This is a genomic window from Actinomadura violacea (assembly GCF_017573465.1).
Lineage (GTDB): Bacteria > Actinomycetota > Actinomycetes > Streptosporangiales > Streptosporangiaceae > Spirillospora > Spirillospora violacea.
Genome location: NZ_JAGEPF010000019.1, coordinates 1 through 225620, shown reverse-complemented (window position 1 = coordinate 225620; position 225620 = coordinate 1). Strand labels below are relative to the sequence as shown.

General features: G+C 74.1%; 213 protein-coding genes, 1 pseudogene and 4 riboswitches (1 of these 218 running past the window's edge). Of the genes and pseudogenes, 65 read left to right on the top strand and 149 right to left on the bottom strand.

Annotated features, from left to right (window positions below):
• The 5 genes from J4709_RS30835 to J4709_RS30815 all read right to left on the bottom strand — a co-directional run.
• On the bottom strand, nucleotides 1–316 hold the 5' end (the start) of the coding sequence (locus J4709_RS30835) for a DNA polymerase IV (RefSeq protein ID WP_208245781.1). 950 nt of this gene lie to the left of the window's left edge; only the first 316 of its 1266 coding nucleotides appear in the window; the start codon lies at nucleotides 314–316; the stop codon falls past the left edge of the window.
• 103 nt (nucleotides 317–419) lie between these two features.
• Nucleotides 420–1205 (bottom strand): methyltransferase domain-containing protein, encoded by a 786-nt coding sequence (locus J4709_RS30830; RefSeq protein WP_208245780.1) that lies wholly within the window; start codon nucleotides 1203–1205, stop codon nucleotides 420–422.
• Nucleotides 1206–1238: 33 nt separating this feature from the next.
• Nucleotides 1239–1655: a transcription antitermination factor NusB gene (gene nusB / locus J4709_RS30825; protein ID WP_208245778.1), complete on the bottom strand. Its 417-nt coding sequence runs from the start codon at nucleotides 1653–1655 to the stop codon at nucleotides 1239–1241.
• A 1-nt stretch (nucleotide 1656) separates the two neighbouring features.
• Entirely contained in the window at nucleotides 1657–2214 is a 558-nt protein-coding gene (gene efp / locus J4709_RS30820) for an elongation factor P (RefSeq protein ID WP_173100044.1), read from the bottom strand.
• Between the two features lie 42 nt (nucleotides 2215–2256).
• The gene (locus J4709_RS30815) at nucleotides 2257–3348 is read right to left on the bottom strand and encodes a M24 family metallopeptidase (RefSeq protein ID WP_232384231.1); all 1092 of its coding nucleotides are present in this window, start codon (nucleotides 3346–3348) and stop codon (nucleotides 2257–2259) included.
• 171 nt (nucleotides 3349–3519) lie between these two features.
• Here J4709_RS30815 and J4709_RS30810 point away from each other — a divergent pair, with 171 nt between their 5' ends.
• Nucleotides 3520–5037, top strand: coding sequence for a flavin monoamine oxidase family protein (locus J4709_RS30810; RefSeq protein WP_208245776.1), 1518 nt, complete (start codon nucleotides 3520–3522; stop codon nucleotides 5035–5037).
• A gap of 80 nt (nucleotides 5038–5117) precedes the next feature.
• Here the strand turns inward: J4709_RS30810 and J4709_RS30805 are convergent, their stop codons facing one another.
• From J4709_RS30805 to J4709_RS30795, 3 genes are all read right to left on the bottom strand, one after another.
• Entirely contained in the window at nucleotides 5118–6167 is a 1050-nt protein-coding gene (locus J4709_RS30805; protein ID WP_208245774.1) for an LLM class F420-dependent oxidoreductase, read from the bottom strand.
• Between the two features lie 107 nt (nucleotides 6168–6274).
• Entirely contained in the window at nucleotides 6275–6940 is a 666-nt protein-coding gene (locus J4709_RS30800; RefSeq protein ID WP_208245772.1) for an enoyl-CoA hydratase-related protein, read from the bottom strand.
• A 34-nt stretch (nucleotides 6941–6974) separates the two neighbouring features.
• A complete protein-coding gene (locus J4709_RS30795) occupies nucleotides 6975–7430 on the bottom strand; it encodes a PaaI family thioesterase (protein ID WP_208245770.1) in 456 nt (151 codons plus the stop codon).
• Nucleotides 7431–7536: 106 nt separating this feature from the next.
• Between J4709_RS30795 and J4709_RS30790 the strand changes: the two genes are divergently transcribed.
• On the top strand, nucleotides 7537–8112 hold the full coding sequence (locus J4709_RS30790; protein WP_208245768.1) for a TetR/AcrR family transcriptional regulator: 576 nt from the start codon (nucleotides 7537–7539) through the stop codon (nucleotides 8110–8112).
• An 81-nt stretch (nucleotides 8113–8193) separates the two neighbouring features.
• On the opposite strand, the gene aroQ is transcribed toward J4709_RS30790, so the two are convergent.
• From aroQ to J4709_RS30740, 10 genes are all read right to left on the bottom strand, one after another.
• Complete coding sequence (gene aroQ / locus J4709_RS30785) at nucleotides 8194–8637, bottom strand: type II 3-dehydroquinate dehydratase (RefSeq protein WP_208245766.1); 444 nt, start codon at nucleotides 8635–8637, stop codon at nucleotides 8194–8196.
• Nucleotides 8634–9707: a 3-dehydroquinate synthase gene (aroB, locus tag J4709_RS30780; protein ID WP_208245764.1), complete on the bottom strand. Its 1074-nt coding sequence runs from the start codon at nucleotides 9705–9707 to the stop codon at nucleotides 8634–8636. Before aroB ends, aroQ begins: the two co-directional genes overlap by 4 nt.
• Nucleotides 9704–10213, bottom strand: coding sequence for a shikimate kinase (locus tag J4709_RS30775; protein ID WP_208245762.1), 510 nt, complete (start codon nucleotides 10211–10213; stop codon nucleotides 9704–9706). Before J4709_RS30775 ends, aroB begins: the two co-directional genes overlap by 4 nt.
• Before the next feature lie 16 nt (nucleotides 10214–10229).
• Nucleotides 10230–11408 carry a chorismate synthase gene (gene aroC / locus J4709_RS30770; protein ID WP_208245760.1) on the bottom strand — a complete coding sequence of 393 codons (1179 nt, stop codon included), beginning with the start codon at nucleotides 11406–11408 and terminating at the stop codon, nucleotides 10230–10232.
• A gap of 93 nt (nucleotides 11409–11501) precedes the next feature.
• Nucleotides 11502–12131 (bottom strand): nitroreductase family protein, encoded by a 630-nt coding sequence (locus tag J4709_RS30765; protein ID WP_208245751.1) that lies wholly within the window; start codon nucleotides 12129–12131, stop codon nucleotides 11502–11504.
• 15 nt (nucleotides 12132–12146) lie between these two features.
• Nucleotides 12147–12896 (bottom strand): SDR family NAD(P)-dependent oxidoreductase, encoded by a 750-nt coding sequence (locus tag J4709_RS30760; RefSeq protein WP_208245749.1) that lies wholly within the window; start codon nucleotides 12894–12896, stop codon nucleotides 12147–12149.
• The gene (locus tag J4709_RS30755) at nucleotides 12896–13858 is read right to left on the bottom strand and encodes a sulfotransferase (protein ID WP_208245747.1); all 963 of its coding nucleotides are present in this window, start codon (nucleotides 13856–13858) and stop codon (nucleotides 12896–12898) included. Before J4709_RS30755 ends, J4709_RS30760 begins: the two co-directional genes overlap by 1 nt.
• Nucleotides 13858–15111 (bottom strand): DegT/DnrJ/EryC1/StrS family aminotransferase, encoded by a 1254-nt coding sequence (locus J4709_RS30750; RefSeq protein WP_208245746.1) that lies wholly within the window; start codon nucleotides 15109–15111, stop codon nucleotides 13858–13860. The genes J4709_RS30755 and J4709_RS30750 overlap by 1 nt, the downstream gene beginning before the upstream one ends.
• Complete coding sequence (locus J4709_RS30745) at nucleotides 15108–17924, bottom strand: type 2 lanthipeptide synthetase LanM family protein (protein ID WP_208245744.1); 2817 nt, start codon at nucleotides 17922–17924, stop codon at nucleotides 15108–15110. The genes J4709_RS30750 and J4709_RS30745 overlap by 4 nt, the downstream gene beginning before the upstream one ends.
• Nucleotides 17921–18172 carry a hypothetical protein gene (locus tag J4709_RS30740; RefSeq protein WP_208245742.1) on the bottom strand — a complete coding sequence of 84 codons (252 nt, stop codon included), beginning with the start codon at nucleotides 18170–18172 and terminating at the stop codon, nucleotides 17921–17923. Before J4709_RS30740 ends, J4709_RS30745 begins: the two co-directional genes overlap by 4 nt.
• A gap of 204 nt (nucleotides 18173–18376) precedes the next feature.
• On the opposite strand from J4709_RS30740, the gene J4709_RS30735 reads away from it, so the two are divergent.
• Nucleotides 18377–19252: a family 3 encapsulin nanocompartment shell protein gene (locus tag J4709_RS30735; RefSeq protein ID WP_208245740.1), complete on the top strand. Its 876-nt coding sequence runs from the start codon at nucleotides 18377–18379 to the stop codon at nucleotides 19250–19252.
• A 371-nt stretch (nucleotides 19253–19623) separates the two neighbouring features.
• On the opposite strand, the gene J4709_RS30730 is transcribed toward J4709_RS30735, so the two are convergent.
• Nucleotides 19624–21039 carry an MFS transporter gene (locus J4709_RS30730; protein WP_208245738.1) on the bottom strand — a complete coding sequence of 472 codons (1416 nt, stop codon included), beginning with the start codon at nucleotides 21037–21039 and terminating at the stop codon, nucleotides 19624–19626.
• Nucleotides 21036–22661, bottom strand: a complete 1626-nt coding sequence (locus J4709_RS30725) for an AMP-binding protein (protein WP_208245735.1) — start codon at nucleotides 22659–22661, stop codon at nucleotides 21036–21038. Before J4709_RS30725 ends, J4709_RS30730 begins: the two co-directional genes overlap by 4 nt.
• Before the next feature lie 124 nt (nucleotides 22662–22785).
• Between J4709_RS30725 and J4709_RS30720 the strand changes: the two genes are divergently transcribed.
• The gene (locus J4709_RS30720; RefSeq protein WP_208245733.1) at nucleotides 22786–23844 is read left to right on the top strand and encodes a DUF2332 domain-containing protein; all 1059 of its coding nucleotides are present in this window, start codon (nucleotides 22786–22788) and stop codon (nucleotides 23842–23844) included.
• Here the strand turns inward: J4709_RS30720 and J4709_RS30715 are convergent.
• The 11 genes from J4709_RS30715 to J4709_RS30665 all read right to left on the bottom strand — a co-directional run bounded on the left by J4709_RS30715 (nucleotide 23841) and on the right by J4709_RS30665 (nucleotide 36471).
• Complete coding sequence (locus tag J4709_RS30715; RefSeq protein WP_232384284.1) at nucleotides 23841–26897, bottom strand: glycine--tRNA ligase; 3057 nt, start codon at nucleotides 26895–26897, stop codon at nucleotides 23841–23843. The genes J4709_RS30720 and J4709_RS30715 overlap by 4 nt on opposite strands.
• 51 nt (nucleotides 26898–26948) lie before the next feature.
• A complete protein-coding gene (locus J4709_RS30710) occupies nucleotides 26949–27704 on the bottom strand; it encodes a phytanoyl-CoA dioxygenase family protein (protein ID WP_208245729.1) in 756 nt (251 codons plus the stop codon).
• 52 nt (nucleotides 27705–27756) lie between these two features.
• Nucleotides 27757–28455 (bottom strand): SseB family protein, encoded by a 699-nt coding sequence (locus J4709_RS30705; RefSeq protein WP_208245727.1) that lies wholly within the window; start codon nucleotides 28453–28455, stop codon nucleotides 27757–27759.
• A 66-nt stretch (nucleotides 28456–28521) separates the two neighbouring features.
• On the bottom strand, nucleotides 28522–29631 hold the full coding sequence (gene bar, locus J4709_RS30700) for a barbiturase (RefSeq protein WP_208245726.1): 1110 nt from the start codon (nucleotides 29629–29631) through the stop codon (nucleotides 28522–28524).
• A gap of 44 nt (nucleotides 29632–29675) precedes the next feature.
• Nucleotides 29676–30635: a carbamate kinase gene (locus J4709_RS30695; RefSeq protein ID WP_307801668.1), complete on the bottom strand. Its 960-nt coding sequence runs from the start codon at nucleotides 30633–30635 to the stop codon at nucleotides 29676–29678.
• Between the two features lie 141 nt (nucleotides 30636–30776).
• Nucleotides 30777–31940 carry a pyridoxal phosphate-dependent aminotransferase gene (locus J4709_RS30690; RefSeq protein WP_208245722.1) on the bottom strand — a complete coding sequence of 388 codons (1164 nt, stop codon included), beginning with the start codon at nucleotides 31938–31940 and terminating at the stop codon, nucleotides 30777–30779.
• Between the two features lie 22 nt (nucleotides 31941–31962).
• Nucleotides 31963–32568, bottom strand: coding sequence for a response regulator transcription factor (locus tag J4709_RS30685; protein ID WP_208245720.1), 606 nt, complete (start codon nucleotides 32566–32568; stop codon nucleotides 31963–31965).
• The gene (locus J4709_RS30680) at nucleotides 32565–33872 is read right to left on the bottom strand and encodes a sensor histidine kinase (protein ID WP_208245718.1); all 1308 of its coding nucleotides are present in this window, start codon (nucleotides 33870–33872) and stop codon (nucleotides 32565–32567) included. Before J4709_RS30680 ends, J4709_RS30685 begins: the two co-directional genes overlap by 4 nt.
• Nucleotides 33873–33915: 43 nt before the next feature.
• The gene (locus J4709_RS30675) at nucleotides 33916–34728 is read right to left on the bottom strand and encodes an ABC transporter permease (protein WP_208245716.1); all 813 of its coding nucleotides are present in this window, start codon (nucleotides 34726–34728) and stop codon (nucleotides 33916–33918) included.
• Entirely contained in the window at nucleotides 34725–35711 is a 987-nt protein-coding gene (locus tag J4709_RS30670) for an ABC transporter ATP-binding protein (protein ID WP_208245714.1), read from the bottom strand. The genes J4709_RS30675 and J4709_RS30670 overlap by 4 nt, the downstream gene beginning before the upstream one ends.
• A 121-nt stretch (nucleotides 35712–35832) precedes the next feature.
• Nucleotides 35833–36471: an NAD(P)-dependent oxidoreductase gene (locus J4709_RS30665; protein ID WP_208245712.1), complete on the bottom strand. Its 639-nt coding sequence runs from the start codon at nucleotides 36469–36471 to the stop codon at nucleotides 35833–35835.
• 85 nt (nucleotides 36472–36556) lie between these two features.
• Here J4709_RS30665 and J4709_RS30660 point away from each other — a divergent pair, with 85 nt between their 5' ends.
• Nucleotides 36557–37132, top strand: a complete 576-nt coding sequence (locus J4709_RS30660) for a TetR/AcrR family transcriptional regulator (protein WP_208245711.1) — start codon at nucleotides 36557–36559, stop codon at nucleotides 37130–37132.
• Nucleotides 37133–37142: 10 nt separating this feature from the next.
• Here J4709_RS30660 and codA read toward each other — a convergent pair whose 3' ends face one another.
• The 4 genes from codA to J4709_RS30640 all read right to left on the bottom strand — a co-directional run bounded on the left by codA (nucleotide 37143) and on the right by J4709_RS30640 (nucleotide 42493).
• Entirely contained in the window at nucleotides 37143–38429 is a 1287-nt protein-coding gene (gene codA, locus J4709_RS30655; protein ID WP_232384230.1) for a cytosine deaminase, read from the bottom strand.
• Entirely contained in the window at nucleotides 38426–39841 is a 1416-nt protein-coding gene (locus tag J4709_RS30650; protein ID WP_208245707.1) for a purine-cytosine permease family protein, read from the bottom strand. Before J4709_RS30650 ends, codA begins: the two co-directional genes overlap by 4 nt.
• A 64-nt stretch (nucleotides 39842–39905) precedes the next feature.
• Nucleotides 39906–41318, bottom strand: coding sequence for an acyl-CoA synthetase (locus J4709_RS30645; protein WP_208245705.1), 1413 nt, complete (start codon nucleotides 41316–41318; stop codon nucleotides 39906–39908).
• Entirely contained in the window at nucleotides 41315–42493 is a 1179-nt protein-coding gene (locus tag J4709_RS30640; protein WP_208245703.1) for a CaiB/BaiF CoA transferase family protein, read from the bottom strand. Before J4709_RS30640 ends, J4709_RS30645 begins: the two co-directional genes overlap by 4 nt.
• Nucleotides 42494–42529: 36 nt before the next feature.
• Here J4709_RS30640 and J4709_RS30635 point away from each other — a divergent pair, with 36 nt between their 5' ends.
• Nucleotides 42530–43117 (top strand): uridine kinase family protein, encoded by a 588-nt coding sequence (locus J4709_RS30635; RefSeq protein ID WP_372442166.1) that lies wholly within the window; start codon nucleotides 42530–42532, stop codon nucleotides 43115–43117.
• 31 nt (nucleotides 43118–43148) lie between these two features.
• On the opposite strand, the gene J4709_RS30630 is transcribed toward J4709_RS30635, so the two are convergent.
• Nucleotides 43149–44321, bottom strand: a complete 1173-nt coding sequence (locus J4709_RS30630; protein WP_208245701.1) for an epoxide hydrolase family protein — start codon at nucleotides 44319–44321, stop codon at nucleotides 43149–43151.
• 103 nt (nucleotides 44322–44424) lie between these two features.
• Here J4709_RS30630 and J4709_RS30625 point away from each other — a divergent pair, with 103 nt between their 5' ends.
• The gene (locus J4709_RS30625; protein ID WP_208245699.1) at nucleotides 44425–44985 is read left to right on the top strand and encodes a CGNR zinc finger domain-containing protein; all 561 of its coding nucleotides are present in this window, start codon (nucleotides 44425–44427) and stop codon (nucleotides 44983–44985) included.
• Here the strand turns inward: J4709_RS30625 and J4709_RS30620 are convergent.
• Nucleotides 44960–45361, bottom strand: a complete 402-nt coding sequence (locus tag J4709_RS30620; protein WP_208245697.1) for an ATP-binding protein — start codon at nucleotides 45359–45361, stop codon at nucleotides 44960–44962. The genes J4709_RS30625 and J4709_RS30620 overlap by 26 nt on opposite strands.
• A 156-nt stretch (nucleotides 45362–45517) precedes the next feature.
• On the opposite strand from J4709_RS30620, the gene J4709_RS30615 reads away from it, so the two are divergent.
• Nucleotides 45518–46360 (top strand): helix-turn-helix domain-containing protein, encoded by an 843-nt coding sequence (locus J4709_RS30615; protein ID WP_208245695.1) that lies wholly within the window; start codon nucleotides 45518–45520, stop codon nucleotides 46358–46360.
• The gene (locus J4709_RS30610; RefSeq protein ID WP_208245693.1) at nucleotides 46320–46502 is read left to right on the top strand and encodes a DUF397 domain-containing protein; all 183 of its coding nucleotides are present in this window, start codon (nucleotides 46320–46322) and stop codon (nucleotides 46500–46502) included. Before J4709_RS30615 ends, J4709_RS30610 begins: the two co-directional genes overlap by 41 nt.
• A 43-nt stretch (nucleotides 46503–46545) precedes the next feature.
• Here the strand turns inward: J4709_RS30610 and J4709_RS30605 are convergent, their stop codons facing one another.
• The 3 genes from J4709_RS30605 to J4709_RS30595 form a co-directional block, all read right to left on the bottom strand.
• The gene (locus J4709_RS30605; protein WP_208245691.1) at nucleotides 46546–47409 is read right to left on the bottom strand and encodes an oxygenase MpaB family protein; all 864 of its coding nucleotides are present in this window, start codon (nucleotides 47407–47409) and stop codon (nucleotides 46546–46548) included.
• Between the two features lie 169 nt (nucleotides 47410–47578).
• On the bottom strand, nucleotides 47579–49390 hold the full coding sequence (locus J4709_RS30600; RefSeq protein ID WP_208245689.1) for a hydantoinase B/oxoprolinase family protein: 1812 nt from the start codon (nucleotides 49388–49390) through the stop codon (nucleotides 47579–47581).
• Complete coding sequence (locus tag J4709_RS30595; protein WP_208245687.1) at nucleotides 49387–51441, bottom strand: hydantoinase/oxoprolinase family protein; 2055 nt, start codon at nucleotides 51439–51441, stop codon at nucleotides 49387–49389. The genes J4709_RS30600 and J4709_RS30595 overlap by 4 nt, the downstream gene beginning before the upstream one ends.
• 198 nt (nucleotides 51442–51639) lie before the next feature.
• Here J4709_RS30595 and J4709_RS30590 point away from each other — a divergent pair, with 198 nt between their 5' ends.
• The 3 genes from J4709_RS30590 to J4709_RS30580 all read left to right on the top strand — a co-directional run bounded on the left by J4709_RS30590 (nucleotide 51640) and on the right by J4709_RS30580 (nucleotide 53951).
• Nucleotides 51640–52014, top strand: coding sequence for an FKBP-type peptidyl-prolyl cis-trans isomerase (locus J4709_RS30590; RefSeq protein WP_208245685.1), 375 nt, complete (start codon nucleotides 51640–51642; stop codon nucleotides 52012–52014).
• 117 nt (nucleotides 52015–52131) lie between these two features.
• The gene (locus tag J4709_RS30585; RefSeq protein ID WP_208245683.1) at nucleotides 52132–53115 is read left to right on the top strand and encodes an ABC transporter ATP-binding protein; all 984 of its coding nucleotides are present in this window, start codon (nucleotides 52132–52134) and stop codon (nucleotides 53113–53115) included.
• On the top strand, nucleotides 53112–53951 hold the full coding sequence (locus J4709_RS30580; protein WP_208245676.1) for an ABC transporter permease: 840 nt from the start codon (nucleotides 53112–53114) through the stop codon (nucleotides 53949–53951). The genes J4709_RS30585 and J4709_RS30580 overlap by 4 nt, the downstream gene beginning before the upstream one ends.
• Before the next feature lie 71 nt (nucleotides 53952–54022).
• Here J4709_RS30580 and J4709_RS30575 read toward each other — a convergent pair whose 3' ends face one another.
• On the bottom strand, nucleotides 54023–54679 hold the full coding sequence (locus J4709_RS30575; protein WP_208245674.1) for an SRPBCC family protein: 657 nt from the start codon (nucleotides 54677–54679) through the stop codon (nucleotides 54023–54025).
• A gap of 209 nt (nucleotides 54680–54888) precedes the next feature.
• Between J4709_RS30575 and J4709_RS30570 the strand changes: the two genes are divergently transcribed.
• Entirely contained in the window at nucleotides 54889–55734 is an 846-nt protein-coding gene (locus J4709_RS30570) for a polysaccharide deacetylase family protein (protein WP_208245672.1), read from the top strand.
• Here the strand turns inward: J4709_RS30570 and cutA are convergent.
• From cutA to J4709_RS30545, 5 genes are all read right to left on the bottom strand, one after another.
• A complete protein-coding gene (gene cutA, locus J4709_RS30565) occupies nucleotides 55680–58163 on the bottom strand; it encodes an aerobic carbon-monoxide dehydrogenase large subunit (protein WP_208245670.1) in 2484 nt (827 codons plus the stop codon). The genes J4709_RS30570 and cutA overlap by 55 nt on opposite strands.
• A complete protein-coding gene (locus tag J4709_RS30560) occupies nucleotides 58163–58657 on the bottom strand; it encodes a (2Fe-2S)-binding protein (protein ID WP_208245669.1) in 495 nt (164 codons plus the stop codon). The genes cutA and J4709_RS30560 overlap by 1 nt, the downstream gene beginning before the upstream one ends.
• Nucleotides 58657–59520 carry an FAD binding domain-containing protein gene (locus J4709_RS55835; RefSeq protein WP_208245667.1) on the bottom strand — a complete coding sequence of 288 codons (864 nt, stop codon included), beginning with the start codon at nucleotides 59518–59520 and terminating at the stop codon, nucleotides 58657–58659. Before J4709_RS55835 ends, J4709_RS30560 begins: the two co-directional genes overlap by 1 nt.
• Complete coding sequence (locus tag J4709_RS30550) at nucleotides 59517–60968, bottom strand: uracil-xanthine permease family protein (protein WP_208245665.1); 1452 nt, start codon at nucleotides 60966–60968, stop codon at nucleotides 59517–59519. Before J4709_RS30550 ends, J4709_RS55835 begins: the two co-directional genes overlap by 4 nt.
• 158 nt (nucleotides 60969–61126) lie before the next feature.
• Nucleotides 61127–63025, bottom strand: coding sequence for a PucR family transcriptional regulator (locus tag J4709_RS30545; protein WP_208245663.1), 1899 nt, complete (start codon nucleotides 63023–63025; stop codon nucleotides 61127–61129).
• A 212-nt stretch (nucleotides 63026–63237) separates the two neighbouring features.
• On the opposite strand from J4709_RS30545, the gene J4709_RS55830 reads away from it, so the two are divergent.
• The 4 genes from J4709_RS55830 to J4709_RS30525 are packed head-to-tail and all read left to right on the top strand — an operon-like array spanning nucleotide 63238 to nucleotide 67947.
• Nucleotides 63238–64164, top strand: coding sequence for an oxamate carbamoyltransferase subunit AllH family protein (locus tag J4709_RS55830; protein WP_208245661.1), 927 nt, complete (start codon nucleotides 63238–63240; stop codon nucleotides 64162–64164).
• The gene (locus J4709_RS30535; protein WP_208245659.1) at nucleotides 64161–65603 is read left to right on the top strand and encodes an AllF/FdrA family protein; all 1443 of its coding nucleotides are present in this window, start codon (nucleotides 64161–64163) and stop codon (nucleotides 65601–65603) included. Before J4709_RS55830 ends, J4709_RS30535 begins: the two co-directional genes overlap by 4 nt.
• On the top strand, nucleotides 65600–67012 hold the full coding sequence (locus J4709_RS30530) for a YlbE family protein (protein WP_208245658.1): 1413 nt from the start codon (nucleotides 65600–65602) through the stop codon (nucleotides 67010–67012). The genes J4709_RS30535 and J4709_RS30530 overlap by 4 nt, the downstream gene beginning before the upstream one ends.
• Nucleotides 67013–67041: 29 nt before the next feature.
• On the top strand, nucleotides 67042–67947 hold the full coding sequence (locus J4709_RS30525) for an aldose 1-epimerase family protein (protein ID WP_208245656.1): 906 nt from the start codon (nucleotides 67042–67044) through the stop codon (nucleotides 67945–67947).
• A 315-nt stretch (nucleotides 67948–68262) separates the two neighbouring features.
• Here the strand turns inward: J4709_RS30525 and J4709_RS30520 are convergent, their stop codons facing one another.
• Nucleotides 68263–69870 carry an MDR family MFS transporter gene (locus tag J4709_RS30520; protein ID WP_208245654.1) on the bottom strand — a complete coding sequence of 536 codons (1608 nt, stop codon included), beginning with the start codon at nucleotides 69868–69870 and terminating at the stop codon, nucleotides 68263–68265.
• A 152-nt stretch (nucleotides 69871–70022) separates the two neighbouring features.
• On the opposite strand from J4709_RS30520, the gene J4709_RS30515 reads away from it, so the two are divergent.
• Nucleotides 70023–71234, top strand: coding sequence for a DUF6986 family protein (locus tag J4709_RS30515; RefSeq protein ID WP_208245652.1), 1212 nt, complete (start codon nucleotides 70023–70025; stop codon nucleotides 71232–71234).
• A gap of 13 nt (nucleotides 71235–71247) precedes the next feature.
• On the opposite strand, the gene J4709_RS30510 is transcribed toward J4709_RS30515, so the two are convergent.
• The gene (locus tag J4709_RS30510) at nucleotides 71248–72126 is read right to left on the bottom strand and encodes a nitroreductase/quinone reductase family protein (protein ID WP_208245650.1); all 879 of its coding nucleotides are present in this window, start codon (nucleotides 72124–72126) and stop codon (nucleotides 71248–71250) included.
• Between the two features lie 89 nt (nucleotides 72127–72215).
• Here J4709_RS30510 and J4709_RS30505 point away from each other — a divergent pair, with 89 nt between their 5' ends.
• A complete protein-coding gene (locus J4709_RS30505; protein ID WP_208245645.1) occupies nucleotides 72216–72686 on the top strand; it encodes a MarR family winged helix-turn-helix transcriptional regulator in 471 nt (156 codons plus the stop codon).
• Nucleotides 72687–72705: 19 nt separating this feature from the next.
• Here the strand turns inward: J4709_RS30505 and J4709_RS30500 are convergent, their stop codons facing one another.
• From J4709_RS30500 to J4709_RS30485, 4 genes are read right to left on the bottom strand one after another with little or no spacing between them, the layout of a single operon-like run.
• Nucleotides 72706–73374 (bottom strand): nucleotidyltransferase family protein, encoded by a 669-nt coding sequence (locus J4709_RS30500; RefSeq protein WP_208245644.1) that lies wholly within the window; start codon nucleotides 73372–73374, stop codon nucleotides 72706–72708.
• Between the two features lie 21 nt (nucleotides 73375–73395).
• On the bottom strand, nucleotides 73396–74517 hold the full coding sequence (locus tag J4709_RS30495; protein ID WP_208245643.1) for an XdhC family protein: 1122 nt from the start codon (nucleotides 74515–74517) through the stop codon (nucleotides 73396–73398).
• Complete coding sequence (locus J4709_RS30490; protein WP_307801661.1) at nucleotides 74498–75625, bottom strand: vWA domain-containing protein; 1128 nt, start codon at nucleotides 75623–75625, stop codon at nucleotides 74498–74500. Before J4709_RS30490 ends, J4709_RS30495 begins: the two co-directional genes overlap by 20 nt.
• 7 nt (nucleotides 75626–75632) lie before the next feature.
• Complete coding sequence (locus tag J4709_RS30485) at nucleotides 75633–76535, bottom strand: AAA family ATPase (RefSeq protein WP_208245641.1); 903 nt, start codon at nucleotides 76533–76535, stop codon at nucleotides 75633–75635.
• 127 nt (nucleotides 76536–76662) lie between these two features.
• Between J4709_RS30485 and J4709_RS30480 the strand changes: the two genes are divergently transcribed.
• From J4709_RS30480 to J4709_RS30465, 4 genes are all read left to right on the top strand, one after another.
• Nucleotides 76663–77985, top strand: a complete 1323-nt coding sequence (locus J4709_RS30480) for a sulfite oxidase (protein WP_208245639.1) — start codon at nucleotides 76663–76665, stop codon at nucleotides 77983–77985.
• Nucleotides 77986–77999: 14 nt separating this feature from the next.
• A complete protein-coding gene (locus tag J4709_RS30475; protein WP_208245637.1) occupies nucleotides 78000–79400 on the top strand; it encodes a selenium-binding protein SBP56-related protein in 1401 nt (466 codons plus the stop codon).
• A gap of 2 nt (nucleotides 79401–79402) precedes the next feature.
• Nucleotides 79403–80041: a hypothetical protein gene (locus tag J4709_RS30470; protein WP_208245635.1), complete on the top strand. Its 639-nt coding sequence runs from the start codon at nucleotides 79403–79405 to the stop codon at nucleotides 80039–80041.
• A 66-nt stretch (nucleotides 80042–80107) separates the two neighbouring features.
• Nucleotides 80108–81028, top strand: a complete 921-nt coding sequence (locus J4709_RS30465; protein WP_208245633.1) for a D-alanyl-D-alanine carboxypeptidase family protein — start codon at nucleotides 80108–80110, stop codon at nucleotides 81026–81028.
• 15 nt (nucleotides 81029–81043) lie between these two features.
• Here J4709_RS30465 and J4709_RS30460 read toward each other — a convergent pair whose 3' ends face one another.
• The 15 genes from J4709_RS30460 to J4709_RS30390 form a co-directional block, all read right to left on the bottom strand.
• The gene (locus tag J4709_RS30460) at nucleotides 81044–81628 is read right to left on the bottom strand and encodes a Uma2 family endonuclease (RefSeq protein WP_208245631.1); all 585 of its coding nucleotides are present in this window, start codon (nucleotides 81626–81628) and stop codon (nucleotides 81044–81046) included.
• Nucleotides 81629–81730: 102 nt separating this feature from the next.
• Nucleotides 81731–82177: a PH domain-containing protein gene (locus J4709_RS30455; RefSeq protein WP_232384229.1), complete on the bottom strand. Its 447-nt coding sequence runs from the start codon at nucleotides 82175–82177 to the stop codon at nucleotides 81731–81733.
• Complete coding sequence (gene hisG, locus J4709_RS30450) at nucleotides 82170–83045, bottom strand: ATP phosphoribosyltransferase (protein ID WP_208245622.1); 876 nt, start codon at nucleotides 83043–83045, stop codon at nucleotides 82170–82172. The genes J4709_RS30455 and hisG overlap by 8 nt, the downstream gene beginning before the upstream one ends.
• 95 nt (nucleotides 83046–83140) lie before the next feature.
• Nucleotides 83141–83647, bottom strand: a complete 507-nt coding sequence (gene ribH / locus J4709_RS30445; protein WP_208245620.1) for a 6,7-dimethyl-8-ribityllumazine synthase — start codon at nucleotides 83645–83647, stop codon at nucleotides 83141–83143.
• The gene (locus J4709_RS30440; RefSeq protein ID WP_232384228.1) at nucleotides 83647–84882 is read right to left on the bottom strand and encodes a bifunctional 3,4-dihydroxy-2-butanone-4-phosphate synthase/GTP cyclohydrolase II; all 1236 of its coding nucleotides are present in this window, start codon (nucleotides 84880–84882) and stop codon (nucleotides 83647–83649) included. The genes ribH and J4709_RS30440 overlap by 1 nt, the downstream gene beginning before the upstream one ends.
• Entirely contained in the window at nucleotides 84879–85520 is a 642-nt protein-coding gene (pnuC, locus tag J4709_RS30435; RefSeq protein WP_208245617.1) for a nicotinamide riboside transporter PnuC, read from the bottom strand. Before pnuC ends, J4709_RS30440 begins: the two co-directional genes overlap by 4 nt.
• The gene (locus J4709_RS30430; RefSeq protein ID WP_208245615.1) at nucleotides 85517–86149 is read right to left on the bottom strand and encodes a riboflavin synthase; all 633 of its coding nucleotides are present in this window, start codon (nucleotides 86147–86149) and stop codon (nucleotides 85517–85519) included. Before J4709_RS30430 ends, pnuC begins: the two co-directional genes overlap by 4 nt.
• 94 nt (nucleotides 86150–86243) lie before the next feature.
• A riboswitch (FMN riboswitch) is annotated at nucleotides 86244–86374 on the bottom strand.
• Nucleotides 86375–86655: 281 nt separating this feature from the next.
• Nucleotides 86656–87294, bottom strand: coding sequence for an HAD-IA family hydrolase (locus J4709_RS30425; RefSeq protein ID WP_208245613.1), 639 nt, complete (start codon nucleotides 87292–87294; stop codon nucleotides 86656–86658).
• Nucleotides 87295–87309: 15 nt separating this feature from the next.
• Nucleotides 87310–87987, bottom strand: coding sequence for a ribulose-phosphate 3-epimerase (rpe, locus tag J4709_RS30420; protein WP_208245612.1), 678 nt, complete (start codon nucleotides 87985–87987; stop codon nucleotides 87310–87312).
• Between the two features lie 12 nt (nucleotides 87988–87999).
• The gene (locus J4709_RS30415) at nucleotides 88000–88959 is read right to left on the bottom strand and encodes a phosphatase PAP2 family protein (protein WP_208245610.1); all 960 of its coding nucleotides are present in this window, start codon (nucleotides 88957–88959) and stop codon (nucleotides 88000–88002) included.
• Nucleotides 88960–88966: 7 nt separating this feature from the next.
• Nucleotides 88967–90388, bottom strand: coding sequence for an RsmB/NOP family class I SAM-dependent RNA methyltransferase (locus J4709_RS30410; protein ID WP_208245608.1), 1422 nt, complete (start codon nucleotides 90386–90388; stop codon nucleotides 88967–88969).
• Nucleotides 90388–91314: a methionyl-tRNA formyltransferase gene (fmt, locus tag J4709_RS30405; RefSeq protein ID WP_208245606.1), complete on the bottom strand. Its 927-nt coding sequence runs from the start codon at nucleotides 91312–91314 to the stop codon at nucleotides 90388–90390. The genes J4709_RS30410 and fmt overlap by 1 nt, the downstream gene beginning before the upstream one ends.
• On the bottom strand, nucleotides 91315–91860 hold the full coding sequence (gene def, locus J4709_RS30400; protein WP_208245604.1) for a peptide deformylase: 546 nt from the start codon (nucleotides 91858–91860) through the stop codon (nucleotides 91315–91317).
• 108 nt (nucleotides 91861–91968) lie between these two features.
• Nucleotides 91969–93795: an NACHT domain-containing protein gene (locus J4709_RS30395; protein ID WP_208245601.1), complete on the bottom strand. Its 1827-nt coding sequence runs from the start codon at nucleotides 93793–93795 to the stop codon at nucleotides 91969–91971.
• A gap of 71 nt (nucleotides 93796–93866) precedes the next feature.
• Nucleotides 93867–95960: a primosomal protein N' gene (locus J4709_RS30390; RefSeq protein WP_208245599.1), complete on the bottom strand. Its 2094-nt coding sequence runs from the start codon at nucleotides 95958–95960 to the stop codon at nucleotides 93867–93869.
• Between the two features lie 279 nt (nucleotides 95961–96239).
• On the opposite strand from J4709_RS30390, the gene J4709_RS30385 reads away from it, so the two are divergent.
• A complete protein-coding gene (locus J4709_RS30385) occupies nucleotides 96240–97781 on the top strand; it encodes a DUF8823 domain-containing protein (RefSeq protein ID WP_208245589.1) in 1542 nt (513 codons plus the stop codon).
• Between the two features lie 17 nt (nucleotides 97782–97798).
• Here J4709_RS30385 and J4709_RS30380 read toward each other — a convergent pair whose 3' ends face one another.
• Both J4709_RS30380 and J4709_RS53755 read right to left on the bottom strand, forming a co-directional pair.
• On the bottom strand, nucleotides 97799–98221 hold the full coding sequence (locus tag J4709_RS30380) for an MmyB family transcriptional regulator (protein ID WP_307801674.1): 423 nt from the start codon (nucleotides 98219–98221) through the stop codon (nucleotides 97799–97801).
• 18 nt (nucleotides 98222–98239) lie between these two features.
• Nucleotides 98240–98314, bottom strand: a pseudogene (locus J4709_RS53755) (hypothetical protein); the annotation flags it as partial.
• Between the two features lie 114 nt (nucleotides 98315–98428).
• On the opposite strand from J4709_RS53755, the gene J4709_RS30375 reads away from it, so the two are divergent.
• Nucleotides 98429–98710 (top strand): SDR family NAD(P)-dependent oxidoreductase, encoded by a 282-nt coding sequence (locus J4709_RS30375; protein WP_232384227.1) that lies wholly within the window; start codon nucleotides 98429–98431, stop codon nucleotides 98708–98710.
• A 136-nt stretch (nucleotides 98711–98846) separates the two neighbouring features.
• Here J4709_RS30375 and metK read toward each other — a convergent pair whose 3' ends face one another.
• The 13 genes from metK to pyrR all read right to left on the bottom strand — a co-directional run bounded on the left by metK (nucleotide 98847) and on the right by pyrR (nucleotide 113801).
• Nucleotides 98847–100040, bottom strand: a complete 1194-nt coding sequence (gene metK / locus J4709_RS30370; RefSeq protein ID WP_208245587.1) for a methionine adenosyltransferase — start codon at nucleotides 100038–100040, stop codon at nucleotides 98847–98849.
• A 167-nt stretch (nucleotides 100041–100207) separates the two neighbouring features.
• Nucleotides 100208–101428: a bifunctional phosphopantothenoylcysteine decarboxylase/phosphopantothenate--cysteine ligase CoaBC gene (gene coaBC, locus J4709_RS30365; protein WP_208245585.1), complete on the bottom strand. Its 1221-nt coding sequence runs from the start codon at nucleotides 101426–101428 to the stop codon at nucleotides 100208–100210.
• Nucleotides 101429–101493: 65 nt separating this feature from the next.
• A complete protein-coding gene (gene rpoZ, locus J4709_RS30360) occupies nucleotides 101494–101748 on the bottom strand; it encodes a DNA-directed RNA polymerase subunit omega (protein WP_026405772.1) in 255 nt (84 codons plus the stop codon).
• A 65-nt stretch (nucleotides 101749–101813) separates the two neighbouring features.
• A complete protein-coding gene (gmk, locus tag J4709_RS30355; RefSeq protein WP_208245583.1) occupies nucleotides 101814–102362 on the bottom strand; it encodes a guanylate kinase in 549 nt (182 codons plus the stop codon).
• Nucleotides 102363–102498: 136 nt separating this feature from the next.
• Nucleotides 102499–102825 carry an integration host factor, actinobacterial type gene (mihF, locus tag J4709_RS30350; RefSeq protein WP_021597647.1) on the bottom strand — a complete coding sequence of 109 codons (327 nt, stop codon included), beginning with the start codon at nucleotides 102823–102825 and terminating at the stop codon, nucleotides 102499–102501.
• Nucleotides 102826–103892: 1067 nt separating this feature from the next.
• Nucleotides 103893–104621, bottom strand: a complete 729-nt coding sequence (gene pyrF / locus J4709_RS30345) for an orotidine-5'-phosphate decarboxylase (protein ID WP_208245581.1) — start codon at nucleotides 104619–104621, stop codon at nucleotides 103893–103895.
• Complete coding sequence (locus J4709_RS30340; RefSeq protein ID WP_208245579.1) at nucleotides 104618–105610, bottom strand: dihydroorotate dehydrogenase; 993 nt, start codon at nucleotides 105608–105610, stop codon at nucleotides 104618–104620. Before J4709_RS30340 ends, pyrF begins: the two co-directional genes overlap by 4 nt.
• Nucleotides 105607–106494, bottom strand: coding sequence for an iron-sulfur cluster-binding protein (locus J4709_RS30335; protein WP_208245571.1), 888 nt, complete (start codon nucleotides 106492–106494; stop codon nucleotides 105607–105609). Before J4709_RS30335 ends, J4709_RS30340 begins: the two co-directional genes overlap by 4 nt.
• 78 nt (nucleotides 106495–106572) lie before the next feature.
• Entirely contained in the window at nucleotides 106573–109917 is a 3345-nt protein-coding gene (gene carB / locus J4709_RS30330) for a carbamoyl-phosphate synthase large subunit (protein WP_208245569.1), read from the bottom strand.
• Nucleotides 109917–111035 carry a glutamine-hydrolyzing carbamoyl-phosphate synthase small subunit gene (gene carA, locus J4709_RS30325; RefSeq protein WP_208245560.1) on the bottom strand — a complete coding sequence of 373 codons (1119 nt, stop codon included), beginning with the start codon at nucleotides 111033–111035 and terminating at the stop codon, nucleotides 109917–109919. The genes carB and carA overlap by 1 nt, the downstream gene beginning before the upstream one ends.
• On the bottom strand, nucleotides 111032–112318 hold the full coding sequence (locus J4709_RS30320; RefSeq protein WP_208245550.1) for a dihydroorotase: 1287 nt from the start codon (nucleotides 112316–112318) through the stop codon (nucleotides 111032–111034). Before J4709_RS30320 ends, carA begins: the two co-directional genes overlap by 4 nt.
• Entirely contained in the window at nucleotides 112315–113256 is a 942-nt protein-coding gene (locus tag J4709_RS30315; protein WP_208245548.1) for an aspartate carbamoyltransferase catalytic subunit, read from the bottom strand. The genes J4709_RS30320 and J4709_RS30315 overlap by 4 nt, the downstream gene beginning before the upstream one ends.
• On the bottom strand, nucleotides 113253–113801 hold the full coding sequence (pyrR, locus tag J4709_RS30310) for a bifunctional pyr operon transcriptional regulator/uracil phosphoribosyltransferase PyrR (protein ID WP_232384259.1): 549 nt from the start codon (nucleotides 113799–113801) through the stop codon (nucleotides 113253–113255). Before pyrR ends, J4709_RS30315 begins: the two co-directional genes overlap by 4 nt.
• Before the next feature lie 473 nt (nucleotides 113802–114274).
• Here pyrR and bldD point away from each other — a divergent pair, with 473 nt between their 5' ends.
• Entirely contained in the window at nucleotides 114275–114769 is a 495-nt protein-coding gene (gene bldD, locus J4709_RS30305; RefSeq protein ID WP_030145002.1) for a transcriptional regulator BldD, read from the top strand.
• Nucleotides 114770–114859: 90 nt separating this feature from the next.
• Here bldD and J4709_RS30300 read toward each other — a convergent pair whose 3' ends face one another.
• From J4709_RS30300 to J4709_RS30285, 4 genes are all read right to left on the bottom strand, one after another.
• A complete protein-coding gene (locus J4709_RS30300; RefSeq protein ID WP_307801656.1) occupies nucleotides 114860–116272 on the bottom strand; it encodes an MFS transporter in 1413 nt (470 codons plus the stop codon).
• A gap of 63 nt (nucleotides 116273–116335) precedes the next feature.
• Complete coding sequence (locus J4709_RS30295; protein WP_208245547.1) at nucleotides 116336–117586, bottom strand: cytochrome P450; 1251 nt, start codon at nucleotides 117584–117586, stop codon at nucleotides 116336–116338.
• A gap of 137 nt (nucleotides 117587–117723) precedes the next feature.
• Nucleotides 117724–118920, bottom strand: coding sequence for a CoA transferase (locus J4709_RS30290; RefSeq protein WP_208245546.1), 1197 nt, complete (start codon nucleotides 118918–118920; stop codon nucleotides 117724–117726).
• Between the two features lie 229 nt (nucleotides 118921–119149).
• On the bottom strand, nucleotides 119150–119632 hold the full coding sequence (locus J4709_RS30285) for an SAV_6107 family HEPN domain-containing protein (protein ID WP_208245545.1): 483 nt from the start codon (nucleotides 119630–119632) through the stop codon (nucleotides 119150–119152).
• 281 nt (nucleotides 119633–119913) lie between these two features.
• Here J4709_RS30285 and J4709_RS30280 point away from each other — a divergent pair, with 281 nt between their 5' ends.
• The 5 genes from J4709_RS30280 to J4709_RS30260 all read left to right on the top strand — a co-directional run bounded on the left by J4709_RS30280 (nucleotide 119914) and on the right by J4709_RS30260 (nucleotide 122742).
• On the top strand, nucleotides 119914–120378 hold the full coding sequence (locus J4709_RS30280; RefSeq protein ID WP_208245544.1) for a YbaK/EbsC family protein: 465 nt from the start codon (nucleotides 119914–119916) through the stop codon (nucleotides 120376–120378).
• A gap of 11 nt (nucleotides 120379–120389) precedes the next feature.
• Nucleotides 120390–120740, top strand: a complete 351-nt coding sequence (locus J4709_RS30275; RefSeq protein ID WP_208245543.1) for an arsenate reductase family protein — start codon at nucleotides 120390–120392, stop codon at nucleotides 120738–120740.
• Nucleotides 120741–120812: 72 nt separating this feature from the next.
• A complete protein-coding gene (locus J4709_RS30270) occupies nucleotides 120813–121784 on the top strand; it encodes a hypothetical protein (protein WP_208245542.1) in 972 nt (323 codons plus the stop codon).
• 12 nt (nucleotides 121785–121796) lie between these two features.
• Entirely contained in the window at nucleotides 121797–122129 is a 333-nt protein-coding gene (locus J4709_RS30265; RefSeq protein ID WP_208245540.1) for a hypothetical protein, read from the top strand.
• 10 nt (nucleotides 122130–122139) lie between these two features.
• Nucleotides 122140–122742 carry a GNAT family N-acetyltransferase gene (locus J4709_RS30260; RefSeq protein ID WP_208245538.1) on the top strand — a complete coding sequence of 201 codons (603 nt, stop codon included), beginning with the start codon at nucleotides 122140–122142 and terminating at the stop codon, nucleotides 122740–122742.
• Here the strand turns inward: J4709_RS30260 and metF are convergent.
• Nucleotides 122679–123614: a methylenetetrahydrofolate reductase [NAD(P)H] gene (gene metF, locus J4709_RS30255; protein ID WP_208245536.1), complete on the bottom strand. Its 936-nt coding sequence runs from the start codon at nucleotides 123612–123614 to the stop codon at nucleotides 122679–122681. The two genes, J4709_RS30260 and metF, sit on opposite strands and share 64 nt — an antisense overlap.
• Before the next feature lie 194 nt (nucleotides 123615–123808).
• Here metF and J4709_RS30250 point away from each other — a divergent pair, with 194 nt between their 5' ends.
• The 4 genes from J4709_RS30250 to J4709_RS30235 all read left to right on the top strand — a co-directional run bounded on the left by J4709_RS30250 (nucleotide 123809) and on the right by J4709_RS30235 (nucleotide 128993).
• Complete coding sequence (locus J4709_RS30250; protein WP_208245534.1) at nucleotides 123809–124918, top strand: polyprenyl synthetase family protein; 1110 nt, start codon at nucleotides 123809–123811, stop codon at nucleotides 124916–124918.
• Between the two features lie 126 nt (nucleotides 124919–125044).
• Entirely contained in the window at nucleotides 125045–125587 is a 543-nt protein-coding gene (locus tag J4709_RS30245) for a carboxymuconolactone decarboxylase family protein (RefSeq protein WP_208245532.1), read from the top strand.
• On the top strand, nucleotides 125587–127791 hold the full coding sequence (locus J4709_RS30240) for a beta-glucosidase family protein (RefSeq protein WP_208245530.1): 2205 nt from the start codon (nucleotides 125587–125589) through the stop codon (nucleotides 127789–127791). Before J4709_RS30245 ends, J4709_RS30240 begins: the two co-directional genes overlap by 1 nt.
• Before the next feature lie 86 nt (nucleotides 127792–127877).
• Nucleotides 127878–128993, top strand: a complete 1116-nt coding sequence (locus J4709_RS30235; protein WP_232384226.1) for a serine/threonine-protein kinase — start codon at nucleotides 127878–127880, stop codon at nucleotides 128991–128993.
• 6 nt (nucleotides 128994–128999) lie between these two features.
• Here the strand turns inward: J4709_RS30235 and J4709_RS30230 are convergent, their stop codons facing one another.
• The 4 genes from J4709_RS30230 to J4709_RS30215 form a co-directional block, all read right to left on the bottom strand.
• Nucleotides 129000–129161 (bottom strand): hypothetical protein, encoded by a 162-nt coding sequence (locus tag J4709_RS30230; protein WP_208245521.1) that lies wholly within the window; start codon nucleotides 129159–129161, stop codon nucleotides 129000–129002.
• A gap of 57 nt (nucleotides 129162–129218) precedes the next feature.
• The gene (thiE, locus tag J4709_RS30225) at nucleotides 129219–129890 is read right to left on the bottom strand and encodes a thiamine phosphate synthase (RefSeq protein WP_208245518.1); all 672 of its coding nucleotides are present in this window, start codon (nucleotides 129888–129890) and stop codon (nucleotides 129219–129221) included.
• A gap of 96 nt (nucleotides 129891–129986) precedes the next feature.
• Nucleotides 129987–130370 carry an Rv2175c family DNA-binding protein gene (locus J4709_RS30220; protein ID WP_208245516.1) on the bottom strand — a complete coding sequence of 128 codons (384 nt, stop codon included), beginning with the start codon at nucleotides 130368–130370 and terminating at the stop codon, nucleotides 129987–129989.
• 69 nt (nucleotides 130371–130439) lie between these two features.
• A complete protein-coding gene (locus J4709_RS30215) occupies nucleotides 130440–131663 on the bottom strand; it encodes an NAD(P)/FAD-dependent oxidoreductase (protein WP_208245514.1) in 1224 nt (407 codons plus the stop codon).
• Nucleotides 131664–131771: 108 nt separating this feature from the next.
• Nucleotides 131772–131885: riboswitch (TPP riboswitch) on the top strand.
• Between J4709_RS30215 and thiO the strand changes: the two genes are divergently transcribed.
• The 6 genes from thiO (at nucleotide 131876) to J4709_RS30185 (ending at nucleotide 138019) form a co-directional block, all read left to right on the top strand.
• Complete coding sequence (gene thiO, locus J4709_RS30210) at nucleotides 131876–133000, top strand: glycine oxidase ThiO (protein WP_208245513.1); 1125 nt, start codon at nucleotides 131876–131878, stop codon at nucleotides 132998–133000. (Overlaps the previous riboswitch by 10 nt.)
• Nucleotides 133000–133200: a sulfur carrier protein ThiS gene (thiS, locus tag J4709_RS30205; protein ID WP_173099938.1), complete on the top strand. Its 201-nt coding sequence runs from the start codon at nucleotides 133000–133002 to the stop codon at nucleotides 133198–133200. Before thiO ends, thiS begins: the two co-directional genes overlap by 1 nt.
• Before the next feature lie 3 nt (nucleotides 133201–133203).
• Entirely contained in the window at nucleotides 133204–133998 is a 795-nt protein-coding gene (locus J4709_RS30200) for a thiazole synthase (protein ID WP_208245511.1), read from the top strand.
• A 160-nt stretch (nucleotides 133999–134158) separates the two neighbouring features.
• Nucleotides 134159–135145, top strand: a complete 987-nt coding sequence (locus J4709_RS30195) for a DMT family transporter (RefSeq protein WP_208245509.1) — start codon at nucleotides 134159–134161, stop codon at nucleotides 135143–135145.
• Between the two features lie 36 nt (nucleotides 135146–135181).
• Nucleotides 135182–137116: a Stk1 family PASTA domain-containing Ser/Thr kinase gene (gene pknB / locus J4709_RS30190; protein ID WP_208245506.1), complete on the top strand. Its 1935-nt coding sequence runs from the start codon at nucleotides 135182–135184 to the stop codon at nucleotides 137114–137116.
• Between the two features lie 42 nt (nucleotides 137117–137158).
• Entirely contained in the window at nucleotides 137159–138019 is an 861-nt protein-coding gene (locus J4709_RS30185) for a deoxyribonuclease IV (protein ID WP_208245504.1), read from the top strand.
• A gap of 718 nt (nucleotides 138020–138737) precedes the next feature.
• On the opposite strand, the gene J4709_RS30180 is transcribed toward J4709_RS30185, so the two are convergent.
• The 5 genes from J4709_RS30180 to J4709_RS30160 all read right to left on the bottom strand — a co-directional run bounded on the left by J4709_RS30180 (nucleotide 138738) and on the right by J4709_RS30160 (nucleotide 143926).
• The gene (locus J4709_RS30180) at nucleotides 138738–140456 is read right to left on the bottom strand and encodes a sodium/solute symporter (protein WP_208245503.1); all 1719 of its coding nucleotides are present in this window, start codon (nucleotides 140454–140456) and stop codon (nucleotides 138738–138740) included.
• Nucleotides 140453–140959 carry a hypothetical protein gene (locus tag J4709_RS30175; protein WP_208245501.1) on the bottom strand — a complete coding sequence of 169 codons (507 nt, stop codon included), beginning with the start codon at nucleotides 140957–140959 and terminating at the stop codon, nucleotides 140453–140455. Before J4709_RS30175 ends, J4709_RS30180 begins: the two co-directional genes overlap by 4 nt.
• Nucleotides 140952–141743: a LytR/AlgR family response regulator transcription factor gene (locus tag J4709_RS30170; protein WP_208245499.1), complete on the bottom strand. Its 792-nt coding sequence runs from the start codon at nucleotides 141741–141743 to the stop codon at nucleotides 140952–140954. The genes J4709_RS30175 and J4709_RS30170 overlap by 8 nt, the downstream gene beginning before the upstream one ends.
• Nucleotides 141744–141830: 87 nt before the next feature.
• A complete protein-coding gene (locus tag J4709_RS30165; RefSeq protein ID WP_208245497.1) occupies nucleotides 141831–143192 on the bottom strand; it encodes a sensor histidine kinase in 1362 nt (453 codons plus the stop codon).
• A 110-nt stretch (nucleotides 143193–143302) separates the two neighbouring features.
• Nucleotides 143303–143926: a sulfite oxidase-like oxidoreductase gene (locus J4709_RS30160; protein WP_208245495.1), complete on the bottom strand. Its 624-nt coding sequence runs from the start codon at nucleotides 143924–143926 to the stop codon at nucleotides 143303–143305.
• Nucleotides 143927–144210: 284 nt separating this feature from the next.
• On the opposite strand from J4709_RS30160, the gene aroF reads away from it, so the two are divergent.
• The 3 genes from aroF to J4709_RS30145 all read left to right on the top strand — a co-directional run bounded on the left by aroF (nucleotide 144211) and on the right by J4709_RS30145 (nucleotide 147436).
• Nucleotides 144211–145251, top strand: a complete 1041-nt coding sequence (gene aroF, locus J4709_RS30155; RefSeq protein WP_208245493.1) for a 3-deoxy-7-phosphoheptulonate synthase — start codon at nucleotides 144211–144213, stop codon at nucleotides 145249–145251.
• A 239-nt stretch (nucleotides 145252–145490) separates the two neighbouring features.
• Nucleotides 145491–146474, top strand: a complete 984-nt coding sequence (locus tag J4709_RS30150; RefSeq protein ID WP_307801653.1) for an EamA family transporter — start codon at nucleotides 145491–145493, stop codon at nucleotides 146472–146474.
• 41 nt (nucleotides 146475–146515) lie between these two features.
• On the top strand, nucleotides 146516–147436 hold the full coding sequence (locus tag J4709_RS30145; protein WP_208245491.1) for a DUF5954 family protein: 921 nt from the start codon (nucleotides 146516–146518) through the stop codon (nucleotides 147434–147436).
• 247 nt (nucleotides 147437–147683) lie between these two features.
• Here J4709_RS30145 and thiI read toward each other — a convergent pair whose 3' ends face one another.
• The 8 genes from thiI to J4709_RS30105 form a co-directional block, all read right to left on the bottom strand.
• Nucleotides 147684–148916 (bottom strand): tRNA uracil 4-sulfurtransferase ThiI, encoded by a 1233-nt coding sequence (thiI, locus tag J4709_RS30140; protein WP_208245489.1) that lies wholly within the window; start codon nucleotides 148914–148916, stop codon nucleotides 147684–147686.
• Nucleotides 148917–149020: 104 nt separating this feature from the next.
• Entirely contained in the window at nucleotides 149021–150046 is a 1026-nt protein-coding gene (locus J4709_RS30135; protein WP_208245487.1) for a 6-phosphofructokinase, read from the bottom strand.
• Between the two features lie 105 nt (nucleotides 150047–150151).
• A complete protein-coding gene (locus J4709_RS30130; protein ID WP_208245485.1) occupies nucleotides 150152–150712 on the bottom strand; it encodes an SCO6045 C-terminal-like domain-containing protein in 561 nt (186 codons plus the stop codon).
• Nucleotides 150709–151518 carry an MbnB/TglH/ChrH family RiPP precursor modification enzyme gene (locus tag J4709_RS30125; protein WP_208245482.1) on the bottom strand — a complete coding sequence of 270 codons (810 nt, stop codon included), beginning with the start codon at nucleotides 151516–151518 and terminating at the stop codon, nucleotides 150709–150711. Before J4709_RS30125 ends, J4709_RS30130 begins: the two co-directional genes overlap by 4 nt.
• A gap of 1 nt (nucleotide 151519) precedes the next feature.
• A complete protein-coding gene (locus J4709_RS30120; protein ID WP_208245474.1) occupies nucleotides 151520–152578 on the bottom strand; it encodes a TIGR04222 domain-containing membrane protein in 1059 nt (352 codons plus the stop codon).
• A 42-nt stretch (nucleotides 152579–152620) separates the two neighbouring features.
• Nucleotides 152621–153259 (bottom strand): response regulator, encoded by a 639-nt coding sequence (locus J4709_RS30115; protein WP_208245829.1) that lies wholly within the window; start codon nucleotides 153257–153259, stop codon nucleotides 152621–152623.
• A gap of 26 nt (nucleotides 153260–153285) precedes the next feature.
• The gene (gene macS / locus J4709_RS30110) at nucleotides 153286–154500 is read right to left on the bottom strand and encodes a MacS family sensor histidine kinase (protein ID WP_208245472.1); all 1215 of its coding nucleotides are present in this window, start codon (nucleotides 154498–154500) and stop codon (nucleotides 153286–153288) included.
• A gap of 4 nt (nucleotides 154501–154504) precedes the next feature.
• The gene (locus J4709_RS30105; protein ID WP_208245470.1) at nucleotides 154505–155239 is read right to left on the bottom strand and encodes a lysophospholipid acyltransferase family protein; all 735 of its coding nucleotides are present in this window, start codon (nucleotides 155237–155239) and stop codon (nucleotides 154505–154507) included.
• A 368-nt stretch (nucleotides 155240–155607) separates the two neighbouring features.
• Here J4709_RS30105 and J4709_RS30100 point away from each other — a divergent pair, with 368 nt between their 5' ends.
• Nucleotides 155608–156564 carry a hypothetical protein gene (locus tag J4709_RS30100; protein ID WP_208245466.1) on the top strand — a complete coding sequence of 319 codons (957 nt, stop codon included), beginning with the start codon at nucleotides 155608–155610 and terminating at the stop codon, nucleotides 156562–156564.
• On the opposite strand, the gene J4709_RS30095 is transcribed toward J4709_RS30100, so the two are convergent.
• The 6 genes from J4709_RS30095 to J4709_RS30070 all read right to left on the bottom strand — a co-directional run bounded on the left by J4709_RS30095 (nucleotide 156561) and on the right by J4709_RS30070 (nucleotide 160915).
• Nucleotides 156561–157271, bottom strand: coding sequence for an endonuclease/exonuclease/phosphatase family protein (locus J4709_RS30095; protein WP_208245464.1), 711 nt, complete (start codon nucleotides 157269–157271; stop codon nucleotides 156561–156563). The two genes, J4709_RS30100 and J4709_RS30095, sit on opposite strands and share 4 nt — an antisense overlap.
• Before the next feature lie 9 nt (nucleotides 157272–157280).
• On the bottom strand, nucleotides 157281–158249 hold the full coding sequence (locus J4709_RS30090; protein ID WP_208245456.1) for an ROK family glucokinase: 969 nt from the start codon (nucleotides 158247–158249) through the stop codon (nucleotides 157281–157283).
• Nucleotides 158250–158299: 50 nt separating this feature from the next.
• Nucleotides 158300–158830 (bottom strand): hypothetical protein, encoded by a 531-nt coding sequence (locus tag J4709_RS30085; RefSeq protein WP_208245446.1) that lies wholly within the window; start codon nucleotides 158828–158830, stop codon nucleotides 158300–158302.
• Between the two features lie 54 nt (nucleotides 158831–158884).
• Nucleotides 158885–159319 carry an SRPBCC family protein gene (locus tag J4709_RS30080; protein WP_208245444.1) on the bottom strand — a complete coding sequence of 145 codons (435 nt, stop codon included), beginning with the start codon at nucleotides 159317–159319 and terminating at the stop codon, nucleotides 158885–158887.
• Nucleotides 159320–159398: 79 nt separating this feature from the next.
• Nucleotides 159399–160166: a metallophosphoesterase family protein gene (locus J4709_RS30075; protein WP_208245442.1), complete on the bottom strand. Its 768-nt coding sequence runs from the start codon at nucleotides 160164–160166 to the stop codon at nucleotides 159399–159401.
• A 53-nt stretch (nucleotides 160167–160219) separates the two neighbouring features.
• Nucleotides 160220–160915, bottom strand: a complete 696-nt coding sequence (locus J4709_RS30070) for a copper homeostasis protein CutC (RefSeq protein WP_208245440.1) — start codon at nucleotides 160913–160915, stop codon at nucleotides 160220–160222.
• 229 nt (nucleotides 160916–161144) lie between these two features.
• On the opposite strand from J4709_RS30070, the gene J4709_RS30065 reads away from it, so the two are divergent.
• Nucleotides 161145–162935 carry an AMP-dependent synthetase/ligase gene (locus J4709_RS30065; RefSeq protein WP_208245438.1) on the top strand — a complete coding sequence of 597 codons (1791 nt, stop codon included), beginning with the start codon at nucleotides 161145–161147 and terminating at the stop codon, nucleotides 162933–162935.
• Between the two features lie 37 nt (nucleotides 162936–162972).
• Here the strand turns inward: J4709_RS30065 and J4709_RS30060 are convergent, their stop codons facing one another.
• From J4709_RS30060 to ctaE, 13 genes are all read right to left on the bottom strand, one after another.
• Nucleotides 162973–163635 carry an NAD(P)H-binding protein gene (locus tag J4709_RS30060; protein ID WP_208245436.1) on the bottom strand — a complete coding sequence of 221 codons (663 nt, stop codon included), beginning with the start codon at nucleotides 163633–163635 and terminating at the stop codon, nucleotides 162973–162975.
• Nucleotides 163636–163680: 45 nt separating this feature from the next.
• Nucleotides 163681–164994 carry a DUF1996 domain-containing protein gene (locus tag J4709_RS30055; RefSeq protein ID WP_208245435.1) on the bottom strand — a complete coding sequence of 438 codons (1314 nt, stop codon included), beginning with the start codon at nucleotides 164992–164994 and terminating at the stop codon, nucleotides 163681–163683.
• A gap of 35 nt (nucleotides 164995–165029) precedes the next feature.
• Nucleotides 165030–165665 carry a DUF4142 domain-containing protein gene (locus J4709_RS30050; RefSeq protein ID WP_307801652.1) on the bottom strand — a complete coding sequence of 212 codons (636 nt, stop codon included), beginning with the start codon at nucleotides 165663–165665 and terminating at the stop codon, nucleotides 165030–165032.
• 146 nt (nucleotides 165666–165811) lie between these two features.
• A complete protein-coding gene (locus J4709_RS30045) occupies nucleotides 165812–167326 on the bottom strand; it encodes an NADH-quinone oxidoreductase subunit NuoF family protein (RefSeq protein ID WP_208245434.1) in 1515 nt (504 codons plus the stop codon).
• Nucleotides 167323–168363, bottom strand: coding sequence for a hypothetical protein (locus J4709_RS30040; protein WP_208245433.1), 1041 nt, complete (start codon nucleotides 168361–168363; stop codon nucleotides 167323–167325). Before J4709_RS30040 ends, J4709_RS30045 begins: the two co-directional genes overlap by 4 nt.
• The gene (locus J4709_RS30035) at nucleotides 168344–169975 is read right to left on the bottom strand and encodes a hypothetical protein (protein WP_208245431.1); all 1632 of its coding nucleotides are present in this window, start codon (nucleotides 169973–169975) and stop codon (nucleotides 168344–168346) included. The genes J4709_RS30040 and J4709_RS30035 overlap by 20 nt, the downstream gene beginning before the upstream one ends.
• A gap of 315 nt (nucleotides 169976–170290) precedes the next feature.
• Nucleotides 170291–171829, bottom strand: coding sequence for a penicillin-binding transpeptidase domain-containing protein (locus J4709_RS30030; protein ID WP_208245429.1), 1539 nt, complete (start codon nucleotides 171827–171829; stop codon nucleotides 170291–170293).
• A 262-nt stretch (nucleotides 171830–172091) separates the two neighbouring features.
• Nucleotides 172092–172901, bottom strand: a complete 810-nt coding sequence (locus tag J4709_RS30025) for a hypothetical protein (protein ID WP_208245426.1) — start codon at nucleotides 172899–172901, stop codon at nucleotides 172092–172094.
• 106 nt (nucleotides 172902–173007) lie between these two features.
• Complete coding sequence (locus tag J4709_RS30020) at nucleotides 173008–174135, bottom strand: glycosyltransferase family 4 protein (RefSeq protein WP_208245424.1); 1128 nt, start codon at nucleotides 174133–174135, stop codon at nucleotides 173008–173010.
• Between the two features lie 139 nt (nucleotides 174136–174274).
• A complete protein-coding gene (gene qcrB, locus J4709_RS30015) occupies nucleotides 174275–175915 on the bottom strand; it encodes a cytochrome bc1 complex cytochrome b subunit (protein ID WP_208245422.1) in 1641 nt (546 codons plus the stop codon).
• Nucleotides 175912–177027: a cytochrome bc1 complex Rieske iron-sulfur subunit gene (gene qcrA / locus J4709_RS30010; RefSeq protein ID WP_208245420.1), complete on the bottom strand. Its 1116-nt coding sequence runs from the start codon at nucleotides 177025–177027 to the stop codon at nucleotides 175912–175914. The genes qcrB and qcrA overlap by 4 nt, the downstream gene beginning before the upstream one ends.
• Entirely contained in the window at nucleotides 177024–177935 is a 912-nt protein-coding gene (qcrC, locus tag J4709_RS30005; RefSeq protein ID WP_208245418.1) for a cytochrome bc1 complex diheme cytochrome c subunit, read from the bottom strand. Before qcrC ends, qcrA begins: the two co-directional genes overlap by 4 nt.
• Before the next feature lie 42 nt (nucleotides 177936–177977).
• The gene (gene ctaE / locus J4709_RS30000) at nucleotides 177978–178634 is read right to left on the bottom strand and encodes an aa3-type cytochrome oxidase subunit III (RefSeq protein ID WP_269757457.1); all 657 of its coding nucleotides are present in this window, start codon (nucleotides 178632–178634) and stop codon (nucleotides 177978–177980) included.
• Between the two features lie 192 nt (nucleotides 178635–178826).
• On the opposite strand from ctaE, the gene J4709_RS29995 reads away from it, so the two are divergent.
• Entirely contained in the window at nucleotides 178827–179249 is a 423-nt protein-coding gene (locus J4709_RS29995; protein WP_208245416.1) for a response regulator transcription factor, read from the top strand.
• 108 nt (nucleotides 179250–179357) lie between these two features.
• A complete protein-coding gene (gene trpD / locus J4709_RS29990; RefSeq protein WP_208245414.1) occupies nucleotides 179358–180404 on the top strand; it encodes an anthranilate phosphoribosyltransferase in 1047 nt (348 codons plus the stop codon).
• Between the two features lie 149 nt (nucleotides 180405–180553).
• On the opposite strand, the gene J4709_RS29985 is transcribed toward trpD, so the two are convergent.
• The 4 genes from J4709_RS29985 to J4709_RS29970 are packed head-to-tail and all read right to left on the bottom strand — an operon-like array spanning nucleotide 180554 to nucleotide 184590.
• Entirely contained in the window at nucleotides 180554–181387 is an 834-nt protein-coding gene (locus J4709_RS29985; protein ID WP_208245412.1) for an ABC transporter permease, read from the bottom strand.
• The gene (locus J4709_RS29980) at nucleotides 181387–182310 is read right to left on the bottom strand and encodes an ABC transporter permease (RefSeq protein ID WP_208245410.1); all 924 of its coding nucleotides are present in this window, start codon (nucleotides 182308–182310) and stop codon (nucleotides 181387–181389) included. The genes J4709_RS29985 and J4709_RS29980 overlap by 1 nt, the downstream gene beginning before the upstream one ends.
• Nucleotides 182307–183515 carry an ABC transporter substrate-binding protein gene (locus J4709_RS29975; protein ID WP_208245407.1) on the bottom strand — a complete coding sequence of 403 codons (1209 nt, stop codon included), beginning with the start codon at nucleotides 183513–183515 and terminating at the stop codon, nucleotides 182307–182309. The genes J4709_RS29980 and J4709_RS29975 overlap by 4 nt, the downstream gene beginning before the upstream one ends.
• Nucleotides 183516–183528: 13 nt before the next feature.
• Complete coding sequence (locus tag J4709_RS29970) at nucleotides 183529–184590, bottom strand: ABC transporter ATP-binding protein (RefSeq protein WP_232384224.1); 1062 nt, start codon at nucleotides 184588–184590, stop codon at nucleotides 183529–183531.
• A gap of 80 nt (nucleotides 184591–184670) precedes the next feature.
• On the opposite strand from J4709_RS29970, the gene J4709_RS29965 reads away from it, so the two are divergent.
• Both J4709_RS29965 and J4709_RS29960 read left to right on the top strand, forming a co-directional pair.
• Nucleotides 184671–185396, top strand: a complete 726-nt coding sequence (locus J4709_RS29965) for a FadR/GntR family transcriptional regulator (RefSeq protein WP_208245403.1) — start codon at nucleotides 184671–184673, stop codon at nucleotides 185394–185396.
• 16 nt (nucleotides 185397–185412) lie between these two features.
• Nucleotides 185413–186105, top strand: a complete 693-nt coding sequence (locus J4709_RS29960) for a cache domain-containing protein (protein ID WP_208245402.1) — start codon at nucleotides 185413–185415, stop codon at nucleotides 186103–186105.
• A gap of 189 nt (nucleotides 186106–186294) precedes the next feature.
• On the opposite strand, the gene J4709_RS29955 is transcribed toward J4709_RS29960, so the two are convergent.
• From J4709_RS29955 to J4709_RS29945, 3 genes are all read right to left on the bottom strand, one after another.
• A complete protein-coding gene (locus J4709_RS29955) occupies nucleotides 186295–186582 on the bottom strand; it encodes an Lrp/AsnC family transcriptional regulator (RefSeq protein WP_151593712.1) in 288 nt (95 codons plus the stop codon).
• A 38-nt stretch (nucleotides 186583–186620) separates the two neighbouring features.
• Complete coding sequence (locus J4709_RS29950) at nucleotides 186621–187370, bottom strand: rhomboid family intramembrane serine protease (RefSeq protein ID WP_208245400.1); 750 nt, start codon at nucleotides 187368–187370, stop codon at nucleotides 186621–186623.
• 61 nt (nucleotides 187371–187431) lie between these two features.
• Nucleotides 187432–189222: a DEDD exonuclease domain-containing protein gene (locus tag J4709_RS29945; protein WP_208245397.1), complete on the bottom strand. Its 1791-nt coding sequence runs from the start codon at nucleotides 189220–189222 to the stop codon at nucleotides 187432–187434.
• Between the two features lie 332 nt (nucleotides 189223–189554).
• On the opposite strand from J4709_RS29945, the gene J4709_RS29940 reads away from it, so the two are divergent.
• From J4709_RS29940 to J4709_RS29920, 5 genes are all read left to right on the top strand, one after another.
• Nucleotides 189555–190817: an NYN domain-containing protein gene (locus tag J4709_RS29940; protein ID WP_307801651.1), complete on the top strand. Its 1263-nt coding sequence runs from the start codon at nucleotides 189555–189557 to the stop codon at nucleotides 190815–190817.
• A gap of 194 nt (nucleotides 190818–191011) precedes the next feature.
• Nucleotides 191012–192058, top strand: a complete 1047-nt coding sequence (locus J4709_RS29935; protein ID WP_307801650.1) for a C40 family peptidase — start codon at nucleotides 191012–191014, stop codon at nucleotides 192056–192058.
• Between the two features lie 501 nt (nucleotides 192059–192559).
• Nucleotides 192560–192758: riboswitch (cyclic di-AMP (ydaO/yuaA leader) on the top strand.
• 234 nt (nucleotides 192759–192992) lie between these two features.
• A riboswitch (cyclic di-AMP (ydaO/yuaA leader) is annotated at nucleotides 192993–193131 on the top strand.
• A gap of 11 nt (nucleotides 193132–193142) precedes the next feature.
• Nucleotides 193143–194144: a CHAP domain-containing protein gene (locus J4709_RS55825; RefSeq protein WP_307801649.1), complete on the top strand. Its 1002-nt coding sequence runs from the start codon at nucleotides 193143–193145 to the stop codon at nucleotides 194142–194144.
• A gap of 63 nt (nucleotides 194145–194207) precedes the next feature.
• Nucleotides 194208–195557: a basic secretory family protein gene (locus J4709_RS29925; protein ID WP_232384223.1), complete on the top strand. Its 1350-nt coding sequence runs from the start codon at nucleotides 194208–194210 to the stop codon at nucleotides 195555–195557.
• Nucleotides 195554–196960, top strand: coding sequence for a M48 family metallopeptidase (locus tag J4709_RS29920; protein ID WP_232384222.1), 1407 nt, complete (start codon nucleotides 195554–195556; stop codon nucleotides 196958–196960). The genes J4709_RS29925 and J4709_RS29920 overlap by 4 nt, the downstream gene beginning before the upstream one ends.
• A gap of 479 nt (nucleotides 196961–197439) precedes the next feature.
• On the opposite strand, the gene J4709_RS29915 is transcribed toward J4709_RS29920, so the two are convergent.
• The 4 genes from J4709_RS29915 to ctaC all read right to left on the bottom strand — a co-directional run bounded on the left by J4709_RS29915 (nucleotide 197440) and on the right by ctaC (nucleotide 201728).
• Complete coding sequence (locus J4709_RS29915; RefSeq protein ID WP_307801648.1) at nucleotides 197440–198666, bottom strand: L,D-transpeptidase; 1227 nt, start codon at nucleotides 198664–198666, stop codon at nucleotides 197440–197442.
• Between the two features lie 189 nt (nucleotides 198667–198855).
• Entirely contained in the window at nucleotides 198856–199266 is a 411-nt protein-coding gene (locus tag J4709_RS29910; protein ID WP_173099892.1) for a cytochrome c oxidase subunit 4, read from the bottom strand.
• A gap of 3 nt (nucleotides 199267–199269) precedes the next feature.
• The gene (gene ctaD / locus J4709_RS29905) at nucleotides 199270–200934 is read right to left on the bottom strand and encodes an aa3-type cytochrome oxidase subunit I (RefSeq protein WP_208245395.1); all 1665 of its coding nucleotides are present in this window, start codon (nucleotides 200932–200934) and stop codon (nucleotides 199270–199272) included.
• Nucleotides 200931–201728: an aa3-type cytochrome oxidase subunit II gene (ctaC, locus tag J4709_RS29900; protein WP_208245393.1), complete on the bottom strand. Its 798-nt coding sequence runs from the start codon at nucleotides 201726–201728 to the stop codon at nucleotides 200931–200933. The genes ctaD and ctaC overlap by 4 nt, the downstream gene beginning before the upstream one ends.
• Before the next feature lie 164 nt (nucleotides 201729–201892).
• On the opposite strand from ctaC, the gene J4709_RS29895 reads away from it, so the two are divergent.
• Together J4709_RS29895 and J4709_RS29890 are read left to right on the top strand one after the other, a co-directional pair.
• Nucleotides 201893–203053 (top strand): cysteine desulfurase family protein, encoded by a 1161-nt coding sequence (locus tag J4709_RS29895; protein WP_208245392.1) that lies wholly within the window; start codon nucleotides 201893–201895, stop codon nucleotides 203051–203053.
• Between the two features lie 64 nt (nucleotides 203054–203117).
• Nucleotides 203118–203426 carry a sulfurtransferase TusA family protein gene (locus tag J4709_RS29890; protein ID WP_208245390.1) on the top strand — a complete coding sequence of 103 codons (309 nt, stop codon included), beginning with the start codon at nucleotides 203118–203120 and terminating at the stop codon, nucleotides 203424–203426.
• A 51-nt stretch (nucleotides 203427–203477) separates the two neighbouring features.
• Here J4709_RS29890 and J4709_RS29885 read toward each other — a convergent pair whose 3' ends face one another.
• Both J4709_RS29885 and J4709_RS29880 read right to left on the bottom strand, forming a co-directional pair.
• On the bottom strand, nucleotides 203478–204464 hold the full coding sequence (locus tag J4709_RS29885) for a carbohydrate kinase family protein (protein WP_208245388.1): 987 nt from the start codon (nucleotides 204462–204464) through the stop codon (nucleotides 203478–203480).
• A gap of 210 nt (nucleotides 204465–204674) precedes the next feature.
• Nucleotides 204675–205037: a HesB/IscA family protein gene (locus J4709_RS29880; protein WP_176196255.1), complete on the bottom strand. Its 363-nt coding sequence runs from the start codon at nucleotides 205035–205037 to the stop codon at nucleotides 204675–204677.
• 235 nt (nucleotides 205038–205272) lie between these two features.
• Between J4709_RS29880 and nadA the strand changes: the two genes are divergently transcribed.
• Nucleotides 205273–206427, top strand: a complete 1155-nt coding sequence (nadA, locus tag J4709_RS29875; protein ID WP_208245386.1) for a quinolinate synthase NadA — start codon at nucleotides 205273–205275, stop codon at nucleotides 206425–206427.
• Between the two features lie 155 nt (nucleotides 206428–206582).
• Here the strand turns inward: nadA and J4709_RS29870 are convergent, their stop codons facing one another.
• From J4709_RS29870 to J4709_RS29850, 5 genes are all read right to left on the bottom strand, one after another.
• Nucleotides 206583–207362: a maleylpyruvate isomerase family mycothiol-dependent enzyme gene (locus J4709_RS29870; RefSeq protein ID WP_208245384.1), complete on the bottom strand. Its 780-nt coding sequence runs from the start codon at nucleotides 207360–207362 to the stop codon at nucleotides 206583–206585.
• A 107-nt stretch (nucleotides 207363–207469) separates the two neighbouring features.
• Nucleotides 207470–208039, bottom strand: coding sequence for a PspA-associated protein PspAB (pspAB, locus tag J4709_RS29865; protein WP_208245382.1), 570 nt, complete (start codon nucleotides 208037–208039; stop codon nucleotides 207470–207472).
• Nucleotides 208040–208042: 3 nt separating this feature from the next.
• The gene (htpX, locus tag J4709_RS29860; RefSeq protein ID WP_208245380.1) at nucleotides 208043–208960 is read right to left on the bottom strand and encodes a zinc metalloprotease HtpX; all 918 of its coding nucleotides are present in this window, start codon (nucleotides 208958–208960) and stop codon (nucleotides 208043–208045) included.
• Nucleotides 208961–209104: 144 nt separating this feature from the next.
• Nucleotides 209105–209383: a PspA-associated protein PspAA gene (gene pspAA / locus J4709_RS29855; protein WP_173099882.1), complete on the bottom strand. Its 279-nt coding sequence runs from the start codon at nucleotides 209381–209383 to the stop codon at nucleotides 209105–209107.
• Nucleotides 209380–210189, bottom strand: coding sequence for a PspA/IM30 family protein (locus J4709_RS29850; protein ID WP_208245377.1), 810 nt, complete (start codon nucleotides 210187–210189; stop codon nucleotides 209380–209382). Before J4709_RS29850 ends, pspAA begins: the two co-directional genes overlap by 4 nt.
• 132 nt (nucleotides 210190–210321) lie before the next feature.
• On the opposite strand from J4709_RS29850, the gene J4709_RS29845 reads away from it, so the two are divergent.
• Entirely contained in the window at nucleotides 210322–210903 is a 582-nt protein-coding gene (locus tag J4709_RS29845; RefSeq protein WP_208245374.1) for a DUF3043 domain-containing protein, read from the top strand.
• Nucleotides 210904–211014: 111 nt separating this feature from the next.
• Nucleotides 211015–212016 (top strand): aldo/keto reductase family protein, encoded by a 1002-nt coding sequence (locus tag J4709_RS29840; protein ID WP_208245372.1) that lies wholly within the window; start codon nucleotides 211015–211017, stop codon nucleotides 212014–212016.
• 67 nt (nucleotides 212017–212083) lie between these two features.
• Here the strand turns inward: J4709_RS29840 and J4709_RS29835 are convergent, their stop codons facing one another.
• Both J4709_RS29835 and J4709_RS55820 read right to left on the bottom strand, forming a co-directional pair.
• Nucleotides 212084–212281, bottom strand: coding sequence for a hypothetical protein (locus J4709_RS29835; protein WP_208245364.1), 198 nt, complete (start codon nucleotides 212279–212281; stop codon nucleotides 212084–212086).
• 43 nt (nucleotides 212282–212324) lie between these two features.
• Nucleotides 212325–213218: a DsbA family protein gene (locus J4709_RS55820; RefSeq protein WP_208245362.1), complete on the bottom strand. Its 894-nt coding sequence runs from the start codon at nucleotides 213216–213218 to the stop codon at nucleotides 212325–212327.
• Nucleotides 213219–213299: 81 nt separating this feature from the next.
• On the opposite strand from J4709_RS55820, the gene J4709_RS29825 reads away from it, so the two are divergent.
• Both J4709_RS29825 and J4709_RS29820 read left to right on the top strand, forming a co-directional pair.
• Nucleotides 213300–214244 (top strand): bifunctional adenosylcobinamide kinase/adenosylcobinamide-phosphate guanylyltransferase, encoded by a 945-nt coding sequence (locus tag J4709_RS29825; protein ID WP_208245360.1) that lies wholly within the window; start codon nucleotides 213300–213302, stop codon nucleotides 214242–214244.
• Nucleotides 214241–215011 (top strand): adenosylcobinamide-GDP ribazoletransferase, encoded by a 771-nt coding sequence (locus J4709_RS29820; RefSeq protein ID WP_307801646.1) that lies wholly within the window; start codon nucleotides 214241–214243, stop codon nucleotides 215009–215011. Before J4709_RS29825 ends, J4709_RS29820 begins: the two co-directional genes overlap by 4 nt.
• Here J4709_RS29820 and J4709_RS29815 read toward each other — a convergent pair.
• Genes J4709_RS29815 through J4709_RS55815 form a run of 6 tightly spaced genes read right to left on the bottom strand, consistent with a single transcriptional unit; the run spans nucleotide 215001 to nucleotide 221660 of the window.
• Nucleotides 215001–217682 (bottom strand): fumarate reductase/succinate dehydrogenase flavoprotein subunit, encoded by a 2682-nt coding sequence (locus tag J4709_RS29815; RefSeq protein ID WP_208245359.1) that lies wholly within the window; start codon nucleotides 217680–217682, stop codon nucleotides 215001–215003. The genes J4709_RS29820 and J4709_RS29815 overlap by 11 nt on opposite strands.
• Complete coding sequence (locus tag J4709_RS29810) at nucleotides 217682–218398, bottom strand: ABC transporter ATP-binding protein (RefSeq protein WP_208245357.1); 717 nt, start codon at nucleotides 218396–218398, stop codon at nucleotides 217682–217684. The genes J4709_RS29815 and J4709_RS29810 overlap by 1 nt, the downstream gene beginning before the upstream one ends.
• Nucleotides 218395–219171 (bottom strand): ABC transporter permease, encoded by a 777-nt coding sequence (locus tag J4709_RS29805; protein ID WP_208245346.1) that lies wholly within the window; start codon nucleotides 219169–219171, stop codon nucleotides 218395–218397. The genes J4709_RS29810 and J4709_RS29805 overlap by 4 nt, the downstream gene beginning before the upstream one ends.
• On the bottom strand, nucleotides 219168–220607 hold the full coding sequence (locus J4709_RS29800; RefSeq protein ID WP_232384219.1) for an ABC transporter substrate-binding protein: 1440 nt from the start codon (nucleotides 220605–220607) through the stop codon (nucleotides 219168–219170). Before J4709_RS29800 ends, J4709_RS29805 begins: the two co-directional genes overlap by 4 nt.
• A gap of 11 nt (nucleotides 220608–220618) precedes the next feature.
• Complete coding sequence (locus J4709_RS29795; RefSeq protein WP_151593689.1) at nucleotides 220619–220846, bottom strand: 4Fe-4S dicluster domain-containing protein; 228 nt, start codon at nucleotides 220844–220846, stop codon at nucleotides 220619–220621.
• A 46-nt stretch (nucleotides 220847–220892) separates the two neighbouring features.
• The gene (locus tag J4709_RS55815; RefSeq protein ID WP_208245344.1) at nucleotides 220893–221660 is read right to left on the bottom strand and encodes a GntR family transcriptional regulator; all 768 of its coding nucleotides are present in this window, start codon (nucleotides 221658–221660) and stop codon (nucleotides 220893–220895) included.
• A gap of 256 nt (nucleotides 221661–221916) precedes the next feature.
• On the opposite strand from J4709_RS55815, the gene J4709_RS29785 reads away from it, so the two are divergent.
• From J4709_RS29785 to J4709_RS29775, 3 genes are all read left to right on the top strand, one after another.
• Nucleotides 221917–223449, top strand: coding sequence for a leucyl aminopeptidase (locus J4709_RS29785; protein WP_208245343.1), 1533 nt, complete (start codon nucleotides 221917–221919; stop codon nucleotides 223447–223449).
• 139 nt (nucleotides 223450–223588) lie between these two features.
• The gene (lpdA, locus tag J4709_RS29780; protein WP_208245340.1) at nucleotides 223589–224983 is read left to right on the top strand and encodes a dihydrolipoyl dehydrogenase; all 1395 of its coding nucleotides are present in this window, start codon (nucleotides 223589–223591) and stop codon (nucleotides 224981–224983) included.
• Nucleotides 224984–225024: 41 nt separating this feature from the next.
• Nucleotides 225025–225620, top strand: a 596-nt coding sequence (locus tag J4709_RS29775; RefSeq protein ID WP_208245338.1) for a biotin/lipoyl-containing protein, incomplete at its 3' end; no start/stop codon positions are given.

Below are 225620 nucleotides of genomic sequence, written 5' to 3'. Positions count from 1 at the left end.
CCGCCGCCGACACCCGGCCGTACTTGCCGTGGCTGACCGGCAGCACCACCGCCTGCGGGCACAGCCGCCGCGCCCGCGACATCGGCATCGCCGAGTGCACGCCGAACCTCCGGGCCTCGTAGGACGCGGCGGACACCACCCCGCGCGGCCCCGCGCCGCCCACCACCACCGGGCGGCCGCGCAGCTCCGGCCGCTCCAGCAGCTCGACGCTGACGAAGAACGCGTCCATGTCGACGTGCAGGATCGCACAGCCGGTGTCGTCGGCGGGCGGGCCCGGCTGCGGCCCGGGCCGGTGCAGCTGCTGCTTGCGGCTCACGCGGCCCCCTCGCCTAGCGGCTCGGAGGCTGCCTCGCCCAGCGGCTCGGCCATGCGTGAGCTCCGCTGCTGTGTTCGCTGGTTCGCTCCGCTCACTGGGCGCCTTATTCGGCCGGCTTGTCGGCCACCAGATGCAGCTGCGTCGCCAGGTCCCGCAGCACCGGGTGCACCGCCGCGACGGACTCCAGCTCGATCAGCGCCTCCGCGGAGCCGGCGTCGCCGTCCAGCAGACCGCTCGGCACCAGGTCCGCGAAGATCCGCACCCCGTGCAGCTCGGCGACCCGCAGGCCCGCGCCGGCCACGAGCGCCGACAGCGACTCCCGGGTGAACCGGCGGGGCATCCGGTCGCCCTCGCCCCACCGCCCGGACGCGTCCGTCAGCACCCGCCGCGCGTCGTCGAAATGGCCGGACACGGCGCGGTGCAGCGCGGCGGCGACCTGCCCGGCCACCAGCACGCTCACCGACCCGCCCGGGCGGACGGCGGCGGTCAGCGCGGCCATCGCCGCGGCCGGGTCGTCGACGTACTCCAGCACGCTGTGGCACAGCACCAGGTCGGCGGCGTCCGCGCCCAGCAGGTCGGGCAGGTCGACCGCGTCGCCCTGCACGGCCCGGACCCGCACCCCCGACTCGGCGGCGCGGCGCTCCAGCGCGGCCAGCGCGTCGGGGTTGGCGTCCACGACCGTGACCCGGTGGCCGAGCTCGGCGAGCGGCACCGCGAACCCGCCGGTGCCGCCGCCCACGTCCACGACGTCGCTCCGGCCGGCCTCGGGGGCGATGCGGTCCAGGACCGTGCGCAGCGCCTCCCACAGGACCGCGCTGCGCACGCGGCTGCTGCCGCGCACCCGCTTCTGCTGCCGGCCGGCCACGGCCGCTCCGCTAACGTCGTTCATCCCCGCCCACCCTAGCCGTCTCCGCCCTTCCGGCTACAGCGACAGGGACGGTTTGAGCTGCTGCAGCCGCGCCAGCAGCCCGTTGACGAACCGGGGCGACTCGTCGGTGGACAGCTCGGTCGCGAGCGCGACCGCCTCGCTGACCGCCACGCCGTCCGGGACGTCCTCCACCCACAGCAGCTCGTAGGCGCCCATCCGCAGGATGTTGCGGTCGACGACCGGCATCCGCTCCAGCGTCCAGCCGGTCGCGTAGGTGGCGATCAGCTCGTCGATCCGCTCCCGGTGCTCCTGGACGCCCTCGATCAGCCGCACCGCGTGCGGGTACTCCGACAGCTCGTCCTGGTTGGGGCGGCCGCGCGCCGCCAGCACCGCCGTCGGCTGCTCCTCGCGCAGCTCCGCCGCGAAGAGGATGTCGAGGGCGAGCTTCCTGGCCTTCGTCCGTGCGGCCATCTCAGCCGCGGCCGAGGTACTCGCCGGAGCGGGTGTCGACCTTGACCTTCTCGCCGGTGGTGATGAACAGCGGCACCTGGATCTGCGCGCCGGTCTCCAGCGTGGCGGGCTTGCTGCCGCCGGTGGAGCGGTCGCCCTGCAGGCCCGGCTCGGTCTCGGTGATCTCCAGCACGACGGCGGCGGGCAGCTCGACGTAGAGCGGGTTCTCGTTGTTGAACGCGATCACGGCGTTCTGCTCGGGCAGCAGGTAGTTCGCGGCGTCGCCGACGGTGGCCGCGGGAATGTGCGGCTGGTCGTAGGTCTCGGTGTCCATGAAGACGAAGTCCTCGCCCTCGCGGTAGAGGTACTGCATCTCGCGCTTGTCCACGCTCGCCACGTCGACCTTGGTGCCGGCGTTGAAGGTCTTGTCGACGACCTTGCCCGACAGCACGTTCTTCAGCTTGGTGCGGACGAACGCGCCGCCCTTGCCGGGCTTGACGTGCTGGAACTCGGTGACGGTCCACAGCTGGCCGTCGAGGTTCAGCGTCATGCCGTTCTTGAGGTCGTTCGTCGTCGCCACTGCGTTGTTCTCCCGGTAGCGGGCCCGCTCGCCGACCGCAGGTCAGAGGACGAGCAGGTCCTTCGTCGTTGTGGTGAGGAGCTCCGGGCCGCCCGGACGAACGACCAGGGTGTCCTCGATGCGGACCCCGCCCCGGCCCGCCAGGTACACCCCCGGCTCCGCGGTGATCGGAACTCGATCCATCAGCTTACCGGTCTTGTCGTACCCCATGAGCGGTGCCTCGTGGATCTCCAGGCCGACGCCGTGCCCGAGGCCGTGCGTGAACTCCTCGCGGTGGCCCGCGCCGTCGATGAGGTCGCGGGCGGCGGCGTCGACGTCCTTGGTCTCGGCGCCGGGGCGGGCGGCGGCGATCGCGGCGAGCTGGGCGCGCAGCACCAGGCCGTAGAGGTCGCGCTGCCAGCCGGCGGGCTCGCCGACGGCGACGGTGCGGGTCATGTCGGCGTGGTAGCCGCCGTAGCGGGCGCCGAAGTCGAGCGTGACCAGGTCGCCGCGCTGCAGCTCGCGGCCGCCGGGATGGTGGTGCGGGACGGCGCCGTTCGGCCCGGACGCGACGATCGACTCGAACGCGACGCCCTCGGCGCCGAGGTCGACCATGGCCCGTTCGAGGGCGATCGCGACGGCCCGCTCGGTGACGCCGGCGCGGATCCGCGGCAGCACGGCCTCGAACGCGCGGTCGGTGATCGAGCACGCCTCCCGCAGCAGGCCGATCTCCGCCTCGTCCTTCACCCGGCGCAGCTCCTCGACGGGGTGGCCGAGCGGGCGCAGCGGGATGTCGGCGGCCTCGCCGAGCGCGGCGTGCCGTTCGACGGTGAGGCCGTGCGGCTCGAAGCCGAGGGCGCGGTGGCCGGCGGCGGCCGCGCGGGTGGTGAGGGCCTCGGCGGTGCGGCGCTCGACCAGGGTCTCCAGGTCGGGGCAGACCTCGGCGGCCATGCCCGCGTACCGGCCGTCAGTGGCGAGCACGGCGGGGCCGTCGGCGGGGACGAGCAGCGCGGCGTTGGAGCTGTCGAGGCCGGTGAGGTAGCGGACGTTGACGAGCCTGGTCACCAGGATCGCGTCCGCGCCGCTCCCGGCGACGAGCCCGGCCAGCCGGCGGCGGCGCGCGCCGTGCGTCTCCTGCATCTGCGTCTCCCCCATGGTCAGGACTCTAGAGCACCCTCCGGCGGCGCGCCGGGGGGCGTCTCGACGCGGTCACAGAACATGAGAAACCCTCGACTTCCCGGCCGCGGGTGGCCTAGCGTGCCTCCGCGAGTGATCGTTTCATCCCGCCCCGTCCCCCCGCACCGGACGTCCCTGGAGGGATTCCCCTTGACCCGAGTCAGCCGCCGAAGATTGCTCGGAACGGGCGCGCTCACCGCCGCCGGAGCCGTGGTCTCCGCCGCCGCGGCGCCCGCCGCCGCCGCGAGGACCGCCGCCCGGCCCGCCACCGCCCCGGCCGCCCCCGCGGCCCAGAACGCCACCGCCGACGTGGTGATCGTCGGCGCCGGGCTGTCCGGCCTCGCCGCCGCCCGCGACCTGGTCGCCGCCGGCCGCTCCGTGCTCGTCCTGGAGGCCCGCGAGCGGCCCGGCGGCCGGGTGTACGGCATGCCGCTCGGCGACGGCACCACCAGCGAGGGCGGCGCCGAGTTCATCGGCCCGACGCAGGACCGGATCGCCGCGCTCGCCAAGGACATGGGCGTCGCGACCTACCTCACCTACAACTCCGGCAAGAACGTCTACTACCGCAACGGCAAGCGGTCCGAGTACGCCACCGACGGCGTCCTGGGAGCGGTCCCACCCGACTGGGGCGTGGTCGACCTCGAAGTGGCGCTGCTCAAGCTCGGGTCGATGGCCAAGGACGTCCCTGTCGGGCAGCCGTGGAAGGCCGCCAAGGCCGAGGAGTGGGACGCGCAGACCTTCTACACCTGGTCGCGGTCCAACTCGCTGAGCAGCGGCGCCCGGTTCCTGATGGACGAGTTCATCAGCTCGACGATGTCGGTGCGCTCGCAGGACGTGTCGCTGCTGTACGTGCTGAACTACATCGCGTCGGCGGGCAACGAGAGCAACGCCGGCTCCGTCGACCGGCTCATCGACACCAAGGGCGGCGGGCAGGAGTCCCGGTTCGTCGGCGGGTCGCAGGAGGTGCCCGTCCGGCTGGCCGCCAAGCTCGGCGACATCGTCCGCTACAACACCGCGGTCCGGTCGATCACGACCGACGGCGGCGGCGCCACCGTCGTCGCCGACGGGCTCACGGTGGCGGCCAAGCGGGTCGTCGTCGCGATGTCCCCGGCCATCGCCGGGAAGATCGACTTCTCGCCGGCGCTGCCCGCGAGCCGCGCGCAGCTGATGCAGCGCTACCCGATGGGCTCGATCTGCAAGTTCGTCGCCGTCTACGACACGCCGTTCTGGCGGGCGGACGGGCTGACCGGCCAGGCCGTCTCCGACAGCGGCGCGATCGACGCGACGTTCGACAACAGCCCGCCGGACGCCTCGCGCGGCATCATGATGGGCTTCATGAACCAGGCCAACATCCGGAAACTGGACGGGGCCTCGGCGGACGAGGTGCGGGCCGCGGGCCTGGCGTCGTTCGCGACCTTCTACGGCGACAAGGCCAAGAGCCCGGTGCGGACGGCGTTCCAGCGCTGGGACAACGAGATCTGGAGCGGCGGCGGCCCGGTCGGGATCGCCCCGCCCGGTGTCCTCACCGGCTTCGGCGAGGCGCTGCGCGCGCCCTGCGGGCCGATCCACTGGGCGGGCACCGAGACGTCCGACTACTGGACCGGCTACATGGACGGCGCCGTCCGCTCCGGCGAGCGCGTCGCCAAGGAGGTCCACGCCTCCCTCTGACGCCCGAACGACGTTCACTTGCGGCGTGTCGGCCTTAAAACGGCCTCCTTGAGGCCGACACGCCGCAAGTCGACGAGGGGCTAGAGGTCGGCGGCCATCTGCTTGACCTTCTCGATGAGGGCGATGCGGCCCTTGTGGTCGCCGGCGATCGGCGACACGTTCAGCGTGGTGATGCCGGACTCCTTCATCGCCGCGAGGCGCTCGCGGACGTGGCCCTCGGAGCCGATCAGCGACATCTTCTCCAGCAGCTCCTGCGGGACCTTCGCGGCGGCCTCGTCCTTCTTGCCGTCGAGGTAGAGGTCCTGGATCTCCTCGGCCTCCTTCTCGAAGCCGTACCGGCGGGCGAGGTCGTTGTAGAAGTTCTTTCCCTTGGCGCCCATGCCGCCGATGTAGAGCGCGGCCATCGGGCGGCCGAACTCCAGGAAGCCCTGCACGTCGTCGCCGATGGCGAGCGCCGCCTGGCCGACGACGTCCAGCTCGCCGAGGGACGGGTCGCGCTTGGCCTTGCCGGCGGCGAGCGAGGCGCCCCACACGTCGGCGGCCTTCTCCGGCATGTAGAAGATCGGCTCCCAGCCGTCGGCGATCTCGGCGGTGAGCTCGACGTTCTTCGGGCCGATCGCGGCGACCATGACCGGGATCGCGGCGCGCACCGGGTGGTTGATCAGCTTGAGCGCCTTGCCGAGGCCGGTGCCCTTCTCGGCGGGCAGCGGCAGCGTGTAGTGCTTGCCGTCGTGCTGGACGCGCTCGCGCCGCCACACCTTGCGGCAGATGTCGATGATCTCGCGGGTGCGGCCGAGGGGCGCGGTGTAGGGGACGCCGTGGAAGCCCTCGATGACCTGCGGGCCGGACGCGCCGATGCCGAGGGTGAACCGGCCGTCGGAGACGTAGTCCAGGCCGGCGGCGGTCTGCGCGATCGCGGTGGGGGTCCGGGAGTAGATGTTCAGGATGCCGGAGCCGATCTCCAGCCGCTCGGTCTTGGCCGCGATGTACCCCATCTGGCTGACCGCGTCGAAGCTGTAGGCCTCCGGCACGTAGACGATGTCGAGGCCGGCCTTCTCGAAGTCGGCCAGCTCCTCGACGGTGTCCTTGAAGCCGCTGCCCGCGTAGTTGAGCCCCATCCCGATGCGCATCCGGCGTCCCTTCCCGTAAAACCGAATCAGATTCCAGTGAACGTAACCTACTCCGCGCCGCCCGCCGGGGCGAGGGCCCGCCGCCTCGACCGGCGGGCCGCGCCGCGCTAGCCGAGCGCCGGGCCGCGCAGCGCCTCCAGCGCGGGCCGGAACAGGTCGGCGCGGATCCCGCCCACCACCCGGCCGTCCTTGCCGGCCAGCGACCCGGCGAGCTCCAGCGCCGCCGGCAGCACGCCCGCCTCGTCGGCGGTGCGCTGCACGATCCCGGCCGCCATCGCCTGGTCGGCGTTGTACCGGCGGCCGGTGACCATCGCCTCGTGCGCGGTGCGCTTGGGCAGCCGCGCGTCGATGAGCGCGTTCATGCCCGGCGTGAACGTCATGCCGAGGTCGACCTCGGGCAGGCAGAAGTAGCCCCGGTCGGTGCGCATGACGGCGAAGTCGTGGGCGAGCGCGAGCATGCCGCCGCCCGCGAACGCGTGCCCGTTGAGCGCGGCGACCGTCGGCATCGGCAGCTCCAGCAGCCGCGCGTAGAGGGCGTGGATGCGGCCGAGGTACGGCTCGAACTCGTCGCGGTGGGCGCCGAGCCAGTCCAGGTCGAGGCCGTTGGAGTAGAACTTGCCCGTCCCGGTGGTGATCAGGGCGCCCGGCCCCTCGTTCTTCTCGACGGTGTCGAGCGCGCCCTCGACCGCGCTGAGGAAGTCGGGACTGAACCGGTTCTCGCCGTCGTCGAAGCGCAGGACGTAGACGTCGCCGTCGCGCCGCAGATCGATCACGCTGGTCTCCTTCGTGTCGGTGCCCGAACCGACCCTACTGGCCGGTAGCCGGCGGGAAGATCATGCAGGTCGTCGTGCCGTGCGCGACGAGCTTGCCGTCCGCGTTCACGATCCGCCCCTCGGCGGTCGCGACCTTCCGCCCGACATGGACGGTCGTTCCCTCGCAGGTCAGCCTGCCACCCTCCAGCGGCACCGCGCGGACGAAGTTGACCTTCAGCTCCAGCGTCGTGTAGCCGGCGCCCTCCGGCAGCGAGGTGTGCACCGCGCAGCCCATCGCCGAGTCCAGCAGCGCGGACAGCACGCCGCCGTGCACGGTGCCCAGCGGGTTGCTGAAGTCGGTGCGCGGCGCGAGCGAGAAGACGACGCGTCCCGGCTCCAGCGCCTCCGCCGCCATGCCGAGCAGCGCGCCGATGCCGTAGCCCTCCTCGGCCCCCTTGTTGATCAGCGCCTTCAGCTGTTCGAGGCCCGCCGTGGTCGCCGTGCCCGCCATCGCTCCCCCTCATGCCACTAGGTATGACGTCCGTCATAAGCACGGTGGGCTATGACGACCGTCATGGTCAATGCGAGAAGCTTATGATGAATGTCATAATCGATGCATGGGCACCGACAGCCGGGAACGCATGGTGCGCAGCGCCGCCTATCTCTTCCGCGAGCGCGGCTACAGCGGCACCGGGTTCCGCGACGTCATCGCGCACAGCGGCGCGCCGCGCGGGTCGATCTACCACCACTTCCCCGACGGCAAGGCGCAGCTCGCCGAGGAGGCCGTCCGCTACGCCGGCGAGTTCCTCAACGCGGGCATCCTCGCCGCCACCGAGGGCGGCGACGCCGCGTCCGCCGTGGACGCCTTCGTCGGCTGGTGGCGGCAGGTGCTGATCAAGAGCGAGTTCCGGGCCGGCTGCCCGATCGTCGCCGTCACCGTGGAGAGCCACGACGACGCCCCGCAGCTGGCCTCCGCCGCCGCGGCCGCGTTCGACCGCTGGCAGGACACGCTCGCCACCGGGCTCGGCAACGCCGGCGTCCCCGACGACCGGGCCGCCCGCCTCGCCCGCCTCATCGTCGCCGCCGTCGAGGGCGCGACGATCCTCTGCCGCGCCCACCGCGACGTCGCGCCCCTCGACGACGTCGTCGCCGAGCTCAAGGAGATGACGAGGAACGCCGTCCAGGACGATTGAGCGGAGCCCTGCGCTCCGCCGGCGCTCCGCTCCGGGCACCGCGTAGAAAGCACCGCCGCCGTGTGGGGCGCTGGGGCGGGGTCAGTGGGATTCGGCGAGGAGTTCGGCGACCGCCTGGAGGGCGAGGACGTAGGACATCATGCCGAAGCCGGCGATGGTTCCGGTGGCGACGCCCGCGACGACGGAGGTGTGCCGGAACTCCTCGCGGGTCGCCGGGTTGCTGATGTGCACCTCGACGAGCGGCGCGGTGCGCTGGGCGAGGGCGTCGCGCAGCCCGTAGGAGTAGTGGGTGAACGCGGCCGGATTGAGGACGACCGGGAGCCGCTCGTCGGCGGCCTCGTGCACCCAGCGGATCAGCTCCGCCTCGTCGTCGGTCTGCCGGACCTCGACGGTCAGGCCGAGGCGGCCGCCGGTGTCGCGGCACAGCGCGGCGAGGTCGTCGAGCGTCGCCGCGCCGTACACCTCGGGCTCGCGGCTGCCGAGCCGCCCGAGGTTCGGCCCGTTCAGCACCAGCACGCGGCTCATCGGGAGACCTCCTCATAAGCGGCTGCGAGCAGGTCCTCGTCCGGGCCTTCGAGGCGGCCGGGCTCGGCGATGCCGTCGAGGACGACGAACCGGAGCGTCGCGCCGCGCGACTTCTTGTCGATGGTCATGGTCGCGCGCAGGCCGGGCCAGTCGGCGGCGTAGGAGACGGGGAGGCCGACGGAGGCGAGGACGTCGCGGTGCCGCCGGACGACGTCGGCGGGCAGCCGGCCGGCGAGGCGGGCGAGCTCGGCGGCGTAGACCATGCCGATCGCGACGGCGTGGCCGTGCCTGAACCTGTAGTCCTCGGCCTTCTCGATGGCGTGCGCGAGGGTGTGCCCGTAGTTGAGGATCTCCCGAAGGCCGCTCTCCTTGAGGTCGGCGGAGACGACGTCCGCCTTGACCTGGATCGCGCGTTCGACCAGCTCGCGGGTGTGCGGCCCGGCCGGGGACGCGGCGCCCTCCGGGTCGTCCTCGACGAGGTCGAGGATCTTCGGGTCGGCGATGAACCCGGCCTTGATGATCTCGGCGAGGCCGCTGATGTAGTCCTCGCGCGGCATCGTGACGAGGGTGGCGAGGTCGCACAGCACGCCCGCGGGCGGGTGGAACGCGCCGACGAGGTTCTTGCCCTCGGGGACGTTGATGCCGGTCTTGCCGCCGACCGCCGCGTCCACCATGCCGAGCAGCGTGGTCGGGACGAGCACGGACCGCACCCCGCGCAGCCACGACGCCGCGGCGAAACCGGCGAGGTCGGTGGTGGCGCCGCCGCCGACGCCGACGACGGCGTCGGTGCGGGTCATCCCGGCCCGGGCGAACGCCGACCAGAGCCCGGCGAGGACGCCGACCTCCTTGGCGGCCTCGCCGTCCGGGACGGGCAGCGCGAGCACCGCGTACCCGGCGTCCTCCAGGGCGCCGCACACCGGGCGGGCGATCTCGGGGAGGCCCTCGGCGTGCACCACCGCGACCGTGCGGGCGCGGTCGCCGACCATCGCGGGCAGCTCGGCGAGGACGCCGGTGCCGATGACGACGTCGTAGGGGTCGGCGCCGCCGACGTGGACCCGCGCCGAGGTCATGCCGCCTCCAGCGCCTTGACGATCTCCTCGGCGACGTCGGCGGGCTCGCGCCCGTCGGTGTCGACGTGCAGGGTGCCGAGCCGCTCGTAGATCGGGAGCCGCTCCTCCAGCAGCTTGCGCATCTGGCTGCGCGGGTTCAGCACCAGCAGCGGCCGCGCCGCCGCGAGCCCGACCCGCTTGATCGCCTCGGAGAGCCCGACGCGCAGGTAGACGACGGTGTGCCCGGCGAGCAGCTCCTGCGTCTCGGCGGCGAGGACGGCGCCGCCGCCGAGCGCGACGACGCCCTCGTGCTCGGCGAGGGCCGCGGCGACGGCGGCGCGCTCCAGCTCGCGGAAGCGCTCCTCGCCGTCGTCGATGAAGATCTCGCCGATCGGCTTGCCGGCGGCGGCCTCGGTGTCGGCGTCGGTGTCGCGCAGCGGCACGCCGAGCCGTTCGGCGAGGGCGGTGCCGACGGTGGTCTTGCCCGATCCGGGCGGCCCGATCAGGACGGCCTTCGGTCGCGTCATAGTGCGCCGGTCCACTTCACTTGATGGTGAGCGAGGACAGGTATCCCCGCAGGTTGCGGGCGGTCTCCTCGGCGGAGTCGCCGCCGAACTTCTCCAGCGCCGCGTCCGCGAGCACGAGCGCGACCATCGCCTCGGCGACGACGCCGGCGGCGGGCACCGCGGTGACATCGCTGCGCTGGTTGATGGCCTTGGCGGGCTCGCCGGTCCGCACGTCGATGGTGTCGAGCCGGCGCGGGACGGTGGAGATCGGCTTCATCGCGGCGCGGACCCGCAGCACCTCGCCGGTGGTCATGCCGCCCTCGACGCCGCCGGCCCGGTTGGTGCGGCGGCGGATCCCGTCGGGGGTGTTGTCGATCTCGTCGTGCGCGCGGGAGCCGGGGCGGCGCGCGGTGGTGAACCCGTCGCCGAGCTCGACGCCCTTGATCGCCTGGATGCCCATGAGGATGCCGGCGAGCCGCGAGTCGAGGCGCCGGTCCCAGTGGACGTGGCTGCCGAGGCCGGGCGGGAGCCCGTAGGCGAGGACCTCGACGACGCCGCCGAGGGTGTCGCCGGCCTTCTTCATCTCGTCGATGTGCGCGACCATCGCCGCGGACGTGGCGTCGTCGAAGCAGCGCACCGGGCTCTCGTCGACGGCGGCGAGGTCGTCCGGGCCGGGCAGGACGCCGTCGGGCGCCTCGACCTCGCCGAGCGCGATCACGTGGCTCAGCACGTCCACGCCGAGCGCCTGCTTGAGGAACGCCTTGGCGACGGTGCCGAGCGCGACGCGCGCCGCGGTCTCCCGCGCGCTGGCCCGCTCCAGGACGGGCCGCGCGTCGTCGAAGCCGTACTTCTGGATGCCGACGAGGTCGGCGTGGCCGGGGCGCGGCTGCGACAGCGGCGCGTTCCGGGCCTGGGCGGCGAGCACGTCGGGGTCCACGGGGTCGGCCGACATGACCGTCTCCCACTTGGGCCACTCGGTGTTGCCGACCTGGATCGCGACGGGCCCGCCGAGGGTCGTCCCGTGCCGGACCCCGCCGAGGATCGTCACCTGGTCCTGCTCGAACTTCATCCGGGCGCCCCGCCCGTGGCCGAGCCGCCGGCGGCGCAGGTCCTCGGCGATGTCCCCCGAGGTCACGCGCACGCCGGCCGGCAGCCCCTCCACGATCGCGGTCAGGGCCTGGCCATGGGACTCCCCCGCGGTCAACCAGCGCAGCATGCCGACGATCCTATTGACTCCGCGCCCCCGCCCGTGACCGCGTCCACCATCTGAGAGCGCGTCCGCGATCCGGGACGGCGGCCGCCGCCGTGATCAGGGCGTTTCCGCGGGGCGCGCGCCGTCCTTCCACGACCCGTGGCGGACGAGGTCCCCGAACGGCCTGCGCATCGAGCGGAGCCTGGCCGTGTCGGCGGGGCGGACGGCGTCGGCGCGGGCGTACCCGATGGTGATGACGCCGACGATCGCGATCTCCGGCGGGACGTCCAGGAGGGCGGCCAGCTCGTCCTTGGCCGGGACGGTGGCGAAGCCGCTGGCGAGGCCCTCGTTGATCGCGGCGAGCTGGATCAGCATCAGCAGGGCGCCGGAGTCCACCCACCAGTAGGGGGCGGGCCACTCCATCTCCCTGCCGTCGATCAGCTTGTCGGGCTTGGTGTAGCGGGCGTGGTAGTCGTCTTCGCAGATGCCGAGCACCATCAGGACGGGCGCGACCGACAGCCACGGCGGCTCGCCGTCGCGCGTGTAGACCGGCTCCTGGGCCAGTTCCGCGATCCGCGCGCGGGTCGCGGGATCGGTGACGACGATGAGGCGGTGGCCCTGGCTGAAGCCGCCGCTGGGCGCCTTGCGCACCATGGCGGCGATCCGCTGGACCGCTTCGGCGGGGACGGGGTCGCGGCGGTAGCGGCGCACCATCCGGCGGGCGGCGAGCACGTCGTCGAAGTCCATCGGGCTCCTTCGGGATCAGATCCCCCGGCCGAGGCCGCCGTCGACGACGAGCGTGGTGCCGGTGACGAAGCCGGCCTGCTCGCCGGCGAGGAACGCGGCGACCGCGCCGAAGTCGGACGGGCGGCCGAGGCGGCCGAGGGGGATGGACGCGGCGACCTCGTCGAGGTCGGCCATCGACGCGACGGCGGGCGTCCGGTGGTAGCCGGGGGCGAGGACGTTCACGGTGATCCCGGCGGGTCCGAGCTCGCGGACCAGCGTCCGGGCGAATCCGGCGAGCGCGGGCCGGACGGTGCTGGACAGCCCGTAGCGTGGCGTCGGCTGCCGCATCGTCTCCGAGGCGATCATCAGGACGCGGCCCCAGCCGGCGTCCCGCATGTGCGGCAGCGCCGCCTGGACGAGCGCGACATGGCCGAGCACGCACAGCTCGACCGCCGCGCGGAAGTCGTCCAGACTCCGGCCGAGGACGGGGCCGCCGGGCGGGCCGCCCGCGTTGGTGACCAGGACGTGCGGGCCGCCGAGGCCGGCGGCGGTGCGGTCGACCCAGGCGGCGGCCGCGTCGTGGTCGAGGACGTCGAGCCGGGTGGGGACGGTGCGTCCCGGCCCGGCCTTGTCGATCTCGGCGGCGGCGCGGTCGAGGCGGGCGGGGTCGCGCCCGCAGATCGCGACGTCGGCGCCGGCGGCGGCCAGCTCGCGGGCGGTGGCGAGGCCGAGGCCGCTGGTCGCGGCGGCGACCATGGCGACGCGTCCGGTGAGCCCGAGGTCCATCAGGCCGCTCCCTCCCCGTGCGAGGTCCGCGCGTCCCGCGTCCGGCCCGCTGGACGCGGTGGCGCCGGGACGAGCGGGTAGCCGTAGCGGGCCAGCAGCGGCAGCGCGAGCGCGGTGGCGAGCAGGCGGGCCGGCGCGGGCTGCGTGCGGGTCCACGCGTCGTCCTCGCGGATGCGGACGGCGCCGCGGCGCAGCCGGTCCGGGTTGCCGGTGACGGTGTGGTTGACGCCGAGGTCCGCGCGGCCGTCCGCGCCGACGGGCGGGTCGCCGTCCAGCCCGGCGTGCGCCATGACGCGGGCGAGGGACCCGCGCGGGTCGGCGGTGAAGTCCTCGTATCGCAGCCGAAGGCAGCGGCGCGGGAACGCGTGCGCGATCCGTTCGGAGGCGAGGTTGAAGCCGGTCCAGTACGCGGTGCTGCGGGCGGCGCCCATCGCGGGGATGTACTCCTTGGCGCGCCGCCACGACTCGGCGGTGGCGCGCGGGTCCCGGACGACGTGCAGGACGCGGGCGTCCACGCCCTGCGCGCCGCACAGCGCCGCGGCCTCGGCCGGGAACTTGCCGGTGTCGACGATCAGCCGCGCCCCCGACTCCTCGGCGATCGCCGCGTACAGCGCGGCGAGGGCGGAGGCGGCGGGATGGCCGGCGCGGGCTCCGCACGCCTCGGCGAGGCGGCGGCCGGTGTGCCGGGTGCGCAGCGCGGCCTGCTGGAGCCGGACGGCCCGCTCGGCGTGCCGCTCGGGATCGTCGCCGGCGACGCGGGCGACGACGCCCTTCCACAGCGGGCAGGACGCGACGTCGAGGCCGCAGCCGCACAGCGTGTTGGTGCCGCGGCCGAGGATCCCGTTCGTCCACAGGTAGCGGAGCTCGCCGACGTGGACGACGCCGCCGCACTCCCCCAGCAGGTTGCCGAGCAGCGTCGTCCCGCTGCGGCACCAGCCGGTGACGTAGAGGACGCGGACCATCAGCGGCGTCCTGCCCCGGCCACCTTCCGCACGGCCGTCACCAGGTGGTCGCGGTCGCGTTCGGTGAGGTTGGCCGACAGCGGGACGTCGACGGACTCGTCGAGGCGCGCGGCGGTGACGGGGAACTCGGCGCGGGCGCGCGCGGGGTCGGGGAACAGGAACCGCCAGTTCCAGAAGGCGCGCACGTTGGTGTCGCCGGGGTCGCCAAGCGCGCGGGCGTCGATGCCCTCGGCGCGCAGCGCGGCGGCCGTCCAGGCGGTGGCCTCGGCGCCGGCGCCGGGCAGCCGGAACACCAGGGCCTCGCCGAGGTAGGCGTGGTCGGCGACGGGGCGGCGCAGCGCGATGCCGGGGACGTCCGCGAGCCGTCCGGCGACGTCGTCGTAGTTGCGGTGGTGCGCGGCGAGCCGCTCGGGCAGCCGCCGCAGCAGCGCGGACGCCAGCGCGGAGCGGATCTCGTCCATCCGCAGCCCGAAGATGGGGTAGGCGAGGTCGTCGACGGGCGGCGGCGCGCCGTCGAAGTGCCGGGCCATCCGCCCCTCGTAGGCGCCGGAGTAGACGACCGCGCGGGCGTGCACGGCGGGGTCGCGGGCGAGCAGGAACCCGCCCTCGCCGGTGTTCAGCGACTTGTCGGACTGGGTGCTGAACGCACCGGCGTCGCCGAAGGTGCCGAGCGGGCGGCCGCCCAGCCGGGCGCCGAGCGCGGGCACCGCGTCCTCGACGACCGGGATGCCGTGCTCGCGGGCGACGGCGCAGATCGCGTCCATGTCGGAGGCGAACCCGCGCATGTGCACCACCACGACCGCGCGGACCTCGGGGGTGAGGCGGCGGCGCAGGTCCGCGACGTCCAGGTGCAGGTCGTCGTCGCACTCGACGAGCAGCGGGCGGTGCCCGGCGAGCAGGATCGCGCTCGGCGTCGCGGCGAACGTGAACGCGGGGCAGGCGACCAGGGAGCCGGGCGGCAGGTCCAGCGCGAGCAGCGCGAGGGTGATCGCGGCGGTGCCGCTCGCGCAGGCCAGCGCGTGCGGGGCGGCGAAGAACGCGCACAGCTCCCGCTCCAGCCGGCCGGTCCGCGTCTCGGTGTGGGGCCGGTGGTCGTAGCGGAAGTAGAGGCGGGCCCGGACGGCGTCGAGCGCGGCCTCCAGGTCCTCCTCCTCGATGAAGACGTCGCCCTTGTCGTAGGTGGGCCAGGGGTCGGTGCGCACGGGTTCGGCGCCGTCGATCGCGAGCGGTCCCGGTTGAACGTCCACGGTCATGGCGTCTCCTCTGGGGGGAACAGGAGGCTGGAGGGGGCGGGCGGCGCCAGCGCGAGCACGGACGGCACCTCGGCGGGCCGGGCGCGGCGCAGCAGCGCGTATCCGAGGCCGGACGTCCCGGCGAGCAGGCCGGGGGCGGGCTCGGGCAGGGCGGTGCGCAGGGCGGCGTGGGGCAGGGGTTCGCCGAGGGCGGCGAGCGCCTCGTGGACGGCGGACGTGCCGTGGCAGAGCGAGTCGTCCGGGGCCGCGGCGTTCCGGAGGACGGCCGCCGCGGCTGCGCGGGACCGCTCCAGCCGGGCGGCGGCCGACGGGTACCGGGCGGCCAGTTCCAGGCGGGCGAGCACGACGCCCGCCGCGCCCTGGCACCAGCCGGGGTCGGCGCCCGGTGCGCACTCCCCGGCGGCGAGGGACAGCGCGCGGGACGCCAAGCGGGGATCGGGGGACAGCCCGTCCAGCCGGGCGAGGGCGACCGCCGCGCCGGACGCGCCGTACCCGAACCCCGGCTCGGTCAGGTCGCGGGCGAGGAGCCGCTCGCCGGCGGCCCGCGCGATGCCCGCGACCTGCTCGCCGGGCAGGACGGCGTGCAGGGCGAGCGCGCTGAGCAGCGCGCCCGCCTCCCCGTCCAGGACGTCGGCGGACGGCGGGCCGGGCGGGGCCGGGAGCAGCGCGTCGCGGGCCGCCTCGGCGAGGTCGCGGCGGCCGTGGACGGCGGCGGCGTGCGCGAGGTGGTAGACGGGGCCGAGCGGCGGGACCGTTCCCGGGACGCCGGATGCGGCGGCGAGCCGCGCGGCGACCTCGTCGGCGACGCGTTCGGCGAGCCCGGCGACCCACGATTCGCCGGTCACGGCGGACAGGTGGCTGAGGAACAGCCCGATGCCGGGCAGGCCGCCGTACAGGCCGAGGCCGGCGGGCGCGACGCGGCGCGTCCGCGCGTCCACGACCTCGATGCCGAGCCAGCCGATCCGGTCGCCGGAGCGGACCGCCGCCGCGTCCAGCCGCCGTGCGATGCCGAGCGCGTCGCGCAACGGGTCAGCGGACGGGCGCGGCGCGCGCACGGGGCCCGGGGCAGGGGCGGGCGGCAGGGCGGCCAGGCTCGCGTCGATGATCCCGGTCTGCACGGCGAGGTCGTCCTCGCCGAGGGCGGCGAGCCGCGCGGCGGTCTCCTCCAGCGGCGCGGCGGGCAGCACGTCAGGGAGGCGCGTCCCGTCCTCCAGCCACACGTCCCGGTGGCCGGGGCGGACCTCGAAGACGGGCACCTCCCCGCGCCACAGCGCCGCCTTCTCCGCGGCGACGAGCGCGCCGCGGTGCGGGACGCCCGGCCAGCCGGCGTCGAGGCGGGCGAGGCCGCGCTCCCGGTGGGCGGCGTCGCGGACCGCGTCCGGCAGCCGGCTCTCCAGCAGCAGCCGGACGTACAGGAACGTCGACAGCTGGATCAGCCGGACGGGGACGTCGGCGCACCCGTGCAGCGGCCCGCCGGGCGCGAGGAGCCCGGTCCCGGCGGCGGCGAGGCGGCGGTAGGCGGCGGTGTACCCGGCGACGAGCGCGTCGCGGTGCGGGCGCGGGTCGACGGTGCCGCCGCCGGGGAGCCGGAGCCGTCCGGCCGGCGGCGGGACGGTGCGGTAGCCGAGGCGGAACCGCATCCGGTCGGTGCCGGGGTCGTCGACCAGCGGCGTCGGGATGAGGGAGCGCCGGTCGGGGACGGTCCCGAGCGGGCTGATGTCGATGCCGAAGGGCCGCTCGGTGAACACGTCCGGCATGACGAGCGGGCCGGGCAGCAGCCCGGTGCGCAGCACGGACGCCTCCAGCCGCTCGGCCGCCGGGTCGCCGAGCCGGGCGCGGCGGGCGCCCGGCTGCGTCCCGGACGTGTGGAACAGCGCTTCGAGGTCGATGACGACGGGGTCCGCGCCCGCCGCGATCACGTTGTCGGCGTGCAGGTCGTAGCCGTGCACGGCGTGGGTGAGCGCGAGCAGCGCGCCCATCCGCCAGAAGAACGCGGGGAGGTCGCCGGGCGCGCAGGGCGCGGGCTCGATGTACTCGCTCCAGCCGCGGTCGCCGCGGTCGAGGAGGCGCGGGCGGCGCAGCGGGTGCGGGACGCCGGCGTCGTTGAACCAGCCGAGGAGCCGGTCGAAGCACAGGTCGACGGCGAGGGAGCGGGGCTTGTGGACGAGGACGGCGCGCTCGAACCGGACGATCGCGACGGTGCGGCCGCCGCGGTGCGTCTCCGCCTGCCCGAACTCGACGCCGGTCGGCGCGCCGAGGCCCTCCGCTCCGCCGAACCCGGCGGTGAGGGCGGGCAGGTCGGCGGCCAGCTCGCGGGCGAACGCCAGCCGCGCCGCCACCCAGTCGTCGAGGATCTCGACGACCTGCCGCGCGAGCACGGGGTAGGCCGCCCAGATCGGCAGGGCCCGCGCGGGGTCGGCGAGGCGGCGCACGAAGGCCGCGTACCGGTCCCGCGGCGTGCCGCCGTCGAGGCCGCGGGCGGACGCCGCCGCCAGCTCCTCGGTGAGGGCGGGCTGGACGGCCATGGTGAGCCAGCCGAGCGGGGGCGCGGCGGCGAGCAGGCCGGGCAGGCCGTCCGGGACGTCCGGCCCGAGGTCGGACAGCAGGCATTCGCGCAGCGTGCGGCGCGCGTCGTCGATGAGCGGGCGGGCCGCCTCCAGCAGCCCGAGGTCCTCGGTGGACGGGGCGCGGGGCGGGGTCTCCCAGGCGGTGCGGAACCGGCGGTGCCACTCGGGTTCGGCGCCGCACGGCTCGCCGGGGCGGGCGGCGCGCCGCCACGGGACGCCGGCGAGCGCGGGGGCCGCGGTGCTCATCGGCCGTCGCCCGGCGCCCCGGCCGGCGGTCTCTCCCGCAGCGGCGGGCCGTCCGCGACCTCGGCGCTCTGAGCCTCCGCGGCCTCGGCGGTCTCGGCGGCGGCGAGGGCGGCGGCGAGGGCGGCGGCGCGCAGCGGGCAGCCGGGGGCGGGCCGGGCGGCCGGCCTGGTGCCGGTCCCGGCGCGTTCGTCGATGATCGGGTCGGCGAATGCGGCGGCCCGCCCGCCCTCTTTTTCCGGGTGCCGCATGTATTCACCGCCTCGAGCCGGAGAAGTCCAATCCGCAAAGCCGTTCTATCACGGTGAATTTCGTCCGACAAGAACACCCCGGGCCCTTTTCATTTCGCCGGACATTGCTTACTCTCGGGCTGGCACGGCGCAAGATCGCACCGTGCGGCATCGGCGCCGCGCGGCCCGCCCGCCCGAGAACCGGGACGGTGCGGGGCGCGCGTGATGGGAGCTCCCGTGCTGGACTACCTCATCGACGACCCCGCCCTGCGCGAGCGCGGGCCGGGCGAGGAGCTGGCGGTCGCGGTGGCCCGGGCGGCCGGCGGCGACGCCGCGGTCCGCGTCCGCAGGCCGCTGACCGCGCTGTTCCCGCTGGCCTCGACGCGGCCCCGGCCGACCGTCCGGGAGCAGACCAAGGGCGGCACCGTCACCGGCGGGCCGCTGCGGTACGTGCGCGAGCTGCCCGGCGAGGGCGGCGGCGCGAGCGGGACCGCCTACCGGGCGACGCCCGAGGCGGTGTTCCGCGCGTCGGCCGCCAAGGCCGAGCTGACGGAGATCTCGGTGGCCGTGGCGGTGCCCGCCGAGCTGCGCCGCGATCCCGCGCTGCTGGCGCGGTTCGTCGAGCACCGCGTGATCGTCCGGCTGTGCACGGTGGAGAACGAGGTGCTGCTGCACGGCAGCGGCGACGGCGCGATCACCGGGCTGCTGAACCTGGAGGGCCTGCGCCGGCTGCCCGCGCCGGACGTCCTGGACGCCCCGGCCGGCACCGCGCTGGACGCGCTGATGGCGGCGTGCGCCGAGGTGGAGGAGACCGGCGGGTCCTGCGACGGGCTGGTCATGCACCCGGCGCTGTACTGGCGGCTCGTCGGGGCGGGCGCGCTGCCCGCGCTGGACTCGGCGGGCCTGCGGATCACCCGGACCCGCATGATCGCGCGGGACCGGGTGCTGCTCGGCGACTTCCGCGCGGGCGTGACGCTGCTGGACGGCGAGGAGTCGGTGCTGGCGCTGCGCGGCGACGGCGACGCGGCGACGATCACCGCGTCGATGCCGCTCGGGCTGGCGGTGCACCTCCCCCAGCACTTCGTCCTGCTGAGCCTTTGACCGGTGCGCCGGGCGCCCCCGGACGGGCGCCCGGCGCACCGCCTCCGATGGCGGGGCCCCGCGCACGCCGGGCCCCGGTGCTCCCGAAGGGAAGGTGACCGGCATGCGCACGACTCCGTGGTGATCGCTCCCGTCCCGCCCGTCCCGGCCGAAGGGGAGGTGACCGCGATGCGCACGCCCCCGTGGTGACGAGCGCCCGCACGCGAGGTCCCGAGTGAGCGCGGGGAGGTGACACGCATGCGCACGAAGCCGTGGTGACAATTCATTTCCAAAAATGGCATGACGGTATCGCGGCAATGGCCCGCCCGCCGGGCGGACTAATGGCCGCCGCGGCTCCCGGTGAATTCCGGGCCGACCGTCCAGGCCATTGATCAGGGTCGCGCCCCGCCTTCGGCGGAAACGGCGCGGCGGCGCCCGCGGCCGCTTTCGGGGTCGCGGGCGCCGCGCTGCCCGGCGGCGCCCGCGAGGGCCGCGGCGAGCATTCCGGCGGCGAGGCCCGCCCACGCCGCGTCGAACCCGCGCGCCGACGGCTCGTGCAGCACGGCGGCGAGGCCGCCGATGCCGGCGGCGGCGCCCGCCGACCGCGCCAGCATGATCAGCGCGCTGCCGCTGCCGTACCGGGCGGGCGGGACGGCGCGCATCGCGATCGTCTCCACCGCGACGGCCGTGGCCGCCATGCCGGCAGTGCCGACGACGAGCGCGGGTAGCACGACGATGGCGTAGTCGCGTCCCGCTCCGGCGGCGCCGGCGGCGAGCGGCCAGCACCAGCCGGCGGCGCCGGTGATGCCGCCCGCGACGGTGACGGCCCGCGCGCCCGCCCGCCGCACCAGCGGCCCGGCGCACCAGGACACGGCGGCGGAGGTCAGCGGCCCCGGGGTGAGCGCGAGCGCGGCGGTCAGCGCGGAGTAGCCCCACCGCTCGGTGAGGAACAGCGCGACGCACAGCGCGACCGCGAACTGGGTGACGCTCATCAGCGCCATCGCCGCGTTGCCCGCCGCCGTCGACGCGGCGCGCAGCAGCGCGAAGTCCGCGGCGGGGCGCGGGTGGCGCAGCGACCTGCGCACGCCGAGCCAGGTCAGCGCGGTGCCGCCGGCCGCGGCGCCGAGGACCCCGGGGTGCATCCAGCCCCACACCGGTCCCTGGACGAGGCCGAGGATCAGCGCGGCGACGCCGCCCGCGAGCAGCGCCACCCCGGCGAGGTCGGGCAGGCCGCGTCCGGTCCGCGTCCCGGCCGGGATCCCGGCGGCGCCGCAGGCCAGCGCGAGCGCGCCGAGCGGCAGGTTGATCAGGAAGATCCACCGCCAGCCGCCGAGCGCCATCAGCGCGGAGCCGAGCGCGGGCCCGCTCGCGCCGGCGATCCCCGACACCGCGCCGAGCAGCCCGAACGCGTGCCCGGCGCGGCCGGGGAACTCGCTGAGCCCGACGGAGATCGCGAGCGCGACGACCGCGCCGCCGCCCGCGGCCTGCAGCAGCCGGGCGAGCACCAGCCCGAGCGGGCCGGGCGCGAGCGCGCAGGCGGCCGAGCCGGCGGTGAACACCGCGAGCCCGGCGAGGAAGATCCGCTTGGGCCCGAGCCGGTCGGCCATGCCGCCGGCGGGCAGCAGCACGGCGGCGAACACGACGGTGTAGCCGGTGATCGTCCAGGACAGCCCGGTGAGGGTGCTGCCGGGGTAGGCGCGCAGCAGCCGCGGGATCGCGACGCTGACGACGTTGTAGTCGATCACCGCCATCACGTTGGCGAGGATCACCGACGTCAGCGCCAGCGCCCGGCGGCGCGCGGGCCTCACGGCGCGGCGGCGGCGCTCGCCCGGCGGGCGAGATCCTCCTCGATGGCGCGCTTGCGGACCTTCCCGGTCGGCGTCTTCGGCAGCTCGGCGACGACCTCCAGCCGGTCCGGCTCGTAGCCGGGGGTCATCCCCGCCTCCCGGACGAGCCGGTGCAGGTCCGCCAAGGCGGGCGGGTCGCCCGCCGGGACGACGACGGCGACGACGGTCTCGCCGAGCAGCGGCTCGGGCTCGCCGACCACCGCGATCTCGGCGACGTTCGGGTGGGCGCGCAGCACCTCCTCGACGGCGACGGCGGGCACGTGCAGCCCGCCCTTGTTGATCAGGTCCTTGGTCCGGCCGATGATCTTGATGCCGCCGCGGCCGTCCGGCCGGGCGAGGTCGCCGGTGACGAACCAGCCGTCGTGCAGCGACGCGGCGAAGACGTCGTCGGCGCCCTCGTAGCCGAGGCACAGGTTCGCGCCGCGCACCTCCAGCCGGCCCGGGCCGTCGACCGGCGCGCCGTCCTCGCCGACCAGCCGGACCTCCATCCAGTCGACCGGCCGCCCGTCGCTGCGCGCCGCCCAGTCCGGCGGGTCGCCGTCGCGGCCGATGGTGACGCCGCCGTTCTCGGTCATCCCCCACAGCGGGCGGACGGGGAACCCGAACGTCTCGCGGAACCGGGCGGGCAGGCCGGGCGGGATCGGGGTGGAGCCGGTGACCATGTGCCGCAGCGCGAGCGGGCGCGGGTTCTCCCGCTGCTCGGCGACCAACTCGTCCAGGATCAGCGGGGTGAAGTACGCGGTGGTGATGCCGTACTCGGCGGCGAGGTCGAGGAAGTCGCCGGGCTTGAACGCGTCCGCCCACACCGCCGCCGCGCCCGCGACGAGCGGCGCGAGCATCCCGTACAGCCAGCCGCCCTGACCGCCGACGATGCACGGCGTGGACAGCACGTCGTCGGGTCCGAGGCCGAGCGGCACGGTGAACGAGCGCGCCATCGCGTACAGGGTGTTGAACGAGTGCCGGACGCCCTTGGGGCGGCCGGTCGTCCCCGAGGTGTACATGATCTGGAAGACGTCGTCGCCGCCGGGGCGGTGCGCGGGCGGCGCGGCGTCGCAGGCCAGCAGCCCGTCCTCGAACCCGACGGCGCCCTCGGGGACCTTCTCCCCGACGACGATCTGGTGCCGCAGCGCGGGCAGCCGGTCGCGCATCCCGGCGATGGTCGCGGCGATGTCGAGGCCGCGCACCTCGTCCAGCGACACCACCGCGGACGCGCCGGACTCGCGCAGGATCCACTCGGTGTCGGCGGGGCCGGAGGCGATGTAGTACGGGACGACCGCCGCGCCCGCGCGGCCGCAGCCGAGCGCGAGGACGGTCGCCTGCCACTGGTTGACCAGCTGCATCGCGACCCGGTCGCCGGGCCGCACGCCGAGCGCCGCGAGGCCGGCGGCGCAGCGCTCCACGCGCTCGGCGAGCCGCGCCCAGCTCAGCACGGTGTCGGGGCCGCCGGCGGTCTCCCAGAAGTGGCCGACCACCGCCGGCCGGTCCGGCGCGGCGGCGGCCCGCGCGGCGAGGTCGTCCAGGAACGTCCCGTCCCGCCACCAGCCGCGCGCGCGGTAGTCCTGTCCATCGTGGAGGTTCGTCACCTTTGACCCCTTCCATCCCAGGTATCTTGATCATGACCGCGGGACGCGGGGCGGGACAACGGTGACTGTTGACGAAGACGGGGCCGCCGGACGGGCGGACCGTCGGCGGCCGGGAGGTGGCGGGGTGCGCGAGGTGACCGAGGTGCGCGGAGTGGGCGAGGTGCGTGGGGTGCGCGAGGAACTGCTCGACCAGGCGCGGGTGTGCGCCGCGCAGGGATCGCCGATGTACGCCGAGCTGCTGGCGCGGGCGGCGGACGACGCGGACGCCGGCGGGCCCGTCGCGGACGTGCTCGCGGACCGCGCGTCCAGCGCGCTGGCGCTGCGGATGCTCGGCACCGTCCACCGGATCGTGCTGGAGGGCCGCGCGCCCGCGCTCGCCGCGCACTACCCGACGGCCGGCGGCACCGCCGACCCGCTCGCCGCGTGGCCGGCGTTCCGCGACGTCCTGGCCCGGCACACCGCCGAGGTCCGCGCCGGGCTCGCCGACGCGCCGCAGACCAACGAGGTCGGCCGGGCCGCGCCGCTGGTCGGCGGGCTGCTGGCGGTCGCCGCCGCGACCGGGCTGCCGGTGCGGCTGCTGGAGATCGGCGCGAGCGCCGGGCTGAACCTGCGCGCCGACCACTACCGGCTGCTGTCGGAGACCGGCGGGTACGGGCCGGACTCGCCGGTCGTCCTGCCGGACGCGTGGCGCGGCACGCCCCCGAAGGCCGTCCCGCTGCGGATCGCCGAGCGGCTCGGCTGCGACCTCGTCCCGCTCGACGCGGCCGCGCCCGAGGGGCGGCGGCGGCTGCTGTCGTACGTGTGGCCCGACCAGAGCGCCCGCGTCGCGCGGCTGCGGGCGGCGCTGGAGGTGGCGGCGCGGGTCCCGGCGACGGTGGTGCGCGCCGGCGCCGGGGACTTCCTGGACGGCCTGGCGCCCGAGCCCGGCGCCGTCACCGTCGTCTGGCACTCGGTCATGATGCAGTACCTGCCGGACGAGGAGGCCGCGCGCGTCCGCCGGCACGTCGAGGCGGCCGGCGCGGCGGCGTCCTCCGGCGCGCCGGTCGCGCACCTGGCGTTCGAGCCGCCCGAGGCCGCGCACATCACCGGCACGCCGCTGCTGACCCTGCGCCTGTGGCCGGGCGGCGAGCGGCGCGTCCTCGGCGAGGCCCCGCCCCACGGCCTCCCCTTCACCTGGTACTAGCCGGCCTCCCGCCAGTCGAGGAGGGGCCCGGCGAGGTCGCGGATCGCGGCGAGGAGGCCGAGCCGGTTCGCGCGCAGCGCGGGGTCCTCGTCCATGACCATGACGTCGCCGAAGTAGGCGTCGATCGGGCCGGGCATCCCGGCGGCGGCCCGCACGAACTCCGGCAGCGCGGGACGCGGCGGGAGCGCGTCGCGGAGCCGGGTGAACGCCTCGGCGAGGCGGCCTTCGGCGGGCTCGGCGAACAGGCCGGGGTCGTACCCGGCCTCCGTCCCCTCGGGCACGATCCTCAGCACCCGCTGCAGCGCCGTGGTGAGCCGGGCGAACTCGTCCGTGCGGAGCAGTTCGGCCAGGTCGGACGCGGCGCGGGCGGCGCGGGCCGGGTCGCCGGCGAGCGGCCGGACGGCCCGGACCGCCGGGATCGGCAGCCCCTCGTCCAGCAGGCTCTGCTCCAGCCGCCGCGCGGTGAACCGCTCCGCCTCGGCGAGCGCGTCCGGCGGCACCTCGACGGGCTGGTGCCGGGCCGCGATCGCGAGCCCGTCGCCGACCGTGAGCGGGGCACCGGTCGTGAGCGCGGCCGGCGACGGGACGGCGCGCAGGATCGCGAGCAGCCCGAGCGCGGCGCGGCGCAGCCCGAACGGGTCGGACCCGCCGGCCGGCGCGGCGCCCACCGCGAACAGCCCGGCGAGCAGGTCGAGCCGGTCCGCGGCGGCGAGCACGGCGCCCGCGGCCGACGCGGGCACCGCGTCCCCGGCCGAGCGCGGCAGCTCCATCTCGTAGAGGGCCTGCGCGACGGCGGCGTCCTCCCCGGCGCGCCGGGCGTACTCGCGCGCCATCGTCCCGGCGAGGCCGGGCAGCTCGATGACCATGGCCGAGGCCAGGTCGAACTTGGCGAGCGCGGCGGCGCGGTCGAGGACCGCGCGCTCGGCCCCGCCGAGGCCGCCGCGGTCGGCCCCGCCCAGGCCGCCGCGGTCGGCCCCGCCCAGGCCGCCGCGGTCGGCCCCGCCGAGGCCGCCGCGGTCGGCGATGTCCCCGGCGATCGCGGCGATGCGCGCCGACCGGTCCGCCATGGAGCCGAGCCGTTCGGTGAACGTGAGCCGGTCCAGCCCGCGCTTGATGTCGTCGGGGGCCCGGCGGAGATCCTGCTCGAAGAAGAACGCGGCGTCCTCGTAGCGCGCGCGGAGGACGGCCTCGTTCCCGGCGCGGACCGCGTCGCGGTCGCATTCGCCGTTGGCGACGGTGACGAAGTGCGGCAGGAGCCCGCCGGACCGCCCGCGCACCGGCAGGTACCGCTGGTGCTTGCGCATGACGGTGGTGAGGATCGCCTCGGGCAGGTCGAGGTACTTCGCGTCGAACGACCCGAGGATCGCGACGGGCTCCTCGACCAGGTCGACGATCTCCTCGACGAGGTCCTCCTCCGCGGCGAGGTCGACGGTCCCGCCGTGGCCGGCGGCGAGCGCCAGCGCGTCCTCGACGATGCGGGTGCGCCGCCGCGCCGGGTCGGGCTCGATGCCGTGCTCCCGCAGGACGCCGATCAGCGACAGCGCGTCCGGCACCGGGACGCGGGAGGGGTCGGCGGCGCGATGGACGTCGGTCGCGGGGCCCTGGTTCAGCTCGTCCACCACGATCTCCCGGTGGCCCAGCAGGGCGAGCACACGCCGGACGGGCCGCGCGAACGACAGGCCGGGGAGGTTCCAGCGCATGTTCTTGCCGGCGCGCAGCCCGGAGACGATCTCGGGGACCAGCCTGTAGAGGACCTGCGCGGCGGGCTTTCCGGCGACCGTCCGGACGTGCGCCACGTACTGCTTGCCGCCGATGGTGGTCTCCCGCACGTCGGCGACGTCGATGCCCTGCCCGCGCGCGAACCCGAGCAGCGCCCGCGTCGGCTCCCCGGACGCGTCGTAGGCGGCGGCGAGCCTCGGCCCCTTCACGACCTCCTCGGTGTCCGGGGACTTCGGCTCCACGTCCCGGACGACGACGATGAGGCGGCGGGGAGTCGAGAACGTGTCGATGGTGGAGGCGTCGGTGAGCAGGCCCGCCGCCTCCAGTCCGGCGCGGAGCCGCTCCGCGACGGCCTTCGCCGCGGGGCGCACCTCGGCCGGCGGCAGCTCCTCCACGCCGATCTCCAGCGCGAACGCGGCCGGTGCGGCGATCTTGGGGAGGAGCGCCTTCTCCAGGGTGAACGCGGGGACGGTGGCGTCGCCGAGGGGATGGCCGAGTTCGGCGCGGCGCTCGACCCACAGGGCGGCGACCTCGTGCGCGAGGCCCCGCATCCGCGCGAACGCGCGGGCCCGCTCGGCGGTGCCGATCGCGCCGCGCGCGTCCAGCACGTTGAACGCGTGCGAGCACTTCAGCACGCAGGAGTGGGCGGGGACGGGCAGCCGGGCGTCCAGCATCCGGCGCGCCTCGGACGCGTACGTCTCGAACAGCTCGCGGTTCGCCGCGATGTCGGCGTCGTCGAGGTAGTAGCGGCTCATCTCGTATTCGGCCTGCCCGAACGCCTCCCCATAGGAGATTCCTGGGGTGTAGGCGATGTCCTTGAAGTGGGACACGCCCTGCAGCGCCATCATGATGCGCTCGACGCCGTAGGTGATCTCGACCGAGACGGGGTCGAGCGCGATCCCGCCGGACTGCTGGAAGTAGGTGAACTGGGTGATCTCCAGCCCGTCCAGCCACACCTCCCAGCCGAGCCCCCACGCGCCGAGCGCCGGCGACGCCCAGTCGTCCTCGACGAACCGGACGTCGTGGGCGCGCAGGTCGACGCCGAGCGCGGCGAGGCTGCCGAGGTACAGCTCCTGCGCGTTCCCCGGCTCCGGCTTGAGGATCACCTGGAACTGGGTGTGGGTCTGCAGCCGGTTCGGGTTGTCGCCGTAGCGGGAGTCGTCCGGGCGGACGCTCGGCTCGACGTAGGCGACGCGCCATGGCTCGGGCCCGAGGACGCGCAGGGCGGTGTTCGGGTTGAGCGTGCCCGCCCCGACCTCGGTGTTCATCGGCTGCCCGACGAGGCAGCCGTGCCCCGCCCAGTACTCGGTGAGCCGGATCAGGCCGTCCTGCATGGTGAGCACGGTGGTTCTCCCAACGGGGTCGAGCGGCTAAGCGTAGATGCGTTAGCGCCCGAGACCTCGCTGGATCGCCGTCCGCACCGGGGACGTCCCGGGGAGCGGCCCCGACGGCGACAGCGGCGGCTGCGCCATGAACTTGACCTCGGTGCCGTGGTGCGGCTGCGCGGCGTGGACGAGGAACGGGTGGCACAGGTACACGTCGCCGGCCCGGCCGGTCGCGAGCGCGACGGGGCGGTGCTCGGACGCGGGGACGGCCTTGCCTGCGATGTCCATGAACGAGAGGCCGCCGTCGCCCGCCGGCTCCAGGATCGGCGGGACGTCCAGGTGGGAGCCGGTGCGGATGAGGGTGGGCGCGTCGTCCTCGCCCACGTCGGAGAACAGGAACAGCATCAGCAGCGCCCGGCCCTTCGAGGCCAGGTTGACCCGGTAGCCCATGAAGTCGTTCGGGTCGTCGCCGGGGAAGCTCGCGTCGATGTGCCAGCCGTCGTCGCCGGGCGCCTCGCCGCTCGGGAACCGGATCGGGAACGTTCCGAGGCCGCCGGGCTCCTGCCACGCGTCCTTGCCCACGACCGCGTCGTAGGCGGCGTGCAGGCGCGGGGTGTTCGCGGCCGCCCGGAACGGCGGCGTGCCGTACCCGCCGAGCCGGATCACCGGCTTCGTCCAGGTGGAGCGGTCATCGGGGTCGCAGCCGGTGTCGCGCCAGAGGACCGCGCGGCACTCGGCCGCCAGCTCCCGGGGGAACGCCTCCGGGACCCGGACGAACCCGTCCGCCATGAAGGCGTCGACGTCGATCTCGTGCATCGGGCCAGGATGCCGACGGCGCCCCGCCGGGCGCCAATGGTTTTCCGGGCCGTCAGCCGCGCCGGACGATGCTCAGCTCGACGCCGCCGACGATCCGTCCGCGCAGCACCTCGGCGAGCCGGTCCGAGACCCGCTGCACCGTCACCCGCTCGTCGTGGCCCGGCACGATCGCGAACCGGACGGCCAGCTCGGCGGACGTGCCCTCGGTCAGCCGCACGCCGGTGACGGCCTGGTCGGAGCCGAACGCCGCCTCGACCGCGGCGAGCACGTCGGGGTCCTCGTGCGGCGGCGGGACGGGCCGCCCCTCGGCGAGCAGGTGCAGCCGCAGCCCCTCCACCGCGAACGGCACGGGGCCCGCCACGTCCACGACCAGCGCGTCCGCGCCCTCGTCGAGGGCGGCGCGGCACGCCTCGCCGGCGCGGACCGCGACGGGGCGGGCGTCGGCGCGCCACGCCTTCAGGGTGTCCATGCAGGTGAAGCCGAGCACGCCGCGGCGGCCGTCGTCGCCGATCAGCGTCGGCAGCGCCATGTCGCTCGACTTCTCCCGGCGCAGCCCGCCGGGCTCCACCTCTTCCTCCTCGGTGAGCACGGCGACGATCGGCACGAGCAGCCGCGTGCTCTGCAGCCGCCGCAGCACCGCGTGCTGGCCGACGCGCCCGGCCGCGTACCCGGCGAGGGCCTCGCACAGCCGGGGGTCGGCGCCGCCGTCGTCCCCGGGGAACCGGGATTCGGGAATGGTCAGTCCGGACACGGCAGGAAGGCTATAGCCTCCGGCGACCGCCGTGGGTGCCGAACCGGATACTCTTCGTGCCCGCGCTCAGTCCCCGAGGTCGGCGATGGCCGCGACGGTGCCGCCGCCGGACGGGCCCTGGTGGACCGCCGCGACCGACACGAACACCGCCGGGTCGCCGGTGACGGACGCGGCGACGCCGCCGACGCACGCCTTGATCTGCCGGTGCCAGTGCACGTCGGAGTCGTCCAGCATGATGTTGCGGCGGCCCCGCACCGACCCGGACGGGTCAGCCTCGCACTTGATGAACACGTTGACGAGCCGGTCCCCGAGGTCGGACGTGCGGGGCCGTTCCGGCAGGTCGAGCCCGGTCGAGGCGATCGCGTCCCAGATGCCGTCGGCGTCGAGTGCGTCGTTCATCACACCGTGCCCGGCCCGGTACCGGCCGCCGACGCCGCGCACGTTCCCGACGACGACGATCTGCGCCCGGTCCAGCTCCACGCCGGACGAGCACGACGCGACCGACGAGAACAGCGACAGGTCCTTGTGGATCTGCTCCGCCGACGGCGTCTCGATCTCGCCGAGCGCGACGGCGATGCCGAGCGCGGTCGTCGAGTTGGAGATGTCCATCGACTTCAGGGTGTCCTCGGTGACGACGCCGTGCCCGCGCCGCTTGGCGTCGTTGATGGTGTCGAGGGTGAGCAGCGGCGTCTTGGTCTGCACGTAGTGGACGTCGGCGGGGTCGTCGATCCCGGCGGTCTTCATCGCGTCGCGGACCCCGGCGGCGACCGTCTCCACCATCGCGGGCCTGCCGATGTCCTCGGGCAGGATCACCTCGCTCATCGCGACGCCGACCGACAGGCGCGGCTCGTCGGTGCGCGGCGCCTTCGCCGGGTCGACGGTCGCGAACACGGTCGCGTGCGGGCTCAGCACCCCGTCGGTGCCGCCCGACCACACCAGCGGGACGCGCGCCACCTCGTCCGCCGGCCGGGTGCCCCTGGCGGTCAGCACCTCCCGGAACGCGCGGTCGGCGAGCAGCCGCGTGTAGTCGTTCACGCCGCCGTTGCCCTCGGTCTTGCCGACGACCGCGAGGACCCGGTCGGCCTCCAGCACGCCGTCGTCGATCAGCCGGGCCAGCCCGGACGCGTCGGTCACGCTCTCGATGGGGATCTTGCGGACTTCGATGGGATCGGGCACGTCGTCGCTCCTCGGCTGCTCTGCTGATCGTTCTGTACCCCGGGTCACGCCTCCACGACCGTCCCGGCCTCGCCCTGCGCCGCCGCGCCGAGCCGGGGCAGCGACGCGATCGCGGCGCGCCGCCCGCCCGCCGCGACGAACCGCCGCACCGCCTCCACCTTCGGGCCCATGCTGCCCGCCGCGAAGTGCCCGGCGGCGGCGAGCCGGGCCAGCTCGGCGGCCGTGGTGCGGCGCAGCGGCCGCGCCGCCGGGGTGCCGAACCCGGCCACCGCGTGCTCCACGTCCGTGGCGATCACCAGCGTGGACGCGCCGAGCCGGCGCGCCAGCAGCTGCGCCGCCAGGTCCTTGTCGACGACGGCCTCGACGCCGCGCAGCGCCCCGCCGGCGCGGACCACCGGCGCTCCCCCGCCGCCCGCCGCGACCACCACGTGCCCGGCGTCCAGCAGCACCATCGCCGCGCCCGCGTCCAGCACGTCGAGCGGCTCCGGGGACGCGACGACGCGCCGCCAGCCCCGGTCGCCGAACGGCCGCCACGCCTGCCCGAGCGCGATGAACCGGCGCGCCTCGTCCGCCGGGAAGTACCGGCCGACCGGCTTGGCCGGGTCGGCGAACCCGGGGTCGGCGGCGTCCACCAGCGTCCGCGTCACCACCGTGGACACCGGGCGCGGCGCGCCGCGCGCGGCGAGCGCCCGCTCCAGCGCGTTCATGATCATCACGCCGACGGTGGCCTGGGTCTGCGCGCCGCACCAGTCCAGCGGCACCGGCGGCACCACCCCCGCGGCCAGCTGGTTCTTGATCAGCAGGTTGCCGACCTGCGGGCCGTTGCCGTGCGTCAGCGCGACCCGCGCGCCCGCCGCCACCAGCTCGGCGACGTGCCGCATCGCGGTCTCGATCGCCGCCGCCTGCGCGTCCGGCGTCGCGCTGCCGTCCGGCGCGGTCATGGCGTTGCCGCCCAGCGCGATCAGAATCCGCTCGCCGTCGAGCGAGTCCCCGTTCCGGCCCACGGCCCGAACGCTAGCCGCGCGGCGGGCGCCGCTCATGGGCGAAACCAGCCCAAGGAACGCCGCCTGTTCGGCAAACTCCGCCCGTTCGGCAATCTCCGCCCGTCCGGCAATCTCCGCCGTCCGGCCGCTCGCCGGGGGAATTCAGGCGAGGCGTCCGAGGCGCTCGACGGCCTCGTCGATGACCTCGTCCTTCTTGCAGAACGCGAACCTGACGAAGTGCGCGCCCGCCTCCGCGTGGTCGTAGAACACCTGCGTGGGGATCGCGACGACGCCCGCCTTGGCCGGCAGCGCGCGGGCCAGCTCCAGCCCGTCGGAGAAGCCCAGCGGCCGGATGTCGGCCTGCACGAAGTAGGTGCCCTGCGGCCGGTACGCGGTGAAGCCGGCCGCCTCCAGCCCGGCGACGAGCCGGTCCCGCTTGGACTGCAGCGAGGCGCGCAGCTCCTCGACCCACGCCGTCTCGTTCGCCAGCGCGTACGCGGCGGCCCGCTGGTAGGGGGCGCTGACCGCGTAGGTGAGGAACTGCTTGACGGTCTGGACGGCCCGCACGTACCGGGCGGGCGCGGTGATCCAGCCGGTCTTCCAGCCGGTGGCGGAGAACGTCTTGCCCGCCGACGACACCGACACCGTCCGCTCCCGCATCCCGTCGAGGGTGGCGAGCGGGATGTGCTCCGTGCCGTCGAAGGTCAGGTACTCGTACACCTCGTCGGTGATCGCGACCAGGTCGCGGTCGCGGCAGACGGCGGCGATGGCCTCCAGCTCGCCGCGGGTGAACACCGTCCCGGCGGGGTTGTGCGGCGAGTTCACCAGGATCGCCTTCGTGCGCGGCCCGACGGCGGCGCGCAGCTCGTCGGGGTCGAAGGTGAAGCGGCCCTCCACCGGACGCAGCGTGACGGGCCTGCGCACCGCCCCGGCCAGCGCGATCACGGCGGCGTACGAGTCGTAGTACGGCTCGAACACGATGACCTCGTCGCCCGGCCCGGTGAGCGCGAGCACGGACGCGGCGATGCCCTCCGTCGCGCCGACGGTCGCGTACACCTCCGACATCGGGTCGTACGACAGCCCGTACCGCTCCAGCCGCTGCTCCGCCACGGCCTCCCGCAGCTCGGGCACCCCGGGCCCGGGCGGGTACTGGTTCCCGCCCGACCGGATCGCCTCGACCGCTACGTCCAGCATGGCCTTCGGGCCGTCCTCGTCCGGGAAGCCCTGACCGAGGTTGATCGACCCGGTGGCCGTGGCCAGCGCGGACATCTCCGCGAAGATCGTCTCGCCGAACTCCCGCATCCGCGGCACCAGAGGCTCAGTCACGGCACCAGCCTAAGGGGCGGCGTCAGATCCAGCCCATCTCCTGGGCGGCGCGGACGGCGGCGAAGCGGGACGGCTCGCCGAGCTTGGTCATCGCCGTGGAGAGGTAGTTGCGGACGGTGCCCTCCGACAGGTGCAGCAGCGTCGCGATCCGGGCGGTCTCGGTGCCGGCGCCGGTGAGCCGGAGGATCTCGCGCTCGCGCCCGGTCAGCGGGTTGTCGCCGGCGGCCATCGCGGTCGCGGCGAGCTCGGCGTCCAGGTAGCGGCCGCCGTCGTGGACCTTGCGGATCGCGGCGGCCAGTTCCTGCGTCGGCGCGTCCTTGGCGACGAAGCCGCGCACTCCGGCGGCCATCGCGCGGCGCAGGTAGCCGGGGCGGCCGAAGCTCGTGAGGATGCACACCGAGCAGCGGGCGCCCGCGGCGGCGAGGCCCTCGGCGACGGTGAGGCCGTCCGCGCCGGGCATGTCGATGTCGAGGACGGCGACGTCGGGGGCGTGCGCGGCGACGGCGGCGGCGACCTCGTCGCCCCGGCCGACCTCGGCGACGACCTCCAGGTCGGGCTCCAGCCCGAGGAGCGCGGCGACGGCGCCGCGGATGAGGTGCTCGTCGTCGGCGAGCAGGATCCGGATCACCGGCCGCTCCTCCCGGCGGCCGCCGCGGGCTCGGCGGGCTCGGCGGGCTCGGCGGGCTCGGGGCGCGGCTCCGCGGCCGTCGCGGCGGACGGGCCGTCCGGCTCGGGGCGCGGCAGCGGGACGACGGCGCGCAGCAGGAAGCCGTCGCGGCCGTGCCGGTCCGCGGTGATCTCGCCGCCGAGCACGACGGCGCGCTCGGCGAGGCCGGTCAGCCCCGACCCGGCGGCGGCGCCTGGGCCGGCGTCGCCGCGGACGCCGTCGTTGCGCATCTCCAGCACCACGGAGCCACCGTACGCGGTGAGCGCGACGGCGCAGTGCCGGGCCTCGCTGTGCTTGATCACGTTGGTGGCGCCCTCCCGGATCACCCAGGCGAGCACGGAGCGGACCTCGGGCGGCAGGCCGTCCGGCACCGCTCCGGCGTCGCAGCGCACCCCGGCCGCCTCCAGCACGGCGCGGACCCCGGCCAGCTCGGCGTCCAGCTCGACGGCGCGGTAGCCGTGCACGGCGGCGCGCACCTCGCGCAGCGCGTCGCGGGCGGCGCGCTGCACGTCGGCCATCTCCGCGCCGGCGCGGGCGGGGTCGGCGTCCGCGAGCCGCATGGCGAGCTCGCTCTTCACCGCGATCAGGGAGAGGCTGTGGCCGAGCAGGTCGTGCAGGTCGCGGGAGAAGCGCAGCCGCTCCTCGGTGACGGCGAGCCGGGCGAGCGCGTCCCGCGCGGCGTGCGTCTCCTGGTGCAGGTCCCACATGCGGCGCTGGTAGCGGTTCACGAACGCGATGAGTCCGCACATGCCGGTGTAGACCGCGACCATGATCGGCACGAGCGCGTACCAGGGCAGGTCGCCGTCGGGGTAGAGGTGCTTCGTGCCGGCGCTGCCGATGATCCCCGCGGCGGCCCCGGTGCCGAGGCACAGCTCGGCGATCCGGCGGCGGCTCATCGGCGACAGGACCACCGCCGACACCCAGAAGACGGGGACGACGCTGAACAGCGGCTGCGCGAACAGCATCAGGCTGAGCGCGGCGGTCACCGCGCCGCTCGCGACGAGTTCCCGCCGGGACGCGCCGCCCTCCAGCCCCGCCCGGACGAGCCGCATGTAGAACCAGCTCATCAGGCCGAGGCCGACGACGGCCAGCACGGCGACGGGGACGCCGATATGGCCGTCGTCGTAGGCGGCGGCCGTCCCGGCCAGGCCGGGGGCGATGAACCCGAGGGCCGCGCACAGGAACGACCGGTACGTCACGCGGCGGTACCGTTCGAGCCTGCGGGTGTCCTGGGCCTCCAGGTCCGCCGTGGTCGCGACCGTCATGTCCCGTCCTCCTTCTCCTCGACTGTAACGGCGGGACGTCCGGTCAGGCGCGCCTCGGCTCCCAGCGGAACCAGCGGCCCGCCATCGCGCGGCCGAGGCCGAGCCAGACCGCGAGGACGGCGAAGGAGGGCAGGCAGGCCGTCCACCCGCCGGCGAACCCGACGGACGCGTGGGCGGCGTGGTCGTGGAAGTCGCGGCCGAAGTAGGCGGTGCGGGTGATCTCGACGACGGGGCTGAGCGGCAGCCAGCGGCACGCCTCCTCCAGCGCGGCGGGCAGGCCGTCCAGCGGGAACATGACGCCGGCGCCCGCCATGCAGGCGAACATGATCGGCAGGACGGTGAGCTGGGCCAGCTCGGCGTTCGGGGTGAGGCCGGAGACGGCGAAGGCGAGCAGCGCGAACACGGCGGCGCCGCCCGCGAGCCCCACGAGCAGCAGGAGCGGATCGGCGGGGAACCGGCCGCCGAGCGCGGCGGCGAGCACCACCAGCAGGGCCAGCACCTGGACGGCGTACATCGCGACGGCGGCGAGGACGCCGCCGCCGATGATGTCGGCGTCGGCGAGCGCGGTGCCGCGCAGCCGCTTGAGCGTCAGGTCCTCGCGGCGGGCGGTGAAGACGTTCACCAGGTTCATGAACACCGCGAACAGCAGGAAGAAGCCGAGGTGGCCGGTGCCCTGGAGCAGCGCGGCGTCCATGCCGCCGGCCTTCTGCCCGTGCGCGGGGAACAGCAGCGCGGCGAACAGCACGGGCAGCCCGGCGGCGGTGAACAGCGCGGTCCGGTTGCGCCACAGCAGCATGAGGTCGAGGCGCGCGACGCGCAGGGCGGCGCCGCCGGCCAGGGGGCGGGTCATCGTCATCGGGACGCTCCTTCCAGCGCGGCGGCCGCCCCGGTCTCGGTCCGGGTGCCTTCGGTCTCCCGCGCGCCTGCGGACGTGCGGAGGAAGACGTCCTCAAGGGACGCGCTGCGCGCCTGCAGCCCGCGCAGCTCGACGCGGTGCTCGTCGGCCCAGCGCAGCAGGTCGTACAGGCCGCTCTGGAGGCCGGCCTCGGTGACGGTGTAGGACGCGACGGCGCGGCCGGCGTCGACGGCGATGTCGGCGCCGGCGCCGCGCAGCGCGGGCAGCTCGGCGACGCGGAACCGCTCGGGCACCTGGAAGCTGATCCGGTCGCCGTGCCCGGCGACGACCTCGGCGACCGTCCCGGCGGTCTCGATCCGGCCCCGGTGCATGATCGCGAGGCGGTCGGCGAGGTGCTCGGCCTCCTCCAGGTAGTGGGTGGTGAGCAGCACGGTGGTGCCGGCGGCGACGAGGTCCCGGACGATCCGCCAGGTGGCGCGGCGGGCCTCGGGGTCCATGCCGGTGGTCGGCTCGTCCAGGAACAGCACGCGGGGGCGGCCGAGCAGGGCGAGCGCGAGGTCCAGCCGCCGCTTCTGCCCGCCGGACAGCTGCCGGACCCGCACGTCCGCCTGCTCGGCGAGGCCGACGAGGTCCAGCGCCTCGCCGCGGGGCCGCGGGTCCGGGGTGAAGCCGCGGAAGCGGTCGACGGTCTCGGCGACGGTCAGGTCGGGGAAGAACCCGCCGTCCTGGAGCATGACGCCGATCTCGGGACGGACGGCGCGGCGCTCCCGGTACGGGTCGCGTCCGAGGACGCGGACGGTGCCGTGCCGGGCGGGCCGGTGCCCTTCGAGGGTTTCCAGGGTGGTGGTCTTGCCCGCCCCGTTGGTGCCGAGGAGCGCGAACAGCTCGCCGGGCGCGACCTCGAAGGAGATCCCGGCGACGGCCTCGAAGTCCCCGTACCGCTGGCGCAGCCCGTCGACGCTGATGGGTCGGATGTCGTCCATGCCCCCAGCGTCGCGGGGTGCGGCGGGGCGCCGGTAGACGTGCGTGTCACCGGTTCGGGCGGCGGGTGTCAGCCGTTCCGCGTGACAGCTGTCATGCCGTCCCCCTCGTCGTGCGAGCGGGTCAGCCGGCGATGGAGACCACGTGCCCGATGGACGGCAGGTCGCCGGCGAGGTCGAGCATGGCGGCGGCGACGTCGTCGCGGGTCATGGTGAAACCGCCGGTGACGCTGCGGTCGACGGCCTTGCGGTAGTGGCCCTTGCCCTCCTTGTTCGTGAGCCTCGGCGGCCGGACGATCGTCCAGTCGAGCCCGGAGTCGCGGACCTGCGCCTCGGCGACGCGCATGTCGGCGATGCCGTGCCGCAGGAACCGGCCGAGGATCACCGGCTTGACGACGTACCGGGTGAACGGGTCGTCGCCCGGCATGCCCTCGATGGCGCCCATGCTGACCATGAGGAACCGTCCGGCGCCGGTCGCGCGCATCGCGGCGATGATGCTGCGGGAGCTGTCGCCGCAGACGGTGGTGGGGCCGAAGTCGCGCGGGCCCATGGCGCTGACGACGGCGTCGGCGCCCTTCACCGCCTGCTCGATCGCGTCCGGGTCCATGACGTCGGCGCGGACGACGTCGGCGCGGTCGCGCAGGTCGGCGGGCATCCTGCCGGGGTCGCGGACGACGGCGGTGACCTGGTGCCCGGCGTCCAGCGCCCGGCGGACCAGCCGCGTCCCGATGCCGCCGGTCGCACCGAAGACCGTGATTCTCATCCCGATCCCTCCTCATATGGGTGAGTGAATGTTTACTAACCCCTAGGATGAGTAAGCATTCACTCACTGTCAAGGGGGCGGGCCGATGACCGCGCGCGAGCGGATCCTGGACGCGGCGGCGGACGTCATGCGCGAGCGCGGCGTCGCGGGCGCCACCACCAAGGAGATCGCCAAGGCCGCCGGGTACTCCGAGGCGCTGCTGTACAAGCACTTCCGCGACAAGGCGCAGCTGATGCTCGCCGTGCTCAAGGAGCGGATGCCCGCGTTCACCGCGAACGCCGTCGCGGGCGAGGCGACCGTGGAGGCCAACCTGGTCGCCGTCGCGCACGGCGCCCTCGCCTTCTACCGGCGGGCGTTCCCGATGATGGCCTCGATGGTCGCCCAGCCGGCGCTGATGGCGGCGAGCCGCGAGGCGTTGCGCAAGTACGACGCGGGCCCCCAGGAGCCGGTGCGGGCGCTCGCCCGCTACCTGGACGCCGAGCGCGACCTGGGCCGCGTCGCGGCGGGCGCCGACACCGGGGCCGCCGCCGCGCTGCTGATGGGCGGCTGCTTCCAGCAGGGCTTCCTGCACTACTTCGCCGCGGCGCCGGACGCGCCCGACCTGCCGGAGTCGGCCGCCGCCGGACTCGTCCGGCCGCTGCTCCCGGCCCTGCTCCCCTAGCCCTGCTCCCTTAGCGGTCGCGGGTGCGCACGAAGTCGACGTCCTCGGCCTCGCGGCCCGGCCACGTCAGCCGGGTCACCGCGGGCGGGGTCTCGGCGACGATCCGGCCGCGCGCGACGACATGGGACGGCCGGGTCTGCCGCCGGACGGCGTCGTACGGCGACGACGCGGGCAGCACCACCAGGTTCGCCGGGCGGCCCGGCTCGATCCCGTACCCGTCGCCGAGCCCGAGCACCCGCGCCCCCCGCGACGTCACCATCGCGAACGCCTCGTCGATCTCGGCGGCGCCGGTGAGCTGCGCGGCGGCGATCCCGACCAGCGCGACCTGCAGCGACGACGCCGTCCCGAGCGGGAACCAGGGGTCCATGACGTCGTCGTGGCCGAACGCGACGTTCACCCCGGCGGCGAGCATCTCCTTGACCTGGGTGAGGCCGCGGCGCTTGGGGTAGGCGTCGAACCGGCCCTGCAGGCACAGGTTGGCGAGCGGGTTGCACACCAGGTTGATGCCCGAGCGGGCGAGGATCCGCTGGAGCTTGTAGGAGTAGGCGCCGTTGTAGGAGCCCATCGCGGTGGTGTGGGACGCGGTGGCGCGGTCGCGGAGCCCGCCGCGCCGGGCGAGGGTGGCGAGCACCTCCACGAACCGGGACTGCTCGTCGTCGATCTCGTCGCAGTGCGCGTCCAGCAGCAGCCCGTACCGCTGCGCGATGTCGAAGGCGATCTCCAGGGAGCGGACGCCGTCCTCGCGGGTGTCCTCGAAGTGCGGGATCGCGCCGACCGCGTCGACGCCGCGCCTCGCGGCCTCCTCCAGCAGTTCCGGTCCGTTCTCGTAGGAGCAGACGCCCTCCTGCGGGAACGCGACGAGCTGGAGCCCGATGACGTCCTTCACCCGCTCGCGGACCTCGATCATCGCGTCGAGCGCGACGAGCCCGGGGTCGGTGACGTCCACGTGGCTGCGGACGTGGAGCACGCCGTTCGCCGCGTACCAGCGCAGCACCTCGCTCGCGCGGGCGATGACGTCGTCGCGGGTGAGGGTGGTCTTGCGCTCGCTCCACACCGCGATCCCCTCCCACAGGGACCCGGACGCGTTCCAGCGCGGCTCCCCCGCGGTGAGGGTGGTGTCGAGGTGGACGTGCGGCTCGACGAACGGCGGGCTCACCAGGCCGCCGGCGGCGTCCGCCAGGACCTCGCCCCCGGCGAGCTCACCGGCCGGTGCGACGCGTCCGAACCGGTCGCCGTCGATCTCGATGTCGTGCAGGCCGTCCCGTCCGGTCAGGCGGGCGTTGGTCAGGAGCTTCATGCGGGCTCCCCTACCCATGACCGGCCGCGCCGGGCCGACAGGACGAAGTACAGGACACCCGCCACGAGCGCCCCTGCCAGCCAGGACAGGTCGATGCCGCCCAGCGCGCGCGCCGCCGGCCCTTGCAGCGCCTTCGGGACGCCGTACTGGAACGCCCATGTCGCCGCGGCCCCCAGCACGAACGAGGCGAGGGCGTCCCAGCGGAAGTCGCCGAGGCGAGACCGTCCGGGCGGGTCGTAGAGGGCGTCGATGTCGACGTTCTGGCGGCGGACGACGTAGAAGTGGACGGCCATCACCGCCGCCCACGGCACCACCCACGTGACGAGGCCGCCGAGCCAGGCGTCCAGGGTGTTCGCGAAGTCCTGCTGGAAGATCAGCAGGATCGTGAACGCGGCGGCGAACAGGCCGACGCCGTAGGAGATCGCCTTGCGGGACACGTGCCAGTCGACGGTCTGCGCGCACAGCGAGCAGCTGTAGACGTTCAGGATGTTCGTGGCGATCGGCCCGTGCACCACCAGCAGCAGCACCGGGATCGCGAGCGCGCCGAACGCGTCCACGATCAGCTTGCCGGGGTCGGTGGTCGCGCTCACGGTCGCCAGCGACGCGCCGAGCACGCCGAGCCACACGACCGGCACGAACTGGCCGAGGACGCTCGCCGCGTACAGCCGGCGGCGCGGCACCGCGCGCGGCACGAACCGCGAGTAGTCGGAGGCGTAGGCGAACCAGGTGATGCCCCAGCCGACCCCGATCGCCGTCATCACGGTCGTCATGGCGGAGAGGCGGTCCTTGCCGGTGAGGCCCTGGCCCGGGTGGTCCCAGTGCACGCCGGTCTTCGTCCACGCGACGACGGTCATCACCGCGAGCACCGCCAGCGTGACGGGCACCGTCCATTTCTCGAACGCGGCGATCGCGTGGAAGCCGGACGCGGCGATCCACACCTGCAGCCCCATGATCACCAGCACCACGACGATCTTCATCGCGTTGCCACCGTGCACCCCGACCTGGCCGAGCAGCGCCATCACCAGGTCCAGCACGATCCAGGTGTTGACCGCGCACCAGCCCGCCGACATCACGCCCTGCAGCGCCCCCGGCAGGTACGCGCCGCGCCGCCCGAACGCCGACCGGGCCAGCACCATCTGGGTGACGCCGGTCCGCTGCCCCATCAGCACGAACAGCCCGAACACCGCCATCCCGACGAGGTTCCCGGCGACGAGCACGCCGACCGTGTCGGCGAGGCTCAGCCCGAGCTTGATGCCGAGCGCGCCGAGCACCCAGTTGATCGGCGCGATGTTCGCGCCCGACCAGATCCAGAACTGGTTCCCGGCGGTCGACTCGCGGGCGTGCGGCGGGACGGGATCGAGCGAGTGCGCGGCCGCGGACGCGCCGGATCCCGGGGACGGTGAGCTGGACACAGGCCACGACCTTACTGGCCGGCCCGAAATGCCCCGTCCGCCGCCCTCCGTGTTCCCTCCCAGGTCAGGGCGCGAGCTCGGGCAGGCGGGTCTTGACGACCTTGCCCATCGCGTTGCGGGGCAGCGAGCCGACCAGGTGGACGACGCGGGGCCGCTTGTGCACCGACAGCCGGTCCGCGACGAAGTCGATCAGCTGCCGCCCGGTCACGCCGTCCGCGACGACGTAGGCGGTGACCTGCTCGCCGAGGTCGTCGTGCGGGGTGCCGGCGACGGCGGCCTCCCGCACCGCCGGGTGCGCGAGCAGCGCGTTCTCGACCTCGCCGGCGCCGATCCGGTAGCCGCCGCTCTTGATCAGGTCGGTGGACGCGCGGCCGACGATGCGGTGCCAGCCGTCCGGGCCGATCGTCGCGATGTCGCCCGTGCGGAACCAGCCGTCCGGGGTGAACGACTTCGCGGTCGCCTCCGGGCGGTTCAGGTAGCCCTTGAACGGGTGCTCGGCGCGGACGTGCAGCTGGCCGGGCGTCTCCCCGTCGTGCGGGACGGGGTCGCCGTTCTCGGCGGCGAGGCGCGTCCCGATGCCGGGCAGCGGCAGGCCGACGTAACCGGGGCGGCGTTCGCCGTCCGCGCGCGCGCTGAGCGTGATCAGGGTTTCGGTCATGCCGTAGCGCTCGACGGGGCGGTGGCCGGTGAGCGCCTCCAGCCGCTCGAAGGCGGGCACCGGGAGGGGCGCGCTGCCGGACACCAGCAGCCGCGCACCCCGCATCGCCTCCGCCGACGCCGGGTCGGCCGCCATCCGCGACCACACCGTCGGGACGCCGAAGAACAGGCTGCCGCCGTCCTCGCCCGCCGCCGCCGCGTACGCCTCCGGCCGGGGACGTCCGGTGTGGACGAGCGGGGACCCGACCCGCAGCGGCCCGAGCACGCCGAGGACCAGGCCGTGCACGTGGAACAGCGGCAGCCCGTGCACCAGCACGTCGTCCGGCGTCCACGCCCACGCCTCCGCCAGCGAGTCGAGGGCCGCCCCGATCGCCGCGCGGGAGACCATCACGCCCTTGGGCGCGCCGGTCGTCCCGCTCGTGTACAGGATCAGCGCGGTCGCGTCGGGCACGGGCTCGGCCGCCGTCTCCGCGCCGGACGCGGAGGCCGGGAGGTCGTCGACCGGGACGCGCGGCGGTCCGCCGTCTCCCACGTCGGCGCCGCGGGCCGCGAGCAGCAGCGCCGCGCCGGAGTCGTCGAGGATGTGCGCGCGCTCGTCCGGGCCGGAGTCCGGCGGCAGCGGCACCACCGGCACCCCCGCCATGAGCCCGCCGACGACCGCGACCACCGTCTCCGCGCTCGCCGTCGCGTGCACCGCGACGGCGCCCGCGCCGGCGATCTCCGCCGCGACCGCGGACGCGCGGGCGAGCAGCTCCTCGCGCGGCAGCTCCCGGCCCGCGACCCGCACCGGCCCGCCCGTCTCGCCGAGCAGATCCCTCACTGGCTCCTCCCCTGCTCCTCGTCCTTCGCGTCCATCTCGTCCAGCCAGGCGAGCACCGCGCCGGTGTGCTCGCCGAGCAGCGGCGGCGCGGTGTGCGCCCGCGGCTCGGCGCCGTCGAACCGCAGCGGCGGGCCCGGCAGCTCGATCCTCCCGAGCGTCGGATGGTCGACCTCGATCACCAGGCCCTGCGAGCGGGTCTGCTCCCAGGTGTACACCTCGTCGATCGACCGGATCGACCCCGCCGGCACGCCCGCCGCGTTCAGCCGGTCCAGCCACGCCTCCCGGGCGTCCCCCGCCAGGACGCGCTCGATGTCGGCGGTCAGCTCCGCCCGGTTCGCCGACCTGTCCGGGATCGTCGCGTACCGCGGGTCCCCGGCGTCCAGCCCGACCAGCGGCGCGAACCTGCGCCACAGGTTCTGGTTCGCGACGCCGATCTGGATCTGGCCGTCCTTGCAGCGGAACGTCCCGTACGGCGCGATCGTCGGATGGTCGTTCCCGACCGACTCCGGCACCTCCCCGGCGACCGTCCAGCGCGTCCCCTGGTACATGTGCGCGCCGACCACCGAGGCCAGCAGCGACGTCCGCACGACCGAGCCGCGGCCCGTCCGCGTCCGCTCGTAGAGCGCCGCCAGCACCCCGGACGTCGCGTTGCCCGCCGCGAGGATGTCGGCGATCGACAGCCCCACCTTGCTCGGCGTCCCCGGCGGGCCCGTCACGCTCATGATCCCGGCCTCGCCCTGCATGATCGCGTCGTAGCCGGGGCGGCCGCCCTCCGGCCCGTCGTGCCCGAACCCCGTGATCGACAGGACGATCAGCCGCGGGTTCAGCTCGTGCAGCCGCTCCACCGGGAAGCCGAGCCGGTCCAGCACCCCGGTGCGGAAGTTCTCGGCCAGCACGTCGGCGTGCCGCACCAGCCGCTCCAGCGTCTCCCGCCCCTCGTCCGACTTCAGGTCGAGGGTGATCGACTCCTTGTTCCGGTTGATCGACAGGTAGTAGGTGCTGACCCCGTCCTCGCCCGCGAACGGCGGCCCCCAGCCGCGCGTCTCGTCGCCCGTGCCGGGCTGCTCCACCTTGATCACGCGGGCGCCGAGGTCGGCGAGCGCCATCGTGGCCTGCGGTCCGGCGACCACGCGGCTGAGGTCGACGATCAGTACGCCGTCCAGCGGTCCGGGCAAGGGGCGTCCTCCTTCGGGGGGCGGGCACCTGGAAGTATGCCGTCCGTGCCGCTGCCGCCGCCCCGGACCCACCCCGCGCTCGCCGCGCGGCTGCTCGCGCTGCCGCCGTCCTGCGGGCCCGCGCGGCTGGTCGCGATCGACGGGCCCAGCGGCGCCGGGAAGTCGACCTTCGCCGACCACCTCGCGGCCGTCCTCGTCGGCGCGCCGGTGATCCGGTCGGACGACTTCCGCGTGCCGTGGGACGCCGACCCGCTCACCTGGTGGGCGCCGCTCCGCCGCGCCGTCCTCGATCCCCTGTGCGCCGGACGGCCCGCCGTGCTGCGCCGCTACGACTGGCACAACGACCGGTACGGCCCGCCGGAGGAGATCGCGCCTCCGCCCGTCCTCATCGTCGAAGGCGTCGGCTCGTCGTGGGCGGAGTCGCCCGCCGCCTGCCGGATCTGGATCGACGCCCCCTACGAGCTGCGCCGCGCCCGCGCCCTCGACCGCGACGGCCTCGAATACGCCGGCGCCTGGGACCGCTGGTCCGCCCGCGAGTCCGCCTTCTTCGCCGAGGACGGCACCCGGGACCGCGCCGACCTCCTCATCGACGGCACCGCCCCCGCCCTGCGCGGCGGCTCGTAGGCCAGGAGGGCGACCGGCCGCCGAGCCGCGTTCACCGATGAGCGGCCGGCAGCGCCGCGAGCCCTTCTCGCAGGTCTTCGACGAAGTACTCGGGCACCTCCAGCGAAGGGAAATGTCCCCCGCGTTCGGGCGTCGCCCATCGGACGATCTGCCGGTACCGCTCCCGCGCCCAGGGGCGCGGGCACTTCTCGACGTCACGGGGATACATGGTGAGCGCCGACGGGACGTCGACCCGGAGTTCGGGATCGAGCGAGTTGTGGCTTTCGTAGTAGATGCGGGCCGCCGACGCGCCGGTCCGCGTCAGCCAGTAGAGGGTGACGTCGTCGAGGATCCTGTCCCGGGAGATCGTCTCGAACGGGCCGTCCTCGGTGTCCGACCATTCGGCGAACTTGTCGAGGATCCAGGCGAGCAGCCCGACCGGTGAGTCGACGAGCGAGTAGCCGATGGTCTGCGGCCGGGTCGCCTGCTGCTTCGCGTACGCCGCGCGGTGGCGCCAGAAATGGCGGGTCTCCTCGGTCCATTCGCGCTCGACCGCCGTCAGCCCGTCCACGGTCAGCCCGGGCGGCGCCTCCGCGAACGTGGTGTGGATGCCGAGGACGTGCGCCGGGAACCGGCCGCCGAGAACGGTGGTGATATTGCCGCCCCAGTCGCCGCCGTGGGCCAGGAATCTGCTGTAGCCAAGCCTTCCCATCAGCTCCACCCAGGCGGCCGCGATCTTTTCGGTTCCCCACCCGGTGGTGTCCGGCTTGTCGCTGTATCCGAAGCCGGGCAGCGACGGGACCACGACGTGGAACGCCGGCGCGTCCGCGTCTTTCGGATCTGCCAGTTCGTCCACCACATCGATGAACCGGACAATGCTGTCCGGCCAGCCGTGCGTCAGGATCAGCGGAGTGGCGTCCGCGCGCGCGGATCGGCGGTGCAGGAAATGGATTCCCAGACCATCAATGGTCGTGCGGAACTGCCCGATCCCGTTGAGGCGCTCTTCGAACGGCCGCCAGTCGTATTCGGTGCGCCAGTAGTTCACGACATCGACGAGGTCGGCGAGAGGAACGCCCTGCTCCCACCGACCAGGGCCGGGCGCCGCGCCATGGACGGTCTCGGCCTCCGGCAGCCGCGCCGCGGCGAGCCGCGCGCGCAGGTCGTCGAGGTCGGCGTCGCTCGCGCGGGCTTCGAATGCCCGTACGTCGCCGGTCGGATGAGACATGGGACCTCCTGGCCGTCTCGGAACCGGCCGCAGGGCAACGCGAACCGGCTAAGCCGGTTCTAACATGCCGCCGCGCCGACGTGCAACCGGCTAAGGTGGTTCCATGCGCGCCGGCTTCCCCGACTTCCGCCTCGGCAACGTGCTCGCGACCAGCTTCACCGGGACTCTGACGGAGCGTCAGGGCGACTCCGTGGAGCGGATCCCCACGCCGCAGCGGCTCATCGACTGGCTGGCGGTGAACGGCCTCGCCGTGGACTCCTGCACCGCCGCCCAACTCGACCTCGCCCGGGAACTGAGGGAGTCGATCCACCTCGCCGCGACGGCGGCCGCGATCCAGGACGCCCTCCCCGCATCCGCCGTCCAAGTCATCAACGACCGCAGCGCCGGGGGCCGGGCCGCCGCGATCCTGACGCCCGAGGGCAAGCGGGAATGGCGGCTCGGTTCGGCGTCCCGCGTGGAAGACGCGCTCAGCGTGATAGCCGCCGACGCGATCAGCATCATCGCCGGCGAACGGGACGGGAAACTGGCCCTGTGCGCATCACCGACCTGCCAGGCCGCCTTCTTCGACACCAGCCAGAGCCGCACCCGCAAATGGTGCGACATGAACACCTGCGGTAATCGCCAGAAGAAGGCGCGCTTCAACGCCAAGCAGCGCGAAACCTAGCCCACACCACCTTTCCGCCCTCGTTGAGCGGCCGGACGCCCCACTCCTCGACGAGTTCCGCCATCAGCCGCAGGCCCCGTCCGGACGTCGCGGCGAGATCCTCGGGCCCGGCCACCGGACGGCCCTCCCCCGCGTCCCACACCTCGACCACCGGCCGCCCGCCGCGCGCGTCCAGGAACAGCCGGACGACGATCGGCCCCTCCCCGTGCTTCCAGGCGTTCGTGACCAGCTCGCACACCACGAGCCGCCCGACATGGTCGTCGGCGATGCCCCACTCGCGGAACCATTCGGCGAGGAACGTCCGCGCCGAGCGCGGCGTCCGGTCGCTCGGTTCGAGCACGAGCGTGGGGACCTCGGGGACGAGTGCAGCGGACATCGTGACCACCTCCGGATGGGTTCTCTGGAACGCCTTCACAGCGTGGACTCATGCGGCTACGTTCAGTACGCAGATGGTCACGCTTCGATACGACTCTGAAGCCACCCCCCGGCTTCTTCGAAGTCCTTGAAGTCCGACATTCACGGAGGACCCGCGATGGTCGACCCCTACAGCCCCCAAGCCATCTGGGGCCGCGAGCTGCGGCACTACCGGACCAAGGCCGGGCTCAAGCAGTCCGAGCTCGCCGAACGCATCAACTTCTCGGAATCCCTCATCTCCGGGGCGGAGACCGGCCAGGTTCCCGCCTCCGTCCCGTTCGCCAAGGCATGCGACCGCGAATTCGAGACCGGCGGCGTCCTGCTGCGGGCACTCGACTTCAAGAAGGCCCGCCGCTTCCCGGCCGGGTTCGCCGAGTACCTGGAGGTCGAGAAGAAGACCGCCATGATCCGCTGGTACGAGGGGCTCTGCGTCCCCGGCGTTCTCCAGACGCCCGACTACGCCCGCGCGCTCCTGCGCGCCGGCCGCCCCGGAGACACCGACGAGGAGATCGAGGCGCTCGTCACCGCCCGCATGGACCGCAAGGCGTTCCTCGGCGAACCGAACGCGCCGACGCTCTGGGCCGTGATCGACGAACCGGTTCTGCGGCGTCCGGTAGGAAACGCCGAGGTCATGCGGGACCAGCTCGCCTACCTGCTGAAGGCCACCGAGCACCCCAAGGTCTGTGTTCAGGTCCTCCCATTCGATACGGGAGCCCACGCCGGACTGACGTGCTCCTTCATTCTGCTGACTCTCCCCGACGGCGGATCGGTGGCCTACGCTGAGGATCTGACCGGTGGCCGCTTCATCGAGCGTCCAGAGGATCTGGGCCATTGGGCCGCCTGCTATGAGTCGATCAAGTCATCGGCGTTGCCGGTGAAGCAGTCGGCGGAATTGATTCGCGACGTCATGGGAGACGGTCATGAGTGCGAGCAAGGTGGTTTGGCGGAAGGCATCACATAGCTCCGGCAATGGCGGTGCCTGCGTCGAGGTCGCTCACTTTCCCGGTGCGATCGGAGTTCGGGACTCCAAGGACCCCGAGGGGCCGAGGCTCGTCCTCAGCCGGGGTGCTTTCGCGGCGCTGGTGGCGGATCTGAAGCGCTGAGGCAAGCCCGTCGCCCGGGCTTCGCTCGGGCGACGGGCCGGTTTCAGGGTTTGAGGAGGTCCACCACGGCGGGGTTCCCGTGCAGTCCGATGAGGTCGATCGGCGGAACGGCTTCCTGCATCGAGGCGACGTGCTTCCTGAGCGCCTGCAGAAGTTTGACGCCTTCGACGCTGCGGCCGTAACCGGGACTGGCGACGATGAGGTCCCACAGTCGCCGGGCCTCGTCGAACGTGTCGGGGAGGCCGTCGTCCTCGATGCCCATCGCGGAGCCGATGATCTTCCAGACTCCCATCCAGGTGAGGAGGGCGTCGCCCTCCGGGACCTGCTCGCCGACCCCCTGCATTCCGACCAGCGGCGTGTACGAGAAGGTCAGCAGCGTGTAGGCGAGGCTGACCTGGTTGATGTAGGGGTGCTCCTGCTCCGCGGGGTGGTCTCCGGCGATCGTGGTGTGCCGGTCGCCAAGGGCCGCATAGACGACCAGGAGGCCGAGGCCGTCGGGGCCTGCCGCGAATCCCTTGCGCACCCTGTCCATGACGTCGTCGGTCGTGCTGAGGCGCTCTTCGACGAACTCGGCCTCGGCGAGCCGGCGCGTTCTGACCAGCAGTTTCGCGCCGTCGATGTAGGCGTAGGTCTCCGGGAGGGAACGGACCAGCAGGAGGAGCTGGTACGTCCTGCCGTCCAGCTTCGCGTCGACCGCTCCGAATCCGCTGATGAGGGCGAGGTACCGCTTCGCCTTCTCGTTGGTGAGCGATCCCTTCTTGACGAGGGCGTCGAGAAGGGTCCTGTTGTCCGGCTCGTCGCCGCCGGCCTCGTCGATGACCGGCTTGAGGGCGCCGTACAGAGTCCCTTGCGTGATCTGCGGCTTCCTGCGGGCCTCCGCCAACTGCTCCTGGGTCGTCCACACCATCGGGCACCTCCCGTGCCTGGATTACCCGCAGATTAAGCGGCTCCCGATCCTCGGTTACCGGGCGGCGACTGACCGTATCCGGACGCCGTGAAGAGTCCGCAGCCAGCGGGTGCGCTTGCCGTATGCGGCCACGCACGGGAGGTGACGCGGCCCTGGCCTCGGGTGAGGTTCAGGTGTCGACGTCGGCGGACGCCGCGCCGCCGGACAGGGTCGGGTAGCCGGGGCCGCGGTCGAAGAACGGGGCGGGGCCGCGGTCGGCGCGCAGGCGTGCGCGGAGCGCGTCGGTCGCCGCGGCGTCGACGGCGCCGTCGGCGAGGACGACGCCGTAGTCGTCGCGGGCGCCGTTCGGGGAGACCTTGCCGTCGCGGACGTCGGCGGCGACGCGGGCCGGGTCGCGGTCCAGGGGGTCGCCCCAGCCGCCGCCTCCGGTGGTGCGGATGCGGACGACCTGGCCGGCGCGGACGGGGTGGTCGTCGACGAGGCCGTCCATGGGGACGCCGTCGATGTCGACGCGGAAGGGGCGGCCGGCGCGGCCTCCGTTGACGCCCCAGCAGGACAGGATCGAGCGGTCGGCGATCGACATGTAGTGGGCGTCGCGGAGCATGCGGATGTGCTTGTCGTAGCCGAGGCCGCCGCGGAACTCGCCGGGGCCGCCGGAGTCGGTGGCGAGGCCGAGGCGTTCGACGACGAACGGCCAGCGCGCCTCGGCGAACTCGGCGGGGATGTTGCGGGAGTCGGGGACGATGTGGATGGTGTCCTCGCCGTCGGCGTAGGGGCGGCCGCCGGAGCCGCCGCCGAGGACCTCGCGCATCAGGTAGGGGCCGCGGTCGTCGTCGCCGTAGACGCCGGTGTAGCGGATCGTCTCCTGGTCGGCGGGCATGCGCCCGCCGGTGGCCTTGGCGAGGACGCCCGCGAGGACGCCGAGGAGCCGCAGGATGACGAACGTGCGGGCGTTGGTCGGGGCCGGGAAGACGGGCGTGAGCAGCGTGCCCTTCTCCGGGAACCGCATCTCGATGAGGGGGACGACGCCTTCGTTGACGTCGAGCTCGGCGGCGCGCTCGGGGGTGTCGGCGAGGTTGCGCAGGACGGGCGCCAGCCATTTCTTGAGGAACACGCCATCGGCGTAGTCGCCCGCATGGTTGATCGGGCCCTTGGCCTGCGGGGACGTGCCGGTGAAGTCGATGACGAGCGGGACGTCCGCGGACTTGTCGACGGTCAGGGTGATGCGCTGGGCGTGCAGGCGGGGCGGGTCGACGCCGTCGTGCTCGGCGTAGTCCTCCCAGACGTAGGTCCCGTCGGGGATCTTCGCGACGAGCTCACGGCGGAACGTCTCGGTGGTGCGGGAGATGACGGCGTCGAAGCACTCCTCGACGTCGGCGCGGCCGTAGCGGGCGAACAGGTCGGCGAGGCGGCGGGCGCCCATGAGGCAGGCGGAGCATTCGGCGTCGAGGTCGCCGGCGAGGGAGTCGGGCATCCGCGAGTTGCGGGTCATGATGGCGAGCGCCGCCCGGTTCGGCACGCCCCGGTCCCAGAGTTTGATGGGCGGCACCATCAGGCCCTCTTCGTAGGCGCTGCGGGCGTGGCTCGGCATGGAGCCGGGGACGGCGCCGCCGATGTCGTCGTGGTGCCCGAACGCCTGCACGAACGCGACGACGTCGCCGTCGTGGAACACCGGGACGGTCACGCAGAGGTCGGGGAGGTGGCCGATGCCGCCCTCGGACAGGTAGACGTCGTTGTGGAAGAACACGTCCCCCGGCCGCATCTCCTCGATCGGGAAGTCGCGGGCGACGGGCTGGACGAGCGCGGAGTACGAGCGTCCGGTGAGCTTGCGGAGGCGGCGGTCGTGGATGCCGGCGCGGAAGTCGTGGGCGTCGCGGATCATCGGCGAGCGGGCGGTGCGGGCGATGGCCGTCTCCACCTCGCGCTCGACGGACGCGAGGGTGCCTTCGACGATCTCCAGCAGGATCGGGTCGACGCTCATCGCGCGGTCACCACCAGGTTGCCGTGGGGGTCGAGGCTGGCGGTGAAGCCGGGGTGCAGCGGGAGCGTGGAGCCGAACTCCTCGATCACCGCGGGCCCGTCGACGGCGTCGCCGGGGGCGAGCTTCTCGCGCCGGTACACCGGTGTGTCCGCCCAGTCGCCGAAGTGCACCGGGCGGGAGCCGGTGCGGGCGCGCGAGGGGTCGCCGTCGCCCGGCGGGCGTTCCGGCAGCGGCGGCCGGTCGATCGGCCCGATGCCGGAGACGCGCAGGTTGACCCATTCGACGGGGTGGCGCGGGTCGTCGCGGTGGCAGTAGCCGTACCGGTCCTCGTGCGCGTCGTGGAACCGTCGGACGACCTCCGCGCGGAACGCCTCGTCCGGGACGCCGGCCGGCGCGGTGACACGGACTTCGAACGCCTGCCCGTAGTACCGCAGGTCGGCGGAGCGGGCGAAGCGGCGGCGTTCTTCCGGGAAGCCCTCGCGGGCGAGCGCCGCCCCGGCCTCGTCCTCCAGTTCGGCGAACGCCCCGGCGAGGGCGGCGACGTCCAGCTCCGCGTCGCGGACGACCCGGGTCCGCACGTGGTCGTTCTTCACGTCCACGGTGAGCAGCCCGAACGCCGACAGGTTGCCGGGGTTCTCCGGGATCACCGCGGCGGGCAGGCCGAGGACGTCGAGCAGCCGGCACGCGAGCAGCGGCCCGGACCCGCCGAACGCGACGAGCGGGTAGTCGCGGACGTCCAGCCCCCGCTGCACGGTGATCTGCCGGATCGCGTTGGCCTGGTTCCACGCGGAGATCTCCAGGATCCCGGAGGCGGCGCGCTCGACGGTCAGCCCCAGGTCGGCGGCGAGCGCCTCAAGGCCGGCGCGCGCCGCGGGCACGTCGAGGGGCACCTCGCCGCCGAGCAGGTGCGGCGGGATGCGGCCGAGGACGGCGTGCGCGTCCGTCACCGTCACCTCGGTGCCGCCGCGGCCGTAGCAGAGCGGGCCCGGGTCGGCGCCGGCGCTGCGCGGCCCGACCTTCAGCGCGCCGTCCGGCGACCGCCGCGCGACGGACCCGCCGCCCGCGCCGACCGTCACGATGTCGATCATCGGGATCTTGACGGGATGCCGGCCGATCGCGCCCTCGGTGGTGACGGTCGGCTCGCCGTCCAGCACGACCGCGACGTCGGTGGAGGTGCCGCCGCCGTCCAGCGTCACCACCGAACCGCGGCCGCTGCGGGACGCGACGAACGCCGCGCCGAGCGCGCCCGCCGCCGGGCCGGACAGCACCGTCGTGATCGGCTGCCGGGCGACCTCGTCCGCCGACAGCACGCCGCCGTTGCTCTTCATCACCAGCAGCCGGGCCGGGGCGCGCCCGGCGATCCGCGCGAGGTAGCCGTTCATCGCCGGTTTCACGGCGGCGTCCACCAGCGTCGTCACGGACCGCTCGTACTCGCGGTACTCGCGCAGCACCTCGCACGACAGGGACACGACCGCGTCCGGGTGCTCGCGGCGCAGCACCTCGCGCATCGCCAGCTCGTGCGCCGGGTTCGCGTACGAGTGCAGGAAGCAGACGCCGATCGCGCGGATCCCCGCGTCGCGGAACCAGCGCGCCGCCGCGACCGCCGACTCCTCGTCGAAGGGCCGCAGCTCCGCGCCGGTGTGGTCGAGCCGCCCGCCGGCCGTCCGCACCCGGTGCGCCGGGACGATCCGGGGCGGCTTCACCCAGAAGTAGCTGTTGCCGTAGCCGTCCGGGACGCTCTGCCGGGCGATCTCCAGCATCGACTCGAAGCCCTCGGTGGTGACGAACCCGAGGCCGTCGATCCGGTCCTCCAGCAGCCGGTTCGTCGCGACGGTCGTGCCGTGCGACAGCGCCGCCACCTCGTCCGGCGACGCGCCGAGCAGGCCGAGCACCTTCGCGACGCCCGCCGCGAACCCCTCGGCGGGGTCGGCGGGCGTGGACGGGGTCTTGGTCGTGACGGGCTCGCCGGCCCCGTCCCCGCCGACGTCCAGCGCGACGACGTCGGTGAACGTCCCGCCCGTGTCGATGCCGATGCGCAGCCGCCGTGCCATGCCCAACGGTCTACCGGACGGCCCGCGCCCGCGGAACCGTCGCAATGTGCCAACGGGACGGCCGCCCTTTGGGCATTGCGCGCCGCGCCCTGCCCAAAGGGCGCGGCGCGCCCGGCGGATGCGCTCGGGCCCCGAGCACGGCGCTAGGCTGGGCAGCCGTCCGAAACACGGAACCGACGACACCGCTGGAGCCCGTCCATGGCGCTTGAACGCCCCGAGATCGACTTCCCCGAGGGACAGCCGCCCGCCAACCTCGACATCACCGACATCACCAAGGGCGACGGCCCCGAGGCGACCAAGGGCTCGACCGTGTCGATGCACTACGTCGGCGTCTCCTGGTCCACCGGCGAGGAGTTCGACGCGTCCTGGAACCGGGGCGGCACGCTCGACTTCGAGCTCGGCAGCGGCCGGGTCATCAAGGGCTGGGACATGGGCATCGCCGGGATGAAGGTCGGCGGCCGGCGCAAGCTGGTCATCCCGCCGCACCTGGCCTACGGCGACCGCAGCCCGAGCCCGGCCATCAAGCCCGGCGAGACGCTGATCTTCGTCGTGGACCTCGTCGCGGTGAGCTAGGACCCCGTCCCGCGCGGCGGCGGGCACGGCCCAACGGCGGGCAATCGGGCGGTGAAAATCCGGCCGGTTGCCCGCCGCCGCCGTTTCCGCGGGCGGTCCGTCCGGTATCAGACGTTCATGATCGAGGCGCGCGGGCTGACGAAGCGGTACGGCGACACCACCGCCGTCGACCGCGCCACCTTCGGCGTCGCGCCGGGCCGGGTGACCGGCTTCCTCGGCCCGAACGGCGCCGGCAAGACCACCACCATGCGGATGATCCTCGGCCTGGACCGCCCGACCGCCGGCGAGGTCACCGTGCACGGCCGCCGCTACCGCACGCTCGGCGCGCCGCTGCGCGAGGTCGGCGCGCTCCTGGACGCCCGCAACGTGCACGGCGGCCGCACCGCCTACAACCACCTGCTGTGCCTGGCCAAGAGCAACGCGATCCCGCGCCGGCGGGTGGACGAGGTGCTGGACCTCGTCGGGCTGGGGAGCGTCGCGAAGAAGCGGTCCAAGGGCTTCTCGCTCGGCATGGGGCAGCGGCTCGGCATCGCCGCCGCGCTGCTCGGCGACCCCGCCGTGCTGATGTTCGACGAGCCGGTGAACGGGCTCGACCCCGAGGGCATCCTGTGGATCCGCACGCTGATGCGGCGGCTCGCGCGGGAGGGCCGCACCGTGTTCGTCTCCAGCCACCTGATGTCGGAGATGGCGCTGACCGCCGAGCACCTCGTCGTCATCGGGCGGGGCCGCATCCTCGCCGACACCGGGATGGCCGAGTTCATCGGCGCGAACGCGACCAGCCACGTCCTCGTCCGGTCGCCGCAGCTCACCGAGCTGGCGCGGCTGCTGGCCGGGCCGGGGCGGCGGCTGGAGCCGGAGCCGGACGGGGCGCTGCGGGTGTACGGGGCGCCGGCGGCGCGGATCGGCGACGTCGCCGCCGAGCACGGGCTGCGGCTGCACGAGCTGGCGACCGTCCAGCCGTCCCTGGAGGAGGCGTTCATGCGGCTGACCGGCGAGACCGTCGAGTACCACGCCGGCGTCCCGGGCGCCCCCGACCCCGGCGGCGCTGTCCCGCCGGGGTCGGTGCCGCCGGGCGCGGCGGCTCCCGGGGCGGGCGGGTGACCGCCCCGGCGGCGGCGCCGGGAGCGGGGCCGGGGGCCGCGCCGCGCCGGGACGTCAGGCGCGTCCGGTTCGGGCACGTGCTGTCCTCGGAGTGGACGAAGATCGCCACGGTCCGGTCGACGTTCTGGACGCTGCTGGCCGGCGCGGTCGTGGTCATCGGGTTCTCCGCGCTGTGGGCGCTGGCGTTCACCGCGTCCTACGACCAGATGAGCGCCCGCGACCGGGCGACGTTCACCCCGATGCTGCCGACGCAGGTCGCCTACTACTTCGGCCTGGTCGTCTTCGGCGCGCTGGGCGTGCTGGTCATCACCGCCGAGCACGGCACCGGGATGATCAAGACGGCGCTGACCGCGGTGCCGCGGCGGGCCGCCTACCTGGCCGCCAAGACGGTGGTGCTGGGCGCGGTCGTGCTGGTGGTCGGGATCGTGGTGACGTTCGCGTCGTTCTACGCGGCGCAGGGCATCCTCGCCTCCAAGCACCTCGACGGGTCGATCGGCGACCCGGGGGTGCTGCGCGCGGTGATCGGCGGCGGCATCTACCTGGCGCTCGTCGCGATCCTCGCGCTCGGCATCGGGACGCTGCTGCGGCACACCGCGGGCTCCATCGTGCTGCTGTTCGTGGTGCTGTTCGTGCTCGGCATCGCGGGCGGGTTCCTGCCGAGCTCGTGGGGCGACACCGTGAACAAGTTCCTGCCGTCCAACGCGGGCGGCGCGATCCTCGACCCGGTGCACAAGTCCGGCTCGCTCGCCCCGTGGACGGGCCTCGGCGTGTTCGCGATCTACACCGCCGTCGTGTTCGCCGCCGCGCTGATCCTCTTCGAGCGCCGCGACGCCTGACCCGCCCGAACCCCGTTCACTTGCGGCGTGTCGGCCTTAAGAGCGCCGATATAAGGCCGACACGCCGCAAGTCAACGTCGGCGGCGGGCGAGGAGGTGGCCCAGCGCGACGCCGGCGAGGGCGACGGCGCCGCCGGCGAGGAACGCGGCGACCATCGGCGCTCCGGCCGCCCTGCCGGATAGAGCCGGTTCAGTGGCGGCGCGGCCCGGGAAGACCCGGCCGGTCGCCGGCTCTGCGGTGGAGGAGGACGCGGCCTGCGGGGCGGGCGACGGCGGCTCCGGCTCGGCGGGCGGCGCGGTCAGGTCGCGCTCGACAGCGGCGAAGAACTCGCCGGCCGTCCGCTTGGCGACGCCGCCGAGCATCCGCTGCCCGACACCGCCGATCATCCCGCCGACGACCGCGTCCGCGTCGTAGTCGACGCGGGTGGAGCCGCCGCCGTCCGTCAGCCGGACGCGGACCGTCGCGTCCACCGTCCCGGGCGCGCCCTGCCCCTGCGCGCGCAGCGTGAACGAGCGCGGCGGGTCCGGGTCTGCGAGCTCGACGCGTCCCACGTAGGTGCCCTGGACGGACGCGACGCCCGCCGTGACGGTCATGCGGTAGGCGTCGGGGCCGGTCTCCTCAAGGGAGCGGCATCCGGGGATCGTCCGGGCGAGCACGGCCGGGTCCTGGAGCGCGGCCCAGACGCGGGCGAGCGGCGCGGCGACGCTGGCACTGCCGGTGACCTGCATGTTCCGACTTTAGGGAATGCGAGCGCGGCTTCGAACGGCAACATGTGCCGAGTACACGCCGAGGATTGGGCAGATCCCCGGCGACGGCGCAGGGAAATGGTCAGATATGTCCGGCTGATACCGACGCGCGCGAACTCCGGGGCGTGCGGGCGCGTCAACCGAAGCGGAACGACGAGAACGACCCCCCAACCGAATGGAGTACGCGGCCGATGCGAGGGAAGACGCCCGTGATCGCGATGGTGACCGCCGGAGTCGTCGGCGCGGCCGCGGGCGGCTGGCCGGTGGTCCGGGCCGAGGCGGGCGGCGGCTCCGGGCCGTCCATGCGCACGCAGCTGTCCTCGGTGCTGGCCGACCAGCAGTGGCCGGCGCCGAAGCCCGGCAGCTGGACGCCGGCGAAGCCGTCCACCGACGGGCTGCCCGCGGTGGTCGACCACATCGACACCACCGAGCGCGTCGTGTTCCTCACGGCCGACGACGGCTACACCTACGACTCGGAGTTCGTGGACATCGTCCGCAAGGAGAAGGTCCCGATCATGACCTTCCTGACGACGACGTACCTGCGGGGGCAGGGCCAGTACTTCCTCGCGATGCGCAACGCGGGGTCGCCGATCGAGAACCACACGGTCACGCACCCGAACATGCCGACGCTCTCCCCCGAGGCGCAGAAGCGGCAGATCTGCGACTCCTCCGACGCGATCCAGCGCGAGTACGGCCGCCGCCCGCAGATCTTCCGGCCGCCGTTCGGCGCCTACAACCACGCGACGCGCGAGGTCTCCAAGGAGTGCGGCATCCGGTCGATCATCACCTGGACGGCGGAGTTCTACAACGGCACGACCGGGCCGGGCGTCGGCTTCAACGGGTTCGCGCGCGCCGACGGCGGCAAGGGGTTCAAACCGGGCGACATCATCCTCATGCACTACCGCAAGGGCCTGGCCGGGCAGCTGCGGATGATGCTGGGGTGGATCAAGCAGGCCGGGTTCCGGCCCGCCGCGCTGCAGAACTATCTGCCGCGCTCGCTCGGCGGCAACGCGCCGGACAAGCCCACCGCGAACTGACCGCCCGTCTCCGTTCCACCGTCGCGCGGCGCCTCCCGGACGCGCAGGCCCGGCTCGCCGGACGCCCGTTCGCGCAGCTCGTACAGGGCGTCCGGGGACAGCGGCATCGCCTCGACGCGCAGCCCCTCGGCGTCCTCGACCGCGGCGGCGATGACGGCCGACACCGGGATGACGCCGGCCTCCCCCGCGCCCTTGATGCCGAGCGGGTTCAGCGGTGACGGCGTCTCCAGGTGGTCGGTCTCGATGCGCGGGATCTCCGTCGCGTACGGCATGAGGAAGTCCATGAACGAGGCGTTGACGAGCTGGCCCGACTCGTCGTAGACCATCCGCTCGTAGAGCGCGCCGCCGACGCCCTGCGCGACGCCGCCGTGGATCTGCCCCTCCACGACCATCGGATTGACGAGCCTCCCGCAGTCGTGGACGACCGCGTACCGCAGGATCGCGATCTCGGCGGTGTCCGGGTCGGTCTCCACGATCGCGGCGTGCGCGCCGGCCGCGAACGTCGACCGGACGGGCGAGTAGTAGCCGCGCCCCTCCAGGCCCGGCTCGTCCCCTTCCGCGACGGGCGGCTCGGTGGGCGGACGGTCCACCGCGAACTGCGTCGCCGCGGCCGTCTCGTCGTCGAAGGCGTACCGCAGCGGGTTCGACAGCACCGCGACCGTCCGCAGCGGGACCGACGCCGACAGGTCGCCGCGGACGTGCACGGCCCCGTCGGTGATCTCCAGGTCGCGCGGGTCGGCCTCCAATGCCTCGCCCGCGATCCGCAGCGCCTTCTCGCGGACCTTCCGGCACGCCAGCGCGATCGCGTTGCCGCTCATCACCGCGGCGCGCGAAGCGAACGTGCCGACCGCGTACCCGAACCGCCGCGTGTCGCCCGTCGTGACGTGCACGTCCCGGATCGGGACGCCGAGCTCGGCGGCGGCGATCTGCGCGAACACGGTCTCGTGGCCCTGCCCCTGCGAGGTCAGCCCGGTCGACACGTGCACCCGCCCGGCGGTGTCGATCTCGACGTGCCCGCCCTCGTAGGGGCCGACGCCCGTCCCCTCGACGTACACGCCGAGGCCGATGCCGATGCGGCGGCCGCGGCGCGCGGCGGCCTCCCGCTCCGCCTCGAACCCGTCCCACCCGATCAGCTCGCGCGCCTTGCGCAGCAGCTCGGGGTAGTCGCCGGAGTCGTAGATCAGCGGGCGGCCGTCCTGGAACGTCAGGCCCTGGTCGTAGGGGAACTCGTCGGGCCGGATGAAGTTCGCGGCGCGCACGTCGGCGCGGTCGAGGCCGAGGTGGCGGGCGATGCGGTCCATCGTCCGCTCCATGCAGAACACGCCCTGCGGGCGGCCCGCGCCCCGGTACGGCGTGACGATGAGGGTGTTGGTGTAGAGGCTGACGACCTCCGCCCGGTACGCGCCGATCTTGTAGGGGCCGAGCAGCTGCGTGGACGTGACGATCGGGATGATGATCCCGTACGGGGTGTAGGCGCCGTGGTCGTGCAGGATCCGCACGTCCAGGCCGAGGACGCGGCCCGCGTCGTCGAACCCGACCCGGACGTCCTGGAGCTGGCCGCGCTCGTGGGCGGCGGCGACGAAGTGCTCGCGGCGGTCCTCGGTCCACTTGATCTCGCGGTCGAGGAGCCGCGCCGCCCACGGGACGAGCACCTCCTCCGGCCACGGATGCACGATCTTCACGCCGAACCCGCCGCCGACGTCCGGCGCGACGACCTCGACCTTCCCGTTCGGCAGGCCGAGCCGTGCGGCAATCGCGGCGCGCACGCTCGTCGACGCCTGCGTGGAGGAGTAGACGCGCAGCGACCCGTCGTCGGCGTCCCAGCGCGCGTACACGCCGCGCCCTTCCAGCGGCGTGGACGCCGAGCGCTCGATCGACAGCCGGAACTCCAGCTTGTGCGGCGCCGCGTCGATCGCCGCCGCCGCGTCGCCGGTCTCCTGGTGCAGGACGGCGCCGACGTTGCCGGGCACGTCGTCGTGGACGAGGTGCTCGGCGCGTTCGGCGTTCTCGATGCCGACGACGGCGGGCAGCGGCTCGTACTCGACGCGGATCCGCTCGGCGGCGTCCTCGGCGAGGTACCGGTCGCGGGCCACCACCATCACGACGGGTTCGCCGACGTGCCGGACCACGTCGCGGGCGAGGGGGTACCCGGTGCGGCCGTGCGTCAGCGCCGGGTGCGGGATGAGCAGCGGCAGCGGCTCGCCGACGCGCCCCGGCAGGTCTTCCCAGGTGTAGACGGCGACGAGGCCGTCCACGTCGAGCGCGCCGGACACGTCGACGTCGACGATGCGGGCGTGGGCGTGCGGGGACCGGACGAACGCGGCCGCGAGCGCGTCCCGCCCCAGGTCGTCGAGGTAGCGGCCCCGGCCGGTGAGGAGCCGGGCGTCCTCGCGGCGCTTCACCGGCTCGCCGAACACGCGCGTCCCCATCACGCCTCGCCCCCGGACTCGGCCAGCAGCTCCGCCGCGCGGTGCACCGACTTCACGATGTTCTGGTAGCCGGTGCAGCGGCACAGGTTCCCGGAGATGCCTTCGAGCACCTCGTCCTCCGTCGGGCGCGGCGTCTCGCGCAGCAGCGCGGTCACCGTGCACAGGAAGCCCGGCGTGCAGAAGCCGCACTGCAGGCCGTGGCATTCGCGGAACGCCCGCTGGACCGGCGACGGTGTTCCGTCCGGCGCGGCGAGGCCCTCGACGGTCGTGACGGCGTGCCCGGCGGCCGTCACCGCGAACGTCAGGCAGGACCGCACCGGGTCGCCGTCCATCAGCACCGTGCAGCAGCCGCAGACGCCGTGCTCGCAGCCGACGTGCGTGCCGGTCAGGCCGAGGTCGTGGCGCAGCAGGTCCGACAGCAGCCGGCGGGCCGGGACGCGCGCCGTGCGGTGCACCCCGTTGACCGTCAGCGCGATGTCGTGGAGATCCTCCATCAGTCCCGCGCCCTCCTCAAGGCCTCGGCCGCCGCCGTCGCCAGCGCCCGTTCGGTCAGTACCCCTGTCAGGTGCCGCCGGTAGCGGGCGCTCGCGTGGATGTCGGTCTCCGGGTCGATCCGCTCCCGGACGTACGCGGCGGCGGCCGGCCAGTCCCCGCGCGGCCCCGCCGCCTCGGTCAGGTCCAGCACCAGCGGCACCGGCGCGATGCCCAGGTAGCCGGCGCGGACGGCGCCGACCCGCAGGTCCTCGTCGAGCGTGACGACCGCCGCGACGCCCGACAGCGCGTAGTCGCCGTGCCGCCGCGCCATCTCGGTGAACGCCGACCCGGTCCGCGGCGGCGCGGCGGGAAAGAACGCGGCGACCGCCAGCTCCCCCGGCGCGAGCGCCGACTCCAGCGGCCCCTTGAAGAACTCCGCGGCCGGGATCGTCCGGCGGCCGCGCGCCGACGCCGCCTCCACCGTCCCGCCGAGGACCGCGAGCACGGCGGGCAGCTCGGCGGCCGGGTCGGCGTGCGCGAGACTCCCGACGACCGTCCCGCGGTTGCGGATCACGGGGTGCGCGACGTGCCGCAGCGCCCGGCCGAGCAGCGGCTGCACGGCCGCCGCCTCCACCGACCGCTCCACCCGCGCGTGCCGGGCCAGCGCGCCCGCCCGCACCCCCTCGTCGCCGACGTGCAGGACGTCCAGCTCGGCGACCCCGTTGATGTCGACCAGGTCCGGCGGCGCGGCGAGGCGCATGTTGAGCAGCGGGATGAGGCTCTGCCCGCCCGCCAGCACCTTGCCCTGCGGCGCGTCCGCGAGCATGCCGAGCGCCTCCCCGGCGGTGCGGGGCGCGTGGTGCCGGAACGGCGGCGGCTTCACGGCGCCCCGTCCTCACCGCCCGGGCGGACCGGCCCGCCGATCTCCCGCTCCCCCGGCGCGATGACGCCGCCGCCCGCCCCGTCCGGGCGGCGCACCGCGTTCAGCACGTGGTAGCCGAGCAGCACCGCGATCGTGCCGAGCGCGATGCCCTGCAGCGGGAAGTCACTGGTGATCTTCAGTGTCACGTTCCCGATCGCCAGGATGATCGCCGCCGCCACCGGGACGAGGTTCACCGGATCGCCGAAGTCCACCCGGTTCTCGATCCAGATCTTCGCGCCGAGCAGGCCGATCATCCCGTACAGCACCACGGTGATGCCGCCGAGCACCCCGCCCGGCGTCGCCGCGACCAGCGCCCCGAACTTCGGGCACAGCCCGAACAGCACCGCCACGACCGCCGCGACGTAGTACGCGGCCGTCGAGTAGATCCGGGTCGCGGCCATCACCCCGATGTTCTCGGCGTAGGTGGTGGTGGGCGAGCCGCCGACCGCGGTCGCCAGCACCGTGCCGACGCCGTCCGCGCCGATCGCGCGGCCGAGCACCGGGTTCAGGTCGTCGCCGGTCATCGCCGCCACCGCCTTGACGTGCCCGGTGTTCTCCGCGATCAGCGCGATGACCGGCGGCAGCGCCAGCAGGATCGCCGAGGTCTTGAAGTCCGGCGCGTGCGTGTGCGGGAACCCGAACCAGTCCGCCGCCTTCACCGCCGAGAAGTTCAGCCGGTCGTGCGGGAACGCCGTCGCGACGCAGAACGGGCCCTCCGCCGTGCACGCCTTCCCCGCCCCGTCCAGCAGGTTCTGCCCCGGCAGCACCGACGTGATCTCCCCGGCCGTCTTGTCCAGCACCCACGACAGGACGAACCCGAACACCAGCGCCAGCAGGATCGCGATCCGCGACCAGAACCCGCGCAGGATCACCGTGCAGAACACCGCGAAGCACAGCGTCGCCAGGGCCACCCACTGGTCCTGCGGCCAGTAGGTGTCCGCCACCACCGGCGCCAGGTTGAACCCGATCAGCATGACGACCGCGCCCGTCACCACCGGCGGGAACACCCGGTGGATGACCTCGCCGCCGAGGAAGTGCACGACCACGCCGATCACCAGCAGCAGCGCGCCCGCGACCAGGATCGCGCCGGTCACCCGCGCGCTGTCGCCGCCCGCCGCGCGGATCGCCGCGACCGCCCCGACGAACGAGGCGCTGGAGCCGAGGTAGCTCGGCACCCGGCCGCCGACGATCAGCAGGAACAGGATCGTCGCGAACCCCGACATCATGATGGACAGGTTCGGGTCGAGCCCCATCACCACCGGGAACACGAACGTCGCGCCGAACATCGCCACCACGTGCTGCGCGCCGATGCCCGCGGTGCGCGGCCACGACAGCCGCTCGCCCGGTCGGACGACCTCCCCGGGCGGCGGCGTGCGCCCGTCCCCGTGCAGCTTCCAGCCGATCCCCATCGGGGCCCCTCCCGCTCGCGTTGTCCGCCCGCCGGCACCCCGCCACCGGGCGGGCACGCGCTTGCGGGCAACGTAGATCTACCCGAGTGGGCGGGCATCGGCGACTTCTGCCGAAGTTCGGCGCGCCGTCCGGGCGGACCCGGACGGCGCCGCTACGCTCAGATACCGCGCATGCGCAGCACGTGCAGGGCGAGGGTGAGGTTGAGCCGCAGATGCGCGTCCTCGGTGAACGCCCCGAGCATCCGTTCCAGCTTGCCGATCCGGTACCGCAGCGTGTTGTAGTGGAAGTGCAGCCGGCGCGCCGTCTCGGCCACGTTCAGGTTGGTCTCCAGCAGCACCTGCAGGGTGCGGCGCAGGTCCACCAGCTCGGGCTCGTCGTCGCCCGCGAGCTCGCCGAGGGTCTCCCGGACGAACGCGTGCAGCTCCGCCGGGTCCGACACCAGGCTCAGCAGCCGGTAGACGCCGAGCTGGTCGAAGTGGGCCCGCGCGCCCGCGCCGTGCAGCTGCCGCCCGACCCGGACGGCCTTGACCGCCTGCTCGTAGGCCTCCGGCAGCTCCGCCGGGCGGGCCACCGTCCGGCTGACGCCGGTGGAGAACGTGCGGCGCACCGGCAGGTGCTCGGCGAACAGCGCCGCCGCCTCCTTCACCATCGCCTGCACGGGGCCCGCGGGCAGCTCGCCGGCGGCCGCCGTGCCGCCCGCGTCGGCGTCGTCCACGCCGACGATCGCGACGATCTCGTGCGCGAAGCTCGCGACCGCGGCGCCGCGGTCGTGCCGCCGCACGGCGGTGCTCCACGCCGCGGCCAGGCGCTCCTGCGCCGCCCGCTCCTCCGCGCCCCGCACGCCGCGCATCGCCGGGTCCGGGTCCGCTGCGCGCGCCCGCGCCGCGTCGGCGGCACGCGCGTCGCCGCCGCGCCGCTGCTCGGCGGACGCCCCGCGCCCGGAGTCGGCGCCGTGCTTGCGCGGCCGGCCCTCGTTCTCCGGGCTCGGCGACGGCGCCGGGACGGTCGCGCCCGCCGCGCCGGACGCGCCGCGCGGCCGCCCGTCCAGCTCCGCGACGACCACCATCACCGGGCGGTCCAGGTCCCAGCCGAACCCGCCGCAGTGCGCGACGACCCGGTCGTCGTCGCCGGCGCGGCCCGCGAGGATGTCGCGCAGGAAGTCGGCGCGGTACTTGCTCTCCACCGCCGCGACGGCCTGCTGCTTGGTCACCACCAGCGCCGCGACGGTCGCCGCCCGCTCCAGGATGCCGAGGTCGGAGCCGCGCAGCGTGCCCGCCGGGCTGAACGCGATGATCCGGCCGTGGTCGAAGCCGCCCGCGACCACCGGCACGACCAGGTGGTCGCCGGTGCCGTGCGCGCCGATGATGCCGCAGCCGCCGCGCCCGCACGCCGCGTGCCGGCCCGCGTCGAACGCCCGCATCGCCTGCACGTGCTCGTCCGGCCCGGCGCCCGCGAGCACCCGCTGCTCGCCGTCCAGCACCACGACCGCCACGTCCAGCAGCGTCGCCACCTCGTCGACGACCTCCTGCAGGCCGCCGCCGCACAGCACGATCTGCACGAGCGCCCGGTGCACCTCCTCGGTGCGGGCGAGGACGGCCGCCTGCCGGTTCAGGATGTCGGTGAGGACCTGGTTCAGGATGTCGTCGAAGCCGACGTCGTTGGGGAGCAGGATGAGCGGGAAGCCGCGCCGGTCCGCCTGAGCGATCATCTCGGCGGGCAGCGAGTCCAGGTAGCGGCCCAGCTTGATGGCCAGGGCCGCGAGGCCGCGCTCGTCCAGGTCGGCGACCAGGTTGTCCAGCGACTGCGGGGTGTTGCGGAGGGGGTAGCCGGTGGTCAGCAGCAGCTCGTTGGGTTTGACCCACGACAGGATGTCGGGGACCTCCATCACGTTGAGCCGCTGCACGACCCGGTCGAGTCCGGACCGTCCCGCGATGAGGCGTGCGCCGTTCAGGGTGCTGGCGCCGAGGACCTCGCCGACGGACAGTCCGTAGGTCAGTGTTCCGGTGCTCGCGAGCCGCAGGGCCGGTGGGCCCGGGTCCGCGCTGGTGTAACTCATGCCAGGGGTCACCTCGCCTTTTGGTGCGTACATCGCCGCGTGTGGCGATTTCGCTACCGGTTCCTGATCAACACTGACAACAAAGACGAACGATGACAACCATCCTTGGCAGCTTTCCCCATACGTCCGCCGGGAGGCCCGTTCTACCGTTTCCGCGGAGGCCGGGCCGCCCGCGATCCGGGCGGCAGCCGACACCGGCTTCGGGAGGATCCGTGACCGCACTCGTCCGCGACCCGATCCCGCTCCCGGCCCGTCCCGGACGGCGGCCGCCCGCCGCCGGCGCGGCGAGCCTGGCGCTGCGGCCGCTGCTGGACCCGCCCCGCCGCGCCGCACGGGTCATCGCGGTGTTCCCGTCCGCGCTGTACCTGGAGACCCGCGGCGGCCCCGAGCCGCGCGTGCTGGCCGTCGTCACCTGCGACGCGGTGCGGCTGCCGAACGCCGTGGTGGTCGCCGCCGAACGCCGCGAGCAGCCGTTCCGGTCCGTCCGCGAGGGCGACGAGGCGACGGTCGGCGACGGCCGGGTGGAGGCCGGCGCGCTGTGCGTGCGGGTGCGCCGCTGGTGGGACCCGACTCCCGCGCTCGGCCGGATCCAGCCCGCCGCGCTCGCCCGCGGCGTCGCCGTGCTGGAGGACGCGTTCGTCGCCGCCGGGATGGCGGGCGGCGGGCTCGCCGGGCACCCCGACCCGCTGGCGCTCGCCGAGTGCTGCGCCGCCGGCGACCTCGCGGGCGCCGTGGAGGCCGCCGAGCGGATCGTCGGCCTCGGGCCCGGCCTGACGCCGAGCGGCGACGACATCCTGTGCGGCCTGCTGGTGTCGCTGCGGCTGGTCGGCGGCGCCGCGCGCGGCGGCGAGGCCGCGGTGCGGCTCGCCGACTGGCTCGGCGCGGCCGTCACCGCGGACGCCGGCACCCGCACGACCGCGCTGGCCGCGACGCTGCTGCACTGCGCGGCCGAGGGCGGCGCCGGCGGCGAGATCGCCGCGGTGCTGCGCTGCGTCGCCGGGCAGGAGCCGCCGTCCGCGGCCGTCCGGCGGCTGCTGGCGATCGGCCACACCTCCGGCACCGACCTGGCGTGGGGTGTCCTCGCCGGCTGCCGCGCCACCCTCGCCCTCACCTCCCCCGGCCAGCGCCGTACGGCATGAGCGCCGACTGGGTCGAGGTGCGGCGGGGGGGTTACCGCGATTCGGTCACCCTGATGCGGGTGAGCCGCCTGCTGGCGGAGCGGCCGGACGTCGCGGCCGCGATGGCGGCGATGGGCACGGACTCGAACCTGGAGCTGCTCGCGCGGATGGGGTTCGCGGTGCCGGCCGGCGCCGGCCCCGCGGACCTGGTCGTCGCGATCCGCGCCGAGGACGGCGGGCTCGGCGCGGCGCGCGAGGCGGTGGACGTCCTGCTCGCCGAGGCCGCGCGCCCGCCGGACGGCGGCGGGGTGCTCGGCGCGCCGCCCGCGCCCCGTACGACGGCGTCCGCCGCGGCGCGCGGCGAGGCGTCGGTGGCGCTCGTGTCGGTGCCGGGCCCGCACGTGTTCCCCGAGGCGATGGACGCGCTGGACGCCGGCCTCAACGTGATGGTCTTCAGCGACAACGTGCCGGTGGCGCAGGAGATCGCGCTGAAGGAGGCGGCGGCGCGGCGCGGGCTGATCGTGATGGGCCCGGACTGCGGGACGGCCGTCGTCGGCGGCGCGGGCCTCGGGTTCGCCAACGCGGTCCGGCCGGGCCCGGTCGGCGTGGTCGCGGCGTCCGGCACGGGCGCGCAGCAGGTGATGTGCCTGCTGGACGCGGCGGGCGCGGGCGTCCGGCACGTCCTCGGGGTCGGCGGGCGGGACCTGTCGCCGGAGGTCAGCGGCCGGTCTGCGCTGTCGGCGCTGGCCGCCCTCGACGCCGACCCGGGCGCCGAGCTGATCGTGCTGGTGTCCAAGCCGCCCGCGCCGCAGGTCGCGGACCTGATCCGGGAGGCGGCGCGGCGGCTGGACACCCCGGTGGTGTTCGCGCTGCCGGCGCCCGGCGAGGACGACCTGACGCAGGCGGTGGAGAAGGCGCTGAAGGCGCTCGGGCTGACCGTCCCGCAGTGGCCGCGGTGGGACCCGCCGGAGCCCGCGCGGGTACCGGCGGGGCGCGCGCTGCGCGGCCTGTTCGCGGGCGGGACGCTGCGCGACGAGGCCGAGATGATCGCGCGGGAAGCGCTCGGCTGGGACCTGCAGGCGCGCGGCCACCGGTTCACCGACTTCGGCGACGACGCCTACACCCGCGGCCGCGCGCACCCGATGATCGACCCGACGCTGCGGCTGGAGGCCCTCGCCCGCGAGGCGGCGGACGCGGCGTGCGGGGTGCTGCTGCTCGACGTGGTGCTCGGCCACGGCGCCGAGCCGGACCCGGCCGCGTCGCTGGCGCCGGCCGTCGCCGCCGCGCTGCGGGACCGTTCCGGCCTCGCCGCGGTGGTGTCGCTGTGCGGGACGCCGGCCGACCCGCAGGGCCGCGACCGGCAGGCGGAGGCGCTGCGGGACGCGGGCGCCGCGGTGTTCGCCTCGAACGCGCAGGCGGCGCGGCACGCGGTCGCGCTGGTGGAGGGGGTGCCCGGATGACGGACGCGCGGCCGCCGCTCGGCGGGCTGCTCACGCGGGACCCGCGGGTCGTCGCGGCGGGCGTGGACGTGCTCGCGGACGCGCTCGCGGACCAGGCCGTCCCCGTGGAGCGGGTCGACTGGCGTCCGCCGCCGCCCGGGACGGAGGCGGCGCTCGCGGCGGTCCTCGGCGACCCCGGGCACGCGGACGCGAACGCCGAGGCGGTGCAGCGGATGACGACCGCGCGCCCGCACCTGGTGGACGTCCGCCCGGCGAGCGAGGTGCTCGGCCTGGACCGGGGGACGTTCCTGCACGCGGGCCCGCCGCTGGAATGGGACCGGGCGTCCGGTCCGATGCGCGGCGCGCTGATCGGCGCGATGATGCTCGAAGGGCTCGCGGAGACGCCGCGCGGCGCCGAGCGGGAGCTGGAGCGCGGCGCGGCCGTCCTGGAGCCGTGCCACCACCACGGCGCGGTCGGCCCGATGGCGGGCGTGGTCTCCCCGTCGATGTGGATGCTGGTCGTCGAGGACGCCGAGCACGGCGGGACCGCCTGCTGCTCGCTGAACGAGGGCCTCGGGAAGGTGCTGCGGTACGGGGCGTACGGGCCGGAGGTGATCGAGCGGCTCACCTGGATGGGCGAGGTGCTCGGCCCGGCGCTCCGCGCGGCCGTCCGCCGGCACGGCCCCCTCGACCTGATGTCGGTGATCGCGCAGGCGCTGCAGATGGGCGACGAGCTGCACAACCGCAACCGGGCGGCGACGTCGCTGCTGCTCCGGGAACTGGCGCCGGACCTCGCCGCCGCCGACGAGGTGCCGCGCGACCGGGTCGCCGAAGTGCTCCGGTTCGCCGCCGGCAACGACCACTTCTTCCTCAACGCCGGGATGGCGGCGTCGAAGGCGTGCGCGGACGCGGCGCGGAACGTCCCCGGGTCGAGCATGGTCGTGGCGATGTCCCGCAACGGCACCGACTTCGGCATCCAGGTGTCGGGGACCGGCGACCGCTGGTTCACCGGCCCCGCCGGCGTGCCCGACGGCCTCTACCTCGGCGGCTACGGCCCCGGCGACGCCAACCCCGACATCGGCGACTCGGCGATCACCGAGACCGCCGGGACCGGCGGGTTCGCGCTGGCCGCCGCGCCGGCGATCGTCCGGTTCGTCGGCGGCGAGGTGCCGGACGCGGTCGCCGCGACGCAGCGCATGTACGAGATCACCCTCGCCGAGCACCCGGTGCTGCAGATCCCGCTGCTGTCGTTCCGCGGCACCCCCGCCGGCATCGACGTGACGCGCGTCGTGCGGACCGGGATCCTGCCCGTCATCGACACCGGGATCGCCGGCCGGGAGGCCGGCACCGGCCAGGTCGGCGCCGGGATCGTCGAACCGCCGTCGAACGTGTTCACCGCCGCCCTGCACGCCCTCGCGGAGATCGCGTAGCGGGCCCGGCAGGGGGTACCGTCCGGGGCATGACCGAGTCGATCACCGGAGAGCAGTACGCCATCGGCGCCGGCCCCTACCGGGCCGTCATCACCGAGTCGGGCGCGAGCCTGCGCGAGCTGACGCACGAGGGGCGGCCGCTGGTGCTGTCGCACGGCGCGGACGAGCCCGCGCCCGCCGCGTTCGGGCACCTGCTGGTCCCGTGGCCGAACCGCGTCGACCGCGGCCGCTACACCTACGGCGGATCGTCCTACCAGCTGGACGTCTCCGAGCCCGACCTGGACTGCGCGATCCACGGGCTCGTCCGGTGGGCGGCGTGGCGGGTCGCCGAACACACCGCGGACCGGGTCCGGCTGACGCACCGGCTGCTCGGCACCCCCGGCTACCCGTTCCGCCTCGACCTGGAGGCCGAGTTCGCCCTCGACGCGGCGGACGGCCTGCGCGTCCGGATGACCGCGGTCAACACCGGGACCAAGACCGCGCCGTACGGGCACGGCGCCCACCCCTACCTCACGGTCGGCGTGCCGATCGACGAGTGCCACGTGACGCTGCGCGCCGACCGGTACATCCCGGTGAACGACCGGATGATCCCGGTCGGCGGCGACGCCGACGTCGCCGGCACCGACCACGACCTGCGCGACGGGCCGCTGCTCGGCGCGCGGAGGATCGACAACGCGTTCGCCGGGGTGCACCGCGACGAGGCCGGCCTCTCCTGGGTGACGCTCGCCGGCAACGGCCGGACCGTCCGGCTGTGGGCCGACGACGCGCACCCCTGGATGGAGATCTACACCGCCGACAACGCCCCGAACCCGCGCGAGGGCCTCGGCGTCGAGCCGATGACCTGCCCGCCCAACGCGTTCGCGTCAGGCGAGGGCCTAGTCGACCTCAAGCCCGGCGAAACCTTCACCGGCACCTGGGGCATCCACCAGGCCTGACCCACCACGAGCAGGCCCGCACCCCCACCAGCCCCGGAGGCTTGAACCTCAGCGCCCGTCCCTCGCAACGGGGGTTCCAGGGGGTCGCCCCCTGGGCAAAAGGGCAGGCACGCGCTGCGAGCATGCCCGCACCCCCAGCCCAGCCCGGGAGGGTTGAAGCCCAGCCACCGCCCACGGGCAGGCACGCGGAGCGAGTGCAGCGAGCGGAGCGGGCTTGCCCGACGACGGAGGAGGCGTTTCGCGCGGAGCGCTAGCGGAGCGGGAAACGCCTCCTCCGTCGCAACGGGGGGTTCCAGGGGGGTCGTCCCCCCTGGGCTAACCAGCCGATTCGGCGGCGGGGACCGTGTCCGCGGCGGGCGCGGCGTCCGCGGCGGCGGTCTCGCCCTTGGCCGGGGGCTTGGGGGCCGGGCCGCTGCCCCGCAGCGGCACCTCCTTGATGAACCACGCGACGACGAACGCGATCGCCGCCAGCACCGTCCCGCCGATGGCGATGCCGTGCACGCCGCTGGTGACGCCCGCCTCGAACGCGTTGCGGACGGTCTCGGGGAGCTTCTTCAGCATCTCGGGGGTGACGTGCTGGCCGCCGGAGGCGAGCTTGTGCGCGACGTCCGGCGGGAGCTTGCGGACGAGCTCGTCCTCGAACCGGTTGTTGTAGATCGAGCCGAGCAGCGCCACGCCCAGCGAGCCGCCGATGGTGCGGAACAGCGTGACCGACCCGCTGGCCGAGCCCATGTCGCGCAGCTCGACGCTGTTCTGGGTGACCAGCATCGTGTTCTGCATGATCAGGCCCATCCCGAGGCCGACGCCCATGGTGAGGAACGAGCTGGTGAGCGTGCTGGTGTCCACCTTCAGCATCAGCAGGAGCAGCATCCCGCCGGTCAGCACCGCGCCGCCGATGATCGGGTAGTGCCGGTAGCGGCCGGTGCGGGTGATGAGCTGGCCGCTGATCAGCATCATCGCGAGCATGCCGAACATCAGCGGGAGGAGCAGCAGGCCGCTGGTGGTGGGGCTCGCGCCCTGGACGGTCTGCATGTAGAGCGGCAGGTAGTTCACGGCGCCGAACATCGCGGCGCCGACCATGAAGCTGAGGATCTGCGCGGCGGTGAAGTTGCGGCTGCGGAACAGCCGCGGCGGCAGGATCGGCTCGGGCACCTTGGTCTCGGCGAACACGAAGACGATGAGCGCGACGACGCCGACGACGCCGAGCGCGATGATCCGCGCGGAGCCCCACGGGTACTGCGAGCCGCCCCAGCTGGCGACCAGCGTGACGCAGACGATGCCGATGGTCAGCAGGGTCGCGCCGACGTAGTCGATGCGGGCCTTGATGCGGGCGGTGTGCAGCCGCATCCCGAACGCGATGACCAGCAGCGCGACGGCGCCGATGGGCACGTTGACGTAGAACGCCCAGCGCCAGCTGAAGTGGTCGGTAAGGAAGCCGCCGAGCAGCGGCCCGCCGACGAACGCGACGGGCATCATCGCGCCGATCAGGCCCTGGAAGCGGCCGCGCTCGCGGGGCGGCACCAGGTCGCCGATGATCGACATGGCGCCGACCATCAGGCCGCCGGCGCCGAGGCCCTGCAGCGCGCGGAAGCCGATCAGCTCGCCCATGTTCTGCGACAGCCCGGACAGCATCGACCCGGCGAGGAACACCACGATCGAGGTCATGAACATGCCCTTGCGGCCGTACAGGTCGCCGAGCTTGCCCCAGATGGGGGTGGCGGCGGCGGTGGCGAGCGTGTACGCGGTCACCACCCACGACAGGTGCTCCAGCCCGCCGAGGTCGCCGACGATCGTGGGCAGCGCGGTGCCGACGATCAGGTTGTCGAGCATCGCCAGGAACATTCCGAGCATCAGCCCGAAGATGGCGATGTAGATCTGCCGGGTGCTGAGCGCCGGGCGCTCCGCCGTCCCGTGTTCGGTCATGGTCACCTTCCCCTGAGGTCCCGTGACACGGAACCACTTACTTGCCGCCCGGCTAGTTATAGTAGCCCCAATCCGGAGGAACCGGTCCGAGTCCCCGGGGCCGGAAGCGGCGGCTCCTGACAATCGCCCTGATCTTGGGGGATCATGGCGGGGTGAACTTCAGCGTCTCCTCGTTCGACGACCTGTCCGCGCGCATCGCCGCCGTCCGCGACGAGCACCGCGAGCGCTTCCCCGGCGGCGCCGACGGCCGCCAGCCGGTGCACACCGTCTACGTGCCGGCCGACCGCTTCTCCCGCTCGACGCCCGCCGACTTCGGCGCGGAGGCGCTGCGCCTGCTGAACACCCACACCCCCGGCGCCGGGTCGTTCGGCGCCGCGTTCGGGCTCGACCCGGAGCTGGCCGGCCCGGTCCGCGAGCGGGTCGCCGCCAAGCTCGCCCGCGAGCCGATCGAGGACGTGCGGATCGACTTCGAGGACGGCTACGGCGTGCGCCCCGACGACGAGGAGGACGCGCACATCGCCCAGGTCGTCGAGGCCGTCGCCGCCGCGTACCAGGTCAAGGGGCTGCCGCACTACTGGGGCGTGCGGGTCAAGTCGTTCGCCGACGGCGGCCACGACCGCGCGATGCGCACCCTCGACGGGTTCCTCACCGCGCTGCGCGACCGGCTCGGCCGGCTGCCCGGCGGGTTCACCATCACCTTCCCCAAGGTCGTCGCGGCCGAGCACGTCGCGCTGTTCGTCGAGTACCTGGACCGGCTGGAGACGGCGCTCGGGCTGCCGTCCGGCATCCTGCGCTTCGAGGTGCAGGTGGAGACCACCGAGGCGATCTTCGACCCGGACGGCCGGGTCGCGCTGCCCGCCATCGCGGCCGCCGCCGGCGGCCGGCTCACCGCCGCGCACTTCGGCGTGTTCGACTACACAGCCGCGCTCGGCCTGCCGCCGGAGGAGCAGCGCCTCGACCACCCCGCCTGCGACTTCGCGCGGCACGTCATGCAGGTCGCGTTCGCCGGCACCGGCGTGCGGCTGTCGGACGGCTCGTCCAACGTGATCCCGCGCAACGACGGCCCGGACGAGGTCAACGCGACCTGGCAGGCGCACGCCGCGCAGGTCGCGCACTCCCTGCGGCACGGCTTCTACCAGGGCTGGGACCTGCATCCCGCGCACCTGCCGAGCCGCTACGCGGCCGTGTACGCCTTCCACCTGACCGGCGCCGACGAGGTGATCGGCCGGGTCCGCGCCTGGCACGACCAGGCCGCTGCGGGGGGCGTGCTGGACGAGCCCGCGACGATCCGCGCGCTCACCGACCGGCTGCGCCGCGCCGTCGACTGCGGCGCCCTCGACGAGAGCGTCCTGCCCGCGCCCTAGCCGCGCCCGGCTCCTAACCGCGCCCGGGGCCCGTGCGCCAGACCGGGCCGATGGCGTTGAGGACGGCGCCGAGCTGCTCCTCCTCGTAGGCGAAGTGCGCGTCCAGCTCGGCGGTGATGCGGTCGAGTTCCGCGCGCACACGGCCGGGGTCGGCGGAGCCGAGGTCGTCCACCATCGCCTGGAGTTCCTTGCGGGCGGCGGTCACCTCGGCGTGCTCGCGGCGCAGCCGCTCGACGACCGGAGCGAGGCCGGGGAACTGCTCCTCCAGGCGCGGGAACGCGCGCCCCTCCTCGTTGTCGTGGTGCTCGCCGAGCACGTCGCACACCGAGACGCAGTGCTCGCGCAGCTGTCCCCGCAGGTCGGACAGCGGAGCGGGACGTCCGTCGAGGACGGCGAGGACGGCCTCGCGGAGCCCGGCGAGTTGCGCGCGCAGGTCGTTGTGGATCTGCACGAGCTCGTCACCGAGCGCCCACGCACGTCCGTCCAGGTGGGCGCGGTGCAGGGCGACGACCGGGATGACGCGCGACGTCTTGCGCTGGTACTCGCCGAAGACGGGGACGAGTTCGGCCCGCAGCGCGTAGAGGCGGTCGCGCTCCTCCCCCTCGACGGGGAGCGCCACGCCCTCGAACGTCTCCGTCCCGGCCTCGACGGTGACGCGCGGGTCGGCGCGGACGTTGTGGTACCAGGCGGGATGCCGGTCGGCGCCGGCGTTGGAGCCGAACACCAGCAGCCGGTCGCCGTCGCGCATGTACCCGAGCGGCGTGGTGTGCCGCCTGCCGGTCCGGGCGCCGGTGCTGGTCATCAGCAGCAGGTCGGCGCCCTCGAACGGGCCGCCGACCACGCCGCCGTTCGCCCGGAACTCCTCGATGATCGCGTCGTTCCACTCGCTCATGGGCCGGTCTCCTATCCTGGGGGCACGGACGAGACTTTGCTTTGCAAGCAAAGTCTTTTGAAGAGCAAAGCTATTTTGGACGCAGAGGCATGTCAACCGAAGAGAGCGCGGGACCCGGCGTCGACGACGGCGTCCGGACGATGCTGCTGCTGATGCCGCGGCTGGTGTCGGCGGCCAAGCGGATCCGGGTGCCGGACGAGCTGGCGGGGTTCGACCTCGCGCCGCGCCACCTGTCGCTGCTGGCCTACCTGCTGTTCGACGGCCCGATGAGCGTCAACGCGCTGGCCGCGCGGCTGGAGGTCGCGCCCGCCACCGTCAGCCTGATGGTCGGCGACCTCAGCCGGCAGGGCATCCTGGAGCGCCGCGAGGACCCCGGCGACCGGCGCCGCACCATCGTCAGCGTCGCCGCCGAGCACCTGCCCGCGATCAACGGGTGGCTCGGCCAGGGCGCGGGCGCCTGGCGCACCGCCCTCGAACCGCTGACCCCCGCGCAGCGCAGGCTCTTCGTCGACACCCTGCTCGCCTACGAGCGCGCCGTCACCGAGGCCCGCTCCCGCTGACCGCACGACACGCCGCGGGTCAACGATCCGGGCCGGTGAACGCGGCGAGGTCCTCGGGGGTGTCGATGTCGTCCGGGGACGCCACGTCGTCGCACGGGACGCGCGTCACCAGCTCGGGGTGGGCCCGCAGGAAACCGCGGGCGCCCATGTCGCCGACGGCCGCCTCCGCGACCGCGGCGAAGTGCTCGGCGCGCAGCAGCACGGGGTTGCGGGGCGCGCCGCCGTACGCCGCGGCGGCGATCTCCGCGCCCGCGTCGTAGGCCGCGACGAGCCGGCCGATCGCGGCGGCGGTGACCCGCGGCTGGTCGACGAGCGCGACGACCACGGCGGGGCAGCCGGGCGGCAGCGCGGCGAGCCCGGCGCGCAGCGACGAGCCCATCCCGTCCCGCCAGTCCGGGTTCGGCACCACGACCGCGCCGATCACCTCGACCTGCGCGGCGCCCGCGACCACCAGCACCGGGGCGCAGCCGCCGTCGTGCAGCGCCCGCACGCCCCGGTCGACGAGGCGCTCGCCGTCCAGCTCCACCAGCGCCTTCGGGCGGCCGAGCCGGCTGCCCTCCCCCGCGGCGAGCAGCAGGCCGGCCGGCGGCGCGGCCCCGTGCCGGCTCAGCTCCGTCGCCCCGCCCGGCTCCTCCGGCTCCCCCGGCCGGTTCGGCTCCTCCGGACGACCCACCTCGTTCGCGGTCATCCGCCGAGGGTAGCCCGCGGGTCAGCCGGCGGCGTGGATCCTGCCGCGGGTGTCGGTCAGCGGCCGCCCGGACCCGCCCCAGCGCAGCTGGACCAGCTCCGCCGCGATCGACACCGCCGTCTCCTCCGGCGTCCGCGCGCCGAGGTCCAGCCCGATCGGCGAGCGCAGCCGCGCCAGCTCGGCGTCGGTGAGGCCCGCCTCGCGCAGCCGGTCGAGCCGGTCGTCATGGGTGCGGCGCGACCCCATCGCGCCGACGTACCCGGCGCGCGTCCGCAGCGCCACCTCCAGCAGCGGCACGTCGAACTTCGGGTCGTGGGTGAGGACGGTGATCGCGGTCCGCTCGTCGATCGCGGCGCCGGACTCCTCCAGGTACTTGTGCGGCCACTTCACCACGACCTCGTCGGCGTCGGGGAACCGCTTCGGCGTCGCGAACACCGGGCGGGCGTCGCAGACCGTCACGTGGTAGCCGAGGAACTTGCCGACCCGCGCCACCGCCGCCGCGAAGTCGATCGCGCCGAACACCAGCAGCCGCGGCGGCGGCGCGAACGAGTGCACGAACACCGCCAGGTCGTCGAGCCGCCGCTCCCCCTCGCGGCCGTAGTGCCGCTGCCCGGTGAGGCCCTGCGCGAGCATGCCGCGCGCGTCGTCGTCGACCGCCGCGTCCAGCCGCGCCGCGTGCGGCTCGCCCGGCGCGAGCGAGCCCGCCGCCCGGTCCCGCCAGACGACGCGGCGCGCGCCGATCCGCCCCGGCCCGGCGACGACCGTCGCGACCGCCACCGGCTCGCGCGCCCGGATCGCCGCCGCGACGTCCGCGAACTGCGGGAACGTCGCGGGGCCGACCGGCTCGACCAGCACGTCCAGGATCCCGCCGCAGGTCAGCCCGACCGCGAACGCGTCGTCGTCGCTCACCCCGTACCGCTGCACGACCGGCTCCCCGCTCGCCAGCACCGACTGCGCCAGCTCGTACACCGCGCCCTCGACGCAGCCGCCCGACACGCTGCCGGCGACCTCGCCGTCCGCCGACACCGCCATCGCGGCGCCCGCCGGGCGCGGCGCGCTGCGGAAGGTGTTCACCACCGTCGCCAGCCCGAACGTCTCCCCCGCCGCGTACCAGCCGGCGATGTCATCCAGCACGTCGCGCATGCGCCCGCCCCTTTCCGGTGTCGGCGATCAGCCGCGCCAGCCCCTCCAGGGCCGCGAGGCTGTGGCCGGAGGTGAAGTCGTCGATGTGCGGGAGCGCCGCCGCCATCCCCGCGGTGAGCGGCTCGTACCCCGGACGCGCCTTGTGCGGGTTCGCCCAGACCACCCGGTGCGCGAGCCGCCGCAGCCGGGCCATCTGCTCGCCGAGCAGCGCCGCGTCGCCGCGCTCCCAGCCGTCGGAGGCCACCACGACGACCGCGCCGCGCGCGAGGCCCCGCTGCCCGAACCGGTCGAGGAACTCCTTCAGCTCCTCGCCGAGCCGGGTGCCGCCGGACCAGTCCGGGATCGCGGCGGACGCCGCCGCCATCGCCGCGTCCGCGTCCCGGTGCCGCAGCTCGCGGGTGAGCCGGGTCAGCCGCGTCCCGGCGCTGAACACCTCCACGTCCCGGCCGCCGGAGCGGGCCGCGGCGTGCGCGAACCGCAGCAGCGCGTCCGCGTACGGGCTCATCGACCCGCTGACGTCGACGAGCAGCACGACGCGGCGCGGCCGGGTGCGGTGCGCGCGGTGCCGCAGCAGCGACGTCTCGCCGCCGCGCCGCAGCGTCTCCCGGACGGTCCGGGCCGGGTCGAGGCGGCCCGACGGCGCGGGCGCGAACCGGCGCGACCGGCGGCGCTCGGCGCCCGCGTCCAGCACCGCGATCAGCCGCGCGACCTCGGCGCGCTCGGCGGCGGTGAGGCGCGCGACGTCCCGGTCGCGCAGCACCTCGATCGCGCTGGCGGTCGCCGCCTTCAGCTCGCCCTCGTCCTCGCCGCCGGCGCCGCCCGCCGGTTCGGCGACCGTCGTGCGGCGCACCACCACGGGCTGCGGGCGGCGCGCCTGGCGGGCCGTCGCGCCGGAGAAGTACGCGGCGAAGCAGCGGTCGTAGCGGGCGAGGTCGTCGGGGTCGGCGCACAGCGTCAGCCGGCCCGCCCAGTACACCTCCGCGGGGTCGAGGACGTCGAGGTGGTCGAGCGCGCCGAGCATGGCCTGGACGCGCTCGGGGTCGGCGGTGCCGCCGGCGGCGCGCAGCGTCCTGGCGAACCCGACCATCGTCTCGATGACGTCGCGCACCGCCCGCTCACCCCCCGTCGAGCAGGGCGTCGAGGCCGCCGGCGAGGACGCGCTGCTGGTCCTCGCGGTACTTGAGCACGGCGCCGAGCGTCACCGCGGCGGTGCCCGGGTCCAGCTCGCGGACGCCGAGCGCGACCAGCGCCTCGGTCCAGTCGAGGGACTCGGCGACGCCGGGCGGCTTCAGCAGGTCCCGGGCGCGCAGCCGCTGCGCCGCGCCCGCGACCTGCCCGGCCAGCCGCTCGGCCGCGCCGGGCAGCCGCCGCCGGATGATCGCGACCTCGCGGTCGAACGACGGGTGCTCCAGCCAGTGGTACAGGCAGCGCCGCTTCAGCGCGTCGTGCACCTCGCGGGTCCGGTTGGAGGTGACGACGACGACGGGCGGGCGCTCGGCCCGGATCGTGCCGAGCTCGGGCACGGTGATGGTGAAGTCGCTGAGCACCTCGAGCAGGAACGCCTCGAACTCGTCGTCGGCGCGGTCCAGCTCGTCGACCAGCAGCACGCTCGGGGAGGTCTCCAGCGCCCGCAGCAGGGGGCGGGCCAGCAGGAACCGCCGGTCGTACAGCTCGCCCTCCAGCCGCGCGACGTCGCGGGCGCCGGCGGCCTCGGCGGCGCGCAGGTGCAGCAGCTGGCGCGGGAAGTCCCAGTCGTAGAGGGCCTGCGAGGCGTCCAGCCCCTCGTAGCACTGGAGCCGGATCAGCGGCGCGCCGAGCGCGGTCGCCAGGGTCTTGGCCAGCTCGGTCTTGCCGACTCCGGCCTCGCCCTCCAGGAACAGCGGGCGGCCCATCCGCAGCGCGAGGAAGCACGCGGTGGCGAGGCCCTCGTCGCAGAGGTAGGCGTGCCGGTCCAGCAGGGCCGCCAGGTCCGCGGGCGAGGCGACCTCGTCCGCTGCCGTCGGCGCCGTCTCCGCCATGATTGCCAGGCTACCCAGCCGGGCGCCCGTCTCCCAGACGTCCGCATCCCGGGTTTCCGGCACTGTTTCCATGGTAAAGCTGTAGGGAAAGTTGACTTTCGGGCGGCCGATCAGCAGCATCGAGCCCATGCGAACCGGTGACACGCCCCGTCCCCAGCCCGGCCCCGGCGGCGACCCGACCGACGAGGCGACCTACGAACGCGTGCGCACGACCCAGGCTCCGCCCGCCCAGGCTCCGCCCGTCCAGGCGTTGTCGCGGCGCGGCATGCTGCGCCTGTCCGCCGGCGCGGGCCTCGGCGCCGCACTCGGCACGGCGGGCGCCGTCCCGCGCCCGGCCTTCGCCGACCCGGCCCCCGCCACCGGGATCGTCAAACCGCTGCCGCCCGAACTGTTCGTCCCGCAGGGCACCAACGCCGAGATGCGCTGGGAGGCCATGCGCGGGCAGGGCCACCTCACCCCCGTCGACCGGTTCTTCGTCCGCAACCACGTCGCCACGCCGCGCATCGACGCCCGCACCTGGCGCCTCAAGCTCTGGGGCACCGGCCTGCACGGCGCCCCGCCGGAGACGCGCCCCATCGAGTTCAGCTACGAGGACCTGCTCGGCATGCGCGCCGAGACCATCACCTCGGCCATCGAATGCACCGGCAACGCGCGCGGCTTCTACACCTCCCAGCAGGGCCAGCAGGTCTCCGGCACCCCGTGGGGACTCGGCGGCGTCGGCGTCGCCCGCTGGCGCGGCGTGCCGCTGTCGGCCGTCCTCGAACGCGCGGGTCTCACCTCCAGGGCGGTGGACATCCTGCCGCGCGGACTGGACGCTGACTTCGTGGACAAAGGCGAGAACCTCGGCCGGGTCAGGCGCCCCCTGCCCGTCGCCAAGGCCCTCGACGACGTCCTGCTCGCCTACGAGATGAACGGCGCGCCGCTGCCACCCGACCACGGCTTCCCCGTCCGGCTCGTCGTCCCGTCCTGGGTGGGCGTCGCCAACATCAAGTGGCTCGGCGACGTCCAGGTCGCCGACGAACCGCTCTACTCCCCCTGGAACACCCGCTATTACCGGCTCTTCGGCCCCGGCTACCCGCCCGAGGGCAGCGCGCCGCTCACCCGCATGAACGTCAAGTCGGCGTTCGAGCTGCCATGGGACGCGCCCCTGCCCGCCCGCCGCCGGCTCCTGCACGGACGGTCCTGGTCCGGCACCGGACGCGTCCGGAAGGTCGAGGTCAGCGCCGACGGCGGCCGCACCTGGCGGCCCGCCCGCCTGCGCGACCGGCACGCCCCCGCGCACGGCTGGGTCCGCTGGGAGTTCCCGTGGCGGCCCAACGGCCCCGGACGCCACGAACTGCTCGCCCGCGCCACCGACGAGACCGGCGCGTTCCAGCCGTCCACCGCCCCCTACAACACGCTCGGCTACCTGTTCGGCGCCGTCGTCCGCCACCCGGTCACCGTCTCCTGAAGGGACCCGCCTCCATGGCACTGTGGAAGCCAGACCCGACCTTCTACGCCTCGCCGCGCGACGCGGTGTCGGCGCCGCCGGAGAAGCTCGCCTACGTCGCCGCGTTCGACCGCGCCGCGGAGAAGCCGGACGCGATCGCCGTCCTCGACGTCGACCCCGGCTCGGTGTCCTACGGCGACGTCGTCGGCTGGACGGACCTGCCCTACCTCGGCGACGAGCTGCACCACTTCGGGTGGAACGCGTGCAGCAGCGCCCTGTGCCCGTACGCGCCGCACCCGCACGTGGAGCGCCGCTACCTGATCGTGCCGGGGCTGCGGTCGTCGCGGGTCTACGTCATCGACACCAAGGACAAGCCGACCGCACCCGAGATCATCAAGGTGCTGGAGCCCGACGAGCTGGCGAAACGCGCCGGCTACTCGCGGCCCCACACCGTCCACTGCGGGCCCGAGGGGCTGTACCTGACCGCGCTCGGCGGCGCGAACGGCGAGGACGGGCCGGGCGGCATCGCGCTGCTCGACCACACCTCCTTCGACGTCCTCGGCCGCTGGGAGGTCGACCGCGGCCCGCAGTACTTCGCCTACGACGCCTGGTGGCACATCGCGCACGACGTGCTCATCACCTCCGAGTGGGGCACCCCGTCCATGATCGAGGACGGCGTCGTCGGGGAGCTGCTGCTCGGCCGCAAGTACGGGCACTCGCTGCACTTCTGGGACCTGCGCAAGCGCCGCCACGTCCAGGAGGTCGACCTCGGCGACGAGCACCAGATGGTGCTGGAGCTGCGGCCCGCGCACGACCCCACCAAGCAGTACGGCTTCGCCGGCGTCGTCGTCAGCGTCGAGGACCTGTCCGCGTCGGTGTGGCTGTGGCACCGCGACGGCGACCGGTGGGCCGCGACGAAGGTCATCACCATCCCCGCCGAACCCGCCGACGCGTCGGAGCTGCCGGACGTCATCGCGCCGTTCGGCGCCGTCCCGCCGCTGGTCACCGACATCGACCTGTCGGTGGACGACCAGTGGCTGTACGTGTCGTGCTGGGGCACCGGCGAGCTGAAGCGCTACGACGTCAGCGACCCGTTCCACCCCGTCGAGGCCGGCTCGGTCCGCATCGGCGGCATCACCCGCCGCACCCCGCACCCCGCCGCGCCGGACCTGCCGCTCGCCGGCGGACCGCAGATGGTCGAGGTCAGCCGCGACGGGAAGCGCGTCTACGTCACCAACTCCCTCTACGGCTCCTGGGACGACCAGTTCTACCCCGACGGCGTCGGCGCCTGGATGGCCAAGCTCGACTCCACCGCGGACGGGTTCGCCCTCGACGAACGGTTCTTCCCGCACGGCGACGCGTTCCGCGGCCGCCGGCCGCACCAGACGCGGCTGCAGGGCGGGGACGCGTCGTCCGACTCCTACTGCTACCCGTAACGGTGAAAGACGGCTCGCTCGCCGCGCTCGTCGCGATGGGCGCGTTCCACGGCCTCAACCCGGCGATGGGCTGGCTGTTCGCGGTGGCCCGCGGCCTCCAGGAGCGCAGCAGGGCACTCGTCCTGCAGTCGCTCCCCGCGATCGCCGCGGGCCACGCCGCGTCCGTCGGGGCCGTCGCGGTCCTCGTCGCGCTGACCCGGTCGGTCGTCGCGACGCAGGCCGTCGCGATCGGCGGCGGGATCCTGCTCGTCGGGTTCGGGCTGTGGCGGCTGCTGTCGCAGCGGCACTTCCGCTGGGTCGGCATGCGGATCTCGCTGTGGCAGCTCGCCGCCTGGTCGTTCCTGATGTCGTCGGCGCACGGCGCCGGGCTGATGCTGCTGCCCGTGCTCACCTCGCCCGGCACCGTCCCCTCCGGCCACCACCACGGGTTCGCGTCGGCGTCCGGGAACGCCCTGTCCGCCGCGATCTTCGTGACCGGCGTGCACACCCTGGCGATGCTGGCGGTCGCCGGGACCATCGCCGTCGCCGTCTACGAGATCGTCGGCCTGGCGGTCCTGCGCCGCGCCTGGTTCAACCTGGACCGCGTCTGGGCCGCCGCCCTCATCACCGCCGGCGCCGTCACGCTCGTGACCGCCCTCTGACGGACGGCGCGGGCGCGGACGGTGCTTGAACGCGGCCTCGCCGGGTGGCAGTGTCCGAATGTGATCATGTCACTCGCCGTCCGCCATCGCGCACTCACCGTCGCCGCCCTGCCGCTCGTCGCCCTCCCCGCGCTCACGGCGCCCCCGGCCCGCGCGGCGGCCCGTCCCGCCGCCGGGCCCGCCGGCGTCGGCGCCAGGTCGGCGCTCCTGTACGACGCGACGGACGGCACGACCGTGTGGTCCCGCGCCGCCGACACCGAACGGCCCATCGCCAGCATCACCAAGGTGATGACCGCCCTCGTCGTCCTGCACGACGGCGGCCTCGACCGGAAGATCACCATCAGGCGCAAGTACCTCGCCTACGCCAAGAAGCACGACGGCAGCACCGCCGGCCTGCACGCGGGCGACCGTCTCACCGTGCGGCAGCTCCTCAACGCGCTGCTGCTGCCGTCCGGCTGCGACGCCGCCTACGCCCTCGCCGACGCCTACGGCCCCGGCACGAAGAGGTTCGTCGGCCGCATGAACGAAGCGGCCCGCGAACTCGGCCTCGACCACACCGTCTACGCCAACTTCGACGGCCTGCCCTGGCCGACCGCCACGTCCACCCGCTCCACCGCCCGCGACCAGGTCCGCCTCGCCGGCTACGCGATGGACGAGAGCGCCTTCCGCACCACCGTCGCCCGCCGGACCTACAAGCTCGCCAAGACCCGGGCCCACCACGCCTACACCTGGACCAACACCAACCGGCTCCTCGGCTCCTACCAGGGCGCGATCGGCATCAAGACCGGCACCACCGACGCCGCCGGCTACTCCCTGATGTTCGCCGCCCGCCGCGACGGCCGCACCTTCACCGGCATCGTCCTCAACAGCTCCGCCACCGACGAGCGCGCCCGCTTCGCCGACGCCGCCCGCATGCTCGACTGGGCCTACGGCACCACCGACACCTACCGGGTCCCACCGGCCCCCACCGGCACCAACACCGACTGACCCGCTGCGGGAGACCTACCGCCGCTTCCCGACGGCGTTGAGATCGATGTCCATGTCGAACGGCACCGTCACCTTGAGCCGGTCGTGGTAAATGCCCGTGGGCACGTACGAGGCGCTGCCGGGATCGAGTTCGTAGACGTACACGACGGTCCGGCCCTGATCCTCCTCGACCCGCCAGAAATGCTTGATCCCGGCCGCGGCGTACTTCGCGGGCTTGGTCCCCCGGTCCCGCTCCTCCGAGTCGGGCGAGACGGCCTCGACGGCGAGCACCAGGTCCTCGGGAAGGTAGTAGGTGGCCGGCTCCTCCCGGTCGTACGCCTCAGCGGTCACCAGCAGCACATCGGGCTCCGGCACCTGCCGCTTGGCGAGCTTCACGGCCATTTCCCGATCGACTCGCAGATCGTTTGGCGCCTGGCGGTCGAGTTCGTCCCAGAGAAGGTTGATCACCCTGCTGTGCCACTTGCGCTGCGGGCTCACGAAGACCAGGCTCCCGTCGATCAGCTCCGTGTGCCGGGGCAGACCGCGCATGCGCAGGAAGTGGTCGGCGGTGAAACCGCCCGGCGGGGGGATCACCCAGTCTGGCAGCGCCTCAGGCTCCATGTGACCACTTTCCGCACATGACTCGATACTCTGCGCGCTCATGCCCATACAATGGCACATGGCTGAGCGCCCGGTCCTGCCAACAGCCTAGAACAGGGGGTGTCAGGCGGGGTCGGGGGTTTCGCTGCGGGTGCGCAGGAGGGACTCCAGCTCGGTGACCTGGCGGGCGGCGAGGGCCTTCTCGGCGCCGTTGATGCCCATGGCGCCGATGGACGTGCCGTCGGCGAGGTCGAGGGTGGGCCACGGGTCGCCTTCGGTCATCGACACGCCGAGCACCTCGGGCCAGGCGAGGCGGCGGGTGTTGAAGGCGTTGACGACCGTGAGGCCCTCGTCGTCGGCGGTGACGCGGCAGCGGGCCAGCATGTGCAGGACCCACGCGACGACCATGCCGAACGCGACCATCAGCACCCGGTCGAACAGCTTGAACTGGGGTGCCACCACCACGGCGAGCGCGGCCAGGCCGAGCACGACCACGCCCGCCGTGGTGTAGGCGACGACGCGTGTGGTCCGGGGACGCCACACGGCCGGAAGGGCCCTGTCGTCAGTCAACGATCTTCGAGATGGGGATCTCGAGGATGTCGTGCGCGCCGGCCGCCTTCAGCGCCGGGATCAGCGTGTTGACCCCGCGCTTGGCGACGACGGACTCGACCGCGCTGGAGTCCCCGCCCGCCAGCGAGGTGACGGTCGGCGACGACATCGACGGCATGATGTCCAGGACGTTGCGCAGGTCGGCCTGGGCGACGTTCAGCTTCAGCAGCACGTTGCCGCGCGCGCGGATGGCGCCCTGCAGCAGGAGCGAGACGTCCTCCATCGCGGCGCGCTTCTCGGCGTCCTCGTAGGCCTCGCGGTTGGCGACCAGCTCGGTGTAGCTGGTCAGGAGGGTGTCGAGGATGCGCAGGCCGTTCTTGCGCAGCGACGAGCCGGTCTCGGTGAGGTCGACGATCGCGTCCACGATGTCGGGGACCTTCGCCTCGGTCGCGCCGTAGGACGGGACGACCTTGGCCTTCACGCCGTGCTTGTCGAGGAACCGCTTGGTCATCGCCGGGAACTCGGTGGAGATCCGGACGCCCTCCGGCAGGTCGGACACGCTCTGCCAGGGCGCGTCCTCCGGCACCGCCATGATCACGCGGACCGGGTTGGAGGTCGCCTTGGAGTACTGGAGCTCGCCGAGGCTGACCACGTCGGAGTCGGTCTCGGTGATCCAGTCGCGGCCGGTGATGCCGAGGTCGAACAGGCCCTGCTCGAGGTAGGTCGGGATCTCCTGCGGGCGCAGGACCCGGACGCGGTCGATGCGCGGGTCGTCGATGGAGGCGCGGTAGTCGCGGTCCGAGGCGCGCCGGACGGTGAGGTCGGCGGCGTCGAACAGCTGCATGGTCGCCTTCTCCAGCGACCCCTTGGGCAGGACGAGTGACAGCACGGAATTGCCTTTCGGATGGTTGCGAACTACGGGATACCGGGGCGGATCAGGAGCCCAGATGCGCGAGTCATTCAGGGGCGGAACCCCTGTACCCGCTACAAATGCTCCAGGCCGTGCCCGGCGTGACCGTGATGCCGCAGACCTCGCAGGGTCAGTGCCGTGTCGAGTGCGGCCACAGTCGCCTCCCATCCCTTGTCCTCGGAGCTGCCCGGCAGCCCGCTGCGTTCCAGTGCCTGTTCAATGGTGTCACATGTGAGGACCCCGTTGCCCACCGGAGTCGACTCGTCCAGTGCAACGCGTGTCACACCGGTCGTCACGGACTCGCAGACATAGTCGAAATGGGCGGTCGCGCCCCGGATGACCGCGCCGAGGCAGACGACGGCGTCCATGTCGCGGGCCATCTGCTGGGCGACGACGGAGATCTCCAGGGCGCCGGCGACCCGCACGACGGCGGGCGCGTCGATCCCGCAGGCCTTCGCGGCGGCGACGGCGCGCTCCAGCAGCTGATCGGTGATCTGCCCGTGCCAGCGGGTGCAGACGATGCCGAGCGTCAGCCCGGCCGCGTCGACCACGGTGTCCTCGGGCCGTCCCGCTCCGCTCATCAGAGTCCTTCGATCTCGTGTCCGAGACGGTCCCGCTTGACCGTCAGGTAGCGCCGGTTGTGCTCGGTGACGACGACGGGCATCGACTCGCGGCCGCGCACCTCCAGCCCGAACCCGTCCAGGCCGGCGAGCTTGTCGGGGTTGTTGGTGAGCACCCGGATCGAGCGGACGCCCAGGTCACGCAGCATATGCGCGGCGTTGGAGTACTCGCGCGCGTCGGCCGGCAGGCCGAGTTCGAGGTTGGCGTCGACGGTGTCGGAGCCGTTGTCCTGCAGGGCGTAGGCGCGCAGCTTGGCGAGCAGGCCGATGCCGCGCCCCTCGTGCCCGCGCAGGTAGACCACGACGCCGCGGCCCTCCTCGGCGATGCGCTCCATGGCCGCGTCGAGCTGGGTGCCGCAGTCGCAGCGCTCGGAGTGCAGGACGTCGCCGGTGAGGCATTCGGAGTGCGCGCGGACGAGCACGTCGTCGCCGTCGCCGATCTCGCCGAGGACGAGCGCGAGGTGCTCGCCGCCGTCGATCTCGCTGGAGAACCCGACGGCGCGCCACATCCCGTACCGGTTCGGCAGCCGGGTCTCGACGACGCGGGTGACCATCGCCTCGGTGCGGCGGCGGTGCTCGGCGAGCTGCTCGATGGAGATCAGCTTGAGGCCGTGCTCCTTGGCGAACACCTGCAGCTCGGGAAGGCGCGCCATGGTGCCGTCCTCGTTGACGACCTCGGCGAGGACGCCCGCCGGGGCGAGCCCCGCCATCCGGGCGAGGTCGACGGCGGCCTCGGTGTGGCCGCGGCGGCGCAGCACGCCGCCCTCGTGGTAGCGCAGCGGGAAGATGTGCCCGGGGCGGACGAAGTCGCCCGGCTCGGACGCCGAGTCGGCCAGGGTCCGGATCGTCCGGGCCCGGTCGGCGGCGGAGATGCCGGTGCTGACGCCGAGCCGGGCGTCCACGCTGACGGTGTAGGCGGTGCGCATGCGCTCGCTGTTCTGCGCCGTCATCAGCGGGATCTGCAGCCGGTCGAGGTCGGCGCCCTCCATCGGGACGCAGATCACGCCGCTGGTGTAGCGGATGGTGAAGGTGAGCAGCTCCGGCGTCGCCTTCGACGCGGCGAAGATGATGTCGCCCTCGTTCTCGCGGTCCTCGTCGTCGACGACCACGACGGGGCGTCCCGCCGCGATGTCGGCGACCGCCTCCTCGACCGGGTCGAAGATCCCGCTTGCGTTCAGTCCGTCGTTGCCGCTCATGCGGTCACCGCCTTGTTACCGGGGGCCGGCACTGCCTTCGCTTCCCGCAGCCAGTTCCTGAACCCGACCATCACCATCACGAAGAAGATCACGTAGACCGCGCCGGACACGTACAGCCCGGAGTGCAGGGCGACCGGCACGCCGACCAGGTCGACCAGCACCCACACGATCCAGAAGTCGACGAGCGCGCGGCTCTGCGCGAACGTCGCGACGGCGCTGCCGACGAAGATGTAGGCGTTCGCCCACGGCGACCAGGCGGCCTTCAGCCAGTCGACGTGGAGGAACAGCTCGGCGACGGCGGCGGTGCCGACGACGAGCGCGGCGATCAGCACCGCCCGCTCCTTCGCGGTCGCGCTCCGCACGACGATGGGGTCCCCGCCGCGCCGTCCGCGCGCCCACATCGCCCAGCCGTAGACGGCGAGGAAGCCGAACAGCACCTGCTTGAGGGCGTTGCCGGGGACGTCGGCGTGCAGGGACGCGGCGAGCAGCAGCAGCGCGCCGACCAGCTGCACCGGCCACGTCCAGAGGGTCTTGCGCATGGCGAGCCACACCACGGCCAGCGACAGGACGTTGCCGGCGAGGTCGGTCCACAGGATGTGCTCGCCGAAGACGTCGAAGCCCGCGCCCAGCCAGTTCATGCCACGCCGCCCGTCGCGCCGTCCACCAGGCCGCCCGCCGCGCGGTCGCCGAGCATCCGCTCGACGTACTTGGCGACGACGTCGACCTCGAGGTTCACGGGGTCGCCGGGCTTCTTGTGCCCGAGCGTGGTGAGGGACAGCGTGGTCGGGATGAGCGCGACGCTGAACCGGTCGGCGCCGGCCTCGACGACCGTGAGGCTGATGCCGTCGATCGTGATCGAGCCCTTGCCGACCACGTAGCGGGCGAGGGGCGCGGGGAGCGAGACGGTGACGACGTCCCAGCATTCGCCCGGTTCGCGGGAGAGGATCGTTCCCACGCCGTCGACGTGGCCCTGGACGAGGTGGCCGCCGAGCCGGTCCGAGAGCCGGACGGGCCGCTCCAGGTTGACCTTGGACCCGGGCTCCAGCGCGCCGAGGCTGGACCGGTCCAGGGTCTCCTTCATCGCGTCGGCGGTGAAGGTCCCGCCCTTGGCGTCCACCACGGTGAGACAGACGCCGTTGACGGCGATCGACGCGCCGTGGACGGCGTCCTCGGTGACGAGCGGGCCGCGGATCGTCAGGACGGCCGAGTCGCCCTCGGCCTCGATCGCGACGATCTCGCCGAGCTCCTCGACGATGCCGGTGAACATTTCCCCGGGCCTCCTAGTTCCGCTGCTACGGAACCCGGCTCCGGGGGTGTACGTGCGTCGACGTTGCGGACACCCCTGCGGTGACAAGGGTGTACTGCGCGCTGCCTCCCATCCGGACTTTCACCGTCGGTCCTGGAGTTCCACCAGGTCAACCGGCCGATGGCTTCGGCCGGGTCGCGGACTGTCACCGCCGGTTCGGAATTTCACCGACCCCGGAGCACGCGTTCATGCTTTGGGAACAGTGTGCCATGCGAACCACCGCCCGCCCATGTGAGCATCGCCACGGCCGCATCCGGCCGACCAAGCGCTCGTTCGGGTTATCCTCGCCCGGTCCGACGTTCGACGATCTCCGGCACCGGGTAGACCCCGATCCGGAACCCGCCTCCGCCTTACGCATCCGACTCCGCGCCGCCGCGGCCCGTGGTGACCGCCATTCCCAACGTGGGCCCGGCGGCGCGGCCCGCTTCCGCGGCGGAACGTCCCGGCCGGCGGGCGGAACGACCTGGTCAGCGAGTGAGGCGGAGGCCGCCGGGGGCGGCGGCGACGTGCGTCAGGTCCGGGACGATCGCGTGCGCGCCGGTCAGCTCCGCCCGGTCGTGGCTGGTGGCCACGGCGAGGACCGTCGCGCCGGCGGCGCGGCCCGCGGCGATGCCCGCCGGGGCGTCCTCGATCACCAGGCAGGCCGACGGGTCGACGCCGAGCCGGCCGGCGGCGAGGAGGTAGCCGGACGGGTCGGGCTTGCCGCGCGCGACGTCCTCGGCGGTGACAGCGACGGGCGGCAGCGGCACCCCGGCAACGCCGGTCCGTACCCGGAGCTGCTCCTTGTCCATGGACGTCACCAGCGCCCACGGCATGCCGGTCAGCGAGGTCAGCAGGGCCAGCACGCCGGGCAGCGCGGTGATCCCGTCGGTCCGCTGGGCCTCCAGGGCGTCGAGGCGGGCGGTGGCCGCGGCGACCCGCTCGGCGGGCAGGAAGTCGGCGACGCGGTCGCTCGTGCGGCGGCCGTGCGCGCCCGACAGGAACTCATCGGCGTCCAGGCCGTACTCGACGGCCCAGACCCGGGCGGCCCGCTCGACCAGCGGGGTGGAGTCGACGAGCGTGCCGTCCACGTCGAACAGGACGGCCGCGCAGGGAAGTGTCACCATGCGGTCAGCGACCCGTCACCACGCGGCGGCAGCGGTGGCCTTCTCCGCCTGCGCCTTCAGCCTCCGGACGGCCTCGGACGGGTCGTCGGCGCCGTAGACGGCGCTGCCCGCGACGAAGACGTCCGCGCCGGCCTCGGCGCAGCGCTCGATCGTCTCGGCGGAGACGCCGCCGTCCACCTGGAGCCAGACCGGCAGGTCCCGCCCCTTGATCATCTCGCGGGCGCGGCGGACCTTGGGAAGCACCACGTCCAGGAACTTCTGGCCGCCGAAGCCCGGCTCGACGGTCATCAGCAGCAGCATGTCGATCTCGCCGAGCAGGTCCTCGAAGCCCTCGACGGGCGTGGCGGGGTTCACACCGAGCCCGGCGCGGGCGCCGGCGGCGCGGATGGTGCGCAGGGTGCGGATCGGGGCCTTGGCGGCCTCGGCGTGGATGGTGACGCTGCCCGCGCCGGCCTCGGCGTACTGCGGCGCCCACCGGTCCGGGTCCTCGATCATGAGGTGGCAGTCGAGGGGCAGCGCGCTGTGCTTGAGCAGCGCCTCGACGATCGGGAGGCCCAGGGTGAGGTTGGGCACGAAGTGGTTGTCCATGACGTCGACGTGCACCCAGTCGGCGGTGCCGGAGATGAGCGCGACGTCCTCGGCGAGCCGGGCGAAGTCAGCGGACAGGATGCTGGGTGCGATCTGTGGTGCCATGATTCCCCGAGTCTATTGGGCCGGTTCGTCCCGCTCATCACCCGGCCGGGTGAGCGCGGGGGTGGCACGAGGCTCGGCACGGCGCGCCAGCCTGAGGCGCACGAACACCTCCGGCGCTCCCGCCGCCGCCCACAGGCCGAGCAGCGCCTGGACGGCGAACGCCTCCCCCGCGCGCGGCCCAGGGAGCAGGTCGAGGAGGGACAGCACGGCCGCGCCCGCGACGCCGACGAGCAGCCGGACGAGGCGGCGCCCGAGGGAGCCGCCCGGGTCGAACCAGCCGCGCGCGGCGATCACCGACAGGCCCGCCAGGATCCCGAACAGCCCGCCGGTGGCGGCGGCCGCCTCGTTCACGGTGACGGGACGGGTGTGCCCGCCGGCCGCGATGATCGCCTTCGCCCAGGCGGCGGGCCAGTGCCAGCCGTGCAGGGAGCGGACGGCGAGCCACGCCCCGCCGAGGAAGGCGAGGGAGATCAGCAAAGCCATCGCCAGTTGCAGGAGCAGCGGGCGCGCACTCCACCACGGCACGACGCGCGGTTCGAGCCACAGCGCCAGGACCAGCACGCCGAGGCCGATCGCCCAGCCGACGATCACCTGGCCCAGCGAGTGGACGCCCAGATACACCCGCGACGCCCCGATCAGCGCGATGACGACGGCGGCGGCCGCCCAGACGGCCGCCCGCCGCGTCCTGGACGCGAAGAACCCCCAGGTCACGACGGCGTTCTGCGCGTGCCCCGACGGCATCCCGAACGAGGCGAGCGGCTGCCCCTTCCGGACCGCCGGGTCCGTCCAGAACGGGCGCGGGGCGTGCCACACCAGCTTCAGGACGGTGTTCAGCGTCGACCCGAACGACAGGACGGCGATCGCGCGCGCCGCCAGCCGCGGGTGCACGCACCAGTAGAGGACGACGAGCACCGGGATGTAGAACCCGGCGCTGCCGAGGTAGCTCATCGCGAGCATGAAGCCGGTGAGCACCGGCGGATCAGTCCCCGCGGCGCAGCAGGGCGAGGAACATCGCGTCGGTGCCGTGCCGGTGCGGCCAGAACTGCGCGTACGGGCCGTCGCCCACACCGGTGAGGTCCGGCGCGACGGACGCCAGGACGGCGGGCGCGTCGAGCCGTTCGACGCCGTCGCGGCGCCGCAGCACGTCGTCCACGACCACCCGCGTCTCCGCCAGGTGCGGCGAGCAGGTGACGTAGGCGACGACGCCGCCGGGGCGGACCGACTCCAGCGCGGCCGCCAGCAGCTCGCGCTGCAGCGGCCCCAGCTCGGCGACCGACTCGGGGCCGCGGCGCCAGCGGGCCTCGGGACGGCGCCGCAGCGCGCCGAGGCCGGTGCAGGGCGCGTCGACCATGATCCGGTCGAACGCGCCGGGCCGCCACGCCGGGGCGGTGCCGTCCGCCGCGACCACGCCCGCCCGGCCGTCGACCGCGCGCCTGACGAGGCCCGCGCGGTGCGGCTGGACGTCGGCGGCGAGCAGCCGCGCGTCGCGTTCGCCGGCGACGGCCGACAGCAGGCCCGCCTTACCGCCCGGACCCGCGCAGATGTCCGCCCAGCGGGCGTCGGGGCCCTCCAGCGGGGCCGCCGCGAGCGCGAGGGCGACGAGCTGGCTCGCCTCGTCCTGCACGGCGGCGCGCCCGTCCCGGACGGCGTCGATGTGCGCCGGGTCGCCCTCACCCAGGACCGCCGCGTACGGCGAGTACCGGGACGGCTCGGCGCCCGCGTCGCGGAGCTCCTCGACGGTCGCGCGGCCGGGGCGGGCGACCAGCGTCACGCGCGGGCGCGCGTTGTCGGCCTCCAGCAGGTCGCCGATCTCGCCGCGGTCGGGGCCGAGCGCGTCGCGCAGCGCCGACACGATCCACTTGGGGTGGCTGTGCGCGACCGACAGCCGGGTGGTGGCGTCGGCGTCGGCGGGCGCGACGATCGCCAGCCACGCGTCCAGGTCGCGGGAGGCGACCTTGCGCAGCACGGCGTTGGCGAACTTGGCCTGGCCGGGGCCCGCCACCGACCTCGCCAGCTCCACCGTCGTCCCGACCGCGGCGTGCGGCGGGATGCGGGTCGCGAGGATCTGGTGCGCGCCGAGGCGCAGGACGTCCAGCAGCGGCGCGTCGATCCGGCGCAGCTCGCGGTCACTGCACAGGGCGAGGACCGCGTCGTAGGTGCCGCGGCCGCGCAGCGTGCCGTAGGTCAGCTCGGTGGCGAGGGCGGCGTCGCGGCCGGTGATGCCGCGGTCGCGCAGCCGCGTCGGCAGCAGCAGGTTCGCGTAGGCGTCGCGGGTCTCCACGGCGCGGATCACGTCGAACGCGGTGCGCCGGACGAGGTCCTGCGGGCGGCCGGTCTGGCGGGGGCCGCCGGGCCTGCGGTTGCGGTCGGGGCGGCCCCTGCCGCTGCGGGTCGGCGGCATCAGTGCAACGCGTCCTTATCGGTCAGGTTGACGCCGCGGACCCAGTCGGCGGCGGCCATGAGGCGCTTGCCCTGCGGCTGGACATCGCCGAGCGAGACGGGGTGCGTGGCCGTGCCGACCAGCACCTCCTTCTTCCCGGCGCGCAGCTCGCCCGGCGCCAGCTTCCCGGCGTCCGGGACGGGACGGACCGGACCGAGCTTCACGCGGGCGTCGCGGAACGACGTCCACGCACCCGGGGCCGGGGTGCAGGCGCGGATCAGGCGGTCGATGTGCAGCGCCGGCGTGGTCCAGTCGACGTGACCGTCCTCGGGGTTCAGCTTGGCGGCGTGCGACACGCCCTCGGTCGGCTGCGGCCGCGGCTCCAGCACGCCCGCCTCGATGCCGTTCATCGTGTCGAGCAGCAGCCCCGCGCCCGCCTCGGCGAGCCGTCCGAGCAGGTCGCCCGTGGTGTCGGTGGGGCGGATGGGCTCGGTGAGCACGCCGTAGACCGGGCCCGTGTCGAGGCCCTCCTCGATCTGGAACGTGGCCGCGCCGGTCACGTCGTCACCGTGCAGGATCGCGCGCTGGACGGGCGCCGCGCCGCGCCACGCCGGCAGCAGCGAGAAGTGCAGGTTCACCCAGCCGTGCCGCGGGATGTCCAGCGCCTCGCGTGGCAGCAGCGCCCCGTAGGCGACGACCGGGCAGCAGTCGGGCGCGATCGCGCGGAGCCGGTCGAGGAACTCCGGGTCGCGGGCCTTGGCGGGCTTGAGCACCTCGACGCCCGCCTCGGCGGCCCGCGCGGCGACCGGGCTGGCCTCCATGTGCCGGCCGCGTCCCGACCGGGCGTCCGGACGGGTCACCACCGCGGCCACCTCGTGGCCGGACGCGAGCAGCGCGTCCAGCGACGGGACCGACGTCTCCGGCGTCCCAGCGAAGACGAGACGCATCTAGATCGCCTTCCCGAAGGTGCGGTGCGGCGACTCCTTCACCACGGGCGCCGGGTCGCCGAACCACTCGGCCTCCCGGATCGCCTTCATCGCGGCCTTGCGCTGCTCCGGGTCCATCCGGTCGATGAAGATGATCCCGTCCAGGTGGTCGGTCTCGTGCTGGACGCAGCGGGCCAGCAGGTGCGTGCCCTCCAGCGTGATCGGCTCCCCGTGCATGTTGAAGCCCTTCGCCACGACGCCGACCGAGCGCGGCGTCGGGAAGGCCAGGCCGGGCAGCGACAGGCAGCCCTCGTCGCCCGTCTCCTGCTCGTCCGACAGGTCCAGGGTCGGGTTCACCACGTGCCCGAGCCGGTCGTCGACGTAGTAGGTGAACACCCGCAGGCCCACGCCGAGCTGCGGCGCCGCCAGGCCCGCCCCGGGAGCGTCGATCATCGTGTCGGTGAGGTCCTTGACGAGCTTGCGCAGCTCCTTGTCGAAGTCCTTCACCGGCTCCGCGGGCGTGCGCAGCACAGGGTCGCCGAAGAGGCGGATGGGCTTGACGGCCAACGAGGACTCCGTTCCTGCGGGTGGGGCGCCGCGCGGCGCCCGTTCGGGGCGCGGCGGGCGGGACCGTGGGTGTCGCGGCCTCCAGTCTACGGAGGGATCACGCGGGCCTCACACGCCGCCGTTCCCGGCGGCGCCCGCCGAGCGGGCCTTGTAGGCGGCGGTGCGGGCGGCCTTGGCGGTCGCCTTGTCGGGGTGGTGGTCGCCGAGGGCCTCCAGGACGTCGGCGACGCCCGGGTGGTCGGTGCGCCACAGCTCGTCCACCATGTCCCGCATCTCCGCCCCGGGCGGCGCGTCGACCAGCGCGGCCTCGACGGCCTCCTCCGGCTCGGCGGTCTCCAGCATCCCGGCGACGGTGTCGACGAACACCCACAGGTACTCGGCGCGGGACAGCTCCCGGCCGGACGGGTCGCCGACCGCGTTCAGCCAGAGCGCCGCGTACGGCGACACGAGCGGGTGCTCCTGCGCGGCCCGCACTACCGGCGCGGCCTCCGCGCCGACGCGGTGCAGGACGGCGGCGGCGAGGTTGCGGGCGCCCGGCCCGCCGCCGCGCATCACGTCCAGCAGGTCGGCGGCGGCGTCCTTGACGTCGTGGGAGGCCAGCCACCCGTCGATCTCCTCGTCGGCGGTGTCGGGCCGGTGCCAGGCCAGCCCGGCGACCAGCTCGGCGGCCGGCGCGCCGGCCAGCGCCCCGACGACCGGCGCGGTGAACCCGTCCGACAGCAGCAGTTCCCGGACGCCCCAGACGCCGAGCGGGGTGAGCGCGCGGCCGCCGTCGCCGGCGGGCTCGACGACGCCCCAGCGGGCCAGGTCGTCCAGCTCCAGCGCGAGCGCGTCGCGGACCGCCTCGGCCAGCGACCGCTCGTCGGAGACGTCGTAGGCCTCGGCGACGTGGCCGAGCAGCGCCTCGGCCAGCTCGCCGGCGGTCGCGGGCTCCTCCTGCTCGTACAGGTGGATCAGCACGCCGGTCAGCTCGTTCTGGACCAGCTCGATCGCGTCGAGGCCGTCGGACGGGTCGTGCTCGGGGACGGCGACGGAGTCCAGCAGCCGCAGCCACAGGGCCAGCGCGCGCTCGTCGTCGGCGCCGCCGAGGTCGCCCAGCGCGGGGCCCGGCGCGGCCTTGCCGCCCTCGGCGCGGATCACCTCGGCCTCGGTCGCCGCCCACCAGAGCCGGTGGAGCTCCGGCAGGTCCGCCTGGTCCTCGACGTCGGTGCCGGGCAGGCGGCGCGGGGTGGCGAGGCCGATCGCGGCCACCGCCGCCTCGGCGTCCGCCGCGGTCAGCTCGTCCAGCTCGTTCAGCGCCCGCTCGCCCGTCCACTCCGCCAGCGCGCGGACCTCGGCGGTCAGGGCGGAGCGGCGCGCCGCGTCCGACAGCTCCGCCGCCGGCGCCAGCCGGACCGGCGGCACGACGAGTTCCTCGGTGCGCCGCAGGTACTCCTCGGCGCGGGCGTAGCGCTCCTCGTCGGGCAGCGCCTCGAACTCGCGCATCCACTCCTCGACGGCGTCCTGGTCGTCGAGGGGGACGCCGTCGGCCTCCATCAGCCCGGCGACGACCTCCGCGGCGACCTGCCGCTCGGCGCTGTCGGTCTCGGCGACCACCTCGGCGAACTCGGGGGCGAGCCGGTCGATCTCGGCGGCGAGTTCGGCCGCGCGCGCCTCGGGCACGGCGCCGGTGTCGCCGAGGAACGCCACGACGGCGCGCAGCGTGTCCAGCACGGAGGGCACCTCGTCGGCGCCCGCGACGACCGTCTCCGGGAACACCTCCAGGAGCAGCTCGCGGAGCGCGCCGGGGGTGAGGGCGTCCGGCCCGGCCAGCCCCATCTCCCGCCCGGCGAGGTCGAGCAGCAGCTGAGCGCCCTGCCCGTCGACCTTCTCGCCGCGTTCGTCCGCCCAGCGCCGCAGGTCGCCCGCGGTCGTCTCCACCCAGTTCTCGGCCACCCGAGAACCCTATTGGCCCGCGCCCGCCGCGGGGGCCAACTCGGCGCACCGCCCGGCCCGCGTCCCCGCGGTCAGATGAGCTCGAGCGGGTCGACCTGGACGCGGACGGTCTCGGTCGCCTTGCGGGCGCTCCGGATCCCCTGAGCCTCCTTGAGCGCGCGCGCGAGCGCGGCCCCGGCTGCGCGGGGCACGCGGACGAGGGCGCGCTCCTTCTCCGGCCCTTCGGCGCCGGGCTGCCGCGGGACGGGAACGGGTCCGAGCACCTCCGCCCCGTCCGGCAGCCGCGCGTCCGCCAGCAGCTCCCGGATCGCGGCCGGGGTCGCGGTCAGCGACGCCATCCGCGCCGCCGGCGGGAACCCCGCCTCCCGCCGCTCGGCCAGCTCCCGCTCGGCGTAGGTGACCGGATCCCACCGGACGAGCGCCTGCACCTCCGGCAGCGCGCCCTCCGCCGCCACCACGACCGGCCCCTCCGGACGGACGAGCGCCGCCGCGTTCATCCAGCGCCGCAGCGTCTCCTCCCCCGCCCGCAGGTCGGGCCGCCCCAGCAGCACCCAGCCGTCCAGCAGCAGCGCGGCGGCGTAGCCGTCCTCGGCGGGCGGCTCCGCACCCGGCGTCGACACCACCAGCGCGCGCTCCGGCCCGACCCGTTCGAGGATCGCCTCACGCCCCGACGTCCGTACCGGCACACCGGGGAACGCCCGGCCCAGCTCCTCCGCCGTGCGCTTCGCTCCCACCACGACCGCGCGCAGCTGGAAGAAGCCGCATTCGGGGCAGTGCCAGTCCCCCGCTATGCGGCCGCACCAGCGGCAGTACGGGGCCGCATGCGACGACGGCAGCGCCAAAGGCCCTTGGCAGGCGGCACAGTGCGCCGGGGTCCGGCATCGTCCGCACGCAATGCCCGGCACATAGCCGCGCCTGGGGACCTGCACCAGCACCGGCCCATGCTCCAGCGCACCGCGCGCCGCCTCGAACGCCAGGTTCGGGAGCCGCGCCGTGCGCGCCGCCGCGTCCCGCGCCAGCTGCGCGTCCTCCCCCATGTACCGGACGCGGGGCATCGCGCGCCGCACCCGCGTCCGGTCCGCGGCCAGGGCGTGCGCCCAGCCCGTCTCGACCAGCACGGTCGCGTCCGTCGTCCGGGTGAACCCGCCGATCAGCGCCCCCGCCCCCGTCCGGTGCGCGCGCAGCGCCAGCACCTCGCGCGGATGCGGATAGGGGGCGTGCGGCTCGGCGTGCACGTCGTCGCCGTCGTCCCACAGCACGACCAGGCCCAGATCGGCGACCGGCGCGAACATCGCGGCCCGCGTCCCGACCACCGCCCGCGCCTTCCCCCGCAGCACCGCCAGCCACCGCCGGTACCGCTCCGCCGGGCCGAGCTCCGCCGTCAGCGCGACGTGCCGCCCCTCCCCCAGCTCCGCCTTCAGCGCCGCGTCCACCCGCGCCACGTCACGGCCGTCCGCCATCACGACCAGCGCCCCGCGCCCGGCCTCCAGCGTCACCGCCACGGCCCGCGCGATCGCCGCCGCCCACTCCGGTCCCGGCAGCGCCGTCCACACCGCCCGCGGCGCCCTCCCCTCGGACAGCGCGTTCAGGAACGACACGCCCGCCGGGTACTCCGCCCAAGGATTCTCGCCCTCGGCCGCCGGAACCCGCTCCTCGCCGGCGTCCTCCTCGACGGCCTCGGCCTCCACCCGGGCGTGCCGCGGCGGGACCGCGAGCCTCAGCACGTCCGCGAACGTCCCCGCATAGCGGTCGGCGACCTCCCGCGCGAGAGACGCGACCTCCGGCGCCAGGACCGGCTCCGGGGACGTCACGCGCTCCAGGTACAGCAGCTTCCCGTCATGGCCGCTCTCCTCGACCCGCTCCAGCAGGAACCCGTCGACGAGCTGCCCCGCGAACCGCACCCGGACCCGGCACCCCGGCACGGCCTTCGCGTCGAGCTCCACCGGCACCAGATAGTCGAACGGACGGTCGAGATGCGGCAGGGACATGTCGACCGCGACACGGGCGACCGGGCGCTCCTCCGCCGGCCGCCTGGCCCCCTTCTTCGGGGCCTTCCTCCCGCCCTTGCCCCCGGCCCCTTTCCCCTGCGGCGCCTTGTCCGCGGGGACCCGGGGCACGTCGTCCAGGCCCGGGATCAGGTCCGTCCCGCCTCCGTCCTCCGTCACGCCCCCGTCCTACCAGATCGATCCGACGGTCATCGGCGCGCGCTAAGGTGTGGTCCGTTTGAACGGGGCGCGCATCAGGCGGATCCACGGACAAGTGAGGTCGCCCGACGCCCTCGCGCTCCCGCCGTCCGACGAGCACGTGCAGGCGATGTGACCACAGCGCACAGTCCAGAGCTGACCGACGCCCGGACCGGGACCGCGACCCGGGCCCGCCTGGGCCGCCCTCGCGCGACCTGGTGGAAGCGGTGGACCGACCCACGCAACCCCATCGTGGCCGCCATGGCCGCCGCCGCGGTCATGCACCTGATCTGGGCCCTGTACCTGGCCACCGAAGGCGGCGACCTCGCCGCCCAGGCCGCCTGGACCGACTTCGCCTGGAAGCACCCCACCGCCGCCTACAGCTTCGCCTGGTACGGCGGCATGCACCCCGCCTCCTACAGCGTCCTGTCCCCCTACCTGATGGCGCTGTTCGGCATCCGCACCGTCGCCGTGGTGGCGGGCACGATCTCCGCGGGCCTCACCGCCCACCTCCTGGTGCGCTTCAAGGCGCCCATGGCGCTGCCCGCCGCGCTGTGGGCCGCGTTCGCGCTGTCGTGCAACACCTCCTCCGGCCGCGTCACGTTCGGCCTCGGCCTGATGTTCGCGCTGATGGCGGTGGCCGTCGCGTTCACCCCGCGCGGCACCCCCGCGCTCCGCTTCGCCGGCATGGTCGGCCTCGGCCTCCTCGCCACCGCCTCCAGCCCCGTCGCCGGCCTGTTCCTGCTCGTCCTCGCCGCCACCCTGTTCCTCACCGGACGGCGCCGCGCCGGGATCTCCGTCGCGATCGGCATGCCCCTCGTCGTCGGGACGACCAGCCTGCTGTTCCCCTTCAGCGGCGTCCAGCCGATCGACTTCACCGCGATCGTGCTGTGGGCCGTCATCAGCGTCGTCGCGATCCTGTTCTTCGCCCCGCCGAGCTGGCGGTTCGTCCGTATCGGCGCCGGCGTCTACCTGCTCGGCATCCTGCTCACCTGGGCGATCCCCTCACCCGTCGGAAGCAACGTCGAGCGCCTCTCCCTGGTGTTCGGCGCGATGTTCTGCCTGTCGGCCGTCGCGCGCGCACACGGCCGCGTCCGCATCGCCGTCCTGTCCCTGGCGTTCATCGTCACGGCCTCATGGCAGGTCGTGAAGCCCATCGAGGACCTCGTCCACACCACCCCCGCCGCGTCCGCCGCCTCCAGCGCCCAGGGCCTCGTCGACGAACTGCACGCCCTCGGCGCCCAGCGCACCCGCATCGAGGTCGTCCCGCTCCGCTCCCACTGGGAGGCCGCCGGCCTCAGCCGCCACTTCATCCTCGCCCGCGGCTGGAACCGGCAGGTCGACGCCGAACGCCACGAGCTCTTCTACAAGACCGGCGCCCTCACCGCCGCCAGCTACCACGACTGGCTGCAGAAATGGGCCGTCCAGTACGTCGTGCTCCCCGAGCAGGAGGCCGACTGGTCAGGAAAGGCCGAGGCCGACCTCGTCAAGGCCGGCCAGCCGTACCTCGCGGAGGTCTGGCACGACGAGCACTGGCGGCTGTACCGCGTCTCCTACCCCACCCCCCTCGTCGACCCGCCCGCGACCGTCCAGACCCTCAACGCGGGCGAACTCGTCGTGGAGATGCCCTCCCCCGGCTCCGTACTGGTCCGCGTCTCCTGGTCGCCCTGGCTCAGCGTCAGCGGCGGCGACGCCTGCCTCGCGCGCGCGGGCGACTTCGTCCGCATGAACGTCAAGCGCCCCGGCCACTACACCATCGCGGCCCACTACGGCCTCCACCGCGGCAACCACTGCGCTGGCTGAGTCCCAGCCCAAGAACCTCACCGAGCGGCTCGCTCCTTGACCGCGCTTGTGCTCAAGGCGACTCGCCCGCCTTGACGTACTCGGCTCCTAGGACGTTCAGGAGAGCCAGCGCCTCGGCGGAGGGGGACCCTGGAGGCGTCGGAGACCCCGTACAGCGTCGCATCGGCACGCGCCGGGTGGAGGAAGGCCCGGCGCGCGAGGTTGCGGTCCCGCGGGGCGAGCTCCGCGAAATCCTCCATGAGCAAGGCGGCCAGGTCGTTCCAGGCCAGCACCTCCAACGTGGCGGACACCACGAAGCCGGCCGTCTGCGGCAGCCGCTCGAGCAGCGCGAGGATGCTCGGGCGGACGTCGCGCGGGTGCAGCCCGCCACGGCTCGGCGCGGTTCCCGCGAGGAGGTGGAGGTGGTCGGCCTCGGCGTCGGTCAGCCGCAGCGCGCCCACGATCCCCGCGAGGACCTCCCCGGAGGGGCGCGGCGCCCTGCCCTGCTCCAGCCGGACGTAGTACTCGGTGGAGATGTGCGAGAGGACCGCGACCTCTTCACGGCGAAGACCCGGTGTCCGGCGCCGCGGGCCAGCGGCCCGGCGCGCTCGACGCCACCGCCGACGAGGACATCGACGAGCAGTTCGCGGTGAACTTCCGCGGGCGCGATGAAGCGCGCGCTCAACAGCATCACCGAGACCGCCGCCGCCACCTGGGGGCCGCGGGGCATCCGGGTGAACGGCATCACCCCCGGCGGCACCGCCACGGAGATGATCGAGGAGTGGGAGGCGGTGTCCCCCGGCGTCATCGAGCGCATCAACGCGGTGACCCCGCTCGGCCGCATGGCCGAGCCCCGCGAGATCGCCGAGGCCGCCGCGTGGCTGCTCAGCGACCGGGCGTCGTACGTGACCGGCGCGATCGTGCCGGTGGACGGCGGCGCCGGCGCCTGACCGCGAAGCCACGGCGCCGCCGCGGCGCGAGGCCCGCCGTGGGGGGCCTGGGAGCGGTTCAGAGGGCCGGAGACATGCGAAAGGGCCCCGGAGGGTGTCCGGGGCCCTTTCTCGCGTCAGAGGCGCTTACGGCGCGTCAGAGGCCGGCGGCGGAGGCCAGGTCCTTGGCGCGGTCGGTGGACTCCCAGGAGAAGTCCGGGACCTCGCGGCCGAAGTGGCCGTAGGCGGCGGTCTGCGAGTAGATCGGGCGCAGCAGGTCGAGGTCGCGGACGATCGCGGCCGGACGCAGGTCGAAGACGTCGGCGACGGCCTTCTCGATCTTCTCCGGGGCGACCTTCTCGGTGCCGAACGTCTCGACGAACACGCCGACCGGGTGGGCCTTGCCGATCGCGTAGGCGACCTGGACCTCGGCGCGGTCGGCGAGCTGCGCCGCGACGATGTTCTTGGCGACCCAGCGCATCGCGTACGCGGCCGACCGGTCGACCTTGGACGGGTCCTTGCCGGAGAACGCGCCGCCGCCGTGCCGGGCCATGCCGCCGTAGGTGTCGACGATGATCTTGCGGCCGGTGAGGCCGGCGTCGCCCATCGGGCCGCCGATCTCGAAGCGGCCGGTCGGGTTGACCAGCAGCCGGTAGCCGTCGGTGGCGAGGTCGAACTGGGCGAGCACCGGGTCGACGACGTGCTCCTTGACGTCCGGGGCGAGCAGCTCCTTCAGGTCGATGTCGGGAGCGTGCTGGCTGGACACCACGACGGTGTCGAGGCGGACGCCGCGGTCGCCGTCGTACTCGATGGTGACCTGGGTCTTGCCGTCCGGGCGCAGGTAGGGGACGGTGCCCTCCTTGCGGACCGCGGACAGCCGCTGCGCGAGCCGGTGCGCCAGCGTGATCGGCAGCGGCATCAGCTCGGGGGTCTCGTTGGTGGCGTAGCCGAACATCAGGCCCTGGTCGCCGGCGCCCTGCCGGTCCAGGTCGTCGACGCCCTCGCCCTCGCGGGTCTCGTAGGCGTCGTCGACGCCCTGCGCGATGTCGGGCGACTGCGCGCCGATGGACACCGACACGCCGCAGGAGTGGCCGTCGAAGCCCTTCTTGGACGAGTCGTAGCCGATCTCGAGGATCTTCTCCCGGATGACGCCGGGGATGTCCACATAGGTCTCGGTGGTGACCTCACCGGCCACATGCACCTGACCGGTCGTGATCATCGTCTCGACGGCGACCCGGCTCTTCGGGTCGTCCTTGAGCATCGAGTCGAGGATCGCGTCGCTGATCTGGTCCGCGATCTTGTCCGGGTGTCCTTCGGTGACGGACTCGGAGGTGAACAGGCGGCGAGACACGTACGTGAACTCCTTGCAGCGGCTGCTGACTGGCGTCGCAGGGCGGATATGTCATCGAGTTCGGCGGGGACGTCCCCGCTCGGGCATCCAAGGGTGGTAAGCCCGCAGTCTAGCGGGATCATCCCCGGACGCCGGTATGGCGTTGGTCGCGGTCGGGCAGCCTCCGGTCAATCCGCGGGCAGGGGGTCCAGGCGCGCGGCGACCAGGTCCCAGACGACCTCGGCCAGCGCCTCCTTGGCGCCGCGCTCGACCTCGGTGCTCGACCCGTCGGCGCCGAGGATCACCGCGGCGTTGTCGGGGCGGCCGAAGGTCAGGTCCTCCCCCACCTGGTTGACGACCAGCAGGTCGCTGCGCTTGCGGGCGAGCTTGGCGCGGCCGTTGGCGAGCACGTCGTCGGTCTCGGCCGCGAAGCCGACGATCACCTGCCCGGCGCGCCGGCGCTCGCCGAGCTCGGCCAGGATGTCGGGGTTCTTGGCGAGCCGGATCGGCTCCGGCCCGGCGCCCTCGGTCTTCTTGATCTTGGAGCCGCGGTAGTCGACCGGGCGGAAGTCGGCGACGGCGGCGGCCATCACCACCGCGTCGGCCGCGTCGGCGGCCTCCAGCACGGCCTTGCGCATCTCCTCGGCGGACCCCACCGGCACGACGTGCGCGCCGGCCGGGTCGGGCAGCGCCACGTTGGCCGCGACGAGCGTCACGCGGGCGCCGCGGGCCGCGGCCGTGCGGGCCAGCGCGTAGCCCTGCAGGCCGGACGAGCGGTTGCCGATGAACCGGACGGGGTCGAGGGGCTCGCGGGTGCCGCCGGCGGACACGACCACGTGCCGTCCGGCGAGGTCGCGGCCCTGGGCGCCGCGCGCCAGCACGTGCCGGGCCACCTCGAACAGCTCGGCGGGGTCGGGCAGCCGCCCGGGGCCGGTGTCCTTGCCGGTCAGCCGGCCGGACGCGGGCTCCACCACGACCGCTCCGCGCGCGCGGAGCGTCTCGACGTTCGCCCTGGTCGCCGGGTGCTCCCACATCTCGGTGTGCATCGCGGGCGCGAACACCACCGGGCAGCGGGCGGTGAGCAGGGTGTTGGTGAGCAGGTCGTCGGCCAGGCCGTGCGCGGCCCGGGCGAGCAGGTCGGCGGTGGCGGGGGCGACGAACACCAGGTCGGCGCCCTGCCCGAGGCGGACGTGCGGGACCTGCGCGACCCCGTCCCACACCGCGGTGGAGACCGGGTTGCCCGACAGCGCCGCCCACGTCGGCTCGCCGACGAAGCGCAGCGCGTCCTGAGTCGGGACGACGGTGACGTCGTGGCCCGACTCGGTGAGCCGCCGCAGCAGCTCGCACACCTTGTACGCGGCGATCCCGGCGCTCACACCGAGGACGACGCGCGGCTTACGGGAGGTCATGCGGACACTGTCCCATCAGGCCCGGCCCCCGGCCGCACCGGGGGCCGCCGCAGACCGGTGGGCGCTCAGCCCTCGATCGGCTCGGCGTTGAGGAGGCCCTCGCGCGTCTCGCGGAGCGCGATCGACAGGGGCTTCTCCTGCACCTGCGTCTCGACGAGCGGGCCGACGTACTCCAGCAGGCCCTCGCCGAGCTGGGCGTAGTAGGCGTTGATCTGCCGGGCGCGCTTGGCCGCGATGCTCACGAGGCCGTACTTGGTATCGACGACCTCGAGGAGCTCGTCGATCGACGGGTTGGTGATGCCTTCGCTGCTGGCTGCCACTCCGTGGCCTTCCACTAGTGATTCACTGCAAGTGCCGGGCCGCCGGACAGGGCGGTCGCCGCACACTAACGAACAGCCATCAAGGTTAGCAGCTCGCCGCACACGTCCTGGACGGACGTGTTCACCAGCGTGACGTCGAACTCCTTCTCGGCGGCGAGCTCCACGCGGGCCGCCTCCAGCCGGCGTTCGATCACCTCGGGCGGCTCGGTGCCGCGGCCGGTGAGGCGGCGGACCAGCTCGTCCCAGCTGGGCGGCGCGAGGAAGACCAGGCGCGCGCCGAGCATCGTCTCGCGGACCTGCCGGGCGCCCTGCAGGTCGATCTCCAGCAGGACCGGCTCGCCGCGGGCGAGGCGCTCCTGCACGGGCCGGCGCGGGGTGCCGTAGCGGTTGCCCGCGAACTCGGCCCACTCGAGCAGCTCCCCTTCGGCGACGAGCCGGTCGAAACCGGCGTCGTCGACGAAGAAGTACTGCACACCGTCGGTCTCACCCGGGCGGGGGGCCCGGGTGGTCACCGAGACCGACAGCCACACCCGGGGGTGTGAGCGCCGGATCTCGGCGACGACCGTGCTCTTGCCGACGCCCGACGGCCCGGACAGGACCGTCAGGCGGGACACGAGCGGGCCATGCGGTTGTTCGGAGCCCTCCGGCGCAGTGATGGGTGCGCCGGAGCCGGACGGGATGGTGCCGGATCCGGGGAGCCCGGACCCGGCCGCGGCGGTCTCACCGCCGCGCCCGCCCGAGAGTCGCGCGTCAGCGGTTCGCACTTCCGCCGAACTCACGCTCCAGGGAGGCGCGCTGGTTGGCGCCGAGGCCCCGCACGCGGCGGGACTCGGCGATGCCCAGGCGCTCCATGATCTGCTTCGCACGGACCTTGCCCACACCGGGCAGCGATTCCAGGAGGGCCGACACCTTCATCTTCCCGATGACGTCGTCGGACTGACCCTCCTTGAGAACCTCGGCCAGCGAGGTCCCCCCGTGCTTGAGCTTGTTCTTAACCTCGGCCCGCTCCTTGCGCGCCTTGGCAGCCTTCTCCAGGGCTGCGGCGCGCTGTTCGGGGGTTAGGGGCGGAAGAGCCACGCCGGGTCACCTCAGGTTTCCACTCGACGGAGTCGGACGGGTTGGGAAACTAGCGAGTTCACGCCCCATAAGGCAACGTGAAGTGCCGTTTAGCCCGCCACAAATTCACGAAAATCACTCCCCGGAGTGTCCTGAATACAGAGTGTACTCGACTCGGACCCTCTGGCGGCCCATCCCCCTGCCTTGCTGGGACTTTCGCATGATCGTGAAAATCCGCCCATTCTGCCCCGATTTACGGCAGTCGGCACCGCCCCGGCGCGGCGGTCCGCTCCCGCCGGGGGCCTCCCCACCATGATCCCGCCACCCCCCGCCGGCCCGGATCCGGCCCCCCGCGACGGCCCGGTGTGAAGTCCCCCACAACCGGTCCCGACCGAGTGACGCTCGTCACGCCGCGCCGTTCCGCACGTCGCGGGCGCACCGCAACTGCCATCCTCGACAGCACGCCCGCCAAGATCGTCCACCGGACCGGAGGCGCCCCCTCCAGCACCCCCAGCTCCCCTCGCGCGCACGCCCGCCTCCCCGGGACGCCCGGACGCCCCGTCCGGCCCCGCGGGCGTCGCGGACCGCGAATCGAACCGACTTCGCCGTCCGCCCGTATCGCTTTGCGGATCGCCCCCGCCCGCATTCGCAAGCGAAGTAAATCGACAATGCCCGCTCCAGCACGCCCAACAACACCGCGCTAAATCCACCCCCCAAAACCAAATCCGCCCCCACGCGCCCAATCCCCCACCCGCTCCACCCCGGCCGTGGGACTCGGCTGAGCCCCCCGGACGTGGACCCGGCTGAGCCCCCGCGGAGGGCCAGACCCCAGCCACCACCACGGGCAGGCACGCGGAGCGAGCCCTGCGAGCGCAGCGGGCCTGCCCGACGACGGACGAGGCGTTTCCCGCGGAGCGCCAGCGGAGCGGGAAACGCCTCGTCCGTCGCAACGGGGGTTCCAGGGGGTCGCCCCCCTGGACAAACACAGGCACGGGCAGGCACGCGGAGCGAGCGCCAGCGAGCGCAGCGGGCCTGCCCGGCGGCCGGTAGGCCGTTTCGCGCGGAGCGCCAGCGGAGCGGGAAACGGCCTACCGGCCGCGACGGGGGGCTCCGGGGGGTCGCTCCCCCGGGAATTTGCGCAGCGTCGCCGCCATGGCCGCGGCGGCGGCGCCGGGGTCGGGGGCGGCGGTGATGGGGCGGCCGATGACCAGGAGGTCGGCGCCGGCGGCGAGGGCGGCCTCGGGGGTGGCGACGCGGGCCTGGTCCTGGGTGTCGGCGCCGGCGGGGCGGACGCCGGGGGTGATGAGGGTGATGTCGGGGCCGACCTCGGCGCGGACGCCGGCGGCCTCCTGCGGGGAGCAGACGAGGGCCTGGGCGCCGGCGCCGACGGCGAGGGCGGCGAGGCGGCGGACGGCGTCGGGGGCGGGGCCCTCGATGCCGACGGCGCGCAGGTCGGCGTCGTCCAGGGAGGTCAGCACGGTCACCGCGGCGATCTTGCTGGCGGGGGCGGCCTCGACGGCCTCGCGGATCATGGCGGGGCCGCCGGCGGCGTGCACGGTGAGGTAGGCGGGCTTGAGCCGGGCGACGGCGCGGGCGGCGCCGCGGACGGTCGCGGGGATGTCGTGCAGCTTGAGGTCGAGGAAGACCTGGACGCGGCTGGCGCCGCGGACGCTGGCGACGACGTCGGGGCCGTAGCGCAGGTACAGCTCGAGGCCGACCTTGACGGTGGTGACGTGCGGCGTGACCAGGGTGGCCCAGCGCGCGGCGGTCTCCAGGTCGGGCGCGTCCAGCGCGACGGCGATGGGGGCTGCGGTCACAGCTTCTCCTTCTCGGGCTCTTCGGGCCGCACCTGGGGCGGCACGTAGCCGGCGGGCTTGTGGGCGAGCCCGACGGCGTCGGCGAGGCGGCCGATGCGGCGGGCGGCGAGGGCCTCGTCCAGCTCGCGCAGGACGCGCGTCCCGGCCGCGGGGTCGTGGAACAGGGCGGTGCCGACGGCGACGGCGGACGCGCCGGCGAGGATGAACTCCAGCGCGTCCAGGCCGGTGGCGATGCCGCCGACGCCGATGATGGGCGTGCTGGGCAGCGCGGCGTGCACCTGGTAGACGCAGCGGACGGCGACGGGCCGGATCGCGGGCCCGGACAGGCCGCCGGACACGCCGGTGAGGGCGGGCCGGAGGGTGTGCGGGTCGATGGCCATGCCGTCCATGGTGTTGATCAGGGTGAGGCCGTCGGCGCCGGCGTCGACGCAGGCGAGCGCGATCCCGACGATGTCGGTGACGTCGGGGGCGAGCTTGGCGAAGATCGGGGTGCCGGGGCGCGCGGCGGCGCGGACGGCGCGCAGCACCGACGATGCGGCGGACGGGTGCCAGCCGAACATGCGGCCGCGGTCCTCGACGTTGGGGCAGGCGACGTTGACCTCGACGGCGGCGACGCCGGGGACGTGGCGGAGGCGGCGGGCGAGGTCGCCGAACTCCTCGACGCTGTTGCCGGCGATGGAGACGACGGTGCGGACGTCCTGCTCGATGAGCCAGGGGAGCTCGTGTTCGAGGAACGTCTCGATGCCGGGGCCGGGGAGGCCCATGGCGGTGAGGAGGCCGCTGGGGGTCTCGGTGACGCGCGGCGTGGGGCGTCCCGCGCGCGCTTGGGGCATCACCGAGGTGGTGACGAACGCGCCGAGGCGGGTGAGGTCGCAGAACTGGGCGAGCTCGCGCCCGGTGCCGCCGCATCCGGAGGCCGTCAGGACGGGGTTGGGAAGCTCCAGGGCGCCGAGGACGGTCCTCAGCCGGTCGCTCGCCCGGTCGCTCACTTGGAGCCCCCTTCGGTGACGCTGAGGACGCGCGGGGCGCCCAGCGCGTCGAACGGGATGGTGCCGAGGTCGCCCCAGCGGACGCGGTCGCCGCGCAGGACGGGCCCGTCGGCGCAGGCGCGCACCATCCGGGTGACGCCGTCCTCGCCGTGGACGGGCAGCATGCAGGTCATGCAGACGCCGATGCCGCAGGCGCCGGTGCGCTGCAGGAACTCCTCGACCGACACCTGGGACGGCAGGCCGAACTCGCCGGCGATCTGGGTGACCGAGCGCAGCAGCCCGGTCGGGCCGCACGCGTAGACGACGTCGGCGCCGGTCTCCTGGACGACGCGGGGCAGCACGTCGCGCATGGTGCCCTTCTCGCCGAGCGAGCCGTCCTCGGTGACGACGGTGGCGGAGTCGCCGATCCGCTGCGCCATCCGGGAGCCGAACACCTGCCGGGCGGACGGCCCGGCGAGCACGAAGTGGACCTGGCAGCCGCGCCGCACCAGGGTGTCGGCGAGCGCGAAGATCGCGGCGCCGCCGGGGCCGCCGGCGGCGAGCAGGCAGGTGACGGGGTCGCGGGGCAGCCGGAAGGGCCGGCCGAGGGGGCCGAGCAGGTCGAGCTGGTCGCGGGAGCGGCGGCCGGCGAGCCAGCCGGTGCCGGGCTCGGTGTCGGCGAACACGACCTCGACGGTGCCGCCGTAGTCGGACTGCACCTGGTGGACGCCGAAGCAGCGGCGCACCAGCCGGGCGGTGTGCTCGCCGCCGACGGCGACGGCCACGAACTGGCCGGGCCGGAACCGCTCGGCGATGGCGGGCGCCACCAGCGTCATGGCGTGGTAGTCCTGCACCTGGCGGACCGTCAGGACCGTCGCCGACGTCTGCACCGGCGTGTCGGACACCCGTCTCCCTCTCCTCGTCGCGTCCGCCGCGCGGGCGGGGCGCCTGGCCCCGCCCGCGCGCCGGCTGTCACCCGGGCGTCACCGCCCCGTCTCCGGCGCCGCCGTCCCGCGGGCGCCGCCGATCCGCTCGGCGTGCTCCTGGAGGGAGCGGACGCCGACCTGGCCGCCCGCGACGGCCTCGATGCCCTGGACGGCGGCGGCGAGCCCCTGGACGGTCGTCACGCACGGTACGCCCCGCAGCACGGCCGCGGTGCGGATCTCGTACCCGTCGAGCCGCGGCCCGGACTGGCCGGGGCTTCCGAAGGGAGTATTGACGATGAGGTCGACCTCGCCGTCCAGGACGCGCCGCACGATGGTGGGCTCGCCGTCCGGGCCCGGGCCGTCGCTCTGCTTGCGCACGATCTTGGCACGCACGCCGTTGCGCCGCAGGACCTCCGCGGTCCCTTCCGTGGCAAGAATCTCAAAGCCCAGGTCAGCCAGGCGCTTGACCGGGAAGATCATGTGCCGCTTGTCCCGGTTCGCGACGGAGACGAACGCGCGGCCCTTGGTGGGCAGCGAGCCGTAGGCGGCCTGCTGGGACTTGGCGAACGCGGTGCCGAACACCTCGTCGATGCCCATGACCTCGCCGGTGGAGCGCATCTCCGGGCCGAGGACGGTGTCGACGCCCTGGCCGCGCTCGTTGCGGAACCGGTCGAAGGGCAGCACGGCCTCCTTCACCGCGATCGGCGCGTCGAGCGGCAGGGTGCCGCCGTCGCCGGTCGCGGGCAGCAGGCCCTCGGCGCGCAGCTCCGCGATCCGGGTGCCCATCATGACGCGGGCGGCGGCCTTGGCGAGCTGCACCGCGGTCGCCTTGGACACGAACGGGACGGTCCGGGACGCGCGCGGGTTGGCCTCCAGGACGTACAGGACGCCCGCCGACAGCGCGTACTGGACGTTCATCAGCCCGCGGACCCCGATGCCCTTGGCGAGCGCCTCGGTGGACTCGCGGATGCGGCGGACGTCGTCGTGGCCGAGGGTGATGGGCGGCAGGGCGCACGCCGAGTCGCCGGAGTGGATGCCGGCCTCCTCGATGTGCTCCATGACGCCGCCGAGGTACAGCTCCTCGCCGTCGTAGAGGGCGTCGACGTCGATCTCGATCGCCTCGTCCAGGAACCGGTCGACGAGCACCGGGTGCTCCGGGCTGGCCTCGGTCGCCCGCGCCATGTACGACTCCAGGGTGGTGTCGTCGTACACGATCTCCATGCCGCGCCCGCCGAGCACGTAGGACGGCCGGACGAGGACGGGGTAGCCGATCTCGTCGGCGATCTCGCGGGCCTCCTCGTAGGAGGTGGCGGTGCCGTGCTTGGGCGCGAGCAGCCCGGCGCGGTGCAGGACGCGGCCGAACGCGCCGCGCTCCTCGGCGAGGTGGATGCTCTCGGGGGACGTCCCGACGATCGGCACGCCGGCGTCCTTGAGCTTCTGCGCGAGGCCGAGCGGGGTCTGCCCGCCGAGCTGGACGATGACGCCCGCGACCTCGCCGGACTGCTGCTCGGCGTACACCACCTCCAGGACGTCCTCCAGGGTGAGCGGCTCGAAGTAGAGCCGGTCGGAGGTGTCGTAGTCGGTGGAGACGGTCTCGGGGTTGCAGTTGACCATGACGGTCTCGTAGCCGGCCTCGGCCAGCGTGAACGAGGCGTGGACGCACGAGTAGTCGAACTCGACGCCCTGGCCGATCCGGTTGGGCCCGCTGCCGAGGATGATCACCTTGGGCTTCTCGCCCGGCGGGACCTCGGTCTCCTCGTCGTAGGCGGAGTACAGGTACGGGGTCTGCGCGGCGAACTCGGCGGCGCAGGTGTCGACGGTGAGGTAGACGGGGCGGATCCCGAGCGCGTGCCGCAGCTCCCGGACGACCTCCTCCGACAGGCCGCGCAGCTCGCCGATCTGGGCGTCGGAGAACCCGTGCCGCTTGGCGCGCAGGAGCTTGTCGCGGGTGAGCGCGTCCTCGGCGGTGCGGATCTCCTCGGCGGTCTCGTTGATCGCGGCGATCTGGTCGAGGAACCACGGGTCGATCCCGGTCGCCTCGTAGGCCTCCTGGACGCTCGCGCCGGCCCACAGCGCCCGCTGGACGTCGCGCAGGCGCCCGTCGTGCGGCCGCCGCGCCGACTCCAGGAGCGCGGCGTCGTCGGCGGCGCCGGCCCAGCTGAACGAGGAGCCCTTCTGCTCCAGCGACCGCAGCGCCTTCTGCAGCGCCTCGGTGAAGCAGCGGCCGATCGCCATGGCCTCGCCGACGGACTTCATGTGGGTGGTGAGGGTGGGGTCGGCGCCGGGGAACTTCTCGAACGCGAACCGCGGCACCTTCACCACGACGTAGTCGAGGGTCGGCTCGAACGAGGCGGGGGTCTCGCGGGTGATGTCGTTGGGGATCTCGTCGAGGGTGTAGCCGATGGCGAGCTTGGCGGCGATCTTGGCGATCGGGAAGCCGGTCGCCTTGGAGGCCAGGGCCGACGACCGCGACACCCGCGGGTTCATCTCGATGACGATCATCCGGCCGGTGCCGGGGTGCACCGCGAACTGGATGTTGCAGCCGCCGGTGTCGACGCCGACCTCGCGGATCACCGCGATCGCGACGTCGCGCATGTTCTGGTACTCGCGGTCGGTCAGCGTCATCGCGGGCGCGACGGTGATCGAGTCGCCGGTGTGCACGCCCATCGGGTCGAGGTTCTCGATGGAGCACACGATGACCACGTTGTCGGCGCGGTCCCGCATGACCTCCAGCTCGTACTCCTTCCAGCCGAGGATCGACTCCTCCAGGAGCACCTCGCTGGTCGGGGACGCGTCGAGGCCGGCGCCGGCGATGCGGCGCAGCTCGTCCTCGTCGTGGGCGAAGCCGGAGCCGCGGCCGCCCATGGTGAACGAGGGCCGGACGACGAGCGGGTAGCCGAGCTCGCCGGCGGCCGCGACGATCTCGTCCATGGTGTGGCAGATGACGGACCGGGCGGACTCGGCGTTCAGGCCCTGCTCGCGCGCGACCTTGGCGACGATCTCCTTGAACCTCTCCCGGTTCTCGCCGGCCTGGATCGCGTCCACGTCGGCGCCGATCAGCTCGACCCCGTACTTGGCGAGGACGCCGCTCTCGAACAGCGCGATGGCGGTGTTGAGGGCCGTCTGGCCGCCGAGGGTGGGCAGCAGCGCGTCCGGCCGCTCCTTGGCGATGATCTTCTCGACGACCTCGGGGGTGATCGGCTCGACGTAGGTGGCGTCGGCGAACTCCGGGTCGGTCATGATCGTGGCGGGGTTGCTGTTGACCAGCGTCACCCGCAGGCCCTCGTCCCGCAGCACCCGGCACGCCTGGGTGCCGGAGTAGTCGAACTCGCAGGCCTGGCCGATGACGATCGGCCCCGAGCCGATGACCAGGACGGACTTCAGGTCTTCGCGGCGCGGCATTACTTCGACGCCTCCATGATCTCGCAGAAACGGTCGAAGAGCCCGGAGGCGTCGTGCGGTCCCGCCGCGGCCTCCGGGTGGTACTGGACGCTGAACGCCGGGCGGTCCAGGAGCCGCAGCCCCTCGACGCAGCCGTCGTTGAGGTTGACGTGGCTGACCTCGGCGCGCCCGTACGGGGTGTCGAACGGGCCGTCGGCGGGCGCGTCCACGGCGAACCCGTGGTTGTGCGCGGACACGTCGACCTTCCCGGTCGCCTTGTCCTGGACGGGCTGGTTGATGCCCCGGTGCCCGAACCGCAGCTTGTAGGTGCCGAGGCCGAGCGCGCGGCCGAAGATCTGGTTGCCGAAGCAGATGCCGAAGAACGGCTTGCCGGCGTCCAGGACGCCGCGCAGCGCGTCGACGGCGTAGTCGGCGGCGGCGGGGTCGCCGGGGCCGTTGGAGAAGAACACCCCGTCGGGGTTCAGGGCGAGGATGTCGGCGGCGGTGCTGCCGGCGGGCAGGACGTGCACCTCGCAGCCCCGCTCGGACATCCGGTAGGGGGTCATCGACTTGATGCCGAGGTCGACGGCGGCGACGGTGTAGCGCTTCTCGCCCTGCGCCTCGACGACGTAGGGCTCGGCGGCGGAGACGTCGCGGGCGAGGTCGGCGCCCTCCATCGACGGGCTCTGCCGGACCCGCTCCAGCAGGGCGTCCTCGCCGGGGGCGAGGGCGTCCGGGCCGCTGAAGATCGCGGCGCGCATCGCGCCCTTGTCGCGCAGGTGCCGCGTCAGCGCGCGGGTGCCGGGGATCGCGATGCCGACGACCCCCTGGTCGCGCAGCGCCGACCCGAGCGAGCCGGTCGCGCGCCAGTTGGACGCGACCCGGGCGGGCTCGCGCACCACGTAGCCGGCGACCTGGATGCGCAGCGACTCCGGGTCCTCGGTGTTGACGCCGGTGTTGCCGATGTGGGGGGACGTCATCGCGACGATCTGGCGGGCGTAGGAGGGGTCGGTGAGGGTCTCCTGGTAGCCGGTCATGCCGGTGTTGAAGACCATCTCGCCGAAGGTCTCCCCGGTGGCGCCGTAGGCGGTCCCGTGGAAGACCCTGCCGTCTTCCAGAACGAGCAGAGCAGGGGTCACTGGAGCTTCCCTTCGAGGACGGTCGGCTCGCCGCGCAGGAACGTCGCGACGACCCGCCCGGGCAGCTCCAGCCCCGCGAACGGGGTGTTGCGGCTCTTGGACGTCATCGCGGACGGGTCCACCGCGCGGCGCGGCGACGGGTCGTAGAGCGTGATGTTGGCGGGCGAACCTGCCTCCAGCGGACGACCCTGTCCGGAAAGGCGGCCGATCTCGGCGGGGCGGTGCGACATGCGGTCGGCGACGCCGGCCCAGTCCAGCAGGCCGGTCTCGACCATCGCCTCCTGGACCACCGGCAGCGCCGTCTCCAGCCCGATCATCCCCATCGCGGCGACCGCCCACTCGGTCTCCTTGGCCTCGACCGGGTGGGGGGCGTGGTCGGTGGCGACGCAGTCGATGGTGCCGTCGGCGAGCGCGTGCCGCAGCGCGGTGACGTCGTCGGCGGTGCGCAGCGGCGGGTTCACCTTGAAGATCGGGTCGTAGGTGCCGGCCTTGCCGTCGTTCAGCAGCAGGTGGTGCGGGGTGACCTCGGCGGTCACCGGGCAGCCCTTGCTCTTCGCCCACCGGATGATCTCCACCGAGCCGGCGGTGGAGACGTGGCAGACGTGCAGCCGGGACCCGACGTGCTGGGCGAGCAGCACGTCCCGGGCGATGATCGCCTCCTCGGCGACCGCGGGCCAGCCGCGCAGCCCGAGCGCGGCCGACATCTCGCCCTCGTTCATCTGCGCGCCCTCGGTGAGCCGCGGCTCCTGGGCGTGCTGGGCGACGACGCCGTCGAACGCCTTCACGTACTCCAGCGCGCGCCGCATGATCACCGCGTCGGACACGCAGTGCCCGTCGTCGGAGAACACCCGGACCCGCGCGGCCGAGTCGGCCATCGCGCCGAGCTCGGCGAGCTTCTCGCCGGCGATCCCGCGGGTCACCGCCCCGACGGGCTGGACGTCGCAGTACCCGGCCTCGCGGCCGAGCCGCCAGACCTGCTCGACCACGCCGGCGGTGTCGGCGACCGGGTCGGTGTTGGCCATCGCGTGGACGGCCGTGTAGCCGCCCATCGCCGCCGCCTTCGTGCCGGACTCGACGGTCTCGGCGTCCTCGCGGCCGGGCTCGCGCAGGTGGGTGTGCAGGTCGACCAGGCCGGGCAGGGCGACGAGCCCGCCGGCGTCGACGACCTGCGCGCCGGCCTCGTCCAGGCCGGCCCCGACCTCGGCGATGACGCCGTCGCGGACCAGGATGTCGGCGGGCTCGCCGCCGAGGATCCGGGCGCCCTTGATGATGTACGTGCTCACTGGGAGACCTCCTGGCCGATCGCGGGCTCGGAGCCCCCGAGCAGCAGGTACAGGACCGCCATGCGGGCGCTGACGCCGTTGGCGACCTGCTCGACGATCGTGGAACGGACGGAGTCGGCGACCTCCGCGGCGATCTCGACGCCGCGGTTCATCGGGCCGGGGTGCATGACGATGGCGTGGTCGGGCAGCGCCGCCATCCGCTCGGCGTCCAGGCCGTAGCGGCGGCTGTACTCGCGCACCGTCGGGAAGTACGCGGCGTTCATCCGCTCCTGCTGCACGCGCAGCATCATGATCACGTCGCTCTTGGGGAGCACGCCGTCCAGGTCGTAGGAGACCGAGCACGGCCAGGTGTCGATCGCGACCGGCAGCAGCGTCGGCGGCGCGACGACGGTGACGTCCGCGCCGAGGGTGTCCAGCAGCAGCACGTTGGATCGTGCCACCCGGCTGTGCAGGACGTCGCCGACGATCGTGACGCGGCGGCCCTCCAGGTCGCCGAGCCGCTTGCGCATCGTGAACGCGTCCAGCAGCGCCTGCGTCGGGTGCTCGTGGGTGCCGTCGCCGGCGTTGACGACGCTGCCCCGCACCCAGCCGGCGAGCCGGTGCGGCGCGCCGGACGCGCCGTGCCGGATGACGACGCCGTCGGCGCCCATCGCCTCCAGGGTGAGCGCGGTGTCCTTCAGGCTCTCGCCCTTGGACACGCTCGACCCCTTCGCGGAGAAGTTGATCACGTCGGCGGACAGCCGCTTGGCGGCCGCCTCGAACGAGATCCGGGTCCGGGTGGAGTCCTCGAAGAACAGGTTGACGACCGTCCGGCCGCGCAGCGTCGGCAGCTTCTTGACGGCGCGGCTCGCGATCTGCGCGAGCTCCTCGGCCGTGTCCAGCACGAGCAGCGCGTCGTCGCGGCTGAGGTCGGCCGCCGAGATCAGATGGCGTTTCACTGGGCTCCCTCCGCGGGCACGGGCGCCCCTGCGGCGGGGCCGAGCAGGACGGCGTCGCGGCCGTCGTTCTCGGCCAGCAGCACCCGGACGTTCTCGCGCATCGAGGTGGGCAGGTTCTTGCCGACGTAGTCGGCGCGGATCGGCAGTTCGCGGTGCCCGCGGTCCACCAGGACGGCGAGCTGGACGGCGCGCGGCCGCCCGAGGTCGTTGAGGGCGTCGAGCGCGGCGCGGACCGTCCGGCCGGAGAAGAGCACGTCGTCGACCAGCACGACGACGCGGTCGTCGATCCCGTCGGACGGCAGCTCGGTGCGGCCGAGCGCGCGGGCGGGGCGCATGCGCAGGTCGTCGCGGTACATGGTGACGTCGAGGGAGCCCCATGGCACCGGCCGGCCCTCGACGTCGTGCAGCAGCCCGGCGAGCCGCTCGGCGAGCGTCACGCCGCGCGTCTGGATGCCGAGGAGCAGGACGTCGTGCCCGCCCTTGGTGCGTTCGAGGATCTCGTGCGCGATCCGGGTCAGCGCGCGCCTGATGTCGGGACCCTCCAGAACGGCCTTGGGCCGGGGGTCGGTCTCCGCGCGCGCCTCCGCGGGCCGTTCCGGCCTGGAGGCAGCATTCACCACCGAAACCTCCTTTCCCGCCTCACGGGACGGGTCTTAAAGGACGTCTTGTCCCGGACACGGTAGCAGCCGGACCCGACTGCCCCGCACCCGGCCCTCCCGCGTCTTGCCTGGTGAGAGGGGTCACACTCGGCCTTCACGCGGGGTCGCCGGACGGCCTTCGGGGGCCCGCGCCGCCCGGCCGGCCAGGGGTCGGGGGGATCCGGACGACCCGGATCGAGACCTGCGGATTCGACCGCTTTTTTCCAATCAGCTTGACCTAGGGCCCTCACCGTTTTACCGTCACTGTCCGTAACCATCCCTGGAGACAGGGTCTTGGGGCTTCATGGCTCCGGGAATCTGTCTCCCCCCGGCGCCCGCCGGGGTCCAACGACGACGAAGTGAGCCTGGGGGGCCGCAGAATGCCGTCTGAATACGCAAAGGCTCTCGGCGCGCGCCTGCGCGCCATCCGCACGCAGCAGGGGCTGTCGCTGCACGGTGTGGAGGAGAAGTCCCGCGGCCGCTGGAAGGCCGTCGTCGTGGGTTCGTACGAGCGGGGCGACCGCGCCGTCACCGTTCAGAAGCTGGCCGAGCTCGCCGATTTCTACGGCGTGCCGGTTTCCGAGTTGCTGCCCGGCGGAGCCGCGCCGAGCCCGCTCGGGCCCACGCCCAAGCTCGTCATCGACCTTGAGCGCCTGCAGCAGCTTCCGAAGGACAAGGCCGGTCCTCTCGCCCGCTACGCCGCGACGATCCAGAGCCAGCGGGGCGACTACAACGGAAAGGTCCTGTCCATCCGCCAGGAAGACCTGCGGTCCCTGGCGGTCATCTATGACAAGTCCCCGACCGAGCTGACCGAGGAGCTCATCACCTGGGGGGTGCTCGACCCGGAGGCGCGCCGCGCCGTCGAGTCGTTCTGACCGATCGCATGACGAGGCGGGGCCCGGCGGCAGCCGGGTCCCGTTCCGTGTGCCCGCCCGCAGCCCATCACTCTGCGTCCATTGACCCGCTCACGTCACGGGCGCGGTGCTGCGCTCCTCGCCGCGGCAGGGAGCGCCCTTTCCGGAGCGGCGGGCGCGGCGCGGGACGAGCAGGGCGAGCGGGAGCACCGCGACCATGGCGGCGGAGCTGACCGCGAACCCGGTGGAGAAGCCGCGCTCTCCCGCAAGGCCCGCCACGATCACGGCGCTGACCTGCGTGCCGAGGGACGCGCCGACGGTGCGGATCAGGGTGTTGATGCCGGTGGCGACGCCCGTCTCCCCCGCCGGGACGGCCGCGACGACGAGGTTCGCGACGGCCGCGTAGGCGAACCCGAGGCCGATGCCGCGGCCCAGGCCGCCGACGTAGAGCTGCCACATCGCCGCGTGCTCGACGACCACGAAGGCGTAGCCGGCGGCGGTCAGCACCGCCCCGCCGAGCAGGACCAGGCGCGACCCGATCCGGCGGTCGAGCAGCCCGGCGGTCATCCCCGCCGCCGTCATCCCGATGCTGGCGGGCAGCTGCAGCAGGGCCGCCTGCGTGGCCGTCCCGCCGAAGCCGTAGCCGGTGCTCGCGGGGAGCTGGACGAGGAGCGGGAACAGCAGCCCGCCCGCCATCAGCGCGTAGCCGGACAGCAGGGACGCGGCGTTCGCCGTCCAGACCCCGCGCACCCGCATCAGCCGCAGGTCGACGAGGGGCTCGGCGACGCGGGCCTCGACCCGCAGCCACGCCAGGGCCAGGAGCACCGCGAGGCCGAGCAGGCCGAGGACGCCCGGGGACGTCCAGCCCCAGTCCATCCCCTCGGTGAGCGCGGTCAGCGCCGCGACGAGCCAGCCGCCGAACAGGGCGGCGCCCCACCAGTCGACCTTGGCGGCCTCCCGGGGCTCGGACGCTGGAACGATCCACCAGGCGAGCAGGACGCCCGGGACGAGCCCGGCCACCGGCACCCAGAGCAGCCAGCGCCAGCCCAGCAGGTCGATGATCGGCCCGGCCAGGCACCACGACACCGCCCCGCCGAGCCCGAGCATCGACGACATCAGGCCGACCGCCGACGCGGTCCGCGCGGGCGGGTAGACGTCCCGGATGATCGTGTAGGCGAGCGGGAAGACGCCGCCGCCGATCCCGCTCAGCATCCGGCCGAACAGCATCAGCGGGAGCGACCCCGCCGCCGCCGCGACGACCATGCCGACGGTGGCGATCGCCAGCACCGCGAGCAGCACCCGGCGCGGCCCGTACAGGTCGCCGAGGCGGCCGACCACCGGCGTCGCCACGGCCGCCGACAGCGTCATCGCCGTGATCGCCCACGCGGCGCCGGCCGCCGTGGTGTGCAGGCCCTGCTGGATCAGCGCGAGCGCCGGCGTCACGACGGCCATCGACAGCGAGTACGCCATCACGCCGAGGAACGCCAGCAGCGGCACCAGCCCTCGTCCGCCCCGCGCCGTCACGCGCCCTCCCCTACTTCGCCGCCCTAACGATCTCACGGGCGGGCGAAGTAGGGACAAAGCGGGTCATACTCCGGCGGGACTCCAGGCCACCGGAAGCGCCGACGGCCCGTTGATGACGTGCCCCGGCTTGCGCTCGATCTCCTCCGACGGCACCGCCAGGCGCAGCGACGGCAGCTCCCGGGTGAGCAGCGCGACGGCCGTCACCACCTCCATGTGACCGAGATGGCGCCCGATGCAGTGGTGCGGCCCGTACCCGAACGACAGGTGCCGGTTCGGCGTGCGCGCGAAGTCCATCCGGTGCGGGTCGTCGAACACGCGCGGGTCGCAGTTCGCCGCGTCGTGGGACGGGATGACCAGCTCGCCCGGCTCCAGCCGGGCGCCGCTCGGCAGCGTCACCTCCCGGGTGACCCGCCGGGGCAGGTCGTCGGCCGCGGTCGTGGAGAACAGCCGCTCCATCTCGGTGACCGCCCCAGGCACGGCCTCGGGGTGCGCGGCGAGGTAGGAGTAGGCCGTCTCGTGGCCCTCGTAGGGGTGGGTGAGCAGGACGTGGACCTGCGTGCCGATGCTGCTCGCCACGGTCTCCCAGCCGCCGAGGACGAGCGTCATCGGCAGCTTCACCTGCCGGTCGAAGGACAGCCCGGCCGCCCCCGCGGCGATGTGGGTGAGCAGGTCGTCGTCGGTGCCGCCGGCCCGCTCGCCGACCAGGCCGGCGAGGTAGGTGACCATCGCCACCTGCGACTCCTCCGCGTTGACGCGGGTCTGCTCGCTCGTGCCGAGGAACGCGTCGCCCCAGCCGTGGAAGCGCAGCCGGTCCTCGCGCGGCAGGCCCATCATGTCGCAGATCAGGTCCAGCGAGAACGGCAGCGCGAACGCGGTGACGAGGTCGGCCGGCTCGCCCGCGGCGCGCATCGCGGCGAGCGCCTCGGCGGCCCGCTCCCCCGCGACCGTCCGCAGCCGCTCGACCGCCTGCGGCGAGAACCAGTCCTTGACGGCGCCCCGGACGGCCGCGTGGCCGTCCAGGTCGAGGCCGAGCATCGTCCCCTCGAGGTCCACGGCGTCGGCGTCGAGCGCGGCCTCCCGGGAGAACACCTCCTGGTTGCGCAGGACCTGCTCGACGTCCTGGTAGCGGGTGACGAGCTTGGCCACCGTCCCGTCGTGCCGGGTCACCTCGGCGACGCCGGTGCCGGTCTCGCGTATCTCGTGGTAGCGGGCGTTCTTGTGCAGGCCGGGACGGTTGACGCCCTCGGCGTCGCTGTCCAGCGGATGCCGGATCGGTGCGGTCGCGGACTGTTCCAGGCCGGCGTCGATCGCCATCGAGGGGTCCCTTCTGACACGAGCGAGGGGCGAAAACCACATTCCGGACGAGCTGTCAGAAGGATTTCCACCCGCGCGCTCGCCGCAAACCCTTGATCGCCATGCGTCCGGCCCCGGCGGCGCCGCGTGACGGCCGCTCAGCCTGGCTCGCCCGCGACGCCCCGGGCGCGCAGGTCCGCGACCTCCTCGTCCGGGACGCCCAGCACCTCGCGGAGGATCTCACCGGTGTGCTGCCCGAGCTCCGGCGCGGGCTCCGGGGCGGGGACCGCGTCGCCGAGCCGCATCGGGGACGCCGGGGCCAGGTGGCGGCCGATGCCCGGCTGGTCGATCTCGCCCATGAGCGGCTCGTCGTCCAGTCCGGCGGCGACCTCGGCGAGGTCCCGGTACCGGGAGCACAGCACGGAGGTGCCCTTCAGCCCGTCCTCGACCTCGGCGCAGGTGCGGGACGCGAACCACGGCGCGAGGACGCCGCCGAGCGCGTCCCGGTAGGCGTAGCGGTCGCCCGCGGTGCGGAAGTCGGCGCCGAGCGCGCGCTCCAGCGCGTCCGCGACCTCGGTGAGGCCGGTGGCGGCGACCAGGTCGCGCCAGTGCCGGGCGGTGAGGACCGCGACCATGACCCGCCCGTCGGCGGTGGCGAAGTCGCGGCCGAAGTCGCCGAACAGGTGGTTGCCGAGCCGCGGCCGGACCTGCCCGAGCTGCGCCTCGGCGAGCATGCCGAGGTTCCCGGCGGTGGCGAGCGCGACGTCGGACAGCGCGACCCGCAGCCGCGTCCCCTCCCCGGTGCGCAGCCGGTGCCGCTCGGCCGCCAGCAGCCCGATCGCGAGGTACAGCCCGCACGCCACGTCCCACGCGGGCATGACGTGGTTGGACGGCTCGGCGCTCGCGGACGGCCCGGTGAGCGACGGGAAGCCCACCGCGGCGTTCACCGTGTAGTCCACGGCGTTGCCGCCCTCCCGGGTGCCGAGCAGCTGCACATGGATCAGGTCGGGCCGCGCCTCCCGCAGCGCCTCGTACGTCAGCCCGTCCCTCGGCGGCGCGTTCGTCAGCACCACGCCCGCATCGGCGGCCAGCCGCGCGACGAGCGCGCGCCCCTCCGCCGAGCGCAGGTCGGCGGTGAACGACCGCTTGCCCTTGTTGAGCCCGGCCCAGTACAGGCTGCGGCCGGACGGGGCGAGCGGCCACCGGTCGATGTCGGGGCCGCCGCCGATCTGGTCGACCCGGATCACGTCCGCGCCGAGCTGGGCGAGGGTCATCCCGCCGAGCGGCGAGGCGACGAAGCTGGACAGCTCGACCACCCGCAGCCCGGCGAGCGGCGGCGTCGCGTCATTCTCCATCCCACGGAGTATGCCGGTGCCCTCCCGCGGCCCGCCGCGACGCCCTGACGGTGGGACCGCGCCGGCCCGGCCGGCTCGGGGGGATACGCGGCCGGCGCCGGCGCGGTCGTCGGGGGCGGGAGCGCCGCGGGCCGGGCCGCCGCCCTCGTGAGGACGGCGGACGGCGGCCCGGCCGGCGGCAGGGCCAGGCCCTGGGGAGGGTCGGGCGGCCCTTCGAGAGGGTCTCGGGTCAGGACGTCGGCAACGTGGGCTGGCTCGTCACGCCGAGGGTGTCCTCGACGAGGGTGACGAAGACCTCGGCGTCGTGCAGGAGCTCCTCGGCCTCGCGCGGGGTGACGGCGCGGGGCAGGCCGGCCTCGGCGGCGGCGCGCTTGTCGGCGCCGGCGGCGAAGAACGCGGCCCACTCGCGCAGCGCGGGCTCGGCCTCCGGCAGCAGCACCCAGACGCTGCGCGGACGGCCGCGGCGGTGCGTCTCCAGGGGCTCCTTGGACGCCAGCACCGCGGCGGCGGCGCGCAGCGCGGCGAGGTGCGCGCAGACGTAGCGGACGGCGGGCGAGGTGGCCTCGGCCGCCTCGGCGAGGCCCATGCGGGCGGCGTGCAGCTGGCCGACCGCCGTGTGCACCGGGCGCGGCGCGGGCAGCGCGCGGTGGCGCGGGCCGGGCGCGGGCTGGGCGGCGGAGTGGACTCCGCGCGAGGTCATCGTTGCGGACATGACTGCCTCCTTCCGGGGCTCGGGCCGGCCGGGCGGAGAGCTTCCCCTCACTCCGCCCGGCCGTCCGTCCCGCCGGCCACCGCTGCGCCGGTCGGGGACGTCGCCCTGGTGCGGGCCGCGAGTCCCGCACCACATCGAACATAAGTTCGACGCACTCACAGTAAAGCGCCCCGCCGTCGATTCGTCAACGTGTTCGAACGGGTGTCGCTTCCCGCAGGCCGGAGGCGTCCGCGCAGGCGAACGGCGGGCCCGGGCGGCGCCGGGCACCGTAGGGTGCAGGCATGCATCCCAATGTCGAACGGGTCGCCGCGGCGCTGCGCGCGCACGGCGCGGCCGGAGAGATCGTCGAGCTGCCCGACTCGGCCCGCACCGCGCAGGCGGCCGCGGACCAGCTCGGCTGCGAGGTCGGCGCGATCGCCAACAGCCTGGTGTTCGACGCCGACGGGGCGCCGCTGCTGGTGATGACGAGCGGGGCGCACCGGGTGGACACCGGCAAGGTCGCGCTGCTGGTCGGGGCGGAGAAGGTGAAGCGGGCGACGCCGGAGTTCGTCCGGGCGGCGACGGGGCAGACGATCGGCGGCGTCGCGCCGGTCGGCCACCCGGCCCCGATCCGCACGCTCGTGGACGTGTGGCTGGACAAGTACGACGAGGTCTGGGCGGCGGGCGGGCTCGCGCACACCGTCTTCCCGACCTCCTACGCCGAACTGCTGAGGATGACCGGCGGCGACCCCGCCGAGGTGGGCTGAGAGGGCCGAACATGGAGATCTGGCACAACCCCCGCTGCTCGAAGAGCCGCGCCGCCAAGGCCGCGCTGGACGAGGCGGGCGTGGAGTACACCGAGCGGCGCTACCTGGACGAGCCGCCCACGGCCGAGGAGCTGGACGCGGTGCTGACCCGCATCGGCGCGGAGCCGTGGGACGTGGCGCGCCTGAACGAGCCGGTCGCCAAGGAGCTCGGCCTGACGGACCTCGAGCACGACCGCGCCCGGTGGATCGAGGTCATGGTGGCGAACCCGGTGCTGATCCAGCGGCCGATCGTGCTGACCGGCGGGGAGGCCGTGGTGGCGCGCGACCCCGAGTCCGTCAGGAAGGCCCTCGACAGCCGCTGATGCGGGTGTGATTCTGGGGATCGGGACGCTGCGGCGTTCCACGACGGCGATGAGTGACGTCCGGGAGGGGCGATGACGGCGCAGATGCGCACCGGCCCGGCCGCCGGCGACCCGGCCTTCCGGGGCATCGACCCGCCCGCGCTCGCCCAGGTGATCAAGCAGTTGCGCGACGCGCAGGCCGCGATCTCCGGCTGGCTGAACGGGCACCGCCCGCCGGCCGGGGTGTCGCAGGCCGGGTACCGGCAGGCCGACCAGGTGGCGCACTGGGTGTCCGGCCAGCTCGGAATGCTCGAGCGGCGCTACAACTTCGCGATCACCCACCCCGACCCCGGCGGCGGGGTGGACACCCCGCCCGTGCCGAGGCCGGCGCCGGCCCCGAAGCGGACCGGCGGGCCGCCGGGCGGGACGCCCCGTCCGGTGCGTCCGCCGAGCCGGACGTCCCCGGTGCACAAGGTCGCGCCGACGCCGCACGGCGCCGGCGACCTCGGCGGGTACCCGGACCGTCCGGCGGCGCAGAAGGCGGCCCGGGCGGACGCGCTGGCCGTCGCCGCCGCCGTCCGGGGCGGGAAGGCCGTCCCGGACGCGGTGTGGAGGCGGTTGAAGGCCGACGCCGGCGATCCCGACTACACCGAGACGCTGTACGCGCGGCTCGGGCCGGCGGGCGCCGCCGGCCTGGTCGGGGCGGCGCACGGCGACGCGGCGCGGCTGAAGGCGATCCGGGAGTCGCTCGGCACGTCGAGCCATCACATGACGATGGACGTGAAGTGGCTGCGGACGTTCCTGGCGGAGGCCGGCCGGGCCGGGGTGCGTCCGTCGGCGGTGCTGGTCGTCACCGAAGCCGACCTGAGCGCCCGGACCCGCGAGGCCGTCGCCCGGCTGCATCTGGACGGCACGATGCACGCCGAGGCCGCCCCGCCCGACGGGCACGGCACCCCGCACCGCCCGGGCGCCCCGCAGCACCCCGCGAGCACCCCGACGAGCACACCGAGCACCCCGAAGAGCACACCGAGCATCCCGAAGAGCACACCGAGCAACGTCGCCTGATGTGAGGTCGCCATGGCCGCTCCGCCGCCTCCGGGGAGCCTGCCCCCGCCGTACACCGCCGCCGGGGCCGCCCAGCTGCCGCCCGGGGAGCAGCCGAACCCCGAGTACGAGCAGCTGTACCACGCGTACGCCGACGCCTACGGCAGCATCGACGGCGTCCGGCGGGCCCTGGACCCGCCGGTGCGGACGCTCGGGTCGACCGACGCGTGGCTCGGGCCGGAGGCGCGCGCGTGGGGCGGGCAGCTCGATGGGCAACGCGGGGCGCTGCAGAAGGCGGCCGACCGGATCCTCTGGGACATCTACGACCGTCTGTCGTCCACGCAGCGGACCACCTCGCGGGTCTAGTCTCTGTCGGGTGAGGGACCCGAAGCTGCGCGAGATCGACGAACGCGCCTTCCTACGCCGGCTCAACCCCATGCTGGAGGTGTACCGGGCCGCGATGGAGCCGCCGGACGAGCAGCTGCCGGGCCGGCACACGATCATGGAGCGGCACGCCGCCTACCCCTCGTTCCGCGCGTTCGTCGCGGAGCGGCGCGGCGCGCTGCCCGGCCTGCCGGGACCGGTCCACGGGTTCGCCTACGGGTTCCGGGGCGCGCGCGGGCAGTGGTGGCACGACGTGGTGCACCAGGCGCTCGCCGACCTCGGCGGCGAGGAGCACGCCGCGACGTGGATGGACGACTCGTTCGAGGTCGCCGAACTGCACGTGCACCCGCAGGCGCAGGGCCGGGGGCTCGGGCGCGCCCTGCTGACGTCGCTGTGCGAGGGCCGCCCGGAGCGGACGGTCGTGCTGTCGACGCTGGACAGGCGGCCCGAGACGCCGGCCCGGCACCTGTACCGCTCGGTCGGGATGGTCGACCTGCTGAGCGACTTCGAGTTCCCCGGCGGCGGGCCCCGCTACGCGGTCATGGGCGGGACGCTGCCCTTGGCGCCGTACCCGCCGGCCTCCAGCAGCCCGTAGACCTCGCGCGTCGCGGTCGACTGGTTGAAGGTGATGAAGTGGATGCCGGGCGCGCCCTCGTCGAGCAGGTCGCGGCACAGGTCGGCGGCGTGCTGGATGCCGAGCCGGCGGACCGCTTCGGGGTCGTCGGCGACGGCGTCGAAGCGGGCCCTGACCTCGGGCGGGAACGGCGCGCCGGACAGCTGCTCGGACCGCTCGATGGTGCTGTACTTGGTGACCGGCATGATCCCGGGGATGATCGGCGTCGCGCAGCCGGTGGCGGCGACCCGGTCGCGGAGCCGCAGGTAGTCGTCGGCGCGGAAGAACATCTGCGTGATCGCGTAGTCGGCGCCGGCGCGGCACTTCTCGACGAAGTAGCGGGTGTCGCTCTCGATGTCGGGCGAGCGCGGGTGCTTGTAGGGGAACGCGGCGACGCCGACGCTGAAGTCGCCGTAGGAGCGGATCATGCGGACGAGCTCGGCGGCGTACTCGACGCCTTCGGGGTGCTTGACCCACTCCCCCATCGGGTCGCCGGGCGGGTCGCCGCGCAGCGCGAGCACGTTGCGGACGCCGGCGGCGGCGAACCGGCCGATGAGGTTGCGCAGCTCGGCCTGGGAGTGGTCGACGGCGGTGAAGTGCGCGACCGGGGTGAGGGTGGTGTCGGTGGCGATGCGCTCGACGATGTCGACGGTCGTGTCGCGGGTGCCGCCGCCAGCCCCGTAGGTGACCGACACGAACGTCGGGTGCAGGGGCTCCAGCTCGCGGATCGTACGCCACAGGTTCCGCGCGCCCTTGTCGGTCTTGGGCGGGAAGAACTCGAAGGAGAACGACCGCTCGCCCGAGGCCAGCAGCTCGCGGACGGTCGGGGGCCGGTCGGGACGTACGGGTCGCATTCCCCAAGCCTACAGTGGGGCCGGGCGCGGGCTCCGGCCCGTGCGGGCCGCGCGGCGGCGGCCGGCACCCATGTCCGTTACGCGTGATCCTGCACACGTCCGCACCACCGTATTGCCCTCATTTCCTAGGATGAACTGACATATCGCTCAATAGCCGACCGGTCGATTCCGTCCGGCTGGATACGATCACGGGCATGCCAAGCCTGCCCGCGGGAGGACGACCCATCGCATCCCCCGGCTCGCTCCACTCGTCCTGGAGCCGCATCCGCAAGCAGGTCGACGAGGCCCTGCCGGCGTTCGTCGACCGCCAGCGCCCCGGCCTGCTGGCCATCAGCGACGACCTCGGGCCGCTGTTGTCGGCGCTGGACGCGCTGCTCGCGGGGGGCAAGCGGCTGCGCCCCGCGTTCTGCTACTGGGGCTGGCGCGCGGCCGGCGGCGGCACCGACGACCCGGCGATCGTGCACGCGGCGGCGTCCCTGGAGCTGCTCCAGGCGAGCGCGCTGATCCACGACGACGTGATGGACTCCAGCGACACCCGGCGCGGGCAGCCGTCGGTGCACCGCAGGTTCGAGGCGCTGCACCGGGCGCACGGCTGGCCGGGCGCCGCCGGGCCGTTCGGCACCGGCACCGCGATCCTGTTGGGCGACCTGTGCCTGTCCTGGTCGAGCGAGATGTTCGAGACGTGCGGGCTGGACGAGGAGCGGCGGAGCCGCGGCCGAACCGTCTACGACCTGATGCGCACCGAGGTCATGTGCGGCCAGTACCTCGACATGCTCGAGGGCACCCGCGGCGGCGCGACGGCCGAGACCGCGCTGCGCGTGGTGGAGTTCAAGAGCGCAAAGTACACGGTCGAGCGCCCGCTGCACCTCGGCGCCGCGCTGGCCGGCGCGGACCCGCGGGTGACCGCCGCGCTCACCGGCTACGGCCTGCCGCTCGGCATCGCCTTCCAGCTGCGCGACGACGTGCTCGGCGTGTTCGGCGACCCCGCCGAGACGGGCAAGCCGGCGGGCGACGACCTGCGCGAGGGCAAGCGGACGGTGCTGGTCGCGCTCACCCTGGAACGCGCCACGGACGCGCAGGCGGCGGCGCTGGAGCGGCGGCTCGGCGACCCGGAGCTGGACCGTCCCGGCGTGGACGAGGCGCGCACGATCATCGAGGAGACCGGCGGCCTCGCGGCCTGCGAGGCGATGATCGACGGCTACCTGGACGAGGTCGGCCGGGCGCTGGCGGGCGCGCCGGTCGCCGAGGACGCCCGGGACGCGCTCGCGGAGCTGGCGATCGCCGCCACCGCCCGGCGCACCTGACCCGTCCCGCCGGCGTCCCGGGACGCCTCCGGACGCACGTGGCACACGTGATCGAAATGTAACAATCCGGCCAAGTGGGGCTGATGGGGTAGCACCGTCCCACCATTTGGTGGCAGAAATGTCGCCATGTGCGCAGACATTCCCGGGGAGCGCGCGCCGCGCCTCGCCCCGCTGCCCGAGGCGGAGTGGGACGGCACGCTGCGGGCCGTGGCCGCGACGACCGGCCCGCTGAACGTCTTCACCACCCTCGGCCGGCACCCGAGGCTGTTCGAGAAGTGGATCGGCCTCGGCACGGCGCTGCTGATGAAGGGCCTACTCGGCGACCGCGACCGGGAGCTGGCGATCATGCGCACCGCGCACCTGCGGGACTGCGCCTATGAGTGGGGGCACCACCGCCGGCTCGCGCTCGCCGCGGGCCTGACCGAGCCCGAGATCGCGGCGCTCCGGCTGCCCTTGGACGACCACGGCTGGTCCGACGACGACCTGATGGTCCTGACGGCGGCGGACGAGCTGAACGAGCGCAGCACGCTCACCGACGCGACGTGGGCGGCGCTGTCCGCCCGGTTCGGCGAGCGGGAGCTGATCGAGCTGGTGATGCTCATCGGGCACTACCACATGGTCGCCTTCGCGCTGAACGCGCTGCGCGTCCAGGACGAGGAGGGGCACTGATGCGGCGCACCGGACGAAGGACGGGGCACTCGGCGGCGCCCTCGGCGGGGCGTCGGACGGGGCGCTGGACGCCGGCCGCGGCGGCGCTGGTGTCGGTGCTCGCGCTCGCGGCGCCGCTCTCCGGCGCCGTCCCGGCGGACGCCGCGCAGACCCGCTGCGGCGACCCGGCGCAGCGGCCCTGGTGCGACACCGCGCTCGGCGCGGACCGCCGGACCGCGCTGCTGATGGCGAAGATGACCGACGACGAGAAGATCGCGATGCTCGCGTCGGACGACCCGCTCGGCGGCCCGCTCGGCGGATTCATCGACACCGCGCACGCCGACACCAACAACGGCGTTCCGCGGCTCGGGATCCCGCCGGTCTACATGGCCGACGGCCCGGCGGGGGTCCGGCAGGGCAAGGCGACCCGGCTGCCCGCGCCGATCTCGCTGGCCGCCGGGTTCGACCCGGCGGCGGCGCGGCTGTACGGCGGGACGGTCGGCTGGGAGGCCAAGCACCGCGGCAACGACCTGATCTTCGGGCCGACCGTGGACGTGCTGCGCGCGCCGCGCAACGGCCGCTCGTTCGAGGGCTTCGGCGAGGACCCGTACCTGTCGTCCGGGCTCGGCGCGGAGTGGATCCGCGGCGCGCAGGCGCAGGGCGTGATGGCGTCGGTCAAGCACCTGGCCGTCTACACCCAGGAGAGCGACCGGCTGTCGCTGGACATGAAGGTCGACCCGCGGACGCTGCGCGAGGTCTACCTGCCGCCGTTCGAGGCGGCGGTGAAGCAGGGCGGCGCGGCCACCGTCATGTGCGGGTTCGGGAAGCTCAACGGCCGCTGGGCCTGCCAGGACGGCGGTGTCCTGAACGGGATCCTGCGGTCGGAGTGGGGCTTCAAGGGGTTCGTGCCGTCCGACCACACCGCCGTGCAGGACACCGTGGCCGCCGCGAACGGCGGGCTCGACATGGAACTGCCGATCGGCATGAAGTACAACGCGTTCCTGCTGAAGATGGCGGTCGCGCAGAAGAAGGTGACGCAGGCCACGATCGACGGGCACGTCCGCAACGTGCTGCGGACGATGTTCGCGTTCGGGGTGTTCGACCGGGCCGCGTACCCGAACGACCTCGCGGCGATCGACCGGACGGCGAGCGAGACCGCCGCGCGGACGATCGAGGAGGGCGGGATCACGCTGCTGCGCAACGCGGGCGGGATCCTGCCGCTGAGGTCGCCGTCGTCGATCGCGCTGATCGGGCGGGCGGCGCGGCAGAGCCAGAGCGGGACGGGGTCGGCGAACGTCGTGCCGTTCGCGTCCGTCAGCGCGCAGGACGGCCTCGCGCGCCGCGCCGGCTCCGGAACGAAGATCACGTTCGACAACGGCGACAACGCGGGCGCAGCAGCCGACGCGGCCCGCAAGGCCGACGTCGCGATCGTGTTCGCCACCGACAGCGAGGGCGAGTTCTTCGACCGCTCCTGCCTGACGCTCAAGTGCGGCGACCCCCTGCGCGGCGACCAGGACGCGCTGATCGGCGCGGTCGCCAAGGCCAACCCCAACACGATCGTCGTGCTGCAGACCGGCGGGGCCGTGCTGACCCCGTGGCGGAACCAGGTGAAGGGGATCGTCGAGGCCTGGTACCCGGGCCAGCAGGGCGGGAACGCGCTGGCCCGCGTCCTGTACGGGGACGTGGACCCGGGCGGGCGGCTGCCCGTCACCTTCCCCGCCGCCGAGAACGACGCGCCCACCGCCGGGAACCCGGCCCAGTTCCCCGGCGTGAACAAGACCGTCACGTTCTCCGAGGGCGTCATGGTCGGCTACCGGCACTACGACACCAGGGGCCTCACGCCCGCGTACCCGTTCGGGTACGGGCTGTCGTACACGACGTTCAAGTACAGCGGGCTCACCGCGTCGTCCACGTCGGTGCAGGTCACGGTGACCAACACCGGCACCCGCGCGGGGACCGCCGTCCCGCAGCTGTACCTCGGGCTGCCCTCGCCCGGCGTGGACGTCCCGCAGCCGCCCCGGCAGCTCAAGGGCTACGCCAAGGTGCAGCTGGCCCCGGGCCAGAGCAAGCGCGTGACGTTCCCGCTGACCTCGCGGTCCCTGGCGTACTGGAACCAGGGCGCGAAGGCGTGGAAGGTCGCGGCCGGCTGCTACAAGGCGATGGTCGGCGGCTCCGAGCGCGGCATCGAGCAGACGGGGTCCTTCGGGACGTGCACCGCGCGGTGAAGATCGGGGTTCCGCTGCCCCGGCCCGGGGTGACAAGGTACAAATGAGGAATTCTTCGTCCGTCCCCGCCGAGTCGGAGTCCCCCCTTGCCGCACGACACCTCCCGCGGGAGGACGACCCCCCACAACGCGCACCCCGCCTCCTCACGCAACGGGCAGCAGCCCCGTAGCGGGCAGGCGCGCGCGGGGCAGGCCCACGGCCGCCCGGCCAAACCGCGCTCCGGCCAGGCCCCTCAGGGGGCCGGCAAGCGGCCCGCGGCGCGGCAGGGCGCGGGCCGGTGGCACGAGCGGCCGCTCGGCTCCGGCGACCCGCGCAGCATCGGCGGCTACCGGCTGCTCGGACGGCTCGGCGAGGGCGGCCAGGGCGTGGTCTACCTCGGCCGCGACGGCGACGGCGGGCTCGTCACCGTCAAGGTGCTGCGCGGCGGGCTGGACGCCGGGCAGCGCGCGCGCAGCCGGTTCGTCAAGGAGGCGGACGCCGCGCGGAAGGTCGCCGGGCGGCACACCGCGCGGGTGCTGGACGCCGACGTCACCGGCGACCGCCCCTACATCGTCAGCGAGTTCGTCGAGGGCCCGCCGCTGCAGCGGGTCGTGGCCGAGGACGGCCCGCTGCCCGCGCCGCAGCTGCGCAAGGTGGCGCTGCGCACCGCGGGCGCGCTCGCCGCGATCCACCGCGCCGGGATCGTGCACCGCGACTTCAAGCCCGCCAACGTGGTGCTCGGCCCGGACGGCGCCAAGGTGATCGACTTCGGCATCGCGCGCGCCGCCGACGCGCTGGCCCGCACCGAGCCGCTCACCACGAGCCCGATCGGCACGCCCGGCTACATGGCGCCCGAGCAGATCGAGGACGAGCAGGTCGGGCCGCCCGCCGACGTGTTCGCCTGGGGCGCCGCGATGGTGTTCGCCGCGACCGGCCGACCGCCGTTCGGCACCGGGCCGAGCGCGGCGGTGATGCGGCGGGTGACGTCGCGGCCGCCCGACCTCGGCGACATGGACGGGCCGCTGCGCGACCTCGCCGCCCGCTGCCTGGACAAGAACCCGGCCGCGCGGCCCACCGCGCCGCAGCTCGTCCGCGCGCTGCGCGAGGGGCAGGGCCCGGCGCCGAAGCCGCGGCCGACCCGCATCCCGCGCTACCGGTGGCGGATGATGCTGGCGCTCGCCGTGGTGATCATCGCCGGGTTCGCGCTCGGGGTGCTGTTCTAGCGGCGCTCACCAGTGCGGCGGGCGCTCCTCGATCAGCCGCGCGTCGTCATCGCCGCCGCCGCGCCACTCGCCCCAGCCGGCGTCGGTGTCGTCGGAGGTCTGGTCCGGCAGGATCTCCAGGTCCTCGCCGAGGTCGACGGGCCGGTCGTCGTCGGGTCCCACGCTCATGATCCCCATTGTCGGTCATCGGGGCGGCCGCCCGCACCGTGATCCCCGTCGCCCGCCTCAGGCGGCGGGGAGGCGGCGCGCGAACTCCGCGGCAGCGGCGCCCGGGTCGGCGGCCTCGGTGATCGCCCGGACGACCACGACGCGCTCGGCGCCCGCCTCCAGCACCTCGCCGAGGTTGCCGAGGTCGATGCCGCCGATCCCGAACCAGGGCCGGGGCTGGCGCTGCGCCGCCACGTACTCCAGCAGCTTCGGGCCGGGCGCGGGCCGTCCCGGCTTGGTCGGCGTGGGCCACACCGGGCCCGCGCAGAAGTAGTCCACGCCCGGCTCCGCGGACGCCGCGGACGCCTGCTCGTCGGAGTGCGTGGACCGGCCGATCAGCACGTCCCCGCCGACGATCTCGCGGGCGGCCGGGACCGGCAGGTCGTCCTGCCCGAGGTGCAGCACGTCGGCGCCGACCGCGCGGGCGACGTCGGCGCGGTCGTTGACCGCCAGCAGCGCCCCGTGCCGCTCGCACGCCGCCCGGAACACCTCCAGGTACCCCATCTCCTGCCGGGCCTCCAGGCCCTTCTGCCGGAGCTGGACGATGTCGACGCCGTTGCCGAGCACCGCGTCCAGGAACGCGGGCAGGTCGCCCTGCCGCTCCCTCGCGTCCGTGCAGAGGTAGAGGCGGGCGCGGCTGAGCCGGGCGCGCAGCGCCACGGCCCTCTCGGTCGGGATGTGCCTGGACACGGTGGGGGCGGTTTCCTTTCGCGGGCATGCGGCGCGGGGCCGCGCACGTCGGCGCGGCCCCGCGGCCGGTCGCTGTGGTCGGGTGGGCGTGCCGGGTCAGAATGCCAGGGCCTGGGCGCGTCGCCGCACCTCGGTCCCCCGGTTCTCGCTGAGCGCCTGGACGGGTGTGCCGGGCAGCGTGTCGTCGGCGGTGAACAGCCAGCGGACCGTCTCGACCTCGTCGAAGCCGGCGTCCGACAGCAGCGTCAGCGTGCCGGGCAGGCCCTTGATGACCTGGCCGTCGCGGATGAACGCCGCCGGCACCATCGGCTCGCCGCCGCGGCGGACCGCGAGCAGCTTGCGCTCGCTGATGAGCTGCTTGATCCGGCTCGTCTTGATGCCGAGGCGCTCCGCCGTCTCCCGGAGGGAGAGCCAGTCGCCGGCGAGGGCGTCGGTGCGGGGGTCCAGTGCGCTGTCAACGGTTGCGTGCGTCTGGGTCACGCCCCCTTGCTACCACGCCTTCGGAACCCTCAAACCCGCCCGGCCGCCGTTACCGGCGGTGAGGTTCCGCTACCCGCGAACGGCCTGGCGGACGGGCACGTCCGGGTCCGCGACCGCGTCCGGATCGACCGGCGTCCCGGCGGCGATCACCCGCCTCGCCTGCACCAGGTCGCGGGGCCGGTCGACGGTGAGGATCGCGTCGAGCCGGTCGCCGGTGAGCCACGCCACCGCCCACTTGCGGCCGGACGGGTCGCCGCGGCGGACGAGCCGCTCGGACCGCGTGTGGTCGCCCGCGTACTGCACCATCCGGCCGAACTGCTCGGACCAGAAGTAGGGGACGGCGTCGTAGGCGGCGTCCTGGCCGAGGAGGGCCGCGGCGGCGACGTCGGGGGCGTTGAGCGCGGTGTCCCAGTGCTCGACGAGCAGGCGCCGCCCGTAGCGGCCCGACCACCAGGCGGCGCAGTCGCCGACCGCGACGACGTCGGGGCGGACGGTGCCGGCCTCGTCGCCGGTCACGGTCCGGAACGAGCCGTCGGTGACGACACCGCGCTCCAGCAGCAGCCCGGAGCCGTCCAGCCAGCCGAGCGCGGGCCGCACGCCGATGCCGACGACGACCTCGTCGGCGTCGATCCGCTCGCCGCCGTCCGGACCGGCGAGGGCGAGCCCGCCGTGCTCGACGGCGGCGACCTTGACGCCGGTGCGCAGCGCGACGCCCGCCTCGGCGTACCAGGGGGCGGTGAGCGCGCCGACCTCGGGCCCGATCGCGCCCGCGAGCGGGGTGTCGGCGGCCTCGACGACGGTGACGGCGCAGCCCTTCTTCGCGGCGGCGGTGGCGACCTCGGCACCGATCCAGCCCGCGCCGACGATCACGATCCGGGCGCCCTCGGTGAGGCGTCCGCGCAGGTCGCGGGCCTCGTCGATGGTGCGCAGGACGTGCTGGTGCCCCTCGCCCGGCAGCGTGACGGGCTCGGCGCCGGTGGCGATGACCAGGCCGTCGAAGGGCAGGTCGCCGGCGGTGGAGGCGACGGCGCCGCCGCGGCCGGGCGCGTCCAGGCGCAGCCCGGTGGCGCGCTCGCCGAGCAGCAGGTCGCAGCGGAGCGCGTCCCAGTCCGCGTCGACGGTGGTGTCGTCGGAGTCGCCCGCGAGCACGGCCTTCGACAGCGGCGGCCGGTCGTAGGGCATGTGCCGCTCCGCCGAGACGAGGGTCAGCGCGCCCTCGTACCCCTTGCTCCTCAGTGCCTCGGCGGCCCGCACGCCCGCCAGCCCGCCGCCCACGACGATCACCCTGTCCATGGGCGCCCACCCTAACCGGGCCGGCCGGAGCGCTTTTGGACGGGTGTCCAGACAGGTGCATTCCGGCCGTTGGCCGTATGGTGGGGGACATAACGGCAGGTGCACAACACAACAGGGCGCGGGAGTCCGGTACGACCGGGCTGAGAGGGCGGCTGACCGGGCCGCCGACCGCCACGACCTGATCCGGATCATGCCGGCGAAGGGAGCGCGCATTGCAGATCGTGATCATCGGGGCCGGGGTCATCGGCCTGGCCACCGCCTGGCGGGCCGCGCAGGGCGGCGCCGCCGTCACCCTGGTCGACCCGGCGCCCGCGAGCGGCGCGTCGTCGGTCGCCGCGGGGATGCTCACCCCCGTCAGCGAGCTCAGCTACGGCGAGGAGCCGCTGCTGCGGCTCGGCCTCGCCTCCCGTGACCGCTACCGCGCGTTCGCCGCCGAGCTGGCCGAGGCCACCGGCCTGGACACCGGCTACCGCGACGACGGGACGCTCCAGGTCGCGTTCGACGCCGACGACCTGAAGCTCCTGGACGACCTGCGCGCCTTCCAGGAGGGCCTCGGCATCCCCGTCGAGGCGCTCACCGGCCGCGAGTGCCGCAAGGCCGAGCCGATGCTCGCGCCCGGCGTGCGCGGCGGCCTGCTCGCCCCCGAGGACGGCTCCGTCGACCCGCGCCGGCTCGCCCCGGCGCTGCTGGCCGCGGCCGAGGGGCTCGGCGTCCGGCTGGTGCGGCGGCGCGCGGAGGGCGTGCTGGTCGAGCGTGACACCGCCACCGGGGTCCGGCTGGACGACGGCACCGAGATCCGCGCGGACAGGGTGCTGCTGGCCGCCGGACCGTGGTCGGGCGACCTCGCGGGCCTGCCTCCCGGGACCGTTCCACCCGTCCGCCCCGTCAAGGGCCAGGTGATCCGGCTCCGCACGCCGGTGCCGTTCCTGCGGCGCACCACCCGCGGCCTGGTCAAGGGCTCGTCGGTGTACCTGGTGCCGCGCGCGGACGGCGAGATCGTCATCGGCGCCACGCAGGAGGAGCTGGGTTTCGACACCCGGGTCACCGCGGGCGGCCTGTGGGAGCTGCTGCGGGACGCCCGCGAGCTGCTGCCCGGCATCACCGAGCTGGAGTTCGCCGAGGTCACCGCGGGCCTGCGTCCCGGCTCCCCGGACAACGCGCCGCTGATGGGCCCGACCGCCCTGCCCGGCTTCTACCTCGGCACCGGCCACTTCCGCAACGGCATCCTGCTGGCGCCGGTCAGCGCCGACGCCCTCGCCGCGATGCTGCTGGACCGCCCCGTCCCCGCGGTGGCGGCCCCCTTCTCCCCCGCCCGCTTCCCCACCGAGGTGCAGTGATGAGGATCATCGTGAACGGAGAGCCGCGCGAGCTGCCCGACGGCGCGTCGGTGGCGCAGGCGGTCGCGGCCGTCACCGCCGCCGCGTCCGGCGTCGCGGCCGCGCTGAACGACGAGGTCGTCCGCCGGTCGGCGTGGGAGGCGACGACGCTGCGCGAGGCGGACCGCCTCGAGGTGCTGACCGCGGTGCAGGGGGGCTGACCGGTGACGGAGACGACCGACGACACCGCCGCCGACGCCCTGGTCATCGCGGGCGAGGAGATCGGCTCCCGGCTGATCATGGGCACCGGCGGGGCGCCCAGCATGCAGGTGCTGCGCGAGGCGCTGACCGCGTCCGGGACGGCGCTGACCACGGTCGCCATGCGGCGGGTCGACCCGTCGGCGCGCGGCTCGGTGCTGGACGTCCTCACCGGCTGCGGCATCCGGGTGCTGCCGAACACCGCGGGCTGCTTCACCGCGGGCGAGGCCGTGCTGACCGCGAAGATGGCGCGCGAGGCGCTCGGCACGAACTGGGTCAAGCTCGAAGTGATCGCGGACGAGCGGACGCTGCTGCCGGACCCGATCGAGCTGGTGGAGGCCGCCGAGCAGCTCGTCGACGACGGTTTCGTCGTGCTGCCCTACACCAACGACGACCCGGTGCTGGCGCACCGGCTGGAGCAGCTCGGCTGCGCGGCGGTCATGCCGCTGGGCTCGCCGATCGGGTCGGGGCTCGGCATCCGCAACCCGCACAACATCGAGCTGATCGTCGAGCGGGCGGGGGTCCCGGTGATCCTGGACGCGGGGCTCGGCACCGCGTCCGACGCGGCGCTGGCGATGGAGCTCGGCTGCGACGCGGTGCTGCTGGCGACCGCCGTCACCCGCGCGCAGTCGCCCGCGCGGATGGCCGCCGCGATGCGGCACGCCGTCGAGGCCGGGCGGCTGGCCCGGCTGGCGGGCCGGATCCCGAAGCGCCGCTACGCCCAGGCGTCCTCACCGTTCGAGGGACTCGCCTCGTCTTAGCCGCTTGATGAAGCAGAACTAAAACTTCGACTGAAGAAATATTCGCTGGACCTGAACGGTGGGCGTCCCCAGACTGAGGGGCGTCCACCGGGAGATGACGCCGCGACCTGGCCGCATCCTTCGGTGTTCATGGAAGAGTCGCGAACCTAAGGTGCGTCACATGCAACAGGCCAGTGTCAGCCGCGATGCCCCGCGAACGGGCGTCGACCGGCTCGCCGTCGCGGCCGCGGCCGTCACCGTCGTGCTGTGGGCCTCGGCGTTCGTCGCGATCCGCAGCGCCGGCGCGGAGTACGGCCCCGGCGCCCTCGCCCTCGGCCGGCTGCTGTCCGGGACCGTCGTGCTCGCCGTCCTGTGCGCCGTCCGCCGCGAGGGCCTACCGCCCAAGGGCGCCTGGCCCGGCATCGCCGCGGCGGGCGTGCTGTGGTTCGGCGCCTACATGGTCGCGCTGAACTGGGGCGAGCGGCTCGTGGACGCCGGCACCGCGTCCCTCGTCGTCAACATCGGACCGATCCTGATCGCGCTGCTCGGCGGCTGGCTGCTCAAGGAGGGCTTCGCGCCGCGGCTGCTGGCCGGCATGGCGGTGTCGTTCGCGGGCGCCGCGATCGTCGGGCTGTCGATGTCCGGCGACGGGGGCTCACCGGTCGGCGGCGTGCTGCTGTGCGTCGTCGCCGCGATCACCTACGCGTTCGGCGTCGTCAGCCAGAAGCCCGCCCTCCGGCACGCCTCGCCCCTGCAGTTCACCACCTGGGCGTGCGCCGTCGGCGCGGTCGTCTGCCTGCCGTTCGCGCCGCAGCTGGTCTCGCAGGCCGCGGACGCACCGGCCGGCGCGACCCTGAACATGGTCTACCTCGGCGTCTTCCCCACCGCGATCGCCTTCACCACCTGGGGTTACGCGCTGGCCCGCACGTCCGCCGGGAAGATGGGCGCCACCACCTACGCCGTGCCCGCGCTCGTGGTCACGATGTCGTGGCTGTTCCTCGACGAGGTGCCCGGCCTGATCACCCTCGCCGGCGGCGTCCTGTGCCTCGCCGGCGTCGCGGTCTCCCGCAGCACCCGCAGCACCCGCCGCCCCCGACCGGCCGCTCCGGAGGCCCCCGCCGCGCCGCTCTCCGACCCGCGGCTCATCGATGCTCATACTCACGACTGATGAGAACATCCTTCATTCGCCCGTAAACTCGCCTCGATGGACACGTCGGTTGCAGATCCACTCGTCGGGCAGGTGCTCGACGGGCGCTACCGCATTGAGTCCCGGATCGCGCGCGGCGGCATGGCCACCGTGTACGTGGCCCGCGACCTCCGGCTGGACCGCACGATCGCGATCAAGGTGATGCACGCCGGGCTCGCCTCCGACGAGGACTTCGTCGCCCGCTTCATCGGCGAGGCCAAGGCCGCCGCGGCGCTCTCCCACCCCAACGTCGTCGCCGTGTACGACCAGCGCTCCGACGGCGAGCACGTCTTCCTGGTGATGGAGTACGTCCCCGGCCGGACGCTCCGCGACGCGCTCACCGAGGCCGGCCGGCTCGGCCCGCGCGCCGCCCTGGAGATCATGCAGCCGGTGCTGGCGGCGCTCGGCGCCGCCCACCGGGCCGGGCTCGTGCACCGCGACGTCAAGCCGGAGAACGTGCTGATCTGCGACGACGGCACCATCAAGGTCGCCGACTTCGGCCTCGCCCGCGCCGAGAGCGCGAGCAAGATGACCAAGACCGGCATGATCATCGGGACGGTCGGCTACCTCGCGCCCGAGCAGGTGCTGCAGGGCACCGCCGACGTCCGCTCCGACGTCTACGCCGCCGGGATCATGCTGTACGAGCTGCTCACCGGCCGGCTCCCCCACCAGGCCGACACGCCCCTCGCGGTCGCCTACAAGCACGTCAACGAGGTCGTCCCGCCGCCGTCCGGCGCCGTCCCGGCCATCCCGCGGCGGGTCGACGAGCTGGTCACCGACGCCACCAGCCACGACCCGGCGCGCCGCCCCGAGGACGCCAACCAGTACCTGGCGGAGGTCGCCGAGGTCTTCGGCGGCCTGCCGCGCGACTTCGACCGCCGGATGGAAGAGGCGTCCCACAACTCCACCAGCATCTTCGCGTCGCCGCCCGGCGCGCCGCCGCAGGGCCACACCGCCGTGCTGGACGCGCCCTTCGAGACCATGCCGTCCGAGCGCGGCCCCCGCTCCCGCGGCGACCGGGTCCTCGGCGCGCTCACCGGCAAGTACGTGCTGTTCGCCATCGGCGCCGTCGCCGCGGTGATCCTCGGCTGGGCCGTCTGGTACCAGACGTCCGGGCAGTACGACCACGTCCCGTCCCAGATCATCGGGATGAAGGTCGCCGACGCCCAGCGCAAGCTGGAGGGCGGGGGCCTCGACGTCCGCGTCGCCGCCGCCGTCTACGACGACCACGTCCACAAGGGCATGGTCGCCAAGAGCGACCCGCCCGCCGGCGCCCGCATCGCCAAAGGCGAGACCGTCACGCTGACCCCGTCGAAGGGCATCACGCCCCGCGCGGTCCCGGACGTGACGGGCAAGTCGCTCGACGACGCGAAGCAGACGCTGCAGAGCAAGGGCTTCACCATCGGCGACACCAGCAGCACCCCGTCGCAGACCGTCGGCAAGGGCAAGGTCGTCGGCACCGACCCCGCCGCGGGCGAGAAGCAGTCCCCCGACAAGCCGGTCGACATCACCGTCAGCAGCGGCATGTCCATGCCGAACGTCGTCGGCGCCAACGGCGACGCCGCCGCCAACCAGCTGCGCTCCATGGGCCTGAACGTCAAGGTCGAGAAGAAGAAGGTCGACGGCAAGCCCGCCGACACCGTGATCAGCCAGGACCCGGCCGAGGGCACCGGCGTGTCGAACGGCGACGACGTCACCATCGTCGTCAACAAGCGCGACTGCATCGTCGACGCGGGCCCGTTCCACATCGGCTGCAACGACGGCGACCCGCAGCAGAACATCCCCGTCCCGAACATGACGGGCCGCAGCGTCTCCGACGCCAAGAAGGCCCTCAAGGACTCCGGCTTCGAGGTCAACGTCACCGGCTTCGGCGGGAACACCGTCCGGTTCCAGAGCCCGAACAGCGGCGAGGCCCCGCGCGGCTCCACCATCACCCTGGTGAAGGGCCCCTGACCGGTCCGGACGGTCGGACCCGGCGGCTAGGCTGAACGGCCTATGACCGCACCGCAGAGCCCCATCGGGGCGCACGTTCCCGTGGCCGGCGGGCTCGCCACCGGCGGCCTGAAGTACGCCGCCGAGATCGGCGCCGAGGCGATCCAGGTCTTCGTCGCGAACCCGCGCGGCTGGGCGCTGCCCGAGGGCAGGCCCGCCGAGGACGCCAAGCTCCTGGCGCGCACCGACGTCCCCGTCTACGTGCACGCCCCGTACCTGGTGAACTTCGGCTCGCCCAGCGAGGAGACCCTCGCCAAGTCGATCGCGACCGTCCGGCACTCGCTCGTCCGCGGCCGCGCGATCGGCGCGCGCGGCGTCGTCGTCCACACCGGCTCCGCCGTCAGCCAGACCTACGACGAGGCGATGGCCCAGGTCCGCGAGCACGTCCTCCCCCTGCTGGAGGAGATCCCCGAGGACGGCCCCGACCTGCTCCTGGAGCCCATGGCGGGCCAGGGCAAGATGCTGTGCGCGAAGGTCCAGGACCTCGGCCCGTTCTTCGAGCGCCTCGACCACCACCCGAAGCTCGGCGTCTGCTTCGACACCTGCCACGCGTTCGCCGCGGGCCACGACCTCGCCGCCCCCGGCGGCGTCAAGGACGCGATGGACGCCCTCGTCGCGACCGTCGGTGAGGGCCGCCTGAAGCTCGTCCACGCCAACGACTCCAAGGACGTCTGCGGCTCCGCCAAGGACCGTCACGAGAACATCGGTGCGGGCCAGATCGGTGAGCAGCCTTTCGCGGACCTCTTCCGCCACCCCGCCCTGGCCGGCGTCCCCTTCATCATCGAGACCCCCGGCCGCGCCCCCGAACCCCACGCCGAGGACATCACGACCCTCAAACGCCTAAGAGACGACCACAACGCCTGATCCCCGGTCGACGAGATCAGCCCCGCACCGACCCGCACGTGACCGGCGACCTGACCGGCGGCAGAAACCGCAACGAACCGCCAGACGATCGTCCGTAACCGAAGGCGGCGACAACCGGAACGTTGCGATCGCGTGCGAAGCCAGATTCGAGCGAAGCGAGAATCTGATCGCGCAGCGAGCCCCTGGGCGAGTCGGAGCGATGCTGCGATCGCCGCTTTGCCCGCCGAAGGGAAGGCCGTCTAGCGGCCTGACCGCCAAGGGCAAAGCCGTAAAAAGGACTCGGGCGTCGCCGAACAACCCCCCGACTGTTCGACGACGCCCGAGCCACAGGTCGTCGGGTCCCACCCCCCCGGTACGGGACCCGGCGACTCACGATCCGGCGTTCGACTGGCGTTCGCCGGATCTCCGGGTTTGCTGTTGTGGGAGGTTTCGCGGTGGTGGGCGGCTGTGCCGTCCTTCCGTCCGCCCGCTCCTCCGAAGCGGTGTGGCGTGTGGTGCCACTGAGAACACTAGAGGTCGGACGGCTCCGATCGGCACCCGGGAAGGACAAGGCTCGGTAAACGGTTCGTAGTCGGAGGTGTGCGGAGTGTAGTCGTACGATGAGCGGTCGGTTACGTGCGACGAGCGGTCGGGGCGGCGTTCAGGAACGGTCCACATGGCGGTGAGCGGTCGTGTCGGAAAATCACCGGGCGCCTGCGGGGCCGGTCCGCGGGGTGTTTCAGGGGGCGGCGGCGGGTTCGGGGAGGTGCAGCCGGGCCATCGCGCCGTCGGTGCGGCGCGGTACGCGGCGGCGGGTGAGCAGCGACACCGCGATCATGACGGCGAACGCGGCGGGGGCGACGACCAGGGACGGCTGGGCGAGCAGCGCGCCCGTCCAGCCGGTGCCGGGGCCGGCGGCGAGCCGGGTGAGGCCGGCGGCGACGGCGAGCCCGCCGCCGGTGGCGAGGCCGGCGAGGGCGCCGGGGGCGGTGAGGCCGCGCCACCAGATGCCGAGGACGAGCAGCGGGCACAGCGAGCACGCCGAGACGCACAGCGCGGTGACGACGAGGTCGGCGGAGTCGCGGGGGCCGATGGCGGGGAGCACGGCGAGCGGGGCGGCGAGGGCGGCGACGACGCCGAGGCGGAACGCGGCGACGCCGTCGCGGTGCCGCATCCGCTGGGTGACGGTCCCGGCGATGGCGACGACGATGCCGCAGGAGGTGGAGATGAACGCGGCGAACGCGCCGGCGGCGACGATGCCGGTCAGCACGGCGCCGGGCGCGCCGGGGACGGCCCTGAGCGGGAGCAGCAGGATGGTGGCGTCGATGTCGCCGGTCATCAGCAGTTCGGGGGTGTAGAGGCGGCCGAGGGTCCCGTAGAGGGCGGGGAAGACGTAGAACAGGGCGAGCAGGCCGGGGACGATCGCGGCGGTGCGGCGCGCGGTCCGCCCGTTGGTGCTGGTGTAGAAGCGCATCAGGATGTGGGGCAGGCCCATCGTCCCGAGGAGGACGCCGATCAGCGTCGAGTAGGTGGTGTAGAGGCCGTGGCCGCCGGGGCGGCAGAAGGGGGTGGCCCGCGTCCCGTCCGCGGGGGCGGGCAGGCGCGCGGCGTGCGGGACGGCGGCGCCGGCGGGGAACACGATCTCGGCGCCGCCGCCGACGGTGTGCCGGCCCGGGGCGAGGGGCACGGCGGCGGCGTGGCGGCGGACGCCGTCGAGGCGGCCCGTGGCGGTGACGGTGACGGCGGCCGGGACGTCGACCGCGACGCCCGTCTCGACGTGGACGCGGGTGGTGCGCTCGAAGCGCACGGGGCGGTCGGCGGCGGACGCGTCACCGCCGTCGGCGTGCCAGAACGCCAGCAGCGCGACGGCGGGCACGGCGACGGCGAGCAGCTTCACCCAGAACTGCACGGCCTGGACGGCGGTGATGCCGCGCATGCCGCCGGACGCGACGAGGCCGGCCGCGACCACGACGATCACGGCCCAGCCGGTCCAGACGGGGGCGCCGGTCAGCACCCGCAGGGTCACGCCGGCGCCCTGGAACTGCGGCAGCAGGTAGAACCAGCCGGCGAAGCAGGCGCAGCAGGTGACGGCGCGCCGGACGGCCCGCGACCCGAGCCGCCACTCGGCGAAGTCGGAGATGGTGTAGGCGCCGGAGCGGCGCAGCGGCGCGGTCACGAACGCCAGCAGCAGGACGTATCCGGCGGTGGCGCCGATCGGCAGCCACAGCGTGCCGGTGCCGTAGGCGAGGACGAGCCCGGCAGTGCCGAGGTAGGCGGCGGCGGAGATGTACTCGCTGGCGATGGCGGTGGCGTTCCACCACGGGCTGACGCCCTGGGAGGCGACGAGGAAGTCGGAGGCGGTGCGGGCGGAGCGGCGGCCGTGCGCGCCGAGCGCGGCGGTCAGCGCGAGGACGAGGGCGAGGGCGGTGAGCGCGGCCGGCGCCGCCGGGGCGGTCACGGGCGTCCCGCCGGCCTCGGGTGGTCGCGTTCGGCGCGTTCGGCGCGGCGCAGGTGCGCGAGGGCGGCGAGCACCCACAGGGGCTGGACGCCGGCGACGGGGAGCAGCCACGCGGGCGGGAGGCCGAACGGCCGGGGGCCGCCGGGGGCGAGGGCGGGCAGGACGGGGATCGCGGCCGTGACGGCCAGCACGAACGCGGCGGTCCCCAGCGCGATCCGCAGCTGAACCCGGACGAGGCGCCGCACGTCGGCCCGTCCGCTCCCCCTTCCGAGGCCGTCCGCCTCCGGCCGGCCGGGCGCCTCGGCCGGGGCGGGCGCCTCGGGCGGGTCGCGGGGGGCGGGGAGGACGGGCCGGGCGGGCGGCGGGCCGGTATCGGGCGGGTCGGGGTCGGACGGGTCCCGGCCGGCGGGGTCGGAGGTGGGGCCGGCGGGCGCGGCGGGAGCGGCGGGGCCGGGGGCGTCCGCGGGGGGCGCCGGAGCCGGGGCGCGGTGCGGGTCAGGCATGGCCGCCGCCGTCGCCCGCGCCGTCCGCGGCGTGGTGGAAGCGGCGCACCAGCAGGTCGCGGACCTCGCGGGTGTGCCGGCGGCTCACCGGCAGCAGCGCGTCGCCGATCTGCACCGCGGCCCGCCCGCCGTCGAAGCGCAGCTCGGTGATGTGCGCGGACGCGACGAGGGTGCTGCGGTGGATCCGGATGAAGCCGGCGCCCTCCCACCGCTTGGTCAGCGCCGTCAGCGGCATCCGCACCAGGTAGCCGCCGTCGGCGGTGTGCAACCGGACGTAGTCGCCCTGCGCCTCCACATGGGTGACGGTCCGCCGCGACACCAGCCGGGTGCGGCCGCCCAGCTCGACGGGGATCATCTCGTCGTCGGCGCCCGCGTCGGGGGCGTCCTCGCCGGGCGGCCCCGTCCGCGCGCAGGCGGACGCGACCCGCCGGACCGCCTCGGCGAGCCGCTCGGGCCGGACGGGTTTGAGCAGGTAGTCGAGGGCGCCGAGCTCGTAGGCGGTGACGGCGCAGTCGTCGTGCGCGGTGACGAACACCACGTGCGGGGGCGCGGCGAAGCCGGTCAGCAGCCGGGTGAAGTCCAGGCCGTCGAGGCCGGGCATCCGGATGTCCAGGAACACCGCGTCCAGGCGCTCGCCCTCCACGAGCATCCGGCTGAGGTCGCGCAGCGCGGACGAGGCGTCCTCCGCGCCGGTGACCCGCCCGATCCGCGGGTCCTCGCGGAGCAGGTGGACCAGCTCCGCCAGGGCGGGGCGTTCGTCGTCGACGGCCAGGACGTGCAGCATGATGGCGACTTTGCCGCGATTACCGTCTGTCCGCAATCGATTCCGAAAAGTGAGTGCGCCGCCGGGGCGCCGCCGGGGCCGCTCCCCTCAGTCCGGAAAGACGCCCGGACGGTACTTCGGAACGCGCAATCTGACCTTGGTTCCGGCGCCGAGCGCGGTCTCGACGGTCAGGCCGTACTCCTCTCCGTAGACCTGCCGCATCCGCTCGTCGACGTTGGCGAGCCCGATCCCGCCGCCGCGCCGGTCGGGGGTGGCGACGCTCCCCCAGCCGGTGGGGCCGGGCCGGCCGACCGGGGCGGCGAGGATCTCCTGCAGCCGCTCGGGGTCCATGCCGACGCCGTCGTCCTCCACGCTGATCGCCGCCTCGGCGCCGCAGTCGCGGGCGACGATCGAGATGTTCAGCGGGCCGCGGGTGCCCTTCATGCCGTGCCGGATCGCGTTCTCCACCAGCGGCTGCAGGGCGAGGAAGGGGACGGCGACCGGCAGCACCTCGGGCGCGACCTCGACGTCGAACCGCAGCCGGTCGCCGAACCTGGCCCGCTCCAGGAGCAGGTACCGGTCGATGGAGCGCAGCTCGTCGGCGAGGGTGGTGAAGTCGCGCGGGTTGCGGAAGGAGTAGCGGGCGAAGTCGGCGAAGTCCAGCAGCAGGCCGCGGGCCCGCTCGGGGTCGGTGCGGACGAACGAGGCGATCGTGGTCAGCGAGTTGTAGACGAAGTGCGGGGAGATCTGCGCCCGCAGCGCCCGCATCTCGGCCTCGGCCAGCCGGATCCGGGCGGTGTCCAGCCGGGCCAGTTCGAGCTGGCCGGTGACGAGCCGGGCCGCCTCGCCGACGGCGCGGACGCGGGCGGTGGACGGGCCGGTCCAGTACGCGGCGAGGGTCGCCTCGACGCGTCCCTCGACGGCGAGCGGGGCGACCATGGCGACCTGGATGCGGCAGAACGGGTCGCGGCAGCCGAGTAGTTCGGGGGCGAGGACGCGGGGGCGGCCGGAGTCGAGCACCGGCAGGGCGTGGCCGACGGCCTCGCCGGCGTGCTCGTCGCGCCCGATGCCGTCCCAGGCCAGCAGCCGCGGGGCGGGGGCGTCCTCCGCCGCGTCCTCGCCGCCCCGCGGGCCGCCGTCGCCGTCGCCGTCCCGCTCGTCGGCGTAGAGGTCGTCGTACGGGGCGTCGACGCCGGACGGGACCGCGACGAACGCGACGGCCTCGGCGCCGAGCAGCGCCCGCAGGTGCCGGGCGGCCTTGCGGGCCGAGGCGGGGTTCAGCCCGGCGCGCAGCGGCGGCGACACGCGGGCGACGGCGTGCAGGGTCGCGAACGCCGCCTCCTCCGCCGGTCCGGCGGGGGCGCGGCGCGGCGGACGCGCCCGCAGCCGCCCGCGCAGCGCGAGGAGTCCCGCGGCGGCGCCCGCGGCGAGGGCGCCCGCGAGGATGTCCGCGACGGACGGTAGGTCCATGACAACGTACGGTAACGGTTGTCTTCCGCCAAGGTCGGCGTGTTGCCGATTTACGACGGTCCCGGATCCGTTATGGCGCCTCGGGGAGGCACCCCCAGCGGGGCGGGGCCTCAGAGGGGCGGGGCCTCGCCGTCCTCCTCCTGGTAGGAGTACCGCTGCTCGGACCAGGGGTCGGCGACGTTGTGGTAGCCGCGCTCCTCCCAGAACCCGCGGCGGTCCTTCACCAGGTACTCCACCCCCCGGACCCACTTCACGCTCTTCCACGCGTACAGGTGCGGGACGACGATCCGGATCGGGAAGCCGTGGTCGGCGGTCAGCCGCTCGCCGTCGTGGTGGGTGGCGAACATCGTCCCGTCGGCGAGGAAGTCGCTCATCCGGATGTTGGCGCTGTAGCCGTACTCGGCCCACACCATCACGTGCGTGACATCCGGGGCGGGCGGCGCCAACTCCACGATCGCGGTGCCGGGGACGCCCTCCCACTCGTTGCCGGGGATCGTGAACTTGGTGACGCAGTGGAAGTCCGTGACGGCCCGCGTCCGGGGCAGCGCGTCGAACTCCTCCCAGGACCACCGGTGCTGCTCCCCCGACGCGGTCGCGCCGAAGACCCGGAAATCCCAGTCCTTGGGACGGAACTTGGGGACGGGGCCGTAGTGGAGGACGGGCCAGCCGCGGGGGACGTACTGGCCCGGCGGCAGGTCCCGCGGCTGCGGCGCGGACGGTTCGGGGTGGGACATGACGCGGCCATCCTGCCATCCGGCGTGAGCTGAGCCATATTCGGGGGCCGTGCGGGAATCGGCGGCGCGCATCGGCTACGCTGATGACCGTGCGCAACATCGTGTATTTCTTCTGGTTCGACCAGCCCGGGCGGCTGGTCTGCCAGGCGTTGCGCTGACAGACCAACAAGGCGAGAGCCCCGGGCCCCATCGGCCCGGGGCTCTCGTCGTTTTCCAGGGGGTCGTCCGCCGGACCCGGCCCGGGTCCGCGCGCGGTCCGCGTGATGAGGAGAGGCAGCACACCCATGGTCGTCGTCATGGCCCCGGAGGCCACCGAAGCCGATATCAACGCCGTCGTCTCACTGGTCGAGACGGCGGGAGGCGATGCGTTCGTCAGCCGCGGCGTGGAGCGCACCATCGTCGGGCTCGTCGGCGACGTCCAGCAGTTCGGGTCGCTGAACCTGCGCGGGATGCGCGGGGTCACCGACGTGGTGCGGATCTCCGTCCCCTACAAGCTGGTGAGCCGCGAGCACCACGCCGAGCGCACCGTGGTGCGGGTCGGCGGCGTGCCGATCGGCCCCGGCACGATGACGCTGATCGCCGGCCCGTGCGCGGTCGAGACCCCGGAGCAGACGCTCGGCGCCGCGCAGATGGCGCAGGCCGCGGGCGCGACGCTGCTGCGCGGCGGCGCGTTCAAGCCGCGCACGTCGCCGTACGCCTTCCAGGGCCTCGGCGAGGCCGGCCTGCGCATCCTCGCGGACGTGCGGGAGGAGACGGGCATGCCGATCGTCACCGAGGTGGTGGACGCCGCGGACGTCGAGCTCGTCGCGTCCTACGCCGACATGCTGCAGATCGGCACCCGCAACGCGCAGAACTTCGCGCTGTTGCAGGCCGCCGGCGAGGCCGGCAAGCCGGTGATGCTGAAGCGCGGCATGAACGGCACGATCGAGGAGTGGCTGATGGCCGCCGAGTACGTCGCGCAGCGCGGCAACCTCGACATCGTGCTGTGCGAGCGCGGCATCCGCACGTTCGAGAAGGCCACCCGCAACACCCTCGACATCTCCGCGGTCCCGGTGGCGCAGCGCCTCTCCCACCTGCCGGTGATCGTGGACCCGTCGCACTCTGGCGGCAGCCGCGACCTGGTGCTGCCGCTCACCCGCGCGGCCGTCGCGGTCGGCGCCGACGGCGTGATCATCGACGTGCACCCGCACCCGGAGACCGCGCTGTGCGACGGCCCGCAGGCCCTGGTGGACGGCGACCTGCGCGAGCTCGCCAAGCTGGTGCGCGACCTGCCGCCGATCGTCGGCCGCACGCTGACCGGGGCGCCCGTCCCGGACCCGGCCTGAGGCCCGGCTTCGCGGCGTGCCCGGCGGCCGGCGCGCCGCGAAGCAGCACGGACGGGCTGGTAATTTGTGAACATGGCGTACTGGACCTCGAACCTCGGCCCGCCCCGCTCCTGACGGGGCGCGGCGACGGCACACCCTGCGAGTCCTGACGGACCCGGCGCGGCAGCGCCCGGTCCGCGTTCTCCTGCGCCCCGGATCCGGAAACGATCTCTCCAGATTCGAGCCCAGGAGCTTCTCCCGTGTCAGTGCGCACGTTCAGAACGTCCAGGCGGGCCTCCGCGTCCGCCACCCCTGCCGCCGCCCGGCGCGCCCTCGGCGGCGGCGCCGACATCCTGCTCGCCGCGTCCCTGTGGGGCACCACCGGGACGGCCCGCACCTTCGCCCCCGGCGCGTCCAGCGTCTCCGTCGCCGCCGCCCGGATCGTCCTCGGCGGGCTGCTGCTGCTCGCCTTCGCCGCCGCGACCCGCCGCGCCGGCCTGCTCCGCCTCCTGCGCGGCCGGGCCTGCCGGGCGCCGCTCGCCCTCGGCGCCGTGGCGATCGCGGTCTACCAGGTCGCCTTCTTCGTCGCCGTCTCCCGGACGGGCGTGGCCGTCGGCACCGTCGTCACGATCGGCAGCGCGCCCGCCTTCACCGGGCTGATCGGGCTGGCGACCCGGCGGGCCGTCCTCACCGGCCGCTGGACGGCCGCGACCGCGGGTGCCGTCGCCGGCTGCGCCCTGCTCGTCGGCGCCGGGCACGGCTCCGGCGTCGACCCGGCCGGGATCGCGCTCGCGCTGCTGTCCGGGCTGTCCTACGCGGTGTACGCGACCACCGCGTCCGCCCTGATCACCCGCGGCGAGGACGACCGGGCGACCGCCGGGGCGCTGTTCGGCGCGGCCGCGGTGCTGCTCGTCCCGGTGCTGGCGGCCGAGCCCGCCGGATGGCTGCTCACCGGGTCCGGCGCGGCGACCGCGCTGTACCTCGGCGCGGTCACCACCGGCCTCGGCTACGTGCTGTTCGCGCGGGGCCTGCGCGGCACCCCCGCCACCACCGCGACGACGCTGACGCTCGCCGAGCCGGCCGTCGCCGCCGTCCTCGGCACGGCGGTGCTGGGCGAACACCTCGGCGGGGCCGCCTTCGCGGGCCTCGCGCTGCTCGCCGCCAGCCTTGTCGTGCTCGTCGCGCCCGTCCGCCGTCCGGGGAAGCCCGGGAGACGCGGCCGGAGCGGTAACGAATTGGTCTGAACCACTCGCCAGATCGGGGGGCGGCGAGGATGATGTCCGGCATGACGATGGGCGATGGCGACGCCGGGGGACGGCTGTTCCCGGAGGACCTGGACGGCGTCGACCCGGTCGCCGCCGTGATGCTGGCCGACGCCTGCCGCTCCCTCGCCGCCTACCCCGAGCTGGTGGCGGTCGGGCCGCTGTTCACCGCCGCGGAGCGGGTTTCCGGCGGCTGGCAGGTCGTCTGCCCGCCGGACCCGCTGCCGCAGGGCGCCCGCGAGCTGCTCGCCGACCATCTCGACGACCGCGCCGCCGGGCTCGGCGAGGAGACCGCGCGCGAGTTCCGGGGTGCGGCGGCGGCGCTGCGGACCGGCCCGTGCGACGCGGTGGCGGCGGCCGGCCGCCGGTTCGCGATCGTGCGGGTCGAGCAGCTGGTGCGGACCGGCCCGGACGGCCCGGAGCCGCCCCGCCCGAGCGACCCCGACCCGCGGCCGGCGTCCGTCCCGGACTCCTACCGCCGCCCCTACGACCTGCTGTCCGGCGAGGGCGCCGGGTCCGACCTCGCCACCGCCGAGCTGCTGTGCCAGGTGCTGGACGCGGCGGCGGTCAGCGGGAACGAGCCGTCCGGCGCGTTCCTCACGCCCGTCGCGCTGGCGCCCGCGTTCACCGTCGCCGAGCGCGGCGGCGGCGTGCCGGGCCGCGAGCGCCGCTGGCGCCCCGTCGGCCGCCTGCACGCCACCCCGCAGCGCGCCCGCGACTCCCTCATCGGCTACCTGCGCGACATCGCCCCCGCCGTGGAGGCCCTCGCCGAGACCGATGCCGACGCCTACGCGGAGGCCGCCGAACTGCTCGCGGACGAGCCCCGCCGCAATGGCATCGCCGTAGCCGGCCGCCGCTTCCGGATCGTCCGCATCGAGCGCATCACCCTCATGGGCCCCCAGGGCCCGGAGCCGCCCCGCCCCACCGACTTCGATACCCCCTGACCCACCAAACCGCCGACCGCAAGGTGTGACGGCAGAAGGCCGCAACCCCGCGCCAACAGCAAGGGGCGCACGTCATAAGCCCAGCCGCAGACGACCTCAACGTTGCGATCGCGTGCGAAGCCGGATTCGAGCGAAGCGAGAATCTGATCGCGCAGCGAGCCCCTGGGCGAGCCGGAGCGATGCAGCGATCGCCGCACCGCCCGTTGAAGGGAGGGCCCCCAGGGCCCGACCGCCGAGGGCGGTGCGATCAAGCCTGCTGGTCGCCGTAGACGGGGCGGTGTTCCTGGACGGATTCGGCGAGCTGGTCGGCGAGCTCGTCGACGTCGAGGCGCTTCTCGATCTGGCGGAGGTCGTCGATCTTGGCGCGGGTCTCGGCGCGGCGGGGCGCGAGCATCGTGCAGCAGTCCTCGTCGGGCAGTTCGGAGATGGTCAGGGTGCGGATGCGGCGCGCCTGGTCCATGATCTCGATCTTGTCCATGCCGACGAGCGGGCGCAGGATGGGCAGCTCGACGGCGTCGTCGAGGGCGGTGATGTTGGCGAGGGTCTGGCTGGAGACCTGGCCGAGCGCGTCGCCGGTGATCAGCGCGGAGCCGCGCAGGCGGCGGGCGAGGACCTCGCCGGTGCGCAGCATGAGGCGGCGCTGCGCGATCACCGCGAGCCGGTCGGCGCCGGACGACTTGATCTGCTGCTGGGCCTTGCCGAACGGGACGACGAACAGCCGGGACCCGTTCTGGAACTTGTCGAGCTCGCGGACCAGCGCGTACGCCTTGTAGATCGATTCGGGGCCGGTGAACGGCATGCCGGAGAAGTGCAGGTAGTCGACGCGCAGGCCGCGGCGCATCATCCGGTACGCGGCGACGGGCGAGTCGATGCCGCCGGACATGAGCACGAGGCCGCGGCCGCTCATCCCGACGGGCAGGCCGCCCTGGCCGGGCAGGCCGCCGGAGTAGACGAACACCTCGTCGCGGTCGACCTCGATCGACAGGGTGTGCTGCGGGTCCTTGAGCCGGACGGCCTGCCCGTAGCGGTCGGCGACGAGGGCGCCGATGTGCCGGTCGAGCTCCATGGAGGTCAGCGGGAACCGCTTGTCGCGGCGCCGGGACCGGACGGCGAACGTGCCGGTGCGGCCGTCCATGAGCTCGAGGGCGGCGCGCTCGACGCTGGCGAGGTCCTTGCCGACCCGCCAGGCGCGGTGCGCCCACACGATGCCCATGACGTCGGTGATCCGCTGCGCGACGCGCTCCATGGTGGCGAGGTCGGCGTCGTGCTTGCGGACGATGAACACGCCGTGCCGGCGGACGACGTCGACGCGGGCGATGGGGCGGACGGCCTGCCGGACGTTGTCGGCGAGGCGGCGCTCGAACAGCTCGCGGTTCTTGCCCTTGAGGACGACCTCGCCGAGTTTGAGCAGCACGCACGGCTCCCCGTCGACCGGGGACTGCTCCCGGACGTCCGCGGGCGCGGTCTCGAGCGTGGTCATGCGTGGTCCTCCCGGCGGGAACAGGTCAAGGGGCGGCCTCCAGTGTGGCCCACCGAATGCAACATCGCGACCCGGAATGCCTGTTCCCGGCGGGAGGGACGGGTTCAGCCGAAGAAGACCTCGGCCTCGGCGTAGCGCTCCAGCGGGACGGTCTTGAGCTCCTTGGTCGCCTCGTCGAGGCCGACGCGGACGATGTCGGTGCCCTGGAGCGCGACCATCTTGCCGTAGTCGCCGTCGCGGACGGCGTCGATGGCCTGGAGGCCGAAGCGGGTGGCGAGGACGCGGTCGAACGCGGTGGGGGTGCCGCCGCGCTGGATGTGGCCGAGCACGGTGGCGCGGGCCTCCTTGCCGGTGCGCTTCTCGATCTCGTCGGCGAGGGCCTGGCCGATGCCGCCGAGCCGGACGTGCCCGAACGCGTCGCGCTCGCCGGTCTGCAGCTGCATCTGCCCGTCCATCGGGTGCGCGCCCTCGGACACGACGATGATCGGCGCGTACCGGGTCTTGAACCGGCTCTCGACGTACTCGACGACCTTGTCGATGTCGAAGGGCCGCTCGGGGATGAGGATGACGTTGGCGCCGGCGGCCATGCCGACGTGCAGCGCGATCCAGCCCGCGTGCCGGCCCATGACCTCGCAGATCAGCGCGCGGTGGTGGCTCTCGGCGGTGGTGTGCAGCCGGTCGACGGCCTCCATGCCGATGTTCACCGCGGTGTCGAACCCGAAGGTGTAGTCGGTGGCGTTGAGGTCGTTGTCGATCGTCTTCGGGACGCCGACGACGTTGACGCCGCTCTCGTACAGCTCGCGGGCGACGCCGAGGGTGTCCTCGCCGCCGATGGCGATCAGGGCGTCGACGCCGAGGCCGGCGAGGTTGTCCTTGATCCGTTCGACGCCGCCCTCGACCTTGACCGGGTTGGTCCGGGACGAGCCGAGGATGGTCCCGCCGCGGGGCAGGATGCCGCGCACGGCCTGGACGTCGAGGGCGACGGTGTCGCCTTCGAGGGGGCCGCGCCAGCCGGCCCGGAAGCCCACGAACTCGTAGCCGAAGACCTGCACGCCCTTGCGGACGACCGCGCGGATGACCGCGTTCAGTCCGGGGCAGTCCCCACCTCCGGTGAGCACTCCGACTCGCATGCCGTCTCCTTCTCCCGCCACCGGGCTCCCTCCTCGGTTCACATGGCCAGACTAGTAGTCAGGGCATGGCTACGCAGGGCATTCGCCGGCCGTCCCGGCGTGCCGTCATTGGTCTAGACCATAGCCTCCGGAGGCGCCCCGCGGCACGCCGTCCGGCGGGACGCGGCGCCGGCGCGACGGGCCCCCGATGATCCGGACCCTTCCCCGGAAACGCACCGCCACTCCCCCGGGCACGCGCCGTGCCGCCGCCCGCCGTGGACGCGGCGCCGACGCGCCGTCATAGGCCCAAACGATCTCCGCGGACGCCAGTTCCCGTGCGGCCTCCCCGGCGAGGCCGTCCCAGTGCGCCCGCGCGAAGTCCCATCCGTCCCGGAAGGACCCCTGGGTCGGGCGTTCGGCCGCCCACGCGGCGAACTCCGCGTTCCAGGCCGTCCCGTAGGAGGCGGCGAGCGCGGGCCATGCGCGGGCGACCTCGCCGGCGCGTTTCAGCAGGACGCCGTGCGCGGCGACCCGTACCGCGGCGGCGTCGAACCCGGCGGGCACCGGGCCGCCGGACGCCATGGCCCGCACCAGCGCCTCCTGCGCCGCCGCGAGCCCGGCGTCGAAGCCGCCGTCCGAGCCCGCACCGCCCGCGCCGCCCGCGCCGCCCGCACCGCCCGCGCTCATGTGACGGGCGCCATCCCGGACGCGGCGGCGATCGCGTCCAGCTCGGCGCGCATCTCGCCGATCGGCGGGTAGTGGCCGTCGCGTTCCAGCAGGAAGCCGGGCGGGCGGTGCCGCGCGCACAGTTCGGCGATCAGGTCCAGGACGTCCCGCGGGACGGCGGCGGTGTGCGTGTCGTGGTAGCGGCCGCCCTGCTCGACGCCGCCCGCGACATGGCAGTACGCGACGCGCTCCAGCGGCAGCCGGTCGAGCAGCCGGACGGGGTCCTCGCCGCGGTTGCGGGCGTTGGCGTACACGTTCGCGACGTCCAGCAGGAGCAGGGCGTCGGTGCGTTCGAGCAGTTCGGTGAGGAAGTCGCCCTCGGTGTACTCGGCGTCCGGCCAGTCGAAGAGCGTCGCGATGGGCTCGACGGCGAGCGGGACGGGCAGCTCGGCGCGGGTGCGGCGGATGTTGGCGGTGAGCGCGTCCAGCGCCGCCCGCGTGCGTGGCACCGGCAGCAGGTGCCCGGCCTCGATCCCGCCCGCGCGGACGAACGCGACGTGCTCGCTGACCAGCGGCGATCCGAGCGCCTCGGCGCAGGCGGCCAGGTGCGCGACCCGGTCGGCGGCGACGGGTTCCGCGCCGCCCAGCGACAGCTTCACCCCGTGCGGGACGACCGCCGCGCCGCGCTCGCGCAGTTCGAGGAGTTCGGGGGCGGGGTGCGCCGGGTGCACGGACTCCGCGATCACCTCGGTGAACCGCAGGCCGGGCAGCGCGCCCACGAATCCGGCGATCTCCGGCCGCCACCCGATGCCGACGCCCAGGTCCATGTCAGCTCCCGCCCCCGCAGCTGCTGCCGCAACTGCTGCCACCGCCGCAGCTGCTTCCGCACCCTCCGCCGCCGCCGCAGCCGTGGTGGCCGCCCCCTGAGCCGCAGCCGTGGTGGTGGCCGCCCCCGGAGCCGCCGCCACCGCAGGAAGCGGACGAGCAGACGATCGCGGACGAAGAGCAGGCCGAGCCCGTGTACCCGCCCGAGCTCGCCGCGACCCCGGTCAGCTGGAGGTAGCGGCCGAGCCCGACCGTCTGCGCGAACATCTCGTCGAACGCCATCAGCGCGGCCGTGCCGAACAGCGCGACGCCCATGACGACCGCCGGGCCGGCCAGGCCGTCGTAGGAGGCGCCCTGCGCCGGGTCGAGGTGCGGGCTCGACGACCTGACCTGCGCGACGGCCCGCTCGCCCTCCTTCGTCGGCCCGTGGCCGGCCGCGAGCCGGATCGCCGCCCAGGACAGGACGGCGAGCGGCGCGAACACGATCAGCGCCTTCGGGAAGTCGTCGTAGGCGTCGTCGATCATGAAGAAGTACACGAAGCCGGCGAGCACCCAGCCGCGCAGGAGCCACCGGTTCGCCCACAGCCCCGGCCGGAACCCGAGGCGGATCAGCAGTCCCTGCTCGATCAGGCCGTCGCGGAGCCCGTCGAGCGCGGACGACACGCCCGTGTCGGCGGTCAGCTCGGCGAGCGTGCCGGCGCGTTCCTCCGCGATCGCCGTGAAGACCGCGCCGTCCAGCGGATGGTCGGCGGTGCGCGGCGCGTCGGACGGCGGGCGGGCCGCCGTCAACCGGCCGTCGCCGTGGGCGTCGACCGCGCCGTCCGTCCGCAGCGCCGCCAGCGACGCGGCGATCGCGTGGCGTCCCCCGCCCTGCAGGTAGGCGATCTCGTACGGGTGCGGGTCGCGCGTCGGCGGCGTGCCGCGCACCAGGGCCGATCTCCGCCGCCACACGACCGCGGCCAGCACGAGCCCGATCAGGAAGTGCAGCGTGAGGAGCCACAGCGTCTCGTCCACCGAAGGTGCTCCCGTCAGATGAGCGTCGTCGTCGCGGATCAGACGCACGCGTCCAGGCGGGAGTTGTGGGCGGGCGCGGCCGGAACCGGCCTAGTCCTCCTCGTCCAGGCCCTTCTCGATGGCGTAGCGGACGAGCTCGACGCGGTTGTGGAGCTGGAGCTTGCCGAGGGTGTTCTGCACGTGGTTCTGCACGGTGCGGTGCGACAGGACGAGCCGCTGCGCGATCTGCTTGTACGTCAGGCCCTTCGCGACGAGCCGCAGCACCTCGGTCTCGCGGTCGGTGAGGCGCGGCGCGTCGTCGTCCTCGCGGGCGGGCGCGGCGGCGAGCCGCCGGTACTCGCCGAGGACGAGCCCGGCGAGGCCGGGGGTGAAGACCGCGTCGCCGTCGGCGGTGCGGCGGACCGCGTCCAGGAACTCCTCGCGGCCCGCGGACTTGAGCAGGTAGCCGGTGGCGCCCGCCTTCACCGCCTCCAGGACGTCCTGCTGCTCGCCGCTGGCCGACAGCACCAGCACCCGGACGGGCGGGTCGGCCGCGGCGAGGTACCGGGTGACCTCGACGCCGGAGATGTCGGGCAGCTGGAGGTCGACGACGGCGACGCGGGGGCGCGCGGCGGCGGCGATGCGGACGGCGGTGCGGCCCTCCCCGGCGGTGGCGACGACCTCGTGCCCGGCCTCGGCGAGGTCGCGGGCGACGGCCTCGCGCCACATCGGATGGTCGTCCACGACCATGACCCTCAACGGAACCTCGCTCACGATCACACCTTAAACGCCGCGGACGCCCGCGGAACGGTCATCTCGATCTCGGTGCCCTCGCCGGGGGCGGAGACGATCGAGACGGTGCCGCCGAGGTCGCGGACGCGGCCCCGGATGGACTGTTCGACGCCGAGCCGGCCGTCCGCGGCGGCGGCGTCGAGGCGCCCGGGCGGCATGCCGGGCCCGTCGTCGCGGACGCTGACGGTGACCTCGCCGGGGCCGTCCTCCAGCAGGACCCAGGCGCGGGCGCCGTCGCCGCAGTGCCGCCGGACGTTGTCCAGCGCGGCCGCGACCGCCGCGGCGATCTCGTGGGCGTCGTGCTCGGGCACCGGCACGGGCGTCGCGGGGGTCGACACGGTCACCGCGGCGGACGCCTGGCCGGTCAGCAGCGGCCGCAGGTCGGCGGCGCGTTCCGGGCCGGTGCCGGTGCGCGGCGCGGGCACGCCGGCGGGCGCGTCCCCGGCGCCGGGCGCGAGGCCGGCGCCGATCAGCGCGCGCAGCGCCGCCTCCTGCTCGCCCGCCAGCCGGCCCAGCTCGGCCGCCTCGCCGCCGGCCTCGCCGCCGCGCCGCTGCACCATCGCCAGGACCTGCAGCACCGAGTCGTGGATACGGCGCGCCAGCCGCTCGCGCTCCCGCGTCGCCGCCTCCAGCTCGACGGCCCGGGCCAGCCGCGCCTCCGCCTCGCGCGCGAGCCGCACCACCTGCCCGACGACCAGGCCGGCGAGGAACAGCAGCACGATGCCGTTCAGGGTGGTGTTCCCCATCCCGCCGGCCGTCCCGGCGAAGGCGTGCACCAGCAGGTTCGCGACGCCGAGCACGAGCGCGGCGGTGACGCCGACCCGCCGCCCGCCCTCGACGGCCCAGGCCAGCACGGCCGCGGCGACCCAGGACACCGGCAGCGTCGGGCGGCCCGCCGCGATGTGCGGGGCCGTCTCCACCCAGGCGGTCGTGAGGATGCACGCGAACGCGATCGCGAGGTCGGCGGCCAGGAGCGGCCAGCCGCGCCGGGCCGGGTCCCGGTAGGCCAGGGTGGCGACGCCCGTCCAGACGGTCAGGACCGCGAGGACGGCCCAGCCGCCCAGCGGGTGCGCGTAGCCGCCGGAGTTCTTGCCGATCACGACGGCGGCGTAGACCAGCGCCAGCGCGCGGTACACGGCGACGGACCGCCACAGCGCCGCGTCGAGGCCCGTCGTTCCCCCGGTGGTGTCGTCCGCCACGGGATCAGTCCTCGGCGATGCCCTCGTCGCCGTCCTCGACCGGCCGGACGGTCTTGCCCGCCATCTCCGCCTTCACCTCGGCGGCGTACCGGTCGACGTACTCCTGCCCGGACAGCTTCTCGATCGCCGCCATGATCTCGTCGGTGACCTTGCGGAGCACCTCGCGGTCGTCCTCCTGGCCGAAGTAGCGGGAGAAGTCCATCGGCTCGCCGAACCGGACGCCCGGCCGGACGCCGAGCCGCGGGTAGGGCCGCCCGGGCGGCATCAGCCGGAACGTGTTGATCATCGCCATCGGGATCACCGGGACGCGGGACTTCAGCGCGAGCCGCGCCACCCCGGTCTTGCCGCGGTACAGCCGCTCGTCGGGCGCCCGGGTGCCCTCGGGGTAGATGCCGAGCAGCTTGCCCTCGCCGAGGATCCGCAGGCCGGTCTGCAGCGCCGCGTCGGCCTCGGCGCCGCCGGTGCGGTCCACCGGGACGACCCCGACGCCGGTGAAGAACGCCTTGCTGATCAGGCCCTTGATCCCCTTGCCGGTGAAGTACTCGCCCTTGCCGATGAAGAAGATCGGCCGCATCAGCGGCAGCGGGCCGAAGAAGTGGTCGGCGAACGACTGGTGGTTGCACGCCAGCAGCGCCGGGCCGCGCTTGGGGACGTTCCGCATTCCCCGGTTCCGAGGCCACCACGCGCCGTACATGATGGGGGAGAGCACGATCCTCAGCAGGATCCAGAACCAGAGCATGCCGACACCTTCCTCCGAGCCGCGGGTGCACGCGGCGCGCAAGACCGAGTCCCCGTCCGAGGGGGGTTAATGATGGGACATCTTCGCATCCCGGCCGTCCCCCGCCCACACCACTGTCCCGGTCCCGGAGCCCGGTCCGGCACACCCCGCCGCCGGATGAACGTAGGCTCTGAACGGAAATCTCAATCGGGTGCGCCCGGGGGCTTGTCCCGGGCGGCGCAGCGAATACCGTGGGACACACGTTTCGGGTCGTCCGGGAGTGCCGCCGCGCACCGCGGCGGACGGCCGGGCGCACACCTCAATGGGGGAGCGGAGGCCGCCATGCCGGTGCTGTCGGTCACGCCGGAGTCGTCGAAGGAGCCGGCGCCGTGAATCGCCGTGGCAATGGACTGTCCGCCGACACCTACGCGCCGCTGGTCGACCTCGCCCCGCATCTGGCCGACGCGATGCTGGCCGCGCTCGGCGAGGCGGGCGTGGCGGCCTACGCGGCGTCGCCGGACGGCCTGCCCGAGATCGCCGGGACGGCGGGCGACCCGGTCGGCGACGTGCTCGACCGGCTGTACGTGGACGTCGACATGAAGCCGGCCGCGGAGGGCATCCTGCGCGCGCACCTGGCCCGGCTGCGGGACGCGGGCGTGCGCGGCGACGGCGACGGCCGTCCCGAGACCGACCTGGCCGACGCCGCCGCCGACCCGCCGCCCGGGCGCGACGGGGTGCACGACGGCCCGCGCGACGGCGGCCTCGACGGCGCGTTCGACGAGTCCGCGTTCGACAAGGGCGCGTTCGACGGCGTGTTCGACGCGGCGGGGGGCGGCCGCGGCGACGCTGAGCCCGGCGCCGCGCCCGGCAAGGGCGACGGCGCCGAACCGGGCCGCGACCTCGACGAGGACGCGATCTGGGCGCAGATCGTCGCGGACTTCGACACCGCCCCCGAGGGCGACGAGGTGCCGTGGCCCGAGCAGGAGAACATCGCGGAGAAGCCGGCGCCGCCGCGCGAGGGCGACGACCGCACTGGCCGGCTGCCGCGGGCCCGGGTGATCCGGCCCGCCGACGACGCCCCCGAGTTCCCGCCGGACGACGACGAGGAGGGGCACTACATCCCGCCGCCTCCCCCGCCGCTGCCGAGCGCGGACCCGCTCACCAAGGGCGCCTGGATCGCGCTGATCGGCGGCCCGGTCTACCTGCTCGTCACGGTGATCCTGGACTGGGAGGTGCCCGGCTGGGCCGCGTTCCTCGCGGTCGCCGCGTTCATCGGCGGGTTCGTGACGCTGGTGCTGCGGATGGGCGACGAGCCCCGCGACCCCGACGACGGCGCCGTCGTCTAGTCCTCCGGCTCCGGCAAGCGCAGGTCGGCGCGCAGCGGCCGGTGGTCGGTGGCGCGGACGTGGTCGCCGGACTCGTCCGGCGGCACCCCGCAGCCGGCCACCTCGACGCCGGGGTCGGCGAACACGCCGTCGATGCGGCGGCGCGGGTCGCGCGCGGAGAAGGTGAGCTCCTCCCCCGCCGGCGCGGTCGCGTGGCCGTCCTGGAAGTGGTCGGTGAGCAGCGTCCACGACGGGCCGCCGGGCTCCTCGTTGATGTCGCCCGCCAGCACGACCGGCGCGCCGTACCGGTCGCGGGCCCGGTCGAGGTGCGCCAGCACCTCGCGGACGTGCCGCAGCCGCGGCCCGTCCGCGAGGTCGAGATGGGTGCTCGCCGCGACCAGCCGCGCCGGCCCGATCTCCAGCACGGCGATCGCCAGCGCCCGCCGGTGCAGGTCCTTGTCCGGTGTGAGCAGGTGGAACTCGCGGTGGACGCGGCGGGCGCGCGGCGCCGCGAGGACGGCGAGGCCGCACGCCCGGCGGCCCGCCGCCACGTCCATCCCGCACGCCCGCGCGAGCCGGCGCCGCTGCGCCCGCCAGCCCCAGAACCGCGGCACCTCCTGCAGGCACAGCACGTCGGGGCCGCCGGCCCGGACGACGCGCGCGACGGCGTCCGGGTCGTCCCGCAGCGACCGGATGTTGTAGCTCAGCACCCGGACCGGCGTCGGCACGGCGCGGCCCTAGACGGACGCTTCGTGGAGGGGGCGGACGCGGGCGAGGTCGGCGGCGCCGACGATCCCGGCGGCCGAGCCGAGCTCGGCGATCCGGATGTCGGGCAGCGGGCGGTGCCCGCGGCCGGTCAGCGCCTCCTCGAACGCGACCCGGATCGGGTCGAGCAGCAGGTCGCCGGCGTCGGACAGGCCGCCGCCGATGATGAACGCGCCCGGGTCCAGGATCGCACTGAGGTCGGCCAGGCCCTGGCCCGCCCAGTGCGCGATCGTCCGGAAGCACTCCAGCGCCGCCTTGTCGCCCTCGCGGGCCGCCTGCGACACCTCGGGGCCGCTGATGCCCTCGGGCCTGCCGCCGCCGAGCTCCAGCAGCCGCCCCGCCATCGCGGGCGCGACCCGCGCCAGGTCGCGGGCCTCGTGCACGAGCGCGTTGCCGCTGGCGTACTGCTCCCAGCAGCCGCGGTTGCCGCAGCCGCAGCGGCGCCCGTCCGGGACGGCCCGGAAGTGCCCCATCTCGGCGCCGATGCCGAACCGGCCGCGGTACAGCTCGCCGTTGATGATGATGCCGCCGCCGATGCCGGTGCCGAGCGCGACCAGCACGAGGAAGTTCTCGCCGCGGCCGGCGCCGAACTTCGCCTCGCCCCAGGCGGTGGCGTTGCCGTCGTTCTCCACCACCACGGGCAGCCCGACGAGGTGCTCGACCTTCTCCCTGATCGGCTCCTCGCGCCAGGCGAGGTTCGGCGCGAACAGCACGTGGGAGCGGGTCTCGTCGACGAACCCGGCGGCGCCGAGGCCGACCGCCGACACCTCCGCGTACTTGCCCTTGAGCAGGTCGACGACCTCGGCGATGGTCTCGGCGGTCTCCTTGGGGTTGGTCGAGGGAGTCGGCCGCCGGACCTTCTCCAGGATCGTTCCCCGGTCGTCGACGACACCGGCGGCGACCTTCGTGCCGCCCACGTCCACGCCGATGGTCAGGGCCATGTACGCTTCCTCCTCCTCGCGCGGCCCCTGGCTGGAGCCCGTCCGCACCACTACCCGATGTCGATGGAGTCGCCGCCGGTGGCGTCCGCCCACGGGTCGCCCGGCTCGTCCTCGCGCGGCTTTCCCCCGCGCGGCGGCTCGCCGCGCGGGGCCTCCTCGCGGGGCGACCGTTCCGACCGCTCGGACCTACCCGTCCCGGGGCCCGCCGACGCCTCCCCCGGCCGCGGAGGCCGGTTCCGGTTCTCCTCCGGACGGGTGCGGTCGAAGCCCTGCACCACGTCCAGCGCGGCGGCCATCAGCGACCGGCCCGCGTCCCGGACGTGCCGGCCCACGTCGTGCCCGGACTCGCGGGACACGGCGATGGCCCGGCAGACCGGGCAGTGGCAGCACTCGGGGGCGCCGGTGGCGTAGCGCGGCGCTTCGGCGGTGGCGTCGGCCCACACGTCGTCCGCGCCGCCGCGGGAACGCTCCCCGCGGCGCTCGCGGTCGTCGTCGCGGGAGCCGCCGCCGACCACGCGCTTGAGCACCGCGTCGAAGAGCTTGCCCGCCTCGTTGATCAGGTCACCCGGCTGGTCGGTCATGACTCCATCATCCATCCGTCATCGGCGTGAAACGGTACCGCCTCCCGCGCGCGCTCAGCGCTCGACGCGGCGCTTGAGGCCCTTGAGCGCGGAGTCGATGATCCGCTTCTCGCCCTTGCGCTTCACCATGCCGATCATCGGGACGCGGACGTCCACCGCCAGCTCGTAGGTGACCTCGGTGCCGCCGCCGGCCTCGGCGAGCGCGTAGGTGCCGTGCAGGCCGGTGACGACCGCGCCCTTGTCGACCAGCTCCCAGCTCACCCGGTCGTCGCCGTCCCAGGTGTAGGCGAGGCCGACGGTGTCGCTGAACGGGCCGCCGTCGAAGGTCAGCCGGCCGCGCAGCGCCCGGCCGTCCGGGCCGGTCTCCTGGACGGTGAACTCGCGGATGCCGCTCGCCCAGTCCGGGTAGGCCTCCAGATCGGCGATCACCGCCATGATGTCGGCCTTCGCGGCCTTGATCGTGATGGAAGAACTCGTGCGGTCCGCCATCTGCGTTCCCCTCCGGCTCGCCGTGCACCCGCGCCCGTGGACCTTTTGCCCGGGCCGCTGTCCTACAGCACGGTATCCGTCACACAGTGAGGGCGTACGGCACCCCGCGCGCGCGGAAGTGGCCCACGTTCACGCATTCGGTGCGTCCGATGCGGGTGCGGGCGGCGAGCGGCTGATGGACGTGCCCGAACAGCACGTACTTCGGCTGCGTGCGGTGGATCGCGTCCAGGATCGCCTCGCTGCCCCGCTCGAACCGGCGCGCGACGGTGTCGTACAGCAGTTCGGGGACGGCGGGCGGGATGTGGCAGCACAGCACGTCCACCTCGCCGACCGCCTCGACCTTCGCGGCGTACTCCTCGTCGTCGAGCTCGTAGGGGGTGCGGTACTCGGTGCGCAGGCCGCCGCCGACGAACCCGAACCGCAGGCCGCCGATCTCGGTGGTCTCGCCGTCCAGGACGCGGTGCCCCTCGCGCAGGTGCGGCGCCCACATGCGCGGGACGTCGACGTTGCCGTAGGTGAGGTAGGCGGGGGTCGGCATCGCGGCGAACAGCTCGGCGTACTGCCGGTCGACGGCGCGCTCGATGTGCGGCCACGCGTCGCCTTCGAGGGAGGCCCACAGGCCGCGGGAGAACGCGCGGGCCTCGTCGAAGCGCTTCTCGGTGCGCAGCGCGATGAAGCGGTCGGCGTTCTCCTGGCCGAACAGGTCGGCGAAGATGCCCTGCCCGTGGTCGGAGTAGTCGACGAACAGGATCAGGTCGCCCAGGCAGATGAGCGCGTCCGCGCCGTCGCCCGCGCGTTTCAGCGCGTCCGCGCGGCCATGGACGTCGCTCACCACGTGGATCCTCATGAACCGACTCTAGTAGGGGACCTCTCCCCCGAAAACGGGCGCCCCTGCGGGCGTCAGCCCGCGGCCGCCGCGACCAGCGAGCGCCACTCCCCCACCAGCGCCGGGTCGACGGGGGCGTCCCACGAGCCGTCCGGGCGGACCGCGGTGCCGACGTGGAACGCGGTGACGCCGGCCGCGGCGAGCACCGCGACGTGCTTGCGGCGCAGCCCGCCCCCGGCCATGATCATCCCGGCGGAGCGGGGGTCCTCGGCGGCGCGCCGGACCAGCACGTCGACCCCGGCGTCCACGCCGCGCGGCGAGCCCGCCGTCAGCACGGTGTCGAGGCCGCCGTCCAGCGCCCGGACCGCCTCCCACGCCTGGACGGGGTCGGCGGCGTGGTCGACCGCGCGGTGGAACGTCCACGGCAGCGGCGCGCAGCCCGACGCGAGCTTGCCGGTCGCGCCGGCGTCGACGTGGCCGGACGAGTCGAGGAAGCCGAGCACGAACCCGTCGGCCCCGGCGGCGGTGAGGTCGGACGCGGCGCGGACGAGCCGGTCCAGCTCCGCGCCGGTGGTGCGGAACCCGGCGTTGGCGCGCAGCATCACCCGCAGCGGCAGCGTCGTCGCGGCGCGCACGGCCGCCACCATGTCCGGGTCGGGGGTGAGGCCGTCGGCGCCCATGTCCGCCACGACCTCCAGCCGGTCGGCGCCGCCGTCCTGCGCGGCCCGCGCGTCGGCGGCCGTCAGTGCGATCACTTCGAGCAGCGACATGCCGTCCCCCGACCGTGTTCGTGTACGACCAGGTCAAGGGTAGGGGACGGACCGGCGGTCGCCCGCGCGCGGCGAGCGGTCTTTGCCGTGCCGTTAACCGCCGGCCGCGGACCGGTCCGGGGTGGAACGCTCACGTCCCGGGGGTTTTCCTACTCGTGGGTATCATTCACCTTCGGAGGGACCGGCAGGTTCCCCCGCCGTCCCCGAAGATCGATCACAGGAGTGGGCCGTGCGCGAGTTCAGCGTCCCCGCGATGGTGGAGGTCCCCGACTCCGCCAATCTGACCGACGCGCCCTTCACCCGGGCCGCCGAGGAGCCCGGCGCCATCGTGCTGCGCCGCCGCAGCGGCGCGGTCTGGAGCGCCGTCACCGCGGCGGAGTTCGCGGCGGAGGCCGCCGCGGTCGCCAAGGGCCTGGTGGCCGCCGGCATCGAGCCGGGCGACCGGGTCGGGCTGCTGTCGCGCACCCGCTACGAGTGGACGCTGCTGGACTACGCCGTCTGGACGGCCGGCGCCGTCGCCGTCCCGATCTACGAGACGTCCTCCGCCGAGCAGATCGAGTGGATCGCCGGCGACTCCGGCGCCAAGGCGCTGTTCGCCGAGACCGACGCCCATCTGGCGCTGGTCGCCGAGGTCCGGGACCGGCTCCCGGGCCTCGCGCACGTCTGGGGCATCGACGCGGGCGCCGTCGACGAGGTCACCGAGCTCGGCAAGGACGTCACCGATGCGACGATCGCCGAGCGCCGCAGGTCCCGCGGCGCCGCCGACGTGGCGACCCTCGTCTACACCTCCGGCACGACCGGGCGCCCCAAGGGCTGTGAGATCACTCACGGGAACCTCGTCGCGACGGCCCGCAACGCCGTGCAGGGCGCGATCTCCGAGATCGCCGTCGAGGGCAGCTCCACGCTGCTGTTCCTGCCGCTCGCGCACGTGTTCGCCCGGCTGATCGAGGTCGCCTCCATCGAGGGCGGCATCGTCCTCGGCCACAGCGACGTCCCCAGCCTGCTGCCCGACCTCGCCTCGTTCCGGCCGACGTTCCTGCTGGCCGTCCCGCGGGTGTTCGAGAAGGTCTACAACGGCGCCGAGCAGAAGGCCGAGGCCGACGGCAAGGGCAAGATCTTCAGGACGGCCGCGGACACCGCGATCGCCTACAGCCGCGCCCTGGAGGACGGCGGGCCCGGCCTCGGGCTCAAGGCCAAGCACAAGGTGTTCGACGTGCTCGTCTACCGGAAGCTGCGCGCGGCCGTCGGCGGCCGGGTGCAGTACGCGGTGTCCGGCGGCGCCGCGCTCGGCGAGCGCCTCGGCCACTTCTTCCGCGGCGTCGGCATCACGATCCTGGAGGGCTACGGCCTCACCGAGACCACCGCGCCCGCGACCGTGAACCGCCCCACCGCCATCCGGATCGGCACCGTCGGCAAGCCCATCCCCGGCGTGGACATCCGCATCGCCGAGGACGGCGAGGTCCTGGTCCGCGGCGTCAACGTCCTGCGCGGCTACTGGAACAACGAGGCCGCCACCAAGGAGGCGGTCGAGGACGGCTGGTTCCACACCGGCGACCTCGGCTCCCTGGACGCCGACGGCTTCCTGAAGATCACCGGCCGGAAGAAGGAGATCCTCGTCACCGCGGCCGGCAAGAACGTCGCGCCCGCCCCGCTGGAGGACCGGCTGCGCGCGCACCCGCTGATCAGCCAGTGCCTGGTCGTCGGCGACGGCCGCAAGTTCATCAGCGCCCTGATCACGCTGGACGAGGAGGCCCTCGGCCCGTGGAAGGAGCGGCACGGCAAGCCCGCCGCGATGACCGTGGACGAGCTGCGCCGCGACCCCGACCTCATCGCCGAGATCGAGGGCGCGGTCGCCGCCGCCAACAAGTCGGTCAGCCACGCCGAGGCGATCAAGAAGCACGTGATCCTCGGCGTCGACTTCACCGAGGAGGCCGGGCACATGACCCCGAGCCTCAAGGTCAAGCGCAACGTGGTGATGAAGGACTTCGCCGACGAGATCGAGTCCCTCTACACCGCCTGACCGGCGCGCGGGCGCCGGTCAGCGCCGGTCGCACCGGTCAGCGCAGGGCGGCGACGGCGTCGGCGATGCGGACGTCGCCGTTCAGCAGGTCCAGGGTGCGGTGCCGGACGCCCGGAAGGGCGTCCACCAGCGCGACGATCGCCCCGGCGACGTCGTCGCGGGTGACCGCGCCGGGCCCGATCGGCGGCTCGGCGAGCGCCACGAGCCCGGTGCCCGGGTCGTCGGTGAGCCGGCCCGGGCGCAGGATCAGCCAGTCCAGGCCGGCGCGCGCCCTCAGGTCGTCCTCGGCCTCGCCCTTGGCGCGAATGTAGGCGGCCCACACCTCGTCGCGGCCCGGCGCGGGCGGGTCGCCCGCGCCCATCGCGGACACCTGCACGAAGCCCCGCACCCCGGCGCGCTGCGCCGCGTCCGCCAGCAGCACCGACGCGGCCCGGTCGACGGTGTCCTTGCGGGCGGCGCCGCTGCCCGGCCCCGCCCCGGCCGCGAACACGACCGCGTCCGCGCCCGACAGGTCGCCCGCGACCTGCTCGGCGGACGCCGCCTCCAGGTCCCGCACGACCGGCGTCGCGCCCGTCGCCCGCACCTCCGCCGCATGGTCGGGGTTGCGGATCAGGCTCACCACCGCGTCCCCGCGCCCGGCCAGCAGCCGGGACAGCCGCAGCGCGATCTGCCCGTGCCCGCCCGCGATCACGATCTCCATGACGCGATCCTACGCGCGGGCGGGCCCGGGCCCCGGGACCGGGGATCAGCGGCGGCGCCCGTTGATCGCGGTGACGGCCTTGCGCATGAGCTGGTCGTTCATCACGTTGATGAAGTCGCCGTGGTCCGTCACCGGGTCGTGGCCCTCCTCCGGGAAGGTGTCCAGCGCGAACGCCAGCGCCTTCGCCGGCACGTTGTAGGCCAGCGTGATCCGCAGCTGCGGGACGGCCTTGCGGCCCTGCGGGCACTGCCCCGTCCGCGGGTCCGGGAACACCATGTGGTCGCGGTGGTTCGCGCTGTCGGTGTTCTGCCCGTCCCAGCAGCTCGGGAAGTTCAGCACCCGCTCGACCCTGCTGCCCTGCGGGCACAGCGGGTACTTGTCGGCGAACGCCCGGTTCTCGAACCCGCTGCACGTCCACTGCGAGTGCGCGTTCGCCGGGCCCTTCGACGCGGCCTTGGCGTCACCGGTCACGATCCGGGTGAACCGCGGGATCGCCGTCACCTTGCTGCGCGGGTTGCCGAGGAACTGGATCCGCACCTTCGCCGGGGTGACGACGCTGCCGGTGTTGCCGTCCGCCTGGCTCTGCGCCGCGCGGTCGGAGCCGTCCTTGCCGGCGCGCAGCCGCACGACCGGCCAGTAGTAGGTCGACTGGTCGCCGTTGGTGCAGGTCGTCCCGGCCGCGGCGAGCGTCTGGTCGGTCGAGAACGCGCTGGTGTCGAGGTTCCCGACGTAGTCGTGGATGTGGTGCGCGCCGTTCTGGACGCCCGGCGCCACGATCACGTTGTCGGGGTTGCTGTGCTTCTGGCCCGCGTTCGTGCCGCAGTTGGACGTGAACACGCCGGTGGAGGCGGCCCGCATGCGCCGCGGCTGCCGGACGGGCGGCGCCTGGCGGATGTCGGCGAACTGGTCGGCGCGCGGGCCCGGCTTCACCTGGTTCTGGTCGCCCTGGCCGCCGCCGTTCTGGTTCTGGCCGTCGCCGTTCTGGTTCTGGCCGTCGTCGCCCGGCTGGTTCGGGTCGTCGGTCTGGTTCGGGTCCGGGGAGCCGGAGTCGGTCGGGCTGGGAGCGGCGGTCTGGGAGGGGTCGCCCATCCCGGGCATCTGGCCGTCGCCCATGCCGGGCATCTGGCCGTCCCCGTTCTGGCCGTCCCCGTTCTGGCCGTCCCCGTTCTGCTGGCCGCCGTTCTGCTGGCCGCCGCCGGTGGGGGGCGTGGTGTGCGCGCCATGGCCGGCCCGGTACTTCTGGACGTGCCCGGCCGGCTGGGCGGCGACGGACCCGTCGCCCGGCACCTCGTTGCACGCCGACGCGGCGAGCACGACCGCCGGGACGATCACGGCGAAGGCCCTTCTTTTTCTTCCCATGGAGTACTCCCTTTGAGCGGGGGGTGGGATACCCCTCAGTGCAGCGCGGATTTGGTGACCAGGCCGGTGCTCTCCAGCAGCTGGATATGGTGCAGGACGAATCTCATCCCGCGTTCCGCATAGGCCCGGACGATCGTGTTCTGGCTCTGCACGCGGGCCTTGGCGGCGAACGGCAGCACCTGCCCGTGCGCGGAGCGCATCCGGAACACGTAGTCGGTGTCGAACGCCTTCCCGTCGAGCCCGGACAGCTCCCGGAGATAGCTGCGCTGCGTGCCGTTCGGAATGGCGGGCAGCGTCACGCCGAGCTGCTTGGCGGTCGCCCGGGTGTCGGCGTCCAGCTGCATGTGCTCCTGGTTGATGATCTTGCCGATCTCGCGCACCCGGGGGCTCGCGCCGCGCTGCACGGCCATCTGGCTGGCCGGCATCTCCCAGAGCCCGGCCTGCCGGACCTTCACCAGCAGCAGCCGGTCCTGGGCGCTCAGCGGCCCCCACCTCGACGGGACCGTGGCGCCCTTGTCGACGCCGTTCGCCGGGGCGACCCGCGGGTTGAGCAGGAGCGCGAGGGCGGCCGCGAGGACGGCCGCGCCCGCGAGCAGCAGCAGGCCCCGGCCGCGCCGGACCCCGAACCGCGGGAGCCGGCGCAGTTCCGCGACACCGTACGAATTCCTCACCGAATCCCTTCCTCCTCCCGGAAGCGCACCGGAGAACGGAACCGGCGCGGTTTCGCCGGGCGATACGCGCCACGCCGGTCCCGGGGTTCACCCGCCGTTCTGAATTTTTCTTCCCCTGGCCGCCGAAATGGCAGGGCGGATCGCGGTCAGGAGCGCCGCACCGGGCTCCCGGGGACTCCCCCGACGACCCGCAGCGCCAATGCCGGGCACATCGCGACCGCCTTCTGCACGTCCCGTTCCATCCAGGACGGAATGTCGCTGCCGAGCACCACCGGAAAGCCGTACCGGTCGAGCTGGATCAGTTCCGGGACGAGGTAGGCGCACAGCCCGTGGCCGTCGCAGCGGCTCCAGTCGATCGCCACCCGGCCCTCCCGCCCCGTCGGGACGGGCAGCGGCAGCACGCCGAACGTCGGCAGCCCGCAGGTGCCGCCGTAGCGGTGCTCGCCGATGTCGGCCGCGAACGCCTCGACCGCCGACAGCACGAACCGCGCCGTCCCGTCGGGATGGGTGCAGGCGCCCCGGCCGCGGCCGATCGCGGCGGCGCGGCGCACGTCCTCGACCGTCCCGCCGCCGTCGCTCAGCGCGTTGAGGGCGCGGACGACGTCCGGCAGCCCCAGCCGGCACGGGCCGCACTGCCCGGCCGACTGCGCGGCGAGGTAGGACGCGATCCGGGTGACCTCGCCCAGCGGGCAGGTGCCCTGGCCGAGCGGCAGGACGATGCCGGCGCCGACCGTCCCGCCGACGGCGCGCATCCCGGACCGCGACAGCACGGCGCGCGCCGCCCCGGCCGGGTCGAGCCACGTCCCGTGGTAGCCGCCGACCAGGACGCCGGGGCCCGGCGGCACGTCGCAGTGCTTCAGGACGTCGCGCAGCGGCGTGCCGTACGGCGCCTCGACGACGGCGGTGCCGCCGACGGTGAGCAGCGTGGTGCCCGGCTCGTCGTCGGTCCCGGCGGAGGCGTACAGGTCGGGGCCGAGCGAGACCAGCACCGCGAGCTGCGCGAACGTCTCGGTGTTGGACAGCAGCGTCGGGTACCCGTCCACCCCGGCCTCGGCGGCGCGGACCTTGACGCCCGGCGGGATCGGCGTCTCGCCGTTGATGGCGCGGACCACCGCGCCGCTCTCCCCGGAGATGAACCGCTCGGTCAGCCGGACGACGCGGGCGGCCATCCGCCGCTCGCCGATCGCGGCGCGCACCGACCGGGCCGCCTCGTCGCTCTCCACGGCGAGGACGATCCGCTGGGTGCCGAGCGCCGTCGCGACGATCTGCGCGCCGTCCAGCACCAGGTGCGGGGCGCGGCCGAGCAGCACCTTGTCCTTGGCGCTGCCGGGCTCGCCCTCGGCGCCGTTGACGACCACGACGACGTCCTCGCTGGAGCCGCGGTCGCTCCCCTTCTCGCCGGGCAGCAGCAGCGCCGGGTCCCCGCCCGCGCGCTTCACCCGGGACGCGACGGCGGTCAGCTTGCGGGCGAACGGGAACCCGGCGCCGCCGCGGCCCCGCATGTCGACCTGCTCGGCCATCCGGACCAGGTCGTCCAGCGAGGGGACGCGCAGCCGGCCGTGCACCGCGAGGTGCCGGTCGAGGTCGAGCCGGTCGAAGCGGTCGAACCCGAGGGTGAGCCGCGGCCCGCCGATGTTGGAGACGGTGTGGACGCCGCTCACCGGATGACCTCGGTGTCCCAGCCGCCGCCCTCGCCGGGCAGCGGCACGCCGCGCGGATCGGTCACGGTGGCCCGCGAGTCCCGCCCCCCGAGCCCCCCGCCCGCCCGCGGGTCGTCCATGCGGCGCGCACCGTCCCTCATGCGGGCGTCGTCCAGCCGGCGTGTGTCGTCCATGCCGCGAGGAGCGTCGTCATAGCCGCGCGGATCGTCGAGGTTCCGCAGGTCGTCCGTGCCGCGCGGGTCGTCATAGGCGCGCGGGTCGTCGTCGTAGCGGCGGGGGGCGTCGTGGCCGTACGGGGCGGCCGGGCGCGGGTCGTGGTCGGGGAAGCGGCCGCGGGCGCGGCGGGCCGCGGCGGCGGCCGCCGCGCGCTCGCCGGCGCCGAAAGCGTCGCCCGCCCGCCCGACCTCGCGCGGCCTGATCACCACGATCAGCCGGGTGACCAGCGCGATCAGGACGCCGACGACGCTCATCACGTAGCTGAGCACCACCCAGTTCGCCGCGAGCCGCCCGGCGGTGAGGCCGTGCAGGATCCCGATCGGCCAGGAGATGTAGGCGACGGCGTGCATCGAGCGCCACACCCACGGCCGGGCGCGGGCCACGAACCGGGTCCGCAGGATCCCGGTGATCACGATCAGCACCATCAGCTCGAACGCGACGGTGCCGAGCCCGATCGCGTCCGGCGTCGGCACCACGATCTGCGCGGGCGCCGCGAGGCCGCCGAGCACCTTGACCGCGATGTGCGCGACGACCATCACCGACGCGACGACGGCGCACGCGCGGTGCGCGCCCTGCGCGAGGACCCGGTGCCGGATCTTCAGGATCAGCCGCTCGGTGGCCAGCAGCCCGGTCATCACCGCGCCGGTCAGCGCGAGCAGCGTGAAGACGCCCGCGTAGAAGGAGAGGAAGTACTGCGCCTGCGCCGCGGCGACGGCGCCCGGCGGGGTGGCGGCGCCGGCGAGCACCAGCACCGCTCCGGCGAGCACGGTGCGCAGCACCCAGGCGGGCACCGCGGGATCGTCACTGTTGCGTGTTCGCACCGCTCGGACTCCTGTTCTGGGTAGCGGACGGCGACGGGTCGCCGGCCGGTCCTGCGCCGGCGTCCGGCTCGCCGCCGGGCGCCGGCGATGACGGCGGGGGGTCGGCCGCGGGGACCGCGCCGAGGTTGGCGATCAGGCCCCCGGGAAGCACCTGGAGCAGGCCGCGCTCGGCGAACCCGAGCAGCGGCTTCGCGCGCTCGCTGAACGTCCAGCCGCCGATGACGGCGCCGTCCAGCGGGACGGGCGCGGCGCCGCGGCGCAGGTCGAAGCGGACCTCGGCGCGGTCGGCGGGGGCGCCGCCGCAGGCGCCGGCGGTGCCGGTCCGGCCGAGCGGGTCGCCGCGGCCGACGACGCTGCCGTCGCGCAGCTGGGCCGCCGACCGCACCCGGTCGTAGGTGGTGGCGACGCCGCCGGCGTGCACGACCATGAGCAGCGCGGGCCCGGAGCCGTCGCCGCAGAACCGGTAGAGCCGGCCGGCGCCGGACGCCAGGACGCGCCCGTCGCCGCCCGCGAACGCCAGCGCCGACAGCGGGCGCTGCGCGGAGGCGGGGCCGGCGGTGAGCATCGTCCAGGACGTGCCGGTCTTCCAGGGCAGCATGAGCCCGTCGCCGGGGCCGGTGCCGTTGACCGCGGCGGCGGCATGGCCGGCGGACAGCGTGCTGTAGCGGCGCAGCGCGCGCGCCTCGGACGCCGACATCAGGGTGGCGGGCATCGCGCCGAGCAGGGTGCCGAACGCGGTGGCGCCCGAGAGCCCGATCCGCCACTCCCGGCCCGTCCAGCGGGCCGCGAAGAACGCGATCTCGGGGTCGGCGTCGCTGCTCGCCGGAACGGGGATGGCGGTGGTGCCGAACATCCACGTCCCGTCGTCGCTGGTCCGGGCGACCGCGACGATCGGCGCCCGGGTCGGCGCGGCGCCGTAGGCCTGCCTGGCCGCGGCGCCCCGCTGGGCGAGGGTCGCCTTGCGCACCTGCGCGGTGAGCGCCTGCGCGTCCGGACGAGCGGGGGCGGCCGGTGCGCCGGACGCGCCGGGCCGCTGCGCGGGACGGTGCGGCGAGCCGGGGGCGGCGGTCGCGCGTCCCTTCGGGTGCCGCAGGCCCTTCCCGGCGGCGACCGACTCGGTCGTGCCGATGGGGCGGCCGTCCAGCAGCGTCCGCTCGGCTATCCCGAGCAGGGACAGGCCGACGACCGCCGACAGGACGAGCGCGCCGACGCCGATGCGGTCGGTGGGCAGCCGCGGCCTGCGCGGCGTTGCCTTCGGCCCTGGACGGGGCCGGGTGGGGGGACGCCGCCCGGAGCCCCGGGCCGGTTCCCGGCGCCGGGCCGCCGGGGGCGGCTCGGTCCGGTAGGCCGACCGCCGTGCCCGCTGCCGCCGCCGCGTCCGGTCCTTCTCGCGCCGCCGGACGTCACGGCGCGTCGGCTCGCGCCGGCGCCGCCGGTCCCGCTCGTCCCAGCCGGGCTGCTCCGACCACCACGATCCCTCGGGCCACTGCGGCTCCTCCGGCCGGCGGCCGCGTGCGGCCCCCGCCCGCGGCGAGGGACGCTCGGGTGCCCGCGCCCACGGTGCGGCATGCGTGTTGATCCGGGACGCATGCCCGTCGTCACGTCGCGCCATGCCCTCTCCTGTGGAGGAGGCGGAGCGCAGGCGAACGCCGGTTCGGCTCGTGCCGTCCAGGCGCGCGGCCCGGCGGCGGTCCCGCTGAGACATCGGGAACGCGGTGTGCGGAGCCCGCTCGCTCCTACCGCGTTTCCTGACGGGATTCTCGGCGAATCCCTTCGATCACCACCGGAGCATACGCCCCATTGGCCTCTCGGATGAGAGATGGTGACAAAAACGGTTCAAGCCGTATCCGCGGCCGTTCCGCTCATCGTGGGAGTACGCACGGAGAACGGACGGAGTTCACCCGTTCTGGAAGACATTCCCGGCAGATCAGCGCAGGAACTTCGCGGCGAGCGGCGCGGCCACCTTCGGGCCGGAGCCGCCGCCCCAGACGAACGCCGAGAACGCCAGGTCGCCGCGGTATCCGATGAACCAGGCGTGTGACGAGCCGGCGTCGTCGTACTCGGCGGTGCCCGTCTTGCCCGACGTACCGTCCGGCAGCCCGGCGCCGGCGGCGGTGCCGGAGGTGACGACCGCCCGCATCATCGTGCGCAGCGCGCCCGCCCCGGGGATCGGGTGCGGGTCCGCGACGGAGCCGCCGCTCTCGCGGACCAGCTTGGCCGACACCAGCCGCGGCGGCCGCCACGACCCGTCCGCGACGGCCGCGGCGACGCTCGCCATCAGCAGCGGGCTCGCCTGGACACGGCCCTGCCCGATCGCCGCCTCCGCCAGTTCCGCGCCGCTCCGCGGGCTCGGGAAGCTGCCCTCCATCATCCGCACGCCCGGGTAGAACCTGGTGTCGAACCCGAAGCGGTGGGCGCTCGCCGCGAGCTTGCCCGCCCCCAGGCCCTCGACGGCGAGGCGCGCGAACGTGGTGTTGCAGGACGCGGCGAACGCGCCGCTCAGCGTCGTGCGCCCGAGCTCGTGGCCCTCGTCGTTGTGGATCGTGCGCTGCGCGGTGACGACGGACGCGGGGCAGTCGGCGGACGTGCCGGGCCCGGCCCCGTCCGCGACCAGCCCGCCCGCCGTGACCACCTTGAACGTCGAGCCGGGCGGGTAGAGGCCGACGAACGCGCCGAGCCCGCCGAGGGCGTCCGCCACCGCCAGGACCTCGCCGGTGGACGGCCGGACCGCGACGATCGACGCCGCGCCGGGCACCGAGCGGACGGCCTTCTCCGCGGCCGCCTGCAGGCGCCGGTCCAGGGTGGTGCGGATCTTCTTGCCGACCTTGCCGCCCAGCACCTTGACCCGCTGCGGCGGGCCGTCGTCGTCGCGCATCTCGATCACCCACCTGGCCTCGTCGTAGCCCTCCGGGGTCAGTCCGTCGACGAGTTCGGCCAGGTAGGGCGCGAGGAGACCGGTGTCGGGCAGCGCGCCGCCGTCGCGCGCGACGAGCGTGACGGCGGGCAGCCGCACCTGGGCGAGCGACCACGTCCCCCTGCCCTTCAGGCCCGGGTAGAGGGTCGCGGGCGTCCACAGCACCCGCCAGCGGCCGTCCACGCGGCCGAGGCGCAGCACCGCGCGGAACGACCAGTCGCCGTGGTCGGCGAGGGTGCGGGTGACGGTGAAGTCGGCCTGCGCCGCGCGCGGCCCGGTCCGCACCACCGGACGCGGCTCGACGATGATCGAGGTGACCGTCAGCCCGCGCGACAGCGCCCGGTACCGCCCGGCGAAGTCGGCGGGCGGGTCGGCGACGAGGTCGCGCATGCGGTCCAGGGAGCCGCGCCGCCAGGCGGCGAAGAAGTCCGCCGCGACCTTCTCCGGCGTCCCGGCGCCGCGTCCGCCGCGCAGCTGCCAAGCCGCGACGAGGCCGCCGCCGAGGGCCACCGCCACCAGTACCGCAAGCACGGCGACGCTCCGCGATCGCATGCGCACTCCCTCTCCCCGCCCACCCGCCGGACAGAGATCATTTCAGTGAGCGAGGGAAATGCATATGAGGTTGAATGACCGATTTGAGGCCAGACCTGGCCGATGCATTAGTGATGAGTAATCCGGCCCTTAAATCCACTTTAACGGCGGTGCGCAGGGAACGTCCGCGCCCTAACGTCGCAGACGGGTCCCGCCTACGGCGCGGGGGCGGGACCCGCCAACCCCCGGCCGGCGACGCACGAGGCGCGGGGGCCGGCGGCGGTCAGCGGGTCCAGGGCAGGCGGACGGCCTCCAGCCCCGGGTCGGCCAGCACCGCGTCGACGAGCGCCGCCGAACCGACGATCTTGGTGCCCCACAGGTCCCAGTCGCAGTACACGACCCACGAGCGGTCCTCCGCCCACAGGTCGGACGGGCAGCTCGACATCGCCGGATGGTCGTACAGCCCGGCCACGTCGCCCAGCCGGCCCGCCAGGACCGTCTCGTCGTCCCAGTCCGCGGTGACGAGCGGGCAGTAGTACGCCAGGCAGCGGGTCGCGGCGCCGCCCGGGCTGAGCCGCAGCAGCAGGGCGGCCAGCCGGTGCCAGCTCTCCCGGTCCAGGCAGCCCTCCGCGGGCGGCCGGATCGCCGCCGACCAGCTGCCCGCCGGGTGCCCCTGCCGCAGGCAGCGGTTGCCGGGCAGCTCCCCCTCCGGCACCACCGGCTCGCCGAAGCCGCGCGCCAGCTCCCGCCAGCGCAGCCGCCGCCACCCCGCGCCGGGGTCGCCGCTGCGGCCGAGCTCGGTGCCGGTGACGATCGCGCCCTCCAGCAGGTCGCCGACGTCGCCCGGCGCCTCAGCGGCCGGGTCGGGCGGCTCCACCAGCCCCGCCCCCAGCACCGACTGGTGGACGTCGTCGTGCGTCGTGGTGACCAGGCCCTCCTCCCACGCGTACATCGCGTGGAGGAGCCACGCGGAGTCGGGACTGCGGGGCGGCTCGAATCCCGAGTAGCAGTGGTCGGGATCCAGGTCGTGCAACCACCGCGCGGCCTCGCCGGGAACCCTGGCCCACGCGCCCTCGATGTCCGCGTTCTCCATACCGGGCATCCTGTCACCCTGCACGGGGCCCGCGATACGCGGCGGCCGTCTGCTTGTGGCCGCGCCCCGGGTCCGCGGCGGTGACCACGGCGCCACATCCGCCGGGTCAGCCGCACAGGAGGGCGTCCAGGCGGGCCGCCTGCACCTCCCAGCGCCACTCCCGCTCCACCCACGCACGGCCGGCGCGGCCCATCGCCCGGGCCCGGTCCGGGTCGGCGAGCAGGCCGGCGACCGCGTCGGCCACGCGAGGCACCGACCGTCCCGGCACCACCACGCCGGTCTCGCAGTCGAGGACGGCGTCGGGCGCGCCGCCGGAGTCCCCCGCGACGACGGGCAGGCCGGTCGCCGACGCCTCCAGGTAGACGATGCCGAGCCCCTCGACGTCCAGGCCGCGGCGGCGCGTCCTACAGGGCATCGCGAACACGTCGCCCGCGTCGTAGTGCGCGGGCAGCTCCTCCCACGGCACGCCGCCGGTGAACACGACCGATCCGGCCACGCCCTCCGACGCGGCGAGCCGCTCCAGGTCGGCGCGGTACGGGCCGCCGCCGACGAGCAGGAGCGCCGCGTCCGGGACCTTCGCCCGCACGCGCGGCCACGCCCGGATCAGCGCGTCCTGCCCCTTGCGCGGCACCAGCCGGGACACGCACACCGCGACCGGACGGTCCGCCAGGCCGTGCCGTGCCCTGATCTCGGCGCCGCCCGCGCCGGCGCGGAACAGCGTCTCGTCCACGCCCGGCGCGAGCCGCGCCATGCGCGCGGCACCGGCCGGGGACAGCGCGCGCGCCATCCGGGACCGGGTGTACTCGCCCAGGTAGGTGAGCACGTCCACGCCGTCGCCTATGCGGCGCAGCAGCGACCGCGCCACCGGCAGCGACGCCCAGCCCGCCTCGTGCCCGTGCGTGATCCCGACGATCCGCTCGGCCCCCCGCCGCCGCAGCGCCGGAGCGAGCAGCCCCAGCGGCGCCGACGCCCCGAACACCACCGAGTCGCAGCGCTCGGCCCGCAGCAGCTCCGACGCGCGCCGCAGCACGCCCGGCTCCGGCAGCATCAGCGACCCGGGATGCCGGACGACCGGGAACGGCTGCGCCGCGTCGAACGCCGCCGCCCCCTTCCACGCCGGCGCGTACACCACCACCGAACCGGGCGGGCGCCGCACCGCCAGGCCGTGCACGAACGCCTGGATCCCGCCCGGACGGGGCGGGAAGTCGTTGGTCACCACCAGGGTCTTGGTCATCGTCCGGCAAGGATACGGACCGCCCCCGCCCGCGATCAGGCCCGGCACCCGGCGGGCGGGACCCGGCACCGGCGGCCCGGGCAAGCCGAGGGGCCCGGCACCGCGGTGCGGTGCCGGGCCCCTCGATCGGGCTCCGCGATCAGTGCTTGATCTCGTGCGACTGCTTGCCGCCCTCGATCTCCGCGTGCCCGCCGTGCTCGTGCTCCTCGACCGGGACGTCGTCGAACGTCCACGCCCGGTTCAGCCGCGACCGCAGGTGCCCGAGCGGGCCCTTCGCGGCCGGGATGCCGTTGGCGTCGCGCTGCGGCGGCTCCGGACGGGTGTTCTCCTTCGACAGCAGGACGGCCTTCTGCTCCTCGCGCGCCGGCTCGTGCCGCTCGGAGAACTCGCCCTCCGGCGACATGAGGATGACGCCCGACTCGACGCCGTGCCCGATGATGCCGGCGTCCTTGCGCTGCAGCCCCAGGCAGATCCGCTTGGTGATGACGAACGCCAGGAACGGCCCGACGAAGAACGTCACCCGGAAGAACCACGTCGTGGCGTACAGCGAGAGGTCGAACTTGTCGGCCAGCACGTCGTTCGCGCCCGCCAGCCACAGCAGCCCGTAGAACGTGACCGCCGCGATGCCGGTGGCGGTGCGGATCGGCGCGTTGCGGGGCCGCGTGTTGACGTGGTGGTGCCGTTTGTCGCCGGTGACCCACTGCTCGATGAACGGCCAGGCCATCGCGCCGCCGAACACGATGCCGAGCGGCACCAGCGCGGGTATCAGCACGTTGAAGCTGACCGTGTGGCCCCAGGCGCTGACCTCCCAGTTCGGCATGATGCGCAGCGCCCCTTCCAGGACGCCCATGTACCAGTCGGGCTGGGAGCCCGCCGAGATGGCGCCGGGATCGTAGGGGCCGAACAACCAGATCGGGTTGATCTGCGCGAACGCGCCGAGCAGCGCGATGACGCCGAAGGTGAACAGGAAGTAGGCGCCCGTCTTGGCCATGAAGACCGGGTAGAACGGGTAGCCGTACACCTGCTGCTCGGTCTGGTTCTTCACCGGCATCGCGGTGTGCTTCTGCACCCACATGATCATCATGTGCGCGGTGACCAGGCCCAGCAGCAGACCCGGGATCAGCAGGATGTGCAGCATGTAGAGCCGCGGCACGATGTCCTGGCCGGGGAACTCTCCGCCGAACAGGAACATGTACCCGTACGTGCCGACCAGCGGGATCGCCTCGAGCACGCCCTGGGTGATGCGCAGGCCCGTGCCGGACAGCAGGTCGTCCGGCAGCGAGTACCCGAACAGGCCCTCGAGCATGCCGAGGATGAACATGTTGATGCCGATGAGGTAGTTCAGCTCACGCGGCTTGCGGTAGGCGCCGGTGAAGAACACCCGCAGCATGTGCGCCAGGATCGACGCCATGAACAGCAGCGCCGCCCAGTGGTGGATCTGCCGCATGAGCAGACCGCCGCGCACGTCGAAGCTGATCTTCAGCGTGGAGGCGTACGCCTCCGACATCTTCACACCCTTGAGGTGGGTGTACGAGCCGTTGTAGATGACCTCGTTCATGCTCGGCTTGAACCAGAGCGTCAGGAACGTCCCGGTCAGCAGCAGGATGATGAACGAGTACAGGGCGATCTCGCCCAGCATGAACGACCAGTGGTCCGGAAAGACCTTCTTCATGTTCCGCTTGAAGAAGGTGGTGGAGCCGAGCCGGTCGTCGATGAAGTTCAGCGATCCCTCGACCGCCTTCGGAGCCGTCGCCCCGGCTGTGGCTGTCGCCTCGCTCATCCGCGCTCCCAGAAGCTCGGGCCGATCGGCTCGTGGTAGTCGCTCGTCGCGACGATGTAGCCGTCCTCGACCGACAGCGGCAGCTGCGGCAGCGGACGGGCCGCCGGGCCGAACACGACCTTGGCCGCGTCGGTCGCGTCGAACGTCGACTGGTGGCACGGGCACAGGATGTGGTGCGTGGTCTGCTCGTACAGCGCGGCCGGGCAGCCGACGTGCGTGCAGACCTTCGAGTACGCCACGATCCCGTTGATGTGCCAGTTCTCCCGGCCCTTGGCCGGCTTGAACTCGTTCTCGGGCACGTTGATGAGGATCGTCACGGCCTTCGCGTTCTGCGTCAGCACCTGGTCCTCGGGGACGTCCTCCTCGATGCCCTCGGGCAGGACGGTGATCATCCCGCCGGGCGAGGAGAAGTCGCTGACCCGCAGCGGCTTGTTCGTGCCGTCCACCACGAGGCGGACGCCCTTCTTGCCCTGCGCCTGCGCCTTCTTGACGGCGTCGCCCCAGTAGGTGGAGCGCAGCCGCTTCTCCGGCAGCGGGCCGAGGTCGCGCAGCAGCACCAGCGGCGCGAGGCCGAGCGGCGCGGCCGCCAGCAGCAGCGTGCGGCGCAGCAGCGGGCGCTTGGTCAGCCCGCTGTCGGACGCGCCCTCGAGGAAGTCGCGGGTGAACGCCGCGCGGGTCTCCTCGTCGGCCTGCAGGTTGTGCCGCTCCTGCACGATCGGCTTGCTGGTCATGAGCCGGCGCACCCAGATGGTGACGCCCGCGGCCAGCGCCAGGAACGACAGCGCCATCAGGCCGCCGAGCCAGTAGTTGGACTCGCGCGTCCGGGCCACGCCGTGCATGCCGCCGTTGCGGCCGCTCCAGCCGATGTAGTACGCGATGAACGCCACGCTGGCGGCGAACGCCAGCAGGAAGAACGTCGCGACGACGCGCTCGGCCCGCTTGGCCGACGCCTCGTCCAGTTCCTCCCCGACGCCCGCGGGCGCCGAGATGTCGTCCTGCGCGAGCAGGGTCCTGTCCCTCGCCGGGGACGGGGTGCCGATCACGCGCCCGTGCGCGCCGCCGCCCTCGCCCGGCTCCTTCGAGCCGGCGGTGTCCTTGTTCTCGTCGCTCATGACTTCTTCAGCTTCTTCGGCTTCTTCGCGGTGATCCACATCGCCGCCATCACCAGCAGGCCGAGCCCGACCAGCCAGCCGACCAGGCCCTCCGACACCGGGCCGATGCGGCCGAGGCCGTTACCGCCGGGGTTCGGCTGCTCGCGGGTCTGCACCAGGTAGGAGATGATCGCCTGCTTGTCCTGCGGGGTGAGCGTGGTGTCGTTGAACACCGGCATCGCCTGCGGGCCGGTCAGCATCGCCTCGTACATCTGCGTGGGCGTGACGTCGCTCTTGGACAGCGGCGGCGCGTACTTGCCGCCGGTCAGCGCGCCGCCCTGGCCGGTGAAGTTGTGGCACTGCGCGCAGTTGGTGCGGAACAGCTTGCCGCCGAGCGCCACGTCGCCCTTGCTCGGGTCGGTCGCCGACGCCGGCGGGACGCCCGGGCCGCCGCCCAGCGAGGAGATGTAGGCGCGCAGGTCGGCGAGGTTCTTCTCGGCCTGCGCCTTCTGCTGCTCGGCCGCCTTGCGCTTGGCCGGCTCCTCGTAGTCGGTCTTGATCTCGGTGTTGAAGGCGGGGATCGGCGTCTTGCGCGGGAACTGCGCACCAGGGCTCATCGCGGGCATCCGGCCCGTGCTGACCTGGAAGTCGACGCTGGCCGCCCCCACCCCGAGCAGGCTCGGCGCGATCGGCTTGCCCTTGGCGTCCTTGGTGCCCTCGGCGTTCAGCCCGTGGCAGCTCGCGCAGTTCTTGTTGAACAGCTGCTGGCCGTTCTTCAGGTCCTGCGCCGCCTGGGCCGTGCTCTCCGCCTCGGCGCGTCCAGTCTGCGGCGAGAAACCGGCGTAGATGACGCCGATCGCCGCCAGGGCCGCCAGCACGACGGCGTAGCCCGCCCAGGGGCGCCGTCGCCATGCGGTGATCCTTCTCACGGAAATCCCCGTTCGGGTCATGTCGTCTGGGTGGTCAGCGGGTCAGTGGTCGAGCAGGTAGACGACCGAGAACAGGCCGATCCACACCACGTCGACGAAGTGCCAGTAGTAGGACACGACGATCGCGCTCGTCGCCTGCTCGTGCGTCCATCGCTTCGCGGCGAACGTCCTGCCGAGGACGAACAGGAACGCGATCAGGCCGCCACAGACGTGCAGCCCGTGGAAACCGGTGGCCAGGTAGAAGACCGAGCCGTAGGCCGACGAGGAGAGCGTGAGGCCGTCCTTGGTGATCAGGCTGTAGTACTCGTAGCCCTGCCCCGCGACGAAGTAGGCGCCCATCAGGAAGGACAGGACGTACCACTCGCGCAGGCCCCACTTGGTGAAGTTCAACAGGCCGCCGTCGCGGCCGACCTTGCCGGCCTCGGCCTTGAACACGCCCCACTGGCAGGTCACCGACGACAGCACCAGCACGGTCGTGTTGGCCGTCGACAGCGGCAGGTTGAGCGGTGCGCCCGGCCAGGCGTCGTGCCCGGACTGGCCGATCGTCACGGAGCGGATCGTGAAGAACATCGCGAACAGCGCCGCGAAGAACATCAGCTCGGACGACAGCCAAACGATCGTCCCCACGCTGACCAGATTGGGACGGTTCGCCCGTGCGTGAGGTGTTGTCTCTATCGCGGATGCTGTCACGGGCAGCATTATTGCGCCCCTATCCCGTGAGTGACGCATGACCCCCCTCCTAGAGTTCCCAAACGTGTCCGCAGGCCCCGGGTGCCGGCGCGCGCCCGCCCGGCGATCTCCGCCCGCACCTGGCGTTCCGGGCGCGTCCGCGGTGGTGAAACATGACCGGGATCTCGTGCGCGCGGGGACGAACCGGTAGCCTTCCGTGTCATGAGCACCGCCCCGGAGAGCCCGATGAAGGTTCTCGTCTACAGCGACGACGCGAACACCCGCGCACAGATCCGGATGGCGATCGGGCGACGCCCCGCCGCCGACCTCCCGCAGGTGGAGTTCGTCGAGCGCGCGACCCAGCCGGCCGTGGTGGAGCGGCTCGACGAGGGCGGCATCGACGTCCTGGTCGTGGACGGCGAGGCGCAGCCCGCGGGCGGTCTCGGCGTGTGCCGGCAGGCCAAGGACGAGGTGTACGACTGCCCGCCGGTGCTGGCGATCATCGGGCGCCGCGACGACGGCTGGCTGGCGACCTGGTCGCGCGCCGACGCCGTGGTGAGCCTCCCGCTGGACCCGATGGCGCTGGCCAAGGAGCTCGCCGGCCTCATGCGCTGGCGTCTCGAGAACCGCCTCCCGGCCCTGTAAAAGACCGTTTCGCCGGGGAGGCTCTGGGCGCCGCCCCGGTCCGCCGTCCCGGCCGGGTCGGGACGGGCCCGGCGCGCTCCCCCCGCACCCACCGCACCTGGGGGATGAATGGACGCCCGCACGACCTGGCCCGCCCTGCTCAACGCCCTGCTCGACGGCGACTCGCTGACCAGCGAGGAGACCGCCTGGGCGATGAACACGATCATGGCCGGGGAGGCCACCGACGCGCAGATCGCCGGCTTCGCGGTCGCGATGCGCGCCAAGGGCGAGACCGTCGCCGAGGTGTCCGGCCTCGCCGACGGCATGATGGACAACGCCACCCCGGTGGAGGTGCCGGGCCGCATCGCCGACCTGGTCGGCACCGGCGGCGACCGCGCCCACACGGTGAACATCTCGACGATGGCCGCGGTGGTCGCGGCGGCGTCCGGCGTCCGGGTCGTCAAGCACGGCAACCGGGCCGCGTCGTCCTCGTGCGGCGCCGCGGACCTCCTGGAGCACCTCGGCGTCGCGATCGACCTGTCCCCGGAGGCGACGGCGGCGGTCGTCGCGGAGACCGGCATCACCTTCTGCTTCGCACCGCGCTTCCACCCGGCGCTGCGGTACGCCTCGCGCACCCGCAGCGAGCTGGGCACGCCGACGGTGTTCAACTTCCTCGGCCCGCTGACGAACCCGGCGCGGCCGGGGGCGCAGGCGGTCGGGGTGTTCCATCCGCGGATGGCGGGCGTCATCGCGGGCGTGTTCGCCGCGCGGGGCTGCTCATCGCTGGTGTTCCGCGGCGACGACGGCCTGGACGAGCTGACCACCACGGGCACCTCGACGGTGTGGGTGGTGCGCGACGGCACGGCGACGCAGACGACGTTCGACCCGTCCGCGCTCGACATCCCCCCGGCGCGCCCCGAGGACCTGCGGGGCGCCGACGCGGCCTTCAACGCCCGGGTGGCGCGGGAGACGTTCGCCGGCCGGGAGGGGGCCGTCCGCGACATGGTCCTGCTGAACGCGGCGGCGCTGATCACCGCCTACGAGGGCGCGCCGGCCGCCGACGAGCTCACCCCGACGCTGGCCGCCGCCCGCGACCGCGCCGCTCAGGCCGTCGACTCCGGCGCCGCCGCCACCCTCCTCGACCGCTGGATCGAAACCTCCCAAGCCAACCGTTAGCCCAGGGGGCGACCCCAAGCCCCGGCAGGTGGAACCTCAGCCATCGGTCACGGGCAGGCACGCGGAGCGAGTGCAGCGAGCGCAGCGGACCTGCCCGGCGGCTGACAGGCTGTTTCGCGCGGAGCTCCAACGGAGCGCGAAACAGCCTGTCAGCCGCTGACGGGGGTTCCAGGGGGTCGCCCCCCTGGGCCGGCATTGGAGAGGCGTTGGGCTACGTAGATCGGGATGATCGACAGGACGATCAGGGCGGCGGCGAGGACGTTGACGACCGGGGCCTGGTTGGGCCGGAACAGGTTGTCGAAGATCCAGATGGGCAGGGTCTGGGAGCCGGGGCCGGCGGTGAACGTGGTCACGATGATCTCGTCGAAGGACAGCGCGAAGGACAGCAGGCCGCCGGCGAGCAGCGCGGAGCGCAGGTTCGGGAGCGTGACGTACAGGAACGTCTGGAAGGTGTCGGCGCCGAGGTCGGCGGACGCCTCCTCCAGGCTGGTGCCGGTGCGGCGCAGCCGGGCGAGGACGTTGTTGTAGATGGTGACGACGCAGAACGTGGCGTGCCCGACGATGACGGTGAACAGGCCGAGGCCGATGCCGAGCGGTTCCAGGACGACCTGGAAGGCGTTGCTGAGGGCGATGCCGGTGACGATGCCGGGCAGCGCGATCGGCAGCACCACGACGAGCGAGACGGTCTCGCGGCCGAAGAAGCGGTAGCGCGCGACGGCGAACGCGGCCATGGTGCCGAGGATCATCGCGGCGGCGGTGGCGCCGACGCCGGCCTTGACGCTCGTCCAGACGGCCTGGCGGGCGCCCGGGTTGTCGAGGGCGTGCGCCCACCAGCGCCCGGTGAGGTCGGTGGGCGGCCACCCGAACGTCTTGTCGGCGTTGACGGAGTTGATCAGCACGACGAGCAGCGGCACGTAGACGACCGCGAGCCCGAGGACCATGACGATGCGCAGGACCGTCCGCGCGGCGGGCGAGAGGGTCATCACAGCTCCCTGAGGGCGCCGGTGCGGCGGGCCGCGGCCAGGTAGACCAGCATGACCACGACCGGGACGGTGGCGATGGCGGCGGCGAACGGCAGGTTGTTGGCGGCGCCGATGTTGTCGTAGACGACGTTGCCGAGGAGTTGCCCGCGGCCGCCGACGATCTTGACGGTGATGTAGTCGCCGAGCGACAGCGAGAAGGTGAAGATCGACCCGGCGACCAGGGACGGGAACACCATCGGCAGCATGACGGAGCGGAACGTGCGCCACGGGCGGGCGCCGAGGTCGCCGGAGGCGTCCAGCAGCGAGTCCGGCAGCCGCTCCAGGCCCGTGTAGACGGGCAGGATCATGTAGGGCAGCCACAGGTAGGCCAGGACGATGATCGTGGCGGTGAGGCCGTATCCGGGGCTGGAGAGCCCGAACGGCTTGAGCACCTCGTCGGCGAGGCCGCCGTGCGCCAGGATCACCCGCCACGCGTACGCCTTGACGAGGTAGGCGGCCCACAGCGGCGCGAGGATCGCGATGACGAGGTACGGCCGGTACCGGGGCCCGGCCACCTTCGCCATGTACAGCGCCATGGGGAAGCCGATGACGGTGTCGATGACGGTGACGGCCGCCGCGACGCCGAGGCTGCGCAGCGCGATCGTCCGGTAGACGGGCTCGTTCCACAGGTCCTGGAAGTTGGCGAGGGTGAACTGCCGGACGACCGCGCCGGTGAAGGTGTCGGTCGACCAGAACGCGGTGAGGAAGATCGCGGCGAGGGCGCCGAGGTAGGCGACCACCAGCCAGGCCAGCGGCGCCGACAGCAGCAGCGACAGCCGCAGGGCCGGGCGGCGGTGCAGCAGCGCCGCCGCCCGGCGCCGGAGGCCCGGCGCCGGACGGGGGGCCGCCTCACCGGCGGTGGACACCGCCGACGAATCGGTCATCCCTTGATCGCCGTCCATGCCTGCGTCCACTTGGAGTAGTCGACGCACTTGACGTTCTTGCGGCCGTCGAGGCACTGCGCGATCGGCGTCGTCCAGAAGTGCACCCGGGAGAAGTAGTTCTCGTCGGTCGCGTGGAAGGTGTCGCAGAACTTCTTGTCGGCGGTCTCCTGGCACGCCTTGGCGTTCGAGGGCGCCTCACCGAACCACTCGGCGACCTGCGCGTTCGCCTTCGGGGACACGATGTAGTTCATCCACTGGTAGGCGCAGTTCGGGTGCTGGGCCTTCGCCGCGACCATCCAGGTGTCCGACCAGCCGGTCGAGCCCTCCTTCGGCACGATCGCCTTCACCGGCGCCTTGGCGGCCTCCACGTAGTTCGTGATGACCTGCCAGGTCGTGCCGAGCACCGTGTCGCCGCTCTTGAACGACTGCACCGCCTTGGTGTAGTCGGACCAGTACTCGCCGATGATCCCCCGCTGCTGCTTCAGCAGGTCCACCGACGCGTCGAACTGCTTCTGGTCGAGCGCGTACGGGTTCTTGATGCCGAGCTCGGGACGGGACGACATCAGGTACAGCGCCGCGTCCGCGATGTAGATCGGCGAGTCGTAGGCGGTGACCTTCCCCTTGTACGGGGAGTTGGGGTCGAACACCGCGCCCCACGAGTCGGGCGCCTGCTTCACCTTGTCGGTGCGCCACATCAGCAGGTTCGCGCCGCGGCCGTGCGGGATGCCGTAGGGCACGCCGTTCACCGAGTTCCACGGCTTGTTCTTCAGGCCGGCGAAGATGTCGGCGTAGTTCGGGACGAGCCCGGTGTTGACGGGCGCGACCGCGCCGGAGGCGATGAGCCGCAGCGACGCGTCGCCGGACGCCGACACCGTGTCGTACTGGCCGGTCTTCATCAGCGCGACCATCTCGTCCGACGTCCCGGCGATCTTGGTGTTGACCTTGCAGCCGGTCTGCTTCTCGAACGGGTGGACCCAGTCGACCGACTTCTCGTTGGAGCCGTCCTCGGCGTACCCGGCCCAGGCGACCAGGTTGACCTGGCCCTCGCCCTTGCCCAGGGACTTGGTCATCGGGACCTTCGGCACCCGGAACCCGCCCTGCCCGGCTCCGGACGCCTTGCCTCCCGATTCGTCGCCGCAGCCGGCGGCGGCCAGTCCGATCGCCAGCGCCGCCGCGGCGGCGAGCGCCATGCGCGTGGACCACATGAGGAACTCCTCTTTAGTTGGGGGTTTTCGCGGGGGTTTCAGTGCTCGGTGCGGCGCCGGCGACCTGGAACTCGTGCGCCGCGTCCCAGCCGACGCGGACGCGGGCGCCGCGGTGGCGGTTCGCCTCCGCCGGTGACTCCGCGAGGTTCTGGCGGAGCGCGACGACCCGGTCCCCCGCGTCCAGGTCGACGACGAACCTCGTCACGGCGCCGGCGTAGACGACCTCGGCGACCGTGCCCTCGGCGTGCCGGTCCCCCGCCGGCCCGCCCGTCTCGGTGGGTTCCTCCGGGACCGCTCCACCGTCGAGGATCCGCACGCGCAGCTTCTCCGGCCGCACGCAGACGCCCCCGATCCGGTTGGTCGTGCCGACGAAGCCCGCCACGAACTCGGTCGCCGGATGCTCGTACACCTCCGCCGGCGTGCCGACCTGCTGGACGCGGCCGCCGTCCAGGACCGCGATGCGGTCGCTGAGCGTCAGCGCCTCCTCCTGGTCGTGCGTGACGAACACGAACGTGATCCCGGCGCGCCGCTGGATCGTCTTCAGCTCGACCTGCATCTCCTCGCGCAGCTTCAGGTCGAGGGCGCCGAGCGGCTCGTCGAGCAGCAGCACCTTCGGCTCGTTGACCAGCGCGCGGGCCAGCGCGACCCGCTGGCGCTGCCCGCCCGACAGCTCGGCGGGGCGGCGCGCCCCGAACCCTTCGAGGCGGACGCTGCGCAGCGCCTCCAGCGCCCGCTCGCGGCGCTTCGCCTTCGGCACCCGCCGCACCTTCAGGCCGTACTCGACGTTGCGCAGCACGTCCAGGTGCGGGAAGAGCGCGTAGTCCTGGAAGACGGTGTTGACGTCACGGTCGAACGGGGCGAGGCCCGTCACGTCCCGGCCGGCCAGCTCGACCGTCCCGGACGTCGGGCGCTCGAAGCCCGCGATGAGCCGCAGCACCGTGGTCTTGCCGGACCCGGACGGGCCGAGCATCGAGAAGAACTCGCCGTCCCCGATGTCGAGGTCGACGCCCGCCACCGCCTCGACGGCGCCGAAGGTCTTGCGCAGATCGCGGATCCTCACCGCTGAAGCCGGCATGAACGAAAACATATGGAGTCATAGGTTTTAGTTCAAGTGACGATCCGGTATCACTGAGTCAACGCGGGGAGAGGGGGCCCATGGACGGTGCGGACGGCGCGCGCCTCGTCGTGTTCGCCCCCGTCGACAACACCGCGCGGGTCGACGCCGTGGTGCGGCGGATCGGCGACGCCATCGCGCTCGGCCTCCTCGACGACGGGGAGCAGCTGCCCAGCGAGACCGAACTCGCCGGACATCTCGGTATATCGACGGTAACTCTACGCGAAGCGCTGATGGCCTTGCGTCAGCAGGGGCTCATCGAGACCCGGCGCGGCCGCGGCGGCGGCAGCTTCGTGCGCGCCCCCGCCCGCCCCTTCGTCCTCGACGAGCGGCTCCGCCCGCTGTCCGCCGAGGAGCTGCGCGACCTCGGCGACCACTACGCCGCCATCGCCGGCGCCGCCGCCCGGCTGGCCGCCCGCCGCTCGCTGCCCGGCGACGTCGGCCGGCTCCGCCGCTCCCTCGCCGAGATGACCCGCCCGGACGCCGCGCCGCGGATGTGCCGGCTGGACGGCCGGCTGCACCTGGAGATCGCCGCCGCGTCCCAGTCCGTCCGGCTCACCCGCGAGGAGATCCGGCTGCAGGCCGACATCGGGCCGCTCATCTGGGCCGTCCACGACGAGCCCGGCGCCCGCCGGGCCGTGCACGCCCAGCACGTCCGGATCGTCGACGCCATCGGGCACGGCGATGAGGACCGCGCCCGCGATGTCGCTGAAAGTCACGTCGCGAATGCGATAGAACGTCTGATTGACCGACGGCTCACCCTCTGACCCGAGGTGGACCCCCATGCCCCCCGAGCCACCGTCCGCCGGCGCGGCGGCGGACCGCGTGCACGCGACCCTCGACGCCGTCTTCGGCACGGTCGCCGAGGTCCGCGACGCCTCGGCGCGGCTGCTGCGCGCGGTGCGCGGCGCCGGGCGCGCGCCGGTCCGCGCCGACCTCGCCGCGCTGCGCCCGCTGCTGCTCCCCCGGCTCGGGCCGCTGGTGTGCGGGCTCGGCTTCATCGCCGCGCCCCGGCTGCTCGCCGACGCCGCCTGGTACCTGGAGTGGTGGCAGGCCGGCCCCTCCGGCCCGTCCCAGCTGCTGCGCGACCTGAACCCCGAGAGCAGCGCCCTGTACGACTACACCGCCTGGGACTGGTTCACCGGCCCGGAGCGCGGCGCCGAGAAGACCGTCTGCGGCCCCTACGTCGACTACCTGTGCAGCGACGAGTACGTCCTCACGCTGTCCGCCCCGGTCCGCGTCGGCGGGGAGTTCGCGGGCGTCGCCGCCGCCGACGTGTTCGCCCGCACCTTCGAGCACGAGATCGTCCCGGCGCTCCGCGAGATCCCCGCACCCGCGTTCGTGGTCAACGCCCCCGGCCGCGTGATGGCGTCCAACACCGCGACGTGGCCGCCCGGCGCCGTCTACCGCGCCCGCCCCGGCCACACCGCCCACCCCTGCGGCGACCTCTCCCTGACCCTGATCACCGCTGCGTAGCGCCGGCCGGATTCCCCCTGCCACGCAGCGACCCCGACCGTCGCGATCGCGAGCGAAGCCGGATTCGAGCGAAGCGAGAATCCGATCGCGCAGCGAGCCCCCAGGGCGAGTCGGAGCGATGCAGCGATCGCACGCAGCGCCCGTTGAAGGGAGGGCGCCCCAGCGCCCGACCGCCAAGGGCGCTGCAAATCAATCGGCGTCAGGGAGGCCGAGGGCGAAGGCGGCGTCGAGGTCGTGTTTGGAGTAGGTGCGGAACGCGATGTGGGTCTCGGTGCCGAGCACGCCGGGGACCTTGTTGACCCGGCCGGGGATGACGTCGTTCAGCTCGTCGTGGCGGCGGACCCGGACCATCGCCATCAGGTCGTGCTCGCCGGTGACCGAGTAGACCTCGCTGACCCCGTCCAGCGCGGCGATCGTCTCGGCCACCTCGTGGATGCGCGCGACGTCGGCCTTGACGAACACGATCGCTGTGACCACTGGGCCCCTCCCCTGGGTTCGGACGCCCCCGACTCTACTCAGGTCCGGCTCAGGGCCGCGATGCGGCGGGTGTGGCCCGCGCGGCGGGCCAGCAGCGCGAACAGCACGCCGGCGGAGAAGCCGTAGATGTGCGCGGTGTAGGCGACGCTGCTCTCCTCGTCGCCGAGCGACAGCCACTGCAGGATGAACCAGTAGCCGAGCACCACCCAGACGGGCAGCCGCAGGACGATGATCGGCGGGACGTAGCTGACGACGCGGCCGCGCGGGTTGAGGATCACGTAGGCGCCCATCACCCCGGCGATGGCGCCGGACGCGCCGATGAGCGGGACGGTGGAGCCGGGCGAGGTCCAGGCGAAGCCGTAGACGGCGATGAGCCCGAACGCGAGGTAGCTGAGCAGGAACCGCCATCGCCCGAGCCGGTCCTCGACGCCCATCCCGACGACGAACAGGAAGACCAGGTTGCCGAGCAGGTGCATCGCGCCGGAGTGCAGGAACATCGAGGTGAACGCCGACGTCCAGGGGGCCTTGCCGTAGTGGTCGGGCCCGCACTGGTTGGTGATCTCGGTGGGCAGCGGCTGCCGGTCGCCGGTGGTCAGCTCCTTGGGGACGGCGCCGTACTGGTAGGTGAACTCGGCGGCCTTGCACTCGCGGACGGAGCCCTTGCCGTACCAGGTCGCGAAGTTGGACATCGGGGTCATCAGGAACACCACGACGTTCACGGCGATGAGCAGGTACGTCATCCACGGGACGCGCCGCGCGGGCTGGCTGTCGTAGAGAGGCAGGGCCATGCGGGGTCGTCCTCTCCGGGCGCGGGGTGTCCACCGTCACCTTAGTGGGCGGGGCGTCCGTTCAGCGCCTGCCCTGCCCGGCGTCCGGGTCGTGGCTCGTGTAGGCGTTGTCGATCCAGGCGCGCAGCCCTTCGGCGCCGTGGGCGGGGCACGTCCAGGCGCCGTCGAGTTCGACGAGGCGGACGCCGGGCAGGTCGAGCCAGCGCAGCACGCATTCCATCTCCTCGGCGGTGGCGCCGGACGAGGGCGGCGCGCCGAGCGCGACGCCGCCGGGGGCGCCGCCGCCGGGCGGGAAGACGGTCTCGGCGGTGGCGATGAGGGCGTCGACGTAGGGGCGGGGGTGGGCGCGGGGCGGGACGGTCCCGGCCGCGGCGAGCCGCCCGTAGCGGACGACGGACAGCTCCCAGCCGCCGTCGAAGCCGGGCCGGGCGGCGACGAGCTCGGGGAGGCGGGCGAGGGCGGTGAGGCGCTGGCCGCGGGCGGCGGCGCGGACGAACGCGGCGAGCCGGTCGCGCTGCGCGGCGGCCTCCTCGTAGCGCAGCTCGGAGGCGAGCCGGTCGATGCGGACCTGCGCGGCGGCGACGACGGGCCGCACGTCCCCCTCCATGATCGCGTGGGCGGTCTCGGTGTGCACGGCGTAGGCGTCCGGGGACTCGCGGCCGTCACAGGGCGCGCCGCAGCGGCCGAGGTCGGCGAGCGCGCAGGTGCGGGCGCGGCCGCGCTCGACGAGCCTGACGGTGAGCCGCTGGGTGCACTGGCGCAGCGGGACGGCCTCGTGCAGCGCGGCGCGGGCCTCCTCGGCCTGCCGCCGCGAGGAGATGGGGCCGAGGTAGCGGGCGCCGTCGTCGCGGCATTCCCGCACGATCGACAGCCGGGGGAACGGCTCGGCGGTCAGCTTCAGCCAGATGGCCCGTTCGGGGAACTTGGAGCGGCGGTTGTAGCGGGGCTTGTGCTCGGCGATGAGCCGCAGCTCGCGGACCTCGGCCTCCAGCCCGGTGGCGCAGACGATGGTGCGGACGCGTTCGGCGAGGCCGACCATCTCGCGGACGCGCCGGCGGGTCTCCGAGCCGGTGAAATAGCTGCGGACGCGGGAGCGCAGGTCGCCGCTCTTGCCGACGTAGAGGATCTCGCCGCCGGCGTCCTCGAACAGGTAGACGCCGGGGGCGCTCGGCACGTCGTCGGCGAGGTGGCGCTTGCGGCGCTGCTCGGGGGTGGGGGCCTTGGCGAAGCCGCGCAGCTCCTCCAGGGAGGTGACGCCGAACGAGCCGAGCCGCTCGATGAGGCCGTGCAGGACCTCGACGGTGGCGCGGGCGTCGGCGAGGGCGCGGTGCGTCGGCTCGGTGCGGGTGCGGAAGAACCGGGCGAGGGTGCCGAGCTTGCAGTTGGGCACCTCGTCCTTGCCGAGGACGCGGCGGGCGAGGTCGACGGTGTCGACGACGGGGAACGCGGGCCAGGCGTACCCGTTGGCGGCGCAGGCGGCCTTGAGGAAGCCGATGTCGAACGGGGCGTTGTGCGCGACGAGGACGCAGCCGCGCGCGAACTCCAGGAAGGCGGGCAGCACCGAGTCCATCCGCGGTGCGGCGGTGACCATCGCGGTGGTGATGCCGGTGAGCGCGGTGATGAACGGCGGGACGGGCCCGCCGGGGTCGACGAGCGTGCCGAGCTCGCCGAGCTCCACGCCGCCGCGCACCTTGACCGCGCCGATCTCGGTGATGGCCGAGTCGGCCGCGGACCCGCCCGTGGTCTCCAGGTCGACCACCACGAAGGTGACCTCCGCCAGGGGGGTGCCGAGGTCGTCCAGGGTGCCCTGGACGGCCCGGCCCCGCCCCTGGACCTCGTGCGCAGCCGTCATGGCGGCGACCGTAGAGGACGCCACCGACAGAAGTCCGGGCCGCTAGGGTTGGGGGCGCGCCGGCACGTCCCGCCGGGCGGGGGCCGCGGGGGACGGCTCGGGGGAGCTTGGCGCGTTCCGTCCCACCCCACGTCCGTGCTGGTTAGGGTGCGTGGTGCTCGGGAACAGACAGCCCACCGGCGGCGCAGCCCGGAAGGAGCGGGATCATCGACAGCGGCCCCGAAGCGAGCCCCGGCGGCCCGGAGCCCGCGCGGCGATCGGACGATCCCGCGGGGACGCCCCCGGAGGGGCGGCTCGCGCGGCCGCTGCCCGAGCCCGTCCGGCTGAGCGTGGTGGAGGCCGCCGCCGAGCTGATCGGCGCGCTGCCGGCCGACGAGGTGCCGGTGCCGCTGCGCCGGTTCGCCCGGTTCGAGCGGCGCAAGCGCGCGAAGCTCGCCGGGCAGCACATCGCGGCGGTCCTGGAGAAGGACCCGGGGTTCCGGGGCCGGGTGGCGGAGCCGCTGCGGGAGGCGCAGCCGGACCTGGTCGAGGCGGTGGAGGGCGGCGGCGTACCGCCGGCCGCGGACCCGGTGCGGGTCGCGGTGCTGGCCTACCTGCTGCGCCCGGACGGCTGGACGGAGCTGGTCGAGGCGGCCCGCGCGGACCTGGAGCGCTCGGCGACGGCGTCGGAGGAGGAGGCCGCCGAGCGGCGCGTCGCGGCGCTGAAGGAGGAGCTGGCCGCGGCCCGGACGGCGCGCGCCGCCGAGGTCGACCGGCTGCGCGCGGAGCTGCGCGACAGCAAGGCGGAGGTCGCCGAGCTGCGCCGCAAGCTGCACGACGCGCGCGGGCGGTACCGGGCGGCGCAGGAGCGCGCGGAGACGCTCGCGGCGGACACCGACCGGGAGCTGGCGGCGGCGCGGGAGTCGTCGACGGCGGCGGACAAGGAGCTGCGCAGGCTGCGGTCGCGGGCGGCGCAGGCGGAGGCCGCGGCGGAGGCGGCCAAGCGGGCGGCGCGGGAGGGCCGCAACGTCGACGACGTGCGGCTGCGGCTGCTGCTGGACGCGCTGGTCGACGCGGCGCAGGGCGTGCGCCGGGAGCTGGCGCTGCCGTCGGTGATCGGCCGGCCGGCGGACGCGGTGGGGGCGCTGGAGCCGGACCGGCTGGCGCACCGGGCGCTGCCGGGGCGGGCGCTGTCGGACAGCGACCCGCAGCTGCTGGACCGGCTGCTGACGCTGCCGCAGGTGCATCTGGTGGTGGACGGCTACAACGTGACGAAGACGGGCTACGGGGAGCTGCCGCTGTCGGACCAGCGGACCCGGCTGGTGTCGGGGCTCGGCGGGCTCGCGGCGCAGACCCGCGCCGAGGTGACGTGCGTGTTCGACGGCGCGGAGCTGGACGCGCCGGTGGCGATCTCGGCGCCGCGCGGGGTGCGGGTGCTGTTCAGCCGGCCGGGGCAGACGGCGGACGAGCTGATCGGCGAGCTGGTGCGGGCGGAGCCGGGCGGCCGTTCGGTGGTGGTGGTGTCGTCGGACCGCGAGGTGGCGGACGCGGCGCGGCGGGCGAACGCGCGGCCCTGCCCGTCCACGCTGCTGCTGCGGAGACTGGGCCGGTCATGAGCCCGGGCGACTCCGACATCGAGTGAGATTCTCCACCATTGTCCTGCTTGATCGTGCGCTCCGTGATCTTGCCATCACGGAATGTGGGCAAAATAGGCGGAAGTCAATCAGATAGTGACGAATTAGTTGTGACGGTTGTGGCCCATCGCTAATGTCGTCCGCTGACGTAGTGGACGAGAGGGGCGAATCGGACCGTGACCAACGATCTCATCGGGGAACCAGCGCGCTCGCGCGACCGGAGAGCCGGCTCGACGGGGAGAGGGGTCACCCGCCTGGCGGTCGCCGCGTGCCTGGCGGCGACCGCATCCTTCGCGCTTCCGCCCGTGGCGGCGCAGGCCAAGCCGAAGCCCACGCACGCCCAGGCGCAGAAGAAGCTCGACCAGCTCAACGAGCTGATGGACAAGAAGGTCGAGCAGTACAACCAGAACAACGAGAAGCTGAAGATCGCCAAGAAGAAGCTCGCCGCGGCCAAGAAGTCCGCCGCGCAGGAGCAGGCGTCCTTCGACAAGCAGCGCTCGGCGATCGCGCAGATGGCGGCGGACGCCTACAAGAACGGCGACTCCACGGACGTCACCGGGTTCGTCGGCAGCGGCGACCCGCAGGCCGTCCTGGACCAGGCGGCGGTCTTCACGCAGCTGTCGGAGCAGCGCAGCACCCAGCTCACCCAGTTCCTGGCCACCGCGCAGCGGCTGCGCCGCGAGCAGGCCCAGGCGCAGAGCGCCTACGACGACGTCAAGACCAAGCACGACGAGATCGCCAAGGCCAAGAAGGACCTGGACAAGCAGGTCCGGCAGCAGAAGAAGCTGGTCCAGCAGACCGGCGGCGGCTCCTCCGGCGGCGGCACGGGCGGTGGCGGCGGCGTCGGCGGCACCTACAACGGCCCGGCCAGCGGCTCGGCCAAGAAGGCGCTCGACTTCGCCTACGCCCAGCTCGGCAAGCCGTACTCCTACGGCGCGACCGGCCCGGGCTCCTACGACTGCTCCGGCCTGACGATGCGGGCCTGGGAGGCGGCGGGGGTCAACATCACCCGCACCACCAACTCCCAGTGGGCCGCGGTGAAGCACGTCTCGCAGAGCGACCTGCAGCCCGGCGACCTGGTCTTCTTCAGCGGCCTGTCGCACGTCGGCATGTACGTCGGCGGCGGCAAGTTCATCCACGCCCCGCACACCGGCGACGTCGTGAAGATCAGCCCCCTGTCGGGCTACTACACGTCGAACTTCTACGGCGCGGGACGCCCCTGACGATCTTCTGAACGGGCCCGCACGCGGGCCCGTTCGCTCCTTCCACCGACAACGGACCAGGGCTGACCTGGTCCGTTGTTGATTTTGGGGGGGTTTGCCTTCTGTTGGGGCTTTGGTACCTTGTCACCACTCACGGCGCCCTCCAGGCGCCTGGGTCACGCGACGCCCTCCAGGCGCCGCGGCCCCCGCGGCCCGCTCCAGTGGCCGCGGACCGGACGGCACGCCCCACGCGCCGTCCCCCAGGGCGGCACGATCCACGCGTCGCCCCGCGGCACCGGGAGAGCGTGCCGCAGCGGTCTCCTGCGAGACCCGGCCGGCCCGGCCCACCGTGCGCACGCCGACAGCGTGCATGGCGCTGAGAGCGCGCCGCGTTGGACCAGAAGGGCTCCGGCCCCGGGCGGTCCCCCGGACAAGGGGCCGCCGCCATCACAACATCAGCGCCGCTCTTTCGCACGCGGGACAAAGGGTCCCGCGCACGGGCCCCATGAAGCCCTCAGGATCGCAGCGGCAGCGCCGAGTCCGCGCACGTCGCGGAGCCGGGGACCCACCTTCACCGGAGTCCGGACCACGTCCGGGCGCGCATGGCCGGTACCGGGGTGAATCGGCGCGACTCTTCCGGCACGACCGGGCGGAGCCGCCGTAGGGCCACTTCCACGCCCGAACCCGACAGCTAACCCGGTAGGCGTCTGGAAGAAGGAGTGAACCCTGTCCAGCTACCCTCTGCAGAACGCCCCGCCGCGGCCGGATGACGGGCCCATACGGGCCTCCTAGCCGAAACGGCATCAATCTCTCCGGGCGCGGCCGTCCGCCGAGCGCACGGCCGCGCCCGACCCCCTCTTTTCCCCTCTCCGCGGGCGCCCCAGCGGCGCCCCCTCCCGAGAGGCCCCCAAACCGAACCGGCGCGCCCGCCCCCGGGCGCGCCACCGCCGAGTCCGTGCCGTGCCCGCTGGGCCGGCGACGGAGCCGGGGACCCACCCATGTCCCGTCGGGGTGAATCGGCCTGCCCGCAGGCCGTAGGGCGGCTTCCACGCCCGAACCCGTCAGCTAACCCGGTAGGCGCTATGGAAGCCAAGGAGATCCCCCCGTGGCAGGCAAGCACCGCAAGGCAGCCCCCACCAGCGACACGACTCCCATCACCCCCGTCAGAAGGACCCCCGCGCACCACGCGGCCCCCGCCGAGAAGGCGGGCCACGCCCCCAAGGCGAACCCTGCGACCAGGGTGATCACCGCCCAGGTCCTCCCCGGGGCACCCGCCGCCAAATCGGCACCGGACGCCGGCGGCGAGACGCCGGCGAGCGGCCGGCACCGCAAGAACGGCCGCACCATCGCCCGGCGCACCACCGGCGGCGTGCTCGTCGGCGCCGCCGTCCTCGGCGCCGCCGTGGTCACCGCGCAGGCGTCGGTCCTGCCCTTCGGCGGGCCCTCGCCCGCCAAGCCGGCCGCGGCGGCCGACCTGGCCATCGCCAAGGCGCCGCAGCAGCGCAAGGCGGCCCAGGACCGGACGCCCGCCAAGGCGGCGGTGCCCCGGCAGGCCGCGAAGAGCGCGCCGAAGGCCGCGGCGCCCGAGGCCGCCCCGAAGGAACGTTCCAAGCCCGCCAAGCCCACCGCCGCGGCCGCCATCGACCTCGCCCGCTCCCAGATCGGCGAGAGCCCCGACGGCAACGGCGACACCAAGTTCGGCGACTGGTACGAGACCACCTCGCGCGCCAAGGAGACCGTCGCCCGCGACGGCGGCTCCGTCCAGGAGTACAGCGACGCCGAATGGTGCGACATGTTCATCTCCTGGATCGGCGACAAGCTCGGCTTCACCGACCAGATAGGCGCCGATGCCTGGACCGTCGCGCACGCCCAGTGGTTCCAGGACAACGGCCGCTGGGGCGACACCCCGAAGCCCGGCGCGATCGTCTTCTTCTCCTGGAGCGGCGGCAAGTCCAGCGACGACATCCAGCACGTCGGCATGGTCATCAAGGACAACGGCGACGGCACCATCCAGACCGTCGAGGGCAACACCGGGAACTCCGTCCAGGTCAAGGAGCGTTCGACCGACACCGTGGTCGGCTACGGCTACCCCGACTACGCCTCGTGACACGGGCCGGCGACACGGCCGCGATGGCACGGCCCCACCGGAATGCTCAATAGGATCGCGCGCATGGAGGACGGCCCGCCGCAGGACGGCCCCGCCGACGACGAGGGACCCCGGTCCCCCGGCCCCCGGCGGGGCGTACCCGTCCCCGCGGACGAGCCGTCGCCGCGCTCCGGGGCCGTGTCGCGGCGCAGGATGCTCGCCCTGGGCGCCGGCGGCGCGGCACTGCTCGCCGCCGGCGGCGCCGGCGTCCTCGGCGCGCGGTCCGGCGGCTCCCGGGCCGCCGCCCGCACCGCCCGCCCCACCGCGCCGTTCGACCCGCAGACCGCGCGGGACGTCCTGGCGAACCGGTCGCGCGCCGTCGCCGGCGGCGACCGGACCGCGTTCCTCGCCACCGTCTCCTCCGCGCCCGCCGCCTTCCAGGACGCCCAGGCCCGGCTCTACGACAACCTCCGCAGGCTCCCGCTCGACGGCTGGACGGAGCGCTTCGCCGGCACCGAGTCGGCGAACGCCGAAGGCGGCGCCGCCGTCGTCCGCGTCGAGACCCGGTACCGGCTGCGCGGCTTCGACCGCGGCGACGTCGCCCGCACCCGCCACCTCGCCTTCGCGCCCCGCTCCGGGGCCTGGACGATCGTCGGCGACGGCTCCGCACTCGGCCGGCGCGACGACGCGGAGATCTGGGACGCCGGGCCGCTGACCGTCGTCCGCGGCCGCTCCAGCCTCGTCATCGGCGACGGCGGCGGGCTGCAGGGCATCGCGAAGCACCTCGACGTGGCCGTCCCGGTCGTCACCGGCGTCGTCGGGAAGAACTGGGCGCAGCGGGCCGTCGCGCTCGTGCCCGCCGACGAGCGGCTCGCCGCCGCGCTCGCCGGGCCCGACGAGAGCCTCGGCCAGATCGCCGCGCTCGCCACCGTCGCGCCGTCCGCGGGCGGCGGCCGCGGCGAGGACCGCGTCATCGTCTCCCCCGGCACCTTCGGCCGGCTCAACGCGCTCGGCCGCACCGTCGTGCTCACCCACGAGCTGACCCACGTCGCGACCGGCGGCGCCACCGACCGCACCACCCCGCTGTGGCTCATCGAGGGCTTCGCCGACTACGTCGGCTACAAGCACGCGAAGGTGAGCGTGAAGTCCGCCGCCAGCGAGCTGCGCCGCGAGGTGAAGGCGGGCCGGGTGCCGTCCGCGCTGCCCGCCGCCGCCGACTTCGCCGGCTCCTCCGACCACCTCTCGCAGGCCTACCAGGAGGCCTGGCTCGCCTGCCGGATGGTCGCCGGCCGGTACGGTGAGGCGACGCTCGTCCGGCTGTACCGGGCCGCCGGGCGCTCCCCCGAGGCCGCCGCGCTGCGCTCCGTGCTCGGCCTCACCCGGGACCGCTTCGTCGCGCAGTGGCGCGACTACCTGAAGAAGGAGCTCACATGAGCGAGGGAGACGGCGGCGAGCCGTCGGTCGCCGAACCCCCCGGCCGCCCGGCCGCCGCGCCCGGCGCGCCCGCGGACGGCGGCCCGCCGATGCGGGGAGCCCGCCGCGCCGCCGCCCTCACCGCCGTGCTGCTGTTCGCCGGCGTCGCCGCCGTCCTCGGCCTCACCACCCCGTGGAACCCGCTGCCCGGCCACGTCCCCGGCGGGCACGTGCAGGCCGACCCGTCCCTCGACTTCACCCCGCACGAGATCGCCCGCGCCAAAGCGTTCGACGGCGCCATCAACCCGCCCGCCTACTCCGGGCTCCTCGTCGGCCTCGCCGTGATCCTCGTCCTCGGCTTCACGCCCCTCGGGTCCCGGTTCATCGGCTGGACGACCGCGCGCGTCCGCCGCCGCCCGCTGCGCGTCATCGCCGCCGCCGTCGCGCTCACCACGCTGCTGCGCGTCATCGGCCTGCCGTTCGACATCTGGAGCGAGGCGGTCCTGCGCCACTACGGCCTGTCCACGCAGGCCTGGCCCGCGTGGGCCGTCGACCAGCTCAAGTCCCTCGGCGTCACCTGGGTCATGTACACGGTCGCGCTGCTCCTGCTCTACGCGATCGTCCGCCGCTTCCCCCGCTACTGGTGGACGGGCGCCGCCGCAGGCGGGTTCGTGCTCGTCGTCGCCGTCTCGTTCATCTACCCGATCGCCGTCGAGCCGGTGTTCAACAAGTTCCACTCGCTGCCCGCCGGGCAGCTGCGCACCGACCTGCTCGCCATGGCGAAACGCGACGGCGTCCCCGTCAAGGACGTCCTCGTCGCCGACGCGTCCCGCCGGACGACGTCGCTGAACGCCTACGTGTCCGGGTTCGGCTCGACGCGGCGCATCGTCCTGTACGACACGCTGCTGAAGTCGCCGCGCCCCCAGATCGAGTCGATCGTCGGCCACGAGCTCGGCCACGCCAAGCGCGACGACGTGCTGTGGGGCACCCTCGTCGGCGCGCTCGGCGTCGCGGGCGGGCTGTGCCTGCTCTACCTGCTGACGACGTCCCCGCGCCTGCTGCGCCGCGCCGGCGTCGCCCCGCACGTCCCCGCCGCCCGGAGCACCGGCCCCGCCGACCCCCGCTCCATCGCACTGGTCCTCGCTCTCGTCGCCGCCGGAACGCAGCTCGCCGCCCCTGTCCAGAACCTCGTCAGCCGCCGCATCGAGGCCCGCGCCGACGCGCACGCCCTCGACCTCACCCGCGACCCGAAGACCTTCGTGGCGATGCAGCACGAGCTGTCGGTCCGCAACATCGACGACCCGAACCCGAACTGGGCCGAGTACCTGCTCTGGATGACCCACCCTTCCGGCCCCGACCGCATAGCCATGGCCCGCACCTGGTCCAAGATGCGCCACGCCCCCATCCCACCCCCGCTCCACTAACCCAAGCCAGAACGCCCCCGGCCCCGACGGCTTGAAGCCCAGCCGCCAGCCGCCGTAGGCGGACATTTAGAGCGAGCGCTGGCGAGCATGCCCCACAGCCCGAACCTCAGCGCCGGAAGATTGAAGCTCAGCCACCGTTCACGGGCAGGCACGCGGAGCGAGCGCCAGCGAGCGCAGCGGGCCTGCCCGACGACCGACAGGCTGTTTCGCCGCGGAGCGCTAGCGGAGCGGCGAAACAGCCTGTCGGTCGTGACGGGGGTTCCAGGGGGTCGCCCCCTGGGAAAACACAGCCCACGGGCAGGCACGCGGAGCGAGCGCCAGCGAGCGCAGCGGGCCTGCCCGACGACGGACGAGGCGTTTCCCGCGGAGCGCTAGCGGAGCGGGAAACGCCTCGTCCGTCGCAACGGGGGTTCCAGGGGGTCGTCCCCCTGGACCAACACCGTAACGGGGGTTCCAGGGGGTCGCCCCCCTGGACAAACTCAGTTATGGCTGGCGCGGGGTTTCTGGACGGCGCCGTTGCCGGATTGGGCGGACAGGGTCGCGGCGTCCATGTGCGGCGCCGTGGAGACGGAGCGCTGCAGGGCGCTGCCCTTGACCCAGTCGCTCCAGCCCATCTGCCAGAAGCCCCAGCCGTTCTGCGGGTCCAGTTTGCGGCTGGTGCCGGTGACGGTGACGACGTCGCCGCGCTGCGCCAGGTTGTAGAACCACTTGGCGTCGGACGGGCTGACGTTGATGCAGCCGTGGCTGACGTTGTCGTGGCCCTGGTCGCCCACCGACCACGGGGCGCTGTGCACGTATTCGCCGCTGTCGGAGATCTTCACGGCCTTGTAGACGGTGAGGCTGTAGTAGCCGGCGCAGCCCTGGCCGCAGCCCTCCCAGTCGGACGTCATGGTGACGGGGTCGTCCTTCTGCATGGTGAGGTGGACGCCGTCGGTCGTGGTGTACTTCTCCTCGCCGCCGCGGCCCATGCTGGTCGGGATCGTCCGGGCCTTCTTCCCGTTGATCTTCACGACCATCTTGTGGTTGTCCTCGCCCGCCGTGGAGACGTGGGAGTCGCCGACGGTGAAGTTCACGGCGTAGTCCTTGCCGCCGTACATGCCCTTGCCGTTGTTGACGCCGCTGAGGTGGGCGATGAACGAGGCCCTGGTGTGCGCCGGCCAGTACTCCTTGGGCCGGAACACGACCTCCTGATTGCCGAACCAGTGCCAGGCGCCCTCGACGGGCTTGTCGGAGCGCACCTCCAGCGCCTTCTCGACCGACGCCCGGTCCTGCACGGGCCGGTCGAAGTGCATGATGATCGGGATGCCGACGCCGACGGTCTCCTTGTTGTAGGGCGCCTCGACGTTCACCCCGAACCGTTTCTGCACGGTCGCGACGGTGAAGCCGCTGCGGACGGTGCGCGTCTTGCCGTCCTTGCCGATGGCCGTCGCGTCGACGGTGTAGGACTGGCCCGGCGTGAGCGACCAGCGCGACCGCCACTGGGTGCGGTCGGCGTTCAGGTCGCCTTCGACGGCCTCGCCCTTGGCCGTCGACACCGTCACGTTCGCGATCCTGCCGGTCTGCGCCCGCACGTCGATCGGGCTGTCGGGCGGCAGTGCCGCGCCGCCGCCGGGCGACACGGCGAGCCGCACCGCGTCCCGCCCGTCCAGCGCCTGCTCCCCGGAGCATGCCGCGACGCCCGCCACCATGCCCGCGCCAGCGAGCACGGCGGCGGCGCGCCTTCCCCGGTACCTCGGTCCTGAGTCACCCACCCGCACTGTGGACCCCCCGGTCGTTTCCCACCTGGACGAGCGATTCGCCTGGCCAGCCCTATTTGCTGGGACGACGTCCAGTATGTGAAAGGGGCGGTACCCGCGAAAATGCGGATACCGCCCCTCTTGGGGTTCTTTTACTGATCAGTGGGCGAAATGACCCCGGTAGTACTCGAACACCAGTCCGATGCAGGACATGATGGCGGCGCACGCGCCGAGGATCACCAGCCACCAGCCGAACACGATGCCGAGGGCGACGGCCGCGGCCGACAGGCCGACGAACAGCGGCCACCAGCTGTGCGGGCTGAAGAAGCCCAGCTCGCCGGCCGCGTCGGCGATGTTGCCCTCCGGGTCGTCCTCGTACAGCGGGCCCGCGTTGGCCCGCTCGAGGCGCCGGACGGTGAAGTGGATGTAGAACCCGATCAGGCCCGCGAGGCCGATCGCGAGGGCGAGCGCCGTCGTGCCGGTCCAGTCACCCGACCAGAGCCAGTAGACGATGTCGGTGGCGAGGAAGAAGACCGCGCAACCGTAGAACATGAACGCCTGGACGCGCATCGGTTACTCCTTCGTCCCGGCGAGTTCGCCCTTCGCCCCCACGTGCGGGTGGTGCAGGTCGAACGCCGGCCGCTCGGAACGGATCTTCGGGATCGAGTTGAAGTTGTGCCGCGGCGGCGGGCACGAGGTGGCCCACTCCAGCGACGAGCCGTAGCCCCACGGGTCGTCGACCTCGACGCGCTTGCCCTTCTTCCACGTGATGTAGACGTTGTAGAAGAACGGCAGCATCGACGCGCCCAGGATGAAGGCGAAGATCGACGAGACCTGGTTCAGCCCCTCGAACTCCTTGGGGTAGTCGGCGTACCGGCGCGGCATGCCCTCGGCGCCCAGCCAGTGCTGGATGAGGAAGGTGCCGTGGAAGCCGATGAACAGCAGCCAGAAGTGCACCTTGCCGAGGCGGTCGTTCAGCATCTTGCCGGTCCACTTCGGCCACCAGAAGTAGAAGCCGGCGAACATCGCGAACACCACGGTGCCGAACACGACGTAGTGGAAGTGCGCGACGACGAAGTAGGAGTCCGACAGCTGGAAGTCCATCGGCGGCGAGGCGAGGATGACGCCGGTCAGGCCGCCGAACAGGAACGTCACCAGGAAGCCGAGCGACCACAGCATCGGCGACTCGAACGTCAGCTGTCCTCGCCAGATCGTCCCGACCCAGTTGAAGAACTTCACCCCCGTGGGCACGGCGATGAGGAACGTCATGAAGGAGAAGAACGGCAGCAGCACCTGGCCGGTGACGAACATGTGGTGCGCCCACACGGTGACCGACAGGCCGGCGATGCTGATGGTCGCGAAGACCAGGCCGATGTAGCCGAAGACGGGCTTGCGGGCGAACACCGGCAGGATCTCCGTCACGATGCCGAAGAAGGGCAACGCGATGATGTAGACCTCCGGATGCCCGAAGAACCAGAACAGGTGCTGCCAGAGCAGTGCGCCGCCGTGCGAGGCGTCGAAGACGTGCGCGCCGAGCTTGCGGTCGGCCTCCAGGGCCAGCAGCGCCGCGGCGAGGACCGGGAACGCGAGCAGGACCAGGATGGAGGTCAGCAGGACGTTCCAGGTGAAGATCGGCATCCGGAACATCGTCATGCCGGGGGCGCGCATGCACAGGATCGTGGTGATGAAGTTGACCGCGCCCATGATGGTGCCGAAGCCCGACATGGCCAGGCCCATCACCCACATGTCGCCGCCGACGCCCGGCGAGCGGACCGCGTCCGACAGCGGGGCGTAGGCGAACCAGCCGAAGCTGGCCGCGCCGCCCGGGGTCAGGAAGCCCGCGATGACGATGAGGCTGCCGAACAGGAACAGCCAGTACGCCAGCATGTTCATCCGCGGGAACGCCACGTCCGGCGCGCCGATCTGCAGCGGCATGATCACGTTGGTGAAGCCCGCGAACAGCGGCGTCGCGAACATCAGCAGCATGATCGTGCCGTGCATGGTGAACATCTGGTTGTACTGCTCGTTGCTGACGACCTGCAGGCCCGGCTTGAACAGCTCCGCGCGGATGACGAGCGCGAGGATGCCGCCGAACAGGAACATCACGAACGAGGTGATGAGGTACAGGTAGCCGATCACCTTGTGGTCGGTGGACGACATCCAGGAGGCGATGATGCGCCCCTTGCTCGTCCGCGACGCGGCGATCGGCACGCTCGGTGCGTCGCTGAGCGTGGTCACTTGGCACCCCCCGTGGCCAGGGCGGCCTTCGAATCGGCGATGAACTTCTGGTACTGGGCCGGGGACACGACCTTCAGCTGGAACAGCATCCGGCTGTGGTCGACGCCGCAGAGCTCGGCGCAGCGGCCCTCATAGGTGCCCAGCTTGGTCGCCTCGAACTCGAACTCGTTGTCGTAGCCCGGCATGACGTCCTTCTTGTACAGGAGCGCCGGGACCCAGAACGAGTGGATGACGTCGTTGGAGTGCAGGCGCACCCGCACGTGCTCACCGGACGGGATGACCATCACGGGCTTGGCACCGGTGGAGGCGTTCGGGTTGACCGGCTGGCCCACGACCGTCGCGACGGTCTGCTCCTTGCCGGTGGCGTCCTTCTCCTTGTAGTCGAACTGCCAGCTCCACTGGAACGCGGTGACGTCGACGACCACCGGAGGGTTCTTGGTGGTCTTCTCGACGAAGTTCTCGTCGCGTGCCGTGAAGTAGAACAGGACCGCGATGATGACGAACGGGACCGCCGTGTAGAGGATCTCGATCGGCATGTTGTAGCGGACCTGCGGCGGCAGGTCGTCGGAGCGCTTGCGGTGGAACAGCACCGCCCAGATGATCAGGCCCCAGACGACGGCCCCGACGGCGAACGCCGCGATCCAGGAACCCTGCCAGAGCTTCAGCATGCGCTCGGCCTGCGGGCCGATCGGCTCGGGCATGCCCAGGCGGGATGCCTCGCCGCTGCACGCGGTTGCGGACAGCGCCAGCAGCCCTAGCGCGCCGGCGCTTTTGATTGCGCGGCGACTGCGCACAGGCGTACGCCGCTCCCCAGAGCGGGTCGGACTCACGGAATGCCTTCCCCACGGATGAAAGCCCGGTCGACCCGGGCGGTGAGATCAGTTGTTACACGTGTGGTGGACACACTAGCGCTAGGGTCGCGCGAACCCCCGATCGGGTGCCCGGTTAGTGTTCTGGCGTGGCCGACTCCAGCGCGCCGGACGGGTACCTCGACGCAGCCTCGACCGAGCCGCCGCACGCCGCGGCGCGTGCGGCGCTGCTGGAGGCGCTGGACGCGGGCTGGGCCGACCCCGCCAGGCTGTACGGGCGGGCGCGGGCCACCCGCATGCTGCTGGACCGGGCCCGCGCGCGCGTCGCGGGCGTCCTGGGCGCCCGCCCGGACGAGGTGTCGTTCACGTCGTCGGGCACCCAGGCGGTGCACCTGGCGGTCCTCGGGGGGCTCCAGGCGCGCCGGCGGGCCGGGCGCCACCTGGTGGTGAGCGCGGTCGAGCACTCCAGCGTGCTGCACGCGGCCGAGCTGCACGAGGCGGACGGCGGCGAGGTCGCGGTCGTCGGCGTCGACCGGGCCGGGCGCGTCGACCCGGCGGAGTTCGCCGCGGCGCTGCGTCCGGACACCGCGCTGGCGTGCCTGCAGTCGGCCAACCACGAGGTGGGGACGGTGCAGCCGGTCGCGGAGGCCGGCGAGGCGTGCCGCGCCGCGGGCGTGCCGCTGTTCGTCGACGCCGCGCAGTCGCTGGGCCGGGCGGACGTGCCGGACGGCTGGTCGCTGCTGGCCGGCAGCGCGCACAAGTGGGGCGGGCCGGCGGGCGTCGGGGTCCTCGTGGTCCGCAAGGGCACCCGGTGGCGCTCCCCGCTGCCCGCCGACGAGCGGGAGGCGCGCCGCGTCCCCGGCTTCGAGAACGTCCCGGCGGCCGTCGCGGCGGCCGCCGCGCTGGAGGCGTTCCGCGCGGACATGGCGGAGGAGGGCCCGCGGCTCGCCGCGCTGGTCGACCGGATCCGCGCCCGCGTCGCGGCGGACGTGCCGGACGTGGAGATCGCGGGCGACCCGGTCCGCCGGCTGCCGCACATCGTCACGTTCTCCTGCCTGTACGTGGAGGGCGAGGCGCTGCTGACCGAACTCGACCGCGCGGGTTTCGCCGTTTCGTCCGGTAGCTCGTGCACGGCGGATACGCTGCGACCGAGCCATGTGCTCGAGGCGATGGGAGTGCTCACGCACGGGAACGTGCGGGTGTCGCTGCCGAGCGGCGTCGCTTCCGCGGACGTCGACCGGTTCCTCTCCGTCCTGCCCGGCACCGTGGCCCGGCTGCGCGGTGCGGCGCTGAAGGCGCCGGACCGGTGACCGGGCCCGGCGGCGGAGCGTCGCGTCGAGCACGAACGAGCGGGGAAGGGAGGCGGTCGCGCCCATGAGGTTCCGAGGCCGCGGCAGGAGCGGGGGCTCCGAGGCGCCGGCGGCGCCGCCCCCCGCCGAACCGGCCGGCCCTCCCCCGGCGCTGGTCATCGACGCGCTGGGCCGCAAGTGCCCGATCCCGATCATCATGCTGGCGGACCGGATCCGCGAGGTGCCGGTCGGCGAGGTCATCGCGGTGCTGGCCGACGACGCCGCCGCGCGCACCGACGTCCCGGCCTGGTGCCGGATGAAGTCGCAGGACTTCGTCCGCGAGGAGACGCTCCCGCAGGGCGGCTGGGGCTTCCACATCCGCCGGACGTACTGAGGCCGAACCACCGCGGGGGGCCGCGAGTCGCGGCCCCCCGCGGTGCGGTGCTCACGGGTTCGGGCAGGCCAGGTGCGGCTCGACGTCCGCGCCGGCGGCGGCGCCGTACGCGGCGGAAAGCCGGTCGAGGAACGCCCGCCGCGACAGCGTGTACTCCTGCGGGCCCGCGGCCTCCAGCGCGTACGCCGCGACGGTGCTGCCGACCTGCGCGGCGCGCTCCAGCGGCAGGCCCCACGCGGTCGCCGACAGGAAGCCGGAGCGGAACGCGTCGCCGACGCCGGTCGGGTCGACGACCTTCTCGACGGGGACGCAGGGCACGTGCAGGCCCTCCTCGCCCTGCCGGTCGATGACGGCGCCCTTGGCGCCGAGGGTGGTGACGCGGATCCCGACCCGCGACAGCACCTCCTCGCCGGACCAGCCGGTCTTCTCCTCGAACAGCGCCTTCTCGTACTCGTTGCTGAACAGGTACGCGGCGCCGTCGAGGAGGCGGCGCACGTCGGCGCCGTCCATCCGGGCGAGCTGCTGGGAGGGGTCGGCGGCGAACGGGATGCCGCGCGAGCGGCACTCGTCGGTGTGCCGGAGCATCGCCTCGGGGTCGTTCGCGCTGATCAGCACGAGGTCGAGCCCGCCGACGCGCTCGGCGACCGGGCCGAGCTCGATGGAGCGGGCCTCGCTCATCGCGCCGGTGTAGAACGAGGCGATCTGGTTCTGGTCCTGGTCGGTGGTGCACAGGAACCGGGCGGTGTGGTGCAGTTCGGAGACGTGCACCGACGCGGTGTCGACGCCGTGCCGGTCCAGCCAGGAGCGGTAGTCGGCGAAGTCGTCGCCGACGGAGCCGACGAGGATGGACTCCTTGCCGAGGCCGCCCATCCCGAAGCAGATGTTCGCGGCGACCCCGCCGCGGCGGATCTCCAGCTCGTCCACCAGGAAGGACAGCGAGACCCGGTCGAGCTGGTCGGGCAGGAGCTGGTCGGAGAACCTTCCGGGGAAGGTCATCAGATGGTCGGTCGCAATGGATCCGGTCACGGCGATGCGCACGCGTCGCTCTCCTCGTCGCGGTCGTCCGGCTTGTCACCGGCTGTTTCAACCCGGAAAGACTACTTCCCATCGCGGCGCGCGGCGCGGCGGGTGCGCATCCCGGCGGGGCGGGCGGGCATGCGAAAGGGGCGGTCCGGACACGCTCGTCCGGCCGCCCCTCCGCCGGCACTGGGGCCGGAAGGTCCCGGTCCGCCCGCCGGCGGTGCTCCGTCAGTTGAAGGAGTCGCCGCAGGCGCAGGAGCCCGACGCGTTCGGGTTGTCGATCGTGAAGCCCTGCTTCTCGATCGAGTCGACGAAGTCGATCGTGGCACCGGTCAGGTAGGGCGCGCTCATCCGGTCGACGCGGACGTTCAGCCCGTCGAAGTCCTGGACCTGGTCGCCGTCCATCTCCCGCTCGTCGAAGAAGAGCTGGTAGATCAGGCCGGAGCAGCCGCCCGGCTGCACGGCGACACGCAGCGCAAGGTCGTCGCGGCCTTCCTGCTCGAGCAGGCCCTTGGCCTTCTCGGCGGCGGCGTCGGTGAGGACGACGCCCTGCTGCGTGGTCTCCTGCGTGGTCTCGCCTGAAACCGTCATGTGTTCAGCTCCCGGGTCTCGCTGCGCCGCGGTGCGGCGGACTGTCGCTTGTCCTCGAGGACGACTTACGCCTCTTCCCGTAGGACAACGTACCTCGCGACAAGGCCATTCCGCGTATCGCCCGTGTTTAACGCTCCGGGGCGGTGCGTCCTACGTCACACCGCCGGGGCGGCGCGGATGTGCCATCATTAGTCGTCAAAGCGACGATAAGTCCCGTCGCAGGAGGGAGACTCCCGTGACCACCCCAGTGCGCGACCTTCCGCTGCTGCTCCTGGGCGAGGGCGCCGACCCGGCCAGCGAGCGCGGCGTGGACTGCCCCGGCGAGCTGCCGCCGGCCTCCGACCCCGCGCTGGTCGAACGGGCCCGCGCCGCCAAGGCCGCCCTCGGCGACCAGGTGTTCGTCCTCGGCCACCACTACCAGCGCGACGAGGTCATCCGGTTCGCCGACGTCACCGGCGACTCGTTCAAGCTCGCCCAGCAGGCCGCCGCGCGGCCCGAGGCGCCCTACATCGTGTTCTGCGGCGTCCACTTCATGGCCGAGTCCGCCGACATCCTCACCGCGCCGCACCAGAAGGTGATCCTCCCCGACCTCGGCGCCGGCTGCTCCATGGCCGACATGGCGACCTTCGACCAGGTCGAGGAGTGCTGGGACGTCCTGGAGGACGCGGGCGTCGCCGACGACGTCGTCCCGGTCACCTACATGAACTCCTCCGCCGACATCAAGGGGTTCGTCGGCCGGCACGGCGGCGTGGTCTGCACCTCGTCCAACGCCAAGCGCGCCCTGGACTGGGCGTACTCCAGGGGCAAGAAGGTGCTGTTCCTGCCCGACCAGCACCTCGGCCGCAACACCGCCGTCCTGGAGATGGGCTTCTCGCTCGACGACTGCGTCGTCTACAGCCCGCACCGCCGCGAGGGCGGCCTCACCCACGGGCAGCTGCGCGACGCCAAGATGATCCTCTGGCGCGGCCACTGCTCGGTGCACGGCCGGTTCAGCAAGGAGTCGGTGGACGACGTGCGCGCGCGCGTGCCCGGCGTCAACGTCCTGGTCCACCCCGAGTGCCGGCACGAGGTCGTCACCGCCGCCGACCAGATCGGCTCCACCGAGTACATCATCAAGGCGATCGAGGCGGCCGAGCCCGGCTCGTCGTGGGCGGTCGGCACCGAGCTGAACCTCGTCCGCCGCCTCGCGAACGCCCACCCGGACAAGAACGTCATGTTCCTCGACAAGACCGTCTGCTACTGCTCCACGATGAACCGCATCGACCTGCCGCACCTGGTGTGGACGCTGGAGTCGCTCGTCCGCGGCGAGGTGGAGAACGTCATCACGGTCGACGCCGACACCGCCCGCAACGCCCGCGCCGCCCTCGACCAGATGCTCGCTCTGCCTTAACAACCCTGGCCCAGGGGGCTCGCCTGGCGGCTCGCCCCCTGACCAGGCTTGGGCGAGCGCGACCTCGCTTCGCGAGCTTCCCGGCGGGGCTCGCCTCCGGCGTCGCCGCGCCGGTCAGATAACGCGCTCGCGCGATGGCTGAGGCCTTGCGCCGGTCAGATCGCCGAGTTCTCGACCCAGTGGACGAGCAGGTCGTCGTTGCCGGTGAACTCCAGGGCGGGGTCGCCGAGCTTGCGGCGGCCCCACAGGAACAGGAAGACGTCGGAGGCGGCGCCGCGGACGGTCGCGTCGGCGGCGCCGCCGTCCGCGGCGTCCTCGCGGGTCCACTCGAAGCGGTCCGGGAGCAGCCGGAGCACCCGGCGGGAGCCGGCGTCGGCGGCCTCGAACGCCAGCACCTCGCCGTCGCCGCGCAGGTTCTCGACCTTGGGCGCGAACGCGGCGGCGCTCTCCAGGTTCTCCAGCAGCTCGTCCATCCCCTCGACGGCCGGCTCCGGCGCGAGGGCGGGCGTCCGGCCGCGGGCGATCTCCAGGTCGGCGCGGTGCACGGCGGTCTCGAACAGCATCCGCCGCGACCAGAAGCGGGCGTGCTGGTCGAGGCCCCACGCCCACACCGGCGCGTCCGGGTCCGCCGCCCGCAGGATCTCCAGCAGCCGCTGCGCGCCCTCGCCGAACCACGGCAGGTGGTCGCCCGGTACCACCGGGAACGACACGCCGAGCTCGCGCAGGCTGAGCCGGCGCGGCGCGCCCACCCGGACGGTGCCGCCCGCCCACCGGTGCATGGCGCCGAGATGGCGGACCAGTTCGGCGACCGTCCAGCCGGGGCAGGACGGTACCGGCTCCTCCAGGTCGGCGCCGGCGGCGGCCTCGGCGAACGCCGCGACCTCCGCCTCCAGCGCCGCGCAGTGGCGGGCGTGGTCCCAGGGACGTCCGGTCATTACGCCTCCCGCATGAACCGACCGTGGACGGACGTTCGACAGTGACATACCCCCGCATCGGCCCGTAGATCAGGGCATCGCGGGCCGGTGCCCGCCGGAGCGGCCCGTCACAGGCCGGGGGCGCCCCACACCGGGAACCAGCGGCCGAGGTCCTCCTCGAACGGCAGGTCGGCGCCGACCGCGCCGCGCACCTGCAACTCCAGCGCGTTGTCGCGCTTGTCGCCCGGCAGCGGCGCGAACGGGTAGAACGTGCCGCGCTTGTACAGGTAGACGAGCGCGAGCCGCTGCCCGTCCGGGCCGCGGAAGCCCGCGAGCGAGCACAGCAGGTGCGGGCCGAACCCGCCCGACTCCAGCGTGGAGTTCACCGCGTGAAGGTCGGTGACCAGGTCGGGCAGCTCCTGCGGCCGGTGCGTCGCCAGCAGCCAGGTGTACCCGTAGGAGTCGGTGCTGATCTCGACCTTCGGCCCCTCGTCGGCGTCCAGCAGCTCCTGGACGTCGGCCTGCAGCCGCGCGAACGCGCCGCCCTCGGCGGCCCGGAAGCACACCGAGCCGAGCCCGGTCGGCTTGAACCCCGTCGCGGCCTCCAGCGTGATCGCCGCCGTCGACAGCCCGAAGAGCTGGTCGAGGTCCGGCTTGACCGGCTTGGACCGGCCGAGCAGCGTGTCCAGGAAACCCACGGGTCAGACTCCCCTGCTGAGCTGGTCGGAGATCTTCTGCAGCTGCGCGAGCCGCTTGTCCAGCGGCGGGTGCGTCGAGAACAGGTGCGAGATCGTGAAGCCCTTGCCGAACGCCGGGGTGAAGAAGAAGGCGTTGAACGCCTGCGCCTGGCGCAGGTCGTTGGTCGGGATCCGGGCGATCTCCCCCGTGACCTTCGTCAGCGCGCTCGCCAGCGCCGACGGGCGGCCGGTCAGCAGCGCCGCGGCCCGGTCGGCCGACAGCTCCCGGTAGCGCGACAGCGCCCGGGTCAGCAGGAAGCTGACCGCGTAGGCCAGGGCGCTCACCCCGACCACGGCCAGCAGGATCAGGCCGGTGTTCTGGTCGTTGCTGCGGCGGTTGAAGCCGCCCCACAGCCCCCACTCCAGCCCGAAGCGGGTGATCAGCCCGGCGCAGATGCCGAGGAACGAGGCGATCGTCATGACCGCGACGTCCTTGTGCGCGACGTGCGCCATCTCGTGCGCGAGCACGCCCTCCAGCTCCACCGGGTCGAGCCGGCGCAGCAGGCCGGTGGTCACGCAGACCACCGCCTTCTTCTGGTTGCGGCCCGTCGCGAACGCGTTCGGCACGTCGGTGTCGGCGATGGCGACGCGCGGCTTCGGGGCGTCCGACATCGCGCAGATCCGGTCGATCACGCCGTGCAGCTCGGGCGCCTCGTCCGGCGAGACCACCCGGCCGTGCATGGCGAACATCGTCAGCTTGTCGGAGAAGAAGTACTGCGCGAACAGGAACGCCACCGCGATGACGAGCGCGATCACCCCGAACTTCGGGACGATCACGAAAAAGGCCGTCACGAAGGCGACGTAGACCAGTCCCAGCAGGAACATGGTCACGAGCATCCGTGACGTCAGCCCCCGGTCGGAGGCGTAACGCGTCGAGGCCATCCGGCAACCCCCAGTTTTCTTTCCCCGATTCACTTGTGAGAACGCGCGAGCCCCGGGTTTTGTGCCGGGCACCGCCGGAGTCCCGCGCGAAATCGTCCTGGAGGACGAACGGCCCCTGGCCGCCCCGTCCGGGCGGCCAGGGGTCTAGTCCGGGATCAGCCCCTCGTCGCCGAGCATGGCCTTGACCTCGTCGATCGCCGCGTCCGCCGGCGGCAGGATCAGCTCCGAGGGGGCCAGGCTGTCGGCCGGCAGCGGCTTGCCGACCTTGCGCACGCTCTCCAGCAGGGCGTGCAGGGCGGCGCGGAACGCCGTCTCGTCGCCGGCCTCGATGGCCGACTCGAGCTCGCCGTCGAGGGAGTTGAGCGCGGCCAGGTCGCCGTCGGCGACGTCCAGCTGCCCCTCGCCCATCAGGCGGACGATCACTGCGCACCCCCGGGCTGCTGCGGCCACGGGGCCTGCTGCGGGGTGTCGTGCTGCTGCTGCTGCGGCTGCGCGGTCGGCGAGCCCTGGTTCAGCTCCTTGGGCGCGGGGCCCTGGCCGAGTTCGGCCTTCAGCCGCTCCAGCTCGAGGTCGACGCCGGGACCGGAGCCCATCCGGTCGAGCTCGGCCTGGATGTCGTCGCGGGGGCCGGAGAAGTCCTCGAGCGCGCCGGAGGCGAGCAGCTCGTCGATGGCGCCGGCGCGCGCCTTCATGTTCTCGGTCTTCTCCTCGGCGCGCTGGATCGCCAGGCCGACGTCGCCCATCTCCTCGGAGATGCCGGAGAACGCCTCGTTGATCTTGGTCTGCGCCTCGGCGGCGGTGTACGTCGCCTTGATCGTCTCCTTGCGGGTGCGGAAGGAGTCGACCTTGGCCTGCAGCCGCTGGGAGGCGAGCGTGAGCTTCTCCTCCTCGCCCTGCAGCTGCTGGTACTGCGCGCGCAGGTCGTTGAGCTGGGAGTCCAGCCCGGACCGGCGGGTCAGCGCCTCGCGGGCGAGGTCCTCGCGGCCGACCTGCAGCGCCTTCTTGCCCTGGTCGGTCAGCTTGTTCTGCTGCTGCTCGAGCTGGTTGATCTGCAGCTCGAGACGCTTGCGCGAGGTGGCGACGTCGGCGACCCCCCGACGGACCTTCTGCAGCATCTCCAGCTGGCGCTGGTAGGAGTAGTCGAGCGTCTCGCGAGGATCCTCGGCCCGGTCCAGGGCCTTGTTGGCCTTGGCCTTGAAGATCATCGACATTCTTTTCATCACGCTCATCGCGCGGCGCCGGTCCCTTCGTGCTGTCGCCTCAGTCGCATACTGGGCTCAATGACCACTGCTGGGGTTCTTATCACCCTACGCGTTAACGCGCGAGGCAGCCACGATGTTCGCAGCCGGTAGGCTGACCCCGTGTTCAAGCGTCGTACCCCGGAAGCCCCGCCGAATCCTCCTCAGGTAGTAACGCCGAAGCAGGGAGGCAAGGGGCGGCCCACGCCGAAGCGGAGCGAGTCCGAGAAGCGCCGCCGTCAGCCGATCACCGCACCGGCCACCCGCAAGGAGGCCTACAAGAAGGTGCGGGCGCGGCAGTCGACGGAGCGCGAGCGGGCGCGCGCCGGCATGGCCAGGGGCGAGGAGAAGTACCTCCTCAAGCGCGACAAGGGCCCCGTCCGGCGGCTCGCGCGCAACTACGTCGACGCGCGCCGCACCGTCGGCTCGTACCTGATGTACGCGATGTTCGCGATCGTGCTGCTGAGCCTGCTGCCGATCCCGGCGGCCAAGCTGCTGGTGCTGTTCGCGCCGCCGCTGCTGCTGGTCGTGGTGTTCGGCGAGGGGCTGCTGCTGAGCCGGGGCGTCAAGAAACTCGCCGCCGAGCGGCACCCGGACGAGGACACCAAGGGCGTCGGGCTGTACGCGGCGATGCGCGCCATGCAGATCCGCCGGCTGCGCGTGCCGGGCCCGCAGGTGAAGATCGGCGAGAAGGACAGGATCTGACGGTCCGGGCTCGTCCCGGCGCGTCCGGCCGGTTCCGGCGCGCCTGGACCGTTCCCGTGCGGGGCGCCCGGCCGCACCGGCGGTGATCTCCGCGGGGCTAGGGTCGGGGGCATGGAGTTCCGATACCTGGGCCGGAGCGGTCTGAAGATCAGCGAGATCGCGTACGGCAACTGGCTCACCCACGGCTCCCAGGTCGAGGAGGACGCGGCGCGCGCGTGCGTGCGGGCGGCCCTCGACGAGGGGATCACCACCTTCGACACCGCGGACGTCTACGCCGGGACGCGCGCCGAGGAGGTCCTCGGACGGGCGCTCAAGGGGCAGCGCCGCGAGGGGCTGGAGATCTTCACGAAGGTCTACTGGCCCACCGGGCCCGGCCCGAACGACCGGGGCCTGTCCCGCAAGCACATCATGGAGTCGGTCAACGGCTCGCTGCGCCGCCTCGGCACCGACTACGTGGACCTCTACCAGGCCCACCGGTTCGACAACGAGACGCCGCTGGAGGAGACCCTCCGCGCGTTCGACGACCTCGTCCGGCAGGGCAAGGTGCTGTACGTCGGCGTGTCGGAGTGGCGCGCCGAGGAGATCGAGCGCGCCCTCAAGATCGCCGATGAGATGGGCTTCGACCGGATCGTCTCGAGCCAGCCGCAGTACTCGATGCTGTGGCGGGTCATCGAGGAGGAGGTCGTCCCGCTGTCCGAGCGCGAGGGGATCGGCCAGATCGTCTGGTCGCCGATCGCGCAGGGCGTGCTGACCGGCAAGTACAAGCCGGGCCAGCCGCTGCCGGAGGGGTCGCGCGCCACCGACGACAAGGGCGGCGCCGACATGATCAGGCGCTACCTGAACGACGACCTGCTGACCCGCGTGCAGAACCTGAAGCCGATCGCCGACGACCTCGGGCTGTCGATGGCGCAGCTGGCGATCGCGTGGACGCTGCAGAACCCGAACGTGTCGGCCGCGATCGTCGGCGCGTCGCGTCCGGAGCAGGTCGCCGACAACGTCAGGGCGGCCGGGGTGAAACTGGACGCGGACGTGCTGAAGCGCATCGACGACGTGCTCGGCGACGCCGTGATCCGCGACGCCGCCAAGACCGTCAGCCCGCGCACCCGCCCGTGAGCCGGGGCGCGCCGGAGGGGCGGCCGCCCCTCCGGCGCGCGTCCCGCCCCTGCCGGGCGGGCCCGCGTCACTCCGGGTCTTGCAGGCTCATCCCGTAGACGACGGTCTCGCCGTCCAGCAGCGTCACCTTGTCGACCTCACCGGTGCGCAGGCCCCGCCAGTTCTCGCCCAGCCAGCTCTCCGCGTCCGACTGGGTGGAGAAGGTCTCCTCGGACGTGCCGACCGTCCCGCCGTCGGCCTTCTCCAAACGCCAGCTCCACGCCATCGCGCTCGACCTCCCTCGTCGCGGGTGAGACTAGCCGTTCCGGTCAGGAGGCGGCCTCGATGGCGCGCCGCAGGGCGTCCGGGGTCTGGACGTCGGACGAGGCGAGCAGCCTGCCGTTCACGCGCACGGACGGCGTCCCCTGGATCCCGGACGAGATGTAGGACTGGCTGACGCTCGCCACGTCCGAGGCGTACCGCCGGCCGCTGACGCACTTCTTGAAGTCGTCCCCGGTGAGGCCGAGCGGCGCGGCCCAGGCGAGCAGGTCCGAGGTGGCGTATCCCTCGGTGCTCTCGGACGGCTGGTGCGCGTACAGGGCGTCCTGGTAGGACAGCCAGCGCGCCCCCTCGCGGACGCAGCGCAGCGCGGACGCGGCCCGCACCGAGTTGCCGTGCTGCGGCTCGCGGCCCGCGCCGAAGATGACCATCGGGTGGAACACGACCTTGGCCTCGCCCGCCACGGCCACCTGCTTGAGCATCGGGTCGTTGCTCCGGTCGAAGTTGCCGCAGGGCGGGCAGGAGAAGTCCTCGTAGATGTCGACGACCGGGGACGTGACGCCGGGCCTGGCCATGGTGAGGCTTCCGTCGGGGTTCGGGACCGCCTCCGCGCCGCCGGCGATCTTGCCGGCCTGCAGGCTCGTGCCGTCCGATCCGCCGCCGTCCCCGCCGTCCTTGCCCCGGGTGAGCAGGACGACGGCCGCGACCGCGACGAGGACCACCGCCAGGCCGCCGCCGATCAGCGCGATCAGCAGGCCGGGGCCGCGGCGGGGCGGGGGCGGCGGGCCGGGCTGCCAGGGCTGCGCGCCGGGCGGCATCGCGCCGGCGCCCGGTGGCATGGCGCCCGGCGGCATGGGGCCGGGGGCGTTCGGCGGCACGGGAGGGGGTCCGTAGGGCGGCTGCGGCCCCTGGCCGGGCCAGGGCGGGGTCGGGGGGTTGCCCACCGGGGGTCTCTCCTTCTGCCGGGAGGTGGTGATCCTTCCAGGTGAGCGTATACAGGCGGGCCCGTAGAGTTTCGGACCGTTATGGACATCGAACTCCGCGGTATCGCCGCGCCGGGCGGCTGGCCCGCGGACGGCTGCCGCTGCGCGTCCTGCGGGCGGCTCCGCGCCGCCGGGGTGCGGCACGAACCGGCCAATGTGCTCCTCGACGGCGTTCCCGTGGACGATCTTCCGTTCACGGAGGTCCCGGGCGGGCGCGACGTGACGGCTCCCGGCGGGGGCCGGGCGCTGATGGCGTCCGGGCCGGGCGCCAAGCCGGAACCCGTGCCCGGCGTGGGATACGACGCCGTCCTTCTCGACCTGGCGGGCTCCCCCGAACATCTCGGTCACCTGCGCCGTGCCGGCGCTGTGACGGCCGGAACGCGCGTCATCGCCGTCCACGTGGACCATCGGATGACGTCCACGGCGGAGCTGGAACGGCGCATGTCGTTCTGGCTGCTGCCGCAGGACGGCCCGTTCCGGACACTGCTCCTGGGCGGCTCGCGGTCGGGCAAGTCGGCGGAGGCCGAGCTGCGGCTCGCGGGCTCCCCCGACGTCCTCTACGTGGCGACGGGCCCGGTCCGCGACGACGACCCGGAGTGGAGCGCGCGGGTCGAGGCGCACCGGCACCGCCGTCCGGCCTGGTGGCGGACGGCCGAGACGACCGATCTGGCGGACGTGCTGGCATCGGCGTCCGGGGCCGTCCTGGTCGACGGGATCGGGACGTGGCTGGCCGCGGCGATGGACGAGGCGGGCGCCTGGGACGACCCGCCGCGCGTGCTGCCCGCCCTGGACGCGCTGGTCGAGGCGTGGCGCGGCACCGCGGCGCGGGTGGTCGCGGTGTCGGACGAGGTGGGGCTGTCGCTGGTGCCGGCGACGCCGTCGGGGCGGGCGTTCCGCGACATGCTCGGGCTGGTCAACCAGCGGCTCGCCGCCGAGTCGGAGGAGGCGGCGCTGGTGGTGGCGGGCCGCGTCGCGGAGCTGCCGTGAGGGCCGCCGGGGCTGGGCTGCGGCTGGCCGTGACGCTGCTGACGATCGTGCCGCTGCGCACGCCCGAGGTGGGCCGGGACACGGGCCGCGCGGCGATGCTGGCGGCGCCGCTCGTCGGTCTGATCACCGGCGGGGCGGCGGCGCTCGTGCTGCTGCTGGGCGAGGCACTGGACCTGTCCGGGCTGCTCGCCGCCGCGCTCGCGGTCGGTGCGGCGGCGGTGCTCACCCGCGCGCTGCACCTGGACGGCCTCGCCGACCTCGCCGACGGCCTGGGCAGCGGCCGGCCCGCCGCCGACGCGCTCGCGATCATGAAGCGGTCGGACATCGGCCCGTTCGGCGTGGTGACGCTGCTGCTCGTCGTGCTGGTCCAGGTCGCGGCGCTGGCGTCGGCGCCGCACGCCGCGGTCGCCGCGCTGATCGCCGGGGTGACGGGCCGGCTGGCGCTGCCGTGGGCGTGCCGGGAGGGCGTCCCGGCGGCCCGCCCGGGCGGGCTCGGGGCGCTGGTCGCGGGCACCGTCCCGGCGCGCGGCGCGCTCGTCGCGACCGCGGCGGTCCTGGCCGCCGCCGGGGCCGCCGGAGCGGCGTCCGGCGGCCTCGGCGGCGCCCTGCACGGGCTCGCGGCGGTCGCGATCGGCGTGGCCGCCGCGCTGCTGATGCTCCGGCACGCCGTCCGGCGGCTCGGCGGCGTCACCGGCGACGTCCTCGGCGCGCTCGTGGAGATCGCCACGACCGCCGCCCTCCTCGCCCTGGCGGCCGTCAGGGGCTGAGGGCCCGGCGGGCGTAGGCGCGGACGTCGGCGTCCGGGTCGGACCTGGCCGCGCTCAGCGCCTCGATCGTCTCGGCGGTGCGCGGCTGCGCCGACAGCGCGATCACGGCGGCCTTGCGGACGTCGAGGTGCGGGTCGTCCAGCGCCTTGACCAGCGGGACGGACGCGGCCTCCGGATCGGCCCCGGCGAGGCCCCGCGCGGCGCCGGCGCGGACCTGCCACGCCGGGTAGTGCAGCGCCGCGGCCGCCGCGGCGTCCAGCGGCGGCGGGCAGCCGACGCCCGCGAGCGCCTCGAACGCGGCGGCGCGGACGAGGTCGTCGGCGTCCTCGACGAGGCGGCCGAGGGCACCGGACGCCGCCGGGTCGCCGATCGTGCCGAGCCCGTGCGCGACGGCGATCCGCACTTCGCGGGACGCGTCGCCGGCCGCCCGCGCGACCCCGTCCGCCGCGTCGTGCGCGACCAGCCCGCGGACGGCCTGGAGCCGGACGCGGTGGTCGGGGTCGCCGAGCGCGCCGGCGAACACGCCGGTGCCGCCGAGGCGGAGCGCGCGCAGGACGTCCAGGACCGCGGCCCGCACCTGCGCGTCCGGGACGTCCAGGGCGCCGCTCAGCGCGTCCCGGACGTCCCCGGTGGCCGGCAGCACCTCCACGAGTTCGCGCAGCGCCGTCGCGGCGGCGTGCCGCACCGAACCGTGCGAGTCGCGGAGCGCGGTGGCGAGGGCGCCGGCGACGCCGTCCGGGGCGACCTCGGTGAGGGTGGCGACGGCGGCGCGCCGCACCTTCGGGTCGGGATCGGACAGGTAGGCGGCGACCGCGCCGACGTCCGGTTCGGTCTCGGCGAGCCGCTGCAGCTCCAGGAGCCGCGGGGACCGTCCGACCGCGGGCGCCGGACGGGTCCCCGCGGCCGGGCGGGCCGCGACCGCGACCCGCGCGGCGGACGCCGCGGCGAGCACCTGCGGCTCGGCGCCCTCCGGGACGGTGAACTCCTCGACCGGCACCAGGTAGGGCGCGACCGGCCGCTTGACGAACTCCATCGCGCCGTCGTCGCGGCGCCGCAGGTTGAGGTGGAACATCCACTCGGCGTCGTCGCGTTCGGGCAGGTCGGCGCGGTCGTGGTAGAGGCCCCAGCGGCTCTCGGTGCGGGTGAGGGACGACCGGGCGGCCATCTCGGCGCAGTCGCGGATGAACGTGACCTCGGCGCAGCGCATCAGCTCGTGCGGGGTCCGCGCGCCCATCGCGGCGATCTCGGTCTCCATCCGCGTGAACGTCTCGACGGCGATGTCGAGCCTGGTCCGCGTCTTCGGCGGCGCGACGTAGTCGTTGACGAACCGGCGCAGCTTGTACTCGACCTGCGGCTGCGGCGGGCCGCCGGGGTTGCGCAGCGGCCGGTAGATCAGCTCGTGCGCGGCCCGGATCTGGTCCTCCGGCAGCGCGCCGGGCGTGCCGAGATGCGCGGACGCGTGCGCGCCCGCGAGGTCGCCGAACACGAACGCGCCGATCATGTAGTTGTGCGGCACGCACGCGAGGTCGCCCGCCGCGTACAGGCCGGGGACGGTCGTGCGGGCGTTCTCGTCGACCCAGACGCCGGACGCCGAGTGCCCGCCGCACAGCCCGATCTCGGAGATGTGCATCTCCACGTCGTGGGTGCGGTAGTCGTGGCCGCGGCCCGCGTGGAACGTGCCGCGGGTCGGCCGCTCGGTGCTGTGCAGGATGCCTTCGAGGGCGGTCAGCGTCTCGTCCGGCAGGTGCGTGAGCTTGAGGTAGATCGGCCCGCGCGCCGAGTCGATCTCCCGTTTGACCTCGGACATCATCTGCCCGGACCAGTAGTCGCAGTCGACGAACCGGGTGCCCTCGGCGTTCACCTGGTAGCCGCCGAACGGGTTGGCGACGTAGGCGCAGGCGGGCCCGTTGTAGTCCTTGATCAGCGGGTTGATCTGGAAGCACTCGATGCCGCTCAGCTCGGCGCCCGCGTGGTAGGCCATCGCGTACCCGTCGCCCGCGTTGGTCGGGTTCTCGTACGTCCCGTACAGGTAGCCGGACGCGGGCAGGCCGAGCCGTCCGCACGCGCCGGTCGCGAGGATCACCGCGCCGGCCGACACGGTGACGAACTCGCCGCCGCGGGTGTCGAACCCGACCGCGCCCACCGCCCGGCCACCGGACGTCAGGACGCGCACCGGCATCACGCGGTTCTCGATCGTCACCTTCTCCCGGATGGACCGCTGCCGCAGCACCCGGTACAGCACCTTCTTGACGTCCTTGCCCTCCGGCATCGGCAGCACGTAGGAACCGGACCGGTGGACGCGCCGCACCGCGTACTCGCCGTGCTCGTCCTTCTCGAACTTCACGCCGTACTTCTCGAGCCGCTTCACCATCGCGAACCCGCGCGTGGCGGTCTGGTGGACGGTCCGCTGGTTCACGATGCCGTCGTTGGCGCGGGTGATCTCGGCGACGTAGTCCTCCGGCGTCGCCTTGCCCGGGATGACCGCGTTGTTCACGCCGTCCATGCCCATGGCGAGGGCGCCGGAGTGCCGGACGTGCGCCTTCTCCAGCAGCAGCACGGACGCGCCGTGCTCGGCCGCGGTGATCGCGGCCATCGTCCCGGCGGTGCCGCCGCCGATCACCAGCACGTCGGCGCTCAGCTCGCGCCGCTCGGTCGCGGCGGGGATCTCCATCACACGGTCTCCTTGGTGTCGGTGCGCGCCCCGAGCGCCGCCAGGACCTCGTCGCGGGAGGCGCCGGCGGGGAACCGCGCCGTGACGCCGCCGGTCCCGAGGACGGCGATCCGGTGGCCGATCAGCAGCGCCTCGTCCACGTCGTGGGTGACGAACACGACGGTCGCGGGCGCGTCGGCGATGACGTCGAGGAGCAGCCGCTGCATGCTCGCGCGGGTCTGCGCGTCGAGCGCGCCGAACGGCTCGTCCATGAGGATCGCGCGGGGCCCGGCGGCGAGCGTGCGGGCGAGCTGGACGCGCTGGCGCATCCCGCCGGACAGCTCGCGCGGCAGCCGCCCCGCGGCGTCGCCGAGGCCGACCCGCTCCAGCCAGCGGTCCGCGGCCGCGCGCCGCTCCGCCCGCCGGACGCCGCGCAGCGACAGCGCCAGCTCGACGTTGCGGCGCGCGGTCCGCCACGGCAGCAGCGCGTCGTCCTGGAACATCAGGGCGCGGTCCGCGGACGGCCCGGTGACGGGCTCCCCGCCGGCGAGGACGCGCCCGGACGCGGCGGGCAGCAGCCCGGCGAACGCGCGCAGCAGCGTGGACTTCCCGCACCCGGACGGCCCCAGCACGGCGAGGACCTCGCCTGCCTCGGCGGTCAGGTCGAGGCCGGTGACGACGGCCCGGCCGCCATAGCCGAGCGCGACGTCCTCGGCCCGCAGTTCGAGCCCGGTCATGAGCGGTCCTCCCTCGGCAGCCAGCGCGTCAGCCTGCGGCCCGCCAGCTCCACGGCGGCGGAGGTGAGGTAGCCGAGCAGCCCGATGGTGGCCATCCCGACGAGCACGCCGGGGTAGTCGACGATCGTGTACGCCTGCCAGGTGCGGTAGCCGACGCCGAAGTCGCCGGAGATCATCTCGGCGGAGATCACGCAGATCCACGCGACGCCCATCCCGATGGACAGGCCGCCGAACACGCCGGGCAGGATCCCCGGCAGCACGACCTGGAGCAGCACCCGGGCCCGGCTGCCGCCGAGCGTCCGGACGGCGTCCTCCCACACGACCGGCAGCGCCTTCACCGCGTGCCGGGTGCCGACCAGGACGGGGAAGAACGCGGCGGCGAAGGTGATGAACACGATGCCCTGCTCGTTCGCGGGGAACAGCAGGATCGCGACCGGCACCAGCGCGATCGCCGGGATCGGCCGGGCGACCTCGAACAGCGGCTGCAGCAGGTCGCCCGCCCAGCGGGACCGGGCGGTGGCGACGCCCGCCGCGACGCCGAGGACGGCGGCGAGCGCGAACCCGGTGAGGATGCGGACGAGGCTCTGCGCGACGTCCTGCCAGTACTGGCCGTGCCCGGCCTGCCGGCCGAACTCGTGCAGCACGTCCGCCGGGCCGGGGAACCGGTCGAACCGGACCCACAGCCGGACGTTCGCGGCGGTCAGCACCTGCCACACCGCGAGCGCGGCCAGGAGGGACGCGGCCCGGACGGGCCAGCGGAGCAGGCGGCTCACGCGTTCTTCACCGCCTCGCCATAGGTGACGGCCTTGGCGCCGGAGTGGGACGCGATGTACTTCCGCGCGCCCTCGTCCGTCGCGAACGGCTTGAACCGCTGGTCCGCCTTGGCGGATGGGTCCTCGACCCACACGTCCTTGTCGGCGAACCAGCGGGTGCCGGTCGTGGCGTCGGGGATGTAGACGGCCCTGAGCCGCTTGCCCTCCCCCTGTAGCGCGCGCACGTTCTTCAGCAGGCAGACGGGGTCGGCCACAGGGCGCGTCTTGTTATCGCCCTCAATCCACACCTCGCCCGCGGTCTTCGGGTCGTCCACCTTGGTCTTGCACACCTCGTCCGTCCCGGTGATGGCGGCGGGGTTCGCGGTGGACGCGGCGTCGTGGTCATAGGAGACGCCGTACGCCTTCCTGATGTAGGAGTCGTTGATGAAGGGCCCGACGTCCAAGGGCGTCTGGATGACCCCGATCGACTTCAGGAACGGGACGTCGTGCACGAACGCGTCCTTGAGTCCCTGCTTGATGGTCGTGTCGAACGTGGCGACGCCGCCCGCGCCGTTGTAGAGGTACACGGTCTCGGCGGGCAGCCCGGTCGTGGACGCCACCGATTCGGCCGCCTCCAAGGGGTGCTGGTGCAGGTAGTTCGTCGCGTCGATCTGCGCGCGCAGGAACGCGTCCAGCACCTTGCCGTTCTTCTCGGCGAACTGGTTGCGCACCACCACGCCGTGGAAGGTCGGCACGTCAAGCTGGCCGCCGTCATAGAGCAGCCGAGCCTGCCCCTTGTTCACCAGGAGGCCCGGCCATGCGACGAACTGGGCGAACGCCGCCGCGCTGCCCGACTGCAGCGCCGACGCGCCCACCGTGGGCTGCTGGTTCTCGACCTTGACGTCCTTGGCCGGATCGAGGCCGTACTCGCGGGCCGCCTGGACGAACGTGCCGTGCCCGGCCGAGCCGACGCTCGTCGAGACCGTCTCGCCCTTGAGGTCGCGCAGCGTCCGCGCCTTCGAGCCCGGCGCGACGACCACGCCGTTCAGCGACCCGCGCATGTTGTAGCCGGTCACCGACACCCACGAGGTCTTCGCGTCGCCGCCCTGCGCCTGCGCCCGCGACCCGTTGATCAGCAGCGGGTAGTCGCCCATCGAACCGATGTCGATCTTCCCGGCGAGCATCTGCGCGGTGATCGGCGCACCCGTGTCGTAGTCGCGCCACACGACCGAGTACTTCTCGCCGTCCTGCTTCCCGAGGGCCTTCAGCCGCTTCTCGAAGTAGCCGAGCGAGCGCAGCAGCGTCCCGGCGGTGACGGTGTTGATGGTCTTGGACTGGTACCCCACGACGATCCGCCCCGAGCCGCCGCCGTCGGCGGCGTTCCCGGCGACGGTGCAGCCGGCCAGGAGCGGGACGAGGGCGGCGCCCGCCGCGAGGGTCGTCTTCATCGGGTTCATCGGTCGGGTCCTCATCGCAGCAGGTACGGCATGTCGATGGTCACGGCCCCGGTCGGGCAGCGGTCGGCGCACGGCCCGCAGTACCAGCACTCGTCCACGTGCATGTACGCCTTGCCGGTCTCCGGGTGGACGGCCAGGGCGTCCAGCGGGCAGACGTCGATGCACAGCGTGCAGCCGTCGATGCAGAGCGCCTCGTCCACCGTCACGGGGACGTCGGCGCGGTTCTCCACGAGGGACATGCGTTCCTCCAGGGGGTGCGGGGCTGGGGCGGGGCCGGGGAAGGGCTCAGGCGCGGTTCATGGAGCCGCTCATCGTGATCCGGTCGCCGCGGAAGCGGATGAACTCCAGGTCCACGGGGCGCCCGTCCGACAGGTGGGTGAGGCGTTCGAGCATCAGCAGGGCGGCGCCGCGCGGCGCGTCGAGGGTGGCGGCGGAGTGCGGGTCGGCGTTGACCGCCTCCAGCGTCACCTCGGCGCGGCCGAGCGGCCGGCCGGCGATGCGTTCGAGCAGGACGAAGATGTCGTTGCGGACCAGGTCCTCGGCCAGCAGCGGCTCGCCGAGGTCGCGCGGGATGTAGGTGAGGTCGAGCGAGAGCGGCAGCCCGTTCAGCCGCCGGATCCGCTCGATGTAGACGACCTGCTCCCCCGCGGGCAGCCGCAGCCGGGAGGCGACCTCGCGGGACGGGGTGAGCAGCCCCGTCATGCGGACCTCGTTGGCGACCTCGCCGTGCTCGCGCAGCGTCTCGGCGAGGCCGAGCAGCCGCTCCAGGCCGTGCGGGTACTTCTCGGCGACCGCGTGCGTGCCGACGCCGGGACAGCGCTCGATGAGCCCCTCGGCGCGCAGCAGGGCGAGGGCCTCCCGGACGGTGTTGCGGGACGCGCCGAACTCGCGGGCGAGCTCGGCCTCGGCGGGCAGCGCGCCGCTGCGCAGGTCGCCGTAGAGCACCTGGCGGCGCAGCACGTCCGCGACCTGCCGGGCCCGCTCGGCGCGCGGCCGGCGGGGGTCGGCGGGCGCCGGCGGGACCGCCGTGCGGGTGTCGTCTCTCCTGGTCACGGCAATAACCTACTAAATCGATGGGAATAGGTGAATAGAACGGCCGCTACGCCACCCCGAAAATCCGCGGCACCCCCGTGACCTGCACCGACGCGCCGCGCACCGGGCGTCCCGCCACCCGCACGCCGGGGCCCGGCCACCCCCGCCGCACGGCCGGGCCGGCCGGACCCCCGGCCCGCACGCCGGTCGATCTTCGTGCGGCGCCACCGCCCGGACCGCGATCACGGCAGGCAGCGGCAAGGTTCCGGCCCCGGCAATGCTTGATCCAAAAGGGCGAAACCGGTCACCGGGAGGACTAACATCGGACTACGTGACGAGCATCGGACTTGACAGCGCAGACCTGGCCGGCCTCGACGTCGACGCCATCGTGATCGGAGCCGTCCCGGCGGACGCGGGGGCCGCGCCCGCCGCCGGCGCCGAGGACCTCGACCGCGCCCTGGACGGGAGGCTCGCCGCGGCCCTCGGCGCCCTCGGCGCCACCGGCAAGCCCGGCGAGATCATCAAGGTGCCCACGCTCGGCGCCGTCACCGCCCCGGTGGTCGTCGCCGCCGGCCTGGGCGAGGACCCCACCGCCGAGGACCTGCGCCGCGCCGCCGGCGCCGCCGTCCGCGCGCTGGCCGGCTCCGGGAAGGTCGCCGTCGCGCTGCCCGCCGCGGACGCCGCCGAGGCCGAGGCCGTCGCGCTCGGCGCGCTGCTCGGCGCCTACTCCTTCGACTCCTACCGCACCGGCGACGGGCACAAGAGCCCGGTCGCCGAGATCCGGCTCGCCGCCCCCGCCGCCACCGACGTCGCCGTGGAGCGCGCCCGCGTGCTGGCCGACGCGGTCAACCTGGTCCGCGACCTGGTCAACACCCCGCCGTCCGACCTCACCCCCGAGGACCTGGCCAACGAGGCCGAGCGGGTCGCCCGCGAGAGCGGCCTCGGCATCGAGGTCCTCGACGAGAAGGCGCTGGTCGACGGCGGCTACGGCGGCCTCACCGGCGTCGGGCAGGGCTCGGTGAACCCGCCCCGCCTCGTCCGGCTCGCCTACTCCCACCCCGAGGCGTCCAAGACGCTCGCGCTGGTCGGCAAGGGCATCACCTTCGACTCCGGCGGCCTGTCGCTGAAGCCGGCCGGCTCCATGGACTGGATGAAGTCCGACATGGGCGGCGCCGCCGCCGTCCTCGGCGCCCTCGCCGCGATCGCCGAGCTGGCCCCGAAGGTCAACGTGGTCGGCTACATGGCCATCGCCGAGAACATGCCGAGCGGCAGCGCCCAGCGCCCCTCCGACGTGCTGCGCATCTACGGCGGCAAGACCGTCGAGGTCCTCAACACCGACGCCGAGGGCCGCCTCGTGCTCGCCGACGCGCTGGTCCGCTCCGGCGAGGACTCCCCCGACCTGGTCGTGGACGTGGCGACGCTGACCGGCGCGCAGCTGGTCGCGCTCGGCACCCGCACCACCGGGGTCATGGCCAACGACGACGGCGTCCGTGAGAAGGTGGTGGCGGCGGCCGAGCGCGCCGGGGAGGCGTCCTGGGGCATGCCGCTGCCGGCCGAGCTGCGCAAGGGGCTCGACTCGTCGGTCGCCGACATCGCCAACATCAGCGGCGACCGCTGGGGCGGCATGCTGGTCGCGGGCGTCTTCCTCCGCGAGTTCGTGCCGGACGGCGTGAAGTGGGCGCACCTCGACATCGCCGGCCCCTCGTTCCAGCAGGGCGAGGCCTACGGCTACACCCCGAAGGGCGGCACCGGCGCGGCGACCCGCACGCTCGTGCAGATCGCCGAGGACCTCGCCTCCGGGGCCCTGTAGGGATTGCACGGGGGCCGCCCGGAGGCGGCCGGAACAGGACACAATAGATTTTCTCGTGGCGGTGGGGGCCGTTGCAGGTCCGCCCCGCCCGAGGGCGCCGCGGGCCGCGCGGCGCCGTCTCCGGGAAAGGGAGCGTCCAGTGGCGAACAACGGCCCCTACGACATCGTGGTCCTGGGTGCCGGCAGCGGCGGGTACGCGTGCGCGCTGCGCGCCGCCGAACTCGGCAGGTCGGTCGCGCTGGTCGAGCGCGACGAGTCGCTCGGCGGGACGTGCCTCAACCGGGGCTGCATCCCCACCAAGGCGCTGCTGCACGCGGCCGAGGTGGCGGACCAGACCCGCGAGGCGGCGAGGTTCGGCGTCAAGGCGGTCTTCGAGGGCATCGACGTCGCCGGCGTCAACGCCTACAAGGACAAGGTCGTCTCCACGACCGTCAAGGGCCTCACCGGGCTGATCAAGTCGCGCGGCATCGAGGTCGTGCACGGCGAGGGCCGCCTCGCCGGCCCGACGACCGTCGAGGTCCGCACGCCCGGCGGCGAGGTGCGCTCGCTCGAGGCCCAGCACATCGTGCTCGGCACCGGGTCCGCGCCGAAGTCGCTGCCCGGCCTGGAGATCGACGGCGAGCGCGTCATCTCCAGCGACCACGCGCTGCGGCTCGAGCACGTCCCCGGCTCGGTGGTCATCCTCGGCGGCGGCGTCATCGGCGTCGAGTTCGCCAGCGTGTGGCGCTCGTTCGGCGCCGAGGTCACCATCGTCGAGGCGCTGCCGCACCTGCTGCCGCTGGAGGAGGAGTCCAGCTCCAAGCGGCTCGAGCGGGCGTTCCGCAAGCGCGGCATCAAGTTCGAGCTCGGCACCCGGTTCGAGAGCGCCAAGACCACGCAGGGCGGCATCTCCGTCACCCTGGAGGGCGGCAAGGTCGTCGACGCCGAGCTGCTGCTCGTCGCGGTCGGCCGCGGTCCGGTGTCCGACGGCATCGGCCTCGCCGAGGCCGGCGTCGAAATGGAGCGCGGCTACGTCAAGGTCGACGAGTACTGCCGCACCAGCGTCCCCACCATCTCGGCGGTCGGCGACCTGGTCGCCACCCCGCAGCTGGCCCACGTCGGCTTCGCCGAGGGCATCCTCGTCGCCGAGCGGCTCGGCGGGCTCGCCCCCGCGCCGATCGACTACGACGGCGTGCCGCGCATCACCTACTCCGATCCCGAGGTCGCCTCGGTGGGCATCACCTCCGCGGTGGCCCGCGAGCGCGGGCACGAGATCAACGAGGTCACCTACGACCTGGCCGGCAACCCCAAGAGCAAGATCCTGGGCACGCAGGGCGAGGTCAAGGTGATCGCGGCCGTGGACGGCCCCGTCCTCGGCCTGCACATGGTCGGCGCGCGCGTCGGCGAGCTGATCGCCGAGGGCCAGCTCATCTACAACTGGGAGGCCCTCCCGAGCGAGGTCGCCCAGCTGATCCACCCCCACCCGACCCAGTCCGAGGCGGTCGGCGAGGCGCACCTGGCGCTCGCCGGCAAGCCGCTGCACGTGCACGGCTGAACAACCGCGCACAGTATTTCTCTAAGGAGTCGCTGAGAGCCATGCCGGTCTCCGTCACTATGCCCCAGCTCGGCGAGAGCGTCACCGAGGGCACCGTCACCCGCTGGTTGAAGAAGGAGGGTGAGCGCGTCGAGACCGACGAGCCGCTTCTCGAAGTGTCGACCGACAAGGTCGACACCGAGATCCCCTCGCCCGCGTCGGGCATCCTGACCAGCATCACCGTCGCCGAGGACGAGACCGTCGAGGTCGGCGCGGAACTGGCCGTCATCGGCGACGAGGGCGACGCCCCGTCCCCGGCGCCGGCACAGGAGCAGGCGCCCGCGCAGGAGGCCCCCGCGCAGGAGCAGGCTCCGGCGCAGCCCGAGCCGCAGCAGGAGGCCCCGCAGCAGCAGGCCCAGCAGCAGGCGCCGCCGCCGGCGGCGTGGCCGCCGCCCGCGCAGCAGCAGCCCGCCGCTCCGCCGGCCCCCGCGCCCGCGCCGCAGCAGCCGGCCGCCCCGGCTCCGGCCCCGGCGTCCCAGCAGCCCGCCGCCCCGGCGCAGGACACCGCGCCCGGTGAGGGCCCGTACGTGACGCCGCTGGTGCGCAAGCTCGCGGCCGAGCACGACGTGGACCTGTCCAGCGTGAAGGGCACCGCGAG

What these genes read in the sequence shown, in the direction of transcription:
- J4709_RS30275 (WP_208245543.1), top strand. Translation starts at nt 120,390, where the DNA reads ATGGAGATCTGGCACAACCCCCGCTGCTCGAAGAGCCGCGCCGCCAAG.
- J4709_RS30230 (WP_208245521.1), bottom strand. Translation starts at nt 129,161, where the DNA reads ATGAGCGTGGGACCCGACGACGACCGGCCCGTCGACCTCGGCGAGGAC.
- J4709_RS30680 (WP_208245718.1), bottom strand. Translation starts at nt 33,872, where the DNA reads ATGACGGTCGCGACCACGGCGGACCTGGAGGCCCAGGACACCCGCAGG.
- trpD (WP_208245414.1), top strand. Translation starts at nt 179,358, where the DNA reads ATGGACGCCCGCACGACCTGGCCCGCCCTGCTCAACGCCCTGCTCGAC.
- J4709_RS30165 (WP_208245497.1), bottom strand. Translation starts at nt 143,192, where the DNA reads ATGGACCTACCGTCCGTCGCGGACATCCTCGCGGGCGCCCTCGCCGCG.
- J4709_RS30375 (WP_232384227.1), top strand. Translation starts at nt 98,429, where the DNA reads ATGAAGCGCGCGCTCAACAGCATCACCGAGACCGCCGCCGCCACCTGG.
- J4709_RS30830 (WP_208245780.1), bottom strand. Translation starts at nt 1,205, where the DNA reads ATGAACGACGTTAGCGGAGCGGCCGTGGCCGGCCGGCAGCAGAAGCGG.
- J4709_RS30520 (WP_208245654.1), bottom strand. Translation starts at nt 69,870, where the DNA reads ATGACCGAACACGGGACGGCGGAGCGCCCGGCGCTCAGCACCCGGCAG.
- J4709_RS30125 (WP_208245482.1), bottom strand. Translation starts at nt 151,518, where the DNA reads ATGGACCTGGGCGTCGGCATCGGGTGGCGGCCGGAGATCGCCGGATTC.
- pknB (WP_208245506.1), top strand. Translation starts at nt 135,182, where the DNA reads ATGGACACGTCGGTTGCAGATCCACTCGTCGGGCAGGTGCTCGACGGG.
- carB (WP_208245569.1), bottom strand. Translation starts at nt 109,917, where the DNA reads ATGCCGCGCCGCGAAGACCTGAAGTCCGTCCTGGTCATCGGCTCGGGG.
- thiI (WP_208245489.1), bottom strand. Translation starts at nt 148,916, where the DNA reads ATGACCACGCTCGAGACCGCGCCCGCGGACGTCCGGGAGCAGTCCCCG.
- J4709_RS29925 (WP_232384223.1), top strand. Translation starts at nt 194,208, where the DNA reads ATGGAGGACGGCCCGCCGCAGGACGGCCCCGCCGACGACGAGGGACCC.
- J4709_RS30130 (WP_208245485.1), bottom strand. Translation starts at nt 150,712, where the DNA reads ATGAGCGCGGGCGGTGCGGGCGGCGCGGGCGGCGCGGGCGGTGCGGGC.
- J4709_RS30385 (WP_208245589.1), top strand. Translation starts at nt 96,240, where the DNA reads ATGGCCGCCGCCGCGGTCATGCACCTGATCTGGGCCCTGTACCTGGCC.
- J4709_RS29880 (WP_176196255.1), bottom strand. Translation starts at nt 205,037, where the DNA reads ATGACGGTTTCAGGCGAGACCACGCAGGAGACCACGCAGCAGGGCGTC.
- J4709_RS30465 (WP_208245633.1), top strand. Translation starts at nt 80,108, where the DNA reads ATGTCACTCGCCGTCCGCCATCGCGCACTCACCGTCGCCGCCCTGCCG.
- J4709_RS30175 (WP_208245501.1), bottom strand. Translation starts at nt 140,959, where the DNA reads ATGCCTGACCCGCACCGCGCCCCGGCTCCGGCGCCCCCCGCGGACGCC.
- J4709_RS30815 (WP_232384231.1), bottom strand. Translation starts at nt 3,348, where the DNA reads ATGGGGGAGACGCAGATGCAGGAGACGCACGGCGCGCGCCGCCGCCGG.
- J4709_RS30070 (WP_208245440.1), bottom strand. Translation starts at nt 160,915, where the DNA reads ATGTCGCTGCTCGAAGTGATCGCACTGACGGCCGCCGACGCGCGGGCC.
- J4709_RS29810 (WP_208245357.1), bottom strand. Translation starts at nt 218,398, where the DNA reads ATGACCGGGCTCGAACTGCGGGCCGAGGACGTCGCGCTCGGCTATGGC.
- J4709_RS30605 (WP_208245691.1), bottom strand. Translation starts at nt 47,409, where the DNA reads ATGGTGTGGACGACCCAGGAGCAGTTGGCGGAGGCCCGCAGGAAGCCG.
- J4709_RS29870 (WP_208245384.1), bottom strand. Translation starts at nt 207,362, where the DNA reads ATGACCGGACGTCCCTGGGACCACGCCCGCCACTGCGCGGCGCTGGAG.
- J4709_RS30510 (WP_208245650.1), bottom strand. Translation starts at nt 72,126, where the DNA reads ATGAGCGAGTGGAACGACGCGATCATCGAGGAGTTCCGGGCGAACGGC.
- J4709_RS30620 (WP_208245697.1), bottom strand. Translation starts at nt 45,361, where the DNA reads ATGTCCGCTGCACTCGTCCCCGAGGTCCCCACGCTCGTGCTCGAACCG.
- J4709_RS30250 (WP_208245534.1), top strand. Translation starts at nt 123,809, where the DNA reads ATGCCAAGCCTGCCCGCGGGAGGACGACCCATCGCATCCCCCGGCTCG.
- J4709_RS30635 (WP_372442166.1), top strand. Translation starts at nt 42,530, where the DNA reads ATGCCGTCCGTGCCGCTGCCGCCGCCCCGGACCCACCCCGCGCTCGCC.
- J4709_RS30270 (WP_208245542.1), top strand. Translation starts at nt 120,813, where the DNA reads ATGACGGCGCAGATGCGCACCGGCCCGGCCGCCGGCGACCCGGCCTTC.
- J4709_RS30525 (WP_208245656.1), top strand. Translation starts at nt 67,042, where the DNA reads ATGACCGAGTCGATCACCGGAGAGCAGTACGCCATCGGCGCCGGCCCC.
- J4709_RS30105 (WP_208245470.1), bottom strand. Translation starts at nt 155,239, where the DNA reads ATGCTCTGGTTCTGGATCCTGCTGAGGATCGTGCTCTCCCCCATCATG.
- J4709_RS30530 (WP_208245658.1), top strand. Translation starts at nt 65,600, where the DNA reads ATGACGGACGCGCGGCCGCCGCTCGGCGGGCTGCTCACGCGGGACCCG.
- bldD (WP_030145002.1), top strand. Translation starts at nt 114,275, where the DNA reads ATGCCGTCTGAATACGCAAAGGCTCTCGGCGCGCGCCTGCGCGCCATC.
- J4709_RS30505 (WP_208245645.1), top strand. Translation starts at nt 72,216, where the DNA reads ATGTCAACCGAAGAGAGCGCGGGACCCGGCGTCGACGACGGCGTCCGG.
- J4709_RS30480 (WP_208245639.1), top strand. Translation starts at nt 76,663, where the DNA reads ATGCGAACCGGTGACACGCCCCGTCCCCAGCCCGGCCCCGGCGGCGAC.
- J4709_RS29970 (WP_232384224.1), bottom strand. Translation starts at nt 184,590, where the DNA reads ATGCCGGCTTCAGCGGTGAGGATCCGCGATCTGCGCAAGACCTTCGGC.
- J4709_RS30660 (WP_208245711.1), top strand. Translation starts at nt 36,557, where the DNA reads ATGACCGCGCGCGAGCGGATCCTGGACGCGGCGGCGGACGTCATGCGC.
- J4709_RS30710 (WP_208245729.1), bottom strand. Translation starts at nt 27,704, where the DNA reads ATGCACGAGATCGACGTCGACGCCTTCATGGCGGACGGGTTCGTCCGG.
- J4709_RS30430 (WP_208245615.1), bottom strand. Translation starts at nt 86,149, where the DNA reads ATGTTCACCGGCATCGTCGAGGAGCTCGGCGAGATCGTCGCGATCGAG.
- J4709_RS30535 (WP_208245659.1), top strand. Translation starts at nt 64,161, where the DNA reads ATGAGCGCCGACTGGGTCGAGGTGCGGCGGGGGGGTTACCGCGATTCG.
- codA (WP_232384230.1), bottom strand. Translation starts at nt 38,429, where the DNA reads ATGAAGCTCCTGACCAACGCCCGCCTGACCGGACGGGACGGCCTGCAC.
- J4709_RS30020 (WP_208245424.1), bottom strand. Translation starts at nt 174,135, where the DNA reads ATGACCAAGACCCTGGTGGTGACCAACGACTTCCCGCCCCGTCCGGGC.
- J4709_RS30440 (WP_232384228.1), bottom strand. Translation starts at nt 84,882, where the DNA reads ATGAGCGGCAACGACGGACTGAACGCAAGCGGGATCTTCGACCCGGTC.
- J4709_RS30410 (WP_208245608.1), bottom strand. Translation starts at nt 90,388, where the DNA reads ATGCCGCCGACCCGCAGCGGCAGGGGCCGCCCCGACCGCAACCGCAGG.
- J4709_RS29985 (WP_208245412.1), bottom strand. Translation starts at nt 181,387, where the DNA reads ATGACCCTCTCGCCCGCCGCGCGGACGGTCCTGCGCATCGTCATGGTC.
- thiS (WP_173099938.1), top strand. Translation starts at nt 133,000, where the DNA reads ATGAGGATCATCGTGAACGGAGAGCCGCGCGAGCTGCCCGACGGCGCG.
- rpe (WP_208245612.1), bottom strand. Translation starts at nt 87,987, where the DNA reads ATGGCACCACAGATCGCACCCAGCATCCTGTCCGCTGACTTCGCCCGG.
- J4709_RS30735 (WP_208245740.1), top strand. Translation starts at nt 18,377, where the DNA reads ATGGGAGCTCCCGTGCTGGACTACCTCATCGACGACCCCGCCCTGCGC.
- J4709_RS30795 (WP_208245770.1), bottom strand. Translation starts at nt 7,430, where the DNA reads ATGGCGGGCACGGCGACCACGGCGGGCCTCGAACAGCTGAAGGCGCTG.
- J4709_RS30240 (WP_208245530.1), top strand. Translation starts at nt 125,587, where the DNA reads ATGCGGCGCACCGGACGAAGGACGGGGCACTCGGCGGCGCCCTCGGCG.
- J4709_RS30475 (WP_208245637.1), top strand. Translation starts at nt 78,000, where the DNA reads ATGGCACTGTGGAAGCCAGACCCGACCTTCTACGCCTCGCCGCGCGAC.
- pnuC (WP_208245617.1), bottom strand. Translation starts at nt 85,520, where the DNA reads ATGAACTGGCTGGGCGCGGGCTTCGACGTCTTCGGCGAGCACATCCTG.
- J4709_RS30295 (WP_208245547.1), bottom strand. Translation starts at nt 117,586, where the DNA reads ATGGCGATCGACGCCGGCCTGGAACAGTCCGCGACCGCACCGATCCGG.
- J4709_RS30195 (WP_208245509.1), top strand. Translation starts at nt 134,159, where the DNA reads ATGCAACAGGCCAGTGTCAGCCGCGATGCCCCGCGAACGGGCGTCGAC.
- J4709_RS30135 (WP_208245487.1), bottom strand. Translation starts at nt 150,046, where the DNA reads ATGCGAGTCGGAGTGCTCACCGGAGGTGGGGACTGCCCCGGACTGAAC.
- J4709_RS29825 (WP_208245360.1), top strand. Translation starts at nt 213,300, where the DNA reads ATGGACATCGAACTCCGCGGTATCGCCGCGCCGGGCGGCTGGCCCGCG.
- J4709_RS29975 (WP_208245407.1), bottom strand. Translation starts at nt 183,515, where the DNA reads ATGTGGTCCACGCGCATGGCGCTCGCCGCCGCGGCGGCGCTGGCGATC.
- J4709_RS30075 (WP_208245442.1), bottom strand. Translation starts at nt 160,166, where the DNA reads ATGAGGATCCACGTGGTGAGCGACGTCCATGGCCGCGCGGACGCGCTG.
- J4709_RS30265 (WP_208245540.1), top strand. Translation starts at nt 121,797, where the DNA reads ATGGCCGCTCCGCCGCCTCCGGGGAGCCTGCCCCCGCCGTACACCGCC.
- J4709_RS30085 (WP_208245446.1), bottom strand. Translation starts at nt 158,830, where the DNA reads ATGACCGACCAGCCGGGTGACCTGATCAACGAGGCGGGCAAGCTCTTC.
- aroQ (WP_208245766.1), bottom strand. Translation starts at nt 8,637, where the DNA reads ATGAGCCGCGTGCTGGTGCTGAACGGGCCGAACCTCGGGCGGCTCGGC.
- J4709_RS30760 (WP_208245749.1), bottom strand. Translation starts at nt 12,896, where the DNA reads ATGGACCTCGGGCTCACCGGACGCGTCGCCATGGTCGCCGCCGCGACC.
- J4709_RS29960 (WP_208245402.1), top strand. Translation starts at nt 185,413, where the DNA reads ATGCCCCCCGAGCCACCGTCCGCCGGCGCGGCGGCGGACCGCGTGCAC.
- J4709_RS29945 (WP_208245397.1), bottom strand. Translation starts at nt 189,222, where the DNA reads ATGACGGCTGCGCACGAGGTCCAGGGGCGGGGCCGGGCCGTCCAGGGC.
- aroC (WP_208245760.1), bottom strand. Translation starts at nt 11,408, where the DNA reads ATGCTGCGCTGGTTGACCGCGGGGGAGTCCCATGGCCAGGCCCTGACC.
- J4709_RS30290 (WP_208245546.1), bottom strand. Translation starts at nt 118,920, where the DNA reads ATGGAGAATGACGCGACGCCGCCGCTCGCCGGGCTGCGGGTGGTCGAG.
- J4709_RS30245 (WP_208245532.1), top strand. Translation starts at nt 125,045, where the DNA reads ATGTGCGCAGACATTCCCGGGGAGCGCGCGCCGCGCCTCGCCCCGCTG.
- J4709_RS30500 (WP_208245644.1), bottom strand. Translation starts at nt 73,374, where the DNA reads ATGACCGCGAACGAGGTGGGTCGTCCGGAGGAGCCGAACCGGCCGGGG.
- J4709_RS30495 (WP_208245643.1), bottom strand. Translation starts at nt 74,517, where the DNA reads ATGCGCGACGTGCTGGATGACATCGCCGGCTGGTACGCGGCGGGGGAG.
- J4709_RS30750 (WP_208245746.1), bottom strand. Translation starts at nt 15,111, where the DNA reads ATGACCGTGGACGTTCAACCGGGACCGCTCGCGATCGACGGCGCCGAA.
- J4709_RS30115 (WP_208245829.1), bottom strand. Translation starts at nt 153,259, where the DNA reads ATGGTCGTGGACGACCATCCGATGTGGCGCGAGGCCGTCGCCCGCGAC.
- aroF (WP_208245493.1), top strand. Translation starts at nt 144,211, where the DNA reads ATGGTCGTCGTCATGGCCCCGGAGGCCACCGAAGCCGATATCAACGCC.
- J4709_RS30285 (WP_208245545.1), bottom strand. Translation starts at nt 119,632, where the DNA reads ATGTCCGCAACGATGACCTCGCGCGGAGTCCACTCCGCCGCCCAGCCC.
- J4709_RS29795 (WP_151593689.1), bottom strand. Translation starts at nt 220,846, where the DNA reads ATGTCCCTCGTGGAGAACCGCGCCGACGTCCCCGTGACGGTGGACGAG.
- qcrA (WP_208245420.1), bottom strand. Translation starts at nt 177,027, where the DNA reads ATGAGCGACGAGAACAAGGACACCGCCGGCTCGAAGGAGCCGGGCGAG.
- J4709_RS30055 (WP_208245435.1), bottom strand. Translation starts at nt 164,994, where the DNA reads ATGGGAAGAAAAAGAAGGGCCTTCGCCGTGATCGTCCCGGCGGTCGTG.
- ctaE (WP_269757457.1), bottom strand. Translation starts at nt 178,634, where the DNA reads ATGCTGCCCGTGACAGCATCCGCGATAGAGACAACACCTCACGCACGG.
- J4709_RS29785 (WP_208245343.1), top strand. Translation starts at nt 221,917, where the DNA reads ATGCTTGATCCAAAAGGGCGAAACCGGTCACCGGGAGGACTAACATCG.
- J4709_RS30460 (WP_208245631.1), bottom strand. Translation starts at nt 81,628, where the DNA reads ATGGAGCCTGAGGCGCTGCCAGACTGGGTGATCCCCCCGCCGGGCGGT.
- qcrB (WP_208245422.1), bottom strand. Translation starts at nt 175,915, where the DNA reads ATGAGCGAGGCGACAGCCACAGCCGGGGCGACGGCTCCGAAGGCGGTC.
- J4709_RS30595 (WP_208245687.1), bottom strand. Translation starts at nt 51,441, where the DNA reads ATGGCACGGCGGCTGCGCATCGGCATCGACACGGGCGGGACGTTCACC.
- J4709_RS29920 (WP_232384222.1), top strand. Translation starts at nt 195,554, where the DNA reads ATGAGCGAGGGAGACGGCGGCGAGCCGTCGGTCGCCGAACCCCCCGGC.
- J4709_RS30550 (WP_208245665.1), bottom strand. Translation starts at nt 60,968, where the DNA reads ATGGGGATCGGCTGGAAGCTGCACGGGGACGGGCGCACGCCGCCGCCC.
- J4709_RS30035 (WP_208245431.1), bottom strand. Translation starts at nt 169,975, where the DNA reads ATGGCGCGACGTGACGACGGGCATGCGTCCCGGATCAACACGCATGCC.
- J4709_RS30485 (WP_208245641.1), bottom strand. Translation starts at nt 76,535, where the DNA reads ATGGCGGAGACGGCGCCGACGGCAGCGGACGAGGTCGCCTCGCCCGCG.
- J4709_RS30625 (WP_208245699.1), top strand. Translation starts at nt 44,425, where the DNA reads ATGCGCGCCGGCTTCCCCGACTTCCGCCTCGGCAACGTGCTCGCGACC.
- J4709_RS29950 (WP_208245400.1), bottom strand. Translation starts at nt 187,370, where the DNA reads ATGGCCCTGCCTCTCTACGACAGCCAGCCCGCGCGGCGCGTCCCGTGG.
- J4709_RS30025 (WP_208245426.1), bottom strand. Translation starts at nt 172,901, where the DNA reads ATGGAGAACGCGGACATCGAGGGCGCGTGGGCCAGGGTTCCCGGCGAG.
- J4709_RS29965 (WP_208245403.1), top strand. Translation starts at nt 184,671, where the DNA reads ATGGACGGTGCGGACGGCGCGCGCCTCGTCGTGTTCGCCCCCGTCGAC.
- fmt (WP_208245606.1), bottom strand. Translation starts at nt 91,314, where the DNA reads ATGCGTCTCGTCTTCGCTGGGACGCCGGAGACGTCGGTCCCGTCGCTG.
- J4709_RS29910 (WP_173099892.1), bottom strand. Translation starts at nt 199,266, where the DNA reads ATGCGCGTCCAGGCGTTCATGTTCTACGGTTGCGCGGTCTTCTTCCTC.
- nusB (WP_208245778.1), bottom strand. Translation starts at nt 1,655, where the DNA reads ATGGCCGCACGGACGAAGGCCAGGAAGCTCGCCCTCGACATCCTCTTC.
- metF (WP_208245536.1), bottom strand. Translation starts at nt 123,614, where the DNA reads ATGCGACCCGTACGTCCCGACCGGCCCCCGACCGTCCGCGAGCTGCTG.
- J4709_RS30790 (WP_208245768.1), top strand. Translation starts at nt 7,537, where the DNA reads ATGGGCACCGACAGCCGGGAACGCATGGTGCGCAGCGCCGCCTATCTC.
- J4709_RS30775 (WP_208245762.1), bottom strand. Translation starts at nt 10,213, where the DNA reads ATGACGCGACCGAAGGCCGTCCTGATCGGGCCGCCCGGATCGGGCAAG.
- J4709_RS30170 (WP_208245499.1), bottom strand. Translation starts at nt 141,743, where the DNA reads ATGCTGCACGTCCTGGCCGTCGACGACGAACGCCCCGCCCTGGCGGAG.
- J4709_RS30745 (WP_208245744.1), bottom strand. Translation starts at nt 17,924, where the DNA reads ATGAGCACCGCGGCCCCCGCGCTCGCCGGCGTCCCGTGGCGGCGCGCC.
- J4709_RS30630 (WP_208245701.1), bottom strand. Translation starts at nt 44,321, where the DNA reads ATGTCTCATCCGACCGGCGACGTACGGGCATTCGAAGCCCGCGCGAGC.
- ribH (WP_208245620.1), bottom strand. Translation starts at nt 83,647, where the DNA reads ATGAGCGGAGCGGGACGGCCCGAGGACACCGTGGTCGACGCGGCCGGG.
- J4709_RS29995 (WP_208245416.1), top strand. Translation starts at nt 178,827, where the DNA reads ATGAGCACCGCCCCGGAGAGCCCGATGAAGGTTCTCGTCTACAGCGAC.
- J4709_RS29835 (WP_208245364.1), bottom strand. Translation starts at nt 212,281, where the DNA reads ATGGCGTGGAGCTGGCGTTTGGAGAAGGCCGACGGCGGGACGGTCGGC.
- J4709_RS29815 (WP_208245359.1), bottom strand. Translation starts at nt 217,682, where the DNA reads ATGGAGATCCCCGCCGCGACCGAGCGGCGCGAGCTGAGCGCCGACGTG.
- J4709_RS30590 (WP_208245685.1), top strand. Translation starts at nt 51,640, where the DNA reads ATGGCGCTTGAACGCCCCGAGATCGACTTCCCCGAGGGACAGCCGCCC.
- cutA (WP_208245670.1), bottom strand. Translation starts at nt 58,163, where the DNA reads ATGGGGACGCGCGTGTTCGGCGAGCCGGTGAAGCGCCGCGAGGACGCC.
- J4709_RS30080 (WP_208245444.1), bottom strand. Translation starts at nt 159,319, where the DNA reads ATGGCGGACCGCACGAGTTCTTCCATCACGATCAAGGCCGCGAAGGCC.
- J4709_RS30610 (WP_208245693.1), top strand. Translation starts at nt 46,320, where the DNA reads ATGAGTGCGAGCAAGGTGGTTTGGCGGAAGGCATCACATAGCTCCGGC.
- J4709_RS29890 (WP_208245390.1), top strand. Translation starts at nt 203,118, where the DNA reads ATGAGGTTCCGAGGCCGCGGCAGGAGCGGGGGCTCCGAGGCGCCGGCG.
- J4709_RS30545 (WP_208245663.1), bottom strand. Translation starts at nt 63,025, where the DNA reads ATGAGTTACACCAGCGCGGACCCGGGCCCACCGGCCCTGCGGCTCGCG.
- J4709_RS30755 (WP_208245747.1), bottom strand. Translation starts at nt 13,858, where the DNA reads ATGGTCCGCGTCCTCTACGTCACCGGCTGGTGCCGCAGCGGGACGACG.
- J4709_RS30060 (WP_208245436.1), bottom strand. Translation starts at nt 163,635, where the DNA reads ATGGAGATCGTGATCGCGGGCGGGCACGGGCAGATCGCGCTGCGGCTG.
- J4709_RS30615 (WP_208245695.1), top strand. Translation starts at nt 45,518, where the DNA reads ATGGTCGACCCCTACAGCCCCCAAGCCATCTGGGGCCGCGAGCTGCGG.
- J4709_RS30145 (WP_208245491.1), top strand. Translation starts at nt 146,516, where the DNA reads ATGACGATGGGCGATGGCGACGCCGGGGGACGGCTGTTCCCGGAGGAC.
- J4709_RS30670 (WP_208245714.1), bottom strand. Translation starts at nt 35,711, where the DNA reads ATGGACGACATCCGACCCATCAGCGTCGACGGGCTGCGCCAGCGGTAC.
- J4709_RS29980 (WP_208245410.1), bottom strand. Translation starts at nt 182,310, where the DNA reads ATGACCGATTCGTCGGCGGTGTCCACCGCCGGTGAGGCGGCCCCCCGT.
- J4709_RS30560 (WP_208245669.1), bottom strand. Translation starts at nt 58,657, where the DNA reads ATGGAGGATCTCCACGACATCGCGCTGACGGTCAACGGGGTGCACCGC.
- J4709_RS29840 (WP_208245372.1), top strand. Translation starts at nt 211,015, where the DNA reads ATGGAGTTCCGATACCTGGGCCGGAGCGGTCTGAAGATCAGCGAGATC.
- coaBC (WP_208245585.1), bottom strand. Translation starts at nt 101,428, where the DNA reads ATGACCTCCCGTAAGCCGCGCGTCGTCCTCGGTGTGAGCGCCGGGATC.
- J4709_RS30600 (WP_208245689.1), bottom strand. Translation starts at nt 49,390, where the DNA reads ATGAGCGTCGACCCGATCCTGCTGGAGATCGTCGAAGGCACCCTCGCG.
- J4709_RS30585 (WP_208245683.1), top strand. Translation starts at nt 52,132, where the DNA reads ATGATCGAGGCGCGCGGGCTGACGAAGCGGTACGGCGACACCACCGCC.
- J4709_RS30280 (WP_208245544.1), top strand. Translation starts at nt 119,914, where the DNA reads ATGCATCCCAATGTCGAACGGGTCGCCGCGGCGCTGCGCGCGCACGGC.
- J4709_RS30665 (WP_208245712.1), bottom strand. Translation starts at nt 36,471, where the DNA reads ATGAGAATCACGGTCTTCGGTGCGACCGGCGGCATCGGGACGCGGCTG.
- J4709_RS30160 (WP_208245495.1), bottom strand. Translation starts at nt 143,926, where the DNA reads ATGTCCCACCCCGAACCGTCCGCGCCGCAGCCGCGGGACCTGCCGCCG.
- J4709_RS30575 (WP_208245674.1), bottom strand. Translation starts at nt 54,679, where the DNA reads ATGCAGGTCACCGGCAGTGCCAGCGTCGCCGCGCCGCTCGCCCGCGTC.
- htpX (WP_208245380.1), bottom strand. Translation starts at nt 208,960, where the DNA reads ATGGCCTCGACGCGTTACGCCTCCGACCGGGGGCTGACGTCACGGATG.
- J4709_RS29850 (WP_208245377.1), bottom strand. Translation starts at nt 210,189, where the DNA reads ATGAGCGTGATGAAAAGAATGTCGATGATCTTCAAGGCCAAGGCCAAC.
- J4709_RS30215 (WP_208245514.1), bottom strand. Translation starts at nt 131,663, where the DNA reads ATGGACAGGGTGATCGTCGTGGGCGGCGGGCTGGCGGGCGTGCGGGCC.
- J4709_RS30090 (WP_208245456.1), bottom strand. Translation starts at nt 158,249, where the DNA reads ATGGCCCTGACCATCGGCGTGGACGTGGGCGGCACGAAGGTCGCCGCC.
- J4709_RS30805 (WP_208245774.1), bottom strand. Translation starts at nt 6,167, where the DNA reads ATGCGCATCGGGATGGGGCTCAACTACGCGGGCAGCGGCTTCAAGGAC.
- J4709_RS29800 (WP_232384219.1), bottom strand. Translation starts at nt 220,607, where the DNA reads ATGAACCCGATGAAGACGACCCTCGCGGCGGGCGCCGCCCTCGTCCCG.
- J4709_RS30425 (WP_208245613.1), bottom strand. Translation starts at nt 87,294, where the DNA reads ATGGTGACACTTCCCTGCGCGGCCGTCCTGTTCGACGTGGACGGCACG.
- J4709_RS30030 (WP_208245429.1), bottom strand. Translation starts at nt 171,829, where the DNA reads ATGCGATCGCGGAGCGTCGCCGTGCTTGCGGTACTGGTGGCGGTGGCC.
- J4709_RS30675 (WP_208245716.1), bottom strand. Translation starts at nt 34,728, where the DNA reads ATGACGATGACCCGCCCCCTGGCCGGCGGCGCCGCCCTGCGCGTCGCG.
- aroB (WP_208245764.1), bottom strand. Translation starts at nt 9,707, where the DNA reads ATGACCTCGGCGCGGGTCCACGTCGGCGGCGCCGACCCCTACGACGTC.
- J4709_RS30740 (WP_208245742.1), bottom strand. Translation starts at nt 18,172, where the DNA reads ATGCGGCACCCGGAAAAAGAGGGCGGGCGGGCCGCCGCATTCGCCGAC.
- J4709_RS30765 (WP_208245751.1), bottom strand. Translation starts at nt 12,131, where the DNA reads ATGGACTTCGACGACGTGCTCGCCGCCCGCCGGATGGTGCGCCGCTAC.
- J4709_RS30570 (WP_208245672.1), top strand. Translation starts at nt 54,889, where the DNA reads ATGCGAGGGAAGACGCCCGTGATCGCGATGGTGACCGCCGGAGTCGTC.
- J4709_RS30185 (WP_208245504.1), top strand. Translation starts at nt 137,159, where the DNA reads ATGACCGCACCGCAGAGCCCCATCGGGGCGCACGTTCCCGTGGCCGGC.
- J4709_RS30715 (WP_232384284.1), bottom strand. Translation starts at nt 26,897, where the DNA reads ATGCAGGACGGCCTGATCCGGCTCACCGAGTACTGGGCGGGGCACGGC.